Here is a 193229-nt window from a genome sequence, read left to right as displayed (position 1 = left end):
ATTGGAACCACCTGATCCCATCCCGAACTCAGCAGTGAAACGATGCATCGCCGATGGTAGTGTGGGGTTTCCCCATGTGAGAGTAGGTCATCGTCAAGATTAAATTCCGAAACCCCTATCTGCTGATGCAGGTAGGGGTTTTGTTTTGCCCGCAGGAAAGTTCTTACGACAAGCGCGGATAGCTCCCGGCTGTCACAACCCCCCGACAGTGCTAAGGTTCTGCCCCTAGCTTTTGCATTTTCAAGGATGCCTTTCATGCCGGACGCAACGTCCCTCAGCCCAGCTTTCATGGTGGTTCACGGGAACCGCCTTGATGAGTTGCGCAGCTTGGTAATCAGCTTGATGCGGCGCTATCCGCTGTCCCCCCTTGAAAATGAAATCGCTCTGGTACAGAGCAATGGCATTGCCCAATGGCTCAAACTCGCACTGGCTGAAGACCCGGAAGACGATGATTCTGGCGGTTGCGGTATTGCGGCTGCCATTGATGTGCAACTGCCGGGCAGTTTCATGTGGCAACTTTATCGAACAGTCCTGGGACGCGATGAAATTCCGGCCAAGTCCCTGCTGGATAAGGCTCCGTTAACCTGGCGCCTGATGCGTCTGCTGCCGCAGTTGATCGAGCAGCCTCATTTCGAACCTCTGCGACGATTCCTTACCCACGACACCGACTTGCGCAAGCGCTATCAACTGTCCGAGCGTCTTGCCGATCTGTTCGACCAGTACCAGGTCTACCGGGCCGACTGGCTTGAGGATTGGGCGGAAGGTCGACACCAGACCAGAAATGTCCGAGGTGAAATAAAGCCGCTCGCGCCGGCAAATTGCTGGCAAGCGGAACTGTGGCGAGCCTTGTTGCTGGATGTGGGGGAGCAAGGCATGGCGCAAAGCCGTGCCGGCGTTCATCAGCGCTATATCGAACGTATCAACAGCCTGGAAACCGCTCCGAAAGGCCTGCCCGCACGGGTCATCGTGTTTGGTATTTCTTCGTTGCCTGCCCAGGTCCTGGAGGCGCTCGCCGGCCTTTCCCGGTTCAGCCAGGTTCTGCTCTGCGTGCATAACCCGTGTCGCCATCATTGGGCGGACATCGTCGCCGACAAGGATTTGTTGCGTCACCAATACAAGCGCCAGGCACGCAAGGCTGGCATGCCCGTCGTCCTCGATCCGCAAACCCTGCATCAGCATGCCCATCCGTTATTGGCCGCCTGGGGCAAGCAAGGGCGCGACTATATCAACCTGCTCGACAGCTACGATGACCCCAACAGCTATCGCTCGGTATTTCGCGATGGGCGAATCGACCTGTTCACTGATGGGACCCCCACGACCCTTCTCAGCCAGTTGCAGGATGACATCCTGGAGCTGCGCCCCCTGAATGAAACCCGGGAACACTGGCCTGTCGTCGATCCGGAGCGAGACGGCTCGATCCGTTTTCATGTGGCGCATGGCGCCCAGCGCGAGGTTGAAATTCTCCACGACCAATTGCTGGCCCACTTCAGTGCGGATCCGACCCTGCGCCCACGGGATATCATCGTCATGGTCCCGGACATCGACAGTTATGCACCGCACATTCGCGCAGTGTTCGGCCAGCTCGACAGGAGCGACCCGCGGTTCATCCCCTTCACGTTGACCGACCAGGGCCAGCGTGGACGTGATCCACTGCTGATCGCCGTCGAGCATTTGCTCAAGCTGCCGGACAGTCGTTTTCCAGTCAGCGAAATCCTCGATCTGCTGGATGTCCCGGCGTTGCGCGAACGGTTTGGCATCGATGAGGCCGACCTGCCGACACTGCACCGCTGGATCGAAGGGGCAGGCATTCGTTGGGGGATGAGTGCCGAGCACCGTGCCGGCTTGGGCCTGCCTGCCGAGCTTGAGCAGAACAGCTGGCATTTCGGCTTGCGTCGCATGTTGCTGGGGTATGCCGTCGGCAGTTCGAACGCTTATGAGGGCATTGAGCCTTATGACGAGATCGGTGGCCTGGATGCGGCGTTGATTGGTCCCTTGGTTGCTTTGCTGGATGCCCTGGAAGTCGCCCATCATGAACTCACCCGGCCGGCATCGCCGCAGCAATGGGGTTCACGCCTGCAAGATCTGATACAGCTGTTTTTCCAGGCAAGCAACGAGCATGACGACTATTTGCTGGCCCAACTCGAAGACTTGCGTGAAACCTGGCTGGAAACCTGTGAGTCGGTGGGGCTGCACGATGAATTGCCGCTGACGGTGGTGCGAGAGGCGTGGTTGGCCGGACTGGATCAGGGGCGACTGTCCCAGCGCTTCCTGGCCGGCGCAGTCAACTTCTGTACCTTGATGCCGATGCGCGCGATCCCCTTCAAGCTGGTGTGCCTGCTGGGGATGAATGATGGTGATTACCCGAGAGCCCAGCCGCCTTTGGACTTCGACCTGATGGGTGGCGATTATCGTCCGGGTGATCGTTCCCGCCGTGAGGACGACCGTTACCTGCTGTTGGAAGCGCTGCTTTCTGCCCGTGAAAAGCTGTACATCAGTTGGGTGGGGCGCAGTATTCGCGACAACAGCGAGCGCCCGGCATCGGTGTTGATCGGCCAACTGCGCGATCATCTCGCCGGTGGCTGGCGGTTGGCAGATGACAGCAAGCCTCTTCTCGATGCCCTGACCCAGGAGCATCCGCTGCAACCGTTCAGTGCGCGTTATTTCCATCAAGGCGATGCGCTGTTCAGTTACGCCAGCGAATGGCGAATGCTCCACGACATCTCCGATGACGCCGACACAACCCAGGTGCTGGAGCCTTACGTTCAGGAAGAACCCTTGGGCCTCGGTCAGTTGCAGGACTTCCTGCGCAATCCTGTCCGCCATTTCTTCAGCCAGCGGCTGAAAGTGTTCTTCGAGGCCATCGAAGCGCCTCTGGCCGATGACGAACCTTTCGTGCTCGATGCGCTGCAACGCTACAGCCTGAGTGACAGCTTGCTCGAGGCCGCCCTGGTACGCCTGGACCAACCGGATCTTGCCCTTACCGCTCACGCCAAAAGACTGCAGAACAGCGGCCTGTTACCCATGGCCGGTTTCGGTGAATGCATGCAGCGTGAATTGATCGAACCTCTGCCGGATCTGCTCCAGCGGTACCAACAGCTTCTGGCGTTATGGCCGACACCGTCGGTCAGCGCTGTGCCAGTCAGCCTGCAATTGCAGGGAGTGAATGTCGAGGGCTGGCTCAGCGGTTTGCACCAGCGTTCCGACGGTGCGGTCCTCGCCATCACGGCCATACCCAACAGCATCGGCTCCACCAAGACCCGTAAGTGGCATCGCCTGATACGACCTTGGGTCAACCATCTCGTGGCCTGCGCTAATGGCTTGTCGTTGACGACGGCACTGGTGGCCAGTGATGACAGCTTGCTGCTGGCACCTTTTGAAGAGCCTGTCGCACAAAGGCTACTGGGCGACATGCTGCTGGCCTGGCAGACCGGTATGCGCCAGCCGCTACCGATCGCGGTTAAGACGGCTTTCGCCTGGCTCGGCCAGACTGATCCGGGCAAGGCCGAAGCGGCGGCTCGCAAAGCCTATGAGGGCGATGGACAGACGTTTGAAGGCGAGCGGCGGGAAAGTCCGGCGTTGGCTCGACAGTTTGCTGATTTCGATGCCTTGATGGCTGACGAAACATTTCCCGATTGGTGCGATGCACTCTACCGACCATTGCTCGAAGCCCCATGGCGTTCATTGGTCAGCGAGGAGGCCCGTTCATGAGTCAGCAGGCACCATTGGCCCTGGCTTTCCCGCTGCGGGGCAGCCAACTGATCGAGGCCAGCGCCGGTACCGGCAAGACCTTTACCATTTCGGCGTTGTACCTGCGTCTGGTGCTGGGGCATGGCGGTTCGGCGTCCGGCTTCGGCCGCGAGTTGCTTCCACCGCAAATCCTGGTGGTGACCTTTACGGACGCTGCCACCAAGGAGTTGCGTGAACGAATTCGCACTCGTCTGGCCGAAGCCGCACGTTTTTTTCGCGACGAGATTCCAGCCCCGGATTCGCTGATCGCCGCGTTGCGCGATGAATTCAGCGCTGAGCAATGGCCTGGTTGCGCGAACCGGCTGGACATCGCTGCGCAGTGGATGGACGAAGCGGCCGTCTCGACCATCCACAGTTGGTGCCAGCGCATGTTGCGTGAGCATGCCTTCGACAGCGGTAGCCTGTTCACCCAGACCCTGGAAACCGACCACAGCGAATTGCTGGGCGAGGTGCTGCGCGATTATTGGCGGTTGTTCTGCTATTCGATGCAAGGCGAGGCGCTGAACTGGGTACGTACTCATTGGGGAGGGCCTGCTGCGCTGTTGCCGCGGGTGCGAGGTTTGTTTTCCAGCGAGCGTAGCGACGGCGACGGGCTTGAGCCTGCCGAACTCATCGCCGCGGCCTTGCAGGAGCGCAGTGCCGCCTTGCTCGATCTCAAGGCGCCGTGGCGGCAATGGGCGGTGGAACTGTTGGAGATCTGCCAGCAAGGCGTGGCCAGCAAGGCTGTCGACGGGCGCAAGATGCAGGCGCGTTACTTCGAGCCATGGTTTCAGAAAATCACTGCCTGGGTCGATGACGAAAGCCTCGAGCTGTTGGACATCGGTACCGGATTCACGCGGTTGACGCCCGAGGGCATGGCCGAAGCCTGGAAAGGTGAAGTGCCCAACCATCCCGGGCTGGACGCCATGGCCAGTCTCAAGACCAGCCTGGATGCGTTGCCCACGCCAGATGCCGCCGTGTTGCAGCATGCCGCGCAATGGGTCGGGGCGCGCTTCGAGGCAGAGAAACGTCGCCGCGCCGAGATGGGCTTCGATGACATGCTGCTGCGTCTCGATGCAGCCCTGCAGGCCGACGGAGGCGAGCGTCTGGCGAGCCTGATCCGCGAACAGTTTCCGGTGGCGCTGATCGATGAGTTCCAGGACACCGACCCGGTTCAGTACCGGATCTTCGAAAGCATCTACCGCATCGAAGACAACGACCCCGGGACCGGACTTTTCCTGATCGGCGATCCGAAGCAGGCGATCTACGCTTTTCGCGGCGCCGACATCTATACCTACCTGCGCGCTCGCGAAGCCACTGCTGGCAGGCTGCACACGCTGGGCACGAACTTCCGTTCCAGCCATGCCATGGTCGGCGCGGTAAACCATGTTTTCCAGAATGCCGAGTCCCGCCCGAAGGGGCGTGGGGCTTTTCTGTTCCGTGAGCCGTCGGACGAGAACCCGGTGCCGTTCCTGTCCGTCGAGTCCCAGGGGCGCAAGGAGTCCTTGCAGGTCGCTGGGCAGGCGGTCGCGGCGCTGAACATCTGGCACCTGTCGTCGGACCAGCCACTTTCCGGTGCGGTGTATCGACAATCCATGGCGGCCGCCTGCGCCAGTGAAATCACGGCGTTGCTCAACGGCGGCCAGTCGGGGCGCGACGGCTTCACGGTCGATGGAAAAGTGCTGCGAGGCGTGCGCCCGGCAGATATCGCCATCCTGGTGCGCGATGGTAAAGAAGCGCAGGCGGTGCGAGACGCGTTGTCCGCGCGAGGCGTGCGCAGCGTGTATCTGTCCGACAAGGATTCGGTCTTTGCCTCGCAGGAAGCGCGGGACTTGCTGATCTGGCTCAGGGCCTGTGCCGAGCCGGATGCCGAACGACCGCTACGGGCAGCCCTGGCCAGCATCACGTTGAATCTGTCGCTGACGGAACTGGAACGTCTCAACCAGGATGAGCTGGCCTGGGAAGCCCGGGTCATGCAGTTCCGCAGTTATCGTACGGTCTGGCGCAGCCAGGGCGTGCTGCCGATGTTGCGACGCCTGCTGCATGATTTCGAACTGCCCCAGGCCTTGATGGTGCGCAGCGATGGCGAGCGGGTGCTGACCAACTTGTTGCACCTTTGCGAACTGTTGCAGCAGGCCGCCGGTGAATTGGATGGCGAACAAGCCTTGATCCGGCATTTGTCCGAGCACCTGGCTTTGTCCGGGCAAGCGGGAGAAGAGCAGATCCTGCGCCTGGAAAGCGATGAGCAACTGGTCAAGGTGGTCACGATCCACAAGTCCAAGGGCCTCGAATATCCGTTGGTCTTCTTGCCCTTTATCTGTTCGACGAAACCGGTGGACGGCAGTCGATTGCCATTGCACTACCACGACGAGGCCAACAAGGCGCAGATCAGCCTCAAGCCCACGGCCGAATTGATCGCCAAGGCCGATGACGAGCGTCTGGCCGAGGATCTGCGGCTTCTCTACGTGGCATTGACCCGCGCACAACATGCCTGCTGGCTTGGTGTCGCGGATCTCAAGCGGGGCAGCAACAACCGCTCGATCCTCCATGTGTCCGCGCTGGGGTACTTGTTGGGTGGTGGTGCGCCGCTGGCCGAGTCGGTGGAATTGAGGCGTTGGCTGGAAGACCTGCAACAAGGCAGTGACGCGGTGAGCTACCAGCCAATGCCTGAGGCCACCGACGAGCACTACCGGGCCCCGCGCAACGAAGCCGTGTTGCTTGAACCCTTGGTACCCTTGCGAAAAGCCAGCGAGAACTGGTGGATCGCGTCCTACAGTGCCTTGCGCATCAGCGAAAGCCTGAGCGAAGGCAGCGATACCGCGCCAGAGAGTCCCCAGGCCCAGAAACTGTTCGACGATGAACGACTGGACCCGGACGCGCCCAGGGAGACCGTCGCTGTCGGTGGCGACATCCACCGCTTTCCCCGTGGCCCCAACCCCGGCACTTTCCTGCATGGCCTGCTGGAGTGGGCCGCAGGGGAGGGCTTTTCATCGGCGCCAACGGATATCGAGGATGCCATTGCCCGACGCTGCAATCGCCGAGGCTGGAAAGGCTGGATCACCACGCTGAGCGATTGGCTGCAGCACCTGATCAAGATGCCCATGCACGTCGGCGACGACCAGGCGCCAGTGGTGCTCGAACAGCTGAGCCGATTCCAGGTCGAGATGGAGTTCTGGTTCGCCAGCCACAAGGTCGATGTGCAAAAGCTCGACCAACTGGTTTGCCGGTTCACCCATGGTGGTGTGGCCCGCGTCGCGGCAGAACCGGTGCTGCTCAACGGCATGTTCAAGGGCTTCATCGATCTGACGTTCGAGCACGACGGCCGGTACTACGTGGCCGATTACAAATCCAACTGGCTGGGTGTCGATGACATGGCCTACACCGTACCGGCCATGGAACAGTCGATCCTGGACCATCGCTACGACCTGCAATACGTGCTGTACCTGTTGGCCCTGCATCGCCAGCTCAAGGCACGGCTCCCCGATTACGACTACGACCGGCATGTCGGCGGCGCGTTGTACCTGTTCCTTCGCGGAACCCGCTCAGCCAGTCAGGGGGTGTATTTCACCAAGCCGCCACGGGCATTGATCGAACAACTGGATCGCCTGTTCCAGGGGGCGCCCGAACCCAAGGCTGAACCGGCGTGGGTACAGGGAGAGTTGCTATGAGTCGTTCTTTTGCCGACCTGCTGCCCAAATCGTCCGACGACGAAAGCCTGGTGGAGTTGGCGCCCTTGAGCCGTGCGCAGGACCTGCTGTTGTTATTGACGCGCTGGGTCGAGCGCGGCTGGTTGCGCGCCCTGGACAAGGCATTCGTGGCGTTCCTCCATGAACTGGCGCCCGACGATGATCCTTTGGTTCTGCTCGCTGCTGCGTTGACCAGCCATCAACTGGGTCACGGGCATGTTTGCCTGGATGTGTTCGAGACCCTCAAGGAACCGGATTTTGCGCTGTCGCTGCCTCCCGAGGGTGACCTGCAGACGGGCGTGATGCTGTTGCCATCGCAAATATTGGCGACACTGGACGGCGTCCATTGGTGCAAGGCCCTGGCGTCCAGTCGTCTGGTGGCCCTGGCCGTGGATGGGAGCGAAGAGGCGCAGCAACGCCCGTTGGTGCTGTCCGGCAAACGTCTTTATCTGCGCCGCTACTGGGGTTATGAACGGCGAATCGATGAAGCGTTGCGTCAACGGCTTATCGAGCATGAAGCGGCGCCCGGCGACCTGCGCGAGCGCTTGGACGGGTTGTTCGGGCCGGCCAATGCCAGCGGCCCGATCGACTGGCAGAAACTGGCCTGCGCGCTGGCGACACGAGGGGCCTTCAGCATCGTGACCGGCGGCCCGGGCACCGGCAAGACCACGACCGTTGTGCGCCTGCTGGCCCTTCTGCAGGCTCCGGCCGTCGAGGCCGGGAAGCCGCTGCGGATTCGCCTGGCTGCGCCAACCGGCAAGGCGGCGGCGCGCCTGACCGAGTCCATCAGCCAGCAGGTCCGGACCCTGGATGTGGACGACGCGGTGCGCGAACGGATTCCCTGCGACGTCACGACAGTCCATCGTTTGCTGGGCAGCCGCCCGGGCACCCGGCATTTTCGCCACCATGCAGGCAATCGCTTGCCACTGGATGTGCTGGTGGTCGATGAAGCGTCGATGATCGACCTGGAGATGATGGCCAATCTTCTGGATGCCCTGCCGGCCCATGCACGGTTGGTGTTGCTGGGGGACAAGGACCAGTTGGCCTCCGTTGAAGCCGGTGCGGTGCTGGGGGATTTGTGTCGAGACGCCGAGGAGGGCTGGTACAGCCCCCGGACCCGAGCCTGGCTTGAGTCGGCCAGTGGTGAAAACCTGGCGGCCAGTGACCTGCAACAGGACCTCGACGGCACTCATCCCCTGGCACAGCAAGTGGTCATGCTCAGGCATTCCCGGCGCTTCGGCGAAGGCAGCGGGATTGGTCAGCTGGCTCGCTGGGTCAACCAGCAGCAGCCTGAAAAAGCCCGTCAGTTGCTGGAGCAAGGGCAGCATGCCGATCTGTCTTCCCTGAAATTGGCGAGTGAACACGACACGAAACTGGAAAAGCTGCTGCTCGACGGCAAGCCAGATGGGCCCCAGGGTTATCGGCATTACCTGAGCCTGCTACGGCAGCGACGCCCGGCCATTTCTCGCCCGCTGGAAGACCGTTGCTGGGCCGATTGGGCCCGGGAAGTCCTGGCGGCCTTCGACGAATTCCAATTGCTTTGCGCGGTGCGCAAAGGTCCGTGGGGCGTCGAAGGACTGAACCTGCGAATCACCGCCGCCTTGCTCAAGGCCCGCCTTATCGATAGCGATCACCAGTGGTACGAAGGGCGCCCGGTGTTGATGACCCGCAATGACTATGGGCTGGGGCTGATGAACGGCGATATCGGTATCGCCCTCAAGTTGCCCGAGCGTGACGGCCCCGATGCCGGTAAACAGGTTCTGCGGGTCGCTTTCCCGCGCAACGATGGCCAGGGCGGTGTGCGTTTCGTCCTGCCCAGCCGCCTGAATGATGTGGAAACCGTGTATGCCATGACGGTGCATAAATCCCAGGGCTCGGAATTCACCCATACCGCGTTGATCCTCCCGGATGCGCTGAACCCGGTATTGACCAAGGAGTTGGTGTACACCGCCATTACCCGGGGCAAGCAATGGTTCAGCCTGATAGAGCCACGAGCGGGGGTGTTCGAGGAGGCGGTGCGGCGCAAGGTCAAGCGTTTGAGCGGGCTCATGTTGGAGTTGGAGGGGGATGACTGAATGATCAGCTTTCGTGATTCGATGCCGGAGTCACGATTCTGACTGTTTTCTGTCAGATATGTCCGTAGGGCGCCGGCTCGCTGGCTTTTTGGCACTGTGCTATCGTTCCGACACTTATCGTATGACCAAGAGATTTTCCATGAAAGTGGCGGTTCGGGAGGCGGTGCGCAGCAAGGAGTGGGGGCATTATCTGCTTGCCGGTCTTCTGTGGTTGCTGTCGCCTATGGTGCTTGCCGAAGATCCACCCTCCACGAGCCGGGCTGAACAGCGGGCCGAATCGGTCACTCAAGTCGTCTTGGGCATTCTCAGCTACGCGCGCTGGCCAGTGGAGCCTGCGCAGTTGCAACTGTGCATCGTCGGCCCGACCCAATACACCGACGACCTGGTCAAAGGCACCACCCAGGCCACCGGTCGACCGGTGGCCGTACAGCGATTGCTGGCCGATCACCCCAACATCGCTACGGATTGCAACGCCGTCTACATCGGCAGGCTGACCAGCGACGAGCGCACCCGTCTGTTTGACTCCCTGATCGGCAAGCCCGTGTTGAGCATCAGCGAAGGCGGTGACCAGTGCACCGTGGGGAGCCTGTTCTGTCTGCGGGTCGGTGATGAGCAGGTATCGTTCGAGGTCAACCTCGACTCGGTAGCGCGCAGTGGCGTGCGTATCCATCCGAGCGTTCTGCAGCTTTCCCGTCGCAGGCCGGCAGTACCATGAGCCTGTCCAAATCGCGGATCCTTCCCACCCTGGGCTCGGTCATCGGGCGCGGCCACCTGATTGTCGCGTTGGTGGCGATCACCATGGCCAGTGTTTCCCTGACGTTGCTGGGGGTGCTTGCGTTGCGGGTCTACGCCGATCACAACCTGCACCTGATCGCCCGTTCGATCAACTACACCGTGGAAGCCGCCGTGGTATTCGATGACGCGGCGGCGGCCACCGAGGCGCTGGCCTTGATCGCCTCCACCGAAGAGGTCGCCGATGCCCAGGTGCTCAATGAACATGGCCGTCTGTTGGCGCGTTGGCAGCGACCGGAAACAGGCCTGTTGTCGGGGCTGGAAGTGCACATTGCCAAGGCATTCCTGGAGAAGCCCATCAGCCTGCCAATCGTTCACCAAGGACAGAACATCGGCCGCATCGTGCTGGCGGGGCATGGCGGCAGCCTTTTGCGCTTTCTGCTCAGCGGCCTGACGGGGATTATCTTATGCACGGCGGTGAGTGCCTGGGTGGCGCTTTATCTGGCGCGGCGCCAGTTGCGGGCGATCACCGGACCATTGCGCAGCCTGGCCGAAGTGGCTCACGCGGCACGCAGCGAGCGGGCCCTGGACCGGCGGGTGCCGCCGGCCGCCATCGCCGAACTGGATAATCTGGCCAATGACTTCAATGCACTGCTCGAGGAACTGGAGTCCTGGCAGACCCACCTGCAAAGCGAAAACGAAACCCTGGCCCACCAGGCCAGTCACGACAGTTTGACCGGCTTGCCGAACCGGGCGTTTTTCGAAGGCCGGCTGATCCGCGCCTTGCGCAACGCCAGCAAGCTCAACGAGCAAGTGGCCGTGTTGTACCTGGACAGCGACCGGTTCAAGGGCATCAATGACAATTTCGGCCACGCTGCCGGTGACGCGGTGCTGACGGCCGTGGCGACCCGGGTCCGGGCACAGTTGCGTGAAGACGACTTGGTCGCACGCCTGGGCGGCGATGAATTCGCCGTGCTGCTGGCGCCCCTGCACAACGCCGAGGACGCCGAGCGGATCGCTGAAAAAATCATCGCCAGCATGGAAATGCCGATTCAATTGCCCGGCAACGCCTCCGTGTTGACCTCCCTCAGTATCGGCATTGCCGTTTACCCGGATGATGGTGCCACACCGGGCACCCTGCTCCACGCCGCCGATGCGGCCATGTATCAAGCCAAACGCCTCGCCCGAGGCGGTCAACATACGGCGGAGTCGGATCACTCCGTCGCTGATCTTCAAACCAGGAGCTGACTCGTGCGTTCATCCCTTCAATTTTCCCTGCGCTGGTTCTCGGCGCTTTTCCTGCTTGCCGTCGTGGTCCTGAGCGGTTGCCAGACAGCACCGCCGAAAGGCCTGACCCCGGCGCAAATTGCCGTACTCAAGCAACAAGGTTTCGAGCTGACTGACGATGGCTGGGCCTTCGGTTTGTCGGGCAAGGTGCTGTTTGGCAGCGATGTGGAAAACCTCAACCCGGCCAGTACCGAAATCGTCGAGCGTATCGGCAAGGCACTGCTGGGGGCGGGAATCCAGCGGGTACGTGTCGATGGCCATACCGACGCATCGGGCTCACAGGCCTACAACGAACAACTGTCGAAGCGGCGGGCCGCCAGCGTGAGCAAGGTGCTGACAAGCGTTGGCATGCGCGAAGAGAACGTCCAACTGCGCGGCCTGGGCAGTAGCAAACCGGTCGCCTCCAACGACACCGCCAGCGGCCGCACCGAAAACCGCCGTGTCGCCATCGTGGTCAGCGCCGACTAGTCGGCGAACACCATCTCCCGGCTGTCGCCCATCAGCAGTGGCTGGTTCTGTTCAGTCACCTCGCGAATGTAATCCCACAACAACGTAATCCGCTTCAGCTTCCTCAAGTCCTCACGGCAGTACATCCAGAATTGCCGGGTGACGGTGATGTCCTCCGGCAACACCGGCAACAGCCGTGGGTCCTGGGCGGCGAGGAAGCAGGGCAGGATGGCCAGTGAGCGGCCTTGCTGCGCTGCCACGAATTGCGCGATCACGCTGGTGCTGCGCAGGTGGGCATTGGCGCCGGGTAGTACGTTGGCCAGGTAGAGCAATTCGGAACTGAACGCCAGGTCATCCACGTAGCTGATGAACGAGTGCTTGCCCAGGTCGGCCGGGCGCTGGATGGGTGGGTGGTTGTCCAGGTAGGACTGGGTGGCGTAGAGCTGCAGTCGGTAGTCGCACAATTTGCAGCACACATAGGGGCCGTGTTCGGGGCGTTCGAGGGCGATGACGATGTCGGCTTCGCGCTTGGAGAGGCTGATGAAGTGCGGCAGCGGGAGAATGTCTACCGAAATGGCCGGGTAGGCGTCGACGAAGTGGCTCAGTTGCGGGGTGATGAAGAAGCTGCCGAAGCCTTCGGTGCAGCCCATGCGCACGTGGCCGGACAGCGCGACGCCGGAGCCTGAGACCTGTTCGCAGGCCATGTGCAGGGTGCTTTCGATCGATTCGGCGTAACCCAGCAGGCGCTGGCCCTCGGCCGTCAGGACAAAACCGTTGGTCCGGGATTTCTCGAACAGCAGCGTGCCCAACGAGGCTTCCAGCGAGCTGATGCGTCGCGACACCGTGGTGTAGTCGACGGCCAGGCGCTTGGCGGCCGTGCTGGCCTTGCGGGTGCGGGCCACTTCGAGGAAAAACTTGAGGTCGTCCCAGTTCAGCGACCCCAGGGAGGTGATGTTTTTTTGCATGTTGGACCGGCTTTTATGTGCATTCTTATTAGAAGTTTGCACATCTATACTCCAAAAACAGTCCCATCACCAAGCGTGTCCCGTGCACCTTGGTTTTTGCTGAACCAACGCTCTCTATAAGAACAATCCCGGAGGCCAGCATGAACGTTTCCCTTACGCCCAGCGACACCACCCTGCAAACCGTCAGACTGCTGATCGATGGCGAGTGGGTTGAATCCCAATCCAGTGAATGGCACGACATCGTCAACCCGGCCACCCAGCAGGTGTTGGCGAAGGTTCCGTTCGCCACGGCCTCGGAAGTCGATGCCGCCATCGCCGCTGCCCAGCGTGCTTTCCAGACCTGGAAACTGACGCCCATCGGCGCGCGGATGCGCATCATGCTCAAGCTCCAGGCGTTGATCCGCGAGCATTCCAAGCGCATCGCCGCGGTGCTCAGCGCCGAACAGGGCAAGACCATCGCTGATGCCGAAGGCGATATTTTCCGTGGCCTGGAAGTGGTCGAGCACGCCTGTTCCATCGGCACCCTGCAGATGGGCGAATTTGCCGAGAACGTTGCCGGTGGCGTTGACACCTACACCCTGCGCCAACCGATTGGTGTGTGCGCGGGCATTACCCCGTTCAACTTCCCGGCGATGATTCCGCTGTGGATGTTCCCGATGGCCATCGCCTGCGGTAACACCTTTGTGCTCAAGCCATCGGAACAGGACCCGCTGTCGACCATGCTCCTGGTGGAACTGGCCATAGAGGCCGGCGTGCCGGCGGGCGTGCTCAACGTGGTGCATGGCGGCAAGGATGTGGTGGATGCGCTCTGCACACACAAGGACATCAAGGCGGTTTCATTCGTCGGTTCGACGGCAGTTGGCACCCACGTGTATGACCTGGCGGGTCGTCACGGCAAGCGCGTGCAGTCGATGATGGGCGCCAAGAACCACGCGGTGGTGTTGCCTGATGCCAATCGTGAACAGACCCTCAACGCCTTGGTCGGCGCCGGTTTCGGCGCGGCGGGCCAGCGTTGCATGGCCACTTCCGTGGTGGTGCTGGTGGGCGCGGCCAAGCAGTGGTTGCCGGAGCTCAAGGCCCTGGCGCAGAAGCTCAAGGTCAATGCTGGCAGCGAGCCGGGCACTGACGTCGGCCCGGTGATTTCCAAGCGCGCCAAGGCACGGATCCTCGAATTGATCGAGAGTGGCGTGCAGCAAGGGGCGAAGCTGGAGCTCGATGGTCGTGGTATCAGCGTGCCGGGTTTCGAGCAGGGCAATTTCGTTGGCCCGACCCTGTTTTCCGGCGTGACCACCGACATGCGTATCTACACCGAGGAAATCTTCGGCCCGGTGCTGGTGGTGCTGGAAGTCGACACCCTGGATCAGGCAATTGCCCTGGTCAATGCCAACCCGTTTGGCAACGGCACTGGCCTGTTCACCCAGAGCGGTGCGGCGGCGCGCAAATTCCAGAGCGAAATCGACGTCGGCCAGGTGGGCATCAACATTCCGATTCCGGTGCCGGTGCCGTTCTTCAGCTTTACCGGTTCCCGCGGTTCGAAACTCGGCGACCTTGGTCCGTACGGCAAACAAGTGGTGCAGTTCTACACTCAGACCAAGACCGTGACCGCGCGCTGGTTCGATGATGACAGCGTCAATGACGGTGTGAACACCACCATCAATTTGCGTTAAGGAGCCGGACATGAACATCGCATTTATCGGCCTGGGCAACATGGGCGCCCCCATGGCGCGCAACCTGCTCAAGGCTGGCCATTCGCTGAACCTGTTCGACCTGAACCAGACGGTGCTGGCTGAACTGGCGGCGCTGGGCGGCACGATCAGCGCCTCGCCGCGCGACGCGGCCCAGGGCGCTGCCCTGGTGATCACCATGCTGCCGGCCGCCGCCCATGTGCGCAGTGTCTGGCTGGGTGAAGACGGTGTGCTGGCCGGCATCGCTGCCGGTACGCCAGCGGTGGATTGCAGCACCATCGATCCACAAACCGCCCGCGACGTGGCGGCTGCCGCGGCGAAACAAGGGGTGGCGATGGCCGATGCGCCGGTCTCGGGTGGCACCGGTGGTGCGGCGGCGGGCACGTTGACCTTCATGGTCGGTGCCACGGCCGAGTTGTTCGCCACCTTGCAACCGGTGCTGGCGCAAATGGGCCGTAACATCGTGCACTGTGGCGAAGTCGGCACCGGGCAGATCGCCAAGATCTGCAACAACCTGCTGCTGGGGATTTCCATGGTCGGTGTCAGCGAAGCCATGGCGTTGGGCGATGCCTTGGGGATCGACACCCAGGTGTTGGCCGGCATCATCAACAGTTCAACGGGCCGTTGCTGGAGTTCGGACACCTACAACCCATGGCCGGGCGTGATCGAAACGGCACCGGCGTCCCGGGGCTACACGGGGGGCTTTGGCGCCGACCTGATGCTCAAGGACCTGGGCCTGGCGACCGAAGCCGCGCGGCAGGCCCGTCAGCCGGTGGTGCTGGGGGCGGTGGCGCAGCAGTTGTACCAGGCGATGAGCCAGCGGGGCGAGGGCGGCAAGGACTTTTCGGCGATTGTGAACAGCTATCGCAAGCCGCAGTAAGAGCGGCGATATCGACGGGCTTTTGTGGCAAGGGCAATTGTCTGTGGGAGCAAGGCTTGCCCGCGATTACAGGCGATGCGGTCTCTGAGAGAACGAGGTGCCTGCATCGCGGGCAAGCCTTGCTCCCACAGATTGCTCCGTCGCCACAGAGGCTGCGCAATCTACAAAGTTGTTTTCCGAGAGACCATGTCGGGTGGTCTCTCGGTTTTTTGTTTCAGGCAAAGACGAAATATTTGCGCACGGTCTCGACCACTTCCCAGGTGCCCTTCATGCCTGGCTCGACGACAAAGATGTCACCGGCCCGCAGATGGATCGGCGCCATGCCGTCCGGGGTGATGATGCAGTAGCCTTCCTGGAAATGGCAGTACTCCCACTTCACGTAATCCACACGCCATTTGCCGGGTGTGCAGATCCAGGTGCCCATGATCTTGCTGCCGTCTTCGCTGGTGTAGGCGTTGAGGTTGACGGTGTGCGGGTCGCCTTCGAGTTTTTCCCATTTGCAGGCGTCGAGTACGGGCAGCGGATGGGTGTCGCGCAGGACGGTGATGGGTGCGGTCATGTGAGCTCCGAAAGGGGCAGAAGAGAACAGGCACCCTAACGCGCGGCATGAGCGGGTAGATGTCTGTGGTCGACACCGGGCTATCCAGAAGCGCGCATCAATCGGCCAGATGCCGAGCCAGGGCCGTGGCGTAGGCAGGCAAACCGTCGAAGTTGCGGGCGCACAACAGCAAGGCCCGGTATGCCCAAGCCTCTTGCAGCGGGACGCATTGATACGAAGGCTCGGGTGGGCGCCGGTCGATGGCAGCCTTCGGCACGATGGCAATGCCTGCACCATGGGCCACCATGCGAATCATCCCGTCGAAACCCTCGGCGCGAATGCGCACTTGCATGCGTGAGCCGATGTGCAGGGCCTGCTCTTCCAGGTGGATCGCCAGGGCGCTGGAGGCGTTCAGACCGACATAATCGTGGCTGAGGGTCTCACTGAAACGTACGGCGCGACCGTCAGCCAGGGGGTGTCCGGTCGGTAGGATCAATACCAGCGGATCGTCGCGAAAAGGCCAGGTCTGAAGGCCCTCGGTGTCCACTGCGTCGGAAACGATCCCGAGGTCTGCCGCGCCTTGGCGCAGCGCATGGGTGATCCGTGAGCTGGGCAACTCCTGCAGGTCAATGTCGAGGTTGGGATGGGCCTGGAGAAAACCGGCCAGCAACTCGGGCAGGTATTCGGTCATGGCGCTGGTGTTGCACAGCAGCCGCACCCGGCCTTTGACGCCTTTGGCGTATTCGGCCAGGTCCTGTTGCAGGCGTTCGGCCTGTTGCAGCAGGATCCGGGCGTGCTCGGCCAGGGCTTTGCCCGCGGGAGTGGGCGTTACGCCACGCCGCCCGCGTTCAAGCAGGTCGATGCCCAGGGACGCTTCCATGGCTCGCACTCGTGCGCTGGCCGCGGCCAGGGACAAATGGCTGCGAGCCGCACCGGCGGTGATGTTGCCGGTGTCGAGGATGTTCAGGTAGAGGCGCAGGTCGGTGAGGTCGAAGTGCATGGGTGGGGATCCTGTCTCAAGTGCTGTGGCGCCTGGTTTATCGTCATCGCGAGCAAGCTCGCTCCCACAGTTGAAATGCAATCCCATGTGGGAGCGAGCTTGCTCGCGATGGCGTCGGCCGCATCAGCGAATTCACAGCCTCTTGCCGCAAGAGAGGCACCCTCAGTATATGGCAGATTTTCAAGCCAAGCCCCGGGGCGCACGATACCCCCCATGGACACACTCATTACTTTCTATCAAAACCTCGGTCTAGCCCTTTCCCTGCTGGTCATCGGCACCTTCCTGCTGGCCGGCACCATCAAGGGTGTGATCGGCCTCGGCTTGCCGACCATCTCCATGGGCTTGCTTGGGTTGGCTATGGCCCCGGCGCAGGCTGCGGCGCTGCTCATCATCCCGGCGACCCTGACCAATCTCTGGCAATTGGCGTTTGGCGGTCATCTGCAAGCCCTGCTCCGGCGCCTGTGGCCGCTGCTGCTGGCGATTTTCATTGGCACCGGGCTCGGTACGCTGTGGCTTGGCATGACGGGTGGGGCCTGGGTGGTGCGGGCCTTGGGTGGGGCGCTCGTGCTGTATGCGCTGAGCGGGCTGTTGCTGCCAACGCTGCGGGTCGGCGCCTGTGCCGAGCCGTGGATCGCTCCGCTCTGCGGGCTGCTCACTGGCCTCATCACATCCGCCACTGGCGTATTCGTCATTCCGGCGGTGCCCTATCTGCAAGCGCTGGGCCTGAGCAAGGACGAACTGGTACAGGCCTTGGGCCTGTCATTCACCGTTTCTACCCTGGCCCTGGCCGCCGGCCTGTTGTGGCGCGGCGCACTGGGCGGGGGCGAGTTGAGCGCTTCGTTGCTGGCGCTGGCTCCGGCGCTGCTGGGGATGTGGCTGGGGCAATGGTTGCGTCAGCGGATCAGCGCCGTGTTGTTCAAGCGGGTGTTTTTTGTCGGCCTCGGCGTGCTCGGCGGTCATCTGCTGATCAGCGGCTAGCCGAGGACGGGCTGAGCATGTCGACGCGACGGATTTCGAAGTCGCGCTCCAGATAATCCATGCGTTGCTCGAAGAACTGCTGCATGTGCGGCAGGTTCGAGTGCACCTCCAGGTGCGCCTGGGATGCCCAGATCTCATAGAAGATAAACAGCGTCGGATCCTGCTGGTCCCGCAGCATGTGATATTCGATGCAGCCGGGCTCGGCGCGGCTTGGTTCGACGTAGGCGCGGAACAGCGCTTCGAAGGCTTCGGCTTTTTCTGGACGGGTCTTGGCGTGCAGGATGAAACCGTGCAGTTCGCTCATCGAGGTGGCTCCTGAGATAAAAGAGGTCTCGAAGTCTAAGGCAATAATCGGTCGTTAATTCGTGCGTATAGATCAAATCACTTTTGCCGTTGGACGGCTTATTCCCCATGAAGCTCATCGTTATTCTGCCGCCATCATTTTCAACCTTTCCATGCGGCGGCCTTTGACGGCCCATGCCGTGGAACCCGATGAGACTCCCCATGAAAAAAGTCCTGTTGCTCAATGGCGGCAAACAATTCGCTCACTCCGACGGTCGCTACAACGCCACCCTCCACGACACGGCGCTCAGCGTGTTGGACCGTGGCGGTTTTGATGTGAAAACCACCTTCATCGACGGCGGCTACGACATCAAGGAGGAAGTCGCCAAGTTCCTTTGGGCCGATGTGATCATTTACCAGATGCCGGGTTGGTGGATGGGCGCGCCCTGGACCGTGAAGAAATACATCGACGAAGTCTTCACCGAAGGCCACGGCAGCCTCTACGCCAGCGACGGCCGGACCCGTTCCGATGCCTCGCAGAAATACGGCAGCGGTGGCCTGGTCCAGGGCAAGCAGTACATGTTGTCGCTGACCTGGAACGCCCCGCAGCAAGCCTTCGACGACCCGAGCGACTTCTTCGAGGCCAAGGGCGTGGACGCGGTGTACTTCCCGTTCCACAAGGCCAATCAGTTCCTCGGCATGACCGGCCTGCCGACTTTCCTGTGCGTGGACGTGATGAAGCGCCCGAACATCGACGGGGATGTGGCGCGGTATGAACAGCATTTGCGCGAGGTGTTCGGCCTGAAGGCGTGACCTGTCTTTTACCTCACATCCCGATACTATCCTGTGGCGGGTGGGTAAACCTGCGCTGTGGGAGCAAAGCTTGCTCGCGAAACAGACCCCTCGATCCCCGAAAGACCGCGGCGCCTTCATCGCGAGCAAGCTTTGCTCCCACATCGCGAGGATAAATCCCCTCGCCACAAGAGAGATCAGTCGACAGGGGGATACGTGAAAGCCAGATCCGACGAATTGCAGATTTTCGTCTGCGTGATCGAGTGCGGATCCATCTCCGCCGCCGCCGAGCAGGTCGGGCAGACGCCGTCGGCGGTCAGCCGAACGTTGTCGCGGCTGGAGGCCAAGCTCGACACCACGCTGATCAACCGCACCACGCGGCGTATGGACCTGACCGAGGAGGGCAAGTATTTCTTCGAGCAGGCCAAAGGCATCCTCGACCAGATGGATGAGCTGGAAGAGCGCCTGTCCTCCCGCCAGAAGAACCCTGCAGGCCGGTTGCGCATCAACGCGGCCTCGCCGTTCATGCTGCATGCCATCGTCCCGCACATCGACGAGTTCCGCAGGCTCTACCCGGACATCCAGCTCGAACTCAACAGCAACGATCTGATCATCGACCTGCTGGAGCAAAGCACCGACATCGCCATCCGCATCGGCACCCTCACCGACTCGACGCTCCACGCCCGCGCCCTGGGTTGCAGCCCGTTGCACATTCTGGCCAGCCCCGCTTATCTGAAGCGGCACGGCACACCGTCTAGCGTCGCCGAGCTGGCAGGTCATGCGCTGCTGGGGTTTGCCCAGAACGAGGGCCTCAACCAGTGGCCGCTGCGCCACGTACACGGTGATCGTTGGCCGATCCAGCCCGCCATCAGCGCGTCCAGCGGCGAGACCGTGCGCCACTTGGCGCTGCAGGGGCAGGGCATTGCCTGCCTGTCGGACTTCATGACCCGCGTAGACATCCGTGCCGGTCGGCTGAAGGTGCTGCTGGCCGATGCCAACAGCGGATATCGCCAGCCGATCAATGCCGTGTACTACCGCAACTCGCAACTGGCCTTGCGGATCCAGTGCTTCCTGGACTTCATCCAGGGCAAGCTCGCCGGCTACGCCTCGCGGGAGTTCAAAGGCTGATTCGTGACTTCAAGGCAAGAGTGATTTGGGCAATGTGGACTGTTTCGTCAGGGACGGGGCCTCGATACTTGCGCCATCACTGATCTGGCCAAGGAGTTTGTCCATGAACGTATTCGTCACCGGCGCTGCCGGTTTTATCGGCGGTTCCATCGCCACCGGCCTGGTACGCGCCGGGCACCACGTCACCGGTCTGGTGCGCAGCGCCGAACAGGCGAACGAACTGACGGCGCTGGGCATCGAGCCGGTTATCGGCACCCTCGAAGACAGCGCGCTGCTGACCGAGCAGGCCCGTGCCGCCGATGCGGTGATCAATGCCGCCAGCAGCGACCACCGCGGTGCGGTCGAAGCGTTGATCGAAGGGCTCAAGGGCTCGAACAAAGTGCTGCTGCACACCAGCGGTTCGAGCATCGTCGGCGACGCGTCGGGCGGTCGTTCCAGCGATGCCATCTACTACGAAAATGACCTGCCGGCACCTACCGCCGACAAGGCTGCCCGTGTCGCCATCGACAACCTGGTCCTGGATGCGGCGAAGCAAGGCGTGAACTCGGCGGTGATCTGCAACACCTTGATCTACGGCCACAGCCTGGGCGTCAAGCGCGACAGCGTGCAACTGCCGCGCCTGCTCAAGCAGGCAGGTAAAAGTGGCGTGGTGCGGCATGTCGGGCGGGGGCAGAACATCTGGTCCAATGTGCACATCGAGGACGTGGTCGAGTTGTACAAACTGGCCCTGACTCGCAACCAGTCGGGCACCTTCTACTTCGTCGAAAGCGGCGAAGCCTCGTTCATCGACGTGACCACCGCCATGGCCCGGGCGTTGAACCTGGGCGAACCGCAGGACTGGCCATTGGCCGATGCCGAAGCGGAGTGGGGCTACGAAATGGCCAACTATGGCCTGGGTTCCAACAGCCGGGTGCGGGGCAAGAACGCCCGTGAGCTGCTGGGGTGGACGCCGAAACGGACGTCGGTGGTGGCGTGGATTCTTGATGAGATGGTGTGAGTGACGCCGCTATCGCGAGCAAGCTCGCTCCCACATTTGATCACAGACGATCACTCTATCTTCTTCAGCCCAATAACCCCTGTGGGAGCGAGCTTGCTCGCGATGGCGTCAGGTCAGTCAGCGTTGAAGTTGGCTGATCCACCGCTATCGCGAGTTCAAGCTCGCTCCCACAGGGTGTGTGTTGGCATGTCGTCAGTCGTGGTTCACGCCCGCGCGCTTGAGCATTTGCTTGCAGCGCTCGGACAGGTGGAACACACGCAGGTGCTTGCCGGCTTTGCTGTAGCGTTCGCGCAGGGTCTTGAGTGCGGCGACGGCCGAGTAGTCGACGAAGCGCAAGTGGCGGCAATCGAGGGTGACCTGGGCCGGGTCGTTGGCCGGGTCGAACTGGTTGAGAAACGGCGTCGTCGAAGCGAAGAACAGCGTGCCGTGCAGGCGATAGAGTTTGCTGCCGTCGGCTTCCTGGTGCGTGTCGGCGTACAGCTCCCGGGCCTGTTGCCAGGCGAAGTTGAGCGCCGCGATGACGATACCGCAGAGCACGGCCACCGCCAGGTCGGTGAACACCGTAATGATGGTCACCGCGATGATCACCAACACATCACTCTTCGGCACCTTGTGGATCACCCGCAGCGAGGCCCAGGCGAAGGTTTGCTGCGCAACCACGAACATCACGCCCACCAGCGCGGCCAGCGGGATGCGCTCGATCAACGGCGACAGGAACAACACGAATAGCAACACCATCACCCCGGCCACCACGCCCGATAACCGTCCGCGCCCACCCGAGCTGAGGTTGATCACCGTCTGGCCGATCATGGCGCAGCCGCCCATGCCGCCGAACAGCCCGGAGGCGATGTTGGCAGCGCCCAACGCCACGCATTCACGGTCCGGATAACCGCGGCTCTGGGTGATTTCGTCGGTCAGGTTCAGGGTCAGCAGGGTTTCCAGCAAACCGACCATTGCCATGATCACCGCGTAGGGCACGACGATCTGCAGGGTCTCCAGGTTCCAGGGAAGATCGGGCCAGGCGAAGGCGGGCAAGCCGCCGGCGATATGGGCCATGTCACCCAGCGTTCGGGTGGGCAGGCCGAGCAGGTAGACCGCCAGGCCGACACCGAGGATCGCCACCAGGGCCGGCGGTACGCTACGGGTCAGGCGTGGCAGCAGGTAGACGATGGCCATGGTCAGCGCCACCAGGCCGGCCATCAGATACAGCGGATCGCCGTTGAGCCAGGTTTCACCCTGCTTGAAATGCTCCAGTTGGGCCAGCGCAATGACAATCGCCAGGCCGTTGACGAAGCCGAGCATCACCGGGTGCGGGACCATGCGCACCAGCTTGCCCAACCGCAACAGCCCGAAGGCCATCATGATCAGCCCGCCCAGCAGCACGGTGGCCAACAGGTATTGCACGCCGTGCTGCACCACCAGCGCGATGATGACCACGGCCATCGACCCCGCCGCCCCCGACACCATGCCTGGCCGACCGCCGAACAATGCGGTCAGCGTGCAGATGATGAACGCGCCGTAGAGCCCCATCAGGGGGTTGAGGTGGGCTACCAGGGCGAAGGCGATGCATTCGGGGAGCAAGGCGAAAGAAGTGGTGAGGCCGGCGAGGGCGTCGGCGCGAAGACGTGCTGATTTCATGATTTACCTGACTGGGCGCCGGTGGAGAGTCGGCTGCCGGGGAGTGGTGCAAAAAACAGGGGCGGATGGTACGGAATTGAGTGCGGGGCGGCCAGCCGTTGGTCGGTTGTGTTGATCGTTCCCACGCGGGAGCGTGGGAACGATCAAAAGCTAGGGCGATGAAAGTCTTGCGCTGAATTTTCATCAACGCCGTCTCGCGATGTCCGTCAGCGACAAGTTTTATCTGTGCGCGAAAATTACTTTCAGTGGGTTTGAAGATTCGTTGGCGAAATGATTTATGAGTTTCACAACACATCGACGTGACCCCATTCGAGGAGTAACGCATGGCACCTGCTTTCGGTTATTGGCTACTGGTCTACGCGGCCATCGCGATCATTGCGCTGATCGTGCTGATCGCCCGTTATCGGCTCAATCCGTTCATTGTGATTACCCTGGTGTCCATTGGCCTGGCGCTGCTGGCCGGGATGCCGCCCTCGGGTGTAGTGGGGGCGTACGAGGCGGGTGTCGGCAAGACGCTGGGGCACATTGCGCTGGTGGTGGCCTTGGGCACCATGCTCGGCAAGATGATGGCCGAGTCCGGCGGGGCCGAGCGCATGGCGCAGACGCTGATCGAGCGTTTCGGCGAGCGCAACGCCCACTGGGCGATGGTGTGCATTGCCTTCCTGGTCGGGCTGCCGTTGTTCTTCGAAGTCGGGTTTGTGCTGCTGGTGCCCATCGCCTTCACCATCGCCCGGCGTGTGGGCGTGTCGATCCTGATGGTGGGGCTGCCGATGGTCGCCGGGCTGTCGGTGGTGCATGCGTTGGTGCCGCCGCATCCGGCGGCGATGCTGGCGGTGCAGGCCTTCCAGGCTTCGGTGGGGCAGACCTTGCTGTACGCGATCCTGATTGGCATTCCCACCGCGATCATCGCCGGCCCGCTGTACGCCAAATTCATCGTGCCGCGCATCCAGCTGCCGGCTGAAAACCCGTTGGAGCGACAATTCCTCGACCGTGAGCCGCGCGCGAACCTGCCGGGTTTCGGCGTGACCCTGGGGACCATTCTGCTGCCGGTGATCCTGATGCTGATCGGCGGCTGGGCCAACCTGATTTCCACGCCGGGCAGCGGTTTCAATCAATTCCTGCTGTTCATCGGCAACTCGGTGATTGCCCTGCTGCTGGCGACCATCCTCAGCTTCTGGACCCTCGGCCTGGCCCAGGGTTTCAACCGTGAGTCGATCCTCAAGTTCACCAACGAATGCCTGGCACCGACCGCCAGCATCACTTTGCTGGTGGGCGCCGGCGGCGGTTTGAACCGGATCCTGGTGGACGCCGGGGTCACGCAACAGATCGTCGGCCTGGCCCAGGAATTCCAGCTGTCACCGCTGGTCATGGGCTGGCTGTTCGCCGCACTGATGCGCGTCGCCACGGGGTCGGCCACCGTGGCAATGACCACCGCCTCGGGCATCGTCGCGCCCGTGGCGATTGGCCTGGGTTATCCACACCCCGAGCTGCTGGTGCTGGCGACCGGCGCCGGGTCGGTTATCTTTTCCCACGTCAACGACGGCGGCTTCTGGCTGATCAAGGAATACTTCAATATGACCGTCACGCAAACCTTCAAGACCTGGACCGTGCTTGAAACGCTGATCTCCGTGGTCGCGTTCGCCTTGACCCTCGGGCTTTCACGCTTGCTTTGAGCGCAACGTACCCCAACAGGAGCCGCCATGGACATCCTCTACCAGATCCGCTCCCGGCAGGATTCCTTCAGCGCCGGCGAAGGCCGAATCGCTCGGCTGATGCTCGACGACGTGGGCTTTGCCGCCTCCGCCAGCCTCGATGAACTGGCCCAACGGGCGGAAGTCAGCAGCGCTACGCTGTCGCGCTTCGCCCGCACCGTTGGGTGCCGCGACCTGCGGGACTTGCGCCTGCAACTGGCCCAGGCCAGCGGTGTCGGCAGCCGCTTCCTCGACCCGGCTGGCGCGCCGGAGCAATCGGCGTTTTATGGACAGATCGTTGGTGATATCGAAGCGACCCTGCGCCAGCATCTGTCGGCGTTCGAAGAGTCGCGGTTCGGCGATGCGGTGCGGATGATCGGCAAGGCGCGGATGATCCATGCGTTCGGCCTCGGTGGTTGGTCGGCGCTGTGCAGCGAGGAGTTGCAAGTACGGCTGGTGCGTTTCGGCTACCCGATTGCCGCCTGTCGCGACCCGGTGATGATGCGCATCACCGCCACTTCGCTGAGCGACCAGCATCTGGTCATCGCCTGTTCACTGACCGGTATCACGCCGGAGCTGTTGAGCGCGGTCGAACTTGCTCGCAGCTACGGCGCGGCGATCCTGGCCATCACGCGTGCCGACTCGCCACTGGCCCAACTGGCCGACTGCGTGCTGCCCCTGCAAGGCGCCGAAACCTCGTTCATCTACAAACCCACGGCGGCGCGCTACGGCATGCTGCTGGCCATCGACGTGCTCGCCACCGAGCTGGCGCTGACCCACCCCGAAGACAATCAAGAGCGCCTGCGGCGGGTCAAACTCGCCCTGGACGATTACCGCGGCGGCGACGATCACTTGCCGCTGGGAGACTGACATGCTGTACGACACGCTTATCCGTAATGCACTGGTCATCGATGGCAGCGACACGCCCGGCTACCACGCCGACGTCGCCATTCGCGCCGGTCGCATCGAACGCGTCGGCGACTTGCGCGATGCCCGCGCGGTTGAAGACATCGATGCCGCCGGCCGCGTGCTCGCGCCTGGCTTCGTCGATGTGCACACCCATGACGACACGGTGGTCATCCGCCAACCGCAGATGCTGCCCAAGCTCAGCCAGGGGGTGACCACCGTCATCGTCGGCAACTGCGGCATCAGCGCTTCGCCGGTGAGCCTGCGGGGCGATCCACCGGATCCGATGAACCTGCTCGGCACGGCCCAGGCGTTCGCCTACCCGCGCTTTACGGATTATCGCGCAGCCGTAGAGGCCGCCACACCGGCGGTCAACGTAGCGGCGCTGGTCGGGCACACGGCGTTGCGCAGCAATCACATGGACGATTTGTTGCGCCCCGCCTCGGCGGGAGAAATCGCCGCCATGCGTCGGCAATTGCGCGAGAGCCTGGAGGCCGGTGCCCTGGGGTTGTCCACCGGCCTGGCCTACGCCAACGCGTTTTCGGCGTCCACCGACGAAGTCATGCAACTGAGCGAAGAGTTGGCCGCGTTCGGTGCGGTCTACACCACCCACCTGCGCAGCGAATTCGAACCGGTACTCGAAGCCATGGACGAGGCCTTCCAGATTGGTCGACACGCCCAAAGCCCGGTGATCATTTCCCACCTCAAATGCGCGGGCGCCGGTAATTGGGGACGAAGCCCGCAGGTGCTCGCGGCGTTGGAAAGCGCGGCGCAGACCCACCCGGTCGGCTGTGATTGCTATCCCTATGCGGCCAGCTCCTCGACCCTGGATCTCAAGCAGGTGACCGATGCCCATCGCATCACCATCACCTGGTCGACACCGCATCCGCATATGGGCGGTCGCGACTTGGTCGACATCGCTGGCGAATGGGAGGTGTCGCTGCTGGAGGCGGCGCGGCGCCTGCAACCGGCCGGCGCGGTGTACTACGGCATGGATGAAGGCGACGTACGACGGATTCTCGCCCATCCGTTGTCCATGGTCGGCTCCGACGGTTTGCCCGAAGACCCGTTTCCCCATCCGCGCTTGTGGGGCGCTTTCCCACGGGTGCTGGGACATTTCAGTCGTGACGTCGGGCTTTTTCCGTTGCACACCGCCGTGCACAAAATGACCGGCCTTTCAGCGGCGCGTTTCGGCCTCAAGCATCGGGGCGAAATTCGTGAAGGCCATTGGGCGGACCTGGTGTTGTTCAATCCCCAAACCATTCGCGACGTGGCCGATTTCAACGAACCTCAACGAGCTGCCGAAGGGATTGATGGCGTGTGGGTCAATGGTGTCTTGAGCTATCGCGAAGGGCAGGCAAACGGGCGTCGGGAAGGTCGATTCCTGGCGCGCGAGGGCGATCTGCGCAGGGGATTTAGTCTATCGAATGGCGTGTAAGTGGCTGATATTGTGTTAATTGGCGTCACAACAACGGCACTGCGACACTAAAGAACCCCGGTTCAAGGCCGAAGCAATGGGGTCAACCCATCTACACTGGGTCTTTTCAGCCAGGGAGCAACCCATGAGCTTCGGTAAAACCACCCCAATCCTGCGGATCTTCGATGAAGCCAAGGCGTTGGCGTTCTATGTCGACTTCCTGGGCTTTACCGTCGATTGGCAACATCGCTTCGGAGACGACTTCCCGCTGTACCTGCAAGTCTCCCGCGGCGACTGCGTGCTGCACCTGTCCGAGCACCACGGCGACTGCACACCGGGCTCGGCGTTGCGGATCGAGACCGATGAGCTGGAAGCCTTCCAGCAGCAATTGCTCGCCAAGCAATACCGCTACGCCCGTCCACAGATCCAGGCCATGCCCTGGGGTAGCCAGGACATGGCGGTGGTCGATCCGTTTGGCAATCGGTTGGTCTTTACCTGCGCTGAGCTTTACTGACGATACTCATTGATCGACGCTACGTGGACATTATATAAACGTGGCGTCCTCAGTTGGCGGCCTGTTGGGATACTAACGTTTGGTGGAATGATTGCGCTGCAGTTGAAACAGGCGATAAATGGCTCCGGTTGCGTCACGTTCTGTAATTTTTCGGTGAACAGCGTCGTATCCGCAAGCACTCTTTCACGCTTTCCCGGATAGAGCGCAACAATGGTGTTAAGCGCTCCAACTTCTCCATGAGCCCCTGGTCCTCCGGTTAGTATTGGAATGATTCCATTGGAAGCCTCGATATGTCTCTCGATAAATTCTCGGGTTGGCTGTTGAAGTTCGTACAGCTCGTCAATTGTTCTGCTTAGCGTTGGGTCGAGCCTCAGCGCATCGGTATCTACTTTAAACTGATAGTGTGGGTCTTTTTTCCTGTCTCGGTAATTCTCGGCCAAGTTTTCCATGTAATCAGCCGTATTACTGATTTTGTAGCTTCCGAAATTCAGGTAGAAATCCTCGCTGGTAGCGGAGCCATCATAATACGGGTCTACCCCGCGATATCCCGTTGCGCCGGATTTTGGCTTGGGAAGATTGTAATGCTCCATGATGGCCATATCGTTGCCGCCCGCGTGATCTTTAATAACGCCATAGGAGTGAACAACAATAACGTTGTTGCGTTTTGTCTTGCTAAAGCCGGGGCTGGCATCGGGGTCTTCTTCAGGGCCTTGTTTGCCCTTCTTCGCTGGAGATGGTGGCGTCAGCATTTTTTTCGAGCGTTCCTCCCCATCCTGTTTCGTCCATTCGACAGGGTCGATTTCCTTCCCCTGAGCATCAGTGAGTACCAACCCCTGGTGATCGACATACCTCATCGGGTTGTTCCCGACCATGCAATACAAGTTCAACCCATCAACCGCCCCCGCCGGGTCGGGACTGATCCAGCGTTGCAACCACGGTGCGTAATACCGATGCCCGTAGTAATACAACCCGCTGGCATCGCGTTCCTTGCCGGAGTAGCGAATGGTCCGGTAGTCGGCTTCCACGGCCGAACGGGATGCCACCCACGCGGTTCCTCCGTAGGGCAGGTAACTTTCCTGGCTGATCAGGTCGGCCTGATCGTCGAGCTCCAGTGAGCTGGAGCCCAAATGGTCATTGAGACTGTAGCGCAGTTGATCGGCCGCGATCCTGGACGGTCGACCTTTGGTCCAATGCAGATAACGCACGCTGCAGCGTCCGGCTTGCAGGGTGATGACCTCCAGGTGCTCGTTATGACGGGTGCGGATTTCGAGGCCCGGCAAGTAGCGGACTTCGCCAGTGTGGGTCATCGCCGCGGTATGGGTCGTCTTGACCTTGCGCACGCGTTGGCCGCTGCTGTCGTAGGTGTAACGTTCGATGTCGTCAGAACCGTTTTCGCGCTGGACCAGCACCACACTGTCGAGCTGGTTGCGGCTATTCCATTCCAGTGCCTGGCCCGGGCATAGGGCCTGAAGGTTGCCGTTGGCATCGCAGCTCATCGTTATTCTGGTCGTGGTGTCGTCGCCCTGGCTCCAAGACACGAGGCGATTGCTGGCGGTGGCGACATTCAAGGTGCGGGTGTAGTTATTCCCTTCGCGTACATGACGCAGTTCGGTCAGGTTGCCGCCGTCGTCGTACGTGTATTGCTCGGCAAAATTGAACAGTTGCGTGGGGTCGAATGAAGTCGTACCGGCGGTGGGAAGACCGGGGGGCGCCGCCAGCCCGGCGGCCTCACGCCCCGTGGCGCTGGTCAACTGGTAGAGGCTGTCGTAGGTGAAGGTGCTGACAGGTTTAACCCGTTGATTGCTGTTGAATCGCTCAGGTTGGACGTTGTCGCTAATTTGAGTCACGTTCCCCATGGCGTCGTAGGTGTAGTGGAGGTCTTGCAAGGTTTTGCCAGGCACCGATGCGCTGAGCGAGGTCAGCCGCCCGCTGGCCGGATCGAACACCGCGCGGCTCGTCACGCCATTGCCGGCGGTTTGCGACTCGACCTGGCCGAATGCGTTGTAGACGAGGTCTTTGACGATGGTTTTTTTGGCCCCGGTGCCTTTGATTTTCAGGCTCGCGGATTTGAGTTGGCCCGCGACATCGAAGGCGTGGTGCTGTTCGTGTCGGGCGGCGTCGGTCTGCTGGATAATTTGCCCTAGAGCGTCGTAGGACCAACTCGTTTTGTAGCCTTCTCCCTCTTCAAGCAGACCATTGCGATCTTTCACGTCGGTTGGCCAGTCAGGTTGTGCCGCCTCGCTCAGAAAGTGCCTTGTCTGGCTGCGCGGTTTACCGCATAACGCATATTCGTCAACGATCAGCGTGCCCGCGCTGTCATCGTGGCGGATGAGCGCGCCGCAACGATTGAGCCTCGTCGATTCCTGCGAACTGTCGCCGTAGCCCAGGCACTCTACTTTGCGCAGTGCTTGGCCTGCGGCTTGTTCCTCGACGGTGGTCAGTCTCAGTTGGTTGTCGTAGGTCGATTGCCAGTGATTTCCTCGTTGATCCCAACTGTGCAGGATCTGTCCGGCGTCGCCGGGCAGGTTCAGGCGCCATCCGGCGTCGACGCTTTTTACTCGCAATGGTTTGCCGGACAGGCTGTAGACGCTCGCAAGATTGGCGTCAGTTGCGTTGGCAAACCGAGGGTCGCGCTGGGCGATCAACCGTCCGGCAACGTTGTACTCTTGCCGGTTTGCGCGCGTCTGGGCTTTTTCGCCTTCCTTGCCTCGGCAGTAAGCCACCTGGCGCACCGGCAGGCCTCGGCCGTCGATAACGTTGAGGGTGGGAGTCTTGCGATGAAGGCGTGCGCTCATGCCTCACCTCCCGCTGTCGAGGCATGTTCGGCCATGACTTCTTCCAGCGTGTCGTTTTCGTCCTCCTCCACGGTATACCAAGGATGACGGGTCTGCCGACGCATCCAGGAAAGACCATTCTGTTTGGCGAGACGACTGTGGCTCGAGCGACCTAGCGCATCGTAAAACTGCTGGTCGCAATGGCCGAACTGCCGAAAGGACTTGTCGTTGATGTAGCGGTGTTGATCGGCAAAATAGGGGCGGTAGATTCGGATCGCCAATCCCTTGCTGTTGTATTCCACCCGTTCGCTGACACGCCAGCGCGTTGCGGTGATCTGTTCCTGCGGCTTGTCGCCCTCGAGTGTCAGTTCACCCTTGGCATCCACGATGTAAGCCATGCCTGATTCGACCTGCTGCTTACTTTGCAACTGGCGACCAAAGCCATCGAAGCACGTCATGGCGATACGGATTTGTTTCTGCTCGTCATCGGGGTAACGATCGGCGACCAGTGTGGCGATGTGTATCGGCTCACGTTTAGACGTACGAATTTCGCGTTTCAGTTTTCTATCGTCGGCAGGAACTACCTCGAGTTTCGACAGCCGGGCGCGAGCCGAAGCGCGAATATGCCCGGTTGGCAGTACGTCACCGTTGCTCACACAGCGCTCTAGCCAGTCGGTGTCCTGCAAGGCTGCCGCCGATACGTTTCCCATCCAACTGAATGGCGCGTAATAGGTCGCGGTGGCGGCGTCCTGCAAAGCATCCTTGCTCTGTGCGATCGCTTCTGCCGGACTTTTAGGCGATGGGTTGAACGCTGCGATCGGTTTGAAACCGACAGGGTTGTTGTTCTCGTCGCCGTAAAAGGTGCTGGCCAGTACCTGGCCGAAGGCATCGGCAAGACCTTCCTGCACGTTACCGTTGGGGTCTTTGACCCATTGGGGCAGGAAGCTACGGTAATCGTATTGCGCCTTGGTCATAGCGCCATCGGGCAGTTCGAACCCGGTAACGAAGCACGTGTATGGGTCGTAGCTGATCTTGGTCACGCCGTGGCTGTCGCTCGGCTGCACGGTCTTGGTTTTGTAGAAACCTTCCAAACCGGCGTAGGTCGCGAAGCCACTCTTGACTGACCAGAGCTTGCCGGCTGGCGTGCCTGTGGCCAGGAACTCAGCCATGGAGTGATAGCCAAGCTCCGTGAGCATTTTGTCGTCGGGTTGAGATGTGGACGGCAATAGATGGAAGGCTTGCAGGGCGGTTTCGTCCAGCTCGGCGGTTTCCAGATGGTCGACCAGGGCTTCGAAGCTGGCGTTGCCGTCCGGCAGCGTTTCGTTGGCAGAAGCTTTTTTGTAGCGTGTTATAGAAAGGTCGGTGAGAACGGCTTGGCTCGCCCAACTGGGTTTCCCGACGCGTTCGGTGAGCTTTTCATAATTAATATCCTCCGGTGCCAGCCCTCCGTCTTCAGGCACCTTGGGTCGTTTCAACGCGTTGGTCCGTTGGCGATAAGGTAAACCCAGGCGCCATTCTTGAGGCGTTTGCAGGTTGATGAATTCGGCGCGAGTTTGCGTCAGGTAGTAGAACTGTTGCGCCGGGTCATGAGCATCCCGCCACCATTGTTGTGGGTCTGGATCGCTGAACGGTGCGGTATCTTCTGGCGTTTTGCGTCGGGCGTAATGGATGATCACGCTGTGGATCACGGCACCGTACCGATCGTGCTGCAAGTTGATCGTGTGCTGGCACCGGGGGTCGTCGTCCAGGCCGTCGTATTGGTAGCTGATGGATTCCAGCGGCAGTGGCAACAGGGCGGCATAGCGCCGCGGGCCCTGGGGCGCCTGTTGTAGACGGATCCGATAACGGTGTTCCTGAACCGAATACAGCGTCTTGTCGTTGCCCCCTGCGTATGTCTCGCTGCGCAGTAGATGACCGCTCAGGACGCGGCACATTTCAAGCCTGGTCGCTTCGTCTGTCGCCCCAATCAGTTCGTCCTCGCTATTGTCATCTTTGTATCGGCACAGTAAGGCTTTACCCAACGCCTTGGCTTGCGAATCGGTGCCGTGATAGTCGCTTCGGTCCATGTCCACTGCCTGGCCGGTATGAAACCAGGTTTTTTTCAAACAAGGCTCTGTGAAGCCTGGCGAATCGGCATCGTTGGGGTAGGTTTCATTGTCGGTTTGTATCAGCAAACCGAAGCCACGGAATTCCCGTTCGACGCCGTCGTAATAACCTTGACGATAGGAAAAACACTGGGTCAGGCGATTACCGGTGATCTCATCCCGCTGGACCTGGCGCGACACCAAGTGCAGGGGCAACGGTACATGGCAGGCAAGGGACTCCTTGGCTATGACCCTTGAGGCTTTCTCGTCCAGCCATTCCTGGGCCGAGCTGCGATAAGCAATGCGGCTGGCGGCGCCCATGTTGTTGTTGGTGCCGGTGAGCAGATACGGCTTTTCCTCGACAAAGTCGTAGCGCCAATGTTGCGCCGGGGTTAGATGCGGCACGCTCAACACCAGGCTGGAGCAACCCAGCCCTAGCAGGTCGACGATGCTCACCTGGCATAAGTTGTCGTAGCGCAGGCCAGTTGGCCAGAGCAGCGTAATCGCGGGAGCGAAGCCATTGCCGCAGCGGTTCATGAAGATCAGCGCTCGATCCGCTTGCAGATAGATCAGGTCGGTGGCACCGGAACCATCCAGGTCTGCGAGACGGATGCGCGAGGCATCGAAGGTGGGGTAGGCGAGGCCCGGAAAATCCATCACGATGCCTTTGCCGAATCGCCCGTGGCCAAGGTTTGGCCAGCACTTCACTTCGTCGTGGCGAATGCGCACCAGATGCTGCTGGCCGCTACCGAGCAGATCGCTGAAAGCCACCAGTTCGCAAGGCGACCCGTTGAATACCGGCAAGGCATCGTCATCGTCGTGGCGAGGAACTTCTCGGGCGGCAGCGAACCCCCGCTCGCGCTGGTTGGCATACAAGCGAACGCTGCGGGGACCGATCAGGGCAAGGTCGGTGAGGCCTTCGCCCATCAAGTCGGCCAGATGCCCTTTTGAGTTGAAGAACTCTGCCGGAAACGCCTGGAATGTCGCGAAGTTCGACCATTTCCTATCAGCGCCCAGGGAAAAAAAGCCGCTGAGCCCCGGTTGGGCGATGATCCAGTCCAGTCGACCGTCACCTGTGAGATCACTGAGCGTTTGGTGCAGTGTCTTCGCGGTGTCGGCGACGGGAATCTCAGGCAGCGCTTTCCACTGGTCGTAAGCCACTTCATCCGTCTTGGCTTTAGCTCGCATGGGCTCACGGTAACACCAGCCTGCATCGCTTCGATGGAGCAGGCCGGGCAAACCTTCGCCGTACAAATCCACCCATTGGAAACCTTGTTCGTCGCTGAACCCTGCCATGTTCTCAAAGTGTTTCCAGGCGGGCTTATCGAACAGGCCTTTGAATCCGCTGTAGTGGAACTCCATGGGAGGACGGCTTTGGGGAGCTGTTCCGTCGCCGAACGCTTGGTCATGCGCTGCGCTCAAGAAGTTATAGCCCAGGAGTGTCTGGCGGTAATCAAGCAGCAGACGTCGCACGAGAACAGGATCGGCGCCCAGCGCTTCGGGAAAGTGATGGAACATCAACACCTGGCGACATAGGCGATCGGTACGCAGTTCGAAACCGTAGGCAAAGGTGGAAAACCCATCGCTACGTTTTTGCGGTTGCAGTCCTTCATAGCGTGGTTTTTTCTCGTATTCGGTGCTTCGCTCACCGTAGTCGAACACCAACTCGAAGTGCCATTGACTCTGTGTGGGCGGATCTGTTTTCCAAGCGTAAAGGCTGGTGTCGGCCTTCACATTGCCGTAACGCACATGGCTCAAATAGCGTTGGGCTCCGCCATTTTCCGCGTACACATATTGAATGTGCTCACCATGTGCATTCAGGCTTTCCTCCAGCAGCCACTCACCTACCCGGCTTGCGTCCTGGGGATCGGTTCGTCGCGACTCGGGATTTTTCCCGTAGACATGCAGGCTGCCATCGGCCCCGTGCACGAGCCAGAAACCCGGTGTATCTCCATCCGACGACCAATGTTCAATCCGGTCGAAGCTGCTTTCGATTCTTGGCAGATGACGCGTCACCGTGTAGGTCGTGCCCAGGTCCAGGCCGTTGTAGCGATTGACTCGGGTTGGACGGGGGCCGTGTTCGGGCAACCAGACCACACCGCTGGGGCCGACGATTTCATCGTCGTCGTTATAGGCAGGCACGCCCTTGCTGGTGCGTCGCGCCACGCAAGACAGCGACAGCCCCCAGCCGATACCGAACACGCCGTTGCCGGCTGAGCTGCTGTAGCTCAGGGACAAGGCCGGAGCAAAGCCGCGCCCAGGGGAAATCGGCAATGCAACTTCATAGGAAGCTGTGCCGTGGGCACCGACGTTTCCCCACCCCTTACCAATGCTCTGGATGGCACCGCCGCCTTTGGGCAGGGCCGGCGCGGTAACCGGCAATGCGGGTTGCTCGTTCATTGCGCACCCCCGACCCTGGCGGTATAGCTCACGTGTACGATGATGTCGGTCAGCGACTCGAGCATGTCCCTTTGTGCCTCGGGGTTCGGGAATGTCAGTTGCCATTTGGAAACCGCACCGGTGTATTCAAATGGCAGGTAGCGCTCATCGTTGAAGGTCAGGGTGAACAGACCGTTGTCGTCGACGCCGGTGGACAGGGCGATCTGTTGGTTGGCGCGCAGGTTCTCCATGACCCGCCCCTTGGCATCGGCGGACATGTACACCTTGCTAGAGGTCTGGGTCAGCGTGGCCCGGATGTTTTCGTAAGGACCAACAATGGCCGGCAAGGACACGCTGATGGTTTTGATCCGCCGCAAGTAGTGCTTCTGACCCGTGTAATCATTCTCGAACAGGTCGTGGGGCAGCTCGAAGTCGCATTGACCTTTCTTCAGTGCGGCATGCATGTCCAGCCATGGCTCGTTGATCGTCGAGGTTGCGGTCTGGTCCTTCAATTGACGCAATGAAATCGTCTTGCGGATCTCCAGTTCTCGCTCGCTGCGGCGTAGATATCCGGCCCGCATGTTCAACAGGCTGAGTTTCAATTGCTCGCCTGCTCCAAGTCCTCGATAGGTGGTATTCCAAGCGCCGGGCTGAATGAATCGTTTGTCGAAATCGGCGATTTCGTATTGCCAGCAAGCTTCGGCGGCCAGGCACAGGCTGAGTGTCGTGTCGTAGGCCTGGTGATAGAGCACTGCAAACTGACTATTTAGCCATTGGTACAGCTGTGCTTTGGTAAAGCGCTTGCTGAGAAAGTCGTAATGGGTCTTGGTTTGGCCCAGGGTTGATTCGGCCAGGCGCAGTTGCAGGCGAGTGGCGATTTCCTGCTCGGTGGATTGCGCCAGTTGTGCGTCAATCTGGGTCAGCTCGAGCTGTGATTGATCATAGGCGTGTTGCCAATCTTCCCGACGGCGATCGAATATGGCCTGACGGTCGAGGTCGGCCGCTATCGTGCGGGTTATGATCGCGCTGCTATGGGCGGCCGCAGAGGCCGCGAGCGCCGGCCCCTCCCAACGGCTGCCGCCAAAGCTGAAGCCCGCGACGTTTGGAACCAGCATCAGCCCAGCAGCAGCGACTTGGAAGGCCATTGCAGCGGCCTCCATCGTGCCGCTGGATACGTTGAACCAACTGACGCTTATTTCCTTGTTGCTTAGGCCATCGTCCAACAGTTTTTTGTAATGGGTTGAGCGGTTTTGAGCAATTGCTTGGCTTGCGAGCAGCGCCTGGCGGTTCTGACGATCGATATTCAAGGCCTGGCGTTGCAGGTCGACCGAGATTTTCGCCAGGTTCCAGGCTTGCTGCTGCTGTAGCTCCTGCAACTGTGCCTGCTCCTTGCGCTCGACCAGCGACAGCAGCGTGGCGCCAAATTGGCTGAGGCTTTCCACTGCGCTCGAGGCCTGGCTGTGCATGACCGAGAACCGATAGTGCGGGATAGATGTGGTTGGCAATCCTCGAACCGTATTGTTCGAAGTATTCAATACAGCGGGGCTGAGCAATACGCGAGGGTCCAGCGGCACGGCAAATACCGGCAGATGCAGCGGCTTGCCGGCGATGTCGAGGTTGTGCCGCAAGTGGTACAGGCGGCTTTCAGCAATGTCCCAGCGCTGGAGCAACTGCGGGTTGAACGGCAGGCGCAAGTGCGGGCTGTCGATGGCTGGCCAGGACGCGTGCAGACTGTCCCCGCGAATGGGCAATGAGGGCAGGGAGCGGGCGAGTGATCGTTCAAATGTGCGCAAGTCGTCACTGGTGGTTTCGCCCAACGTTTTCAGGTTGATGTTTACCCAATGATCGGCTGATTGAACGGTCGGGCGTGGCCCCAACAGATCCAGTACCCGCACGTACCACAGCTTTGCCTCGCTGAGGCCGTCGGGGGTCAGCTCGCGGTAGGCGGCGTCACCTCGATTGATCAGGATGTCGAGGTACAGGAAGTACAGCGCCTTGCGAAAGTGCGCCGGATGACTGAGCGCGATCTGATGAGGGTCGTGGGGCGCCTGGTCGGCGTACGAAGGCGTGCTGCTATCGAGTAAGGGAAGGGCCCTCCAGCAGTTTTCTTTGCCGCGACCTGGATCGAAGAGGCGGCGCAACCAGCGTTCGGCCTCTTCATAACGCTGTTCGGCGTTCAAGCGATGGGCGACCAACCAAGGTAAGTAGAGGAACAGCTCGGTGAAGTAACGGCCGTAGGGACCATGGAAATCCATATTGTTGTTGGGGGCGTCGGGTATGACGGGCTCAGACAAGTGTTGTGTCGTCCAGTCGAACAGCTCATCCAGACCGTTTTCTGTACGGCGGATCAGTTCTGCGGCGAAGGCGGTGTTCAACCTGATCGGCTGGCGGAGTTGGTCCCCGGCATCGCTGGTCTTGATGGCGCTATGGGTGAAATCGATAAATTGGGTGGTGCCCAGTCCGGCCGTCGATGAGGGGGTAATGCCTGGGGCCTGGAGGCGCGTAGGGATGACGTTCAGCTTGATGCCTTTAAGGGCGCAATAGAGCTTCGTTTCCGGTTCATTGGGGTAGACAAAGGCGACCCCACAAAAAAATGTATCGCCGTCACGGCTGAGATCCTTGCTGTGCCAAGTGAACTCGAAGAGCTCCGTCAGCGTAGACGCGGGGGTGGACTGCGCTACCACCGTCAGGTTTTCAAATGACGGCGCTTGAGTTGCCAGGGTGGTTGGCTGACGGAAAATTACATATTGAAGGTTAAACCGTTCATCAAGATTGACGACTGCCTGACCAAGGTCGAGAGCCGTGGCGTTGCTGGCTTGCATCGTTACTTTCCGTACATTTCCGGAAATTGAGCTGTTATTTTCCCGTCTACTTTCCTTGATCAGATGACGCACTGCCTCTGTAGAAATAACTTTTCCCTGAAGATTTGTATCTGCATGCAGCGTGACACCGCGCGAATGTTCAGAGTCTTTGAGTACATCAACCATGCGGTCGATCGATAGTTGGTAAGGGGCAGGAGATAACGAGGTGTGGTTGGTGATCGTAAGTTGTGAACCCGCATCCAGTGCCACGTAGGATGCGTCTGGCAGGCTGCGGGCAGGAAGTACCAAGTCAAGTTGAAGTCTCGGGGATCGATCGGGCCTGGTTGTAAGTCTCAACCTGATTTTTCCAGGGGGTGTGTATAAACCCAGCCCGTCGAAATAGACGCTTGCAGTCATGCTTAGCGTCAGCGTGGAGGCGGTTCGGTCATTGTTCGGTCTGATGTTTATCCGATCCTGCAGGCTTTCGAAATCGGACATGAGAATGCTCATGCCCGTCGGGAAAGGAGCGTCAGCAATTTCGATGTTTGAAAGTATTTTTGTTTGAATGCGTTGGTTGACAGCGCCTATAAGCCCTTTCTCGGTGATGGTTGGGCTATGAGCGGCGAGATGACTGTCGATACAAATCGTTCTAATGAGCGCGAAGTCGTTACCGATCCCTTGGGACGAGTCGGTTTTGGGTTTTCGTGCATACAGGGCGATAAACAATGAACCATGGGCACCGTCGTTGTGTTGCTCAGCTACAGTACCTACCGATGCTTTAATGGCATCAAGATCCCTGCCACGAAGCATTTCGTCGTTGCAATAACCCTGCAGGGCAATTCGCGGCGTGCTCCATTTCCCATCCTGCTTTTTGAAGCAGAAGCTCAAGCGTAAATGCGGATGACGCGTACTCGGTTGCTCGGCGGCGTCGCTCGATGGGGCACTGGAGGCTGACGGATCCTGATGGATGCATTCTGCCCAGACAACGAACAGACGATTGTTGAACCAGACAGGACGAATCGAGTGTTCGACGGCGCCTTCTGGAATGGGCACATCGGCTTTTTCCCAGTCGGACCAGGCGTACGGATCAGGTTGGTCCAGTTTGGCGGCGATGGCAGGGGGCCGTGGTGGCGGACCGTCAAGCGGACGTTGCCCCATGTCCAACGAGCGCCAGAAGTAGGTGTTTTCGGTACGTGACTTGGCAATGAAATAGTAGGTGCTGTTGGCGAAGTCTTCTCCATCGATGTAGCCGTTGAGAATATTCAGGTTGGCCATTTCTTCGAATCGAGTCAGGTAGGCCATGACCGCCGATTGAACAGCGTCGGCCTGGATCCGGTTCTGGTTGAGGTCGTTTTCCAACTGCTGGAAATTGTCGCTCTTGTTGTTCCTCAGGACGGGGTCCAGATAACTTGCGGGAAAATAAAGCAGCTTTTGATGAGCCGCCCAGATAGCGTATTGATGCATCTCGTTGCGCCACGTTTGCAGGTGCTCCGGCGTGATGCTTGCCCGATCGTAGCCGGGCTCCATATTCATCAGGATACGGTTGATGTATTGCTGAAGACTGGCGATGGCGCACGCCACAGGCGTGGTGGGCACATCCTGGCTGACCAGCACGTCCAGCAGCCAATATTCGTAGAGGTCCTGGGCCGTCTTGAGCCGAGCCGTCCCGGTCAGGCCATTGTCGGGCACGACCTGGTCCAGGTAGAACGCCAACTGCGCATCGCGCAGGCTTTCATCCAGCTGCTTTTTCATGGCAACGGTCATATTCAATCCTTGAATAAAAAAATGTTCGCCTCAATGGCACGCAGCGATCAGTCCTTCACCAACGATTTTCCAGTCCTGCGTCAGGCTGTCGTTATTGAGTGTGGCGGCCATGAGCAGTTGGCTTGCCGACAGGCCCGTGCTCAAGCAACACGCCTGGCAACGCATGACCCAATCCACGGCTTGCATCGTGGTGGCGCGTTTGGGCGTCAGCAGCGCTGTCAGGCAGCCCACTTGCTCGGTGCTCCAGCCCAGCAGGTGGGCCAGCAGGCCGTTGACTGTCTCTGCTGAATGTTGCGGTAGGTCTTGGTTGGCGAGCTGCAAGTAATGCAACAGGTTTTCTTCTGACTGCGCCTGATGGCGCGCGCAATGATTGAACCGTTCGAGCAAATACAGCGTTTGAGGTGTAAGCGTTCCTGAACTGTTCGAGGCTAACCACGTGGGATGGTCCATCAACACCTGTAGCGTGCTGCTGCTCAGATGCAATTTCTGGCAGGCTTGCGCGGTGCGAAGCACGTGTGCCAGCAATGGCGGAGTTTTGTCGACAGTGGCGATGATGGCCTCGACCATGTCTGTGGCATTCGTGCCGGCCATTTTCATCACGCTGGGAAGGTATTCGGCGGACACGTCAGCCGAATCGTGCAGCAGTGTTCCTACCAGGCGTTGATAGTCGCTGGTGGACTGGGCGTGCTCTCGCAGTACGGCCAATCGCTCTTCCAGTTTCTGATTCAACGGCAAATCGGGTCCGATAGATTCGAACAGGCGACACCACTGCAGCACATCGAGATGGTTTTGCTTGAGCCAGTCCACCGCCCAATCCATTGCCATCAATACGTCGAGAATGTCGGGGTGCGTGGTGTCCAGTGCCCCCGTCACCAATGCCCGACAGAACGTATCGCCTCCCAGTAGCCGAGCCAGCTCCGTGCACTCAAGAGGCGACAGGCCAAACATCCGGGCGATACGGGCCTGGCGGTAGAGCGAAGAGATCGTCGGCAAATCGTTTTTCAGCGGCAGGTACTTTTTAGTCTGTTTCACAAGCAGCAACAGCGCGTCCTCTGTGAGGGCAAGCCCCAGGCCAGCACCGAGGTAACTGAGTGTCTTGAAGTCTGCGGTATCAAGGCCTGTCGCCTGCTTCCCCCACGCAGGGCTTTGAAGAAGACCGCTGCGATTGAATACCTGGTCGTACAACGAAACACGCTCTGCGCTAGCACAGGTCGGCATGTCGCTCATGAGCGAGGCAAACTCTTCTGGTGTGATGCCACGGCGCCGCTTCATGTACTGATAGACCCCAAGCGCGCGCAAGGTATTGGCGCTGAGCGTCATCAGGGTGTTGCCTTCCGAGTGCATGCTATTGATGAGCAACGTATCCAGTTCGGCAAAGGGAATGCCGGTCCATTGCTGCAATCGGACCATTCGCTGCATGCGGTCGAAGCGCTCGTAGGACTTGTGACTGAATCCTTGCCGGGTCGTTTGGGTTTCAAGCACCAGGGCGGGGGAAGAAGTGTCGGGACCATTGATGTAAGCAGGACTCTGGCGGTTACGAGTCGAGGGCGGGATATGGGTCGAGGAGCGAGGCCTGTATCTGCCATGCCCCAGTAGTTGCTCAACCTGTTCCGTCGACAGCCCGGTGCGCTCCTTGAAAAATGTGAAATCACCCAGGCGCCCGACATCTTGAGTGCCGTAGGCTTTTTTCAAGGCCTCGAAATCGGAACCCGAAGCGAGCGGTGCGAGCAAGAGTGCCTGCTGAGCCGGACTGAGTCCTGAAAGCAATTTTTGCGCTTCGACAGGCGATTGCGAAACGTGTCCATACGTTGAGCCGTCCTGGCAAAACGGCAGTTTCAGGCTGATCCGATAATTGACTTCACCCAGGGCGGGTTTACCTGCGCCCAAGCCAAGCAGGCATTGATGGTGGTGAAGATCATAGGGCAGTGAAAAGGGATAGTGTGCGTCGGCCAAGGCCTGATGGACGGTTGTGCCGTCATCGAGACTGGCCTCGATATGGCTGCACAACGTGTCGTTGACGATGTTGAGCGTCGGGCGCGCAACCAAGGCACTGTGTGGGTCGAGCATCAGCGTGTCGAGGTCCGGTCGACGTTTCTCCAGGGGGATCTTGCGGGGGTGGGTGGAGCTGTTTTCCAACTGCCTGGCAAACAGGTACAGCGCACGCAGGTAGGCCACGGGCGAGTCGATCGCGGCGATGTCACCGTCCTTGCAAAACTGATCCCGGTTTTCCTGGAACAGTGCTTGATAGCTGATCGGCCCGGATGTCGAGTCTGAGTCCAGGCTGCGTCGCACACGGGGCTTGGTGTCGCTGGAGCTGAGTTGATGCTCCAGGTACAAGCGGCTGATCTGCCGGGCGTGGCTCGACGCATTGTCGTAGGCCTGCCCGGCATCTGCATCGCAGTGCCTGGCGAGCGCCTGGGCGAACTGCGTCTTGCCCAGGTGCAGGATGTCGAATACCGATGTCAGCCCCATTCGTTGCAGGGCGGTCTTGAAATCGGTTTTGGCAATGCCCTCGTCCATTGGCGGGGCAACGAGCTTGTGCAACAGAGAGCCGTTGTCTGCGTCCATGTAGGTGCCTCTCCTGTTCGAACGGAATGTTCTTGTCAGGAGAAAACCGTACAGCAGTACGCAAAAAAAGACGGTAGGACGTGAGCGGGAGATGTGTACGAAAGAGCGATTCGTGGGGCTGCGCTGATGCAAACCCTGTGGGAGCGAGCTGGCTCGCGATGGCGTCGGATCAGTCAGCATTGAAGTTGACTGAACCACCGCCTTCGCGAGCAAGCTCGCTCCCACAGTGCGTAGGGCGTTAGACGCGGAAGTGGCTGACCATCATCTGCAACTGATTCCCCAACCGCGCCAGTTCGACGCTGGAGGCAGCGGTTTCTTCGCTGGCGGCGGCGGTCTGTTCGGACACGTCGCGCACGTTGATGATGCTGCGGCTGATCTCCTCGGCCACGGCGCTTTGTTGCTCGGCGGCAGCGGCGATCTGCTGGTTCATCGACTGGATGTTCGACACCGTGCGGGTGATGTTCCCCAGTGACGCGCCGGCCTTGCGGGTCAGGGCCACGCTGCTGTCGGTGAGGCTGCGGCTGTTGTTCATCACGGCCGCTACTTGTTGCGTGCCGTTCTGCAGGCCGGCCACCAGGCCTTCGATTTCTTCGGTGGATTTCTGCGTGCGCTGGGCCAGGCCACGGACCTCGTCGGCCACCACGGCGAAACCACGCCCGGCTTCACCGGCGCGTGCCGCTTCGATCGCCGCGTTGAGCGCCAGCAGGTTGGTCTGCTCGGCCACGGCCTTGATCACGTCCATGACGCTGCCGATCTTGTCGCTTTCCTGTTGCAGCACGGTCATGGCGTCGGTGGAGCGCGCCACTTCGCTGGCCAGGCGCTCGATCTGGGCGATGGCTTCGCTGACTACCTTGTCACCGGCGCGGGCTTCGCCGTCGGCGGCGGCCGCGGCCTGGGAGGCTTCTTCGGCGTTGCGGGCCACTTCCTGCACCGTCGCGGTCATTTCGTGCATGGCGGTCGCGACCTGATCGGTCTCGACTTTCTGGCTGTTGACCCCGGCGCTGGTCTGCTCGGTCACGGCGGACAGTTCTTCGGCGGCGCTGGCGATCTGGGTCACGCCATCGCGGATGCCGCTGATCAGGTCGCGCAGGGTCACGCCCATGCGCGCGATGCCTTGTTGCAGCACGCCGAGTTCATCGCGGCGAGTGACGTTGACCGTGTGCGACAGGTCGCCACCGGCAATGCGCTCGACCACGGCCAGGGTATCGCGCAGCGGGCCGGTGATCTGGCGCGTGATGATGACGGCGGCAATGACGCCGACCAGCAACGCCAGCAGGGTGCTGATCAGTTGCAGGGTGCGGGCCTCGGCACTTTCGGCGTCGCGGCGGTCGAGTTGGATCTGGTACAGCTGTTCGCTCAGCGTCACGATTGACGCGCCCTGGTCGGTCATTTCCTTGCGTGCCTGTACCGCGTCGGCGGTGGCCAGCTTGAAGGCCTGCACGGCGCTGCGGTATTGGGCCAGGGCGTTTTCCAGTTGGCGCAGTTCATCCTGGCGGGTGCTGGAGAAATGCTCGTTCAGCGGCTTGAGCGACGCGATGGCGGCGTCCAGCTGGGTGACGGCCTTGCGTTCGGTGTCGGCGTTGCTGTTGGTGGTGTAGCCGCGTACTTCATAGCGGGCCAGCATGAAGTCCTGCTTGGCCTGGGTGATGGCCTGGAACTGGGCGAAACGCTCGTCGCCGGCGCCCATTTTCCGCACGTCCGAATCCAGGGTCTCGATCAGCTTGTAGGCGATCTCGGCGTTAGCGCCCATGGCATCGCGGGCGGTGTTACCCGTGCGGTAGGCGCCGCGCATTTTGTTCAGGGACACCTGGTAGGCGCTGATGACTGCGCTCTGCTCCTTGAGCAACTTGACGTTTTCCGGGCTCTTGAAGCTGCTGAGCAGGGCGTTCTGTTGTGTCACGAAACTATCGAGCGTGGTCTGCACGTTTTGGGCGGCGGTCTCGTCACCGTTGGTCAGCATGTATTGCAGGCGCGTGACCCGAAGCTTGGTCAGGCTGGCGTTGAGCTGGGTGATGTCGCTCATCCAGTTGCTGCGGTCGATCAGCCCGCCCAGGCTGGTCCAACTGGTCAGGGCCAGCAGGCAGGTCAGTACCAGCACCAGGCCGAAGCCCAGGCCCAATTTCATGTTGACGCTAATGTTGCCAAACCAGCTGTTCATCAAATTCCTCCAGGAACGTTGTGCTGCTTGATCGTCGGTACGCTGGAAGATTGTTGTTGTTAAGAGCCAGCAAGAGCATGTAACAGGGCTGTATCGGCCGGGGGGGCAAGATCTGTAAGTTTTTTTCCGGTATCTGTGGGAGCAAGCTTTGCTCCCATCCCAAGCTTTTTTTCACATCTGTTTCACCGCCTGCCTACGTCGGCCTCTCTACTGTCGCGCCATTGAATGACTGGGTGATGCCGTCGGGGCGGCTTGATGTGGAACTGAAACTGAGCCTTTTCGGCCTGAGGCGCTCGATCAATACGCGGCGCTTTGCCCGCTACCAAAACGCTGTGGTCGTGCTGGCCTCGGCGCTGCTGGTCATTCCGTTGACCCTCTGGCTGCTCAGCCCGGCGGCGATACCGGACCTGGCCCACGGCAACGTCGCCGGCGCCCGGGCCTTGGCCGATGGCTGGGCCAAGGGTGAGATGATCGTGCTGGTGCGTCATGTCGAGCGCTGCGACCACGCCAAGGCTGCGTGCCTGAATGATCGCGAAGGCATCACTGACCGGGCCCGTGCCGTTGCGGTGGGCCTGGGGGCGCGGTTCGAGCAACTGGGCCTGGATAACACCGACCTCTACAACAGCCCCCTGGTCCGTGCGGCCCAGACGGCGGGCTACATGTTCAACAAGGTGAGTGCTGGCGACGACTGGCTGATCAATTGCCGCCACGACCTTCTGCGCAATGCCCTGGCCCACAAAGTCGCCGGGCGCAACCTGATCCTGGTCACCCACAGCGAATGCATGCAGGCATTGGAAACCGAGCTCCACCGGCCCACCTCGACGTTTGGCTACGGCGCTTCGCTGTTCGTCTCCACCGCCCAGCCACAAACACCGCAGTTGCTCGGTTTTATCGAAGCCCCTGACTGGCGCTCGGTGGCTTTCAGTAACCTTTCCCACGATTAGGACCGCCCATGCTGACGTCTGCTCGCGCCCGTTTCTACGGGCTCAATCTTGGAATTCCCCTGGTCTGCGCCGTGGTGGTGTTCTTGCTGTTCGACTTGACCCGCATCGACATCGCTTTCAGCAATTTATTCTACGACCCGTTGCACCAGGTCTTTCCGTTGGAGCACGTGCGGCTGTTCGAGAAAATCACCCATAAGTGGGCCAGGATCATTCCGAACTGGACCGGCGAGGCGGCGATCATCGGGGCGCTGCTGTCGTTTGTCTGGCCGATCTTCAAGCCACATAAGCGCCCGGGATTGCTTCGCCTGTTGGAGAAAGCCCGCTTGGCCACGCCGTTGCGTTTTGCCCACAAGCATCGGCGCGACTTTCTCTACGTGGTCTTCGCCTTTTCCCTCAGCACCGGGGTGATCCATTACCTCAAGGGTCACACCAGCGTGTACTGTCCGGTGGAAACCACCCAATACGCCGGCAAGATCGAGCACAAGGAATGGTTCCAGAATTTCGACCTGCTGAAAGTCGCCGGTGACGGTCGCTGCTGGCCCGGCGGTCATGCGTCCGGCGGCTTTACGATGCTGGCGCTGTATTTCGTTGCCCGCCGTTACCGCTGGCGTCATTCGAAAGCCTTGATGCACGGGGCGTTGGTGCTGGGCTTTGTCTATGGCACGACGCGGGTCCTGCAGGGCTGGCATTACATGTCCCACACGTTCTGGGCGGGGATTTTTGTCTGGTTGAGTTGTTGGCTGATGGCGTTGCTGTTTTATGGACGCGAGGCCTTGGAGCAGCCTGTGTTGAAACCACAGCGAGCGGCGCAGGCGGTTGTCGTGCCGGCGTCGGGTAACGCACATTCGTCAGCCTGAAAGCCAGGCAAAAAAAAGCCCGCTGGGAGAGCGGGCTAAAACCTTAGTTTCTTGAATGAGCGAGGCGACTGTACCCAATCACGCGGGGGCGTGGGGTGAAGAAAAGTTCATGAGGTCACCTCCTTGCCAGACCTCATGCCCTCGTACGCCGTTCACCTGAGATCAAACCGATCCAGGTTCATCACCTTGACCCACGCCGCGATGAAGTCCTTGACGAACTGCTCCTGCGCATCCGGGCTGGCATAGACTTCGGCCAAGGCCCGTAGCTGGGCGTTGGAGCCGAAGACCAGATCGACACGGGTGCCGGTCCATTTGACCTGGCCGGTCTTGCGGTCGCGAGCCTCGAAGGTTTCCTGGGTGTCGGAAAGGGCTTTCCACTCCACGCCCATGTCGAGCAGGTTGACGAAAAAGTCGTTGGTCAACGTCCCGGGCCGTTGGGTAAAGACACCGTGCGCCGTGTGGCCGACGTTGGTGTCCAGCACCCGCAGACCGCCGATCAATGCCGTCATTTGCGGGGCGCTGAGGGTCAGCAGTTGGGCCTTGTCGATCAGCAACGCCTCGGCAGACACGCGGTACCGGCCCTTGAGGTAGTTACGAAAGCCATCGGCGATAGGCTCGAGAAAACCGAACGACTCGACGTCCGTCTGCTCCTGACTCGCGTCCATGCGTCCCGGCGCGAACGGTACCGTCACGCTGAGCCCGGCATTTTTCGCGGCTTGTTCAATACCGGCGCTGCCGGCCAGCACGATCAGGTCTGCCAGGGAAATTTTCTTGCCGCCGGACTGGGCGGCGTTGAACTCATTCCGGACCCCTTCGAGGGTCGCCAGCACCTTGGCCAGTTGTTCGGGCTGGTTGGCCGGCCAATCTTTCTGCGGGGCCAGGCGCAGGCGGCCACCGTTGGCGCCGCCGCGTTTGTCGGAGCCACGGAAGGTGGAAGCCGCGGCCCATGCCGTAGACACAAGCTGTGAAACCGACAGGCCCGAGGCCAGTAGCTTGCCTTTGAGGGCGGCGATGTCGCTGTCGTTGACCAGCGGATGGTCGACCGCCGGGATGGGGTCTTGCCACAGCAGTTCTTCGTTGGGCAGTTCCGGGCCGAGGTAGCGTGAGAGCGGGCCCATGTCGCGGTGGATCAGCTTGAACCAGGCGCGGGCGAAGGCGTCGGACAACTGGTCGGGGTTGGCCAGGAAGCGCCGGGAGATTTTTTCGTAGATCGGGTCGAAGCGCAGCGCCAGGTCGGTGGTCAGCATCGTGGGGTTACGCCGTTTGGACGGGTCATGGGCATCGGGGATGATGCCCGCGCCTGCACCGTTTTTCGGCGTCCATTGGTGCGCGCCTGCCGGGCTCTTGGTCAGTTCCCACTCGAAACCGAACAGGTTCTCCAGGTAGTTATTGCTCCAGCGGGTGGGGGTGGTGGTCCAGGTGACTTCCAGGCCACTGGTGATGGTGTCGGCGCCCTTGCCGGTGCCGAAGGTGCTCTTCCAGCCCAGGCCTTGCAGCTCCAGGCCAGCGGCCTCGGGCTCGGCGCCGACATTGTCCGCAGGGCCTGCGCCGTGGGTCTTGCCGAAGGCGTGGCCGCCGGCAATCAATGCCACGGTTTCTTCGTCGTTCATCGCCATGCGGGCGAAGGTTTCGCGGATGTCCACCCCGGCGGCGACCGGGTCCGGCTGGCCCTCGGGACCTTCCGGGTTGACGTAGATCAGCCCCATCTGCACGGCGGCCAGCGGGTTCTCCAGGTTGCGCCCCTCGTCAGTGCGGCTTTCTTCGTTGCCAGGCTCGGCCACCAATTGGCCTTCGCCGGGGTCTTGCATGGCGGCTTTGTCGGGCTTGGCGTAGCGAACATCGCCCCCCAGCCATTTGTTTTCGGAACCCCAGTAGACGTCTTCATCCGGCTCCCAGACATCGGCGCGGCCTCCGGAAAAACCGAAGGTCTTGAAGCCCATGGACTCCAGCGCGACGTTGCCGGTGAGGACGATCAGGTCAGCCCAGGAGATATTGCGACCATACTTCTGCTTGATCGGCCACAGCAGCCGACGTGCCTTATCGAGGCTGACGTTGTCTGGCCAACTGTTGAGCGGTGCAAACCGCTGCTGGCCGGAGCCCGCCCCACCGCGCCCGTCGCCGGTGCGGTAGGTGCCTGCACTGTGCCAGGCCATGCGGACAAAGAGCGGTCCATAGTGGCCGAAGTCCGCCGGCCACCAGTCTTGCGAGTCGGTCATCAGTGCATTCAGGTCCTGTTTCAAGGCCTGGAAGTCCAGGCGCTTGAACGCTTGGGCATAGTTGAAATCCTCGCCCATGGGATCGGACAGCGAGGAGTGCTGGTGCAGGATCTTCAGATTCAGCTGGTTCGGCCACCAGTCGCGGTTCGTCGTACCACCGCCAGCGGCGTGATTGAACGGGCATTTCGATTCGTTTGCCATGAGAAGCTACCTTTGGTCGTATTCATCCAGCTATCCAGCCCGGCCGGGCTCTGGATAGCGACAGGCGAAATAAATGACACAGGGCGCAGGGCTCACAGTTCGCTCAACTGATCGTGTGCGGCCACACGGCAACACACGAGAGGTCTAGTTACCAATTCGGTGGCCCACGGCAAGCCCAGTACGTTTCTGAACGCTTCGTATCTCTTTGTCAGGTTTCACGGGCCGGATTACACCAGCCTGAATTCAGGCTAGTCCTCCTTTGCCAGATAGCTAATAGGCGCAGTGTTAACGGTCGATAGGGATAATCTTTTATCGAAGCCAAGCGGCGAGGCAGATGATATGAATGGCGCCTGCCGTGACGGACCCAATAATGAACAAATGCCCGCGCAGCACGGCCTTCCACGAAGCGGGTCATGCCCTGGCCTTTTGGTGGAACGGCCAACCGATAAAACGCATCACCGTGCGTACCAAGGCTGAAGCCTGCACGGGACCTCTGTTCGACCTGCGCGGCAACCCGCAATACGCAGAAGGGTTGGTGGAAGCTGACTACCTGGTCGCGCGCCCGGCCTTCGATGCCCCGGGGATCGCTGAATTCCTGCCCTCGATGGTCGATGCCATTGAGCGTGACCTGCTCCATTGCTTCGCGGGGCCGGTGGCCGAAGCGGTCTACCGGCACCGCCGGTCCGATCGGTTGATCAGGGGCAGCGGCCGCGGTGACCTGGACCGGGGGCACGAATTGATCAGCCTGCTGCCACCGCGCAAACTGCTCGATGCCCAATCCCGGGCGATCGCGCGTTGCAGTTGCCTGGTGCACCGTTATTGGCCGGCTGTCAGCGCCGTGGCGGGCTTTCTGCAAGAGCACGGCACGGTTGAGGGCAATGCTGTCACAGCGCTGCTGTGCGAGATGACCGGGGAGTGGCCGATGTTGCTTGGCCATCAAGTGGCAAGCCTCGATTCGTGATCAAGGCGTTACCACTGGCCTTATCCGACTCGGATAAAAGCCACTACTCGCTAGCGCTTCACCGTTTCCTCAAGAGAGAAGCGCCCCAGTGGGTTTTGTTGGAAGTGCTCGATGTTCTTACGCGAAATATTGATGTAAGGGCTGTAGTAGAGATCGATCCAGTTGACGTCCTGCTTGGCGATCGCCTGAAGGTCGGTATACATCTGCTTGCGCTTGGTCGGGTCCACTTCTACCCGCGCGGCCGCGACCAGATCCTTGACCTTGTCGTTCTTGTAGCGGGTCATGTAATTCATGTTGGTGTCATGTCCCAGCACGAAGGTGGTCTTCTGGTCCGGGTCGAGGATGTCGTTGGTCCAGTACATCACGGACAGATCGTAATCGCCGTCGATCAGCATTTGCCAACTCTGGGTTGGGTCGACTTTCTGCAAGGTGGCTGTCACGCCGACGGCTGCGAGTTGTTGCTGGACCAGCACGGCGATCTGCTCGTCGGCTTCATTGCCCGCATTGACCACATAGTTGAGCTTCAGGCCTGACGCGCCTGCATCCGCCAGCATTTTCTTGGCTTTTTCCGGGTCGTACGGGCGCTGCAGATTATCGGCATTGTGATAAAGCGCGCCTTTAGGAATGTAGGAATAAGCCACCTGGCCATGGCCGAACGTCACGGTATCGACCAGGGATTTTTTGTTGATCGCAAGGTCCAGGGCCTGGCGTACTTCAGGCTTGCCCAGCAGTCCGTGCGCATGGTTGATCAGCAGATGATCCTCACGGGTGGAGGGATCCATGTGTACGACCAGGTTGGGGTCTTTCTTCAGGGTTTCGACGCGCGAGAAAGGCACGAAGATCGCCGAATCCAGTTCCCCGGCTTGTACCTTCAACATCCGCGTATTGTCATCCGGGATGGAGATCCATTCCACGCCATCCAGGCTCACCTTGTCGGCTTGCCAGAAGTTGGGATTCTTCTCCAGCACCACGCGATCACCGCGTAGCCACTCCTTGACGATAAAGGCGCCAGAGGCAACGGGGTCCTGTGCATAGGCTTCCTCCCCCATTTTTTCCATGGCCTTTTGCGACAGGATGGAGACGTTGGGCAACGCCAGCTGCGCAAGGAAGGGCACTGAAGGGCTCGTGAGCGTCACCACTAGTGTCTGCGGGTCGGGGGCTTGGGCCTTGTCGATAATCTTGTAGGAGTCGCTCCACAGCGACCCTTTGTTGTCGCGAATGCGCAACAGACTGAACGCTGCATCGCTGGCGGTAATCGGTGAGCCGTCGGAGAACTTGGCCGAGCGTAGTTTGAAGGTGTAAGTCAGGCCATCGTCGGAAACCTGCCAGCTTTCGGCCAGCCCCGGTACCAGCTTGGTACCGGTGTTGTCGACGCGCACCAATACGTCGTAAACATTGGAGAACACCCAGTTATCACGGTTCTGCGCGCTTTTGATCGGGTCGAACGTCGTACTTTCTTCACGGCAACCGATGGTCAGCACGCCTGCCGCCTGGGCGACACCGGCCGCCAGCGTGCAAATGGTCAGTGTCGCGGCGGTCAGCAACTTCAAATGTTTCGATCGCATGGTCAAACTCCCTATTGATGAATGTTTTTTAGAGCAATGGCTCTCCGAGCACACAGCTATAACGATGTCCATTGATGTCATGGATGGGGGGCGGCGCTTTCGCGCAGATGGGTTGTGCATACCGGCAGCGCGGGTGAAAAACGCAGCCGGATGGAAGGTTCAGGGGGCTGGGTGGCTCGCCAGGCAGGGGGGCGCTCAGCAACGGTCGAGTCGGGTCGATGTGTGGAATGGACTGGATCAGCGCGACGGTATAGGGATGCCGCGGGCTGCTGAACACGGCCTCCGTGGGGCCTTGCTCGACGATCTCGCCGAGGTACATCACGGCGACCCGATCACAGAGCCGCCGAACGATCGCCAGGTCGTGGGCAATGAACAGAATCGCCAGGTTCATGCGCTGTCGCAGCTCCAGCAGCAGGTTGATGATCTGTCCCTGGATGGAAACGTCCAGCGCGGCCACGCATTCATCGGCGATGATCAACCGTGGCTCAATGGCCAGTGCTCGAGCGATCCCCACACGTTGGCATTGACCGCCACTCAACGAGCCCGGTTTGCGGTTGGCCAGCTCTGGCCGCAGGCCGACCAGGGTCAGCAATTCATCGACCCGCTGGCGAATCAGTGATGCAGGGATCGCACTGCGCACTCGCAGCACTTCAGCCAGGGTGTCGCCGATGCTCATTCGTGGATTGAGGGCGGTATAAGGATCCTGGAAAATCATCGCGGTTTCGTGGCGCAGCCGCTCGATGTCGATCCGCTTGCCTTGAGCCATATCCACGCCATCGAACAGGATTTGTCCGGCGCTGACCTCCGTGAGGCGCAAGATGGCCCGACCCAGGGTGCTCTTGCCGCTGCCCGACTCACCCACCAACCCAAGCACCTCCCCGGTGGCCAGACTCAGCGACACACCGTTGACGGCTTTCACCCATTGCCTGTTGATTCCGAACGGACCACTGCCAGGGGCGGCGAAGCGCACCTGCAGATCCTTCACGTGCAACAGGGTCATGACGAGGCTCCCACCGGCAGCGGGTAATGGCAGGCCACTCGGTGTGCCTCTGTCGCGACTTGCATCTGTGGCAACAGCCGGGTGCACTGGCTGCCCTGCTGAAGGCAGCGCGGGTTGAAGCGGCAACCGGTGGGCAGCGCATCCAGCAGAGGAGGCTGGCCGGCGATGGTCTTGAGCAGGGCATGGCCGGCGCTGGTCGCCGGTTGGCAGTCGATCAGGGCCGCCGTATAGGGATGTCGTGGGTGAGCCAGCAGGTCAAGCTTGTTGCCGTGCTCGCAGAGCCGACCGGCGTACATCACCGCGATGGAATCACAGGTCTGGGCGACGACCCCCAGGTCGTGGGTGATCATGATGATCGACAGCCCACGCTGGTCGCGCAAATCCAGGAGCAGGCGCAGGATCTGTGCCTGTACCGTGACATCCAGGGCGGTGGTCGGCTCATCGGCGATCAGCACCTGGGGGTTGCAACCCAAGGCCACGGCGATCATGGCGCGTTGACGCATGCCACCGGAAAACTCATGGGGATAACTGTCGACGCGCGTTAGCGGATCGGGAATGCCCACCTGGCGTAATACATCGATGGCCTTCGCCCGTGCTTCACGTTTGGACGCCCCCTGATGCAGGCGTATGCCCTCGCCGATCTGTTCGCCGATACGCGTCAACGGGTCAAGATGACTGCCGGGATTCTGAAAAATCATCCCCAGCCGCCGACCCCGTATGCCCCGCATGTCGGCTTCATCCAGCGACAGCAGGTCCTTGCCGGCAAGGCGCACGGCCTTGCCCTGGACCCGCAGGTTTGAAGAGGGCAGCAAGCGCATCAAGGCCCGGCAGGCCATCGTCTTGCCTGAGCCGCTTTCACCCACCAGACCGAGGATTTCACCTTCGGCCAGGTCAAATGACACGCGATCCACCAGCGTGACTTCGCCCTCACCGTGGCCGGCGATCACGCTGAGGTCCTTGACGTGCAACACCGGTGTGCTCATGGGCGTTCTCCGAGCTGCTCGGCGACACCGTCGGCCAGCAGACTGAAGCCCATGGCCAGGGTGACGATCGCCAGTCCCGGGAAGGTGCAGATCCACCAGGCATTGGTGATAAAACTCTGGCCCTCGGCGACCATCGTGCCCCACTCGGCGGTGGGTGGCTGAACCCCCAGGCCGAGGTAGCTGACCGCCGCCCCGTTGAGCAGTACCAGCACCGCGTCGGACATGGAAAACACGATCGAACCGAACATGGCATTGGGCAACAGGTGCCGAAACAGAATGCGTCCATGACCGAAGCCCAGGCTTTTCGCCGCCAAGGCGAAATCGCTTTGCTTGAGCACCAGGATCTGCGAACGGATCAGCCGTGCATAGGACACCCAACCCACCAGGGCCATCGCAATATAAAAGCTGCCCAGGCCGGGGCCGAGGATGGCCATGATCGCCAACATCAGCACCAGGAAGGGGAAGGCCAGAATAATATCGATCAGGCGCATGCAGATCGTGTCGAACCGGCCACCGATATAGCCGGCCAAGGCGCCGACGCAAGTGCCGATCAAGAACGGGAAGACCACTCCGATCACGGAAATCTGCAAGTCGATGCGTGCGCCCCAGATCACTCGGGAAAGAACGTCGCGGCCGAAATTGTCCGTGCCGAACGGATGGGCCAGGCTCGGCCCCAGCAGGCGGATATCGGTGTTCTGGGCAATCGGATCGAAGGGCGCGACCCAGGGTGCGAAGAGTGCGAGCAACAGCCAGCCAAACAGAATCGCCAGGCCCAGCACGGTGGCCAGGCGACGGTTGCGCAAGCCCAAACGCAGCGCAAGACGCCAGGCGGGATTGAGGGTCTGGCCGCTCATCGCATGTTCACCCGCGGATCAATCATCACGGTCAGCACATCGGCGAGGAAATTGACCGTGACGGTGGCGAGGGCCAGCACCATGGCCACGCCTTGGACCACCATGTAGTCGCGGGTAAAGATGCCGCGTACCAACAATTGGCCGATGCCGGGAATGGCAAACAGACTTTCGATGACCACCGTGCCGCTGATCAACCAGCCGATATTTACTGCCAGCAGGTTGACCGCCGGTACCAGGGAGTTGGGCAGCACATGCCGACGAAATATCGCCCGCTCGGACAAGCCCCGGGCCCGTGCGGCGGTGGCATGATCGGCTTGTAGCTCCATGAGCATGCTGGCGCGCAGATTGCGCACCAGCACGGCGGAAAGTGCCAAGGCAATGGTCAGGCACGGCAAAACCATGTGATGCAGTTTGTCCCACCCTGTACGTCCATAGCCTGAAACCGGGAACAGCCCCAACTGCACACTGAGCAGCAGGATCAACATGATGCCTAGCCAAAACGCCGGCATGCCGAGCCCTGCGGTGGTGAACAGGCGAATCAGATGATCCTGCCAACCGCCCTTGTTGCGCGCCGCCACCGTTGCCAGTGGCACGGCGATCAGCAGCGCCAGCAGTACGCTGCCGAGCACCAGGAACAGGGTTGGTTCAATGCGGGTACTGATCAGCTTCAAGGCATCGACTTTGTAGAGCAGCGATTGGCCGAGATCGCCTTTGAGCAGGTTCTTGAGAAAGTAGAAGTACTGCATCCACAACGGCTGGTCGAGACCGTACTGGGCGCGAATCCTGATCAGCGCCTCCGGCGTGCTGCGCGAGCCCAGCAGGGCCCGGGCGGGGTCCCCGGGGATTGAGCGCACGAGCACAAAGGTGATCATGCTGATGCCAAACAGCACCGGCAATAGCTGTAGCGGGCGCGACAGTATGAAACGGTAGCGCGCCAGGTTCATGGGCTAGTTCCGATGGCGGTGCAGAAAATCCAGCAGGACTGGGAAGTAGGCGTGGGGCTCTTCGTAGAACGGCATGTGGCTGCTGTTGGGGAACACATTCAGTTGTACATCCTTGAGCGCCATTTTCATGCGCATAGCACAGGCGGGCGTCAGTTCATCATGTTGACCGGTGGTGATCAGCACAGGCATTTCGAAGCCGGCCATCTGCTCGATGCGATTCCAGTCCTTGAGATTGCCGGTATAGAGAAATTCGTTGGGGCCCTGCATGGTCATGTAGGGCCCCATGTTCCAGTCGCCCAGGGAACGTGTCACCGGCGCTGGCCACTCGTCCAGACGGCAGACATGGCGATAGTTGAGCAGGGTGATGGCCGCCTGGTATTGCGGATGATCCAGGGTGCCCAAGGCTTCATGGCGCTGCATCATCGCGACGGTCTCACTACCCAGGGCAGCCCGCAGACGCTCGAGCTCCAGGGACAGGTGAGGGATATCGCCGACGGTATTTTCCAGGATCAGGGTTTTCAGCGCTTGGGGGTGATGAATGGCGTACTCGATCGCCAGCCAGCCACCCCAGGAGTGCCCCAGCAGGTGCACTTTGCCCAGGTCGAGGGCTTGGCGGACGGTCTCTACCTCCGCCACATAACGGGTGATGTCCCACAGGGATTCATCAGTCGGCCTGGCCGAGGCACCGGTACCCAACTGATCGAAAGCGATGACCCGCAAGCCCTTTTCCTTGAGCCAGCCATGGCTGTCACGCAGATAATCGCAAGGCAATCCCGGGCCGCCATTGAGGCACAACAGCACTTCGTCGCCGTCGCCAAAGCCATAGGCCACCAGACGATGACCATCGACTTCCACGTCGTACCGCTGGTCTGGCTCGATCTCACGCCACATCATTGCTCTCCTGCTCAGGTGCGCCCGTTGGCTAAACCTTACCGAGGAAGCTACGCGCCCATAAGCTAGCAATTCTTATAGGTTTGATCTGGCACTCCCTCGCTCAGGCGTGGCATTCTACTTGCACGATTTCAGGATTGAAATTAATAAGGGAGCTGAATGGATGCAGGCCAAGCTGTCTGACTTCAATACCCGTCTTTTGTCTGGCAGGAGCCTGGACGAACAGATGGACAACACCTTGCGGATGGTCCAGGCGCTAGGCTTTGAAGCCTTGGTGTACGACTACAGTCCGGTGCCGCTGGATCATGATGGGGCACTGATCACCCCGACTGTGCTGAAGGTGCGCAATACCCCCCGTGATTGGCACTCGCTCTGGTGTGAAGAAGGTTATTACCAGATCGACCCCGTCCAGCATCTGGCAATCAATACCATATCTCCTTTTGTCTGGTCCTATCGACCGGAGGCCGACACGGTGCTGCAGCCGTTCATCGGCCAGAGTCATGCGCCGGTCGTGAGCTACCTGCAGGATTCGCGCATGACCTGTGGCGTGACGGTGCCGATGCATTTGCCCAAAGGTGGCTTTGCGACATTGACCGGGCTGCGCGCCGATACGAAGGGGAGCACCTTGCAGGATGTCCGGCAAACCCTGGGCGACTTCAGCCTGATTTCCCATGCCCTGCAAGAGGCGGCTTTTCCGCTGCTCGGCAAGGAAGCCCGCGCATGCCCGGTTCGCCTGACCAAACGCGAGCGTGAGTGCTTGAGATTGGCCGCTGAAGGGTTGACGGCGGCGGACATCGCCAGGCAACTGAATCGTTCCTTGGCCACCATCACCCTCCACCTGACGTCTGCAATGCACAAGCTCGGTGCCAGGAATCGGGTCCAGGCCGTGGTCAGGGCGGTGCATTATCGGTTGCTCGATAGCTGAAATCGGGCAAAAACCTATCTGTTCCTCTAGTTATTCCGCCGGCCAGTCCCCGGTATCGTGTGCCGCAGGATTCCTAGGGAGCGGCACGAAATGGATTTTCCCGTAACGCACGAAGGCTTTGCGCCTTTTGGTCCGTATCAGACCTGGTATCGCATCACTGGCGATTTCAGCAGTGGCCGTACGCCGCTGCTGATCCTGCATGGCGGCCCGGGCTGTACACACGATTATGTCGATGCCTTCAAGGATATTGCCAACAGTAGCTATCCGGTGATTCATTACGACCAACTGGGCAATGGGCGTTCCACCCATCTTCCGGAAAAAGACCCCTCGTTCTGGAACGTGGCGCTCTTTCTCGATGAGTTGGAGAACCTGCTGGATCATCTGGGCATTGGCGACAACTATGCACTGTTGGGGCAATCCTGGGGCGGCATGTTGGCCAGCGAACATGCGGTGCTCCAGCCGGCGGGCTTGCGCGCGTTGATTATCGCCAACTCCCCGGCGGACATGTCCACCTGGCTCCTTGAAGTCAATCGCTTGCGCCAGCTTCTACCCATTGAGGTGCAGCAAACACTGCTCAAGCACGAGCGGGCTGGAACCTTGACGTCTACCGAGTATTTGGAGGCCGCTCGGGTTTTCTACGACCGTCATGTCTGCCGTGTCACGCCCTGGCCCGATGACGTCGCCCGTACCTTCGCCCAGATCGATGCTGATCCTACTGTTTATCACGCCATGAATGGCCCCACCGAATTCCATGTGATCGGCAGCATGAAGGACTGGTCCATCACTGATCGCTTGCCTCGGATCAAGGTGCCGACACTGCTGGTTTCAGGCCGATACGATGAAGCGACGCCGTTGGTGGTCAAACCCTATGTGGATCATGTTCCCGACATTCGCTGGGCGTTGTTCGAACACTCCAGCCATATGCCCCATGTCGAGGAGCGGATGGCTTGCATGGGAACGGTGGTGAGTTTCCTGGATGAGTGTTTGTAGGCATCTGCGCAATCCGAGCCGTCGTTTTGTGTTGTGTTTTTCGACGCGTCCTGTGAGACGCGTCTCTTTTTTGCGTGGAAATTTCCCGCTCTCTTGAACCGAAAGCGATATGCAGGGTCTGGTGTGCGCAGCATTGCTGTGCATGCCTGCTGTCATTTCTGTATCGAGGGATCGAACATGTCCGTATTTGCCTTAGGGACTAGGCTAGTCGTTGCGTCGCTGTGTTTTCTGGCGATGAACATTGCTGTCGCCGCGCCAACCCCCGGCGATACGGACCTGATCCGTGAGCGTCAGGATCGCCTGCTCCAAGAGCAGCGCCGACGCCTTGAAGAGCTCAAGGATCTGCCCGGCAAGGAAGCGAAGCCGGCCCAGCCCACGGCACCTGTCGATACCCGTTGTTTCCCGATCAAGACCATCGAGCTCAAGGGCGCCGATGCCTTGTCCGAGGGCGAGCGCCAGCGCCTGCTCAAGCCCTTCCTCAACCAATGCCTGGGCGTGCCGCAGCTTAACCAGTTGCTCAAGGTCATCACCGATTACTACTTGGAAAAGGGCCTGGTCACCAGTCGCGCCTACTTGCCGCAACAGGACCTGTCCAGCGGTCACCTGCAAGTGCTGGTCGTCGAGGGTCGCCTGGAAGGCCTGAAAGGTGCCGAAGGCAGCGGCCTCTCCGAGCGGGAACTGGCAATGAGCTTTCCTGGCAAGCCGGGTGAGCTGCTCAACCTGCGTGAGATCGAGCAGATGGTCGATCAACTGAACCGTTTGCCGTCCAACAGTGCTCGAATGGAACTGACGCCGGGACAGAACATCGGCGGCAGTGAAGTGTTGGTCAATAACACCCCGCAAAAACCTTGGCGCGCCGGCCTGTCACGGCATAACGACGGCCAAAAAAGCACCGGCGAGCAGCAATGGGGCGCCTCTCTGGACTGGGACAGTCCCCTGGGCCTGGCTGACCAATTGGCCTTGCGCGGCGGCCACCATGCCGTCAGCGATCACCAGAAAACCTCGCGCAACGGCATGCTCTATTACAACCTGCCGTTTGGCTGGTGGAACCTGAGCTACACCTACAGCCAAAGCGAGTACCGCGCCGTGGGCCAGGCCAACGGCTTCAATTTCAAGCAGAGCGGCGACAGTCAGAACCATCAGGTGCGCCTGGAGCGTGTGGTCCATCGCGACGCGGTGAGCAAGACCTCACTCAGCACTGGCCTTGCGTACCTGCGCACCAACAACTTCATCGAAGACAGCAAGCTCGCCGAGAGCAGCAATCGCATCAGCGAGGCGCAGTTCGGCATCAACCATGGCCGACGGGTCGGCAATGCCTTCGTCAACCTCGATCTGGGCCTGCAACAAGGTATCGGCGCCCTCGATGCCCAGGGCGATCATGAGCCGGGCCCTGGAGTGCCGGATGCGCGCTATCGCAAATACACCGCCACCCTCAGCTACCTGCAACCCTTTGAACTGGGTGGCGAATCCTTCAGCTTCAGCAGCCTGATGACCGGCCAGCGCAGCGAAGACGTGCTGTTCAGCCCGCAGCGCATGAGCCTGGGCGGCCTGTCGTCGATTCGCGGCTACAAGGACCAGACATTGTCCGGCGACAGCGGCGGCTACTGGCGCAACGACTTGCGTTGGAGCCGCCCGGTGACCGTGGAATGGCTGCGCCCGGTGTTCGCCGAGTACGGCACCAGCCTCGGTTACGACCAGGGCGTGATTAGCGGTAATCGCTACAACGGCGATCAGCACGGGCGCATGTCGAGCAACTCGCTGGAGTTGTTCGCCCGCGGTGAGCACCTGAGCGCCAGCGTCACCTTCGCCCATTCCCTGGAACGTCCGGATGCACTGACCGAGCGCGAAGCGCCGATCTACTTCCGCGTGGATGTATCTATCTAATTTTTGCTGCAACGAGACCTGATCATGGACGACCGCCAACACGCCTTCCTGGCCCGCCAGCCTTCTGCTGCCCTGCAAACCCGCGACGCCTTCTGGGGCATGCCCAAGCGCGGCCTGGCGTTCCTATTGGCCAACGTCATGTTCTGGCAGCCGATGTGGGCGCAGGCGGGCGGTATCGTGGTCAGCGCCCCGGGCACCAGCCTCGGCCAGGCCGGCAACGGCGTGCCGGTGGTCAACATCGCCAAGCCCAACGGCAGCGGCCTGTCCCACAACCAGTTCAAGGACTACAACGTCGGCAGCAACGGCGTGATCCTCAACAACGCCACCAACCCCGCCCAGTCCACGCAACTGGGCGGGATCATCCTCGGCAACCCGAACCTCCAGGGCACGGCCGCGAAGGTCATCCTCAACGAAGTCAACGGCGGCAACCCCAGCCAGTTGCGCGGCTACACCGAAGTGGCGGGGCAGTCGGCCCACGTCATCGTCGCCAACCCCTATGGCATCACCTGCAATGGCTGCGGGTTTATCAACACCCCGAAGGCGACCCTGACCACGGGCAAGCCGATCATCGAAAACGGCCAGGTGGGCCGCTATCAGGTGGACCAGGGCAGCGTCGCCATTGAAGGCGCGGGCCTCAACGTGAACAACGTCGACCGCTTCGAAATCATCACCCGCAGCGCCAAGATCAATGCCGAGATCCAGGCCAAGAACCTGACCATCGTGGCTGGGCGCAATGACGTCAACGCCAATACCCTGAACGCCACTGCCCGTGCCGATGACGGCAGTGCGAAACCGGAGCTGGCTATCGACTCGTCGGCGTTGGGTGGGATGTACGCCGGTGCGATCAAGCTGGTGGGGACTGAGGCCGGGGTTGGGGTGAAGCTGGATGGCAAGATGGTTGCCAGTGGGGGGGATATTCAGCTGGATGCCAATGGTCATTTGAGTTTGGCGCAGACGGCGGCTGCCGGTGCCGTCGACATCGACGCCAAAAGCTTGGAAACCCGCGGCCAGGTGTATGCCGGTAGCCGACTGAGGGTGAAGACCCAGGGCGACCTGACCAGCCAGAACAACCTGGTGGCGCGCGACAGCATTCACCTCGACAGCGGTGGCACGCTGAGCAACAACGGCATTATCGAAGCCGGGGTCAACGCCGATAACAGCCGCAATACCACGGGTGATGTCACCCTCACTGCCAAGCAACTGAACAACGCTGGCAAAACCGTCATTGCCAGTCGCGACCTGAATGTCACGACCACCGCAGCGTTGAACAACCAGGGCGGCACACTCAGTGGGCAGCGCAACACCACCGTCACCGGCAACGTTGTGGATAACCGCAATAAAGGCCGGATCCTGGGTAACACCGAACTGCACCTGAGCGCCGATCAAGTCCTCAACAGCCAGGGCGGCCTGATCAATAGCCAGGGCCTGCTGACGGCCAACCTGGGCCATCTGGAAAACAATGCAGGTGAACTGTCGAGCCTGAACAGCGCGACCCTGGTCCTCGACAGCCTGGACAACCTGACCGGCCTGGTCATGGCCGGTAAAAACCTCGACATCACCAACGAGGGCGCGATCAATAACCGGGGCGGCGAGCTATCCAGCCAAGGCGTCATGACCGTGCGCACCGCCAGCCTGGACAACAGCAATAAAGGCACCGTGGCCGCCAATGGCAAGCTGCTGGTCACTGCGACCGGCAAGGTCAACAACGCTGACCAAGGCCTGATCGCCAGCCGCAGTGCCGGCGTCGAGTTCAAGGCCGCCAGCCTGGACAACGCCAAGGGCACGCTGCAAGGCGAGGGCCTGGTTACCGTGGATGTATCCGGCGACATCGATAACCAGGGCGGCAGCATCATCGCCAAGGACGCCAAGCTGAATGTCTTCGCCACCAACCTGGACAACCGTGGCGGCGTGCTGTCCAGCGTCAAGGCCGCGCTGGAGGCACGAACCACCGGCGTGCTGAAAAACGGCTATGACGTGAACCGTCAGGGCGGCACGATCCAGGCTCAAGGACTCAGCATCCGAGCCTTGGCTGGGCTGTTCAACGACGGCGGACGCATCGCTGCGCAAGCCGGCGATGTCGTGGTCACCAACGCGGTGGCGGATATCAACAATCGCAACGGCGGGATATACGCCACGGGCAAGGTCTGGGTCAGTGGCCGGGGCATGGACAACAGCGGCGGCGGGCAGGTCAGCGCCAGTCGCATCGACTTTGACCTATCGGGCGCACTGAACAACAACGCGGGCATCATCGAAAGCCAGGACTGCCTGGACATTCTGGCCGCCAGCCTGAGCAACCAGAAAGGCCAACTGCGCACCCTGGGCCAGAACAGCACCACGGTGTTCAAGATCGGTGGCCTGTTCGATAACAACGACGGCACCCTGGAAACCGCCAGTAATGACGTGGGCTTCAACACCGGCAGCGTCCAGAACGTGGGTGGCAAGCTGCTGCACACTGGCCTGGGATTGTTCGGCATCAGCCAAGCCAACCTGGGGCAGGCCGGCGGTCAGCTGGTGACCTATGGCAACCTGACGGTGACGGCTGATCGCTGGACCAACAACACGGCGATCCAGGCCGGGCACCTGGTCGTGAATGTCGACCAGTTGACCCAGACCGCCACCGGCCAGTTGCTCAGTACCGACAGCATGGTGGGCCGTGGCAGCAACTGGCGCGTCGACGGCCTGATTGGCAGCGATGGGGCCATCGACCTGCAACTGACCGGCGCCTATACAGGCAACGGCCGCTTGAGCAGTCTCGGCACCTTGGGCCTCAAGGCCGCGCTGATCAATCTGGAGCAAAACGGCAGCATCGCTGGCGGCGGCAACACAACCGTCGTGGTCGATGGCGTCCTCAACAGCTACGGTCGCCTGACCTCGGCGGCGGACCTGAGCGTCACGGCCGCCACGATCAACAACTACGGCACGCTGGGCAGTGCCGGCGCGCTCGGCGTATCGACCGGCGACCTGCTCAACGAGCACGGATTGATCTTCAGCGGCGGCAATACCAACCTGCGCGTCAATAGCCTGACCAACCGCTATGCCGATATCTACAGCCTGGGTGATCTGAGCATCGATCGCGACGGCCTCGGCACCCGTGCCAGCCGCATTCTCAACAGCTCCGGCTCGCTGCAGAGCAACGGCAACATGCGCCTGGCGGCCAGCACGATCGACAACGTCCGCGAGGTCCTGACCACCAACGATGCAGGCATCTACACCGCCTCGATCAGGGAAGTGGCCTGCATCCCAGGTGATTGCGACGGTCCCAAGCAAAACCACGTCTGGCAGATCATCCAGCGCGACAAGTTCGAAGTCACCGCGGCCAGCGCCGCCTCCAGCATCACCACCGGCGGCAACCTGAATATCCAGGGCGACACCCTGACCAACCGGAGCAGCAGCATCGGCGTCGGCGGTGCATTGACTGCCAACCTCGTCAGCCTGAACAACATCGGCATCGAGACTGGCGAGACCGAAACCTCGCGCACCTTCAGATCCCAACGCACGCGCCACCCGAGTGGCTGGCGCACCGCCGCGAATGACTTCACCAACAAATACTGGTTGCAGAGTCCGGACTACAACGCCAACGACCTGGGTGGCCTTGAAGCAGCGATGAGCCGCTTCATCGGCATGACCGAGACTGAGTTTCTGCAGTTTCGCACCCAGACCAGTACTACCGATAACCAGACCTATGCCGCGATTATCCAGGCCGGTGGTGCCGTCGACATTCCTACCCAGGGCGACCTCAACAGCGGCGTCGTGCGTGGCGGCTACAACTACGTCGGCTCCGGCCCGCGCACCGACACCCAGGCCGACAACGCCTTCTCGACCCGTATCAGCGTCAATCGGCAGCTACCCCCGAGCCTGACCCAGCAACAAGTCGATCCGCTGGCCTTGCCGGGTTTTGACTTGCCCACCGGGCAAAACGGCCTGTTCCGCATGAGCGGCGACGGCTCCACCACGCCGACCCAGAGCACGGGCCTGACGCAAGTGCGTGGCCTGCCGGACCGTTCGTTCCAGGCCAACCCGCAAAAGTACCTGATCGAGACCAACCCGGCGCTGACCGACATGCGCCGGTTCATGAGCTCCGATTACCTGCTGACAAACCTGGGCTACGACCCGGACACCGCCGCCAAGCGCCTGGGCGACGGCTTCTACGAACAACGCCTGATCCAACAGGCGGTGATCGCCCGCACCGGCCAACGCTTCCTCGACGGCCAGAACTCCGACGACGGCATGTTCAAGTACCTGATGAACAACGCCATCGCCAGCAAGGACAGTCTCAACCTATCCCTGGGCGTCAGCCTGACCGCCGAACAGGTTGCGGCCCTGACCCATGACATCGTCTGGATGGAAAACCGGACGGTGAATAATCAACAGGTGCTGGTGCCGGTGCTTTACCTGGCTCAAGCCAATAATCGTCTGGCGCCGAATGGTGCGCTGATTCAGGGCTCAGACGTCAGCCTGATTGCGGGTAAGAACCTGAACAATGCGGGCACCTTGCGTGCGTCCAGCAACCTGAGGGCGACGGCGGGCGACAGCTTGGTCAACAGTGGGTTGATGGAAGCGGGTGGTCGGCTGGATGCGTTGGCGAGTAATAACCTGACTAACAGGGCGGGTGGGGTTATTGCTGGGCGGGATGTCAGTGTTGTTGCCGTGGCTGGTGATTTGACCAATGAGCGAACCATCACTCGGCATGCCAGCAGCACTGGCTACAAGACTGAGCAACGCGAATTTGCTGACAACGCGGCGCGGATTGAGGCGAGTCATGACCTGACGATGGGTGCAGGACGGGATATCGCCAACAAGGGGGGCGTGCTCAAGAGCGGCAATGACATGGGCTTGCAGGCGGTGCGTGATGTAAACATCACCTCCGCCGAGCAGGTGGACAACAACACGATGGGGAGCAGGCACCGGGACCAAACCATTACCCAAAATGGTTCCAGCGCTACTGCGGGCCGGGAGATGAAGGTGACGGCCGGGCAGGACCTGCGGGTCGTTGCCAGCAACGTCATCGCCCAGAGCACCCTGGCGCTGACTGCCGGGCGCGATATCGCGATCACGTCTGCCGCCAACGAAAGCCATCGCTCGTCCCAGAGCAAAAAAGTCAAAAGCAGCAGCGACCTGGTGCGTCAGCAGTCTTCGGTTATCCAGTCGGGTGGGGACCTCAGCGCCAAGGCAGGGCAAGACCTGAGTCTCGTCGCCAGTCAACTGAAAGGGGCCAAGGACGTTGCGCTCGACGCCACGCGCGACATCAGTCTGCTGTCCGCAACGGACGAAACCGCAGAGTTCTACTCGAAGAAAAGCAAAGGCTCCTTTGGCCGCAGTAAAAGCGAACAACGGGAAAGTTATGACAGCACCAACGTCGCGTCGGTGGTTGAGGCGGGGCAAGACCTGACGGTCAATACCAGCCAGGCCGCCGGTGGCGGTGTCACGCTGGATGGCGGCCGCAACGTCACGGTGATCGGCAGCCAGTTGAACGCCGGCAATGATTTGGTGGTGGGTGCCACTGGTGATGTGGCGGTGCTCTCGGGTATCGAAGAGCACGGCTCCTATAGCAAGAAAACCAAATCGGGTTTCCTCGGCTTGTCCAAGAGCGGCAAAAGCGAGCTGAAAACCACGGCCTCCCAAGTGGCCAGCGAACTGGAAGCAGGCAACGATGTGGTGCTGGTCGCGGGCAACGACTTGCGTTTGCGCGCCAGCGAAACCACCGCTGGTAATGACGTGGAACTGCGTGCGGGCTTGGTCAAGGATAGCGGCGACATCAACCTCGTCGCGGCCAATGACACCGCTTACAGCCATAGCGAGCAATACAAGAAGAAAACCGGGCTCTCGGTCTCGGGTGGCTTCCTGTCGTTCTCCTCGGCGAAAGAGTCGGGTCGGATCGCGCAGAGCAGTACCAGCGTCGGCAGTCAGGTGACGGCGGAACGCGATGCGACCCTGCAGGCTGAGCGTGACATCAACCTCGTGGGTAGTGGTATCGATGCTGGGCGCAATGTCAGCTTGAATGCCGGGCGTGATGTGAATGTTCTGGCCGCGCAGAACAGTCGTTCCGAGCGGGATTGGGAAAAGAACAAGCAGGCTGGGATCGGTGTTTCTTCGGATGCTAATGGCATCAATTTCTTCGCAGGTGCCGATAGCCTCAAGAACAAGAATCGTCTGGAACAGCAAACCGCTGCCGCTAGCCAGATCAGTGCAGGGCAAGATGTTGCCATCAACGCTCAGCGCGATATCAACCAGACGGGTTCCGATCTGCGTGCCAGCCGCGACATAGGCTTCACGGCAGGACGCAATATCAATGTGGATGCTGCGCGTGAAACCCAACTGACCGAGCAGGAGCGCGAAGCCAGTCGTAATGGGCTTGGTATTTCGTTCAATCATAACTACGGCAACACCAAGGATGCGGTCAGTGGTGCCGGGAAAGGGGAGAACGGCGTCAGTAAGACGTCCAGCACCCTAAAAGGCGTCGATGCCGTCGCCCAATTCGTCAATGGACCGACCGTCGACGTCAAATTCGGCAACAGCACGCAAACCAGTAACCAGCAGGTCATTGAGCAGACCAATCGCGCGTCGACGTTCGATGCGGGCAACGACCTGAATCTCAATGCCGGCAACGACGTCACGGTCAAAGGCGGTCAGCTAAAGGCCGGGCGGGATATCAACGTCAAAGGTCGCGACGTCACGCTGGATGTGGCGAAGGGCAGTGTCAGCCAGGAAAGCACTGATCGCCAAAGCTGGAGTGGGATTCATGGCGGCACCAGTGGTGGCTTCAAGCTAGGCGCCGGCGGCAGCTACGGTGTTGCCACCGAGGATGGCGTTCACGGCAGTTCGACGGCCACTCAGGTTGCCGCTGGAAGGGATGTCAACGTGGACGCCCGCCACGACATCAACCTGGTAGGCACTCAGGTCAAGGCTGGGCGAGATATTGCGCTCGATGCTGGTAATGAGCTGAACATCAGGTCGGCGCAGAATGCCAGCGACAGTGAGAGCAATCGACACAACGGTGGTGGCGAGGCGGGCCTGACGTTCGGCTCTCAAGGCGTAGGCGTCTACGTCAGCGTGAACATCGGCAAGGGCAATCTTGATCGGGAAGGTAACCGACAGCAAGAAGCCTACCTCTACGCGGGCAACCGTCTGGGCTTCACCAGTGGCAAAGACACCAACATCAGCGGTGCCACCCTGCGCGGCGATGAGGTCGTTGGCCGTGTCGGCGGCGACCTGAACGTCTCCTCGGTGCCTGACACCGGCGAAGTCAAAGGCAAAGAGTTCGACCTCAGCGTCACAGCGACCTTTGGTCCAGGGGCTGGCGTCAGTGGCTCTGTGGGGTATGGACAGACAACCGGTGAGACCAATTGGGTCGAGCAGCAGACCAGCATCACCGGTAAAAACAAGGTCGACATCCGCACCGAGGATCACACCCAGCTGGACGGTGCCTTGATCGCTGCCGATAACGGCAACCTCAAACTGGACACCGGAACCCTGGGCTTCAGTGATATTGCCGGTAAAGATAAGGAACATGGCTATTACCTGAACGTGGGTGGCAGCTACTCCCAGGGTGGCAGCGGCGCCCAAGACAGCAGTCAGGTTGGTAAAGGCGAGAAAGATAAAAACGGTTGGAGCATCAGCGGTTGGGAGTATGAGAAGGATCGTCAGCAGACCGTCCGCGCCACCGTTGGGGCCGGTGAAGTCGTGGTGCGCAATGACTCTAAAACCGGGGCTGATTCGACGGCTGGGCTCAATCGGGATGTGAGCAAGGCCTACGAAATCACCAAGGATGATGAATCTCGGACCGACTTGTACGTCACCAAGTCCTCGGTGGACGCGGTGATGGATCCCTCTGGGACGGTGCAGGCTTGGAAGAACAGCATCAAAAGCTACCCCGACAGCAGCCTGAAAGCGTATGAGGACGCACTCAAGCTGGTTAGTGGGCCGGTACAGGCCGCTGGACAGGCCTGGAACAGCATACAGGCACAGCGGGTATCAATAGAGGAGGTTCCTGCTTCCGCGAGGGCTGCGTTGGGGGATGAGGTTGCGCTGAATATTGCGAAGAATCTTGTTCGCAATGGTAAGGATCCTGGGAAGATCAAAGACCTGACGACCGCAGATGTGATCGTCATTAAAGGCGCTGCGGTAGCATTCGCAGAGTTCGCCAAGCTGCAAAAAGCTTGCGAGGCCTCGGGTGGCTGTCCTGAGAATAACGAAGGCCCGAAGAAGGCTGAACGTTTCAAGTATTCGGATAGGATCGATCACGTCGCGTTTTTCTCTCCTTTGAAAGAGAGCACGCCAGGCAGTCAACTGCTGGAAAAAACGGCGGCGCTTCAAACTTACTTAGATGGGCTGCCAGTAGAGCAGGCGCAGCTTCTGGGTTTGGGAATCCAGGCCGGCATGGGCCCTGGTAAAATGGCTGTCGGTCTGGCCGGCAACGTGATAGTCGAAAAGCTGTTTGGCGACAAAATCGCAGCAGCCAAAGATTCAATCTCCAAATCGATTGCGAGCGGACTTACGGGTAAGAGCAAGGAGCATTTACAGGAAGAAGACGACCTCCGTAAAAGTCTGGAGAAGCCGGGCGATGTATACGTTCGTGGCGCAACGACGCTGCTGAATATCGCCTTGGGGACGGTTACAAACGCTGCGAGTGCAGGGGCGGGTAAGGTCATTGGCATTGTTGGTAAGGGGCCTTCGGATAATATAACGAAGGGGACCGACGGGCTGGAGATTGATCCGAAACATCCGGATTGGGCTAAGGAGTTTGGGGATACACCGTCGAAGGGGTGGGTAGAGGCGGGGTCGAAAAACGATCAACCGTCGGTAACGCCTGACGGATCGAAACCGAATGCCCGCGATAGTGCAACTGAGTCGAATGCTTCGCATCCTGTCGTGAAGGTGGATACCAGCCAGTCAGTCAAAGGGTCGCCCACTTACGAAATACTTAATAATCCAAAGGCCAGGAGCCCTAATACTCGGTATGAGCTAGATAATGGCGACGCCTTCGTTACGAATAGTCATGGCATGGTAGAAGAGCTGACGTTTACACCCGCTAATGTCAAAGTCCCAAGGGATTCGAGGCAGACGGCTGCAGGTAAGGAAGGGCGCGAAACGGACGTTGGTGGGCATGCTCAAGCGTGTAGTCAGGGTGGTACCTGTGATGGTTATAATTTGTTTCCTCAAGATAGAAACTTTAACAGTTCGGCATATAAAGTTTATTATGAAAACAGGATGCGTGAGGCGTTGAATGATCCATCAAAAACTATAGGGCCAACGTTTATAAAATTTAAGCGTGAAAATCCAGCTTCGCTAAGGCCGGATACTATGGAGTTGACCTATACTATCGATGGTAAAAGTCGAACGGTATCCTTTGAAAATGAAGCTGGCAAAATTCCAGAGGTGAGTAATGGTTACTAAAGATTTAGAAATTGTGAAGGAAATATTTTCTTTGATTGAATCTGGAATAGTTTTTGGTTATGACTATTTCTGTTATGAGGTTGAGGTGGGTGAAGGGTATATGGAGTCGGTGCTGACTGTTGAGAAAGATGGTGTTGAAGTAACCGATGCTGATACCGATTTTAATAGTGCAAAACTGTATAGGCTAATAAAGGAGTTGAGGGCAGAGGGCAAGGCGCGAGGTGAGGAATGGCTTTCTTTCGCAATATCCTATCGCCGTGAGGGTGAGGTGAAAACGAAATTTAATTACTGACGCTTAAATGCACGATACCAGCAAAAAGGGATCGAAAGGGGACAGATTTATTTTATGAGGTGAGCAGGCTTATTGGTTTGTACGTTGATAAATAAATCGGTCCCATTTTTTTCTGTCCCCTTTTTCCTAATGAGACCGCGAATGAGAGGAGACAGATTTATTAGTGTGGTGGTGCTGGCTTTTTCATTGTTGGCTATCGTGTGGGGGGTGAGTACTTTTCTTGCGATGATAGTTGCAGTGTTAATTTCACTGTTGTTTCAGACTGATTCAAGTTGGGTTTTTATTTGGCTCGGGTTCCCTCTGTCATGGATATTTGCATTGTGCTGGGTTGTTACTCGTTGGGACTACGTTAAGTCTTTTGTGTCCGGGCGGGGGGCGTGAGAGACAAAGGAAAAAGGGGACGGATTTATTTTATAAGGCGCTGAGGGGGCGAGTTTATTGAATTCTCTCGGTTTTAAAAAAATCTGTCCACTTTTCTCCAGGTCTATAATTTTTTAGGATGTACTTGGAGTTACTCATGAAGAAAGCATCACTACTAATGTTGAGCCTGATCCTGACGTTGCCAGGCTGTAAATCCAACGTCAGAGACTCTTCCCCCACCGTGCTCAACGACGGCATCCAACTGCACCAAAACAAAGTGACCGTAGACGCCCAGCACGCCAAGGTGATCATGAAAGCGACGGGCAATGTCGTCCCTGTGGAATTTGCAATCAGGCGAGCGACGGACCCAGACCGGCGTATGGATGTGCAGGGGACAGTGGTGGATTCCGGTCGCGGCAAAGTGTTCGGCTGGATTGCCAAGCTCAACGAAACGGCCCACAGCGCGACCTTGAAGCATTTCCCTCAGTTGGAAGTGCAAGCTGATCCCGATCAGCCATTCGAGGTATCGGGTTACGCCACTGGCGAAAGTATCAACCGCGGCTATCGTTGCGGTCCGATTAGCACCATTTTTACACCGGAGAAGGGCAAGGTTTATCTGGCGGAACTCCAGTTTGTGGGTGGAGGCTGTGAACTGCATGCCTATGACATCACGCAGCCTCAGGAGCGTATTCCTGTCGTAGGTAGCGCGCAAAACGGTGGCTTCGCCAACGCAGTCCCGGGTTGCAAGTCGGCGACGGCCTCGGTGAATAATCAGCCGGTCACAACACAGTTTTGCATCAAATCCATCATGCTCCAGCCTTCGCAGTATCGCGTTAGCGTCAATGACCAGACTGTTTTCAGCGGTACCGATTACGAGCGCGTTGCTTTTGTAAAAACCGTTAAGGAAGGGGCCGTAACCGGTGGTTGCAATGAAATGATCGAGGCGCAGTCGGGCACTACTCAAAAGCCTGTCGCCTTTAAAGACCTGCCAGCTGATTTAGTAGCGGGCTGCCACATTACTGCGGACGCTGAGGGCAGAGCCCAACCGTTTAGTAAAGATGAAGCCTGTGACAAGGTGTTCTACAAGGCCATGATGCCGTTTTTAGGCAAGGTAGTACCCGTCGAGGTGGCACGGCAATGTGTCGTCAGAATAGGGGGGCAGACAGTATTTGAGGACAGTTTCAGTTTCTGACTTAAGATTTGAGATGCGTTTATATGAGGATGTGGTCCTCCATAATATTTTCGTTTGTTTTCGTTGCTAATTCTGTATCTATATACCTAAGGAGTAGTAATTTATGTAGGAAAAAGGGGCGGATTTATTTGCTTGCTCAGTTATTAAATAAATCCCTCCCCTTTTTCAGTGGGAACTCTCGCGTTTGCCAGCGCAGCTGAATCTTTCGACCAGACCAACGCTCCTTATATCTCAGCAGAGGGAGAGCGAGTTCTCGCTTCATTTGATCCTGCTCAGTATCCCGGAGAAGCGAGCCCGACCGGGGATCTCGGCTATAAGGCTGCTCAGTCGCTGGTAGAACTGCTAGCCGCGCACGTTGGGGGTAAGGCACTATCCGGAGAACTCTCCTCTGCTTTGAAAGGTGGCTCTACTCCCAATCTGGGTGGTACAGCAGATGAGCTTCTAAGCGATGCAAAAGGGGCAGTTCAGGGGGGGGTTCTAAAGGATCAGACGTAACCCCAGAAATTATTCAAGAAGCACTCCAAGGAGACAAAACTATTAGTGCGCAAGATGGTGTGTCTCTACCTGCAATTCAGCGATATGTCGATAGACTCCTAAACGGGGACATAGCTCCAGCGATTAAGATGGATGGCAATGTGATTGTAGACGGGAATCATCGATATATTGCGGCAAAAGTACTGGGTAGAGAGTCTGATGTAGTACCTGGGGTGTTGACGCCCTATAAAGCTGAAAAGAAAAGACCGACCGCTAGTCTAGAAATTTCTCCGTTAGATTGGGGTGATAAATGATTGCTATAAGGTTTGAAACAGGTGAGGTTTTAGAGTTTCCATTTGATAGTTTTGTTGGGGCAGATTTTAAAGAGGCAAATTTACATCGGGCGATTTTTAAGAGGGATGATGTTAGTTGTGCTGATTTTACTGGTGCAAATCTGAGGAGCGCTGTTTTTTACTTCGTTATATTGAATGGTGCGAAGATGAGGCACGCAGCGCTAATGAATGCCATTTTAATAGGCTCAGTAATGAGGGGGGTTGATTTATCAGAATCTATCCTTGCCTACGCGGACTTCTCAAGGACAGATCTTTCAATGGCAAATTTTAAGGGGGCGGATGTCGAGGGGGTGAATTTTCAAGGGGCTGAATTGTATGGGGCAAATTTTGAGGTTGTGCAAATAGATAAATGTAATTTGGCTGGCGCGATGTATGATGAGTGGACGGTTTGGCCTGAAGGATTTAATCCTGTTTTGTATGGGGCTATTAAAAGTAAGAAATAGCAAAAAGCAGCAAAAAGGGGACGGATTTAAATGGCGCTTACTTAGCGGCTAACCAGCTGATACACCTATAAGAAATGAAAACGGCTGGCCGAGTGCTCCCTCGAGGATGTTGTGTCAGGCTAAACCGTTTTCACCCGTAGCTTCTAGTTTCGCTAGGGCTTTTTCATTCTTAGACGAGTCATTCAAGATGTTGATGAAGTTGGCGCCGAAGAAACGGCGCAACCCGCGTAATTTCTATTTGGGTATCGCTGCGGTAGTACTGATTGCCGGCATTGGACGCTATTTCGCGCTCAAAGCCGAGCAGGAGAAGATGGCCCAACAGGCGCTGCTGGTCGAGCACCTCGCCCAGCTGGACGCGACGCTGCCAAAGCAACTGGATGCAATTACCACCCTTGAGTACGTCGGTTTTACGTACGGTGACACGATCTTCTACCGCTACAGGATCGACTTAGCAGCGAGCAGCCTCTCCGAGGAACGCAAGGCCAGCATGGAGGCGAGAGTACGCCGTGATTTGGAGGAACTGGCCTGCAAGGAACCGCAGTTGCTGACGATGATGCGCAGGTTCAAGTTTCACCAGGAGCATCACTACCTGGCCCGAAACAGCACACTCTTTTCCATTGAGCTTCGCCCTGAACAGTTGAACTGCCCAAAATGATGCCGGTAAGGTGGCTGCCGTCGCTCGTTCATCGCTTCAACCATTACCTAGACTGCAAGCGTCCAGCCAATCCGTCTTGCGAAAAGGGTATTTATGTCTTTTCTAGATAAAAACGTGCCTTGGAGGGCCATTGATGCGACACGATGTTGTTTTACGCTTTGTAGTGATGACTTTATTCTGCTTCACGCTGACCGGGTGCATTCATTACGAACATAAAAGCGCAGAAGGAAAACCCTGGGACGAGGTCGCGACAATTCGGCAGTTCGACAAGCATCTGTCGATAGACGAGATCGATGACGATACGTCGCTATATTGGCTAGCCCGCCAAACCGAGTATCGACTCGGCGCAGGAAGGCATAAACTTTCCGTTAAGTACGCTATTGGAACCGGATACTCACGTCCAATTGAAATGACCGTGGATTTGGTCGGTGGCCGTACCTATGGGCTGTATGGCATTTCTTCGATGAAATGGTGGTATTACGAAGTTCGTGATGTCGATACAGGGCGTTCCGCGAAAGTTATAGAGCCGGCGGTCACTACGACGCCTTCCGAATCAGCCGGGCAGGCGGTTCAATAATTTCATTGTGGCGAGGGAGCAAGCTCTCATGGAACAAATTGCAACCATGTGATTTTTAAGGCTGAAAATACATATCGATCGTTCCCACGCTCCTGCGTGGGAATGTCGCCAGGGACGCTCCGCGTTCCGCTTCTGGATGGTGACGCAGAGCGTCACGGGATGCATTCCCACGCAGAGCGTGGGAACGATCAATAAATCCGTCCCCTTTTTCGCTGTCCGCAACGTCGACGGCGCTAAGACAGAGGTGTGGTTGAAATGGGTAGGGAAGTAGAGTTGGGTGAAAATAGCAATCTGGTAAATGAAGTTATTGGCTTTGTAAAAAATCGGTTGCTCTTGAGGTCTGTCAATCAAGTTGTTTTGGGGAATGCCGAAATTTCTGATCTTGCAACGGCAAAAAAATATGCTTGGGGTCAGGTCTATGGGGAAGAATTTTTCACTTGGGCTGACTTAAGATCTGAGAAAATGAGTGAGGTTTGGGATGTTGTTTACGGTGGGGGCGAAAAATATACTGAGATGGATATTAAACTATCCGAACTTTTGGGTGAGTTGAGTCACTCAGTTCAAAAGCAGCTCTCCCCGAAGCATAGAGAACTATTGGATGATGTTGTCTCGGATCTAAAGTGCTGTCTGTATAGTCGAGCTGTTCAAGGTAAGACTAATAATTTTTTTGAGGGAATATTTTCCGCTTATTTAAGCGGTGGGTGGCCGTGTGGCTGGGTAGGTAGCTGGCCCAAGGGCAGTCTCCTTGTATATCGTGACGATGTAACAGATACGAGGGGGCTCAGGGGCGACGCCTGATACTTTCCACAGATATAATGGAGAAAAGGGGAGGTTTTTTTTGTTTCCTAGACTCTAAAATAAATCTGGGAATCATCTAGGCAGCCTCCTCACTTCGCAGCAAAAAGGGAGCAAAAAGGGGAAGATTTATTTTGCGGAGTGCAGAGTGGGCAGGCTTGTTGGTTTTGCTCGATTTATAAATAAATCTGTCCCCATTTTTGCGCAGTGAACATCCATCAGTGGCCATGGAGCGACTTCCAGGACATGAACTCCGATGGTCGTAACCCGTAGCGTGCGAGCACCCCTTCGTGCAGTCGACGGAGTTCTTCGATGATCAGCGCTTGCACTTGCGGCTGCTCTCTTTCTGAAACATATTCCGCTACCGAGCGTTGAATACATGACAATGGGTCAAGTTCTGGGTGAGTGATGATTTCCCGAATGGTCTTCTTGATGAAGTCTCGCCATGCCAGGCGTAAAGGGTCCGGCTCCGCAAGGTCTTGCTTGATTGCCAGATATTCCTGTGTTGAGCGTTCGTAGGCCCAGATATACAGGTCGCGAAGCAGCTCTACACGGGTCATTTCGTACACACCCAATGTGGCTCGGCTGTAGGCCTGCTCCGGTACATCCAGAAAGGTCAGCGGACAAAGATTGGCACGGAACAAGGGGAGATTCGCTGCCAGTCGGGATGTGCGTTTATTGATGTCGGCAAAGGGCTGCAAGTAGGGCAGGTGCACCATCATGAAGAAAGACTGCTCGAACGGATCAGCGATCTGATTGGCTTTGCCAAGCAGGACGTCCAGTGCATCTTCAATTTGCTGTGGCGTTGAGAGCGGGCGATAGGTGCTTTTCCCGATGTCGACGGCGTGCTGGCGAATTCGGCCCTCGTCTGCTGGGTTGGGCAGTAGGTTTTCGGCCAGGGAGCTATGCAGGTTCATCAATGTGTAACGGTTGAACTCGGCACTCTCGATGTTCTCGACCAAAAGCTCGATAGCTGTCTTATGGTTTAGGATCATCTGCGTTTCTATAGCGGCCTTGCCCTGTGCTGCCTTACCTTGCTCGATGAGTTGTCGCGTGTCGAGCCGTGAGTAGGTGTTCCCTTCCAGATGGCTTGATGCCCACGACAGATCAATCAACAAGCGATTCAGGACCGCCCGGCTGTAAGTGCCTGCTGGCTCCGTCGCATCTGCGGTTTTGCCCATCCTGTGCAATTGGCGCCGCAACGACTCAGGTAAGTACCCTGTCTCGTTAGGACGATAGGCGTCCAGAAAGTCACGTTGGTAGCCCACCGGCTTGCGCGCTTCTGTGGGCTGGTTGATATAGGCGAGTATGTCCCGGCTGTCTGCAGATAATGGAATGAAGGCAGGGAAGGCATCGGTGTCAGTATTCAGGGCGTGGGTTTCGGCCTGGTGTTCTATTGCGAAATAACGTCGTGCCCTGCCTTCTCCCTGTGCAGTGATTTGGCTGCTTTCGACCAGGTTTGCAAGGATGCGCTGCGCCGTTCGCCGGGCAATTTCAGGGTGCCAGGCCAAGAGCTCTGAGAGGCTCGCCCCACTCTTGGATGCCAGGATACTGTTCAGTATATTGGTGGTCGAAGGCATGGTTATGTTGGCGCTGTTAGAGAAGATTTGGCGCGATTATGGCGCAGTTCTCAGAATCGCGCCATTTTGGATTGAAAATGTGGCGCAGTTCTTGACGAACTGCGCCACAGCTCATCGGAGTAGATAGATGTAGTTGCTCCCGACGGTGGGGGCTACGTTATGGCCATAGTCGCCCGTCTTCACTTACTCCGCCGCCTGCGCCCGCAATCGTCTGCCAATCACATCCATCACATCACACCCATCGCGCAGCGCGATCGTCAGCATTTTGCAGAAGTCGGAAAGCACCAGCGTGTCGGAACTGATCTCCGAGCGGAACGCGATATTTTCCAGAAGTTGGGTCACGGTGCGGATGCGGTAGTCAGCGGTTTCGAAGAGGACATCAAGCGGGGCTTCGGTGTCGATCAGCAGGGTAGCGGGGACGCAGTCGACGCCGGTGATGGGCATGTATCGGTTCATCGGTAGGACCTCATTCAGTTGAAAGGAGCTACCTCGTTGTCGAGTCGCCAAACCCGAGTCGCCATCGGGGCGACGAGGAACTATAGGCCGCCCCGCTCAAGCGCCACAAGACACCGCTTTCCGAGCTTCATGTAGGAGCTTTGGCCTTTCTGCGGCGGTATTTCCCTACATCGCTTTGTGGCTATCAACAGGGCGAGCCAGTCGTCCATTCCGCACATCGTCATGGCTAGAGAGAGGACTGTGGCGAGGGAGCTTGCTCCCGCTGGGCTGCGCAGCGGCCCCGAGATTTTGCGGTCGCTGCGCAACCGAGCGGGAGCAAGCTCCCTCGCCACAGGGTGAAAGCATATGGCGCTACCCAATCCTGCAACCCTCTTCAGTAAGACTCCTTTTTATGCTTCCCTAACGGCCATATCCCCCTTCAATCCCTTTCGCAGACTCCTAGACCGTGCACACCCCCAACCGCAACGCTCTAATCGCCCAACTCGCCACCAACCCCGATGACACCACCACGCGCGCATCGCTCTATCGCGATCTGCTCGACAGCGGGGACGCATCACTGGAAGGTTTACGCGTCGCGGCGGGCCTGGGCGATCCGGCGGCTAAGATGGTGGTGGCTCAACTGAACACCACCGCCCATACAAATCGCCCCGGGCCATGGCTGTCGCAACTGCATGGCCTGCCGGTCGACCATCTGGAGTTGAACAACGCCGAACCGGATTGGTGTGACGCACTGGCCGGGCTGCCCTTGCGCACGCTCGTGCTCAACAGCCCGAGGTTTATCTGCGGCCCGGAAACGTGGCAGCGTTTACCCGCCAATGCCCTCGAAACCTTGGAGGTCAGTAATTTTTCCCGCGACGATAACGCCAATTGCCTCCCGTCGCCCGCACGCTTGCGCCGGCTGAAGTTGCAAACCTACGGCGAGGACTTCGATGACGGTTTCCTCCGTCAACTGAGCGACAGCCCGTTGCAGGAACTGTCGTTGAACCGTTGCGATGACATCACCGACGACGGCCTTAAAGCACTGTCACGCCTCAAGCTGCGCTCCCTGACCTTGCAACGTGTGGGCGAGCTCACGTCCCGTGGCATGGCGCACTTGGCAAGTCATCCCCTTGAACAGTTGTCGCTCAGTGGCAGCGGCGCGATCCTCGACGATCCGTCCTGGCTTGGCGACCTGACGGGGTTGCGCGGGTTGAGTCTGGATGACTGTTATGCAAGCGAGAACGTGTTGCAGGCGATTCGGGGGCTGCCCCTGGAAAAGCTTTCGCTGCACTCTGCGTTCATCTGCGAAGACGATCTTGAAGTGCTGGAGGGAATGCCGCTCGCGGAGCTGGACCTCAAGTGCCTACGCCAGGTGATCGAGCGGCTCGATGTGCTGCACGGGTTTCCGCTCAAGCGATTGGGACTCTCCGATGTGCAGGGCGTCTGCGCCAGTACGTTGAGTGATCTGCGCGGGTTGGCGTTGGAGTCCCTGGACCTGTCCTTGAACGACATCACTTGGAAGGAGCTGAAACAACTGGTCGGCCTGCCGCTGAAGCGGCTCAATCTGAGCTTTTGCCAGGGCGTCGACGGCAAGGTTTTGCGCAAGCTCGTCGAGTTGGGATTGCCATTGGAGGAGCTTGAAATAAGCGGCCTGAACCTGCGCGATGCCGACCTGGCTTGTTTGCGAGACCTGCCCCTGCAGCGCCTGGGTCTGTATGACAGCCCTTGGCTGACTGACGCCGGGGTGGCCCATCTCGCAGGGATGCCGCTGCGGGACCTGACGCTTGGGGCTGATCCAGGGGAATCGCGGATCACGTCGGCCGTGGTGCCCGTGTTGGAGCAACTGCCGCTGCAAACACTGTGGTTGCCCAACTGCGCCGGGATCGATGCACACGGTTGGGACCGCTTGGCCAGATTGCCAGCCCACGTGACCGGTCCGGGAACCTGACGCGCTGATAGGAATAGGCAATGCCCCAAGGCAAACCGGCATAGGTGGGTCATTTTTCGATCGTTACCATGGCCTCCTGTTTATCCATTGGAGTTCACCATGCACGACAGAAAAACCCTCTTCATCACCGGCGTGAGCAGTGGCTTGGGCAACGCCCTGGCGCAGGAGGCGCTCGCAGCAGGCCATCGTGTCATCGGCACCGTGCGCAGTGAGGCGGCGTTGCAGGCCTTCGAAGCACTTTCCACGGAGCGTGCCCATGGCGTGATCCTGGATGTCACCGAGTTCGACCGAATCGATAGCGCGGTGGCGCAGATAGAAACCACTTACGGCCCGGTCGATGTCCTGGTCAACAATGCCGGCTACGGCCATGAAGGCATTTTCGAAGAATCGCCGTTGGAGGAGATGCGTCGCCAGTTCGACGTCAACGTGTTTGGCGCGGTGGCGGTGACCAAGGCCTTCGTGCCGTATTTTCGCCAGCGCCGTGCCGGTCATATTCTCAATATCACTTCCATGGGCGGCACGATTACCATGCCGGGAATTTCCTATTACTGCGCGAGCAAGTTTGCCCTCGAAGGCCTCTCCGATACGCTGAGCAAGGAGCTGCTACCGTTCAACATCTTTGTGACCGCGGTGGCGCCTGGTTCGTTTCGCACCGACTGGGCGGGGCGTTCGATGCAGCGTACGGCGCGGAGCATTGCCGACTACGACGCCAGTTTCGATCCGATACGTAAAGCGCGCGTGGAAAAAAGCGGCAAGCAACTGGGCGATCCACGGAAAGCGGCGCAAGCGATGTTGCAGATCATTGCCAGCCCGACGCCTCCTGCGCATGTGTTGTTGGGCAGCGATGCACTGAACCTGGTGCGCGACAAACTCAGTCGTGCGGCCAGTGAGATCGATCAATGGGAAGCGCTGACCCGTTCGACCGACGGTTGAGCGGCCAGCAAAGGGGCATCAATGACTCAGGCCTCAAACACCTCGCGCATGGTGCAGTTGATGGAACAGCTTGCGCCGGTCGAGGGCTACAACCTCAGCGCGCTGGAGGACATCCGTTTTCTGCGTTCGAACCGGCCGCTGACGCGCACGCCGGTGTTGTATGAGCCCGGTATCGTGATCCTGTGCCAGGGGCGCAAGCGCGGTTATCTGGGTGAGGACGTTTACGTGTATGACGCCCAGCACTATCTGGTGGTGTCTGTCCCGGTTCCGTTCACCATGGAGACCGACGCCACCGAAGCTGAGCCCATGCTGGCGGTCTACATGCGTCTCGACTTGCAGCTGGCCAGCGAGTTGATGCTGCAAGTGGACGAGACCCACGGCCCCAGCGATGCCCAACCCAAAGGCATGTACGCCTCGCCCATGGACGATTTGCTGCGCAGCTCGACGCTGCGTTTGCTGGAAGCCATGAGTCGCCCGGGCGAAGCGCAAATACTCGGGCCGTCACTGGTACGGGAAATCTACTACCGGATCCTGACCGGCGAGCAGGGCGGCTCGATGCGCGCCGCGCTCAGTCGCCAGGGGCACTTCGGCAAGATCACCCGGGCGATCCGCAAGATCCACAGCTGCTACCACGAGCACCTGGACGTCGAAACGCTCGCCCACGAAGCCAACATGAGCATCCCCAACTTTCACCTGCACTTTCGCAGCGTGACGGACTCCACGCCCATGCAGTACTTGAAATCGACACGCCTGCACCAGGCGCGCTTATTGATGCTGCGCAACACCATGAGCGCCTCGACGGCCGCGTTCAACGTCGGCTACGAAAGCGCCTCGCAATTCAGCCGCGAGTTCAAGCGGATGTTCGGGCGAACACCTCAGGCGGAGATTGAATGGATGAGGGCGACTTATGCGTTGCCGGCGCCTGCTGAGCCGTCTGTTTATGTTTCGTCGCATTAGGGGTGGGCTGGATCCTGTTAGAGCTGAAATTGTTCAAATATTTAGAGTTTGAGCATAAATAACCAAGGCGTTAAATTTTATTGGTTATTTTTTGTTGTTTTATCCTTTTGTTGATGTGAAAACGCAATTTGCATCAACTTATGTTCATTTATGATTGGATCCAATGTTCGGTGGCGTCAGATGCCGAGCCTGCCCACCTATGGACGTATCAAAAGGATAAGCGCCATGATGCTGAAGGATCCTTCCCGCAAATATCGACATTTCACCACCGTGGATCTGCCGGACCGCACATGGCCCGGCCAGGTCCAGTCCGTTGCGCCTAGCTGGTGCAGCGTCGATATGCGCGATGGCAATCAGGCCTTGATCGAGCCGATGAATGCCGAACGCAAGCGTCGTTTCTTCGACCTGTTGGTCAAGGTCGGTTTCAAGGAAATCGAAGTAGGCTTTCCAGCCGCTTCGCAGACCGACTTTGATTACGTGCGCGAACTTATCGAAACCGGTGCGATTCCCGATGACGTGACGATTCAGGTCATGACGCAAGCCCGCAGCCATCTCATCGAGCGCACGTTTGAGGCATTGAAGGGCGCTCCCCGCGCTATCGTGCATGTGTACAACGCGACCGCACCGGTGTTTCGAGACGTGGTATTCGGTGTTGACCGCGCCGGGTGCATCGAGATTGCCACCCAGGCCACTCGCGAAATCAAACAGCACATGGACAACAATCCCGAGACGCAGTGGACCTTCCAGTATTCCCCCGAGACTTTTTGTTTCACCGAGTTGGATTTCGCATTGCAAGTCTGCGAGGCGGTGACGGACGTCTTCGCACCAACGCCTTCCAACAAGATGATCCTGAACCTGCCAACGACCGTCGAAGTCTCCACGGCCAATGTCTTCGCCGATCAGATCGAATGGTTTTGCCGGCATTTCAGCCGTCGTGACAGCGTGATCATCAGCGTCCATCCGCACAATGACCGGGGCACCGGGGTTTCCACCGCCGAGCAGGCCTGCCTGGCCGGTGCCGAACGGGTCGAGGGCACGCTGTTTGGTAACGGCGAGCGAACCGGCAATGTCGATATCCTCACCCTGGCGATGAATCTCTACACCAGCGGTATCGATCCGCAGCTGGATTTCTCGGACATCATCCACGTCCAGCGCGAGGTGGAATACTGTAATCAGTTGCCCACGCATCCTCGCCATCCTTACGCGGGCGAGCTGGTGTTCACGGCCTTTTCTGGGTCGCATCAGGACGCGATCAAGAAAGGCTTTGCCGTGCGCCAGGCCAATCCCGATGGCTTCTGGGAAGTGCCTTATCTGCCTATCGATCCGGCGGATATGGGGCGCAGTTATGAGGCGGTCATTCGCGTCAATAGCCAATCCGGCAAAGGCGGCGTGGCCTATCTGCTTGAACAGCATGGGGTCGTGATGCCGCGCCGGTTGCAGATGGAGTTCAGCAGCCTGGTCCAGCAAGAGGCGGATGGATCGGGCCAGGAGATCAGTAGCGAGATGATCCTTGCGTGCTTTACCCGGCATTATCTGGAGGAGGGCAAGCCCTACAGGTTGTTGCAGCCTAAATTGGTCAGTGAAGGCGCTGTGACTTACCTGGAGGGCGTGCTCGACATGGGCGGCACCCAGTTCGACCTCAGCGGTGAGGGCAACGGTCCGCTGGCGGCGCTGGTCGATGCATTTGCCCGGCGTGGCGTTCACTTCGATATCGCCGATTATCATGAGCACGCTGCTCGCGATGGGGCTCAGGCCGAAGCACTGGCCTATGTCGAGATTCGCGTGAACAACCGGCGGCTATTCGGCGCCGCGCGCGACGGCAGTAGTTTGCTGGCGTCGCTCAAGGCGGTGACAAGCGCCGTCAATCACGCATCGCGCCTGGGGCTGCTCAGCGTGATGAGCGCTGCGGTGCCTTGCTGACAGGGTTGCGTGTACAGCTCGGCGCCGCTGCTGTGGCGCTCTAGCGCATATCCGCATAAGGCGAGATCGGCTCCACCGGTAGCGGCAGGTTGCCTTGCCACGGGTCAAATGTGTAGCGCAAGTAAAGCAAGGCCCGGCTCGGGGCGTAGCCTTCGCTGTGCTGCCAGGTGATGCCGGCGCCCAGGACCAGGTTATCGGAAAGGCGACGCTCCACGAGGCCCTGGACACGTAAATTGTAGCCGTTGCTGCTACTGCCACCCTTGGTCAGGGACGGGTTGTCCACCAGCGTCTTGTTCGATTGCGCCAGCAGGCTCTGCAGATCAGCTTCGCGATTGTCTTTGGGGTAGAGATCAGAGCCGTCGATTTTCGCGAACGACCAACCCACTGAGCTTTCGAGCAGGGCCGACCAGTCAGCGTTACGCCAGGCGTAGTTCACCGGCACGCTGACCGAGTAGTACTGCTGTGGGCTGTAGTAGCCGCCCTGGCCGAGAGTGTCTTCGCTCAAGTCCTTGTCGAAGCCCATGTACATCAGGGTCAGGCCAGTGCGCAGACGTTCGTCGGCACGTTCCACCAGGCGATAGTAGTAACCGCCCATGGCTGTGCGCCGTTGGTTGTTCTCAACGTTCTGCCCCACTAACCAATGACTGCTCAGGCTTGCCCACACGCCGTCCTTGGCGCCTCGGTCATGGCTCAGGCCCAAGGTGAAGCCGTTGGCGGTAACGCCGCCCCACTGGGTTCCGGTGACCGGATCGACCGCACCGGCATACGACACCAGTGAGTTGGTCAGGGGGCGCCGCGATGCCGTGAGGCGGTAGTCCAGGCTGCTCCAGTCGCCGCTGTAGGTGACACCGCCCACCCAGTTCGACACAGTGAATTCTTGTGGCGTGTGGCCAAGGTCGAAGGCCCATCGATCATCGTGCCAGCCCATGCCCAACTGGGTGCCGCGCACGCTCTGCGAAGCGCTGGTACAGCCATTCGCCACCACCGCGCACAAGCCGAACCGGTCGCTGCTGGAAAAATTGCTGACATCCAGATTTATGTCTTCAGCCTGGACAAAGCCCTGACCTTGCGCCACCGGCGCGTCGATGCGCAGGATGGTGGTTTGGGTGGTCAGGTCCGAGACTCCCGAGGAACTGTTGTCGGTGCGCCAGGCGAGGTCGTGGTAAAGGTTCACCGTCGGATTCTGCTTTTGGTACAGCTCGTCGACGTCGCTGCGGATGCTGCGCTTCAACCAGTCATCGCTGTCGCTGGCACGGCTGGCCAAGGTCATGGCACGGTTGTCGCGCGGTTCGGCCTGTGGCGGTTCGATCATCCTTGCCGCGCCCATGCTGCGCGCATAGTCATCCAGGGCCCGCTGCGGCTCTTCTCGGGACAGCAGACGCGCCGCATCCCGATAGACCAACGGATCAGTTTGCGGGGTATTGAGCAACTGCGCGAACAGCGCGTTCGCACGCGTCTTGTCGCCCAGCGACGCCCAGGCATTGGCCAGCCGGCGCTGAAACGACACATCAGCCGGTACCGGCGCCGACACGGCCATAAGACTGACCTTGGCGGCGTTCGGTTGACCGCTGGCGATCAGCACTTCGCTCAGGCCGAGTTGGGCCTCGGCATTTTTCGGCACGCTGGTCAGCACCTTGCGATAGCGGCTTTCGGCCTGTACCAGGTCGCCACGCTGCTGAGCCCAGTCGGCCAGGGTCAGGTAGTCGTCAATGGTCGGCGCGCGCATCAGCAGCGCTTCGGCCTGGGCCTCATGGCCGCCGTCGCGTAGAGCTCGGGCCTTCGCGAGCAACTGGCGACGCTGCAGACGAGCCCACAGCTCGTTCATGTTGTCGCTCCAGGCGGCACGGGGGATCTGTTGCAGCGTGCCCATGGCATCGCCGTCACGCTCGGCATTGGCCAGAAACAGGCCGTGGGCATAGCGCGCGTCGGCGTTCTGGCCCCGACGTTGTAACAGCCCGTGGAAGCTTTGATCGGCCTCGGCATTGAGACCAAGTTCGCGTTGGGCATTGGCCAAGCGGTACACCAACCAGGGATTGTCCGGGTCCAGCACGCGAGCCTTGCTCAAGGCTACCGTCACATGCGCCCAATCGCTGCGCCGGGTAGCGCCATCGGCCTGCGCATTGAGACGATCCAGCGTCAGTTCTCGACGCACGCTTTGGAACTCTTGCTGTTCCTTGGGCGTCAGGCTGTCGAGGTAGTGCTCGGCCTTTTCCGGTGATTGCGACTGGTACAGACGGACCATCGCACGCACCGTGCTTGCATTGCTCGGATCGAGCTTGCGCGCACGCACCAGCAAGGCTTCTGCGGTGATGTCATCGGATTCGCCCTGGGCAACGTAGGACAAGCCGATCAGCGGCGCAGGGTCGTTTGGCTTGGCTTGGATCGCCTGCCGGTACCATTTTTTTGCAACGGGATAATCCTTTCGCTCAAGGGCTTTATCACCCTTTTGCACCAGCATCCACTGATAGTTGGCAGCCTTGAGATCCTGCCATTTGGTCATCCAGAAGGTGTCCTGCTCGATGGACGAGGCTTTGACGAAAGCGCGGTATGCCGCTTCGTGCCTGTTCTGGCGCATCAGCGAAACACCCAGCGAGCCCAGCAGGCTGGAGTCTTGCGGGTAACGCTTGATCGCCCGAAGCAAACTGGCTTCAGCGCCGACGTTGTTGCCGGCCTCAAGCAATGCCTTGCCTTTGACTCCGGCCTGCCAGGCCGGATCAGTCAGGTATTGCTCCTGCTCTTGCAACTGTTTAGTCGCGTCAGGGCGAAAGCTGGTATTGGGATAGAGCTTCAGAAACACTCGCCAGCCCTGCGCGGTTTCGGGCCCTACCGGTTGTTCGAGCCAATAGTTGTATTCGCGCTCGGCAGCGTTGTTGCTGGCGTTCGGATCGCCGGCCAATTGATGCAGGACGTCCAGTGCCTCAGGATCACGCTTTTCGGCAAACAGCAGGCCGGCCAAGGTCTGGCGCAGCGAGGCATTGCCGGGGTACTGCCGGTCCAGTTCGCGCAACTGCTCGATCACGACAGGGCGCTCGGCCTTGATGCCGCTACGCACGTTCAGATATTCCAGAGCCGTGGCAAAGTCCGGCATGTCATCGCCGAACAACTGTCGATAGGCCTTGATTGCGTCTTCGAAGCGGCCGGCGACGGCCAGCAGGCGCGCCTCCTGCAGCGCCCTTTGACCGTCGGCACCGTGCATTTTCAGCAAGCTCTCGGCCTGACGCAGGGCCGCCGTGCCTGGCGCTTGTTGGCGCAGTTGGGCGACCAGACGTTCGGCTTCCGGTTGATTTTTTTGCAGCAGTGCCTGGCGGACTTCGACAACTTTCACCTGGGCATTGTCCGGGGCGATCAGCTCCAGACGAGCCAGCGAGTCATGCACCAGGTCTTCGCGGTACAGAGCCTCACCAATGCGGACCTGCTCCAGCAGCCATTGCTGCTGGTCGGGCGGGCTGAGAGGCTCGCCCAGGGCGACCCCATAAACGCTGCTCAGCAGCAGCCCGAAACCGATCATTTTTTGCATGCGGCAATCCAGTTTGGCACGAGGCGTCCGTTCTTATCGAAGCGATAACGTTGTTGGTCCCAGCCCTGCCCGAACAGCATCAGCGATTGGTTGTAATAGGCATCTGCCAAGGGCGGCTGTTGTTGTAGGCGTTGGCGTTGGGTCTTGAGAGCCGCCACGCTGTCCGGGCTGGCAGCCAGCAAGGGCAGCAATGCGGCACTGAAACCAACCGGGCCGGCGCCATTATCAAGACCGCTGAGAGTGTCGACTTTTTCCGGAACGTGGCCCCGCCGCGCAGTCAGGTCCAGCATGGGTTTGAAGTGTTCGATCAACCGGGTGCGCCCGGGGGTATCCTTGTCCAGCATGCCCAGCCAGAGGTAGACACGAATGGCGTCATAGCTACCAACGCTGCCTTTCTGACTGTCCACGGCCCAACCCTGCCCGGGTTTCCACAGTTGCCAGTCGGGTGCCAGGCCCTTGGGTGAACTTTCGATCAGCAGACGCTCGGTGTTGCTGGCCAACTCCGCCCAGATCGGTGCTTCCAGGGCGAAGCGTGCCAGCAATTGTGGCGGCAGATAGCTGGCATTCAGACGCCAACCCTCGGCGTTTTCGAATCCGGAGTCGCCGGGCAACAGCATCAGGCCCAGGCCTGGTAGCTTGCGCAGGCTTTGTGCCGCACTGCGCCAGAGCAGGCTGCGGCCCAAGGCCAGGTAATCCGGTTGATGCCACAGACGCCCGGCTTCCAGCAGGCTATAGGCGATCCACAAGTCGGCATCGGTGGCGTTGTTGCTATCCAGTACCTGCCAGCGGCCAGCGTTGTCGCGGCCCCACTGCCATGCCGGAAGCTGCCGGCCAAGGTCTCCGCCGGCCAGGTTGTCCTGAGTCCAGCGCAGCACTTTGGCGAAGCTATCGCGGTCATTGCCCAGCAGGGCGAAAAACAGCCCGTAGCTCTGTCCTTCAGACGTGGAGATCAACTGCTCCGAGGAGTGGTCAATGACTCGTCCGTCCGAGCTGAGCATCGCCTGGCGAAAATTCTGCCAGGCCGGCCAGGCGCATCCAGTGGCACCGGCAAAGCCAGGCGCTACGATCAACGCGGCCAAGGCCAGCGTGAAGAAAGCTTTCACCCGACTACTCCTGACCAGCCAGGCGACGACGGGCAGCCCAACGGAGTGCGCGCCACAGCAGGAATGCCGTCAGCAGCACACTGATGGTGGCCATGACCGCCAGCAGGATCGGGTGCTCGGACAATTGGTACCAGAGCAGCAGCCACCACGGAAGGTGGCCGACGAAGTACTGCTGGCCCACCCAACTGCTATCTACGCCACTGCTGCGGATCAACGCCACAGAACCGGCAACGGCGTCCATTTTTCCCACGTCGCCCAGGGTGTCGCGCAGCAGTTGGTAATCGGCGTCATCGCTCGCCAGCAAGGCCACGATGCTGCGCTGTGGGTGATACGGCGACTGCAAGCCAACGATGGCGGCTATCGGCGCCTGGGCGCTGACTTCGATGCGGTTGGCACCCAGGTCGCGTTCATCGCTGAACTGACCGGCGCGGGTCGACTTGCCGCTCTGTTCGTGGGACGGTTTGAGTAGCCAGGCACGCGTCTTGTCCAGCACCAGGTTGGCATCGGCACCATCGCCCACGCCCGGCGCCATGGCGCCGAACACCAGCAGATCGACATCCGCCTTGGCGTCGTCCCAGTTGTCCGACAGCCGCAGGCCAAACGCTGGCAGGCCTGAGCGCGCAGAGATTCCGGCGATGGTCTCGAACACCGTACTCAGTTGCACAGCACTGCTGTGGGGCGGCACCATCACCAGGGTTTGCGACAGGTCAGCCATACGGCTGTATGGAAAACCGCTTCGGGCCAGGGCGCGCAGGTCGGGCATGGCGATGTAGTGATAGTAACCGGACAGGTCGATGGTCGACTCTTCATCAATCACTGCCTGGTTGTTCACCGGCAGTGAAGTCTGGCAACGGTCGCGCTGGGCACTGCCAAAGGTGCTGGCGAAGTTGAAGTCGAAACGCAGGGTGTTACGGTCGCCAATCTTCAGCGCTGGCACCAGCAACTTGTCGCTGTGGTTCGCCGACTCGTTGGACAACACCGCCAGGCGCAGCTCCTCCAGACGGCTGTCGGTCTTGCTTTGCAGTGCCAGGCTGGTGATGAACTGGTTGTTCAGGCTGATGCTCAAGCGCGATTCGTCGTTGACCGACGGTGGCGTGTAACGGAACTTGGTTTGCAGCCCAATCCCTTGGTTACGCCAGACGAACAGGTCAGGCGGCAGATTCACGTCCACCGTGATGGGACGTGGCTGCAGCCCGTTGGCCTGAAGCTGCTCGGGGTACTTGATCAACTCGGCGAAACGTACCGCGCGGTCCGTGCGCATCCAGTTCGGCGCGTCATAAGGCACCCGAGGCTTGAGCTGCTCGACCTTGTTGACCGTCACGCTCGAGCCTCGGAACGCGCCTGCGCCCAAGGCCAGGGCGCGGGCAGCTACAGCCAGGTCATCTTCATTGCGACCCAATACCAGCAACACTTTGCTGTAGGGATCCTGCGGGTTGTCGATCATCTGTACTACGGGTGCATCCACGGCCGGGAACTTGTCTGTGTCAGCCAGGAAGGACGGACGATGATCGTTGGTGGCAAAGACAATGGCCGACTTGGCGCGATGGTGTTCATCAGCGGGCGGCAGCTGGTCGAACAGAACGGGGAACTGCGCACCACGCCAAGCGGCCAGGCTGCCGAAATAGGACACCAGGATCCCGGCTGCACGCTGTTCGCCCAGGGTCGGCGCATCGGCCAGGACCATATTCAGGACCGGCTTGTCCTGGCCCCGAGCGTCGAAGAAAGGCATCGGAAAATAGGCCAGGTCGTTCTTGAGTGTGAGTGCCTGCTCCTGCAATTGGATCTGGCTGCTACGCCCAACGTTCAGCCATAGCGTGCTGTTGGCTGGATCTTCACAGATATCGGTGTAGTGGCCGACGAACTCCAGGCGTATGCGGTTGAAGTCCGAAATCAGTCGCGGGTCCAGGGCTACCGATTGGTTGACCCTCTTACCCAGTTGGTCCTTTTCGATCGGCACAACGCTCATCAGCACGTCGTTGAGATACACACGTAGATGCGAGATCTGTGGCTGCAGCGAAGGCGACGGCGTGTACTCCAGCTGCAGTTTCGCGTCACTGGCAATACGATCGCGACGCAGGCTGAACTCGATCTGGTCGCTATTGTGGATGCCCAGCAACAGGCTGTCGGCGGGACGGCCCAGCTGTTCGAAGCTGTACGCGGTGTTCCAGCTCGGTACGTTGCTGGCCGCGGCCGGCGCTAGTGCGGTGGCGGCCTGGGCACAAACGGTGGTCAGGAGCGCCAGACTGGCAACAAGGGTTTTGCTGAAGTAGCGGCTCATGGTGCGCTCACTGATCGAGAGTTGAGAGTCGGGGCAACTGCCGGCATGCGCGGCAGGAAACTGGCCAGCCAGCGCAATATTCGCAACGGCGGGCCGGCGATGCGGCGGATCCAGGCAGGCAGGTATTCGTAGAGGCGGTAGTAACCGGTGCCGCCAAGTTTGAGAATGTCCACAAAACTGTGCAGCGGGCGATCCGGGGTGAATTTCTCGCCCCAGTTGAGCCACGCGTCGGCGCGGGCAAACGTGCACTGCACAAAGTCGACTTTCTGTTGTGCATTGAGGCCCGTGAAGCTGATACCTATGAAGTGCTTGTGGCTGCGGCTGATATAGCCCGGGAACACGAATTCACGGGTGCCGCGCTGCATCATCAGCGAGATGCTCCCTCCCACCGCCAGCGACTGTGGGGTGTCGAGTTGGATGCCTGCGCCACCGTCGGAATAGTCCTGCAACATGCCTGGATAACAGTGACCATTCTCAAGACGCACTGCAGCAGGCAACTTGACGTATACCCGGTGGGTCTGGCGAACCTGGCGCACTTCAGCGGCGACCGCCATGGCGCCTCCGATGATCAGCAGGTTGTAGATCACCCAGAGAATACTCACCGCAACGGTGACAATCTCGTCGCGGGGGCCGCAGATCAGGCGCCAGACGGCAAAACCCAGGCCGGTAATGTTCAGCAACGCCAGTAGCAGGTACGGCTGGGCGATTTTCCAGTCAAACTGGTTCTGCTCCATCAGGCCGCCCTTGGCGGTGACATTGAACTTGCCTTTGCTGGGGTTAAGCAGTGCCACGGTGGTAGGGCGCGCGATGTACCAAGCCAGGACGGTCTCGTACACCTCCCCCCAGAAAGTCCGACGATAGTCGCCCTGCAGCCGCGAGTTGGTGAGGCTTGCGTGGATCATGTGTGGTAGCACGTACAGCAGGATCATCAGCGCCGGGGCGTAGATGATGTAGGCATGCAGGAACAAGAACGCCAGCGGCGCCATCAAAAACACCAAACGCGGCAGGCCGGCCAAAAAGTGCATCATCGCGTTGGCGTAACAGATGCGCTGGAAGAGGGTCAGGCCTTTTCCGAACAAGGGGTTGTCGGTGCGGAAGATCTGCGCCATGCCACGGGCCCAGCGAATGCGCTGGCCGATATGCGCTGACAGGCTTTCGGTCGCCAGGCCAGCCGCTTGCGGCAATTTGATATAGGCCGAGTTCCAGCCGTTGCGGTGCAGGCGTAGTGCCGTGTGGGCGTCTTCGGTAACCGTCTCGACGGCAAAGCCGCCAATCGCATCCAGCGCGGTGCGCCGCAGCACCGCGCATGAGCCGCAGAAAAACGCCGCGTTCCACATGTCGTTGCCGTCCTGAATCAACCCGTAGAACAACTCGCCCTCGTTGGGGTGCTCGCGGAATACATTGAGGTTTCGCTCGAAGGGGTCCGGTGACAGGAAATGGTGCGGGGTCTGCACCAGCGCGAGTTTCGGATCACGCAAAAAGCCCCCGGTGGTCATCTGCAGGAAAGAGCGCACAGGTATGTGGTCACAGTCGAAGATGGCGACCAGTTCGCCGTTCAGTTGCTTCAGCGCGTGGTTGAGGTTACCGGCCTTGGCATGACGATTGTCGCTGCGAGTGATGTAGCCCACCCCCACTTCGGCGGCGAACTGGCGGAAGCTCTCGCGTTTGCCGTCATCGAGAATGTAGATGTTCAGCTTGTCGGCCGGCCAGTCGATGCCCATGGCCGCGTACACCGTACCTCGCACGATCGACAGGTCTTCGTTGTAGGTCGGGATCAACAGGTCGACGCTCGGCCACAGGCGCGTGTCGCGCGGCAGCGGCGCCGGTTTTCGGCCCAAGGGCCAGCACGTCTGGATGTACCCCAGGATCAGCACTAACCAGGAATAAGTCTCGGCCACCAGCAGGATCATCCCGCACATCAGGTCCAGGGGCTGGTTCCAGTTCAGGGTCGAGGTGTAGCGCCACCACAGGTAACGGCACGAGACGATGGTCGACAGTACCACCATCAACAACGTCGCAAAGCGGCCCGGAACCCGCCGCACCAGCAGGGCCAAGCCCCACAGCAGCAAGACGAACACCAACTGGGAGACGTAGCCGAAGGGCTCGGTGATGCACAGCAACGTAAAAGTGAAGGCGACGACACCGATGGCCGCGTTGATCAATCGTTGGCTGTGACGGTCCAGGCCTTTCCACCAATGGCTGCTCTGACGAATTTGCTGGCTGGACTCGGCGCGCTGGGGCAACGCTTCCAGCACCTTGCCAATCCACGTCCACTGCCGCAGGTACAGCGCTCCGACGCGTTTGAGCCAGGCAGGGGTCGACAGCGTCCACACCCGTGGCCTGGCCGGGCGAACCAGCAGTAGCCAGAGGCTTTGTACCGCATAGCGCAACGGATCGCCCAGGCTCGGCGCCTTGTCGCTCAGTTGTGGATACCAGCGCTTTGGCTGATCGAGCACTGCGCGCCAGTTCGGTGACTCCAGGCGCAACAGCAGCCATGCCAGGGCGTTCATTGTCGCCAGCAGCAACGCAACTGGCGGAGTACCGTCATAGCGCCGACGCAGGTGAGCGTAAGGGAAAATGCGAGCGATCATGCCGTCCCCATGCGTTGGGTCAGGCACCAGGTGGCCAGGCTCAGCACATCCTGGGCAACCAGACTGGCCTGGGCATAAGCCCCCACCGGCATCTTGAACGCCTGGGCTTCGCGCATCGCTTCATCCTGATGCACGTTGAGAGGCAGCAGGCGGGCACCATATTGTTTGCGCCAGATCAGCAGCAGGTCGCGCTGCAATTGGCTGACCGGGTCGAAGCGGTTGATCAGCAGATGCTCGCGGGGGGCTTCCTCCTGCTGCAACAGCACGTGACAGGCAGCGTCCGCCTCGACAATCTGCAGGCGCAACGCACAGGGTCCGACACAAGCATGACCGGGCAGTCGCAAGGGCACATCGAACAGGATCCAGTCAAAGTGCTCGGCAAGGGCGGCCTGTCGGCGGCGCCATAGATTCGGCTCGTTCAGCAGGCGCTGCTCGACGTGGTCCTGCTCTTCCCGTTTCAGGCGGCCGTAAGGCAACACACTCAATCCCGGTTCCACGGTCCAGGCCTGGGTGTTCCAGCCCTTACCTTCGATCATGGCGCGCGCCCAGCCACCGCGCTCGCCGATGCTGACACTGAAGTGCAGGCGAAGCAGGTTTTCCGGGCACATGTCGACCAGCAGCACGCGCTCGCCCAGGCTATGCAATGCATAGCCTGTGGCCGCCAGCAGCGAGCTGGTGCCGACACCGCCGCGCAGACCACGCAGGCTAAGTGCGGTCACGACAGCATCTCCAGTTCGGACTCACGTACCATCGGCAGGGCCGCCGGCTGCAGGCGTTCCATCTCTGCCAGCAGCGGCCAGCGATGCAGGGCCTTTTGCAATTCGATCTGTGCGGAGGTGTCCACGTAGTCCAGTTCGGGCAGCTCAAGCGCCAGTTTCAGGCGGGCGATGTCATCGGCACGATCCGCACGCGACTGCACCCGTGCCTTCACTTGAAGCGCTGTGGGTAAGGCAGCCATCCTGCTTTCTCCTTGATTCGTATGTAAGGTTTCCCGGCGTAGTCAACGACCACCGTGCCAGCGTTTTCGGAGACTGCCGCTGTCTGCGGCAGATTGCTCAGCAGAGCCGACCAGTCGAGACCCTGGCCATCCACCTGGGGCTGGGCGCTATACAAGCGGCTGATGATTTCCGACAGGGCCAGGAAACTGCTCGGATCGGTGATGTGCAGGGGGGCAGAACCGGGCTTATGCCCCATGCCCACCAACCTGATGCCGACCGGCACGAGGGTAATGGACTGGCTCGGGATCTCGCGCATGCCGGCGATCTGCATACGGTCGCCATGCAGCGCCGCACCATGCTCCGGCACGATCACCACCACTACCCGACGGCCACTGAGTTCCAGTTGTTTGATGAAGCCATTGAGGTCATCGATCAGCCCTTGGGCAAGCGGTTTGTAATCGCTGCTCCTGGTGCCGCCATCAGCGGTCAGCGCACGGTTGCCGTCATGCAATGTGGTGGTGTTGTAGAACAGCGCCACGCGATCGTTCTCTTCTGCTTCGCGGTGCTTCCACCAGGAGTCCAGCACCTGAGCATCGCGCAGGATCGCTGAACCGTCGAAACCCACCAAGGCACGCGGTAATTTACTGGTACTGATCGCGGGCCCCGGCAATGACCCTTGGGCGCGGACTTCGTCAAGGAAGCCTTCGAACTGCCCACTGTGGTTGAGCATGACTTCGCTGGAAAAGCCCAGCTTGCTCAGGTCGTCCATCAACATGCACTGCTCCGGGGCGGTGCCATAGAGCTGGCTGTGCGGAACCTGTCCACAACTGGCGCGCAGCAGGCGGATCGCCGCCGGGCCGCTGTAGGAAGTGGCCGAGTTGAAGTTGTCGAAAATAACGTCCATCTGCTGGAACAGCGTGTTATCGCGCAGCCCCACGGTTTCCAGATCATCCCAGGACATGGAGCAGATATTGATCAGCAACAGGTCGAAAGGCTGCGCTGCAGAGGCCGCAGGCTTGAACTCCACCTGCCGTCCAGCCTCGGTGCTATAGAACTTCTGCAGGTAGGCTTCCAGTGTCGCGCTGTCCGGAGGGGCCGTGCTCACCGCAGCAATGGGAGCGTCACTGGCCGCCTCCGCGACCGGCTCGTTGCTGGGGTTCAGGGCTAGCACATTCGCGCTGGCCAGCCAGGCTAAACCCAGCACACTCAGAGTGGTCAGGCGCAGCCAGTGCCGGACGAAGACGTAGACCACCACCAACACAGCCAGCAGCGCACACAGGTTCCAGTCAATGAAACGACCCATCAGTTCGACCATGTATGCACCGCTGAAATCCAGCACGCCTGGCTGGCTCAGCAGGCGGCTGAAGGGCGGCAGCCAGGTGTCCTGGTAAAACAGCGCAACACCCACGGGGATCGCGATGGCTGTGCGCAGGATACGCAGATAACGATGCGGCAACGGCAGCAGCAACGCCGCCGCGAATACCAGGTTGGGCAATACCTGCAAGTTCAGGTAACCCGCCCACAGCAATGCGAACTTGAGGATGAAATACAGATTCCAGGGGCCCAGGCCCGGCCAGACGCGCACTGACGCCGGGTTAATGACTTCAAACTGGCTCATTGGGCTCGCTCTGGGCCGGGGCACGATGACGCACACCACGGGATTTCAGGTAACGCGGGGGCAGGAGACCCTGCACGACAGATAGAAAATGGCGACCGAACCTGATCAGTACCACGATCAGTGCCAGGGTCAGCAGGCTGCTGAGGCCAATCGCCTGTATCAGCTGGGAATAACTCATGAACAAGGGTCCGTAATGGGCAGTGTGGTGCGTCGAGGCGAATAGGCAACACGGCCGGCAGCTTCGGCGGAGCTACCGGCCGTGCGTTCTTCTGCCAGAGCGAACGTGGGAGGCAGCAAGGGCGCCGCGAGGAAGTCCTCGCGCGGCAACGCTTCAATGCCTTGGAGAATCTGGAAACTGCTGAAAAGATCGCGCCAGGCGAGCCGACAGATATTCCCCAATGCGGGTTCCAGTCCGTCCGCGCGACAGCCAAACAGGAACAGATAAAAGGCACCGTTGACCACGCAGGCGACGTCACCGAAACGACGCAAGCCGATTTGACTCGAGTACTGCTCGATTTCCAGGCCACCGCGCGGCATCAGCTTGAGCAGTTGGTGGCTGATTTCTCCAGAGGCGCCGTTATAGACGCGCTCCACCATGCCGATGAATTCCCGGGGCGTTAACAGACCGCGCTCGGGGGGCGGCCGCAGACGTTCGAATAGAGACTGGAAGTTGGTGGTGTGGCTCCGGCGCCAGGTCTGGCCCTGGGCTCTGTCGATGATGCTGAAGAAGTGCGCCAGCGTCGTCCCATAGGGCACGGTGATGTTGGCACCGCAGGACACCAGCAAACGCTCGTCCCGATAACGCAGGCAGGGTTCCATCTCGCGGATGATGATCTTCAGTGCGATACCGCAGCGCTCGCGCAGGTCGTGAATCTGACGAGCCAACGCTTCGACGTGCAGGTTGCTGTCGATGGCCACGATGATACTGGCAGCACGCGCGTGACTGGCTTGCTGGAGCAAGTCCTCGCGGCTCTCGAACAGCCTCCACTGATCCGACAACGGCGGCGAGCCTTCAAGCACAGAACGCTGGGTCAGATAGATCCGCTGGTCGTCGGTATGGGGCACTTGCACATTGGCCTGCTCATTGACCGACAGCGCAAAACCGTCCACCAGCAACTCGAGCTCGAATTCCTGCCCGCTGCACACGCCCAGTTCGCTGTGCCAGTAGTGCAATTGATAGCGAATACCACCATCACGGCGATAGAGCTGAGCGAGCCCGGAGATCGTATCGTTGAGCCGCAACAAACAGTCATGCAGTTGAGGTGTCTGGCCATGGCTGATCACCAACAGGGAGCATTGGCGTGCGTCCAGCCATTGCCTCAGGGACAGGCAGCAATGCCGCAGCTGCGGCGCGACGTCGCCCTGCCATGCGCTCCCCGGCAGCATCAACACAATGGTAGTGCCGGCAACCGGAGCAGCACGGGTCAGCTCACCGACCAGCGATTTGAGGGTCAGGCCAATGTCGTCTTTGTTGATGTCAAACAGCTTCAGCTGACCAGGACCGGTATCTGCCGCCAGTTTCTGGGCCAGGTCCTGACTTGAATGTCCGCAGCACACTAACATCCCTTGCGCATGGGCCGGCATCGCTGCCAGGCACTGGATCGCCAGCGCGGCAGAGTCGCTCGCCTGATCCACTGCCACCCAATAGAGCCCGCTGTCACGTAACAAAATCTGCTCATCGCGCAGATGGCGGATGTCTAAGGTGACCTGACTCAAATGAAACTCCCTTTTCCTTTAAATCGGATGCGGCGCGATCAGCACCTTCCCTGGCGTTACAGTTTTTCAAATGCGTCACGTTTCTGACGACTAGCACAAGCTCTCCGAGCCGGGCTCAGTGTCAGACTTAGTCAGCATAAATAGGATGTTGCACTGCCAAGCAGCCCCCATGATGTTCAGGAAGCGAGCTTTCAAAGCAGTATCGAGCGGCTCGAAGAAGACGAAACATCGCATTCTCCGCCGATCACCATTGCCAGACTCTCTTGTGCCTCGGTGACGGCGCGCAATTGTGATGACGTCGGACTGATAGTGTCAATAAATTGTAACGAAATAGCTCAAATATTGTGCATAAACGGTTTGGCTGGAGATTTCGCCATTTTATTGGCGATTGGGCGGAGCCGCCTAATTTCAACGCGCTGATTTATACCGCTTGGGGAATGCTCCGCTGTACGCTGCTGGGTTCAAGGTGGGTCGCCGGCCGGCCGCTGAAACTCAACAGGTAAGGGGGCATCTCATTGCCGGGCAGAGCGGCCGCCTGATCACTCATCTATAACGCCAACGAGTAAACAAACCGCTTACCACGATTGTGAGGCGACCCCACATTCGGGCGCTGACTTCCGAGAGAGGCGTTGATTTCATGCTCGGAAACACATGCAGTGTGAGGGAGCGCCAAATGTCTTCGGCATACGCCGGCGTGACGGAATCCTTCTTCAACTCGAACCCGGCGGTGGCGACGTTCTCGAAGGTGTGTTCTGTTTCTGCTCGTTTGGCTTTCTGCAGCTCATTGCGCTGAGCTTTTGGGTCGATGCCCTGTGCAAGCAGCTCTCTAGCCTCAACGTTTTCTTCCTTGCTTGCGCAAGAGAAACCTGGGGATAAGAGCCGAGTGCCATGTTGATTCGATTTTTGGTGACGGGATGCCGGTAGTTGAAATTCTACTGCGTCGAGCGATTGACCCAGACTCGCAGCTGGAGCCCGTCGCCATCGGTGAGGACGTAATCCTTGCCCTTCGGTTTGATCGCCTTGGGCTGGCGGTCGGAGAGGTGGGTGGTTTGAGCGCACATGAGATGTACTCCATGACACTTTTTGGTATTTCCAAGATTAGCCTCGGGTAGCCGGGAATACCGTTGGGAATACTAAATCACTTGGAGCTCAAAAAACTGAAAAGCCCCCAGCAGCCCTGAAAGCCCCGTATTTACTGAATTCCAGGCACAAAAAAAGACGTCCGTGGACGTCTTTAGATGATGAAGTGGTGGGCCGGGGTAATTTGAATCTGTTAGGTAAGCTATTGATTTATAATATTAATAACAATTTTAATTTTTAGTTGGAATACCAATTGGAATACTGCGCTCCACTTGACCACCTGTTTGCATTCGATCTGACCAGCACGCTTCGTAACTATGACTGGCAGTGAACTGCCCATAGCTGCTGGTGGCGGCAGGCAGAAATCGGCCAATTCTATTGAAAAAAACGGATTTTCAGTTCGCCTGAACTCAGGTACGGCTACCACCCAAGATCCTGCTCTGTTGCCGCTGCTGGTACCCGTGAAGCTTACTCTGCGATTTTTTTCCAGCGCCACTGCAGTCGGTCTTCATCGCTTATGTCCAGAGTCGGTTAGATCTGCAAGGTTGCACGTTGCTAAACAGGATTGGGTTGATTGTTTTTTGTGCTACGGAAGAATTTAAGGAGTTATTTTGGCTGCGTTATGTATTTTCTGCGGTATGGCCCCCGAATCAAAAACAAAAGAGCACATATTTCCTCAGTGGCTCCTAAAAATGACAGGGTTTCACTCAAAAAACACTTCAGTTGGAAGTAATTGGGCCACAGGCAAGGAAATAGTTTTTCCAGGGAAAAACTATACGTTTCCTGCGTGCGACAGCTGTAACAATCAATTCAGTGATCTTGAGGGAAAGGTTAAATCTATCGTCGAGCGTTTGTGTGAAGATGTAGACGTTTCTGGAACTGATTTGGAGTTGCTGCTGGACTGGTTCGACAAGATAAGGGCTGGTGCTTGGCTTGGTGTTTCTTACATGAATAAAGAGGTATTTGGATTGCCTCCGAACCACTACATTAGAGATAGGATTGGAGTTAAGGATCGATATTTGTCAGTCACTAATACTTATCTGCCAGAGAAAACATTCAAGTGGTCTGGAGTTAATAGTCTGACCTTTATGGCAAGTCCTACTGCTTTAATGCTAAGAGTAAATAATTTAGTATTTGTTAACGCGTCTACTGATTTCTTGGTGTCAGAATCCGTAGGTTTTCCACATCCGGATACGGAGTTTCAAACTCCTGGTAGCAATATCGCAAACTTTAACCTGCTACCAGGGACTGGGAACGTAACTGCAGACTGTTTTACAACCAAACCATACCTGCCAAGCCATATAATAAGACAGCCGATTTTTAAGTCTGCACATGGGATAAACCCGGATTTTTATGATAATGATCATGTCATAAATAATTCCCATGATTTAATCGCTGGAATAGGAAAATTGTTCCTGCAAAATAATCAAGGTGCGATGGTTCTGGAGCGGGAAGATCGGGTAGGCTTTCAAATGGATGAAGCCAAATCCGTCTATGGAAGAGTTCAGGTTGTGAGGCCCATTTTAGAATTACAGCTTGAAATGCTTAGAGCTAGATGGAGTCGTTTAAGGTTTGTGAGCGAAGAAGAAAGAGATAAGCAATTTATGGCTGTTAATAAAATCATCGAATACACCAATGAGCAAATTCAACAATATAACTATTAATCCAAAATTTACCCTAGGTTTGTAGGTCGGGTAAAGGTTGGTATGATGTGGTTGCTGTCCGAACCCAAGGTCAGCAATCGCATCATTTTTACCCCGTGAGCGGCCCAAAAACCTAGGTGGTTTGTTCTATATTTCGCGCTTGTAAGCTATATATTGGCTGCAAGCTCAAGGCAGGAAGTGGTAGTGTCGATAAGGTTATAGTTCCCAATGGCCAACCTTTTGTAGAACACCATTTTCAGGTACGACTACTGTCTTAGGGATATTGTCGAGCGGAAACTGATGTCCGTTGAAGCTATCCACCGTTTCATCAAATTCCCAAAGTTTTTCAATTGTTTGATGTGCCTGAAATCGGTGAACTCTAATCCCAGCAATAGGCTTATCTACAACCATTTCTGGGATGGATGCGAAGATTTTCTGTGTCCGTAAGCGTTCAATATCAGCCCCCTCCATGGTTTCGACAGCGACATGAATGATAGACGGGGTGTCAGTTGGAAGTTGTTCTACCGCTTCTGTTATATGATGTATAACATCTTTTGCTTTTTTATCTATGGATGCATCGGATTCAAACCACCGAGTAAATCCAGCCGCCCAGCTGATCTCGTCAATGTATCCACCGAGCGCCGGAATTTCACATCCGATAAGTTGACTTGTTCTTACCTTATGAATAATGCTCACTGCGGAATCCATAGGGGCCCAGTCACCTCCTAAGATTTTATTCAGTATTGGGCTGTGCTGCTTTATTTTATGATATCGCAAGTGGTTCTGGATAAGTTGTTTGTCTATAAGGCGAGCATATATTGTTGCTTCAGATCCATTGTAAATTATTTCGGTATTATTTTTTAATGGTAGCTTTTGTTCAAGTATTTTGGATAAGAAGTCATCGGGTAAGCTGAATACCTCTGAGTGGAATACTCCTTTCAGCCATATCCATTGGCCCTTTCTGATCAGTATTTTTGATGCGGGGTTCCAAATTCTAAAAAAATCCTGTCGTTCTCGTTCGGCATATGAGGTCCTTCGGAGCAGTCTTTTACATTCAATAAATAGCGACTGACCATTTTTCGTTACTTTTATGTCTGGACTTTTAGCGGGTGGCTTTACATCTAAAAACTCCACCTCCCACTCTTTTTCTGCATAAGATAGGGCAACTAATATTTCAAAGATCAATCCATCCGGCGCAGCTTTTGACTTGTTTAGTACTTCACCAATTTTTGCATCAATACCTTTGATCTTGTGGGCATGCTGCCAGCGCTGGCCCATTGCAACAAAGAAAGGGATAGCCCTGGATGCTTGGCTGATATCTATACATAACGGGTCGTCTAATGCTTGTTCGCACAGGAATAAGTACCACCCCATTTCATCTTGCTGCACACGAACAGGTTTGGCATTTTCTAGACTGGTAGCAATATGAATTGATTTTAATGAGTCCAACAACCTTAAGCGCCTTGCCTGCCAAGTTTTGGGTGTCATTCGAGCTAAAAAAGGGGCAATGCCAGCCCTCAGATCATAATCCTCGGACGGGTCTCTATTGAAAATTTCTTTAACTAAATCATCCTTTTTTCGTTTTATTGATAGTTTTTTTCGTTCTTCATAGGTGCCGCGACGTCGTGATTCGCCCATGTATACGATCCTTGTTTTATACATAAATAATCTGCTTAGCTTTAGGGACGGTGAAATTGCCTTGGAGCAATGCTGTTCGCCCCCCCCGTTTGCTCACGCGGGATTCATCCGCCTCGACGGCGTACGCCCTCCATCAACTTTCTGTATTTGTCATCGTCGCTGAGATTCGGAGCGGCTTGGACAATTTTGCTAAGACAGGATGTGAGGTCCGATGGAATCCATGATTGATCCTCTATTGTGAGGCTCAGCAGTAATAGGGCTTCTGCCGGGTAGTCGGTGCAAACAGAGCTTTCATTCATTTCGTGAAGCAACGAATGTGGATGCTCAATGGGCAGCAACCAATCCTGTACCGAAGCCAAAGCTGCTGGAAATTCTGTGCCGGATACAATGGCCAGGCTTGCTAGTGAGTCTGATATCGCTGGAGTCACTAGCTGCTTTGACTTAGGCCAGACATCTCGCCAGAAAGGGAGAACTCGATTTTCCCAATAACTTTCCTTTTGCTCGGCTGCGCCCTCCAACGCTTGTGTTAGAGCCTGCGCTGCGTATTCGAGACCCCGCTTAGGCAATTCTTTGAAGGCGGATCTAAATTCTATCGCGGTGTAGCCCTCAAGCGGGCCTAGTGCTGCGTACGTGAGAAAAGCTGCGAATTGCTGTGCGTGCTCACCCAGCTCTTCAAAGTGCTTAGCTGTGTTCAAGAATTGTGTTTTGAATGCTAGCAATAGAGGGCGATACAAACGAGGCGACCACAGGAAGCCCTCCCATACGCCCTTTGCTTCAAATGGATAATTGACCCAGTCGAATAATGGAAGCAAGCACGATTCTGTCCAGGGGCGATCAACACGGAAGAGGACGATCAACCTCGAACCGAGAATCACTCTGCCATGTCGATATTTTTCTATCGTGGTGTCACACAGGGCGGTGAAGAGGTCTTTGATCTGGGTCGGCAGACTATCGTTATCGTTGGGTTGTTTGCCCAACCAGAGATTCAACAATGCCTGGGTGATGTGCCCGATCGGGTGATTTATGGCATCGGTCACAGGATCGTTCAGTGGCTCACCATTGCTTGTAATTCCTGATTTTGGCTCAAGCGGAAGAGCCATAATCCGTCCGCATAATTCAAGGAGGATCGGTTCATCTTGGCTGATAACCTTCGACACAGCATCGATCCAATACGTAATGCTGTGGACGATCTCAGCAAGGAGGAAATCCGGTAACGTTAGTATCCAAGGAGCTGCGTACTGCCATGACCTTTTTGTGCGGCCTTTTTCACCCCAAGTCTGAATGGCTTGTCGCCACCGATTGGCTGGCCATATTTTTTCTTCAGCGAGATCCAGCAATGCGAACACGGCGTTCAATGGATGCCTGCGGCACGTTTCGCGCCAAGTGTCTTCGTAATCCCAAGACTCAGAAGGAGGTGCTTTAAGCCATCGAACTAGCTCGTTTCTTTTGCTTGGGGCAACGTCAATGTTTTTGGTTTCGTCATCGTCAGGCTCATCATTTGTGCCCATCCAATTGGAAAACTCATCGCTTTCATTGGAGGCAAGGCGCCAGGCGGGATATGCACGTGACAAATCCGTCAGGCGCGACATTGCGCCGGTCCCTAGAGAAATCCCTGAACTTTGCAGTTTGGCGAGCCGGCGCCACACTGTGCCGTCTACAATGTTTTTCCATTGTTGAGGTTTTAGATCATTTTTGTACATGCGTCTTGGAGCCCCTTCTAGGATCGCCGCCTCAAGCCGTGCTTGAGCTGAAGGGGACATGAGGTGCCCTTGTAGCACGATGAGTCTAAACATCTCGCGTTTGGTGCCCACCGACCAAAGCCACCAAGCATCATCGGCCAAGAGCCAATCGACCCATTCATCAGGGGCTATACAGCTGTCGTGACTGGCAGCGAATAGTGCCAGGCGCTTGTATGTCGCGAACGGAAGCGCAAACCACTCCTGTGCAATCTGTCGGGCCAACGGAATATTTTCATCGCGGATTAGCAACCATGAGTCCCGCAAAAGCTCGACCAGTATTACCCAATCACGATTCCTGCGGTTCTGATCATGAGGAGCTATGGAGGGTAGGTCCCAGTGAGTTCGATCGGTCTCATTCCCAGCTTCACCTAGCTCACGACGCAACTCCAGTGCATCCGTTAACAACTGCTGAAGATCTTTCTGCAACAGTGGCAATGCGACCTTCCATTGGTCGCTTTTGAAGTCACGAAAAATCGAATAAATACCATCAGCCGCTAGTGTTAATTTCCAATCAACAAGGTCGCGCATATTCCCAGGTACGGATGTCTGATTGGGGTCTTCCTCCCAGCTAAATGGTTTCGATATAGCGATCATCGGTGCGAGCAGCTCGCGTAGCTGAAGCCTCGCAGACAGCGTCAGTCCGTCTCGTTTGAAGCGCTCCTGCCAGTCGTAGAGAGTTGAATCGCGCCATGGTTGTTTGACCCTACCGGTTAACAATAACCGCCATAAGGTTTGCATCAGATGGCTGGGCTGCGCTTTCGGAGCATTTCTTAAAATCTCTCCTAGCTCAGGGGTCTGCCCCTCACTCTTCAGTCGAGCGAGAAAGCGCAGCCGGTCTTCTATTCTCCAGCGAAATTGGTCATGGATTCGCCCACCGCGCTCCACAATCCACAAAAGTAAGTCAGGGTTATCCAGGTGCCTAACCAGCCAGCGGCCGATATGGCCCATGACATCATCCCACTGGGAGTTTGGGTCACTGGCTGATACCAGCGACATGGAAGACGCAAGGGGGTAGGGCGTCGGTCTTTGGACGAGACTGAATTCTAGTTTTGCATCCGGTTCACTTTGCGCCGTCACGCCAAAACGGTTCAAGTCTGTATGGCGATATCGGGAATAGGCGAACGCGTCTAGCCAATCCAAGGAAGGCACTGGATCGAAATCGGCAAAAAGCCGAGCAGGTAATCCAGATTTATCAGAAAGAGCCCAAAGCACTCGCCCTACATAGTCATCTTGCCTGGTGCTGGCCGATGGGCGACTTTGAGCATGAGTAACGATAAACCGTTCTTTTCCCATGACCCCATCTCTGTAGACTTCTCCCCAAGCCTGGAGCGTCAAATGCAGTGCTGAGTGATCCCGAGTGCCAGCAGGCACGTTGTACAGGATTGGAGTGACACCTTTCGCCTCCCATTCCTCTTGTCTGGCTTCCTCTTCCCCAGGGGAGCTTGAGCCGAAAGCCCATGCGTTTGGGGTGATCTCTCCCTGCATTCTATCGGCTGCTATCGCATCCCTCATGTACCTGAGAACGGGGTCATTGATGCTGTACCCAACGAAGCAAACGACATAGTTGCGAAAGAGTTCACTAACGAACCTTGCCGCCCAACGCTCGACAAGATAAGCCAACCCAAAATCGCCGCTTGTGACTACCAGACGGTTCAGGCTCGCCTCGTCGGGAGTTTTGGGCAATATACCGTGTAGATAGACCAATCCGTCCCATCGACTATTTTTCGGAATAGGCAGCATCGGGGCCGAATAGGACTGAAATTTCTGAGAGGCTTTTCTTGCCGCGGTATCAAAAATGCGGTCGAAGTTTGTCGTCACGAGACGAAGCGTGCCATGCCGGGTGCGGGCGAGCCTCAGTAATGCGGTATGTGTATCGACGGCACCTTTCTTCCGTAAGTTTGGTTTTAGAGCCCTACCCAGAGCTTGTCGGACGGCAAACCGGCCTCCGTTGATTCGACGCTCGAGCAGGTCAAGAGTGGCGTCGAATTGGTAGTTTTTGAAGGCTTTTTCCTCGGCACCGCTAAGCTCATCGTGAGCTTCTTTATAGATCAGCTCCACCAAGCCTTTGAAGTCGGTTAAGCCTGCGGGATAGGAAATACCTGCTCCGCAGAAGAACACCACGCGGCCCTCCTCGTGGGCCTGTAGCAACTCATCTGGGATGTCTGGTCCGTCAGTTACAAATTGCATTCCCTTTCCCCATCAACCATGCCGAATGTGCGCGGGAGCCTATTTAGCATGCGCTGGAGCCGGTTAGCCATCCTACCTTTGCCATTGCGGCAGTGATGGTGGGCATACAGACGTCGACATGATGAAAGAGTCGTACAGCTTGTGCCACGGACGACGATCGAACGAAAGGTCATCCCTCGAATGTCTTGCCAGCAACAATTCGGTTAAGCGCGGCGCTAGCGCAGGTAGCTGGCGCCGTTGAACCCATGATCCGCAGGAGGGATAGCTGCATGACAGCGCCTTCATTGTGCTCTCAATGCAGCAGGAAGATATTCACCGGTGATGTAGAACGTGTTTGCGCAGTCGGGGCACGAAAATTTCATCGAGGTCGACCCGCTCTGTCGTATTGCTTTCAGAACCGAGCGATGTCCTTTGTCGTAGCAGTTTGTACAGCACAGATGAGGAGGTTCCGTTTTCTGAAACTCCTCTTTCAGAGCGTAAACCACCTTAGCTGGACCAACACCCAGCAACTCGTAGCGATCAAGTACGTTTTGCTTGGCGCTCACTTTTCTAAGCGCCTCCTCGAGCTCCGCCACTTGTTTGATCAAGGCCATTTGTTCCAATTGGCCCAGCATCATCTGTTGTTGCAGTTCCATCAATGTGCCGGTCAGATCCATTACTCGACCTCTCACCATATCTTCATCACGCAGAGTGATGAGGCTTTTGGCGATATCGCCCGCTGTTTTTGCACTGGTGAACGCTGCAGCAACCCAGTCAATCATCTGTCATATCCCTTGAGCTTAGTTGTTCGAATGGTGCAAAGAGCTAGAAGGTGCGTAGCATTAGCCTTCCTATCGTCCTTGAAAATACCGCAACGCGCAGCTCGAGCCGCTGCTTCCTGCTTTATTCACTACTGGTTTTGTCCTCGTGTGGAACAATGCCAACTCCGAACCGCCCCAAGGGGAGCTTCTGCGCCGTCCAGCGCCACCGCTACCCCTAACGACCTCGACGCCGGCATTGGCCAGGCTCAAGTCCTTGCCAGCCAGATGGACAAGTCGGACGTTGCGAATTACCCGACACAACGGCCCAATGCTGAGATGCCCAGATCAAAAAAGGCGTGCCCGTTTTCCATAAACGGACGATGGAAACAAGGATGTAGCCCGCGAATACGATTTTACCGATTGAAGTGATTTCCGCTTTTGGCCGTTTTCGATCTGTCATGACTAACCGGTTTGGGTTGCTTTTTGCCATTGCGGCGTTGTTTTTCGAGCAGGTTCATCCGCAAGAGAATATCCACTCTGAGATAGATAAAGGCGAACAAACGAGACTGGAAAGCTGCCTACCCACAACTCGAGCGTTAGATCAGCATTTCTCGGTCGTTCCCTAATCGCTTCCAGACCAATAGGGCGGTGAGCTGATAGTAATATCGGGTGGCGTCGGAATGGTCTTTCAGGTGCTTAGTCAGAAACCAGCGCACATGCTTGAGCTGCCAAGTCCAGGGATTATCTCGCTGCCATCGTTGTTGAATGGCCGCTTGCATGGTTCGGGCTTGCCGTAGGTGGCGTTGCTGAGTGGCCTTCGAGCCATTTAGTACGCCGCTCAGGAACAGCGCTATATCGAATGGTTTGGTCACTCTCGACCTCCAATGTAGGCCGAAACTACATCGACTCGGTAATGCCCGAGCTCAAGGCTGATCTGTTGGCGCGCCTGTTGATCGAGGCCACGGTCAATGCGATAGCCGCGACCACCATTGACCGGTGCGACGTGCCCCGTGAGCTGTTCGTAACGCTCGCAGGCGTAGGCTGCTCGCAGTTCATGAAAGCCCTTCAGCCCTTGTTCGTGCAGTATTTCGCGGGCGGGGAGCACGGTCTGTTGCAGGAACGCGGCGTAGCTTTCGTCGCGGGCCAGCAAGTTGCGGCTGCCGGGCGGCGACGCATGATGAGCCAACTGCAGTGCCGCTTTCACCTCTTCATTGGCCACAACCCATCGCGGCGCTGAAGCGCCTGAACGGCCGCCTTTGGTCCCGTCCTGGATGTTGATGCGGCCTAAGTGTTCGGCTTCGCGGTGTAAGCGTGGCAGGTCAGCCAGGATCGCTTCGCGCAGGCGCATGCCGGTTTCTCGGGCCAACAGGACAATCGCCGCCACCCGCTCGTGTTGCTATTTGCCAAGCACCTCAAGCACTCGCCGCAGCTGTTGGCGGTCTTGGCCATCTGGCGCGCGGGTGCGTACGCTCGAGCGCTGCAGTCCTAACGCCTGGCTCGGACTTGCGATCCTCACGTCCTGATCACCGCGCAGCGCGGCGAGGGTACGGTTAACGCTGCTCAGGCGGTTCTGCGCGGTCGCGATGCAGAGTTCACCTTGCTGGATCTGCTGGCGCAGGTAAGCAGCGTAGTCTTGCAGCGTCCCTCGATCGATCTGGTGCGCATCGTTGTAACCGGGACCGTCCTCTGACCGACACCAACGCACGAATGCTTGCCAGCGATCGCTATGAGCTTTGACCGTGGCGAAGTGGCCGCCGCCAAACAAATCCTTTAGCGCTTGTGGGCCGGCGTAGCTCAGCTGGCGGCCATAGCCAAAGTTGCGACCATCACGCCGACCGACCAGGGCCATCGTCTTCACCGTTTTCGTTTGTTTGCAGAAAGAGCAGTAGGGCTTTCCAGTGGGGGCTGAGCCTGGCCAGCTGCTGCCAGTGTATTGGGCGAATCAGGAGGGAGTTCCCGTGGTGTTGCAGCAGCGCCCCTTCCTCACGCAGTTGCTTTATCAGCAGAGTGATGTGGGCAGGTTCCAGGGGTGGTGTGGCGACTGCGGCGACAGTGGCGACAACCCGCGTCGTTTCTGGCCTGGCGCGTGGCGACAGGGTGGCGACTGAGGCGGCGACACACCGCGATTCTGGCTGCGGTTGATGTTGCGTCTGGTAGCGGCGCACCGCGTCATTGAGGCGAAACATGGCGAACCTCGAAAGTTTTTCCGTCGCGGCTGGTCAGCCAGCGATGAGTGATCAGCACGACCAATAAAGAGGCGATATGGTCAGCGCTCTTACGGGCAAAACGAGGGCCGTTGCGATTGACGTCGCGAATGGTGAAGTGAGTCCAGCCTTTCTGTACCAGCCAGCGCAGCAGTCGATCCGCCTCTTCGCATCGGCTATTGACCGGCTCCTGTTCGGTCAGGCGCTGGATCTCGGCCAGGTAGTAATCCATCAGCGTGGAGGCGCGCTGTATGTGTGCTTCGTCCAACGCACTGGCCTCTTCCACCATGGCCAGCACACCTGCGATGCGCAGTACATTCGCCGCGGCTTTGCCTGCGACAGGCTGGACGCCGGCTAGCTCACCGAACTCGCCAGACTGGCACTCGATAGTGTCGTGAATATCAATCCAGGCACGCCGGGCACGGGCAGTCAGCTCCAGCGTGGAGGGATTGAGTGAGCCATCCTGGTGAAGCGACCAGGGCTGTTGCAGCAGGGCGGTGATCCGCTGTTGGTAGCGCTGGACCTTGGCATCTCGGGTCAGGTCGATCGCCTTGTAAAGTCGTTGGCCGGCCAGGCGCTCGGGCCAACTGATCAGGCAACGCCCGAGGATGCCTTGGCCATTGATCACCGGGTCTTTGAACAGTTGGTTGGCCAGGTAGGGCTGCAGCATCAGATGCAGGCTAAGACGGCGGTCATAGGCGCGCAGGCTTTCTCCGGCCATGGAGCGCGCCCGGTCGATGGGGCTGCCATCCCACAGTGTCGACAAGGTGGTGATCGCCTTGAGCAGGTTTTCTTTGCTCATGGTGGTGCTGCCCAAGAACTGGCCACCTTCATCATTGAATAAGCCCATGCTGGGCAAGCCCTGGCATAGACTTTTGACCAGGGCCTCAATGGTGGGCTCGGCAATGATCAGTCTCGGTGGTACCGGCTCGGACAGCTCACCGCCTTTTGCCTCAGCACGCTTTGTTGAGGTTTTGGGTTTGGCCATGATGGTGGTAGCGGCGCGATAGGTTTTGAGCTTTTCCGCATACAGGGCCCACTGCTGCCGTTCCCAGTCGCGCGCCGCCTTCAGTGCCAGATGGTCCACCGCGCTTTTGCGATCACCCGAGGACGCCACCGTCAGTAGGTAGAGGGACAGCGGATAGGTTCGGCCGTCGAGTTGTACATTGGCATGACCCTGGCTCACTAGGGCAGCAGTAGCCAGCACCGATTGTGCAGCCATGGCGCAGGGTACGCCGATCACCTCGGCCAGTCGTTCGACTGCAGGGCCCAACAGATTCCCGAGTGCTTCGACCGGGTACGGCAGTGGCGTCTGCTGGTATTCCAGCAATGGTTGTGGTGGCTCGAACGCTTCGCACAGTTGCATCGCAATACTCCTGAGATTATCCACTTCGTCCTCACTCATCCCGCCACGGTTGTTGAGTGTTATCAGGGATCAAGGCCCCTGCGACCTGTGAGGTTTGTCCACTCACGCGGGACTGACGGCTCCTTACGGCCGGGAGCTTGGGCATCTCATGATCTGGCCTCCTGAACACCGATAGCGGTGGGCGGGTGGAGGCTGCACTGGCTGACGAGACCGGTGCCGCGAGATCCTGAGTCGGGAGAAGGCAGCGATGTGATGACTGGGGCATGCCTGACTGTCAGTCAGGTGCAGTCCATTTCATGGGCTGTGGCACCATCATCGGCATCGCTGTGGCGAGTGAGCATTCGGTGTTTGTCACGCCGATTGTCACGAGGGGGAAAGCCGCAAAGGCCCGTGCGAGCAGGGCTGCAGCAGTGTGATATGCGCCCGTCTCTTTAGGGGGCAAAGAGACGGGCAAAAGGTTGGCGCAAGAAATAGCCAAGCGGATAAGTTGCTGCAGAGCAGCCAGGAGGGGGTATCAGTTGCCGCAGTGAGCATTCTGGGAGAAGTGGCATCCATCACATCGCTGTGACCGTGCGAGCCGCCGGACGCTAATCGCACTTGGGGGTGAACCACCACAATTTGGCGTAGCCTCAAAGGTTCTGGCTACCTGGGTGCTGTCGAGGACAGCGCTTGTACGGTTCTGGTTTAGCGCTCGTTCTGCTAGCGGTCAACAGTATTTTGGGGGCGATTCTTGCGCCAATCGGTAGCGCTGGAAAATCTTGGAAATCGGTGGCATTACATGGCCGGGTGGTCGTTCGTCGGTTTTTAATGTGAGCCCATGCGAGAGGGAATGCGGAGCCTTCCCGCCAGCATGGGCTTAGCCGGAAAGGCCCAAAGAGCGAGACTTGCAAAGGCGACAGTCGCCACCTCTGTCGCCATGCTACAGGCCAGGTATTACGCGGGTTGTCGCCGGTGTCGCCGCTGTCGCCAAATCAACCATCACTCTATCTGGGGAGTCATTTTCGGTTACCGGCGGCGTCCGATGAGCGCTCACCGTATTGGCACGACATTGCGGTTCCTGGCGTCATTGATGTCGGGTACCGACAAGCTGCCCGTTGCTGCTTTTTGGATGTGCTCACTCCTACCAGCCATCATCGGACGTTGGCGTTCGATGTCGTCCGCTCGGTTCTAAGCGCTTCGGACTTCGTCATTGTCGACATGCGCCAGCGCGACTTCGATCAGCTCCGGATCCCACCTATGCTCGTTCGGGATGGTGCTGGCCATGGAGCGCATGCCGCGGCTGACCAACCGGCCCTCGAAGCCCATGCGTTTCAAGGCCATGTTGGCGGTCTGGCTATTGCTGCTCTGGCGATCTACGAGTGGAACAGGTTGTCAGTCGAATGTCGGCAGCTCAACTCCGGAAGTAACTTCCCTCTGCGTGTCCTTGAACACTGCAGTAAACGGCGCGCCGCCCGGAACCAAAAGCTGGCGTGACTTCAGGCAAAAGGGCAGCACCCATAATCGCAGACCCTCTATTTTAGGGAACTCGAATACTGATAGCGGCCGGTCGAATGCGGCCGTCTTGGGGTAAATCAACACCACATCCCCCGTTCCATTCAGGTAGCTCTGGCCGTAGGCCTGCAACTGGTAGAAGTCGCCTTGCGCGAGGCCGTACTTGCTCGTGCCATTGGCCTTCAGTCCATCCAGCAGTTTCCACTTTGCGTCCAGGACCAGCAGATCCTTGTTGGTATCCCGGATCAAAAGATCTGGCTTTAGACAAAACCAGCTCTGCTCTCGATGGCGAACCATGTGATGACTGCGTGCTTGGGTTTTCAGGACAAGCGGCCGCGCCAGTTGTTTCGCGATATGCTTGGATACAAACGCTTCGAATACTGCCTCCATCGGGAACAGCAGCGACGGAGCATTGTTACCGCCGCTGCCAGTCAGAGGGGACTGCTCGTCTAGGATCAACTTCGCCCAAGCCAACGCATCGCCGTAGTAACCCATGCCCCGATCGAGACGCACCTGCTGGAAATCGATCCGTGGCTGCGCTGATACCGGGACTTCTGCAAACACGAACTCCAACTCACGGGCCAGTTGCTGATGGGCCTGAGACGTCGACAGCATCAGCACTCGTCGCAAGGCGGCGTGTAGCAAACGGTTTTCTGGGCGATCGATCGAAAACTCGTCGTGTTCTGTAAAGAATCGGTCCGCCCTATGTAGGTTTTGCCGCAGATGCGATGCCATCATCAGCTTGCCGCGCAGTGCAAACAGGTTGTCCTGCCGACAGGAATAGTTGCTGCGCAACCCTCGTTTGACGATATGCCCTACCGCAAGCAGAAATTCGGCAATAAAGACCTCCAGCAAGGGCATTCGTGCAGCCGAGAGCTTGGCGCTGTCGGATTGAATGTGGCGGAAGCCTTGAAGACAGCAGAGCATCTCGATTAGAAGCTGGCGCGCCTCGATTGCACCACCACCTATCGCTTTGCCGACCTTGGGAAGCACCTCGATCTGGTAACCGTCCGGTGCACGGATCACTCCGACAAAACTGGTGACCTGAACGACACGATGCCCACGCCGCTGAGTCAGGCGCAGCCATTGCGCACCACTTTCATTGGTAGCCCGCAGGCATTGGCGCTCAAGCCATCCGTATACCTGGTCCGGGATTGTGTGCAAACCCTCGCAAGACGCGTCCCCAGATGTCTCTGCTATCAGTACGTCAAATTCGTAGATCGAGATACCACTCACGCGCCCCCTCACGATTCAGGTCGACAACGTGTGGTAGATGCCAATGTAGGCATCCGTATTAGAGAACGCAGCTTCCTGCACAGCGTAATGGCGCTTGGTGGAGTAGCTGTCCATGCCATGGTCGCTGCCGAACAGACGAGCCAAATCGTCCTCCTGATCTTGACCCTCTACAACAAAACGTGCAGCGAGGGATTTCTGGTTGTCCGCCAATACAAGACGGATCTTTTGCCAGTCCTCAAAAAAGTACTCTTCGAGCAGAGGCAGAATGCGGGTGCTGAATACTTGTTGCAATGCTACAAATCGTTCGTCCCCATCAGGCACCTGCGCCAACGGTGTGAAGTACGCATGGCCGATACAATGGTCGCGGTCGTAGAGCACCTCGATGCGCTGGTTTATGGCATCAAGCATGCGAGGCACATCGACCACCTGCTCGCCCAGGCTGACCCGAAGGCCTGCGAGCGGCGCACCTGGCTCATCGCGAGCGTCCGGCATCACCGACACAAACTCGAACCGGCGACGCAGCGCGGTATCCAGCAACGCAAGGGATCGGTCTGCCGTGTTCATTGTGCCGATAATATCGACATTGGCTGGCACCGAAAAACTTTCGCCGGAATACGGCAAAGCCACAGAAACGGCGTTCACAGCCCCTTCGCGTTTATCAGATTCGATCAAGGTGATCAGCTCGCCAAAGATTTTGCTGATGTTGCCTCGGTTGATCTCGTCAATCACCATCGCGAATTTCTGATCCGGTGCCAATCGTGCCTTCCTGCACAGATCCTTGAAGGCCCCCGCGCGGATCTCGTATTGGATTTCACCGGACTCTGCATCGCCATCGAGAACCGGTCGGAGCCCCTCCACGAACTCTTCGTAACCGTAAGATTGGTGGAAGGTGACGAAACTGTAGCGTTTGATGTATTCGGCTGAGGGTGGACCGGCATCGTACTCGTCCACTAGCCTTTTCAGGTCGGCTGCTGCGTCCTCCCAATCCCCAGCAAGTATCCAGGACGAATCCGGTAGTTTGTCGAACACTGCCGGCGCCATCCGTTTGCTCATCTTGACGGTTTTAGATGATTCAATCGTATGGTACTGCAGAGCGCCCCAAACGGTATTTCGCACATTCTTGTTCGCACTCTTCACGGCGGCAATAGCTTTCATGAAAGGGTGATCAAGCAGTGTGTCGACACTCGCTTTTCCCCCCAGATGGTAGAGAGCCGCCGCAGCCGCCTCCCACCAGGTAAGGCCCACTGTTTTTTCGCCCACGAACTGATTTTGCCACTCTTCCTTGGATACGGAAGTCATGGCCTGCTCATACTCTCGCTTAAGCAGCTTCGATAACTCGTAGGTCTTCCCCGTGCCGGGCGGACCGTAGTAGATACGATTAATCGGGAACCTTACGGCATCAGAATCGACCGTTTCGTCTTCGTCGGAATCATCGCCGTGCTCCACTGGATCGTCACGCAGTTGATCTGGCCACAGTCCCGGTCGCTCCGTTTCAAGTACCATCCAGTCGTCGAGTAGGCCACGATCGGCTGAAAGGGCTGCTTCAATCTTCGAGACGAGTTCCTCCGTCAACGGTTCGCGGTGGAGCTTGGGTAGCGCACCCACCTCCCGCGTCCATGAGAGCTTCCGGGTCCGAGTGCCCCGAATGACGCCAAGCACACCGACCGCGCGCTCACTTCCGGGGTTTTTGCGGCCAAAGCGCACTTGGACGCCTTTGTTCATGTGCCACCAGTCCAGACCTGCCATGTGGACAGCCCGCGCTAATCGACAGAACAGCGCCTTGTCTTGTGGCGACCACGAGGCGCGGAAAGTCTGGAATGCGGGTTTACTATCGAAGTGCTTGAGGAGATCCTCGTCGCTCAGTGTCATGCCCAGGTCCAGCTTGGTCACTACCTCGTCGTAGCGCAGCTTGAAGCTGCGGATCGCTTCAATACTCCACGTAATGAGCTGGTCCAGCGATTTTCCCAGACCATCGCCTGCGGGCAGTTTGGTAACAAAGGGGGATGAGTTGTTATAGGTGCCGCGCAGCGTTAGATAGGCTCTTCGCGTCGCATCCGATTCGTCCAGTCCGACGGTATCGATCTTGACCACGAAGCCGTCGTTGGCATCGATGCCTACGGTGTAGGCCAACTCCTTCGGCGCTTCGGGCGAAGGGTAGATTTTTGCCCAATTGTAGCCCGCGAAATTATTGCCTTGGTTGGTAGGGCGTTTGCGAATCTCTAAGCGGCCCACAGGAAACAACTCAGCCTTAAGCTTGTTGGCCCACTCCTCTGTTACCTCATAGGCCTTTTTCAGATCATCGTAGGCGCGGTTTTGCTCGGGGTTTGATTCGTCACGCTTTTGTCCCATCCACTTGTTCAGCAGCTTGAAGTGGTCAGTGGTGAAATATCCCGCCATGGTTCTCAGATCCCTTCGACATCAATTCCGTGTTCAGCCAACCAAGTCTTTCGCTGCGCGAAATCAGGCATGGCGCGCTCCACGCGTAACCAGAACGCGGGAGTGTGGTGCGGCTCGTGCAGGTGAGCCATTTCGTGTACTACCACGTATTCAGCAATACGTGTCGGTAATAGGATCGCCTTCCAGTGGAAGTACAGCCAGTCGCCCTTGCCACAGGAACCCCACCGATAACCCAGGTCTTGCACCTTCACGCCCGCTGGCCGCACCTCCATCCGCGATTGGCAGTCGGCCACGCGGCTCGATAGCCAGGCCTTCGCACGTGTGCTGTACCACCGGATGAAGTGCTCGCGCGCGGTGTGTATGGCGTCATGGCGTATACAGAAGCGGCCACCCGCGAGCTTCAGCGGCACGTTCTGCTCCTCGACCACTTTCAACCGGTGGCTGCGCCCGAGGTATAGGAAACCCTCGCCGCCAACGAATTCCTTGCGCGGAATCTGGCGCTGCAAACGCTCCTTCTCTGCCATCTTGGTGTAGATCCAGAAGCGCTTCTCCAAGACGAACTCGCGCAGCTGAGCTTCGCCAACCTCTGGTGGGGCAGACAGAACCAAGTCACCACTACGTTCTATTGTGATCTCCATCGTTCTGCGACGTGCACTGCGTCGGATGGAGAACAGTAAGTCGTCTACCTGTAGTATTGGTGATCTCATAGAGACGAGCATCGGATTACGCCTGCACCAGCTTGTCGTGGTTGGCGCGGGCCTGTTCTATCAGTTTGTCGGCCAGCACACCGGCTTTATCCGCATCCACCAGAGGAGGACGAAGGCGCATTAGCTGATCGAATAACTGGCCGTTCAGCTCGTCCTGTGCGGCGCGTTTGTGCGGACTCCAGATATTGCGGTTGCTCTGCAGTTCCTGAGCCAGAGATTCGACCAGCTCAACCGTCACATCCTTCAGGCGCAGCAACTCGGCTCCAGTTGGCGTCTGGCCAGCACAAACGACATCAAGGACTGTTCGGAGGAACGGCGCGTAGTGTTCGGGCAAGTCGCTCGGCGTATCGGCACTTCCCACCTTGCCAGTGCGCAACTCGTCGATAATCTTCTGCAGCTGCGAGATCACCTCGTTCCACTTTTCACCTAGTGTTTTGAGAATGTCGTTCAAGTGCTCCGAGAGCTTGCGGTACAGCACCGGGTCTTCATCAGTGTGCTTACGGATATGCGAGCGAATCGCGTGCTCCATCTCGGAAGCCTTGGCGCGGTCGTTTACGGCACGCGCAAGGTGTGTATCGAACTCGGCATCGGACAACTGAATCGGCGGGATCTTTGGATCGATACCCAGCGAGATCACATGGTCGTCAATCAGCTTACGAACCTTGGCACCGACATCCTTGCCCAGAACCGGCGTGTCCTTGTAGCGATTGCGGGCGCGGGCGTGGATGTATGCCAGGCGCTTGGCGTCGCCGGAATAAGGCAACCCTTCCGGTCGCGGCAGCACCGTGTCCAGTGACCCCAAGAAAGCCTTGAGCTTGACAGTGAACTCGGCGCGCAACCTCTCGTTGCCCAATGCCTCAACGCAAGCTTCGGTGTCGTCCAGCGACTCGATACCGTGCTGGCGGAACAGGTCCACCACGCGCAGGTGCCTGTCGCGCAGCACCGGTACTTCGTCCTTCAGGCTAGCCAGTGCGCCGTCCACGTCCTCATCAGCATAGGCTGCCAGCGCCTCTTTCAAATGCTGTGCCACGCCGTAGTAGTCAACCACGATGCCGCAGCGCTTTCCGAAGCCGGTACGGTTGACGCGGGCAATCGCCTGTAGCAACTCCGCCTCGCGAATCGGGCGATCTAGGTACATCACGCCTTCGATCGGCGCATCAAAGCCAGTTAGAAGCATCGACTTTACGACTAGGAAGGCCAGCGGGTCAGTCTTCTCTGGCTTGGCATTGAACAGCGGTTTTTTGAAACGCTTGATCAGTTGCTGATGCGCCGCGCCGTCTGTCCATTGTTTCCACGCAGGGTCGTCGTTGTTGCTGCCCGAAATGATGGGCGCGAATTCAATGCGCGCCAGCGTATCGCGGTACCGCCAGGCCTGCACCACAGCCTGCACGCTCAAAGGACTCTGGCACAAGGCCCCGTCGTCCAGGACCTTGTCTTCTGATGAGAGCGCCTGCGCCTCGGCCAGCAACTCATCGCGGGCTGACCTGAGCGCTTCAAAATAACGAATCGCGGCCAACCGGCTGTAAGCCACTACCTGCGCCTTGTAGCCGTTGGGCAGGATGTTGGTCACGTAGTGACGAATGATGTCGCGGGCCTTGTCGGCGATCAGCGCCGGGGCATCGAAGATGTGGCCTTTGGTTGCGTACTTTTTTTTGATCGCCTCCAGCTCTTCCGGGGAGTGCTGGCGGAACAGGTCTTCAAACAGTTCGTCCAGGCTGGTGCCGTCTTTGATCGCTCCATTGGCCGTGCGGCCCTCGTAGAGCACCGGGACCGTCGCGCCGTCGGCCTCGGCTTCCTTGATGGTGTAGCGGTCAATGAACTCGCCAAAGATCTCATGAGTACGCTTCTTGTCACCCATAATGATTGGCGTGCCGGTAAAGCCGATGCGTACGCAGTTGGGCAGACCCGCCAACAGGTTGGCTTGCAGGTCGCCAGCCTGGGTGCGGTGCGCCTCGTCCACCAGCACAAGGATGCTGTCGTCTTCGTTCAGTACCTCAAACTTTTCGTCAGCCTTGTAGTTGTCGTTGGACTCTTCCACTTTCAGTAAATCGTCCGCTGTCAGCGGCGCATCCCCGGCGCTATCTGGATCACGGTATTTCTGGATCGTGGCAAAGATCAGCCCCGGGCCCTTGCGCCGTGCCAGCGCCTTCACTCCCGCAGTGCTCTCTGCTACGTCTACCATTTCGCCGGTCAGCGTGGCGGTCGCGGATAATTGGCCCTGCAAGTCTTTGCGGTCGGTGACGACGACGACCTTGAAGCGACGTAGTTGCGCGTCTGTGCGCATCTTGCGAATCAGGAACACCATTGTCAGACTTTTGCCGGAACCCTGAGTGTGCCAAATGATACCGCCGCGCTTGTCGTGTTCGCCGTGTTGCAGCCGCGTCTGTCCGGTTTTGAGGCGGGCAATTGCCCTGTTTACTGCCCGGTACTGCTGGTATCGGCATACTGTTTTGATGGTCTGGCCGCCTGTCTGCATGAACAACATGAAGTTCTTCACAACATCCAGTAGATGCGAAGGCGAAAGCAGACCAGCGATCAAACGCTCTTGCTCGGATAGAGCCGCCTTGCCTAGCAGTTGAGCCGCCTCGATCTCGCTACCTGCGCCATTCGGGCCGACCACCGTCTTCCATTGAGCATAGTGCTCGAAGGCTGCACCCACGCAGCCCACGCGTGCCTCGTCAAAGCTGGTGGCCACCAGCAGTTGGTTGGTAGCAAATAGCGCCTCGTTGCCCTCGTTATTGTCCACCTCAAATGCGTCTTGCCGCTGGTTGGAGTAGCGTCGTAGTTGGTCCACTGCCTCGGCCAGCGGCTCAGGGGAGGACGGGCTCTTGCATTCCACCACCACCAGCGGAATACCGTTCACCAGCAGCACCAGGTCGGGCACGATGAAGGCCTTGCCGCTGTTGAAGCCCGGAGGGCAATCGACGCGGTACTGGTTGATCAGCGTGAAGCTGTTGTTGGCAGGGGTATCCCAATCGATGTAGCGAATTGTCTGGCCTCGCCCGCCGTCCCAGCCGAGCAGACCCTCCACGGTCAAGCCTTTGATCAAGAGTCCAGTGGCTTTCTCGTTGGCCTCCATCAGCTTGTGCGTTCCCAGCCGGGTGATGGCCGTCACGGCTTCCGACAATCGCGCATCGTCCAGCCAAGGAGCGCCGTCAGCGCCGGGGTTCAACGCGCGCAGTTGTTCGCGCAGCGACTCTTCCTGAATCACCTCGGCAAAATTGGTTCGACCTGAGACTGCCGGGTTGTCGAGACTTCCTTGGTTATAGGTCCAACCGAGCGCCTGCAACTGGGCCACGAACGGTTTTTCGACGTCATCGAGTTCCCAGCCCATTAGGCGCTCCCTTCCTGGTGAACGGTTTCGGCCAGCAGTGGTGTGGCGCGGACGCGGCCGGTGAGAAGGTCGTCAGCGAGACCGGACTTCAAAACTACAAACTTCTGTAGTTCGCCAATCTCACACCGAATACGTGATTCAAGCGATCGCATTCGATCCGCAATGAAATGCTGCTCGTCAAAAGTAGGGAGGGGGATTTCAAAGTCTCTAACTTCAGAGACGTTGAGGTGTGGGTTTGTTGTCCCAGATGTCAGCGATGCGATTCGATCTTTCACAGCTCCAGAGTAGATTTGAGCAAGTAAGTAATCTGCGACCAACCTGCCATTCTTTGGCCTTAACAACATCACCCGTTGACCGAGACAAATCCTCATCTCAGAAGGAACGACAAATGCTTCGCCCACTGGCGCCTCGCGAGTGAAGATCAGATCGCCTGGTTGTGGCTCCAACCTCGCGATTCGGTCGAGGTACTGGAGTTCAGAAACACGAGAAGCCAGCGATTCGAGAAAGCCACCCTCCTTAATGTGCATCGTTCTAGCTACGAGAACTCCTTGGTCCTGGAAATGTGGGGTTGTATGGGGACAATCGACTACATCAGAGCATGCTTTGGCAATAGTCTCGACATCCCACTCCTTTGGTATCCACCCCAGCGGCGACTCCTTGTAAAGATGCGGCGCTTCGCCTTGGGGCGGGCGCACGTCGCCATTTGCGTCGATGCCGCGTGTTAGTAGGTCGTACAGCAGACCTTGTTTGACTGCCTTGAGCTTTGTAATGATCGCTTTGGTTTCGTGAATGGCAGTGTCTAGGGTGTCCAGGACTTCGGTGATCAGACGCTTCTCATCCGGACTGGGCGATGGCACCTCGATGCCGGCGAATTCGGAGCCGGAGATCTCTAGGAACGTAGTGCCCGATGCGCGCCGAACAAGTTCTGGTTGCACCTTTTCGAAGAGATGAAAGTAGAAGTCTGAGTCGGCCGCTTGTTTGAAGGCAATTGATTTAAAACCCTGGTTCGTGGCCATAGGCACGCCATTGATCGCACGAGCGCCGAGGGTCGCACGGGTCGTCACCATCAGCGAACCGGGCGGGAGTATGTTGGCACCGCTTCCTGCCAGTCCAGATGCACTAATGTGCTCATCGGTGTCGTATAAGAACTTCACTGCGATCTTGCTTATTTCACCCGGAGTGACCCATGGATTGGTCCCTCGCCAAAAAGAGGGAACATCGCGGGACGGCGTACCGCCGCCAACTACTGTGCCAAGTTGTCGAATCTCCTTGCGCTCCCAGTCCTCCGGAAGACTTTGAAGAAAGCGCTGGTATCTGTGCGTCGGCTGCTTTGCTGTTTTTTCAGACATACCGCAACCCCTTCAAGAACCCCTGCAGCGCCTTTGCGGCTTCATCACGATTGGCTTCGATTTCGGTCAACGTCACGCGATACTTGTCCCACCAGTTTTCAAACGAGGCCACGATCTGCTTGCGTTGCGCGGCCATGTAGCCCTCAACGATGGCCTTCATATCATTGTGCATGATGGTCAGTAGCAGGTCGTCGGCGGCTTCCGGTGTTAGCCCCTCAACGGCGGCACCGATATGCTCCTTGAAGCTGTTGCTCTTGGCTTTGAGTTGCTTCTTGACTGCGGTGAGCTCCTTCTTCCAGGCTTTGAGCTGGGCATCGTCCACCGTGTTTTCTGCGCTGGCATCTTCCTCCGCAGCTTCGGTTACTTCGCCATCTTCTCCTTCAGCATCTTTAGGGCTAGCGGCCTTGATCTGGCTGTCCAGCTCGGCCTTTTTGGCCTCCAGTTCGGTGATGGCCTCGACGAAATCACCCATCAGAAACTTAACCAGCTTGTGCTCCAGTGGGCTTTCTTTGCTGGCCTTATCTTCCAGCGCGGTGACGATGCTAGTACGCCAGGCGTCGGCCACGCCCTTGGAACCGCGCGCCATCAGGGTGAGGAAGTCGTACTTTGTCTGGTACCAAAAACCGGCAACGATGCCGCGCACTTGGAAGGGGTCGAGCAGGCCGATGGCCTCCAGGCTTTGGCTGAAGCTGGCCAGCAGGTCGTTGCGCAGGGCGACGAGGCTGGCGGCGTTGTCCATTTGCCCAGAGAGTGCCGTGATGCGGGCGCTGTGGTCTTGCCACCATTGCTCGAAAGCGGCGCGGATGGCCGCTTCCTTGGCAACCAGGCCTGCGTTGTTTTCGATTGTCGGTTTGAGAGCCTGTCGTTTGTCGAGCTCAGACGCGAAGTCGAGATACTTGGCTTCACGCTCCACCAGCAGGTCCATCGGATTCAGTCCGTGGGCGCTGAACAATCCGGCTTTGTCGGCTACCTCGGCCTTTGGGATGCCGCCGACCAAATGGGCGCGCACGTCATGCGGCTCGGGCGGCGGGGAATTGTCGGCATAGCGGCGAATGTTGAGGCTATAGTCGTTCGCCTTAAGTGTGGTGTTGTCGACAATGGCCGAGAAACCGTCGATGGCACGAAACTCGTCGAAGGTGGTGACTATCTTTTCGATGTGCTCCGGCAGCAGGTAGTTCTGTGCCCGGCCTTCGAAGAGTTCGCGGTCGGCATTAATGAACAATACCTTGCCTCGGCGCTCGGCGGGTTTGCCGCTGACGCGGTTGGCACCTTTCTGCACCCGCTGGCGCAGTACCAGAATACAGGCAGGAATACCGGTGCCGTAGAACAGATTGGGGGCGACGCCGATGACGGCTTCGAGCAAGTCGTCCTCAATGATGCCTTTTCTGATGGTTCTTTCCTCACCACCCCGGAACAGTACGCCGTGGGGCAGAACAGTGGCCACCATGCCACCGTCGCTCGTGACGGCCAGCATGTGTTGCAGGAACATCATGTCGGCCTTCTTGGCACCCAGCGGCACCTGGCCATAGGAGAAGCGCTCGGCTTCAAACTTGGGCTTCCAGGCGGGCTTGCCGTCAGCATCCTTTTCGGTATTGCCCCACTGGATGGAAAACGGCGGATTGGTGAGGACGCGGTCGAAGTGCTTCAACTCGCCACCCTCAACGTGCTGGGGCTCGGCTAAGGTGTCCTCGTTTTGTAGATCGGCGTTGCTGATGCCGTGCAGCAGCATGTTCATCTTGGCGATGGACCACACTGTGCCGTTGAATTCCTGGCCGAACAGGTTCGCCTTGCGGCCATCTTCTCCATGCTCGTCGATGTATTCCTTTGCAGCGATCAGCATGCCGCCGGACCCACAGCAGGGGTCGTAGATGTCGTGCTTGAGCTCGGGTTTGATGAGTCGCACCATCATCCGCACCACCGAGCGCGGCGTATAGAACTCGCCACCTTTTTTGCCCGCCGAATCGGCGAATTCGCCAATTAGGTATTCGTAAGCAGCACCCAGCAAGTCAGGGAACTCGAAGTCTTCGTTGCGCAGGCGGAACACACCAAAGTGTGTGATGAGCTGGCGCAGCTTGATGTCGGAGATCTTGCTCTGGCCGACCTTGCGCGTGAAGTCTATATGCTCGAGTACGTCGTACAGACTGGTATTAGCTGTCTCGATACCGGTCAGCGCCTTATTCAGGAAGTCGCCCACGTTCTGGTGTGCATCATTCAGTAAAAAATCGTAGCGCGACTGCGGCGGCACCCAGAACGAGCCCTCTATTTTGTACCAGCGCGAGATCTCGGAAGAGACCTGCGCCTGAACCTTGCTTTTACCACCTTCCATTTCAAGGCGAATCACTTCCTCGCGACGTTGCTCAAACATATCCGAGCAACGCTTGAGGAACAGCATCCCGAAGATGTATTCCTTGAATTCTGAGGCGTCCATCTTGCCGCGCAGAATGTCAGCGGCCTTAAACAGGTGGCGCTCTAGTTGGGGGAGGGTCAGAGGCATTGGTCGATATCCAGACAGGTCGTTGCTAGCCATCACACTGAGGCCATTTTCAGGTCGACAGTGTATTCGCAAAGGCAATTGCAATTCATGCCTAAACGAGACCTTGAGAAAAGTCACCTATTTCTCTGATGCGTAATTTTTCGGCCATCTGCGAGTAGGGTGAGCCCTTAGCGTATCGGCACGACGTTGGAGTCCTTGATTTGATTGATCGCAGATGCCGACAGGCTACCCGTTGCGGCCTTCTGAATATGCTCACTCCACCAGGCCATCATCGGGCGTCTTCGCTCAATGTAGTCCGCACGGTTATAGGCGCTTCGAACTTCATCCTTGTCGACATGTGCCAGGGCGACTTCGATCAGTTCGGGATCCCAGCCATGCTCATTCAGGATGGTGCTGGCCATGGAGCGCATGCCGTGGCTGACCAAGCGGTCCTGGAAGCCCATGCGTTTCAACGCCATGTTGGCGGTTTGGCTGTTGGCATGGGTACGCGGATTTCTATCTGCTGGGAACACGTATTCCCTGTGGCCGCTGTGGGGCTTGAGCGCCTCCAGTAACGCGAGTGCCTGTTCGGTCAGCGGGATGGTATGCGGACGACGCTTTTTCATGCGCTCCGGGGGGATGGTCCAGATACGTCTGTCGAAGTCGATGTCTGCCCATCGTGTGGTTGCCGCTTCGGCAGGACGGGTCATGGTGTGCAATTGCCATTCGATCAGGCAGCGGGTCGTTCTTTTGATGGCGGCGTTGGCAATTTCCAGCATGAGTTCCGGAAGCTCATCAGGTGGTAGGGCGGCCATATTCTCTTTCTTGGGCTTTTTGAAGACCGCTCGAATACCGCTGAGGGGGTTGGCAAAGATCAGTCCCGAATTTACACCGTAGGTCATGATCTCGTTGAGCCTTTGGCTCAACCGTTTCACAGTCTCGAGACTGCCTTTCGCCTCGATTGGCCGAAGCAGTCCGATGATCATCGGTGCGGTAATTTTCGAAAGCGGCGTTGTTTTCAGGTCCGGAAATACATGCAGTGTGAGCGACCGCCAAATGTCCTCGGCGTACGCTGCGGTGACGGAGTCCTTCTTCAGCTCAAACCAAGCGGTAGCGACGTTCTCAAATGTGTGTTCTGTCTCCGCTCGTTTGGCTTCGTTCTGAATGTTGCGTTGCACCTTGGGATCTATGCCTTGTGCAAGTAGCTCACGTGCTTCAATGACTTTCTTTCGAGCGTTCGCCAACGAGAGCTCTGGATAAGTGCCCAGTCCCATGTTGATACGGTTCTTGGTTATCGGGTCGCGATAGTTGAAGTTCCACAGCATCGAGCCATTGCTCCTGACTCGGAGCTGAAGACCGTCACCATCGCTGAGGACGTAATCCTTGTCTTTTGCCTTGACTGCCTTGAGCAGGCGGTCGGAAAGGCGAAGGGCTGGAGCAGGCATGAGAGCTACCTCTGACACCGTTTTGGTATTCCAAAAAATAGCACCGGATGGCTTGGAATACCATTTGGAATACCCAAACGGCTGGAACTCAAAAAACCTCTCCAGCGCCAAGTAGCGCTTAAACCCTTGATTTCACTGGATTTTAGGCACAAAAAAAGACGTCCGTGGACGTCTTTAGATGATGAAGTGGTGGAGCCGGGGGGATTTGAACCCCCGTCCGCCAGTACTCCGCTGTCGGTACTACATGCGTAGCCGTGTCTATTAAGTTAACCCTCAGCGACCCGACGGGCAGGGTGCTTTGGGCGAGTTGTGTAAGTTTTAGCCGATTCGTCCACAACGTACTGCACGGCGATTCCGTTCTATATGACAATCACTTTGGGTTTACGGACATCCCCTAATGATTGCTGGACCCGAAGGTACCAGAAGCTCAGGTCTAAGGCTGCTTACGCAGCGATAGCGAATTCCTGGCCGTAGTTTTCGTCATTGGCAACTATAGAAGTTGCAACAGTGGATTTACGAGTTCTGTTACCAACTCGGCATGCACCTAAAGTTTCGCAACCGGCGTCGAATCCTAAACGGCCCCGAGCCTGACGCTTCGTGGATCTACTGAAGCGGCAAGCATCTGCAGTGTACGCCAATCCGCGTCTGAGGCCAACCCGAAGGTTGGCCCTCAGCGGTCAGGAGCTTTTACCGTCTTTGCTGACCTTCTGGATCTCCTGGATGGTCTGGGTGGTCTCGGAGATGCATTTCTCGGTGCCTTCCTTGGTGTTCATGGCTTGATGGGCCTTGGCTTGCTGGATGCTGGCCTCGACTTTAGCTTCGATATCCGAGCCCTGATACTGGGTCTTCGCGTTCTCGATGGTTTTCAGGTTGGTATCACAGAGATCGGCGGCAAACGAAGACGACGCCAGCATGGAGGCAGTGACGAACAGACCTAGCAGTACAGAGCGTTTCATGTGTCTCTCCTTGAACTGAGGGCCCAGGCATCGCTGGCCATCAGGACGGCTACCAGTTTTTGGAAGGTCCCGCGTTTGCGGGACTTGATCAGTGGACTGTGCCGGTGCGCCAGGGTTCTATTTTTCTTCAGGTCGCCCTGGCCTGGGTCACTCGATCAACCAGGTAGACCAGCCCGTGGTAGTCAATTGCGCCGTGTTGTGTAAGACCGATCTCACAGGTGCGGCTGGTGGAAATCCCTTCGCTGCAATGCTGTACCGCGTCCTTCAGTGAGCGCAGCGAGTGGGCGTTCAGCTCTGGTGTGGAGAAGCCCTTGTCGCCGGCGAAACCGCAACAATGGATGCCTTCCGGGATGACCACGTTTTTACTGCACTGGCGCGCCAGTTCGATCAACGCCTGGCCTTCGCCAAGGTGCTGCGTGCTGCACGTGACATGCACCGCGATGGGCGCCTCCTGGGGAGTGAAATCGAGACGATCCATCAGATGGGTGCGGATGAAGCGCACTGGGTCATACAGATCCAGGCGCACGTCGCCAAGGTCCTGGACCAGCCGCAATGTGCAGGGGCTGGTGTCACAGTAGATAGGGTCGAGCCCGCCGCGACTGGCGTGCAGCAAGGCGCCGATCAGTTCCTGGCGCTTGTGCTCGGCCTGTTCCGTGTAGCCTTTGGACGCAAAGGGTTGGCCGCAGCAGAGGCTGTCCACGTTGTCTGGAAAGACCACCTGATAACCGGCCTTTTCCAGCAGGCCGCGGGTCTTGTCGTACAGCGACATCTGCTCCTTGTCCGGTGCCGCCGGGCCCATGACCCGCGACACGCACGCCGCCAGGTACACGACTCTCGGACGTGCGTCCGACACGGCGGGGCTGAAACGGATCGCCTTTTCCGGTTGGGGCATGGCGTTGGTCCACTGTGGGACCTGGCCCTTGGACAGGCGCGTCAATGAGGCCGACAGTTTCGCCAGGCGGGGCGCGCCCAGCAGCATGCGCGCACCGTTGGCGACGTGCAGGGCGAAGCGTGCGCCTTGCAATGTGGTGGCGAAATTTCCTTCAATCCAGTTGGCGGTTTTCGTCTTCGTTGCGTCACGGCTGCGCAGTTTTTTCACCAGCTCGCCGGTATTGATGCCTACCGGGCAACGTTGTGCACACAGGCCCGTGGCGGCGCAGGTATCGATGCCCTGGTATTGGTAGGCACGTTCCAGTTCGGTGGTGTCCGTGCCGGCGCGTTTTTTGGCTTGGATATCCCGCCAGATCACGATGCGCTGGCGCGGGCTCAAGGTCAGGTCCTTGGACGGGCACACCGGCTCGCAAAAACCGCACTCGATGCACTTATCCACAATCTCATCGGCGGCCGGCAGCGGTTTAAGGTGCTTGAGGTGGATTTGCGGGTCTTCGCTGAGCACCACGTCCGGGTTGAGGATGCCGTTGGGATCGAGCAGGCGTTTGAGCTGCCACATCAACTGATAGGCGTCACTGCCCCATTCCAGCTCGACGAACGGCGCCATGTTGCGCCCGGTGCCGTGTTCGGCTTTCAGCGAACCGCCGAATTCCACCGCCACCAACTGCGCCACGTCATCCATGAACGCCTGGTAGCGTGCGACTTCTTCAGGGTTGTTGAAGCCTTGGGTGAAGACGAAGTGCAGATTGCCTTCCAGCGCGTGTCCGAAAAGGATCGCTTCGTCGTAGTGATGTTTGTCGAACAGCTCGATCAGGCGGTTCACGCCAATGGCCAGTTGTTCCACCGGAAAGGTCACGTCTTCGATGATCACCGTGGTCCCGGTTTTGCGTACCGCACCCACGGCCGGGAAGGTGTCTTTGCGGATCGCCCAGAGCCGGGCGTTTTCCCGTGGGTCTTCGGTAAAGTCGACCTGTTTTTCCACTGGGAAGCCAGCCAGGGAGGCCATGATCCGGGCCAGTTGTTCTTGCAGTAAAGACGAGGAAGCGGCGCGGGATTCGATGAGCAAGGCGCAGGCATTGATCGACAGATGCTGTACGAAATCCGGCATGCCCGGTTTGTCCTGCACCGAGCGCAGGCTGCGGCGGTCAAGCAGCTCCACGGCCGAGACTGGTTGGCTTTTCAGCACGGTGACGGCGTTGCAGCAGGTCTCCACATCGGGGAAGACGATCAGGGCCGAGGCTTTGTTCGGGTGGTCGATAACGGTGTTGTAGGTCACCGCGCTGATGAAACCGAGGGTGCCTTCGGAGCCGACCAGCAGGTGGCTCAAGATATCCACAGGCTCGTCAAAATCCACCAGGGCATTGAGTGACAGGCCAGTGGTATTTTTCAGACGGTATTTATGCCGGATTCGCGCAGCCAGTTCAGTGTTGGCGCGGGTCTCGCGGCCCAGAGTCGCCAGGCGTCCCAGCAGTTCGCCATGGCTCGTACGAAAAGCCGCCACGCTGCTGTCGTCTTCGGTGTCCAGACGCGTGCCGTCGGCCAGCACCAGGCGGATGCCGGCCAGGGTGTGATAGGTGTTCTGCGCCGTGCCGCAGCACATGCCGCTGGCGTTGTTGGCGACGATGCCGCCGATTTTGCAGGCGTTGATCGACGCCGGATCTGGGCCGATCTTGCGCCCGAACGGCGCCAGCCAGGCGTTGGCCTGGGCGCCGATCACGCCGGGCTGCAAACGGATCTGCATGCCCTGTTCACGAATCTCGCGCCCGTTCCAGTTATCCCCCAGCACAATCAGCACCGAGTCGCTGATGGCTTGCCCGGACAGGCTGGTGCCGGCGGCGCGGAACGTGACTGGAACCTGGTCGCGCTGGGCCAGTTTCAGCAGGGCAATCACTTCATCTTCGGATTCGACGCGTACCACCAGTTTCGGAATCAGTCGATAGAAACTGGCGTCGGTGCCGAAGGCCAAGGTCGACAGCGGATCGTCGAAACGGCGTTTCTGCGGGATCAGTTGTTGAACGTCGTGTAGGAAAGAGGCCGGAAGGGTCATTGGTCCTCCAGAATCAAAACCACCAGATCCTTCGGGCCATGGGCGCCATAGGCCAGGATTTGCTCGATGTCGGCGGTTTTCGACGGGCCCGATACCAGCAGGGCGTTGGTGGGCATGCCTTGGGCCCACTCGAATTCCTGCTGCACTTCATAGAAGTTGTCACGGATCTCGCTGGCCTTGAGCAGGGCGAAATGCACCGGTGGCACCAGGCTCATCAGCCGTGGTTCTTCACGGGTTGGCCAGAGAATCAGGCTGCCGGTGGCGGCGATGGCGCCGAGGGTCCCGGTGAGGCTGGCGGGGGTGTCGTTGAACAACTCGGCTTTCCACTCTTCTACTGGGCGGTCGTAGGCCTTGAGGGTTGGCAGGTCCGGATGGTTCGCCCAGAACTGTGTGATTTTTTGCCCGTGCGCGGTGGTCGGGGCGATGAGCAGGCTCGGCAATTGACGGTCGCGCAGCAATTGCGCGAGCAGGGCCGGCCAGCCTTCATCGGACGTCAGGTGGATTTCGGTGTGCACCGCTTCCATCAATTTGCGCAGTTGCGGGATGCGTTCCTCGGGCGCATAGCGGTAGGTCTGCGTCACTAGCTCGACGTCGAAGTTGTCGGCAACGGGCGTGGCGCCGGTCAGGCTTTTACGCAGCTTGGCGAGGATATTGTCCTTGGCGCTCATCGGCGGTCTCCCTGCTGGTTCAGGTGTTCGCGAGCCAGGTCATGCAATGAGCGGGCGGCGGGTTTGGGGGCGCTGTGGTTCTGGGTCCATGGGCCGATGTTGTTGGGCGTCAGGGCGCGCAGGCGCGTGGCGAGGAACCCGAACAGCCGATACAACCGTGGCGAACTGTTGAGCCGAGCCCAGGCATTCCAGATGAAGCGTTCCTTGGGCGAATATTTGCTGCCCTGGCCGCGCATCACCTGATGGGGGCTGTCCGGCGCCTTGACGTTTTCTTCCCGCAGCCGCCGCAGCAAAGCCGGGATCGGAATCTTCACCGGACACACTTCACCGCAGGCACCGCACAGCGAAGAGGCACTCGGGTGGTCCGGCACCTTGGCCAGGCCGACCATGTGCGGCGTGATGATTTTTCCGATAGGTCCCGGGTAAACCTCGCCGTAGGCATGACCGCCGATTCGGGTATAGACCGGGCAATGATTCATACAGGCGCCGCAGCGAATGCAGTTCAGCGTCTGGCGCAGTTCGCTGTCGGCAAACGCCTGGCTGCGACCATTGTCGAGCAGGACCAGGTGGACTTCCTGGGGGCCGTCCAATTCGTCAGCCTTGCGCGGGCCGGAGATCATGTTGACGTAGGTGGTGATGGGCTGGCCGAGGGCCGAGCGGGTCAGCAGCGACAGCAGCGGCACGACGTCGCGCAGGTTCTCGACGACTTTTTCGATGCCGGTCACGGCAATGTGCACCGGCGGCACGGTGGTGGACATCCGCCCGTTGCCTTCGTTTTCCACCAGCAGCAGCGTGCCGGTTTCAGCGACGGCGAAGTTGACACCGGAGACGCCGATGTCGGCCTCGAAGAATTTCTGCCGCAATACCTTGCGACCGATCTGAATGAGTTGGTCAACGTCCTTGGTGTACTCCACGCCGAGTTTGTCGTGGAACAAGGACGCGACCTGACCGGCATTCTTGTGGATCGCCGGCATAATGATGTGTGAAGGCTTCTCGTGGTCGAGCTGGACGATGTATTCCCCCATGTCGGACTCAAGACATTCAATGTCCCGAGCCTCGAGGAAATGGTTCATCTCCATCTCTTCGCTGACCATCGATTTGCCCTTGATCACTTGCCGCGCCTCGTGAGCGCGGATGATCGAGAGGACGATGCCGTTGGCTTCGTCCACCGTTTCCGCCCAGTGCATGTTCACACCGTTGCGGATCAGGTTGCTTTCAAGTTGCTCGAGCAGGTCGGGCAGCTTCGATAACGCACGGGCGCGGACGGCATTGCCCAGCACGCGCAGGTGTTCTCTTTCGTGGGCATCGCTGAAGGACGTTGCCCGCTTGGTCATCAGTGAATCCATCGCGCTGCGAAAGTTGTTTCGCAGTTGCGTGTCGTCCAGGGCCTTGTGGGCTCGGGCGCGAAAATCTTCCTGCACCTCAACGGTCGGAATCAGCGTCGGCGTGCTCATGCGACACCTCCGCTACGCTGCCAGAGGAAGCTCGCCAGGTGCTGGCCGCGTAACGCCTCCTGCTGTTTTTCCAGTGCGCCGTTGATGTTCATCAGGCAGCCACAATCGGCACTGATGACCTTGTGCGCGCCGGACTCCTTCAGCGCTCGGGTCTTGTCGGCCACCATCGCGCCGGAAATATCCGGCATGCGAACGCTGAACGTCCCACCAAAGCCACAGCATTCACTTTCGTGGCTGTGTTCAACTCGTTCCACATTGCGCAACTGCGCCAATAACGCGCGGCCGTGCAGGTGGGTGTTCATTTCACGCCGTGCCGAGCAGGACGTATGCAGCGCGACTTTCACTGGTTCGCCGCTGTCGTTCAACTGCACCTTGCAGACGAACAGCAGGAATTCAGCCAGTTCATAGGTCCGGGCCGCCAGGGCCTGGACCTGTTTGAGCGTGTCGGGCTCATCCTTGAACAGATCGGCGTAATGCTCGCGCAGCATGCCGGCGCAGGAGCCCGAGGGCACGACCACCGGATAATCTTCGGCAAACAGGGCCAACTGCGCCCGTGCCACCGTCCGCGCCTGCTCGGTGTAGCCCGAGGTGTAGGCCGGTTGGCCGCAGCAGCTTTGCCCTTGCGGGTAGTCCACCCGGATTCCTTCGCGCTCCAGCAGATGAATCGCATCCATCCCGGCTTCGGGATAGAACAGGTCCACCACGCAAGTGCCGAACAGGTAGACCCTTTGCGGTTTCTCGCTGGGGTACTGCCGAGGCTCAGGCAATGGCGGGGCGACACGGGTCGCGTTCGGCACGGCGTTGTAAAAAAGCTCGCTCATCAGGCGTGTCTCCGGGTGGTCCCGGTTATCCGTCCGCTGAGGCTGCTGAATATAGACAGGAAATCTTTCAGCAGCCTTGCAGACCCGGTGGTGAATAGCAGACGCCGAATCACGGTTCGGCGTCGGTTTTTTCAGTGCTGCGTGTAGGACTTAATGAATCAGCATGCCGGTAAACCAGTAGGCCTGGGCCAACGTGATCAGGCCGACAATCGTTGCAAAGAATAGGCTGTGTTTGAGGGTGAAACGGAACAGATCCGATTCCTTGCCCACCAGCCCGGTCGCCGCGCAGGCCACCGCGATCGATTGTGGCGAAATCATCTTGCCGGTCACGCCGCCGCTGGTATTGGCCGCGACAAGCAAGGTGTCGTTGACGCCGAGCTGGTGCGCGGTGGTGGCTTGCAGCGAGCTGAACAGCGCGTTGGACGACGTATCGGAACCGGTCAGGAACACACCCAGCCAACCCAGGAACGGCGAGAAGAACGGGAACGCCGCGCCCGTGCCGGCCAACACCAGGGCCATGGTCGACGACATGCCCGAGTAGTTGGTGACGAAGGCGAATGCCAGCACCATGCCGATGGACAGGATCGGCCAGCGCAGCTCGAAAAGTGTCTCTTTAAAAGTGGTAAGACCAGTTTTTACATTGATCTTCAGCACCAGCATCGAGATCAATGCGGAGAAGAAAATCGCCGTGCCGGTGGCGGAAATCGGATCAAGCTTGAACACGGCCGGAATGGCAGTGGGGTTGATCACGATGGGCGCGACCTTGATCACCATCTGGTCCAGGTGCGGGATGGCGAAGTTGAACACCCAGCCGTACATCGAGCCACCTGCGGCGAACATCGCCTTGAACGGCTTGAGGGTCCAGATCGTCACCAATACGGTCAGGATCAGGAACGGCGACCAGGCCTTGATGATTTCTCCCAGGCTGTAGGGCGAAGCCACGGTGCTGCGCGGTTGGCCGAAACCGCCGGCGCTGGCGGTGACCGTGGTGCTGGAGGTGGCGCCGGCAATCTGGGCGCCAGCGGTGCGCTTGGGCTGCCAGACTTTCAGGAACAGCGTCAGGGAAATCAGGCTGGCCAGGGCGGAGGTGATGTCCGGCAGTTCCGGGCCAATGAAGTTGGAGGTGAAGTACTGGGTGACGGCGAAGCTCAGGCCTGCCACCAGTGCAGCAGGCCAGGTTTCCCGCACGCCGCGCAGGCCGTCCATCATGAACACCAGCCAGAACGGCACGAACAACGACAGCAAGGGCAGTTGGCGACCGGTCATGGCGCCGATCTTGAAGGCGTCGATCCCGGTGACCTGACCGGCCACGATGATCGGAATGCCCAACGCGCCGAACGCGACCGGGGCGGTGTTGGCGATCAGGCACAGGCCCGCGGCGTACAGGGGGTTGAAGCCCAGGCCGACCAGCAGGGCGGCAGTGATCGCCACCGGGGCACCGAAACCGGCGGCACCTTCCAGGAATGCGCCGAAGCAAAAGCCGATCAGCAGCACTTGCAGGCGTTGGTCATCGGTAATCGACAGCACCGAGCTGCGGATCACCTCGAACTGGCCGCTCTTGACCGTCAGTTTGTAGAGGAATACGGCGGCGACGATGATCCAGGCGATGGGCCACAGGCCGTAGGCAAAGCCATAGCCGGCGGCTGCGAAGGCCATGTCGGCGGGCATATTGAACGCGAAAATCGCCACGGCAATCGCCAGGGCCAAGGTGATGCTGCCGGCCACATGCCCCTTGAGGCGAAACACCGCCAGGGCCAGGAAGAAAAATACGATGGGAATGACGGCCGCGAGCGCGGACAAGCCGAGGCTGCCGAGCGGGCTGTAGAGCTGTTGCCAGGTTTGCATGATGGGTGGGCCCCTAATTGTTGTTGGTCAGGCACTGCCAGCGGGTTTGGTTAATTGGTAATACCAATTTACAATCGCTGTTGGCTAGGGTAAAAGCCTTGGTTGTCATGTGTCAATTTGCCGCCCTGAAACTTTCGTCGAATAAGCGGTGCAGAGCGCATCTGATCCGGTGGTGCAAAACGGCTTTGATGGGTGTGGACAAGGCCCGGATGGGCCAGAATAGAGAGCCCGGCGAGCGGTCGGGATCGTGGAGAATTGAGTTATGGGGTTTGATCAGATTCGTCAGCGCCGTTTGTCTGACGATATTGTCGAGCGGCTTGAAGGCATGATCCTTGAGGGCACGCTCAAGTCCGGTGAGCGGCTGCCGGCCGAACGGACCCTGGCTGAGCAGTTCGGTGTGTCACGCCCTTCGTTGCGCGAGGCGATCCAGAAGCTGGCGGCCAAAGGCTTGTTGGTCAGTCGCCAGGGCGGCGGCAACTATGTGGTGGAGTCGCTGGGCTCGACGTTCAGTGATCCGCTGCTGCAGCTTCTGGAAAGCAATCCCGAAGCGCAGCGTGACTTGCTGGAGTTCCGTCACACCCTGGAAGCGTCCTGTGCTTATTACGCGGCCCAGCGGGCCACGGATGTGGACCGCGAGCGGCTGACGGCGGCATTCGACGAACTGCAGGACTGTTACTCGCGCCACGACGAGGTGAGCCGGGCGGAGGAGGGCGCGGCGGATGCCCGGTTTCACCTGGCGATTGCCGAGGCCAGTCATAACGCGGTGTTGCTGCACACGATTCGCGGCTTGTTCGACCTGCTCAAGCGCAACGTGGTGACCAACATCGGCGGCATGTACAAGCAGCGCAGTGAAACCCGCGACATGCTGATCAGCCAGCACCGGGAGTTGTACCAGGCCATAATGGACGGACACGCCGAACAGGCGCGGGAAGTGTCCAGCCGGCATATCTTGTATGTGCAGGAGGTTCTGGAGGAGGTGCGTCAGGAAGTGCAGCGCGTGGCGCGGGCGGAGCGGCGTAAAGGGATGTAGCGCACGAACCTTGTGGGAGCGAGCTTGCTCGCGAAAGCGGTCTGTCTGACACATCACTGCCGGATGTGTCGACGCCATCGCGAGCGAGCTCGCTCCCACATTGGATCTTCAGTGAACACGGGGTCTGTGTGTTGCCGGGATCTGGTGTGGGGGCGAGCCTGCTTGCGAAAGCGGTCTGTCTGACACATCACTGCCGGATGTGTCGACGCCATCGCGAGCAAGCTCGCTTCCACATTGGATCTTCAGTGAACACAGGGTCTGTGTGTTGCCGGGATCTGGTGTGGGAGCGAGCTTGCTCGCGATAGCGGTCTCAAGGACGAAAGAATCAGTCTTCCTTGCCCTTGTTGCGCACCGCGCGCTGCAGCTCGCGGCCCGCATCGCGTTCACGCTCGGTATCGCGCTTGTCGTATTCCTTCTTGCCTTTGCCCAGGGCAATTTCGCACTTGATCAAGTGCTTGCTCCAGTACAACGACGTGCAGACGCAGGTGTAGCCCTTCTGTTGCACAGAGGCGAAGAGCTTTTCCAGCTCGCGCTTGTTGAGCAGCAGCTTGCGCGAGCGCGTCGGGTCGGCGATCACGTGGGTGCTGGCGGTGGTCAGCGGCGTGAAATGGCTGCCCAGCAGCCAGGCCTCGCCGTCCTTGAGCAGCACGTAGCTGTCGACCAGTTGCGCCTTGCCGGCACGCAGGCTCTTTACTTCCCAGCCGGCCAGGACCATGCCAGCCTCGAAACGTTGTTCGATGAAGTAATCGTGTCGCGCCTTTTTATTTTGCGCGATGGTCCCTGTGGGGTGTTTCTTCTGTTTAGCCATAGGGGCGGCATTATAGGCAGTTGCGTGCGTGTCGGCTACGGTGAAGCAGCGTGCTTGAGCACGTTGAGTGAATCCCGGACAATGCGGCCTCTTTTTTTAAAGCTTGGGCGTGATCACGATGTCGACAGACAAGGTTTCTGTCCACGGCAGTTGGGCTAGCCGCTGGGTTTTTATATTCGCTGCAACCGGTTCTGCGGTGGGGTTGGGCAGTATCTGGAAATTCCCCTACATGGTCGGCATCTACGGTGGCGGAGCCTTCGTACTGATGTTCCTGGCGTGCATTGCGCTGATCGGCGCACCGGTAATGCTGGCCGAAACCCTGATCGGTCGTCGGGCCCGGCAAAGCCCGGCCAATGCCTTGAAGGTGCTGGCAGTGGCGGCGGGGCACTCGCCCAAGTGGTCGTGGGGCGCCTTCGCCGGGATGATCACGGCGCTGTTGATCCTGTCTTTCTATAGCGTGGTCGGCGGTTGGTCGCTGGACTACATCATCGACATGGGGCGTGGGGATTTTCAGGGTGTGACACCTGACCAGGTGGGCGCCTACTTCGGCAATGTGATTGCCGATCCCTGGAGGCTGACCCTCTGGCACACGATTTTCATGGTGCTCTCGGCGGTGGTGATTGCCCGGGGCGTGGTGGCCGGGCTTGAGCGCAGCCTGCGGATCATGATGCCGTTGCTGTTCGTGATGATCCTGGTGCTGCTGGGCTACAGCATGACCACCGGGCATTTCATGGAAGGCGTGCATTTCATGTTCGACTTCCAGCCGGAGAAAGTCCTGGACGGCCTGCTGCCGGCCATGGGGCATGCGTTTTTCTCCCTGAGCGTCGGGGTCGGTTCGATCATGATCTACGGCGCCTACATGCCCAAGAATGCCTCCCTGACCCGGACCGTTGTCGGTGTCGCACTGCTGGACACCTTCGTGTCGCTGCTGGCGGGTGTGGCATTGTTTCCGATTGTGTTCGCTGCCGGCCTGAACCCCAGTGAGGGGCCGGGGCTGATGTTTGTCAGCCTGCCTTTTGCCTTCGGCAGCATGGCGTTCGGCCAAGTGATGGGCGTGGTGTTTTTCCTCCTGGTGGCCATCGCCGCCTGGAGTTCGGCCATCTCCCTGTTGGAGCCCATGGTGGCTTACCTGGTTGAGCGGACCCGACTCAGCCGCGCCTGGGTAACCTTCTGGTTGGCCTTCACCTGCTGGTTTGTCGGCCTGGGTACGGTGTTCTCCTTCAATATATGGAAGCAGGCGAAGTTTTTCGTGAACGAAGACGGGCTGTTCCATCTCTACCAGTGGGGCGCAACCGGAGGGCTGGATTTCTTCGGCGTGATTGATTTCTTCACCTCGCGGATCATGCTGCCATTGGGTGGTTTGTGTTTCGTAGTGTTTGCAGGATGGATCATGGGGCGTGAAGCGGTGCGTGATGAATTGTCGCTGCGTAGCCCTGTATTGTTTGGTTTGAGCCTGTTCTTGATGCGCTACGTGGCGCCCATTGGCATTCTTGTAGTGTTTGCCGCCCAGCTGTGGAAGTGACGCTTACATGACGACACATATTCAACGCTCGGCCTTGCTGCCCTACCCGGCGCAGGCGCTGTATGACCTGGTCAACGATGTGGCGAGCTATCCGGAGTTCTTGCCGTGGTGCTCGTCGGCCGAGGTGCTGGAGAGCTCTGAAACCCATATGCGCGCCAGCCTCAACATTGCCAAGAGTGGCTTGAGCCAGCGCTTCGTCACGCGTAATACGCTGGTGCCGGGGCAGTCCATCGAGATGAATCTGGAAGAAGGGCCTTTCAACCAGCTCCACGGTGTCTGGGTGTTCAAGCCGCTGGGTGAAAAGGCCTGCAAGATCAGCCTGGATCTGTCGTTCGACTACGCCGGCCCTCTGGTGCGGGCGACGCTGGGGCCGCTGTTCAATCAGGCCGCCAATACCCTGGTCGATGCGTTCTGCCAGCGGGCCAAGCAGAATGCAGAGCTCAAGCGTTGATTGAGATAGAAGTGGTGTATGCCTCGGCGGAGCGTCAGGTCTTGCGCACCTGCGCGGTGCAGGAGGGTGCGAGTGTTCGCGCCGCACTGGCGGCATCGGGTATTGCCGATGCGTTTGCGGAGCTGGATCTGGCGACTTGCCCAGTGGGGATTTTTGGCAAGCTGGTTGCCGATCCAGAGCACCAGGTGGTGCAGGCGGCCGATCGACTGGAGATTTATCGCCCGTTGTTGGCCTATCCGAAGGAAATTCGGCGCTTGCGCGCGGCCAAGGCAGCCCAGGCACGCCAATCGGAGCAATAACCTGGCTTGAATGGCAGGCAATAAAAAACCCGGCATGCCGGGTTTTTTTATGCCGCAATTTATTGCGGCGAGGTGTCCAGGGGCTCTGGCGTCGGGACTGGTACGGTCTCGACTTTGTCCACATCCTTCTGGATCTGGTCCAGCAACGAACCTGGCTTGGCCGGTTTTTCCGGTTTCGGCTGTTCGGCCTTCTGGGCCGGGTCGGTCACGGTGTTGTCGCTGTCCTTGCCCAAGATGGCTTCGTCACGGCTCACGCCAGGCATGAAATCGCCTGACAGGCTGACAAGTTGGTCGTTGGGGCTAAAGATAACGCTGATGCGTTCCTGCTGGCGCTCACCGCCGCCTGGCTGCAAGCTGTACAGGTAATCCCAGCGATCGGCATGGAACGTGTCGGTCAGCAGGGGATTACCCATGATAAACCGTACTTGCCGGCGGGTCATTCCCGGGCGCAACTGGTCTATCATGTCCTGCGTGACGACATTGCCCTGCTGGATGTCGATTTTGTAAACCCCGGGGAATGAACAACCGGCGAGTGCGAGCAGTCCCACAAAGGTGAAACTGGTTAGCAAGAGCTTGGTGTTTTGCATCGGTGGGCGACTTCCACTATCTTGGCTGGGACAACGTAAACGCCGATCATACCCGCATTAAGAGAAGCTGCGAAGCAGCATCGCGAGAAAGCTGACCATGGTTGAAAATAGCGAACTACGCAAAGCCGGCCTCAAAGTGACCCTGCCACGGGTCAAGATTCTACAAATGCTCGATTCCGCCGAGCAACGCCACATGAGTGCTGAAGATGTCTATAAGGCGCTTATGGAGGCTGGTGAGGACGTCGGTCTGGCCACGGTTTACCGTGTTCTGACCCAGTTCGAGGCAGCTGGCTTGGTGGTGCGGCACAACTTCGACGGAGGCCATGCGGTCTTCGAGCTGGACGACGGCAAGCATCACGACCATATGGTCAACGTCGAAACCAGTGAAGTGATCGAATTCTTCGACGAAGAAATCGAGCGGCTGCAGAAAGCAATCGTCGACAAGTATGGCTTCGAGATGGTCGATCACAATCTTGTGCTGTACGTACGCAAGAAAAAGTAAGCATGTCGCGTGGACTATTACGGTTCGCGAAACGAACGAAGGCGACCCCAGGGTCGCCTTCGTGCTTTCTGCCGTTCTCAGATTTTCGCGGTAACGACCATTTTTTTCGCGTGGGCCAGGGATTCCTTGGTGAGGTCGATGCCCCCGAGCATTCGCGCCACTTCCTCTACGCGCTCGTTTTTGTTGAGCTTGGACACGGCGGTGCGAGTGGCATCCTCGCCGCGTACCTTGTGCACAAATAGATGCTGGTGTCCCTGGGCGGCGACCTGGGGTAGGTGAGTTACCGTCAGCACCTGGCCGCGTTCCCCTAGTCGGCGCAGCAACTGGCCGACAATTTCTGCGGTTGGGCCACCGATGCCCACGTCTACTTCGTCGAATACCAGCGTCGGCACGCGAGAGGTCTGCGCGGTGATGACCTGGATGGCCAGGCTGATCCGTGACAGCTCGCCGCCGGACGCGACTTTGGCCAGGGCCTTGAGCGGTTGCCCCGGGTTGGCGCTGACCAGTAGTTCCACTTGCTCCAGCCCGTTGGGCTGGAGCTCGTCGCCAGCGTTGGGGCGCAATTCGATGGTGAAGCGCCCGCCCGGCATGCCCAGGCGCTGGATTTCCTGCTCCACGGCGCTGGCCAGCCCTGTTGCGGCGTGCTGCCGCAGTTCACTGAGCTCCTTGGCCTTTTCCTGGTAATGACGGGCATAAGACGCCAGTTCGTCCGCCAGGCGCTCGATGGATTCATCGTTGGCGTTCAGGGTTTCCAGTTCTTCCAACAGCCGCTGCTGGAGTTCGGCAACGTCGGTCGGCTGGATGCGGTGTTTGCGCGCCAGTGTATAGATGGTGTCCAGGCGCTCTTCCAGGTACTGCAGGCGGGCCGGGTCGGCATCGAAATGATCGAGGAACCGATTCAGCTCCCCGACGGCCTCTTCGACCTGGATCTGCGCACTCGTCAGCAGGTTCGTCGCTTCGTTCAGGGCGCCCACCGAATTGTTCACGCTGGAGAGTCGGTTCAAGCTCGCTGTCAGTGCATTGAGCACATTGCCCGAATCGCTCTCGCTGCACTGTTCGACCACTTGCCGGCAAATGCCCAGCAGGGTTTCGGCGTTGGTGAGGTTCTTGTGTTCCTGCTCCAGTTCTTCCAGTTCATTTTCACCCAGGGCCAGGTTCTCCAGCTCCTCGAGCTGGTAGCTCAACAACTGGTGACGGGCACGCTGTTCGTCGCCGGAGTTGGAGAGTCGATCCAGTTCCTGGCGGGTCTGGCGCCAGCGCTGGGCCGCCAGTTGGACCTGTCGGGCCAGGTCGGTGGCGCCGGCGTATTCATCCAGCAAGCGGCGATGGGTGTCGGTCTTGAGCAGGGATTGGTGTTCATGCTGGCTGTGAATGTCGATCAGCAGCTCGCCGAGGGCCTTGAGGTCGCCCAAGGGGCAGGGCGTGCCATTGATGTAGCCTCGGGAGCGGCCTTCAGCGGTGATGACCCGGCGCAGGATGCACAAACCGTCGGTGTCCAGGTCGCGTTCGGCCAGCCAGGCGCTGGCCTCGGGGATGTCGACCAGGTCGAACGTCGCCAGGATGTCGGCCTTGTCCGCTCCGGGGCGCACCACGCCACTGTCGGCGCGGTCGCCCAGCGTCAGGCCCAGGGCATCGAGCATGATCGACTTGCCTGCGCCGGTTTCACCGGTGATCACACTCATGCCTCGATCAAGTTCGAGGTCGAGGTGTTCGACGATGGCATAGTTGTGTACGGACAGGTGCACCAGCATAAGGCCGCTCCCAGGCTTTAGGTCTGGTTATTTATACAGTGTTTTGTTTTGACCTGACAATGCCCTCGCTTAGCTCGATTTGCTTGGATAGATGATTTTCTTAGCGCGGCGGGGAATGGTTATGCAGCTGTTTTTTGTAAGGTTAATTCGTCAGATGGCCCTTGAAGCTGCAAAACCCGACCCCATATACCGGGGCAGAAGCGCGAGTTGAGCTCGCGGACGAAGTTGAGAGGAGAAATCTATGGCTGACGAACAGACGCAGGACACGCAAAATCTAGACGCCAATCAGGCTTCCCAGGACTCCGGTGAAGACCTGGCGGCACGTGTACAAGTGCTCGAGGAGCAACTGGCCGGTGCGCAGGATCAGGCGTTGCGTGTAGCAGCCGACCTGCAGAATGTCCGCCGTCGCGCCGAGCAAGATGTAGAGAAGGCTCATAAATTTGCCCTGGAGCGTTTCGCCGGCGACCTGCTGCCGATCATCGACAGCCTGGAGCGTGGCCTGGAGCTGTCCAACCCGGATGACGAAAACATTCGTCCGATGCGTGAAGGCATCGAGCTGACCCTGAAAATGTTCCAGGACACCCTCAAGCGTTATCAGCTCGAAACCCTTGATCCGCATGGCGAACCCTTCAACGCCGAGCACCACCAGGCCATGGCGATGCAGGAAAGTGCCGACGTCGAGCCAAACAGCGTGCTGAAGGTTTTCCAGAAGGGCTATTTGCTCAACGGTCGCCTGCTGCGCCCGGCCATGGTCGTGGTCAGCAAGACGCCAGCGCCGGTTTCGCCTTCTATTGATGAGCAGGCTTGAAATCGGTCGTAGCGGCCCCATCTATATGTCAAGCGTTTAAGTGCTACCGCAGTTAGCCACCACTGCTGCGGCAACCAAATCCAAGTTCCGGGAGAGTTAACATGGGCAAGATTATCGGTATCGACCTGGGGACCACCAACTCGTGCGTCTCCGTGCTGGAAAACGGCAAGGCCAAAGTCATCGAAAACGCTGAAGGCGCGCGTACCACGCCGTCGATCATCGCTTACGCCAATGATGGCGAGATTCTGGTTGGCCAGTCGGCCAAGCGTCAGGCAGTGACCAATCCGCATAACACCCTGTACGCGGTGAAGCGTCTGATCGGTCGCAAGTTCGACGAAGAAGTCGTCCAGAAAGACATCAAGATGGTGCCTTACAAAATCGCCAAGGCTGACAACGGCGACGCTTGGGTTGAAGTGAACGGCCAGAAAATGGCACCGCCACAGATCTCGGCTGAAATCCTCAAGAAAATGAAGAAAACCGCCGAAGATTACCTCGGCGAAGCGGTGACTGAAGCGGTCATTACTGTTCCTGCCTATTTCAACGACAGCCAGCGCCAGGCGACCAAAGACGCCGGCCGCATCGCGGGCCTGGACGTAAAACGTATCATCAACGAACCGACTGCGGCCGCTCTGGCCTACGGTATGGACAAGGCCAAGGGCGATCACACCGTGATCGTTTACGACCTGGGTGGCGGTACCTTCGACGTTTCCGTGATCGAGATCGCTGAAGTCGACGGCGAGCACCAGTTCGAAGTATTGGCAACCAACGGTGACACGTTCCTCGGTGGTGAAGACTTCGACATCCGCCTGATCGACTACCTCGTCGACGAGTTCAAGAAAGAAAGCGGCATGAACCTCAAGGGTGACCCGCTGGCCATGCAGCGCCTGAAAGAAGCCGCTGAAAAAGCCAAGATCGAACTGTCCTCGAGCCAGTCGACCGACGTGAACCTGCCGTACATCACTGCAGACGCCACCGGTCCTAAGCACCTGAACGTAAAAATCTCCCGCGCCAAGCTCGAAGCGCTGGTGGAAGACCTGGTTCAGCGCACTATCGAACCTTGCCGCATCGCTATGAAAGATGCCGGTATCGACGTTGGTTCGATCAACGACGTGATCCTGGTTGGCGGTCAGACCCGTATGCCGCTGGTTCAGAAGCTGGTGACCGATTTCTTCGGTAAAGAAGCACGTAAAGACGTCAACCCTGACGAAGCTGTTGCCATGGGTGCTGCTATCCAGGGCGCGGTATTGGCTGGTGACGTGAAAGACGTCCTGCTGCTCGACGTCAGCCCGCTGACCCTGGGTATCGAAACCATGGGCGGCGTAATGACCGCGCTGATCGAGAAAAACACCACGATTCCTACCAAGAAATCCCAGGTGTTCTCGACTGCCGACGACAACCAGGGCGCAGTAACCATCCACGTGCTGCAAGGTGAGCGTAAGCAAGCCGCACAGAACAAGTCCCTGGGCAAGTTCGACCTGGCCGAGATTCCACCAGCACCACGTGGCGTGCCACAAATCGAAGTGACCTTCGACATCGACGCCAACGGCATCCTGCACGTCGGCGCGAAAGACAAGGCTACCGGCAAGACTCAGTCGATCGTGATCAAGGCCAACTCCGGTCTGTCCGAGGAAGAAATTCAGCAGATGGTTCGCGATGCTGAAGTCAATGCCGAGGAAGACCGCAAGTTCGAAGAGCTGGCCAGCGCTCGCAACCAGGGCGATGCCTTGGTGCACTCGACTCGCAAAATGATCGCTGATGCTGGCGAAAAAGTGACCGCGGAAGAAAAAACCGCCATCGAAGCGGCCGTGGTTGCCCTGGAAGCTGCCGTCAAAGGCGACGACAAGGCTGCCATCGAAGCGAAGATCGAAGAGCTGTCCAAGGTCTCCGCGCCAGTGGCCCAGAAGATGTACGCCGAACAGGCTCAGCCTGCAGAAGGCGCGGCTGCGCAGGGCGAATCGGCCGAGAAAGCCGACGACGTCGTTGACGCCGAGTTCGAAGAAGTGAAAGACCACAAGTAATCGCTTGTTGGTCGGCCGGTTGACTGCATTTGTGCGGTGGCTGGTAGGATGTCGCCGCGCGGGAGCTTGCTCCCGCGTTGGCGTGTCTGGAGCTAATGAATTTTTACAGCATGCGACAGTGTTCGGGTGCTGACGGTGTGTTCGGGAATGCTCCTGCTTTCCGAGCGACATGCACCGCGTTTTGGCCGGGTCCCCGGCTGAAAGAAATATGACCAGGATCGTTGAATTGACGTGAGTTGGGTCCGGGCCTGTATTGGGGCTCAACGAGTTTGGCAAGGTTCAGGAGAGGTTTGCCGGACATCCATGAGAGTGCAAAGACCAATGGCAAAGCGTGACTTTTACGAAGTATTGGGTGTCGAGCGGGGGGCCAGCGAGGCAGACCTGAAAAAGGCCTATCGTCGCCTGGCGATGAAGCACCACCCGGACCGTAATCCCGACGATAAAGCGTCGGAAGAGATGTTCAAGGAAGCCAACGAGGCTTACGAAGTACTGTCCGATTCGAGCAAGCGCGCGGCGTACGACCAGTACGGGCATGCTGGTGTCGACCCGAGCATGGGTGGCGGCGGTGCCGGTTTTGGCGGCCAGAACTTCTCCGATATTTTCGGTGATGTGTTCAGCGATTTCTTCGGCGGTGGTCGCGGCGGTGCCCGTGGTGGCGCCCAGCGTGGCAGTGACCTGCGCTACACGCTGGAATTGAACCTGGAAGAGGCGGTGCGCGGTACCACCGTCAATATCCGTGTTCCGACACTGGTCAATTGCAAGCCGTGCGATGGCTCGGGTGCCAAGAAGGGCTCCTCGCCCGTTACCTGCCCGACCTGCGGCGGCATCGGTCAGGTCCGCATGCAGCAGGGCTTCTTCTCGGTGCAGCAGACCTGCCCGCGTTGCCATGGCCAAGGCAAGATCATTTCCGACCCGTGCGACTCCTGCCACGGCGAAGGGCGTGTCGAAGAGTACAAGACGCTGTCGGTCAAAGTGCCGGCCGGTGTCGACACCGGTGACCGCATTCGCCTGTCTGGCGAAGGCGAGGCGGGTGCCCAGGGCGGCCCGACGGGCGACCTGTATGTGGTCATCAATGTGCGCGAGCATGCGATTTTCCAGCGCGACGGCAAGCATCTGTTCTGCGAAGTGCCGATCAGCTTCGTCGATGCGGCCTTGGGTGGGGAGCTTGAGATCCCGACCCTCGACGGTCGCGTCAAGCTGAAAATCCCCGAGGGCACGCAGACCGGCAAGCAGTTCCGGATCCGTGGCAAAGGCGTCGCGCCAGTGCGTGGCGGTGGGGCGGGCGACCTGATGTGCCGTGTGGCGGTGGAGACTCCGGTCAACCTGGGTCGGCGTCAGCGTGAGCTGTTGGAAGAATTCCGCAACTCGTTGGCGGATGACAACAGTCACTCCCCGAAAACCACCGGTTGGTTCGAAGGCGTGAAGCGCTTCTTCGGCGACCTGTAAGGAGTTCGCATGCGACGTATAGCTGTGATGGGCGCTGCGGGGCGCATGGGCAAGGCGCTGGTCGAGGCGGTGCAGCAGCGCTCGCCGCTTTCCGGCCTGACCGCGGCCATCGTTCGGCCCGACAGCACGCTGGTAGGCGCCGATGCGGGCGAGTTGGCCTCGCTGGGGCGTATCGGCGTGCCGATGTCCGGCGGCTTGGAGAAAGTGCTCGACGAGTTCGATGTGCTGATCGATTTCACCCTGCCGGAAGTGATGCTGAAAAACCTCGCGATCTGCCGCAAGCACGGCAAGGCCATGGTGATCGGTACGACGGGGCTGGATGCTGCGCAGAAGCAATTGCTGGACGATGCGGGCAAAGATATTCCGATCGTGTTCGCCGCGAACTTCAGCGTGGGCGTGAACCTGTCGCTGAAGCTGCTGGACATAGCGGCCCGGGTCTTGGGTGACGATGCGGATATCGAAATCATCGAGGCGCATCACCGGCACAAGATCGACGCACCTTCGGGAACGGCCTTGCGCATGGGCGAAGTGATTGCCGATGCACTGGGTCGCGACCTGCAGGAAGTGGCCGTGTATGGGCGCCAGGGGCACACCGGTGCGCGTGAGCGCAGCACCATCGGTTTCGCCACTGTGCGCGGCGGAGATGTGGTGGGCGACCACACCGTGCTGTTCGCCACTGAAGGCGAGCGCCTGGAGATCACCCACAAGGCATCGAGTCGGATGACTTTCGCCAAGGGAGCGGTACGTGCCGCGCTGTGGCTGGATGGCCGCGAGCCTGGTTTGTACGATATGCAGGACGTTCTCGACCTGCGTTGATGCCCTTAAGTGCGGGGTTCAGGTTATACTGAGCCCCGTTTTACACCGCTTCGCGACGTCCTGTCGCATTCCCCTGCCTTTAAGGCTCATTAGCGGTGGACCAAAAAAGCCTTTTTCTGTAAGCTACAGCTTTAGTGTGTCCACTAAAAGCGCGCAGAATAATTCAGTGAACAAGCGGGGTGACGTGTCCATACGTCACTCCGCTTTTTTACAACCTGCGATCGCCCTTTCAGGCTTTATTTACGGGAGGTCTTCTTGACTAAGCCAGCCATACTCGCCCTTGCTGATGGCAGCATTTTTCGCGGCGAAGCCATTGGAGCCGACGGTCAGACCGTTGGTGAGGTGGTGTTTAACACCGCAATGACCGGCTATCAGGAAATTCTTACCGATCCTTCCTACGCCCAACAAATCGTTACCCTGACTTACCCGCACATCGGCAACACCGGCACCACGCCGGAAGACGCCGAGTCTGATCGTGTCTGGTCCGCCGGCCTGGTCATCCGTGACTTGCCGCTGGTAGCGAGCAACTGGCGTAACACGATGTCCCTGTCCGATTACCTGAAAGCCAACAACGTCGTGGCGATCGCCGGTATCGACACTCGTCGCCTGACCCGCATCCTTCGGGAAAAAGGCGCGCAAAACGGCTGCATCATGGCCGGCGACAACATTTCCGAAGAAGCCGCCATCGCCGCTGCCCAGGGCTTCCCTGGCCTCAAGGGCATGGACCTGGCGAAAGTCGTCAGCACCAAGAAGCAGTACGAATGGCGCTCCACGGTCTGGGACCTGAAGACCGACAGTCACGCGACGATCGAGGCTTGCGAGCTGCCTTACCACGTGGTGGCCTACGACTACGGCGTCAAGCTGAACATCCTGCGCATGCTGGTCGAGCGTGGTTGCCGCGTCACCGTGGTGCCGGCCCAAACCCCGGCCGCCGACGTCCTGGCCCTCAAGCCTGATGGCGTGTTCCTGTCCAACGGCCCGGGTGACCCGGAGCCTTGCGACTATGCGATCCAGGCGATCAAGGATGTGCTGGAAACCGAGATCCCGGTATTCGGTATCTGCCTCGGTCACCAGCTGCTGGCTCTGGCTTCGGGTGCCAAGACCTTGAAGATGGGTCACGGCCACCACGGTGCCAACCACCCCGTGCAGGACCTGGACACCGGCGTGGTGATGATCACCAGCCAGAACCACGGTTTCGCGGTGGACGAAGCCACTCTGCCGGCCAACGTGCGCGCGATTCACAAGTCGCTGTTCGACGGCACGCTGCAAGGTATCGAGCGTACCGACAAGAGCGCGTTCAGCTTCCAGGGCCACCCTGAAGCGAGCCCGGGCCCGAACGACGTGGCGCCGCTGTTCGATCGCTTCATCAATGAGATGGCCAAGCGACGCTGACTGCGTGAAGCCCGAAGGCGGCCCCGAGTACGGCGGCCCCTTTGGGCGCTACAAAGATTGTTCGACGGCCTAGCCGACTGACCTGCGGATTTGAGTGACAAACCCATGCCAAAACGTACAGACATAAAAAGCATCCTGATTCTCGGCGCTGGCCCGATCGTGATCGGCCAGGCCTGCGAATTCGACTACTCCGGCGCCCAGGCCTGTAAAGCCCTGCGCGAAGAGGGCTACCGCGTCATCCTGGTGAACTCCAACCCGGCCACCATCATGACCGACCCGGCCATGGCCGACGCCACCTACATCGAGCCGATCAAGTGGCAGACCGTTGCCAAGATCATCGAGAAGGAACGCCCGGACGCGCTGCTGCCGACCATGGGTGGCCAGACCGCGCTGAACTGCGCCCTGGACCTGGAGCGCGAAGGCGTCCTGGAGAAGTTCGGTGTGGAAATGATCGGCGCCAACGCCGACACCATCGACAAGGCCGAAGACCGTTCGCGCTTCGACAAGGCGATGAAATCCATCGGCCTGGACTGCCCGCGCTCGGGCATCGCCCACAGCATGGAAGAGGCCAACGCCGTCCTGGAACGCCTTGGCTTCCCGTGCATCATCCGTCCGTCCTTCACCATGGGCGGCACCGGTGGCGGCATCGCCTACAACCGTGAAGAGTTCGAAGAAATCTGCGCCCGTGGTCTCGACTTGTCGCCGACCAAGGAACTGCTGATCGACGAATCCCTGATCGGCTGGAAAGAATATGAAATGGAAGTTGTCCGCGACAAAAAGGACAACTGCATCATCGTCTGCTCCATCGAAAACTTCGACCCGATGGGCGTGCACACCGGTGACTCGATCACCGTCGCACCAGCCCAGACCCTGACCGACAAGGAATACCAGATCCTGCGTAACGCCTCCCTGGCGGTACTGCGTGAGATCGGCGTGGAAACCGGCGGCTCCAACGTCCAGTTCGGCATCTGCCCGAACACCGGTCGCATGGTGGTCATCGAGATGAACCCGCGGGTATCCCGTTCGTCGGCCCTGGCTTCCAAGGCCACCGGTTTCCCGATTGCCAAGGTCGCTGCCAAGCTGGCCGTGGGCTACACCCTGGACGAGCTGTCGAACGACATCACCGGTGGCAAGACCCCGGCGTCCTTCGAGCCGTCCATCGACTACGTCGTCACCAAGCTGCCACGCTTCGCCTTCGAGAAGTTCGCCAAGGCTGACGCCCGCCTGACCACTCAAATGAAGTCGGTCGGTGAAGTCATGGCCATCGGCCGGACCTTCCAGGAGTCTCTGCAGAAAGCTCTTCGCGGTCTGGAAGTGGGCGTCTGCGGTCTTGATCCGAAGCTGGACCTGGCCGACCCGGAAAGCATGAGCGTGCTCAAGCGCGAGCTGACCGTGCCAGGCGCCGAGCGCATCTGGTACGTGGCCGACGCCTTCCGTGCCGGCATGACCGTCGAGCAGATCTTCGGCATGAACATGATCGACCCTTGGTTCCTGGTACAGATCGAAGATCTGATCAAGGAAGAAGAGAAGGTCAAGACCCTGGGCATGTCCAGCATCGACCGCGACATGATGTACCGCCTCAAGCGCAAAGGCTTCTCCGACATGCGCCTGGCCAAGCTGCTGGGTGTGACCGAGAAGAGCCTGCGCACACATCGCCACAAGCTGGAAGTGTTCCCGGTCTACAAGCGCGTCGACACCTGCGCGGCCGAGTTCGCCACCGACACCGCGTACCTGTACTCCACGTACGAAGAAGAGTGCGAAGCCGCGCCATCGACCCGCGACAAGATCATGATCCTGGGTGGCGGTCCTAACCGGATCGGCCAGGGCATCGAGTTCGACTACTGCTGCGTACACGCGGCACTGGCCCTGCGCGACGACGGTTACGAGACCATCATGGTCAACTGCAACCCGGAAACCGTGTCCACCGACTACGACACCTCCGATCGCCTGTACTTCGAGCCAGTGACCCTGGAAGACGTGCTGGAAATCGTCCGCGTCGAGAAGCCAAAAGGCGTGATCGTCCAGTACGGCGGCCAGACCCCGCTGAAACTGGCGCGCGCCCTTGAAGCCGCTGGCGTGCCGATCATCGGCACCAGCCCGGATGCGATCGACCGCGCCGAAGACCGTGAGCGCTTCCAGCAGATGGTCGAGCGCCTGAACCTGCGCCAGCCGCCAAACGCCACCGTGCGCAGCGAAGACGAAGCGATTCGTGCCGCCGCCAAGATCGGTTACCCGCTGGTGGTGCGTCCGTCCTATGTACTGGGCGGCCGTGCGATGGAAATCGTCTATCAAGAAGACGAGCTCAAGCGCTACCTGCGTGAAGCGGTCCAGGTCTCCAACGACAGCCCGGTGCTGCTGGATCACTTCCTCAACTGCGCCATCGAAATGGACGTGGACGCGGTCAGCGACGGCAAGGACGTGGTGATTGGCGCGATCATGCAGCACATCGAACAAGCGGGCGTTCACTCCGGTGACTCCGCTTGCTCGCTGCCGCCTTACTCGCTGCCGGCGCACATCCAGGACGAGATGCGCGAGCAGGTCAAGAAAATGGCCCTGGAACTGGGCGTTATCGGCCTGATGAACGTGCAACTGGCCTTGCAGGGCGAAGACATCTACGTCATCGAAGTCAACCCGCGCGCTTCCCGGACCGTACCGTTCGTCTCCAAGTGCATCGGTGTTTCCCTGGCGATGATCGCTGCACGGGTCATGGCGGGCAAAACCCTGAAGGAACTGAATTTCACCAAGGAAATCATTCCGAACTTCTACAGTGTGAAAGAAGCGGTGTTCCCGTTCGCCAAGTTTCCTGGCGTCGACCCGATCCTCGGCCCTGAGATGAAGTCCACCGGTGAAGTGATGGGTGTGGGCGATACCTTCGGTGAAGCCTTCGCCAAGGCCCAGATGGGCGCGAGCGAAGTGTTGCCGACTGGCGGCACGGCGTTCATCAGCGTGCGTGATGACGACAAGCCACTGGTTGCAGGCGTGGCCCGTGATCTGATCAACTTGGGCTTCGAAGTGGTCGCCACTGCCGGTACTGCCAGGCTGATCGAAGCGGCAGGCCTGAAAGTGCGCCGCGTGAACAAGGTGACCGAGGGGCGTCCGCACGTGGTCGACATGATCAAGAATGACGAAGTCACGCTGATCATCAACACCACCGAAGGTCGCCAGTCGATCGCCGATTCCTACTCCATTCGTCGCAATGCGCTGCAGCACAAGATCTACTGCACCACGACCATTGCTGCGGGCGAAGCGATCTGCGAAGCGCTCAAGTTCGGTCCCGAGAAGACCGTGCGTCGCTTGCAGGATCTACATGCAGGATTGAAGGCATGAGCATAACCAAGTACCCGATGACAGTTCAGGGCGCGAAGGCCCTGGAAGAAGAACACGCTTTCCTGACCAAGGTCGAGCGGCCGCGCTTGAGCCAGGCTATTGGTGAAGCGCGTGAGCTGGGCGATCTCAAGGAAAACGCCGAATACCATGCTGCCCGAGAGGAGCAGGGGATGGTCGAGGCGCGTGTCCGTGATATCGAAGGTCGCATGCAGAATGCGGTGATCATCGATGTCACGACGATCCCGCACACCGGCAAGGTGATCTTTGGCACTACCGTGGAAATCGCCAACGTCGAGACCGATGAAAGCGTCACTTACCAGATCGTTGGTGAGGACGAGGCAGACATCAAGCTCGGCAAGATCTCCGTTGGTTCGCCCATCGCTCGCGCCTTGATTGCCAAGGAAGAGGGCGATGTGGTGGTGGTGAAGACGCCGGGTGGTGTCATCGAGTATGAGATTGTCGAAGTCCGTCACATCTGAACGAAGGCGCCCGCTGCGAGCGGGCGCCATGATCTGGCAGCTCACCCAGATGTTGTGGGTGGGCGGCGTCTGGTTGTTGCACGTCGGTTTGCTGCCGGTGCTGGGTCGAGTCGGCCTGGCACCGCTGCTCATCGATGAAATCGCAGGCATGCTGACGGCGCTGCTGGTGGGTTTCTCCGCGGCGTGCGTAATATTTCAGGCTTTGGTGCTGGTTCAGGCCGAGGGCCTTGCCAGTCTATGGCGCGACATTCGTGGGCAATTGTTGCTCATGTCGTTGTACGCGTGCGGGATGTTCTTCGCGGTGCGTCTCGGCTGGCCGGATGCGAGCCAGTGGCAGGCATTCAGTTACCTGGTGCTGGGTTTTTCCGGATTGGTGCTGGTGTTGCAACCGGTTCCCGGCTGGAGTGGCAGGGTGTGCGAGGCACACCCTTGACCCTTTGACATCACTTGAAACGGTGAACGTTCGACAGTTGCTTGTTGACGCTGAAGTTCTTGCGATAAATCAGCGCCATCTTGCCGATGACCTGTACCAGGTCTGCCTTGCCGGTCTTGCACAGTTCGGCAACGGCAGCCAGGCGGGCTTCGCGGTCGAGGATGTTGAGCTTGATCTTGATCAGCTCGTGATCGCCCAAGGCGCGTTCCAGTTCGGCGAGTACACCTTCAGTCAAACCGTTGTCAGCCACAGTCAAAACCGGTTTCAGATGGTGGCCAATGGATTTGTATTGTTTCTTCTGCTCTTGAGTGAGCGGCATAATCTGACCCCTGCGTCTGATCTTGTAAAAAGCGGCGGCCAGTTTACCCGAGCAAGTCCGGGACCGCCCACTTAATCACGACCCGTTTTATTTTTGAGGTGGCCCGTGGCCCGTTCCAAGACAAGTCTTAAATGGCTGCAAGAGCATTTCAACGACCCATTCGTGAAAATGGCGCAAAAAGACGGCTATCGTTCCCGTGCCAGCTACAAGCTGCTGGAGATTCAGGAAAGAGACCGTTTGATCCGTCCAGGCATGAGCGTGATCGACTTGGGCGCCGCCCCGGGTGGCTGGTCCCAAGTGACCAGTCGTCTGATTGGTGGGCAAGGCACACTGATCGCTTCCGATATCCTGGAAATGGACAGCATCCCGGATGTGACCTTCATTCAGGGCGACTTTACCGAGGACGCCGTACTCGCGCAGATCCTTGAAGCGGTTGGAAAAAACGAGGTGGACCTTGTGATTTCCGATATGGCCCCCAATATGAGTGGACTGGCATCTGTTGATATGCCGCGATCGATGTTCCTGTGCGAGTTGGCACTGGATCTTGCGACTCGGGTGTTGAAGCCAGGTGGTGATTTTTTGATCAAGGTCTTCCAGGGTGAAGGCTTCGACGAATACCACAAGAGCGTGCGCAAGCAGTTCGAGAAGGTCACGACGCGCAAGCCGAAATCATCGCGTGATCGCTCCCGTGAGCAGTACCTGCTGGGCCGTGGTTTCCGTGGTCGCAGTGAGGAATAAGAGGTTTTTCGACCGGGGCGATAGGTTTTTCGTATTTCGTCCCGTGAGCATTAGCGAATATTGTGTAGAAAGTGTTTCACAAAGGGTTACAGACGGCGCCTGCCAGAGTCGTAGGTAATGTAGTAAGTTAGGCCGGTGAATATCATGCGAAGCACGCGCCAGTAGCGGAGCTTGCTTCAGAGGGTAGTTAATTGAACGATATGGCAAAGAATCTGATCCTGTGGTTGATCATCGCCGCTGTCCTTGTGACCGTGATGAACAACTTCTCCAGCCCTAACGAGCCGCAGACCCTCAACTATTCCGACTTCATCCAGCAGGTCAAGGATGGCAAGGTCGAGCGCGTAGCCGTTGATGGCTATGTGATTACCGGTAAGCGCACCGATGGCGACAACTTCAAGACCATTCGTCCGGCAATCCAGGACAATGGCCTGATCGGCGACCTGGTGGACAACCATGTCGTGGTCGAAGGCAAGCAGCCTGAGCAGCAAAGCATCTGGACCCAGCTCCTGGTCGCCAGCTTCCCGATCCTGGTGATCATCGCCGTGTTCATGTTCTTCATGCGCCAGATGCAGGGCGGCGGTGGAGGCAAGGGCGGGCCGATGAGCTTTGGCAAGAGCAAGGCCCGTCTGCTTTCCGAAGACCAGGTGAAAACCACCCTGGCCGACGTCGCGGGTTGCGACGAAGCCAAGGAAGAAGTTGGCGAGCTGGTCGAGTTCCTGCGTGATCCGGGCAAGTTCCAGCGTCTGGGCGGCCGTATTCCGCGCGGCGTACTGATGGTGGGCCCACCAGGTACAGGTAAAACCTTGCTGGCCAAGGCGATTGCCGGTGAAGCCAAGGTGCCGTTCTTCACTATTTCCGGTTCCGACTTCGTCGAGATGTTCGTCGGCGTGGGCGCCAGTCGTGTTCGCGACATGTTCGAGCAGGCCAAGAAACACGCGCCATGCATCATCTTCATCGACGAAATCGACGCCGTCGGTCGCCATCGTGGTGCCGGCATGGGTGGCGGTCACGATGAACGTGAACAGACCCTCAACCAGTTGCTGGTCGAGATGGACGGTTTCGAAATGAACGACGGCATCATCGTGATTGCCGCCACCAACCGTCCTGACGTACTTGACCCTGCGCTGCTGCGTCCAGGTCGTTTCGACCGCCAGGTCGTGGTGGGGCTGCCGGACATTCGTGGCCGCGAGCAGATCCTCAAGGTTCATATGCGCAAGGTGCCAATGGGCGACGACGTCGCTCCGGCGGTCATCGCGCGTGGTACGCCGGGCTTTTCCGGTGCCGACCTTGCTAACCTGGTCAACGAGGCGTCGCTGTTCGCCGCTCGCACCGGCAAGCGCGTCGTGGAAATGAAGGAATTCGAGCTGGCCAAGGACAAGATCATGATGGGCGCAGAGCGCAAATCCATGGTCATGTCGGAGAAAGAAAAGCAGAACACTGCGTATCACGAGGCGGGTCACGCGATCGTCGGTCGTGTCGTGCCTGAGCATGATCCGGTCTACAAGGTCTCGATCATTCCGCGTGGTCGTGCCCTGGGCGTGACCATGTTCCTGCCGGAAGAGGATCGCTACAGTCTGTCCAAGCGTGCATTGATCAGCCAGATCTGTTCGTTGTACGGCGGTCGTATCGCTGAAGAGATGACGCTGGGCTTCGACGGTGTGACCACTGGCGCGTCCAACGACATCATGCGTGCAAGTCAGATCGCCCGGAATATGGTCACCAAGTGGGGCCTGTCCGAGAAGTTGGGGCCGCTGATGTATGCCGAAGAAGAGGGGGAAGTATTCCTCGGTCGTGGTGGCGGTGGCCAGCATGCAAGCTTCTCTGGCGAAACGGCCAAGCTGATCGACTCCGAAGTGCGCAGCATCATCGACCAGTGCTACGGCACAGCCCGGCAGATTCTCACGGACAACCGTGACAAACTCGATGCCATGGCCGATGCCCTGATGAAGTACGAAACCATCGATGCCGAGCAGATCGACGACATCATGGCGGGTCGCGTACCTCGCGAGCCTCGTGACTGGTCGGGTGGTACTGGCACCTCCGGTACACCTCCGGCTGTACAGGGTGAGCGTCCGGAAACACCGATTGGCGGTCCGGCCGCTGATGTCTAAGGCTTGAAATGACTTCTGTTCAGTCCTCGACCCGGTTGCCTTGCGGCAACCGGGTTCTTGATTTGGCCCATGCGCATGTCATGGGCATTCTCAATGTCACGCCTGATTCCTTTTCCGATGGTGGTCGATTCAGCCAGCTCGATGCTGCGCTGCGGCATGCCGAGGCCATGGTGGCCGCGGGCGCAACGCTGATCGATGTGGGTGGTGAATCGACCCGGCCGGGCGCACGTGCGGTCTCGCCTACCGAAGAGCTGGAGCGAGTGGCGCCGATTGTCGAGCGCATCCATCGCGAACTTGATGTCATTATCTCGGTCGATACGTCCACGCCTGCGGTCATGCGTGAGACTGCGCGACTGGGGGCGGGCCTGATCAATGATGTTCGGTCCTTGCGGCGCGATGGTGCCCTGGATGCGGCGGCGGCCACCGGGTTGCCGGTGTGCCTGATGCATATGCTCGGCGAGCCGGGGACCATGCAGAATGACCCGCACTATGATGATGTAACCAGGGAGGTAGGTGAATTCCTGGTGGAGCGTCTGGATCGGTGCGTCGCCGCGGGCATTCCCGTCGAGCGGATCATTCTTGACCCCGGGTTCGGCTTTGCCAAGACCCTGGCTCACAACCTGAGCCTGTTCAAACATATGGAAGCCTTGCATGCCCTGGGGCGGCCCCTGTTGGTTGGGGTCTCGCGAAAGAGCATGATAGGCAATGCCTTGGGCCGCCCGGTGGGGGAGCGTCTGTATGGCGGTCTCGCCCTTGCGGCCTTGGCCCTTGCCAAAGGTGCGCGCATATTGCGCGTGCACGATGTAGCCGAAACGATGGATGTCGTGCGGATGATTGCAGCTGTGGATTCAGCCGAATAAGAATGACGGAGCACTTATGAGCAAGAAATACTTTGGCACCGACGGTATTCGTGGTCGGGTCGGCGAATACCCTATTACCCCTGATTTCATGCTCAAGCTCGGCTGGGCGGCCGGCATGGCGTTCCGCAAAATGGGCGCGTGCAAGGTGCTGGTCGGCAAGGACACGCGAATTTCCGGCTACATGTTCGAATCGGCACTCGAAGCCGGCCTGACATCGGCGGGTGCCGATGTGATGTTGCTGGGCCCGATGCCGACGCCAGCCATTGCCTACCTGACGCGTACGTTCCAGGCCCAGGCAGGCATCGTGATCAGTGCCTCGCACAACCCTCATGATGACAACGGCATCAAGTTCTTCTCCGGCCAGGGTACCAAGCTGCCGGATGATATCGAGCTGATGATCGAAGAGCTGCTGGACACGCCGATGACTGTGGTTGAGTCGAGCAAGATCGGCAAAGTGTCGCGGATCAACGATGCGTCGGGTCGCTACATCGAGTTCTGCAAAGGCAGTGTGCCGTCCGGTACCAGTTTTTCCGGCCTGAAAATCGTCGTCGATTGCGCCCACGGGGCAACCTATAAAGTTGCGCCGAGCGTCTTTCGCGAGCTGGGCGCCGAGGTGGTGGTGCTTTCCGCCCAGCCTAATGGCCTGAACATCAACCATAACTGTGGCTCCACCCATACCGAGGCGTTGCAGGCTGCAGTGCTGGCTGAGCAGGCCGATCTCGGGATTGCCTTCGATGGCGACGGTGATCGGGTCCTGATGGTCGATCACACCGGCACGGTTGTCGATGGTGACGAATTGCTGTTCATCATCGCCCGTGACCTGCATGGGCGCGGCAAACTGCAGGGCGGCGTGGTCGGTACGTTGATGAGCAACCTGGGGCTTGAACTGGCCCTGGCGGATCTGGATATCCCGTTCGTGCGGGCTAACGTGGGTGACCGCTACGTGATCTCGGAGCTGCTGGAGCGCAACTGGGTGATCGGTGGCGAGAACTCCGGCCACATCGTGTGCTTCGACCATACCACCACAGGTGATGCGATTATTGCAGCCCTGCAAGTGCTGATGGCGCTCAAGGCGCGTAGCGAAGGGCTCGCACAGTCGCGCCAGGCATTGCGCAAATGCCCGCAAGTGTTGATCAACGTGCGTTTCGGTGGCGGTGTGAATCCTCTCGAGCATGCGAAGGTCAAGCAGGCCAGTGAGCATGTGACGCAGGCGATGGCGGGGCGTGGGCGCGTGTTGTTGCGCAAGTCCGGCACAGAGCCTTTGGTGCGCGTCATGGTCGAAGGAGAGGATGAAGCGCAAGTTCGCGGTTATGCCGAAGAGCTGGCAAAACTTGTTACTGAAGTTTCTGCCTGAATTCGGCTTGCCAGTCATGAATCCGTTGGGTAACATCTGCGCCCACTTTGACCGACGAGGTACAGCATGCGTCGCCCTATGGTAGCTGGTAACTGGAAGATGCACGGTACCCGCGCCAGCGTCGCTGAGCTGATCAATGGCCTTCGTCATCTGGCCTTGCCTAGCGGTGTTGATGTCGCGGTATTCCCGCCTTGCCTGTATATCAATCAAGTGATTGATGGCTTGAAAGGTAAGTCGATTTCGGTCGGCGCGCAGAACTCTGCGGTGGAATCCATGCAAGGTGCGCTGACCGGCGAGATTGCGCCGAGTCAGTTGGTGGATGCAGGTTGTTCCCTGGTCCTGGTCGGACACTCCGAGCGTCGCCAGATCATGGGTGAGCAGGACAAGACCTTGATCCGCAAGTTTGCTGCGGCCCAGGCCTGCGGTCTGATTCCGGTGTTGTGCGTAGGGGAAACCCTCGAGCAGCGTGAAGCTGGCAAGACCCTTGAAGTTGTCGGGCGTCAGCTGGGCAGCATCATCGAAGACCTGGGTGTCGGTGCTTTTGCAAAGGCAGTCATTGCTTACGAGCCAGTTTGGGCTATTGGTACCGGGCTGACTGCTTCGCCGCAACAGGCGCAGGATGTGCACGCAGCCATCCGCGCGCAGTTGGCGGCAGAGAATTCTGAAGTGGCACGAGGTGTGCGGCTTCTATACGGCGGCAGCGTGAAGGCGGCCAATGCGGTCGAACTGTTCGGCATGCCGGATATCGATGGGGGGCTCATTGGTGGAGCGTCCCTGAATGCAGATGAGTTCGGTGCGATTTGTCGCGCCGCGGGAAACTGAGAAAATGCTGGAAACAGTCGTAGTCGTTTTTCATCTGCTGGGTGCACTGGGCGTAGTTGCTCTCGTATTGCTGCAGCAGGGTAAAGGTGCGGATGCTGGTGCGTCTTTCGGTGCAGGTGCTTCAAATACTGTGTTCGGAAGCCAAGGTTCCTCTACCTTTCTTAGTAAGTTTACTGCTATACTTGCCGCCGGTTTCTTCATGACCAGCTTAGGGTTAGGTTACTTTGCTAAAGAGAAAGCTCATGAGCTGACTCAAGTAGGTTTGCCAAACCCAGCGGTACTGGAAGCGCCAAAGCAACAACCGGCTTCTGATGATGTCCCGGTGCTTCAAGAGCAAAAGTCGGCCAACCCGGCGACTGACGTACCTCCAGCTCAAGAGCAGAAGTAAGAAGGTTTCAAACGCTGTATTGCCGAGGTGGTGGAATTGGTAGACACGCAACCTTGAGGTGGTTGTGCCCATAGGGTGTAGGGGTTCGAGTCCCCTTCTCGGTACCAATTATCAGGAGAGCCCGCGATTGCGGGCTTTCTTGTAGGTGGAAGGGTTACATTGACCCTGTAAGGGATCGGTCGTATACTTCCGCCCCAGCTTTGTCGCGGGATGGAGCAGTCTGGTAGCTCGTCGGGCTCATAACCCGAAGGTCGTCGGTTCAAATCCGGCTCCCGCAACCAGTTTCAGGGGCCCCTTCCAAGGGGCTTTTTGTTAGCTGGACACTTTACAACGCCGCTGTTCGACGGCGTTTCAGGGATGGGCGATTCGCCCATTTTTTTTTTATTTGCACAGCATGCACAAACATGCACGAGGGGGTTCAGGTGTCGAGCAAGCTAGAACAGTTGCAGGCCTTGTTGGCCCCGGTGGTCGTGGCCCTTGGCTATGAATGCTGGGGTATTGAGTTTTCGGCTCAAGGTCGCCACTCAATGTTGCGCGTTTATATCGATAAGGAAGGCGGCGTGTTGGTGGATGATTGCGCCATCGTCAGCCGTCAGATCAGCGGTGTATTGGATGTTGAAGACCCAATCACCTCCGAATACACCCTTGAAGTTTCCTCGCCTGGCATGGAGCGCCCCCTGTTCACACTTGAACAGTTCGCTTCGTTTGCCGGTGAACAAGTGAAGATCAAGCTGCGCTCGCCTTTCGAAGGTCGACGCAACTTCCAAGGCCTTCTGCGCGGTGTAGAAGAGCAGGACGTCGTGGTGCAGGTAGATGACCATGAGTTCCTGTTGCCGATCGATATGATCGACAAGGCCAACATTATTCCCAGTTTTGACTGATACGTGCCAGATACTGCGGATCCCGCGGATCCAATGGCTTGCGAAAGGCGAGGCGTACGATGAGCAAAGAAGTACTGCTGGTTGTTGAGTCGGTATCCAATGAAAAGGGCGTACCGGCTAACGTTATTTTTGAAGCGCTGGAGCTGGCTCTGGCCACTGCTACCAAGAAGCGGTTTGAAGACGAAGTTGATTTGCGTGTGGAAATCAATCGCCACACCGGTGCCTACGAGACTTTCCGTCGCTGGACGGTGGTCGAGGAAGCCGACCTGGATGATCCGGCTATCGAAACCTGGCCGAGCAAGGTTGCAGAAACGCATCCGGGCGCCAAGGTTGGTGATGTAGTAGAAGAAAAAATCGAGTCCATTGAGTTCGGCCGCATCGCTGCACAGACTGCCAAGCAGGTTATTGTGCAGAAAGTTCGCGAAGCCGAGCGCGCGCAAGTCGTCGACGCTTATCGCGAGCGCCTGGGGGAAATCATCTCCGGCACCGTGAAAAAAGTGACCCGCGACAACGTGATCGTCGACCTGGGCAACAACGCCGAAGCGTTGCTGGCTCGCGAAGACATCATCTCTCGCGAAACTTTCCGGGTCGGCGTGCGTTTGCGTGCGCTGCTCAAGGAAATCCGCACCGAGAACCGCGGCCCGCAGCTGATCCTGTCGCGTACCGCGCCGGAAATGCTGATCGAGTTGTTCCGCATCGAAGTGCCGGAAATTGCCGAAGGCCTGATCGAAGTAATGGCCGCCTCCCGTGATCCGGGTTCGCGTGCCAAGATCGCGGTCCGCTCCAAGGACAAGCGCATTGACCCGCAAGGTGCCTGCATCGGCATGCGTGGTTCGCGTGTCCAGGCCGTATCCGGCGAGTTGGGCGGCGAGCGTGTGGACATCGTCCTGTGGGACGACAACCCTGCTCAGTTCGTGATCAATGCCATGTCGCCTGCTGAAGTGGCGGCAATTATCGTCGACGAAGATGCCCACGCCATGGACATCGCCGTTGGCGCAGACAATCTGGCTCAGGCCATCGGTCGCGGTGGTCAGAACGTGCGTCTGGCCAGCCAGTTGACTGGCTGGACCCTGAACGTGATGACCGAATCGGACATCCAGGCTAAACAGCAAGCTGAAACCGGCGACATCCTGCGCAACTTCATCGACGAGCTTGAAGTCGACGAAGAGCTGGCGCAGGTGCTGGTGGATGAAGGCTTTACCAGCCTGGAAGAGATTGCCTACGTACCGGTGGAGGAAATGCTCAACATCGACGGCTTTGACGAGGAGATCGTCAACGAGCTTCGCGCTCGGGCCAAGGATCGTTTGTTGACCAAAGCCATCGCTACTGAGGAAAAGCTGGCAGACGCCCATCCGGCCGAAGACCTGCTCTCGCTTGAGGGTATGGACAAGGATTTGGCGATGGAACTGGCGGTGCGCGGCGTAATTACCCGCGAAGACCTGGCCGAGCAGTCTATTGACGATCTGCTCGACATCGACGGCATTGACGATGATCGTGCCGGCAAGTTGATCATGGCCGCCCGAGCCCACTGGTTCGAGTAATTAGGCGCGGCCTGAGGAGAGAAGTGCATGACGCAAGTCACGGTGAAACAACTGGCCGATGAGGTCAAAACACCGGTAGAGCGCCTGTTGCAGCAGATGCGTGAGGCAGGTCTGCCGCACACCGCCGCCGAGGAACATGTGACCGACAGTGAGAAGCAGTCCCTGCTGACTCACTTGAAGAGCAGTCACAAGGCGAAAGTGGAAGAACCGCGCAAGATCACTCTGCAGCGTAAAACCACCAGCACCCTGCGTGTTGCCGGTAGCAAAAGCATCAGCGTTGAAGTACGCAAGAAGAAAGTCTTCGTACAGCGCAGCCCGGAAGAAATCGAAGCCGAGCGCAAACGCGAACAGGAAGAACGTCGCGCAGTAGAAAATGCTGCTCGTCAGAAGGCTGAAGAAGAAGCCAAGCGTCGCGCCGAAGAAGAAGCGCGTCGCCAGCCTGCTGCTGCGCAAACCGCTACTAACGACGCCGTTGCAGCGCCTGCTGCAGTTGCCGAGCCAGTACGCGAAAGCGCACCGGTTGTAGCCGCTGCTCCAGCACCGTCTGCTGACGTTCGCAACAAGCAGAACGAACAGCGCCGTCCGGACAAGCCACGTGCCGACGATAACAGTCGTCGTGGTAGCGGTGATGGTGAGCGCAAAAACGCTCCGCATCGTGCCTCGGTCAAAGAGAAAGCGCCTGCTCCACGCGTTGCCCCACGTACTACCGACGAAGAAAGCGATGGCTTCCGTCGTGGTGGTCGCGGCAAGGCCAAGCTGAAGAAGCGCAACGCCCACGGTTTCCAGAGCCCTACCGGCCCTGTCGTGCGTGATGTGCAGATCGGCGAGACCATCACTGTTGGCGATCTCGCCAATCAGATGTCGGTCAAGGCTGCTGAAATCATCAAGTTCATGTTCAAACTGGGTACTCCAGCGACCATCAACCAGGTGCTTGATCAGGAAACTGCTCAACTGGTAGCCGAAGAACTGGGCCACAAAGTGACCCTGGTCAGCGATACCGCCCTGGAAGACTCCCTGGCTGAATCCCTGAAGTTTGAAGGTGAGACGTTCTCCCGTGCGCCAGTCGTGACCGTAATGGGCCACGTTGACCATGGTAAGACTTCGCTGCTCGACTACATCCGTCGTGCCAAGGTAGCTGCTGGCGAAGCCGGCGGTATCACCCAGCACATCGGTGCGTACCACGTTGAAACTGACCGCGGCATGGTCACTTTCCTCGATACCCCGGGTCACGCCGCGTTTACCGCAATGCGTGCTCGTGGTGCCAAGGCGACTGACATTGTGATTCTGGTCGTTGCAGCGGACGACGGCGTAATGCCGCAGACCATTGAAGCGGTCCAGCACGCCAAGGCTGCCGGCGTTCCACTGGTTGTTGCAGTGAACAAAATCGACAAGCCGGGCGCTGATCTCGATCGCATCCGTAGCGAACTGTCGGTTCACGGCGTGACGTCGGAAGAGTGGGGCGGCGACACCCCGTTCGTATCGGTTTCGGCGAAAGTCGGTACTGGTGTGGACGAGTTGCTCGAAGCTGTTCTGCTGCAAGCTGAAGTTCTGGAACTGAAAGCGACTCCTTCGGCTCCTGGCCGAGGCGTCGTGGTTGAATCGCGCCTCGACAAAGGTCGTGGTCCGGTTGCTACCGTTCTGGTTCAAGACGGTACCCTGCGCCAAGGCGACATGGTGCTGGTCGGTTCGAACTATGGCCGTGTACGTGCCATGCTCGACGAGAACGGCAAGCCAATCAAGGAAGCCGGTCCTTCCATCCCTGTCGAGATCCTCGGCCTGGACGGTACCCCGGACGCTGGCGACGAGATGAGCGTGCTGTCGGACGAGAAGAAAGCCCGTGAAGTGGCTCTGTTCCGTCAAGGCAAGTTCCGCGAAGTCAAACTGGCTCGCGCTCACGCCGGCAAGCTGGAAAATATCTTCGAGAACATGGGCCAGGCAGAGAAGAAGACGCTTAACATCGTCCTCAAGTCCGATGTCCGTGGTTCGCTGGAAGCGTTGAACGGTGCCTTGAACGGCCTGGGTAACGACGAAGTGCAAGTGCGTGTTGTCGGTGGCGGTGTCGGTGGTATCACCGAGTCCGACGCCAACCTGGCACTGGCCTCCAACGCTGTACTGTTCGGCTTCAACGTGCGTGCCGATGCCGGCGCTCGCAAGATCGTCGAGCAGGAAGGCCTGGATATGCGTTACTACAACGTGATCTACGACATCATCGAAGACGTCAAGAAAGCCCTCACCGGTATGCTGGGCAGCGATGTTCGCGAGAACATCCTGGGTACCGCTGAAGTGCGTGACGTGTTCCGTTCGCCGAAGTTTGGCGCGATCGCTGGCTGCATGGTGATCGAGGGTGTTGTTCACCGTAACCGTCCAATCCGCGTACTGCGTGAAGACATCGTGATCTTCGAAGGCGAGCTGGAATCCCTGCGCCGCTTCAAGGATGACGCTTCCGAAGTACGTGCCGGCATGGAATGCGGTATTGGCGTCAAGAGCTACAACGACGTCAAGGTCGGCGATAAGATCGAAGTCTTCGAGAAGGTCCAGGTTGCTCGCAGCCTCTGACTCGCGCACTTCAAGAGCCGCGCCGGGTAGCCGCATGAACATGCGCTGCCTTGCTGGCGGACTCTAAACGCAACGCCCGGTCTGGCTTTTGCCAGGCCGGGCGTTTGCCGCTTTCAGACCTCGCGGGTTTCACCGTGGGGCAGTAACAGGTAACAAGACATGGCAAAAGAATACAGCCGTACCCAACGAATCGGCGATCAGATGCAGCGTGAGCTGGCCCAACTGATCCGTCGCGAAGTCAAAGACCCGCGCGTCGGCCTGGTCACCATTACCGCAGTGGAAGTCAGCCGTGACGTCGGTCACGCCAAGATTTTCATCACCGTGATGGGCCAGGACAGCGCCGAAGAAATCGCCCAGAGCATCAAGGTGCTCAACTCGGCCGCCGGCTTCCTGCGTATGCAGTTGGCCCGGGAGATGAAGCTGCGCAGCGTTCCACAGTTGCACTTCCACTACGACGAAAGCGTCGTGCGTGGTGCGCATCTGTCGGCCCTGATCGAACGCGCCGTGGCGCAAGACAGTCAGCACCCGGTTGCGGCTGAACCCGAAGACACCAAGGAGTAATCGGTGGCTCAGGTCAAACGTATCCGTCGTAACGTCAGCGGTATCATCCTGCTCGACAAGCCGCTGGGGTTCACCTCCAACGCGGCGTTGCAGAAGGTTCGCTGGCTGCTCAATGCCGAAAAGGCCGGGCACACCGGCAGCCTCGATCCGCTGGCCACCGGCGTGCTGCCGCTGTGCTTTGGCGAGGCGACCAAGTTCTCCCAATACCTGCTCGATTCCGACAAGGGTTATGAAACCCTGGCGCAACTGGGCAAGACCACCACCACGGCGGATGCCGAAGGTGATGTTTTGCTGGAGCGCCCGGTGACCGTTGGTCAGGCCGATATCGAAGCGGTTTTGCCGAAATTTCGCGGGCAAATCAGTCAGATACCACCGATGTACTCGGCTCTGAAGCGTGATGGCCAGCCGCTGTATAAACTGGCTCGTGCAGGCGAAGTAGTGGAGCGTGAACCGCGTTCTGTTACTATTGCGCGCTTGGAATTGCTGGCCTTTGACGGTAATACTGCCCGGCTGGCCGTGGATTGCACCAAGGGCACCTATATCCGCACCCTGGTGGAGGATATTGGTGAACAGCTCGGCTGTGGCGCGTACGTGGCAGAATTGCGACGGACCCAGGCCGGGCCTTTCACGTTGGCCCAGACGGTCACGCTGGAAGAGCTTGAAGCGGTACATGCCGAAGGCGGCAACGAAGCGGTCGACCGTTTCCTGATGCCATCGGACAGCGGGTTGCTGGATTGGCCGCTGTTGCAGTTCTCGGAACACAGTGCGTTCTACTGGCTCAACGGCCAGCCGGTACGTGCCCCGGATGCGCCGAAGTTCGGCATGGTCCGGGTGCAGGATCATAATGGCCGCTTCATCGGTATCGGTGAAGTGAGCGAAGACGGGCGCATTGCGCCGCGTCGACTGATTCGGTCGGAATGACCGGAACCAGCCTGCGTAACAGCGGGTTGGCGAGTGTGGCTGTTAACAGGCACGGTCACTACTCATTTATAGATACAGGGATTTGTCCCTGGCCTGTTGAAGCTGTTTCCTTGAAACAGTTTCCTGACTAAAAGGATTGCCTCATGGCTCTCGACGTTCAAGAAAAAGCTCAAATCGTAGCTGACTACCAGCAAGCTGTTGGTGACACTGGTTCGCCAGAAGTGCAAGTTGCACTGCTGACCCACAACATCAACAAACTGCAAGGTCACTTCAAGGCCAACGGTAAAGATCACCACTCCCGTCGTGGTCTGATCCGCATGGTAAACCAGCGTCGTAAGCTGCTGGACTACCTGAAAGGCAAGGACGTGAGCCGTTACAGCGCTCTGATCGCTCGCCTGGGTCTGCGTCGCTAATCAGCGATTGCGCTAGAGGTTGGTTGTCTGTCGTACGTCAGTGGGTTTCCCGCTGGCGCATGGCAGGCTCCCAGCCTCAAGTTTTATCTGGATACACGTTTTACCCTGGACAGGCGTCGGGCCGATTCCCGCCATTGCCCAAGAATTTCGCAAGAAGACAAGTTCCCCAAGAGCCACAAAGAAGGTAGGACACCGTGAACCCGGTAATCAAAAAATTCCAGTTCGGTCAGTCGACCGTTACCCTCGAGACTGGCCGTATCGCCCGTCAGGCCTCCGGCGCAGTGCTGGTCACCGTTGACGACGACGTCAGCGTATTGGTGACCGTTGTCGGTGCCAAGCAAGCCGATCCAGGCAAGGGCTTCTTCCCTCTGTCTGTTCACTACCAGGAAAAGACTTACGCTGCCGGTAAGATCCCTGGCGGTTTCTTCAAGCGCGAAGGCCGTCCTTCCGAGAAAGAAACCCTGACTTCCCGACTGATCGACCGTCCGATCCGTCCGCTGTTCCCAGAAGGCTTCATGAACGAAGTGCAGGTTGTCTGCACCGTCGTGTCCACCAGCAAGAAAACCGATCCGGACATCGCTGCGATGATCGGTACCTCGGCTGCCCTGGCGATCTCCGGTATTCCTTTCGATGGCCCGATCGGCGCTGCCCGTGTCGCGTTCCACGAAAGCACCGGCTACCTGCTGAACCCGACCTACGAGCAACTGAAAGCCTCGAGCCTGGACATGGTCGTGGCCGGTACTTCCGAAGCCGTGCTGATGGTTGAATCCGAAGCCAAAGAGCTGACCGAAGACCAGATGCTGGGCGCGGTGCTGTTCGCCCACGACGAGTTCCAGGTGGTGATCAACGCCGTCAAGGAACTGGCCGCCGAAGCCGCCAAGCCAACCTGGACCTGGGCTCCGCAAGCCGAAGCCACCGAGCTGCTGGGCGCGATCCGTGCCGAGTTCGGCGAAGCGATCTCCCAGGCCTACACCATCACCGTCAAGGCCGACCGTTATGCACGCCTGGGCGAGCTGAAAGACCAGGTCGTTGCCAAGCTGTCCGGCGAAGAAGGCCAGCCATCGGCCAGCGACGTCAAAGCCGCTTTCGGTGAAATCGAATACCGCACCGTTCGCGAAAACATCGTCAACGGCAAGCCACGTATCGACGGTCGCGACACCCGTACCGTACGTCCGCTGAACATCGAAGTCGGCGTTCTGCCAAAGACCCACGGTTCGGCACTGTTCACCCGTGGCGAAACCCAGGCGCTGGTCGTTGCAACACTGGGCACCGCCCGTGACGCGCAACTGCTGGACACCCTGGAAGGCGAAAAGAAAGACCCGTTCATGCTGCACTACAACTTCCCTCCGTTCTCGGTGGGCGAGTGTGGTCGCATGGGTGGCGCCGGTCGCCGCGAAATCGGTCACGGCCGTCTGGCCCGTCGTTCGGTCCAGGCCATGCTGCCTGCCGCTGACGTGTTCCCGTACACCATTCGCGTGGTATCGGAAATCACCGAGTCCAACGGTTCGAGCTCGATGGCTTCGGTCTGCGGCGCTTCCCTGGCCCTGATGGACGCCGGTGTGCCGATGAAGGCGCCGGTTGCCGGTATCGCCATGGGTCTGGTTAAAGAGGGCGAGAAATTCGCCGTCCTGACCGACATCCTGGGTGACGAAGACCACCTGGGCGACATGGACTTCAAAGTGGCCGGTACCGCCAAAGGCGTCACCGCACTGCAGATGGACATCAAGATCAAGGGCATCACCGAAGAGATCATGGAAATCGCCCTGGGCCAGGCCCTGGAAGCGCGCCTGAACATCCTCGGTCAGATGAACCAGATCATCGGTCAGTCCCGCACCGAGCTGTCGGAAAACGCTCCGACCATGATCGCGATGAAAATCGACACCGACAAAATCCGTGATGTCATCGGTAAAGGCGGCGCGACCATCCGTGCGATCTGCGAAGAAACCAAGGCTTCGATCGACATCGAAGACGACGGTTCGATCAAGATCTTCGGCGAAACCAAGGAAGCGGCAGAAGCAGCACGCCAGCGCGTCCTGGGTATCACCGCAGAAGCCGAGATCGGCAAGATCTACGTCGGCAAGGTTGAGCGCATCGTCGACTTCGGCGCGTTCGTCAACATCCTGCCGGGCAAGGACGGTCTGGTTCACATCTCCATGCTGAGCGATGCTCGCGTCGAAAAAGTGACCGACATCCTCAAAGAAGGCCAGGAAGTGGAAGTGCTGGTACTGGACGTGGACAACCGCGGCCGTATCAAGCTGTCCATCAAGGACGTCGCAGCAGCCAAGGCATCGGGCGTTTAATCACCCCGCAGCCTAACCGCTGAACAAGCAAACGCCCCGACTGGTTCGGGGCGTTTTGCTGTGTGGTGAAAATCCCTGTGTCGTGGGTTGCCTGGCCACAGGGGACGATGCTAGGTTTAGCCACCGCCCGTGTAGCTCAGTCGGTAGAGCAGCGCACTCGTAACGCGAAGGTCGCAGGTTCGATTCCTGTCTCGGGCACCAGGTTCTTTCACCAGTCCTTTTATGCGTGGTGTTGTAGGTATTCGTTCAGAGCCTGGCGTGTTAGATCATTCAGCGACACATTTTGGCGAGTTGCAGCCAAAGCGGCCGCTAAATGCAGATCATGACCGATGCGAACATTAAACGATCCTTTGCACGGAATTTCTGGCTTCTGCTCGAGCTGCTGACAGGTTTGTAGATAATCATCTACCGCTTCGCGAAAAGCCGTTTCCAGCTCAGCCACCGTCTGTCCCTCATAACTCACCAGCGCCCTGATGAATAGGAGCCTTCCAAATAGGCACTTGTCCTCGGTGCTTGCTTCAATTGAGCCGACATAGCCTTTGTGTTGCAGCTGGGAGTTCATGGAATCAGGCCTCCTGTTTTCAATTGCTCAATAATCTGGCGTCTTATATACGCCTTGAGCTCATTTCCGGGATGCGGCTTGTGCAGGTTGATCATTGCACTCGGGTCTCCATTGTCGAATTTGACCCTACTGCCCGATCCTTCTAGTGGGGAGTAGCCAAGCCGACATAACAGGGTGACAAGCTCCGACCACGTGAATGCGCTTTGCCCGTTGTGTAGCTTTGCGAGAAGTTTTTCATTCTTTGACATGAATGCCTTTTCTTGCAACTGAATATAGTTGCATGTCCTTGGACGGTCAATGTGAAGGATTCTGTTCGTCGAAACCTGAATGATGAAGGTGGAAATTTATAAAGGGCGAATTCCGCGCATGGAACCGGGAAACTGTAACCGCGCACATACCTCGCTCCTCCATTTGATTCCGGTTGTTGCACTGGCTTGCGTCTCTGTTAGGATTCCCTTGTCCCAAAATGCAAACACCTTAGTTTTCAGATGATCCCCGAATGGTTCTGAAGGCCAGATAAACCGGGCTTCACACGGTTTTTTGCGTCAGAGAGATCCTTGATGATCCAGATCCATCTTCCATTCCCCAGATCAACGAGAACGCCATGACTGTTAAAGAATTGACCCAGGAAGCCAGGCACGAAGAAGCGCTGAAGAAGTACGTGTTGGATGCGCCCCAGTTGCTGGAAGAGATCAAGGACTTGTCTGCCGATGATCAAAAAGACCAGATCCAATGGGCGTTCGAGGACGAGGCCGAAGCCCAGGGCCTGCAGCCTTGGGAGTTGACGCTCAAGTACACCAGCCCACCTGAAGAATTCGAGGCGCAGCGCCTTGCGTTGCACAAGGAAGCGGCCGAGGTGCTGGGTGTGGAATGGGATGAGTACTGCGAGATGAACAATCTGGTGGTCTGAAAAAAACGCCAGCCTTCAAGGCTGGCGTTTTTTATTGTCAGAGGCTCAAGCGCATCGACAGATCCACTGCCTTCACATCCTTGGTCATCGCGCCGATCGAGATGTAGTCCACCCCAGTCTCGGCAATCGGACGCAACGTGCTTTCGTTGATCCCGCCGCTGGCTTCCAGTTTCGCCTTGCCGCCATTGAGGCGTACGGCTTCACGCATGTCGTCCAGGCTCAGTTCGTCGAGCATGATGATGTCGGCGTCGGCCGCCAGCGCTTCTTTCAATTCCGCCAGGCTTTCCACTTCGACTTCCACCGGTTTGCCCGGTGCGATCTTGTGGGCGGCGGCGATGGCCTGGGCGATCCCGCCGCAGGCGGCGATGTGGTTTTCCTTGATCAGGAAGGCATCGTACAGGCCGATGCGGTGGTTATGGCAGCCACCGCAGGTGACCGCGTACTTCTGGGCCAGGCGCAACCCGGGCAGGGTCTTGCGGGTGTCCAGCAGCTTGACCTGGGTACCGGCGACAAAGTCGGCCAGGTAACGGGCCCGCGTGGCAACGCCGGAAAGCATTTGCAGGAAGTTCAGCGCACTGCGTTCGCCGGTCAGCAGCGAGCGGGCCGGGCCTTCCAGGTGGAACAGCACCTGATCGGGTTTGACCCGGTCGCCGTCGCGCACTTGCCAATGCACCGCGACACGCGGGTCCAGTTGCCGGAACACGGCATCGACCCAGGCCGTGCCACTGATGATCGCCGCGTCGCGGGTAATGATGGTGGCCTTGGCCAGGCGTTCGGCGGGGATCAGTTGCGCGGTGATGTCGCCGCTGCCGATGTCTTCAAGCAACGCACGGCGCACGTTGGCTTCGATTTCGGCGGTCAGATCGGCGAGACGTAGATTCGGCATAACGGGCTCCACAAACAAAGTGGCCTGATTATAGGGTGTCGAAACCTGTATTTGGTCGCGTCCTCGCAACATTTCCTCATTTCCCAGGTCACTTATTGCGCCGTATTTCGAGATGGATCACAGAGTGTGCTGGTACGACAGGGCTGTTTTACCCGATAATCCGCCTTTCGATTGACGTCATAGCTTTGACGTCGCGAGCCGCAGAAAGCCGTTTCAGGAGGCCAGGATGCACAACGACGGGAATGTAGTGCCTTTGCACAAGGTCGCTACCGATCAGGCGAGCCCCTCGCCGCTCGCCCGCCTGCCTGTGATTCTGCTTCAGGTTCGCGACAAGGCTGCCCAGCAGTTGCGCCTGGGCTTGCAGGGGCTGTTCGATAACGCCGACGACACCTTGTTTGAAATGGCCGACCGGGCGCGCGACGACGTCGAGCAGAACCTGTACTTCGAGGCCATGCGGGACCTGCGCCTGAAGCGTAAAAGCATCGAACGTGAATTCATCGAGCAGTTTTTCGAGACCTTCTTCAGCCTCGCCCAATACGACCTGACCCACGCCAGCCTGGCGCCGAACCTGGCGCCAGACAGCCAGATCCAGCGCTCCCAGGACGACCTGGAGCGGCATCTGGCGGTCGAGGCAATGGTCACTCGGGTGCTCAGGCGCGATGGCGTGTCGCTGGAACAACTGACGGCCCGGCTCAGTGTGCTGCTGGGCCGACCGCTGGCCAATCAGCACAATCCCCTGAGCCCGGCATTGCTGTGCGAGAAGTTCCTGCAGGCCGGGCGCAACCTGGGCGTGGGCATCAAGGTCAAGCTGATCCTGCTCAAGCTGTTCGAGCGTTATGTGCTCAGCGATTGCGACCAACTCTATACCGAGGCCAACCAGTTGCTGGCCGCCACAGGCATCCTGCCAGAGCTCAAGGTTACGCTGGCGCGCCGGGCGTCGGATCGCACCGAGGATAACCCCAGGCCCGACGCCGAGATGGCTGCCAAGGCCAGCGATGCCGAGGTTGATGACAGTGTGCAGGAAGTGTTCGCCGCCTTGCAGAAACTGTTGATGCAGGTGCGTGGCACTGTGGCGCCGACCCTGGAGCCCAGCGTGCCGCTCCAGCCGATTTCTACCCGTGACCTGCTGCGGCTGCTCTCTCATTTGCAGCAATACGTGCCGGCACCTGCCGTTCACGACGAGTTCGATTTGCGTAGTCAGCTCGAACAACTGTTGACCCGGGTCAGCGTGCGCAGTGGCAAGTCCCGGGTGGTCGAAGGCGCCGATGAAGACGTGATCAACCTGATCTCGATGATGTTCGAATTCATCCTCGACGATCACAACCTGCCAGACTCCTTCAAGGCCCTGATCGGCCGCCTGCAAATCCCGATGCTCAAGGTCGCGGTGCAGGACAAGAGTTTCTTCAGCCGTGGCAATCATCCGGCCCGGCGACTGCTTAACGAAATCGCGGCTGCGGCCATGGGTTGGGGTGATTGCGACGATCATCAGCGCGACAGCCTCTACCTGCGGATCGAGCAGGTGGTGCAGCGCTTATTGAATGACTTTGTCGATGACCCGGCGATTTTCTCCGAACTGCTGGCCGACTTCCTGGCCTTCACCGGTGACGAGCGGCGCCGCAGTGAGTTGCTCGAACAGCGCATCCGCGATGCCGAAGAGGGCCGGGCCAAGGCCGAACTGGCGCGCCAGCGCGTCGAAGGGGCGCTGAACCAGGTGATGTTGGGCAAAGTCCTGCCACAAGCTGTGGTGGAGTTCGTGCAACACGCCTGGAGCCAAGTGTTGCTGCTGACCTGCTTCAAGCATGGCAAGTATTCCGCCGAATGGCAGGCCGACGTCTTGACCCTGGAGCAATTGATCTGGAGCGTCCAGCCTCATGATGAACCCGATGCCGGCCTGCGTTTGCTGGCGATAGTGCCCGAACTGCTCAAGGCCCTGCGTGAAGGCTTGAGTCGCTCGGCGTTCGACCCGTTCGCCACCAGCGAGTTTTTCAGTGAGCTGGAAGCCCTGCATGTGCAGGCGCTCGAGGGCATGGGCCAGGCAACGGAGCAGGCCCAGTCGGTCGATTCGCCGGCCATGGTCGAGGTGCTGGAAAAAATCGTCCTACGTGCCCCGCAAAAATCGGCGGGGGAGAGTGTGGCGGTGCATTTGCCGGCCGATGACGTGGGCCTGCTGCAGGTCGGCCAGTTGCACCTGGGAAGCTGGGTCGAGTTCCAGGAAGACGATGACAACACCCTGCGTTGCAAGCTGGCGGCGATCATCGAGGCCACCGGCAAATACGTCTTCGTCAATCGCACCGGCCTCAAGGTATTGGAGCACAGCCGCACCAGCCTGGCCCTGGAGTTTCGCCGTGGCGCGGCGCGGCTGTTGGACGACACCCTGTTGTTCGACCGCGCGCTGGAGTCGGTGCTGGGCAATCTGCGCCAGCTCAATCGCGGCAAGTGATCGCGCAGCCCGGTCCGATCACGGCATACTGGCGGCATTCACCGTCGTCATCGAAGGAACCTGTATGCAGTTGGACTCCGCGAGCGGTTGGTGCGAGGGGGTGCGTCATTGCCCATCGCCCAACTTCAATGCGCGCCCCGAAGGCGAAATCTCCCTGCTGGTGATCCACAACATCAGCCTGCCACCGGCACAATTCGCCACGGGCAAGGTGCAGGAATTCTTCCAGAATCGTCTGGATGTCACGGAACATCCCTACTTTGCCGGTATCGCCGACCTGCGCGTCTCCGCGCATTTTCTGATCGAGCGTGACGGTACCGTGACCCAGTTTGTCTCTTGTCTGGATCGCGCCTGGCATGCGGGTGTCTCGTGCTTCGAGGGGCGTGAGACCTGTAATGATTTTTCCCTGGGCATCGAGCTTGAGGGCACGGATGATCTGCCGTTCACCGACGCGCAATATGTCGCACTGGTGGACCTGACCCGGCAGTTGCAAGCGGCGTTCAGGGCGATCACTGTGCAGCGTATCTGCGGGCACAGCGACATCGCACCGGGGCGCAAGACCGATCCGGGGCCGGCATTCGACTGGGTGCGCTATCGCGCGGCCCTGACAGAAGGGGAAGGACAATGAGTTTTCTGGTGTTGCTGCTGGCCGTCTGGATCGAGAAGTTCTCGGCCTTGCGCCAGCGGGTCCAGCGCGACGGCGGTTGGCTGCATGAGCTGAACAAGCTCGAGGCGAGCCCACGTTGGGTCAACCGGCCCTGGCTGGTGCTGACGGTGCTGGTTTTACTGCCCGTGGCGCTGCTGGCGTTGCTGCTGTGGGTGCTGGAGCCGGTGGCCTACGGTCTGTTGGCGCTGCCGGTGCATTTGCTGGTGGTGATCTACAGCCTGGGGCGCGGTGATCTGCTGGCCGGCCTCGGGCCGTTTCGCGACGCGTGGCGTCGGGAAGACCTGCAAGCGGCGGCCCATGTCGCCAAGCGCGACCTGGACATTGAAGCCAATGACGGTGAGCAGTTGCTGGAGCGGGTCCAGGGGCATTTGTTGTGGCAGGCCTACCAGAGCTTCTTTGCGGTGATTTTCTGGTACTTCGTGTTGGGCCCGGTCGCCGCCCTGAGTTATCGGCTGCTGGCGCTGGCTGCCGAGCACAGCCAGAACCCCGGCGTGGCCGAGCGGGCCGCGCAAATGCGCCATGCCTTCGATTGGGTGCCGGTGCGGTTGCTGGCGGCGAGCTTCGCCCTGGTGGGCAATTTCGTCGCGGTCAGCCGGGTCATGCTGCATGAGCTGCTGAACTGGAACATCAGCGCCGCCGACCTTATCGACAAGGTCGGCCTGGTGGCAGGCGAGATCCCCCGGCCCGTCGCCGGACCGGACGGCATCAACAGCCTGGACCGTCTCTGGGAATTGCTGCTGCGTGCGGCGGTACTCTGGTATGCCGGTTTTGCGTTGTGGACGGTGTTGGCCTGATCAACGTAAGCAAGGTTGTGGCCAGGCGCTTTTGTGGCGAGGGAGCTTGCTCCCGCTCGGCTCTGTAGGAGCTGGCGAAGCCTGCGATCTTTTGATCTTTTGATCTTCTGATTTTTCGCTTGAGATTCAAGTGTCTGGGGAAAGATCGCAGCCTCGTTGCACTCGACAGCTCCTACACAGCTCCTACACAGCTCCTACACAGCTCCTACACCGTTAACCTTAAGTTACAAATCTCCCCGCCAATTTAGGCTATACAACAGCAGCGCCCGAATAGTGGCTTTCTGCTGTCTCCGTGCGCGAGCTCATAACAATAAGAACACTACCGGGAGACTTCCTTGTGAAGAGTTTGCTCTGGCCCGCCGTCGCGCTGATGAACCGCCTGAGCTTCGGCATGAAGTTCAGCCTGATCAGCGTGCTGTTCCTGCTGCCAATGCTGGTGACCAACTTCTTTCTGGTGCGCGATTCCTATCGGGAATTCCAGGGCACGCAAATGGAGCTGCAAAGCCTCGACCTGTTGGGCAGCAGCCTGGTCCTGCGTCGGGACCTGGAAACCCTCAATAACCTGGTGCAGATCAACGCCAGCCTGGGCCAGTCCGGCAAGGCCGGTGATGTCGAGGCGAAGATCGGCAGCCTGGAACAACAGGTCCTCGCGCGGCTGCAAGGCATGACCCCCGTAGTCATCGAGCCCGAGCAGGTCAGTGCCTTCGAGGCCAAGCGCGACGAGATGATCGGTGCTTTCAAGACCCAGCAGGCCGAAAGCTCCCTGCAGAGCAAAAGTGCGCTGATCGGCAAGTTGCTCAACAACGCCCAGATGTTCAGCCAGATCATCGCCAGCCAGGCGGGGCTGAGTCGCGACAACCAGAGCGACATCCGTCAGCTCAGCGAATTGATCATCGGCACGACCCCCAAGGTCACCCAGATTCTTGGTGAGGGCCGGGCGCTGGGCGCGTCCTCGTTGGGGCTGGGGTTTCTCAATTCGGCGTCGAGCACCCGCTTCGACGAGTTGCTGGCGCAGATCGAAAAGCTCCAGGGTGAATATGACTTGAAACTGCAGGATGCCTTGGGTTCCAGCAAGGCCGCCGGGCAGGCCCTTGCCGATCAGGCCAATGGCAGCAAGGGCACCCTCAAGAAGGCCAGTGAACTGATTGAAGAGCAGGTGGTGATGGCCGACACGCTCGATGCGCCATGGCCAGCGTTTTATGAGCACGTCAGCGGCCTGATGGAGCAGACCTACCGGCTGAACGAGGCGACCCAGGGCTTTCTTGGTGTGCAGTTGCAGCAGCGTCTGGAGCAGAACCGCAGCCACATGGTGCTGCAAGCCGTGGCGCTGGTGCTGGTGTTCCTGTTGATTTTTTACCTGTACGCCGGTTTCTACGCCTCGACCCGCACCACGCTCCAACACCTGGGGCAGATGATGGACAAGGTGGCGGCGGGCGACATGACGGTCAATTTTGTTGCTCGCAGCAAGGATGAGCTGGGCGAATTGGGTGAAGTGTTCAACGGTACGGTGGCGAAGATCCATGACCTGATCGAACAGGTCGGCCGCACCGTTGCCGAAGTCGAACGCCAGGCCGGGCAGGTGGAAACGGTATCGGCCCAGAGCAACCAGGCCGTCGCCGGCCAGCGCAGCCAGATCGAACTGGTGGCCACGGCTATGAACCAGATGTCGGCCACGGCTCAGGAAGTGGCTCGCAGTGCCGCTGCGGCGGTGAGCAGTGCCCACAGCGTGAACGACGAGACCCTCAGCGGGCGCGGGCTGGTGGAATCCCAGCAGGGCAGCATCGCCCGCTTGGCCAGTGAGATCGATCAGTCGGTGCAGGTGATCAATCAACTGGCGACCGACAGCCAGGCCATCAGTCGCGTGCTGGATGTGATCAAGAGCATCGCCGAGCAGACCAACCTGCTCGCCCTCAACGCCGCCATCGAAGCAGCCCGGGCCGGTGAGCAGGGGCGCGGCTTTGCGGTGGTGGCCGACGAGGTGCGGACCCTGGCCAAGCGAACCCAGCAATCGACCGAAGAAATCGAAGCGATGATCACCCGCCTGCACGGTGGTGTCGGCGCGGCGGTCAAGGCGATGGGCACCAGCCATGAGATGGCCAGCGGTACGGTCAGCCAATCGGAAAAGGTCCAGCAGGCCCTGGAAAATATCCTCGGTGCCGTCGGCATGATCGTCGACCAGAACCAGCAGATCGCCGCCGCGGTAGAGCAGCAGACGGCGGTGGCCCATGACATCGACCAGAACATCGTCGAGATCAACCGCGCCGGCGAACGCACCGCCGAAGGCGCCCACCAGACCGAAGACGCCAGCCGCGAACTGTCCGCCCAGGTGGTGCAGCTCAAGCAGTTGATCAATGCGTTTCGGGTGTGATTTTTAAGGTCCACCACCGACCCAATGTGGGAGCGAGCTTGCTCGCGATAGCGGTTTGTCAGGCAACCTATTTGTCGACTGATGGAACGCTATCGCGAGCAAGCTCGCTCCCACAAGGGATCACCAGTTGAACAGTTCGCGGGTGTTGCGGGTACTGGCCTCGGCCAAGCGTTCTGGGCTGATACCCATGATCCCGGCCAGCGCCTCACAAATCGCCGGCAAATGCGCCGGGCTGTTACGTTGGCCGGGGAACATCGCCGGGGCCATGTCCGGGGAGTCGGTTTCCAGCACCACCGCGTCCAGCGGCAATTGCGCCAGCACCCGGTGCATGCGCAAGGCCTGGGGCCAGGTCGCGGCACCGCCCAGGCCGAGTTTGAAGCCGAGCTTGATGTACTCGCGGGCCTCTTCGAAACTGCCGGCGAAGGCGTGAATGATCCCTGCGCGTTTGGAGCCCATGGGCTTGAGCGTCGCGATCACGTCGGCATGGCTGCGGCGCACATGGATCAGCGCTGGCAGTTCGAACTCCACCGCCAGTTGCAACTGTGCTTCAAACAGCGCCTGCTGGCGTTCGCGGTCCAGGGTGGGGATGTAGTAATCCAGGCCGATTTCCCCCACGGCACATAATTGCCGGTGTCCGGCCAGGCGGCTCAGCCACTCGCGCAGTAGCGCCACGTCGTCGGGTCGGTGCTGATCGAGATACACCGGGTGCAGGCCCAGTGCGGCATGCAGGTCCGGGTCGCTTTGCACCAGGTCCCAGACCCGCTGCCAGTTGTCCCGGTAAACGCCCAGTACCACCATTTGCCGCACGCCCGCGGCGCGGCTTTCGGCCAGCAGTGCCGGGCGGTCCGCGTCAAAATCCGGAAAATCCAGGTGGGTGTGGGTATCGATCAACTCCATGCATCAATCCTGAAAAAGCTTCAGCCCTGGTGAATACGCTGCTTGAACGTCCGCGCGATGGCCTGCACGCCTGGTTGGTAGTCATCGTTTTCGATGGCCGCCAGGGCCAGTTCCAGGGCTTTGTCGGCGATCAGTTGGTGCTGCTGGGACATGGCATTGACCGGCAGCGGCAGGAAGTCCAGCAACTGCGTGTCACCAAACGTGCCCAGGCGCAACGGCCGCGACTTGAGCGGGAAATCGTGCAGGGCGTCGAACACCCCTTGCAGCAGCACGTAGGACGTGGTGATCAGCGCATCGGGCAGATGTCCCAGGCGCGCGAGCATTTCCTCCATCAACTGGCGGCCGCATTCACGGCTGAACGACTCGCCATGCTCGATCAATACCTGGCCCTCGAACCCGGCCAAGGCCTCGCGAAAGCCGGCGGTCCGTTCCTGGCTGATGCTCAACTCGGGACGGGCGCTGATCAGCGCGATTTGCCGAGGGTGGGTCTCCAACAGGCTGCGCGTCAGTTGCAGGCTGGCCTGGCGGTCGTCGCTGATCACCGAGCAGAAATGCGCCGGCTCCATCACCCGGTCGATGGCGATGATCGGAATGCCCTTGGCCTGCAACTGCAGGTAGCTGTCGTCGCCGGCCGGCAGGCAACTGGCGACGATCAGTGCATCGCAGCGCCGGGCGCGGAACAACTGCAACAGTTGCCGTTCGCTGTCAGGTGCGTCGTCGGAACTGGCGATCAGCAGCTGATAGCCTCGCGCCCGTGCCCCTTGCTCCAGCAGCTTGGCGATGCGTGCGTAACTGGGGTTTTCCAGGTCAGGCAGGATGAAGCCCAGGGTACGGGTGTGGCGACTGCGCAGCCCGGCGGCCTGGGGATTGGGCGTGAAGCCGTGTTCCTGGACCACCGCTCGCACCCGTTCGACGGTGGCGCTGCTGATGCGTTGCTGTTCGGCCTTGCCGTTGATGACATAGCTGGCGGTGGTCACGGACACACCGGCCAGTTGGGCAATATCACTGAGTTTCAACCCGGTTTTCCTTGTTTTTTCGAGTTAGCCCCGACGATAAGGGCCATCCTACCCGATTCAAGCCGACGGTCACCGTCCAAGCGCTTACGACAAGTTGCACTTCAAGGATGAGAGATTATCGAGTAACGTGCCAATCTTTCTAGATTAAACGTTTCAGCAAGCGTATTTTCAAGGCTAGCAGCATTTTTGGCCCTTCTGCCGTGATCACGCCAAAAATCATCCTGCAACGCTAAGCTGATTCATTCAAAACAATACCTGGCGCCGACCGGACGCCAAAAAGGAGAAAGCATGCTCGAGCTCACTCTAGAGCAGATATCCATGGCTCAGACGGCTGTGGATAAAGACGCTGCACTGCAACTGCTCGCCGACAAACTGGTGGCCGATGGCTTGGTGGCTGAGGGTTACCTCGCCGGCTTGCAGGCTCGCGAAGCCCAGGGCTCGACCTTTCTTGGCCAAGGTATTGCCATCCCCCACGGCACCCCGCAGACCCGCGACCTGGTTCATTCGACCGGTGTGCGCCTGCTGCAATTTCCCGAGGGTGTGGATTGGGGTGATGGCCAGATCGTCTACCTGGCGATCGGTATCGCGGCCAAGTCCGACGAACACCTGCGCCTGCTGCAACTGCTGACCCGCGCCCTCGGCGAGACTGACCTGGGCCAGGCCTTGCGCCGTGCCGGTTCCGCCGAAGCGCTGCTGAAGCTGCTGCAAGGCGCGCCGCAGGAACTGGCGCTGGATGCCCAGATGATCGGCCTCGGTGTGTCGGCTGACGATTTTGAAGAGCTGGTATGGCGCGGCGCCCGTCTGTTGCGCCAAGCCGATTGCGTGAGCAATGGCTTTGCCGGGGTGTTGCAGCAAGTCGATGCGCTGCCCCTGGGCGATGGCTTGTGGTGGCTGCACAGCGAACAGACCGTCAAGCGTCCGGGCCTGGCGTTCGTCACGCCGGACAAGCCCATCCGTTACCTGGGCCAACCGTTGAGCGGGCTGTTCTGCCTCGCCAGCCTCGGCGAAGCTCACCAGGCCTTGCTGGAAAGGCTCTGCGCCTTGCTGATCGAAGGCCGCGGCCACGAACTGGGTCGCGCCACCAGCAGCCGCAAGGTGCTGGAAGTGCTCGGCGGCGAATTGCCCGCCGATTGGCCCAGCGCGCGCATCGGCCTGGCCAATGCCCATGGCCTGCATGCACGCCCGGCGAAAATCCTCGCTCAGTTGGCGAAGAGTTTCGAAGGCGAGATCCGCGTGCGTATCGTCGACGGCCAGGACAGCGCCGTGTCGGCCAAGAGTCTGAGTAAGCTGTTGAGCCTGGGCGCCCGTCGCGGCCAGGTCCTGGAGTTCATCGCCGAACCGAGCATTGCCGCCGATGCGTTGCCGGCACTGTTGACGGCCATCGAAGAAGGCCTTGGCGAAGAAGTCGAACCGCTGCCGCCACCGAGTGCGCCGCGGGAAACCGTGATGGCCGAAGTGGCGACTGTCGTGTTGGCGCCCGAATCTGGCAGCCTGATCCAGGCCGTCGCTGCCGCCCCGGGCATCGCCATCGGCCCGGCCCACATCCAGGTATTGCAGGCTATCGACTACCCGTTGCGCGGTGAATCGGCGGCCATCGAGCGCGAGCGCCTGCAAAACGCCTTGAGCCAGGTGCGCCGCGATATCCAAGGCCTGATTGAACGCGCCAAGGCCAAGGCCATCCGCGAAATCTTCATCACCCACCAGGAAATGCTCGACGACCCGGAACTGAGCGACGAAGTCGACACTCGCTTGAAGCTGGGCGAGAGTGCGCAAGCGGCGTGGATGGGGGTGGTTGAAGCCGCCGCGAAAGAACAGGAAGCCTTGCAGGACGCCTTGCTGGCCGAACGTGCCGCCGATCTGCGAGATGTCGGCCGTCGTGTGCTGGCGCAACTGTGCGGCGTCGAAACCCCGAACGAACCCGATCAACCCTACATCCTGGTGATGGACGAAGTCGGTCCGTCCGACGTGGCCCGCCTGGACCCGACGCGGGTGGCGGGGATTCTCACCGCCCGTGGCGGCGCCACCGCCCACAGCGCCATTGTCGCTCGGGCCCTGGGCATTCCGGCGCTGGTGGGCGCCGGTGAGGCGGTGTTGCTGCTGGCGCCGGGCACGTCCTTGTTGCTGGATGGCCAGCGCGGTCGCCTGCACGTGGACCCTGACGCCGTCACTTTGCAACGGGCTGCTGAAGAGCGCGATACCCGCGAGCAGCGCCTCAAGGTCGCCGCCGAGCAGCGCCACGAACCGGCGGTGACCCGTGACGGTCATGCCGTGGAAGTGTTTGCCAACATTGGCGAAAGCGCCGGCGTCGCCAGCGCGGTGGAGCAGGGTGCCGAAGGCATTGGCCTGTTGCGCACCGAACTGATTTTCATGGCCCACACCCAGGCGCCGGACGAAGCGACCCAGGAAGCCGAATACCGCAAGGTGCTCGACGGCCTGGCCGGTCGACCGCTGGTGGTGCGCACCCTCGATGTCGGCGGCGACAAGCCGCTGCCGTACTGGCCGATCGCGAAAGAAGAAAACCCGTTCCTCGGCGTGCGTGGCATTCGCCTGACCTTGCAGCGTCCGCAGGTCATGGAAGCACAACTGCGTGCCCTGTTGCGCTCGGCGGACAACCGTCCGTTGCGGATCATGTTCCCGATGGTGGGCAGTGTCGATGAGTGGCGCCAGGCCCGGGACATGACCGAGCGCCTGCGCCGGGAAATTCCCGTGGCAGACCTGCAACTGGGGATCATGATCGAAGTACCGTCCGCCGCGTTGCTCGCGCCGGTGCTCGCCAAGGAAGTCGACTTCTTCAGCGTCGGCACCAACGACCTGACGCAATACACCCTGGCGATCGACCGTGGTCACCCGACCCTTTCGGCCCAGGCCGATGGCTTGCACCCGGCGGTGCTGCAACTGATCGACATCACCGTGCGCGCCGCCCATGCCCATGGCAAATGGGTCGGTGTGTGTGGCGAACTGGCGGCCGACCCACTGGCGGTGCCGGTGCTGGTGGGCCTGGGCGTGGACGAACTGAGTGTCTCGGCCCGCAGCATTGCCGAGGTCAAGGCGCGGGTCCGCGAATTGAGCCTGGCACAAGTACAAACCCTGGCCCAAGAGGCCTTGGCCGTGGGCAGCGCCGATGACGTGCGCGCATTAGTGGAGGCGCTGTAATGGCGAAGATTCTTACCCTGACCCTCAACCCGGCGCTCGACCTCACGGTGGAGTTGGCGCGCCTGGAGCCGGGCCAGGTCAACCGCAGCGACGGCATGCACGCCCACGCCGCCGGCAAGGGCGTGAACGTGGCCCAGGTGTTGGCCGATCTCGGCCATACGCTGACGGTCAGTGGTTTTCTGGGCGAAGACAATGCCCAGGTATTCGAGACGCTGTTTGCCCAGCGTGGTTTTGTCGATGCTTTTATCCGCGTTCCCGGTGAAACTCGCAGCAATATCAAACTGGCTGAGCAGGACGGCCGCATCACTGACCTCAACGGCCCGGGCCCGGTGGTTGATGACGCCGCACAGCACGCCTTGCTGGCGCGCCTTGAGCAAATCGCCCCTGGTCACGACGTGGTTGTGGTAGCGGGCAGCTTGCCTCGGGGCGTCAGCCCGCAGTGGTTGCAGGCCTTGATCACGCGCTTGAAAACACTCGGCCTGAACGTAGCCCTCGACACCAGTGGCGAAGCCTTGCGCGTCGCCCTGGCGGCGGGGCCGTGGCTGATCAAGCCCAACACCGAGGAGCTGGCCGACGCGCTGGGTTGCGAGGTGGTGAGCGAAGCGGCCCAGGCGCAAGCGGCGCAGCGCCTGCATGCCCAGGGCGTCGAACATGTGGTGATTTCCCACGGCGCCGATGGCGTGAACTGGTTCAGTGTCGGTGCGGCGCTGCATGCCTCGCCACCCAAGGTCAGCGTCGCCAGCACTGTGGGCGCCGGGGATTCGCTGCTGGCGGGCATGCTGCACGGCCTGCTCAGCGCCGACACCCCGGAACAGACGTTGCGCACCGCCACGGCCATCGCCGCCATGGCGGTCACGCAGATCGGTTTTGGCATCCACGACACCGCGTTGCTGGCGTCGCTTGAACAGGGCGTGCGCGTGCGCCCCCTGACAGAACAATAAGAGGGTTAGCAAGAATGAAACTAGCCATTGTGACGGCCTGCCCCAACGGCATGGTCACCAGTGTGTTGTGCGCCCGCCTGCTGGACGCCGCGGCGCAGCGCCAGGGTTGGAGCACCAGTGTTGAAGTCCACGACGCGGCCCACCCGGAACGCCAGTTGTCGGCGGCGACCCTCGAAGCGGCCGAGTGGGTCTTGCTGGTTGCCAGCGGCCCGGTGGACATGTCGCGGTTCGTTGGCAAACGCCTGTTCCGCAGCACCCCGGCCCTGGCCCTGCAAGACGTCGATTCGGTGCTGCGCCGCGGCGCCGAAGAGGCCGAGGTTCTGCTCGCCTCGGATGTCGTGGAGGAGGCCCCCGCGGTGTCGACCGAGCGTGCGCCGCGCCTGGTTGCCATCACCGCATGCCCAACGGGTGTTGCCCATACCTTCATGGCCGCCGAAGCATTGCAGCAGGCGGCGAAGAAGCTCGGCTACGAGCTGCAAGTGGAAACCCAGGGTTCGGTGGGGGCGCGCAATCCGTTGAGCGCCGAGGCCATCGCCGAGGCGGACGTGGTGCTGCTGGCGACTGACATCGAAGTCGCCACCGAGCGTTTTGCCGGCAAGAAGATCTACCGCTGCAGCACGGGCATCGCCTTGAAACAGGCCGAAGCGACGCTGAACAAAGCGCTGGTCGAAGGTCGTCAGGAAAGCGCGTCGAGCGGTGCCAGCGCCCCGGCCAAGTCGGAGAAGACTGGTGTCTACAAGCACCTGCTGACGGGCGTGTCGTTCATGCTGCCGATGGTGGTGGCCGGCGGTCTGTTGATCGCCTTGTCGTTTGTATTCGGCATCACCGCCTTCAAGGAACCCGGCACGCTGGCGGCCGCGCTGATGCAGATCGGCGGCGACACCGCGTTCAAATTGATGGTGCCGCTGCTGGCCGGCTACATCGCCTATTCCATCGCCGACCGTCCGGGCCTGGCGCCGGGGATGATCGGCGGGATGTTGGCGAGCACGCTGGGCGCCGGCTTCATTGGCGGGATCATCGCCGGTTTCCTGGCCGGTTACGTGGCCAAGGCGATCAACCGCTACGCGCGCCTGCCCCAGAGCCTGGAAGCGCTCAAGCCGATCCTGATCATCCCGCTGCTGGCGAGCCTGGTCACCGGCCTGGTGATGATCTACATCGTCGGCAAACCGGTGGCGGGCATGCTCGAAGGCCTGACCCATTTCCTCGACAGCATGGGCACCACCAATGCGATCCTGCTGGGTGTGCTGCTGGGGGCGATGATGTGCGTCGACCTCGGTGGGCCGATCAACAAGGCCGCCTACGCGTTTTCGGTGGGGCTGCTGGCTTCCCAGAGTTATGCACCGATGGCCGCGACCATGGCCGCTGGCATGGTGCCGCCGATTGGCCTGGGCATCGCCACCTTCATCGCCCGGCGAAAATTCGCCCAGACCGAGCGCGAGGCCGGTAAAGCCGCGCTGGTGCTGGGGCTGTGCTTCATTTCCGAAGGCGCGATTCCGTTCGCGGCCAAGGACCCGCTGCGGGTGATCCCGGCCAGCATCGCTGGCGGCGCGCTGACCGGTGCGCTGTCGATGTACTTCGGCTGCAAGCTCATGGCCCCCCACGGCGGCCTGTTCGTGATGCTGATCCCCAACGCCATCAACCATGCGCTGTTGTACCTGCTGGCGATCGTGGCGGGGAGCCTGCTGACGGGGGTGGCGTATGCGCTGCTCAAGCGGCCTGAGGTGGTAGAGATGGCGTTGGAGCCGGCCAAGGCCTGACCAACCCTGTTCTCCCCCTGTGGGAGCGAGCTTGCTCGCGATAGCGGTGTATCAGTCGACAAATAGGTTGCCTGACACCCTGCCATCGCGAGCAAGCTCGCTCCCACAGTGGTTTTTGGGGGGGCATAAAATTCCTGTCACACCCACTTCACAGAGCCATGCTTAAGTTTTCCCATTTCAAGGGAGAACACCATGAGCGAATTCGACCTGGGCCGCCGCCGTGTGATGCAAGCCGTGGGGGCGGGGTTGTTGTTGCCGGGGCTGGCGCCGGCGGTGATGGCTTCGGTCAAGGATCGGCCGGTGCTCACCGACGGTGTGCAATCGGGCGACTTGCAGGGCGACCGGGCGATGATCTGGAGCCGCAGCGACCGTCCGGCGCGGATGGTGGTGGAGTGGGACACCCGCAGCCAATTCAGCAATCCGCGGCGCTTCGTCTCGCCCATGGCCGACGCCCGCAGTGATTTCACTGCCCGGGTCGAACTCGCCGGGCTGCCGCCCGACCAAGCAATTTTCTACCGGGTGCATTTCGAAGACGCCCAGAGCGGTGTCGCCAGCGAACCCTGGCTCGGCCACCTGCGCAGCGTGCCGCAGTTCAAGCGCAACATCCGGTTTGTCTGGAGCGGCGACACCGTCGGCCAGGGCTTCGGCATCAACCCGGATATTGGCGGCATGCGCATCTACGAAGCCATGCGCCTGCGCCTGCCGGACTTTTTTATCCACAGCGGCGACACCATCTACGCCGACGGCCCGGTGCCGGCGCAAATCACCGCCGAGGGTGGACGGGTCTGGCGCAACCTCACCACCGAAGCCAAGAGCAAGGTTGCCGAGACCCTGGATGAGTATCGCGGCAACTATCGCTACAACCTGATGGATGAAAACGTCCGTCGCTTCAACGCCGAAGTGCCGCAGATCTGGCAGTGGGACGACCATGAGGTGGTCAACAACTGGTCGCCGGGCAAGCAACTGGACGAGCGCTACCAGACCAAGGATATCCACAGCCTCGTGGGGCGTGCGCGACAGGCCTGGCTGGAATACGCGCCGATGCGCCTGCAAAAGGCCGACGGCGGCGGGCGGATCTACCGCAAGCTCGGTTACGGGCCGCTGCTGGATGTGTTCGTGCTGGATATGCGCAGCTACCGCGAAGCCAACGACGCCAACCTCGGCGCGGCCAAACCGTTCCTGGGGCGTGAGCAGTTGAATTGGCTCAAGCGCGAATTGAAGCAGTCCCGTGCCCAATGGAAAGTCATCGCCGCCGACATGCCCATTGGCCTGGGTGTGCCGGATGGCGAAGTCAGCCCCGGCGTGCCGCGTTGGGAAGCGGTCGCCAACGGTGACCCGGGCGCGGCCCAGGGGCGTGAAGTGGAGATCGCCGAACTGCTTGGGTACCTGCGCAAGCATCAGGTGCGCAACTACGTCTGGCTCACCGCCGACGTCCACTATTGCGCCGCCCATCATTACCACCCCGAACACGCCGCGTTCCAGGATTTCGAACCGTTCTGGGAGTTCGTCGCCGGGCCATTGAACGCCGGCAGCTTCGGGCCCAATGCCTTGGACAAGACCTTCGGCCCCGAAGTGGTGTTCCAGAAAGCCCCGCCGGCCCAGAACACCTCGCCGTTTGCCGGGTATCAGTTCTTTGGCGAGGTGAACATCGACGGGCCAAGCGGGGAGATGAGCGTGGTGTTGCGGGACCTGGAAGGCGTGGCGGTGTTCGAGAAGAAGTTGCAGCCGGTTTGACTGTCAGTCGCGTCAGGAACCTCTGTGGGAAAAGCCTCTGTGGGAGCAAAGCTTGCTCGCGATAACGGTACATCTGTCAATAAATGGCTGACTGAAAGTCCGCTATCGCGAGCAAGCTTTGCTCCCACAAGGGGTACTTAAAATGGGTGTCTGTCAGTAGACATCCCGCCGATACCGCCCCTGCTCGATCAGCCGCTCCACTTCCTCGCGTCCCAGCACGTTGTTGAGCACGTGATCCACCCCGGATGCCATGCCCTGCAAGCTGCCGCAGACGTAGATCACCGCGCCGTCGGCCAGCCATTGCTTGAGCAGCGCGGCCGATTCCAGCAGGCGGTCCTGGACGTAGACTTTCTGCTCCTGATCCCGGGAGAAGGCCAGGTCCAGGCGTTCCAGGTCGCCTGAGGTCACCCATTCCTGCAGCTCATCGCGGCAGTGGAAATCGTGTTCGCGGTTGCGCTCGCCAAACAGCAGCCAGTTGCGCTGCATGCCCTCGGTGACGCGCGCCTTGAGCAGGCTGCGCAGGCCGGCCAGGCCAGTGCCGTTGCCCAGCAGGATCATCGGCACACCCTGGGCCGGCAGGTGGAAGCTGCTGTTGCGGCGCAGCCGCAGGCTGACGGCGCTGCCCAGTGGTGCGTGTTCGGTCAGCCAGCCGGAACCGATGCCCAGGCTGCCGTCGGCGTGACGTTCCTGGCGCACGATCAGTTCCAGCACGCCGTCGGCCGGGATCGAGGCGATGGAGTACTCGCGTATCGCCAACGGTGCCAGGGCATCCACCAGTGCCTGGGCATGCAGGCCGACCAGATGGGCGCGGTTTTCCGGGAGTTGGCGGTTCGCCAGGGCCTGGTCGAGGCTCTGGGACAGGCCATCGACCTGCACGCGCGCATGCCCGGAGAGGCCGAGCCCGTCGAGGAAATGCTCGATGGCCAACAGGTCATTGCGCGGCAGGATTTCCACCAGGTCACCGGCCAGCCAACTGCTCGGGCCGGGGGCGGTGAAGCCCAGCAGGTATACCCCCGAGCCGCTGCTGTCGGGGTTGAGCAGGGTGCGTTGGCTGAGGGTCCAGTTTTCGAAGCTTGGCGCCTGCCAAGTGTCCAACGGGGCTTGGCCGGTCAGCTCCGCCAATTGTTGTTGCCAGTGACGCAGGGCGTAAGGGTCGCCGCTGTCCACTTCCACCGGCGCGAACAGGGTCTTGCCGCCGTGTTCCGCCAGCCAGGCGTGCAGGCGCCGGGCGAAGCCGCAGAAGTGTTCATATTGCCGGTCGCCCAGGCCCAGCACCGAATACTGCAGGCGTTCCAGGCTCAGGGCCTGGCCCAGCACCTTGCGTTCGAAACCGCGGGCACTGTCCGGCCCTTCGCCGTCGCCAAAGGTGCTGACGACAAACAGCGCATGGGTGGCGTCGTTCAGGTCCTGCTCACGCACACCGGCCAGTGGCTGGACCTTCACGGGCAAGCCGGCGGCCTGGAGTTGGCCGGCGGTCTGCCAGGCCAGTCGCTCGGCGAAACCGCTTTGGCTGGCGAAGCCGATCAGCCAGGCCGGCGCATTGCCCGGGTTGGCGATGAGGGCCTGGCGGGCGTTTCTGACGTGGCGCTTCTTGCGGCGGCGATCCAGGTACAGCAACCAGCCGGTGATGAAGAACAGCGGCATGGTCAGCGCGGCGACGGTCATCAGGATCCGTCCGACCAGGCCGAAGTAACTGCCGACGTGCAGGGCATAGACACTGGTCAGCAACTGCGCCTTGAGGCTCTTGTCGCTGTAGCGGCTGTGCCGGCTGATGACGCCGGTGGCCGGGTCGAGGGTGAGCTGGTTCAGCGCCCGGTCGTGCGGCGAGTTTTTCAGCAGGTAGAACACGGTCGCCGGTTGCCCGGCCACGGGCGGCATGCGCACGTTATAGGCCGACAGCCCCGGGCCGGCGGCGCTGTAGATGCTGCTCCACATGGCCCGGTAATCGGCCGCGGGCAGTGGGCCGCTCGGCGCCGGGCCGCGATTGCGCACTCGTTCCTCTTTCGGCGAATCGGAGAGCAGGCGGGTCACGCCTTTGTTGTACCACTCGTAGGACCAGGTCAGCCCCGTCAGGGCCGCCAGCAGATAGAACGCCAGGCACCAGGTGCCCGCCACCGAGTGCAGGTCCCAATTGAAGCTCCGACCTTTTTTCCCCCAGTCGAGGGTCAGCCAGGCGCGCCAGCTTTTCCATTGGCGCGGCCAGCGCAGGTACAGCCCGGATAGGCAGAAAAACACCAGGATCAGCGTGCAGGCACCGGTGATTTGCCGACCGACATCATCCAGGGTCAGGACGCGGTGCAACCTGAGCATAAAGCCGAAGAAGTCCTGGCCCGTCACATCGCCCATGAACTGCGCGTTGTAAGGGTTGAAATAGCGCATGGCGCCACGTTTTTCCCCAGGCGGCGCCGCAAAGATCACCCGCGCGGCATTGCCGCTGTCAGTCTCGACCCAGAGCATGGCGACGGTCTTGCCGGAGGTGGCCTCGATCTGTTCCACCAGTTCGGCAGGCGGCAGGACGCCGGCCGGCTGCTTCTCGACCATCAGCACCTGCGGGTTCAAGGCCCGCAGGATTTCATCCTGGAACGACACCACCGCCCCGGTAACGCCCATCAACGCCAGGACCAGCCCGGCACTGATGCCGAAAAACCAGTGCAACTGGAACAGGGTTTTCTTCAACACGTCGCTCGCCTTGTTCATTTACTGTTCATCACGGCGTGCATTATGCCGTGTGTTATCGAGAAGCATTCATAAACACACCCAAAAGCCTCGATCATTTGCATGAGCGGACCTTTTGCCCGCCCCCGGCGACGAAATCCTGTGGGAGCGAGTTTGCTCGCGAAGAGGCCGGCACATCCAACATCTTCATTGACTGGGACACCGCTATCGCGAGCAAGCTCGCTCCCACATTGGATCTTCAGTAGACACAATATTTGTGTGCATCCAGAGCCCCCCAGTGGGAGCGAGCTTGCTCGCGAAGGGGTCGGTACATCCAACATCTTCATTGACTGAGCCACCGCTATCGCGAGCAAGCTTTGCTCCCACAGGCCCAGCTCAAACATATCTGATGGGTGTACGACCAGAAGAACCAGGTCGGCTACTAGGCCGCCTCGCGGTGGACGTTGATCTCGGGCGCCCCGTTAACCACGCTGGCTGAACGGAGCAATGCCGGAGTGAGGGCATGCCGAGCCTTAGCGAGGCACCGAGTGGTGGGGCAGAAGCGCTTTGGTTACTTTCGACTGGGCCGGCTTCCGGGCTTTTCGAAAGTGACCCGCTGTAAGAGCGGAACCATAAGCAGCCGTTACCTAAATAACGGATCTACACACCAACCCATCAAAAAAAACGGCGCTTTCCATTTCTGAAAAAAGCGCCGTTTTTTATTACGCAACAGGGTAAGAGCTATGGAGGTTCAAGCCCCAAACACATCACACGTAAAACGATTTCAGCGGCGGAAAGCCATTGAATTCCACCGCGCTATAGCTAGTGGTATAGGCCCCGGTCGACAGCCAATACAGGCGATCCCCAATGGCCAGATTCAACGGCAACCCGTACTTGTAGTTTTCATACATGATGTCAGCGCTGTCACAGGTAGGCCCGGCGATGACCACTTCTTCCATCTCGCCTTTCTTCTCGGTCCAGATCGGAAACTTGATGGCTTCGTCCATGGTTTCGATCAGGCCGGAGAACTTGCCCACATCCGTGTACACCCAACGCTCGACGGCGGTACGGGACTTGCGCGCCACCAGCACCACTTCGCTGACCAGGATACCGGCGTTGGCGATCAACGAACGGCCCGGCTCCAGGATGATTTCCGGCAGGTCGTCGCCGAAGTCTTCCTTGAGGAAGCGGATGATTTCCTCGGCGTAGGTTTCCAGGCTGTTGGTGCGGGTGATGTAGTTGGCCGGGAAGCCGCCACCCATGTTGATCAGCTTCAGGACGATGCCGTCTTCTTCCTTCAGACGCTCGAAGATCACCTTGACCTTGGCGATGGCCGCGTCCCAGACGCTGATGTCGCGCTGTTGCGAGCCGACGTGGAACGAAATGCCGTACGGCACCAGGCCCAGGTCGCGGGCCAGGATCAGCAGGTCCATGGCCATGTCGGTCTGGCAGCCGAACTTGCGCGACAACGGCCAGTCAGCGGTGGTCGAGCCTTCGGTGAGGATCCGTACATAGACTTTCGAGCCCGGCGCGGCCTTGGCGATGTTGCGCAGGTCGGCTTCGGAGTCGGTGGCATACAGGCGCACGCCCTTCTCGTAGAAGTAGCGAATGTCGCGGGATTTCTTGATGGTGTTGCCGTAGCTGATCTGGTCCGGGCCGACGCCACGGCTCATGACCTTATCCAGCTCATAGATCGAGGCGATGTCGAAGTTCGAGCCTTTATCCTTGAGCAGGTCGATGATTTCCACCGCCGGGTTGGCCTTGACGGCGTAGTAGACCTTGGCGAATTCGAAACCGGCGCGCAGGTCGTCATAGGCCTTGGAGATCATCGCGGTGTCGATCACCACGAACGGGGTTTCCTGCTTGTCGGCGAACGCTTTCATTTTCTGGAAGGTTTCGCGCGCGAAATAATCTTCGACCTGGATCGACATACTTGGGACTCCTACTGGCAAACATCAGGATCAATGGGTGTGAGGGCAAGCAGCCCTCGTGAACGTCCTCCGTATCCCCACTTTGGTTCGCCTACTTCCCAAGGCATGTCGCCGAAAGCAAAAAGGCCATGGGATGCGTGATTCCCTTGGCCTTGCTGTCTCGTCGTCAGTACTTGAGCCGGATGGATCGTTTCCAGCATGGACGTTCGGCGCGAACTTTAGGGCGTGAGGGGCCTGAGATCAACTAAAAATGTCGCGTTTTTGCACACATCCGTCGTGCGGCCCGCGACAGCTCATGATGTAACCGACCTGCGTGACAGATTGATGTTCCCTTGGATTGGTATTCGACCTTGCTCAATATGGCTTTTGCCTTTGTGGCGAGGGAGCTTGCTCCCGCTTGAGTGCGAAGCGCTCATCGCTTTTTTGGGGCCGCTGCGCGACCCAGCGGGAGCAAGCTCCCTCGCCACAAAAGCAGTCGTGGCCGATCAGGCCAACGCAGTCTCGGCCGGCGAGACAATACTGGTCTTGCCCCCGCGCGAACGTCCGGAGCTCAGGTACTCGGCAATCGATTCCTGGGTCACTTCCCCGAGGAATACCCGTTCGGCGTCCAGCACCGGCAGCCACGAGCGGTTGAACTCGTACATGCGCGACAGCAGGATCCGCAAATGTTCGTCATAGGCAGCGGTGGCGTTGAATTCGCGCAGGTATTGGCTGCAGGTGCCGGTCTGGCGGTGCAGGTCGCGACGGCGCACATACCCCAGGGCCTTGTTCTCGGCACAGGTGACCACCACGTAGCGACGGTCATGTTCGTCCATCAACTCCAGCGCCTCACCCACTGGCGTCTCGGGGCTGACCGACGGAGCGTTGTCCGCCGCGTCTTCGGCCTTGACCAGCAGCAGGCGCTTGAGCGTGCTGTCCTGGCCGACGAAGCTGCTGACGAACTCGTCGGCCGGATGGGCCAGCAGCGTGTCCGGGTGATCGAACTGGACCAGCTTGCCTGCGCGGAAGATCGCAATCTTGTCCCCCAGCTTGATCGCTTCGTCGATGTCGTGGCTGACCATGATCACGGTCTTGTTCAGCGCCCGTTGCATCTCGAAGAACTCGTTCTGGATCATCTCGCGGTTGATCGGGTCCACCGCGCCGAAGGGTTCGTCCATCAGCAGCAGCGGCGCATCGGCCGCCAGGGCCCGGATCACGCCGATCCGTTGCTGTTGGCCACCGGACAGTTCACGGGGGTAGCGATGCAGGTACTGCTTGGGTTCGAGCTTGATCATGCTCATCAGCTCGCGGGCGCGGTCGTGGCATTTCTGCTTGTCCCAGCCGAGCAGTCGTGGGACTACGGTGATGTTTTCCTCGATGGTCATGTTCGGGAACAGGCCGATCTGCTGGATCACATAGCCGATGTTGCGGCGCAGGGTCACTTCGTCCAGGCCGGTGGTGTCCTCGCCGTTGATCAACACCTTGCCCGAAGTGGGCGGGATCAGGCGATTGATCATCTTCAGCGTGGTGCTTTTGCCACAGCCCGACGGCCCGAGGAACACGCAGATCTCGCCTTCGTTGACGGTCAGGTTCACCGAGTCCACGGCCTTGACGTCTTTGCCGTTGCTCTTGAAGGTTTTGCTGAGGTTTTGAAGTTCGATCATTTCAATAATCCTTTAGGGGTCAGCGAGCGTTGCAGCCATTGCAGAAGCAGGTCGGCGAAGATGGCCAGGAGGCTGACCAGCACGGCGCCGACGATCAGCATCGACATGTCGCTGCGGCTGATGGAAGCGAGGATGAGCACGCCCAGGCCACCGGCGCCGATGGTGGCGGCGATGGTCATGACGCCGATGTTCATGACCACGGCGGTGCGCACGCCGGCCAGGATCACCGGCACGGCGATGGGCAGTTCGACCATGCGCAGGCGCTGGCCGAAGGTCATGCCAATGCCACGGGCGGCCTCACGGATGCCCGGTTCGACGCCGGTCAAGGCCAGGTAGGTGTTGCGCATGATCGGCAACAGCGAATAGAGAAACACCGCGGTGATCGCCGGCATCGGGCCCAGGCCTTGGCCGAACTTGGAATAGAACGGCAACAGCAGGCCGAACAGCGCAATCGACGGAATCGTCAGCAGCACCGTGGCGCTGGCCTGCAATGGGCCGGCGAGCGTCGGGAAGCGGGTCATGAAGATGCCCAGCGGCACACCGACAACAATTGCCAGGGTCACGGCGATGCCCACCAGGGTGATGTGCTGCCAGGTCAGGTGCAGTACCAGCGGCCAGTCCAGATGGGAAAAGGCGTCAAGAAAATCCATGGCTTTTCCTCCAGGTCATTGGGTTGAGAGCAGCGAATGCTGGCGCAGGAAATCGGCGGCAACGGTGGAAGGGCTTTCGTGGTTGACGTCCACGCGGGCGTTGAGCTGGCGCATGGTTTCATCGTCGAACAGCTCGGCCAGGGGCTTGAGTTGCGCGGCCAGTTGCGGGTGCGCGTCGAGGTACGCCTGGCGCACCACCGGCGCGGCGGTGTAGTCGGGGAAGTAATGCTTATCGTCTTCCAGCAACTTCAGCTTGAACGCGTTCAACCGGCCGTCGGTGGTGTACACCAGGCCGGCGAATACCTGGCCGTTGCGCAGGGCGGTGTAGACCAGGCCCGCGTCCATCTGCCGGATGTTCTTGCGGGTCAGGTTCATGCCGTACTGCTCGACCATGCCCGCCAGGCCGTCGGAGCGGTTGGCGAACTCGGTGTCCAGGGCCACCAGATGATTGTCATCGGCTTCGGCCTGCAGCACCGTGTTCAACTGGCTGATGCTGTTGATCTGCGGGTACTGGCGGGCGATTTTTTCCGGCAGGGCCAGGGCGTAGGTGTTGCTGAATTTCGACGGTGTCAGCCAGACCAGGCCTTTTTTCGCGTCGAGTTCTTTCACCCGGGCGTAGGACTGGGCACTGTCGAGTTTTTCCGTGACGTGGTTGTAGGCCACCAGCGACACGCCGGTGTATTCCCAGAGCATGTCCAGTTGCCCGGTTTCATGGGCGCTGCGGGCCAGGTTGCTGCCCAGGCCGCCGGTGATTTGCGCGTCGTAGCCCTTGCTGCGCAGGTATTGCGCGGTGATTTCCGCCAGCAGCGTCTGTTCGGTGAACACCCGGGCGCCGAGGCGGATCAGCGGTTTTTCAGCGGCTTGGGCGAATCCTGCGAACAGCAGGACACAGCCCAGTATCAAGCTCAACTTCTTCATAAACGATTTCCTTTATCCAGCCGGCTTATGACGGTCGCAGACCGCGTTCCAGCCAGAGGCGGCTGGCCAGTGTCACCAGGCCGTCGAGCAGCAGCGCCAGCAGGGCGGTGCAGGCCGCGCCGAGCAACAGCTGCGGCTGGTTGTTCAAGGCGATGCCGGGGAATATCAGGCTGCCGAGGCTGTTGGCGCCGATCAGGAACGCCAGCGGCGCGGTGCCGACGTTGATCGCCAGGGCCACGCGCACGCCACCGACGATGATCGGCACGGCGTTGGGCAATTCGACTTTCCACAGCACCTGGCGCGGGGTCATGCCGATGCCGACGGCGGCTTCCTTGAGGGAACCCTGGACGTTTTTCAGGCCTTCATAGGTATTGCGCACGATGGGCAACAGCGAGGCCAGGAACAGGGCGAAGATGGCGGGCCCGCTGCCGATGCCCAGGATGCCCAGGGCGATGGCCAGCACGGCCAGGGGCGGCACGGTGTTGCCGATGTTGAACACTTGCATGAAGCGTTCGGCGCGCCCGACCAGGCCGGGGCGGCTGAGGGCGATGCCGGCAGGGATGCCCACGAGCAGGGCCGCCAGCATGGAGGCCAGGACAAGCAGCAGGTGCGCTTGCAGGTAGAACAGCAGATCGTCGTGGTAGCGTTGGATCGTATCGATGCCGATCCAGTGGACCAACAGGGCCAGGAGCGCGACGACGACCGCACCCCCGATAAGCCCTTTGCCATAGCGGATAGCCACAGGCGGACTCCTTTGTCTTTCAGTCGGCGCACGCGTTCCCGGGCGGCAAACCATCACTGGTTGCCGGGAAAACGTTCGCGAGAAGCAGCTCTTTTCCATACCGGTAAAACGGCAGGTAAATCGAGCCATGAGCGCAGCCTCGTCAGGCTAACTTGCTGATTTTTCAGCCCCTGACGAATAGCCGTAACAGGGGGGTGGACGCCTCCACGCGGCAAAAGGTTCCCATGCCAGGGAAGATCTGGCCACCCTGGATGTGCTCAACGGTTCGGTTCCTGGCACAAGTTGAGCTATAATCGCCGCCCTTTTTTGAATCACCTGCCAGGCGATTTCCCATGACCAAACAGGCCGCCGAAGTCGCGAAACGCCGCACTTTCGCCATTATTTCCCACCCCGATGCCGGTAAGACCACCATCACCGAGAAGCTCTTGCTGATGGGCAAGGCGATTGCGGTCGCCGGCACGGTGAAATCTCGCAAATCCGACCGCCATGCCACCTCCGACTGGATGGAAATGGAAAAACAACGGGGTATTTCCATTACCACGTCGGTCATGCAGTTCCCGTATCGCGATCACATGGTCAACCTGCTCGACACCCCGGGCCACGAAGACTTCTCCGAAGACACCTACCGCACCCTGACGGCAGTGGACTCGGCGCTGATGGTCCTCGACGGCGGTAAAGGCGTCGAGCCACGGACCATCGCGCTGATGGACGTCTGCCGCCTGCGGGACACACCGATTGTCAGCTTCATCAACAAACTCGACCGCGACATCCGCGACCCGATCGAACTGCTCGACGAGATCGAAGCGGTCCTGAAGATCAAGGCCGCGCCGATCACCTGGCCGATCGGTTGCTACCGCGACTTCAAGGGCGTGTACCACCTGGCCGACGACTACATCATCGTCTACACCGCCGGTCACGGGCACGAGCGCACCGACGTCAAGATCATCGAGAAGCTCGATTCCGACGAGGCTCGCGCGCACCTGGGCGACGAGTACGACCGCTTCGTCGACCAGTTGGAACTGGTGCAGGGCGCCTGCCATGAGTTCAACCAGCAGGAGTTCCTCGACGGCCAACTGACCCCGGTGTTCTTCGGTACCGCCCTGGGCAACTTCGGCGTGGACCATGTGCTCGACGCCGTGGTCGATTGGGCCCCGCGCCCGCTGGCCCGTGTCGCCAACGAGCGCACCGTGGAACCGGTGGAAGAGAAGTTCTCGGGTTTCGTGTTCAAGATCCAGGCGAACATGGACCCCAAGCACCGCGACCGCATCGCCTTCATGCGCATCTGTTCCGGCAAATACGAAAAAGGCATGAAGATGCGCCATGTGCGCACCGGCAAGGACGTGCGCATCGGCGACGCCTTGACCTTCTTCTCCTCGGAACGCGAGCAACTGGAAGAAGCCTTTGCTGGCGACATCATCGGCCTGCATAACCACGGCACCATCCAGATCGGCGACACCTTCACCGAAGGCGAAGCCCTGGGCTTTACCGGCATCCCGCACTTCGCCCCGGAACTGTTCCGCCGCGTGCGCCTGAAGGACCCGCTCAAGTCCAAGCAACTGCGCCAGGGCCTCCAGCAACTGGCCGAAGAAGGCGCCACCCAGGTGTTCTTCCCGACCCGCAGCAACGACATCATCCTCGGTGCGGTCGGTGTGCTGCAGTTCGACGTCGTCGCCAGCCGCTTGAAAGAGGAATACAAGGTCGAGTGCTCCTACGAGCCGATCACCGTGTACTCCGCTCGTTGGATCGAATGCGACGACAAGAAGAAACTCGAGGAATTCTCCAACAAAGCCGTGGAAAACCTCGCGCTCGATGGCGGCGGTCACCTGACCTACCTGGCCCCGACCCGAGTCAACCTGGCGCTGATGGAAGAGCGCTGGCCGGACGTGAAATTCCGCGCGACGCGTGAGCATCACTAAGCATCAAGCGTGACCCATTGTGGGAGCGAGCTTGCTCGCGAAGCGGTGGGTCAGCTTGCGTCGATGTTGGATGTGCCACCGTCATCGCGAGCAAGCTCGCTCCCACACTGGATCTTCAGAGAACAGAAAATTTGTGTTCGGCACAGATTCTCTGTGGGAGCGAGCCTGCTCGCGATGGCGGCATGAGCTGGTCTAATAGTCCCGGACACCTCAATAGGTGAAACTACACCTATTGAGGAATATTCCATGACCAAGAAGTACAGAAAATTCGACGCCGCTTTCAAGCTAAGAGTCTGCAAGATGATTGTTGACCAGGGCCTGAGCGTGAACTC

At 59.3% G+C, this 193229-nt stretch carries 132 protein-coding genes, 3 tRNA genes, 1 rRNA gene, 1 other RNA gene and 5 pseudogenes; 75 read left to right on the top strand and 67 right to left on the bottom strand.

Going from position 1 to position 193229, the window contains the following annotated elements:
* The 7 genes from rrf to AB4Z20_RS04780 form a co-directional block, all read left to right on the top strand.
* Nucleotides 1–99, top strand: a 5S ribosomal RNA gene (rrf, locus tag AB4Z20_RS04810); the annotation flags it as partial.
* A gap of 156 nt (nucleotides 100–255) precedes the next feature.
* Nucleotides 256–3708 carry an exodeoxyribonuclease V subunit gamma gene (gene recC / locus AB4Z20_RS04805; protein WP_442089429.1) on the top strand — a complete coding sequence of 1151 codons (3453 nt, stop codon included), beginning with the start codon at nucleotides 256–258 and terminating at the stop codon, nucleotides 3706–3708.
* Nucleotides 3705–7394 carry an exodeoxyribonuclease V subunit beta gene (recB, locus tag AB4Z20_RS04800; RefSeq protein ID WP_442089428.1) on the top strand — a complete coding sequence of 1230 codons (3690 nt, stop codon included), beginning with the start codon at nucleotides 3705–3707 and terminating at the stop codon, nucleotides 7392–7394. The genes recC and recB overlap by 4 nt, the downstream gene beginning before the upstream one ends.
* Nucleotides 7391–9487 (top strand): exodeoxyribonuclease V subunit alpha, encoded by a 2097-nt coding sequence (gene recD / locus AB4Z20_RS04795; protein ID WP_253471430.1) that lies wholly within the window; start codon nucleotides 7391–7393, stop codon nucleotides 9485–9487. The genes recB and recD overlap by 4 nt, the downstream gene beginning before the upstream one ends.
* A gap of 139 nt (nucleotides 9488–9626) precedes the next feature.
* Nucleotides 9627–10202 carry a YfiR family protein gene (locus tag AB4Z20_RS04790; RefSeq protein WP_253471432.1) on the top strand — a complete coding sequence of 192 codons (576 nt, stop codon included), beginning with the start codon at nucleotides 9627–9629 and terminating at the stop codon, nucleotides 10200–10202.
* Nucleotides 10199–11467: a diguanylate cyclase domain-containing protein gene (locus AB4Z20_RS04785; RefSeq protein ID WP_442089427.1), complete on the top strand. Its 1269-nt coding sequence runs from the start codon at nucleotides 10199–10201 to the stop codon at nucleotides 11465–11467. Before AB4Z20_RS04790 ends, AB4Z20_RS04785 begins: the two co-directional genes overlap by 4 nt.
* Before the next feature lie 3 nt (nucleotides 11468–11470).
* Nucleotides 11471–11974 (top strand): OmpA family protein, encoded by a 504-nt coding sequence (locus AB4Z20_RS04780; protein ID WP_442089426.1) that lies wholly within the window; start codon nucleotides 11471–11473, stop codon nucleotides 11972–11974.
* Here the strand turns inward: AB4Z20_RS04780 and AB4Z20_RS04775 are convergent.
* Entirely contained in the window at nucleotides 11971–12918 is a 948-nt protein-coding gene (locus AB4Z20_RS04775; protein WP_046063064.1) for a LysR family transcriptional regulator, read from the bottom strand. The two genes, AB4Z20_RS04780 and AB4Z20_RS04775, sit on opposite strands and share 4 nt — an antisense overlap.
* A gap of 140 nt (nucleotides 12919–13058) precedes the next feature.
* On the opposite strand from AB4Z20_RS04775, the gene AB4Z20_RS04770 reads away from it, so the two are divergent.
* The gene (locus AB4Z20_RS04770) at nucleotides 13059–14585 is read left to right on the top strand and encodes a CoA-acylating methylmalonate-semialdehyde dehydrogenase (RefSeq protein WP_003197536.1); all 1527 of its coding nucleotides are present in this window, start codon (nucleotides 13059–13061) and stop codon (nucleotides 14583–14585) included.
* A 10-nt stretch (nucleotides 14586–14595) separates the two neighbouring features.
* Nucleotides 14596–15483: a 3-hydroxyisobutyrate dehydrogenase gene (mmsB, locus tag AB4Z20_RS04765; RefSeq protein WP_214512151.1), complete on the top strand. Its 888-nt coding sequence runs from the start codon at nucleotides 14596–14598 to the stop codon at nucleotides 15481–15483.
* Nucleotides 15484–15697: 214 nt separating this feature from the next.
* On the opposite strand, the gene AB4Z20_RS04760 is transcribed toward mmsB, so the two are convergent.
* The gene (locus AB4Z20_RS04760) at nucleotides 15698–16042 is read right to left on the bottom strand and encodes a cupin domain-containing protein (protein ID WP_003197542.1); all 345 of its coding nucleotides are present in this window, start codon (nucleotides 16040–16042) and stop codon (nucleotides 15698–15700) included.
* A 97-nt stretch (nucleotides 16043–16139) separates the two neighbouring features.
* A complete protein-coding gene (locus AB4Z20_RS04755) occupies nucleotides 16140–17021 on the bottom strand; it encodes a LysR substrate-binding domain-containing protein (RefSeq protein ID WP_253471448.1) in 882 nt (293 codons plus the stop codon).
* A 213-nt stretch (nucleotides 17022–17234) separates the two neighbouring features.
* Here AB4Z20_RS04755 and AB4Z20_RS04750 point away from each other — a divergent pair, with 213 nt between their 5' ends.
* Nucleotides 17235–17999: a sulfite exporter TauE/SafE family protein gene (locus AB4Z20_RS04750; RefSeq protein WP_442089425.1), complete on the top strand. Its 765-nt coding sequence runs from the start codon at nucleotides 17235–17237 to the stop codon at nucleotides 17997–17999.
* Here AB4Z20_RS04750 and AB4Z20_RS04745 read toward each other — a convergent pair.
* Nucleotides 17989–18303, bottom strand: a complete 315-nt coding sequence (locus tag AB4Z20_RS04745) for a putative quinol monooxygenase (protein WP_253471452.1) — start codon at nucleotides 18301–18303, stop codon at nucleotides 17989–17991. The genes AB4Z20_RS04750 and AB4Z20_RS04745 overlap by 11 nt on opposite strands.
* A gap of 200 nt (nucleotides 18304–18503) precedes the next feature.
* Between AB4Z20_RS04745 and AB4Z20_RS04740 the strand changes: the two genes are divergently transcribed.
* From AB4Z20_RS04740 to AB4Z20_RS04730, 3 genes are all read left to right on the top strand, one after another.
* Entirely contained in the window at nucleotides 18504–19094 is a 591-nt protein-coding gene (locus AB4Z20_RS04740) for an NAD(P)H-dependent oxidoreductase (RefSeq protein WP_442089424.1), read from the top strand.
* 195 nt (nucleotides 19095–19289) lie between these two features.
* Nucleotides 19290–20201, top strand: coding sequence for a LysR substrate-binding domain-containing protein (locus AB4Z20_RS04735; RefSeq protein ID WP_442089423.1), 912 nt, complete (start codon nucleotides 19290–19292; stop codon nucleotides 20199–20201).
* A 103-nt stretch (nucleotides 20202–20304) separates the two neighbouring features.
* Nucleotides 20305–21198 carry an NAD-dependent epimerase/dehydratase family protein gene (locus tag AB4Z20_RS04730; RefSeq protein ID WP_442089422.1) on the top strand — a complete coding sequence of 298 codons (894 nt, stop codon included), beginning with the start codon at nucleotides 20305–20307 and terminating at the stop codon, nucleotides 21196–21198.
* Nucleotides 21199–21390: 192 nt separating this feature from the next.
* Here AB4Z20_RS04730 and AB4Z20_RS04725 read toward each other — a convergent pair whose 3' ends face one another.
* Nucleotides 21391–22836, bottom strand: coding sequence for a SulP family inorganic anion transporter (locus tag AB4Z20_RS04725; protein ID WP_320389864.1), 1446 nt, complete (start codon nucleotides 22834–22836; stop codon nucleotides 21391–21393).
* Nucleotides 22837–23159: 323 nt separating this feature from the next.
* Here AB4Z20_RS04725 and AB4Z20_RS04720 point away from each other — a divergent pair, with 323 nt between their 5' ends.
* The 4 genes from AB4Z20_RS04720 (at nucleotide 23160) to AB4Z20_RS04705 (ending at nucleotide 27364) form a co-directional block, all read left to right on the top strand.
* The gene (locus AB4Z20_RS04720; RefSeq protein ID WP_018613047.1) at nucleotides 23160–24509 is read left to right on the top strand and encodes a GntT/GntP/DsdX family permease; all 1350 of its coding nucleotides are present in this window, start codon (nucleotides 23160–23162) and stop codon (nucleotides 24507–24509) included.
* Nucleotides 24510–24536: 27 nt separating this feature from the next.
* Complete coding sequence (locus AB4Z20_RS04715; RefSeq protein ID WP_258690317.1) at nucleotides 24537–25397, top strand: MurR/RpiR family transcriptional regulator; 861 nt, start codon at nucleotides 24537–24539, stop codon at nucleotides 25395–25397.
* 1 nt (nucleotide 25398) lies between these two features.
* Nucleotides 25399–26871: an N-acyl-D-amino-acid deacylase family protein gene (locus AB4Z20_RS04710; RefSeq protein ID WP_442089421.1), complete on the top strand. Its 1473-nt coding sequence runs from the start codon at nucleotides 25399–25401 to the stop codon at nucleotides 26869–26871.
* Nucleotides 26872–26995: 124 nt separating this feature from the next.
* On the top strand, nucleotides 26996–27364 hold the full coding sequence (locus AB4Z20_RS04705; protein WP_253471467.1) for a glyoxalase superfamily protein: 369 nt from the start codon (nucleotides 26996–26998) through the stop codon (nucleotides 27362–27364).
* Here AB4Z20_RS04705 and AB4Z20_RS04700 read toward each other — a convergent pair.
* The 6 genes and pseudogenes from AB4Z20_RS04700 to AB4Z20_RS04675 all read right to left on the bottom strand — a co-directional run.
* Complete coding sequence (locus AB4Z20_RS04700; protein WP_442089420.1) at nucleotides 27358–30159, bottom strand: RHS repeat domain-containing protein; 2802 nt, start codon at nucleotides 30157–30159, stop codon at nucleotides 27358–27360. The two genes, AB4Z20_RS04705 and AB4Z20_RS04700, sit on opposite strands and share 7 nt — an antisense overlap.
* Nucleotides 30156–34622, bottom strand: a complete 4467-nt coding sequence (locus AB4Z20_RS04695; RefSeq protein WP_442089419.1) for a SpvB/TcaC N-terminal domain-containing protein — start codon at nucleotides 34620–34622, stop codon at nucleotides 30156–30158. The genes AB4Z20_RS04700 and AB4Z20_RS04695 overlap by 4 nt, the downstream gene beginning before the upstream one ends.
* Nucleotides 34619–39166 carry a neuraminidase-like domain-containing protein gene (locus AB4Z20_RS04690; RefSeq protein WP_442089418.1) on the bottom strand — a complete coding sequence of 1516 codons (4548 nt, stop codon included), beginning with the start codon at nucleotides 39164–39166 and terminating at the stop codon, nucleotides 34619–34621. Before AB4Z20_RS04690 ends, AB4Z20_RS04695 begins: the two co-directional genes overlap by 4 nt.
* A 30-nt stretch (nucleotides 39167–39196) precedes the next feature.
* The gene (locus AB4Z20_RS04685) at nucleotides 39197–41947 is read right to left on the bottom strand and encodes a Tc toxin subunit A (protein ID WP_442089417.1); all 2751 of its coding nucleotides are present in this window, start codon (nucleotides 41945–41947) and stop codon (nucleotides 39197–39199) included.
* A gap of 25 nt (nucleotides 41948–41972) precedes the next feature.
* A complete protein-coding gene (locus AB4Z20_RS04680; RefSeq protein ID WP_442089431.1) occupies nucleotides 41973–42677 on the bottom strand; it encodes a methyl-accepting chemotaxis protein in 705 nt (234 codons plus the stop codon).
* Nucleotides 42678–42878: 201 nt separating this feature from the next.
* Nucleotides 42879–43757: pseudogene (locus tag AB4Z20_RS04675) on the bottom strand (methyl-accepting chemotaxis protein); the annotation flags it as partial.
* Between the two features lie 371 nt (nucleotides 43758–44128).
* Between AB4Z20_RS04675 and AB4Z20_RS04670 the strand changes: the two are divergent.
* Together AB4Z20_RS04670 and AB4Z20_RS04665 are read left to right on the top strand one after the other, a co-directional pair.
* Entirely contained in the window at nucleotides 44129–44836 is a 708-nt protein-coding gene (locus AB4Z20_RS04670) for a histidine phosphatase family protein (RefSeq protein ID WP_442089416.1), read from the top strand.
* 8 nt (nucleotides 44837–44844) lie between these two features.
* Nucleotides 44845–45693: a phosphatase PAP2 family protein gene (locus AB4Z20_RS04665; protein ID WP_442089415.1), complete on the top strand. Its 849-nt coding sequence runs from the start codon at nucleotides 44845–44847 to the stop codon at nucleotides 45691–45693.
* Between the two features lie 152 nt (nucleotides 45694–45845).
* On the opposite strand, the gene katG is transcribed toward AB4Z20_RS04665, so the two are convergent.
* Nucleotides 45846–48110 carry a catalase/peroxidase HPI gene (gene katG, locus AB4Z20_RS04660; RefSeq protein WP_442089414.1) on the bottom strand — a complete coding sequence of 755 codons (2265 nt, stop codon included), beginning with the start codon at nucleotides 48108–48110 and terminating at the stop codon, nucleotides 45846–45848.
* A gap of 370 nt (nucleotides 48111–48480) precedes the next feature.
* Between katG and AB4Z20_RS04655 the strand changes: the two genes are divergently transcribed.
* On the top strand, nucleotides 48481–49071 hold the full coding sequence (locus AB4Z20_RS04655; RefSeq protein ID WP_442089413.1) for a hypothetical protein: 591 nt from the start codon (nucleotides 48481–48483) through the stop codon (nucleotides 49069–49071).
* A 50-nt stretch (nucleotides 49072–49121) separates the two neighbouring features.
* Here AB4Z20_RS04655 and AB4Z20_RS04650 read toward each other — a convergent pair whose 3' ends face one another.
* From AB4Z20_RS04650 to AB4Z20_RS04625, 6 genes are read right to left on the bottom strand one after another with little or no spacing between them, the layout of a single operon-like run.
* Nucleotides 49122–50636 carry an ABC transporter substrate-binding protein gene (locus AB4Z20_RS04650; RefSeq protein ID WP_442089412.1) on the bottom strand — a complete coding sequence of 505 codons (1515 nt, stop codon included), beginning with the start codon at nucleotides 50634–50636 and terminating at the stop codon, nucleotides 49122–49124.
* Nucleotides 50637–50664: 28 nt separating this feature from the next.
* Nucleotides 50665–51636: an ABC transporter ATP-binding protein gene (locus AB4Z20_RS04645; protein ID WP_442089411.1), complete on the bottom strand. Its 972-nt coding sequence runs from the start codon at nucleotides 51634–51636 to the stop codon at nucleotides 50665–50667.
* On the bottom strand, nucleotides 51633–52619 hold the full coding sequence (locus AB4Z20_RS04640) for an ABC transporter ATP-binding protein (protein ID WP_442089410.1): 987 nt from the start codon (nucleotides 52617–52619) through the stop codon (nucleotides 51633–51635). Before AB4Z20_RS04640 ends, AB4Z20_RS04645 begins: the two co-directional genes overlap by 4 nt.
* The gene (locus AB4Z20_RS04635; protein WP_442089409.1) at nucleotides 52616–53473 is read right to left on the bottom strand and encodes an ABC transporter permease; all 858 of its coding nucleotides are present in this window, start codon (nucleotides 53471–53473) and stop codon (nucleotides 52616–52618) included. The genes AB4Z20_RS04640 and AB4Z20_RS04635 overlap by 4 nt, the downstream gene beginning before the upstream one ends.
* A complete protein-coding gene (locus AB4Z20_RS04630) occupies nucleotides 53470–54417 on the bottom strand; it encodes an ABC transporter permease (RefSeq protein ID WP_003197591.1) in 948 nt (315 codons plus the stop codon). The genes AB4Z20_RS04635 and AB4Z20_RS04630 overlap by 4 nt, the downstream gene beginning before the upstream one ends.
* A gap of 3 nt (nucleotides 54418–54420) precedes the next feature.
* Nucleotides 54421–55308 (bottom strand): proline iminopeptidase-family hydrolase, encoded by an 888-nt coding sequence (locus AB4Z20_RS04625; protein ID WP_018613010.1) that lies wholly within the window; start codon nucleotides 55306–55308, stop codon nucleotides 54421–54423.
* Between the two features lie 163 nt (nucleotides 55309–55471).
* Between AB4Z20_RS04625 and AB4Z20_RS04620 the strand changes: the two genes are divergently transcribed.
* From AB4Z20_RS04620 to AB4Z20_RS04575, 10 genes are all read left to right on the top strand, one after another.
* Complete coding sequence (locus tag AB4Z20_RS04620) at nucleotides 55472–56233, top strand: LuxR family transcriptional regulator (RefSeq protein ID WP_442089408.1); 762 nt, start codon at nucleotides 55472–55474, stop codon at nucleotides 56231–56233.
* Between the two features lie 90 nt (nucleotides 56234–56323).
* Entirely contained in the window at nucleotides 56324–57223 is a 900-nt protein-coding gene (locus AB4Z20_RS04615) for a proline iminopeptidase-family hydrolase (RefSeq protein ID WP_442089407.1), read from the top strand.
* A 177-nt stretch (nucleotides 57224–57400) separates the two neighbouring features.
* Nucleotides 57401–59107: a ShlB/FhaC/HecB family hemolysin secretion/activation protein gene (locus tag AB4Z20_RS04610; protein WP_442089406.1), complete on the top strand. Its 1707-nt coding sequence runs from the start codon at nucleotides 57401–57403 to the stop codon at nucleotides 59105–59107.
* Nucleotides 59108–59131: 24 nt separating this feature from the next.
* A complete protein-coding gene (locus AB4Z20_RS04605) occupies nucleotides 59132–68500 on the top strand; it encodes a hemagglutinin repeat-containing protein (RefSeq protein WP_442089405.1) in 9369 nt (3122 codons plus the stop codon).
* Nucleotides 68490–68792, top strand: a complete 303-nt coding sequence (locus AB4Z20_RS04600; RefSeq protein ID WP_053185568.1) for an immunity protein YezG family protein — start codon at nucleotides 68490–68492, stop codon at nucleotides 68790–68792. Before AB4Z20_RS04605 ends, AB4Z20_RS04600 begins: the two co-directional genes overlap by 11 nt.
* 517 nt (nucleotides 68793–69309) lie before the next feature.
* Nucleotides 69310–70344, top strand: coding sequence for a hypothetical protein (locus tag AB4Z20_RS04595; protein WP_442089404.1), 1035 nt, complete (start codon nucleotides 69310–69312; stop codon nucleotides 70342–70344).
* A 784-nt stretch (nucleotides 70345–71128) separates the two neighbouring features.
* Nucleotides 71129–71614 (top strand): pentapeptide repeat-containing protein, encoded by a 486-nt coding sequence (locus AB4Z20_RS04590; RefSeq protein ID WP_442089403.1) that lies wholly within the window; start codon nucleotides 71129–71131, stop codon nucleotides 71612–71614.
* A gap of 187 nt (nucleotides 71615–71801) precedes the next feature.
* Nucleotides 71802–72269, top strand: a complete 468-nt coding sequence (locus tag AB4Z20_RS04585) for a hypothetical protein (RefSeq protein ID WP_186650495.1) — start codon at nucleotides 71802–71804, stop codon at nucleotides 72267–72269.
* 133 nt (nucleotides 72270–72402) lie between these two features.
* Entirely contained in the window at nucleotides 72403–72846 is a 444-nt protein-coding gene (locus AB4Z20_RS04580; protein WP_442089402.1) for a hypothetical protein, read from the top strand.
* Between the two features lie 255 nt (nucleotides 72847–73101).
* The gene (locus AB4Z20_RS04575; RefSeq protein WP_442089401.1) at nucleotides 73102–73644 is read left to right on the top strand and encodes a hypothetical protein; all 543 of its coding nucleotides are present in this window, start codon (nucleotides 73102–73104) and stop codon (nucleotides 73642–73644) included.
* Between the two features lie 215 nt (nucleotides 73645–73859).
* Here the strand turns inward: AB4Z20_RS04575 and AB4Z20_RS04570 are convergent, their stop codons facing one another.
* Together AB4Z20_RS04570 and AB4Z20_RS04565 are read right to left on the bottom strand one after the other, a co-directional pair.
* Entirely contained in the window at nucleotides 73860–75221 is a 1362-nt protein-coding gene (locus AB4Z20_RS04570; protein ID WP_258690341.1) for a Fic family protein, read from the bottom strand.
* A 183-nt stretch (nucleotides 75222–75404) separates the two neighbouring features.
* Entirely contained in the window at nucleotides 75405–75677 is a 273-nt protein-coding gene (locus tag AB4Z20_RS04565) for a hypothetical protein (RefSeq protein WP_024617777.1), read from the bottom strand.
* A gap of 445 nt (nucleotides 75678–76122) precedes the next feature.
* Between AB4Z20_RS04565 and AB4Z20_RS04560 the strand changes: the two genes are divergently transcribed.
* From AB4Z20_RS04560 to leuA, 4 genes are all read left to right on the top strand, one after another.
* The gene (locus tag AB4Z20_RS04560; protein WP_442089400.1) at nucleotides 76123–77604 is read left to right on the top strand and encodes a leucine-rich repeat domain-containing protein; all 1482 of its coding nucleotides are present in this window, start codon (nucleotides 76123–76125) and stop codon (nucleotides 77602–77604) included.
* Between the two features lie 99 nt (nucleotides 77605–77703).
* Entirely contained in the window at nucleotides 77704–78537 is an 834-nt protein-coding gene (locus AB4Z20_RS04555; protein ID WP_339482339.1) for an oxidoreductase, read from the top strand.
* Nucleotides 78538–78558: 21 nt separating this feature from the next.
* A complete protein-coding gene (locus AB4Z20_RS04550; RefSeq protein ID WP_442089399.1) occupies nucleotides 78559–79494 on the top strand; it encodes an AraC family transcriptional regulator N-terminal domain-containing protein in 936 nt (311 codons plus the stop codon).
* Nucleotides 79495–79719: 225 nt separating this feature from the next.
* The gene (leuA, locus tag AB4Z20_RS04545) at nucleotides 79720–81414 is read left to right on the top strand and encodes a 2-isopropylmalate synthase (protein WP_442089398.1); all 1695 of its coding nucleotides are present in this window, start codon (nucleotides 79720–79722) and stop codon (nucleotides 81412–81414) included.
* A gap of 40 nt (nucleotides 81415–81454) precedes the next feature.
* Here the strand turns inward: leuA and bcsC are convergent, their stop codons facing one another.
* The 10 genes and pseudogenes from bcsC to AB4Z20_RS04495 all read right to left on the bottom strand — a co-directional run.
* The gene (gene bcsC, locus AB4Z20_RS04540) at nucleotides 81455–84931 is read right to left on the bottom strand and encodes a cellulose synthase complex outer membrane protein BcsC (RefSeq protein WP_442089397.1); all 3477 of its coding nucleotides are present in this window, start codon (nucleotides 84929–84931) and stop codon (nucleotides 81455–81457) included.
* Nucleotides 84919–86034, bottom strand: coding sequence for a cellulose synthase complex periplasmic endoglucanase BcsZ (bcsZ, locus tag AB4Z20_RS04535; RefSeq protein WP_442089396.1), 1116 nt, complete (start codon nucleotides 86032–86034; stop codon nucleotides 84919–84921). The genes bcsC and bcsZ overlap by 13 nt, the downstream gene beginning before the upstream one ends.
* Nucleotides 86035–86038: 4 nt before the next feature.
* Nucleotides 86039–88312, bottom strand: a complete 2274-nt coding sequence (bcsB, locus tag AB4Z20_RS04530) for a cellulose biosynthesis cyclic di-GMP-binding regulatory protein BcsB (protein WP_442089395.1) — start codon at nucleotides 88310–88312, stop codon at nucleotides 86039–86041.
* The gene (gene bcsA / locus AB4Z20_RS04525; protein WP_253471534.1) at nucleotides 88309–90903 is read right to left on the bottom strand and encodes a UDP-forming cellulose synthase catalytic subunit; all 2595 of its coding nucleotides are present in this window, start codon (nucleotides 90901–90903) and stop codon (nucleotides 88309–88311) included. Before bcsA ends, bcsB begins: the two co-directional genes overlap by 4 nt.
* Entirely contained in the window at nucleotides 90900–91622 is a 723-nt protein-coding gene (gene bcsQ, locus AB4Z20_RS04520) for a cellulose biosynthesis protein BcsQ (RefSeq protein ID WP_214512186.1), read from the bottom strand. Before bcsQ ends, bcsA begins: the two co-directional genes overlap by 4 nt.
* Nucleotides 91619–91861 (bottom strand): cellulose biosynthesis protein BcsR, encoded by a 243-nt coding sequence (gene bcsR / locus AB4Z20_RS04515; RefSeq protein ID WP_442089394.1) that lies wholly within the window; start codon nucleotides 91859–91861, stop codon nucleotides 91619–91621. Before bcsR ends, bcsQ begins: the two co-directional genes overlap by 4 nt.
* Entirely contained in the window at nucleotides 91831–93459 is a 1629-nt protein-coding gene (bcsG, locus tag AB4Z20_RS04510; protein WP_442089393.1) for a cellulose biosynthesis protein BcsG, read from the bottom strand. Before bcsG ends, bcsR begins: the two co-directional genes overlap by 31 nt.
* A complete protein-coding gene (gene bcsF / locus AB4Z20_RS04505; RefSeq protein WP_320389895.1) occupies nucleotides 93446–93637 on the bottom strand; it encodes a cellulose biosynthesis protein BcsF in 192 nt (63 codons plus the stop codon). Before bcsF ends, bcsG begins: the two co-directional genes overlap by 14 nt.
* On the bottom strand, nucleotides 93634–95175 hold the full coding sequence (locus tag AB4Z20_RS04500; protein WP_442089392.1) for a BcsE family c-di-GMP-binding protein: 1542 nt from the start codon (nucleotides 95173–95175) through the stop codon (nucleotides 93634–93636). The genes bcsF and AB4Z20_RS04500 overlap by 4 nt, the downstream gene beginning before the upstream one ends.
* A 600-nt stretch (nucleotides 95176–95775) precedes the next feature.
* A pseudogene (locus AB4Z20_RS04495) lies at nucleotides 95776–96236 on the bottom strand (integrase arm-type DNA-binding domain-containing protein); the annotation flags it as partial.
* Between the two features lie 630 nt (nucleotides 96237–96866).
* On the opposite strand from AB4Z20_RS04495, the gene AB4Z20_RS04490 reads away from it, so the two are divergent.
* A complete protein-coding gene (locus tag AB4Z20_RS04490) occupies nucleotides 96867–97919 on the top strand; it encodes a hypothetical protein (protein WP_442089391.1) in 1053 nt (350 codons plus the stop codon).
* A gap of 195 nt (nucleotides 97920–98114) precedes the next feature.
* On the opposite strand, the gene AB4Z20_RS04485 is transcribed toward AB4Z20_RS04490, so the two are convergent.
* The 22 genes and pseudogenes from AB4Z20_RS04485 to AB4Z20_RS04380 all read right to left on the bottom strand — a co-directional run bounded on the left by AB4Z20_RS04485 (nucleotide 98115) and on the right by AB4Z20_RS04380 (nucleotide 130886).
* On the bottom strand, nucleotides 98115–99536 hold the full coding sequence (locus AB4Z20_RS04485; RefSeq protein ID WP_442089390.1) for a hypothetical protein: 1422 nt from the start codon (nucleotides 99534–99536) through the stop codon (nucleotides 98115–98117).
* 104 nt (nucleotides 99537–99640) lie between these two features.
* The gene (dsr1, locus tag AB4Z20_RS04480) at nucleotides 99641–103462 is read right to left on the bottom strand and encodes an anti-phage defense-associated sirtuin Dsr1 (RefSeq protein WP_442089389.1); all 3822 of its coding nucleotides are present in this window, start codon (nucleotides 103460–103462) and stop codon (nucleotides 99641–99643) included.
* Between the two features lie 281 nt (nucleotides 103463–103743).
* Nucleotides 103744–104223: a hypothetical protein gene (locus tag AB4Z20_RS04475; RefSeq protein ID WP_442089388.1), complete on the bottom strand. Its 480-nt coding sequence runs from the start codon at nucleotides 104221–104223 to the stop codon at nucleotides 103744–103746.
* Nucleotides 104224–104798: 575 nt separating this feature from the next.
* Nucleotides 104799–105074, bottom strand: a complete 276-nt coding sequence (locus AB4Z20_RS04470; protein WP_442089387.1) for a hypothetical protein — start codon at nucleotides 105072–105074, stop codon at nucleotides 104799–104801.
* Nucleotides 105071–106051: pseudogene (locus tag AB4Z20_RS04465) on the bottom strand (integrase domain-containing protein). Before AB4Z20_RS04465 ends, AB4Z20_RS04470 begins: the two are co-directional and overlap by 4 nt.
* Nucleotides 106029–106388, bottom strand: coding sequence for a hypothetical protein (locus AB4Z20_RS04460; protein ID WP_442089386.1), 360 nt, complete (start codon nucleotides 106386–106388; stop codon nucleotides 106029–106031). The pseudogene AB4Z20_RS04465 and the gene AB4Z20_RS04460 overlap by 23 nt, the downstream one beginning before the upstream one ends.
* Nucleotides 106372–107772: a YfjI family protein gene (locus tag AB4Z20_RS04455; RefSeq protein ID WP_442089385.1), complete on the bottom strand. Its 1401-nt coding sequence runs from the start codon at nucleotides 107770–107772 to the stop codon at nucleotides 106372–106374. The genes AB4Z20_RS04460 and AB4Z20_RS04455 overlap by 17 nt, the downstream gene beginning before the upstream one ends.
* A 1029-nt stretch (nucleotides 107773–108801) precedes the next feature.
* A pseudogene (locus AB4Z20_RS04450) lies at nucleotides 108802–109122 on the bottom strand (integrase); the annotation flags it as partial.
* Nucleotides 109123–109143: 21 nt separating this feature from the next.
* Nucleotides 109144–110499: an McrC family protein gene (locus AB4Z20_RS04445; RefSeq protein ID WP_442089384.1), complete on the bottom strand. Its 1356-nt coding sequence runs from the start codon at nucleotides 110497–110499 to the stop codon at nucleotides 109144–109146.
* 15 nt (nucleotides 110500–110514) lie between these two features.
* A complete protein-coding gene (locus AB4Z20_RS04440; protein ID WP_442089383.1) occupies nucleotides 110515–112896 on the bottom strand; it encodes an McrB family protein in 2382 nt (793 codons plus the stop codon).
* Nucleotides 112897–112901: 5 nt separating this feature from the next.
* Nucleotides 112902–113603, bottom strand: coding sequence for a M48 family metallopeptidase (locus tag AB4Z20_RS04435; RefSeq protein ID WP_160626260.1), 702 nt, complete (start codon nucleotides 113601–113603; stop codon nucleotides 112902–112904).
* A gap of 16 nt (nucleotides 113604–113619) precedes the next feature.
* Nucleotides 113620–116937, bottom strand: coding sequence for a type I restriction endonuclease subunit R (locus AB4Z20_RS04430; RefSeq protein ID WP_442089382.1), 3318 nt, complete (start codon nucleotides 116935–116937; stop codon nucleotides 113620–113622).
* A complete protein-coding gene (locus AB4Z20_RS04425) occupies nucleotides 116937–118286 on the bottom strand; it encodes a restriction endonuclease subunit S (RefSeq protein ID WP_442089381.1) in 1350 nt (449 codons plus the stop codon). Before AB4Z20_RS04425 ends, AB4Z20_RS04430 begins: the two co-directional genes overlap by 1 nt.
* Nucleotides 118279–120780, bottom strand: a complete 2502-nt coding sequence (locus AB4Z20_RS04420; protein ID WP_442089380.1) for an N-6 DNA methylase — start codon at nucleotides 120778–120780, stop codon at nucleotides 118279–118281. The genes AB4Z20_RS04425 and AB4Z20_RS04420 overlap by 8 nt, the downstream gene beginning before the upstream one ends.
* 167 nt (nucleotides 120781–120947) lie before the next feature.
* The gene (locus tag AB4Z20_RS04415) at nucleotides 120948–122204 is read right to left on the bottom strand and encodes an integrase domain-containing protein (RefSeq protein ID WP_442089379.1); all 1257 of its coding nucleotides are present in this window, start codon (nucleotides 122202–122204) and stop codon (nucleotides 120948–120950) included.
* 187 nt (nucleotides 122205–122391) lie between these two features.
* Nucleotides 122392–122787: a transfer-messenger RNA gene (gene ssrA, locus AB4Z20_RS04410) on the bottom strand.
* Between the two features lie 94 nt (nucleotides 122788–122881).
* Nucleotides 122882–123160, bottom strand: coding sequence for a hypothetical protein (locus AB4Z20_RS04405; RefSeq protein ID WP_253471540.1), 279 nt, complete (start codon nucleotides 123158–123160; stop codon nucleotides 122882–122884).
* A 127-nt stretch (nucleotides 123161–123287) separates the two neighbouring features.
* A complete protein-coding gene (locus AB4Z20_RS04400; protein WP_442089378.1) occupies nucleotides 123288–126098 on the bottom strand; it encodes an FAD-binding and (Fe-S)-binding domain-containing protein in 2811 nt (936 codons plus the stop codon).
* Nucleotides 126095–126766, bottom strand: coding sequence for a LutC/YkgG family protein (locus tag AB4Z20_RS04395; protein WP_258690357.1), 672 nt, complete (start codon nucleotides 126764–126766; stop codon nucleotides 126095–126097). Before AB4Z20_RS04395 ends, AB4Z20_RS04400 begins: the two co-directional genes overlap by 4 nt.
* Nucleotides 126763–128220 (bottom strand): LutB/LldF family L-lactate oxidation iron-sulfur protein, encoded by a 1458-nt coding sequence (locus tag AB4Z20_RS04390; protein ID WP_442089377.1) that lies wholly within the window; start codon nucleotides 128218–128220, stop codon nucleotides 126763–126765. The genes AB4Z20_RS04395 and AB4Z20_RS04390 overlap by 4 nt, the downstream gene beginning before the upstream one ends.
* Nucleotides 128217–129041, bottom strand: coding sequence for a (Fe-S)-binding protein (locus AB4Z20_RS04385; protein WP_063322994.1), 825 nt, complete (start codon nucleotides 129039–129041; stop codon nucleotides 128217–128219). The genes AB4Z20_RS04390 and AB4Z20_RS04385 overlap by 4 nt, the downstream gene beginning before the upstream one ends.
* Before the next feature lie 150 nt (nucleotides 129042–129191).
* The gene (locus AB4Z20_RS04380; RefSeq protein WP_442089376.1) at nucleotides 129192–130886 is read right to left on the bottom strand and encodes a lactate permease LctP family transporter; all 1695 of its coding nucleotides are present in this window, start codon (nucleotides 130884–130886) and stop codon (nucleotides 129192–129194) included.
* 262 nt (nucleotides 130887–131148) lie between these two features.
* Here AB4Z20_RS04380 and AB4Z20_RS04375 point away from each other — a divergent pair, with 262 nt between their 5' ends.
* A complete protein-coding gene (locus AB4Z20_RS04375; RefSeq protein ID WP_072411334.1) occupies nucleotides 131149–131916 on the top strand; it encodes an FCD domain-containing protein in 768 nt (255 codons plus the stop codon).
* A 325-nt stretch (nucleotides 131917–132241) separates the two neighbouring features.
* Here the strand turns inward: AB4Z20_RS04375 and smpB are convergent, their stop codons facing one another.
* Nucleotides 132242–132724 (bottom strand): SsrA-binding protein SmpB, encoded by a 483-nt coding sequence (gene smpB / locus AB4Z20_RS04370; protein WP_003197663.1) that lies wholly within the window; start codon nucleotides 132722–132724, stop codon nucleotides 132242–132244.
* A gap of 118 nt (nucleotides 132725–132842) precedes the next feature.
* Between smpB and AB4Z20_RS04365 the strand changes: the two genes are divergently transcribed.
* The 3 genes from AB4Z20_RS04365 to AB4Z20_RS04355 are packed head-to-tail and all read left to right on the top strand — an operon-like array spanning nucleotide 132843 to nucleotide 134996.
* Nucleotides 132843–134246, top strand: a complete 1404-nt coding sequence (locus AB4Z20_RS04365) for a sodium-dependent transporter (RefSeq protein WP_253471548.1) — start codon at nucleotides 132843–132845, stop codon at nucleotides 134244–134246.
* Nucleotides 134247–134253: 7 nt separating this feature from the next.
* The gene (locus AB4Z20_RS04360; protein WP_024617726.1) at nucleotides 134254–134697 is read left to right on the top strand and encodes a type II toxin-antitoxin system RatA family toxin; all 444 of its coding nucleotides are present in this window, start codon (nucleotides 134254–134256) and stop codon (nucleotides 134695–134697) included.
* Nucleotides 134694–134996, top strand: a complete 303-nt coding sequence (locus AB4Z20_RS04355; RefSeq protein WP_442089375.1) for an RnfH family protein — start codon at nucleotides 134694–134696, stop codon at nucleotides 134994–134996. The genes AB4Z20_RS04360 and AB4Z20_RS04355 overlap by 4 nt, the downstream gene beginning before the upstream one ends.
* Before the next feature lie 59 nt (nucleotides 134997–135055).
* On the opposite strand, the gene AB4Z20_RS04350 is transcribed toward AB4Z20_RS04355, so the two are convergent.
* On the bottom strand, nucleotides 135056–135583 hold the full coding sequence (locus AB4Z20_RS04350; RefSeq protein WP_214512212.1) for an outer membrane protein assembly factor BamE: 528 nt from the start codon (nucleotides 135581–135583) through the stop codon (nucleotides 135056–135058).
* Nucleotides 135584–135680: 97 nt separating this feature from the next.
* On the opposite strand from AB4Z20_RS04350, the gene fur reads away from it, so the two are divergent.
* A complete protein-coding gene (gene fur / locus AB4Z20_RS04345) occupies nucleotides 135681–136085 on the top strand; it encodes a ferric iron uptake transcriptional regulator (RefSeq protein ID WP_003197684.1) in 405 nt (134 codons plus the stop codon).
* Between the two features lie 77 nt (nucleotides 136086–136162).
* Here fur and recN read toward each other — a convergent pair whose 3' ends face one another.
* Nucleotides 136163–137836, bottom strand: a complete 1674-nt coding sequence (gene recN / locus AB4Z20_RS04340; protein WP_212797594.1) for a DNA repair protein RecN — start codon at nucleotides 137834–137836, stop codon at nucleotides 136163–136165.
* A gap of 241 nt (nucleotides 137837–138077) precedes the next feature.
* Here recN and grpE point away from each other — a divergent pair, with 241 nt between their 5' ends.
* The 8 genes from grpE (at nucleotide 138078) to AB4Z20_RS04300 (ending at nucleotide 148555) form a co-directional block, all read left to right on the top strand.
* A complete protein-coding gene (grpE, locus tag AB4Z20_RS04335; protein WP_013692249.1) occupies nucleotides 138078–138644 on the top strand; it encodes a nucleotide exchange factor GrpE in 567 nt (188 codons plus the stop codon).
* 65 nt (nucleotides 138645–138709) lie between these two features.
* Nucleotides 138710–140662 (top strand): molecular chaperone DnaK, encoded by a 1953-nt coding sequence (dnaK, locus tag AB4Z20_RS04330; protein WP_256211756.1) that lies wholly within the window; start codon nucleotides 138710–138712, stop codon nucleotides 140660–140662.
* Nucleotides 140663–140983: 321 nt separating this feature from the next.
* Complete coding sequence (dnaJ, locus tag AB4Z20_RS04325; protein WP_014336569.1) at nucleotides 140984–142108, top strand: molecular chaperone DnaJ; 1125 nt, start codon at nucleotides 140984–140986, stop codon at nucleotides 142106–142108.
* A 9-nt stretch (nucleotides 142109–142117) separates the two neighbouring features.
* Nucleotides 142118–142924 (top strand): 4-hydroxy-tetrahydrodipicolinate reductase, encoded by an 807-nt coding sequence (gene dapB / locus AB4Z20_RS04320; protein ID WP_442089374.1) that lies wholly within the window; start codon nucleotides 142118–142120, stop codon nucleotides 142922–142924.
* A 255-nt stretch (nucleotides 142925–143179) separates the two neighbouring features.
* Nucleotides 143180–144316 carry a glutamine-hydrolyzing carbamoyl-phosphate synthase small subunit gene (gene carA, locus AB4Z20_RS04315; protein ID WP_018612875.1) on the top strand — a complete coding sequence of 379 codons (1137 nt, stop codon included), beginning with the start codon at nucleotides 143180–143182 and terminating at the stop codon, nucleotides 144314–144316.
* A 105-nt stretch (nucleotides 144317–144421) separates the two neighbouring features.
* Entirely contained in the window at nucleotides 144422–147643 is a 3222-nt protein-coding gene (gene carB, locus AB4Z20_RS04310) for a carbamoyl-phosphate synthase large subunit (RefSeq protein ID WP_014336571.1), read from the top strand.
* Nucleotides 147644–147645: 2 nt separating this feature from the next.
* Nucleotides 147646–148122: a transcription elongation factor GreA gene (gene greA, locus AB4Z20_RS04305; RefSeq protein ID WP_027911987.1), complete on the top strand. Its 477-nt coding sequence runs from the start codon at nucleotides 147646–147648 to the stop codon at nucleotides 148120–148122.
* Between the two features lie 28 nt (nucleotides 148123–148150).
* On the top strand, nucleotides 148151–148555 hold the full coding sequence (locus tag AB4Z20_RS04300) for a hypothetical protein (RefSeq protein ID WP_063322987.1): 405 nt from the start codon (nucleotides 148151–148153) through the stop codon (nucleotides 148553–148555).
* Nucleotides 148556–148565: 10 nt separating this feature from the next.
* On the opposite strand, the gene AB4Z20_RS04295 is transcribed toward AB4Z20_RS04300, so the two are convergent.
* On the bottom strand, nucleotides 148566–148874 hold the full coding sequence (locus tag AB4Z20_RS04295; RefSeq protein WP_003177852.1) for a YhbY family RNA-binding protein: 309 nt from the start codon (nucleotides 148872–148874) through the stop codon (nucleotides 148566–148568).
* A 105-nt stretch (nucleotides 148875–148979) separates the two neighbouring features.
* Between AB4Z20_RS04295 and rlmE the strand changes: the two genes are divergently transcribed.
* The 16 genes from rlmE (at nucleotide 148980) to AB4Z20_RS04215 (ending at nucleotide 164521) form a co-directional block, all read left to right on the top strand.
* Nucleotides 148980–149612 carry a 23S rRNA (uridine(2552)-2'-O)-methyltransferase RlmE gene (gene rlmE / locus AB4Z20_RS04290; RefSeq protein ID WP_003177853.1) on the top strand — a complete coding sequence of 211 codons (633 nt, stop codon included), beginning with the start codon at nucleotides 148980–148982 and terminating at the stop codon, nucleotides 149610–149612.
* Between the two features lie 200 nt (nucleotides 149613–149812).
* The gene (ftsH, locus tag AB4Z20_RS04285) at nucleotides 149813–151723 is read left to right on the top strand and encodes an ATP-dependent zinc metalloprotease FtsH (RefSeq protein ID WP_214512215.1); all 1911 of its coding nucleotides are present in this window, start codon (nucleotides 149813–149815) and stop codon (nucleotides 151721–151723) included.
* Between the two features lie 8 nt (nucleotides 151724–151731).
* The gene (folP, locus tag AB4Z20_RS04280; protein WP_442089373.1) at nucleotides 151732–152583 is read left to right on the top strand and encodes a dihydropteroate synthase; all 852 of its coding nucleotides are present in this window, start codon (nucleotides 151732–151734) and stop codon (nucleotides 152581–152583) included.
* A gap of 16 nt (nucleotides 152584–152599) precedes the next feature.
* Nucleotides 152600–153937: a phosphoglucosamine mutase gene (glmM, locus tag AB4Z20_RS04275; protein ID WP_442089372.1), complete on the top strand. Its 1338-nt coding sequence runs from the start codon at nucleotides 152600–152602 to the stop codon at nucleotides 153935–153937.
* 66 nt (nucleotides 153938–154003) lie between these two features.
* On the top strand, nucleotides 154004–154759 hold the full coding sequence (tpiA, locus tag AB4Z20_RS04270; protein ID WP_212797587.1) for a triose-phosphate isomerase: 756 nt from the start codon (nucleotides 154004–154006) through the stop codon (nucleotides 154757–154759).
* Nucleotides 154760–154763: 4 nt separating this feature from the next.
* Nucleotides 154764–155147, top strand: coding sequence for a preprotein translocase subunit SecG (gene secG / locus AB4Z20_RS04265; RefSeq protein ID WP_003197714.1), 384 nt, complete (start codon nucleotides 154764–154766; stop codon nucleotides 155145–155147).
* Between the two features lie 21 nt (nucleotides 155148–155168).
* A tRNA-Leu gene (locus AB4Z20_RS04260) sits at nucleotides 155169–155254 on the top strand.
* A gap of 97 nt (nucleotides 155255–155351) precedes the next feature.
* Nucleotides 155352–155428, top strand: a tRNA-Met gene (locus AB4Z20_RS04255).
* A gap of 141 nt (nucleotides 155429–155569) precedes the next feature.
* Nucleotides 155570–156028 carry a ribosome maturation factor RimP gene (gene rimP / locus AB4Z20_RS04250; RefSeq protein ID WP_253471554.1) on the top strand — a complete coding sequence of 153 codons (459 nt, stop codon included), beginning with the start codon at nucleotides 155570–155572 and terminating at the stop codon, nucleotides 156026–156028.
* 59 nt (nucleotides 156029–156087) lie between these two features.
* Nucleotides 156088–157569, top strand: a complete 1482-nt coding sequence (nusA, locus tag AB4Z20_RS04245) for a transcription termination factor NusA (protein WP_003197716.1) — start codon at nucleotides 156088–156090, stop codon at nucleotides 157567–157569.
* A gap of 27 nt (nucleotides 157570–157596) precedes the next feature.
* Nucleotides 157597–160125 carry a translation initiation factor IF-2 gene (infB, locus tag AB4Z20_RS04240; protein ID WP_253471556.1) on the top strand — a complete coding sequence of 843 codons (2529 nt, stop codon included), beginning with the start codon at nucleotides 157597–157599 and terminating at the stop codon, nucleotides 160123–160125.
* A gap of 159 nt (nucleotides 160126–160284) precedes the next feature.
* Entirely contained in the window at nucleotides 160285–160686 is a 402-nt protein-coding gene (gene rbfA / locus AB4Z20_RS04235) for a 30S ribosome-binding factor RbfA (RefSeq protein ID WP_214512218.1), read from the top strand.
* A gap of 3 nt (nucleotides 160687–160689) precedes the next feature.
* A complete protein-coding gene (truB, locus tag AB4Z20_RS04230; protein ID WP_253471558.1) occupies nucleotides 160690–161607 on the top strand; it encodes a tRNA pseudouridine(55) synthase TruB in 918 nt (305 codons plus the stop codon).
* A 143-nt stretch (nucleotides 161608–161750) separates the two neighbouring features.
* Nucleotides 161751–162020: a 30S ribosomal protein S15 gene (gene rpsO, locus AB4Z20_RS04225; protein WP_003197723.1), complete on the top strand. Its 270-nt coding sequence runs from the start codon at nucleotides 161751–161753 to the stop codon at nucleotides 162018–162020.
* A gap of 194 nt (nucleotides 162021–162214) precedes the next feature.
* Nucleotides 162215–164320, top strand: coding sequence for a polyribonucleotide nucleotidyltransferase (gene pnp, locus AB4Z20_RS04220; protein WP_003197725.1), 2106 nt, complete (start codon nucleotides 162215–162217; stop codon nucleotides 164318–164320).
* Between the two features lie 125 nt (nucleotides 164321–164445).
* Nucleotides 164446–164521: transfer RNA gene (locus AB4Z20_RS04215), tRNA-Thr, on the top strand.
* A gap of 19 nt (nucleotides 164522–164540) precedes the next feature.
* Here the strand turns inward: AB4Z20_RS04215 and AB4Z20_RS04210 are convergent.
* Nucleotides 164541–164882 carry a type II toxin-antitoxin system HicB family antitoxin gene (locus tag AB4Z20_RS04210; protein ID WP_442089371.1) on the bottom strand — a complete coding sequence of 114 codons (342 nt, stop codon included), beginning with the start codon at nucleotides 164880–164882 and terminating at the stop codon, nucleotides 164541–164543.
* Entirely contained in the window at nucleotides 164879–165130 is a 252-nt protein-coding gene (locus AB4Z20_RS04205) for a type II toxin-antitoxin system HicA family toxin (protein WP_442089370.1), read from the bottom strand. Before AB4Z20_RS04205 ends, AB4Z20_RS04210 begins: the two co-directional genes overlap by 4 nt.
* Before the next feature lie 356 nt (nucleotides 165131–165486).
* On the opposite strand from AB4Z20_RS04205, the gene AB4Z20_RS04200 reads away from it, so the two are divergent.
* Nucleotides 165487–165792, top strand: a complete 306-nt coding sequence (locus AB4Z20_RS04200) for a DUF6388 family protein (RefSeq protein ID WP_018612842.1) — start codon at nucleotides 165487–165489, stop codon at nucleotides 165790–165792.
* A gap of 37 nt (nucleotides 165793–165829) precedes the next feature.
* Here AB4Z20_RS04200 and nadC read toward each other — a convergent pair whose 3' ends face one another.
* Entirely contained in the window at nucleotides 165830–166678 is an 849-nt protein-coding gene (nadC, locus tag AB4Z20_RS04195; protein WP_258690361.1) for a carboxylating nicotinate-nucleotide diphosphorylase, read from the bottom strand.
* A 226-nt stretch (nucleotides 166679–166904) separates the two neighbouring features.
* Between nadC and AB4Z20_RS04190 the strand changes: the two genes are divergently transcribed.
* From AB4Z20_RS04190 to AB4Z20_RS04170, 5 genes and pseudogenes are all read left to right on the top strand, one after another.
* On the top strand, nucleotides 166905–169118 hold the full coding sequence (locus tag AB4Z20_RS04190; RefSeq protein WP_442089369.1) for a DUF1631 domain-containing protein: 2214 nt from the start codon (nucleotides 166905–166907) through the stop codon (nucleotides 169116–169118).
* 64 nt (nucleotides 169119–169182) lie between these two features.
* Nucleotides 169183–169743, top strand: a complete 561-nt coding sequence (gene ampD, locus AB4Z20_RS04185) for a 1,6-anhydro-N-acetylmuramyl-L-alanine amidase AmpD (protein ID WP_253471567.1) — start codon at nucleotides 169183–169185, stop codon at nucleotides 169741–169743.
* Nucleotides 169740–170576, top strand: a complete 837-nt coding sequence (ampE, locus tag AB4Z20_RS04180; RefSeq protein WP_214512224.1) for a regulatory signaling modulator protein AmpE — start codon at nucleotides 169740–169742, stop codon at nucleotides 170574–170576. Before ampD ends, ampE begins: the two co-directional genes overlap by 4 nt.
* A gap of 370 nt (nucleotides 170577–170946) precedes the next feature.
* A pseudogene (locus tag AB4Z20_RS04175) lies at nucleotides 170947–172038 on the top strand (methyl-accepting chemotaxis protein); the annotation flags it as partial.
* Nucleotides 172015–172944, top strand: a complete 930-nt coding sequence (locus AB4Z20_RS04170; RefSeq protein ID WP_371103557.1) for a methyl-accepting chemotaxis protein — start codon at nucleotides 172015–172017, stop codon at nucleotides 172942–172944. The pseudogene AB4Z20_RS04175 and the gene AB4Z20_RS04170, both read left to right, overlap by 24 nt.
* Nucleotides 172945–173064: 120 nt before the next feature.
* On the opposite strand, the gene AB4Z20_RS04165 is transcribed toward AB4Z20_RS04170, so the two are convergent.
* Entirely contained in the window at nucleotides 173065–173841 is a 777-nt protein-coding gene (locus tag AB4Z20_RS04165) for a TatD family hydrolase (protein WP_320389898.1), read from the bottom strand.
* 20 nt (nucleotides 173842–173861) lie between these two features.
* Entirely contained in the window at nucleotides 173862–174857 is a 996-nt protein-coding gene (cra, locus tag AB4Z20_RS04160) for a catabolite repressor/activator (protein WP_253471576.1), read from the bottom strand.
* A 288-nt stretch (nucleotides 174858–175145) separates the two neighbouring features.
* Between cra and ptsP the strand changes: the two genes are divergently transcribed.
* The 4 genes from ptsP (at nucleotide 175146) to AB4Z20_RS04140 (ending at nucleotide 182442) form a co-directional block, all read left to right on the top strand.
* Nucleotides 175146–178010, top strand: coding sequence for a phosphoenolpyruvate--protein phosphotransferase (gene ptsP, locus AB4Z20_RS04155; RefSeq protein WP_442089368.1), 2865 nt, complete (start codon nucleotides 175146–175148; stop codon nucleotides 178008–178010).
* Complete coding sequence (pfkB, locus tag AB4Z20_RS04150) at nucleotides 178010–178951, top strand: 1-phosphofructokinase (protein WP_253471580.1); 942 nt, start codon at nucleotides 178010–178012, stop codon at nucleotides 178949–178951. The genes ptsP and pfkB overlap by 1 nt, the downstream gene beginning before the upstream one ends.
* Before the next feature lie 14 nt (nucleotides 178952–178965).
* Nucleotides 178966–180708 carry a PTS fructose-like transporter subunit IIB gene (locus tag AB4Z20_RS04145; protein WP_253471582.1) on the top strand — a complete coding sequence of 581 codons (1743 nt, stop codon included), beginning with the start codon at nucleotides 178966–178968 and terminating at the stop codon, nucleotides 180706–180708.
* Nucleotides 180709–180900: 192 nt separating this feature from the next.
* Complete coding sequence (locus AB4Z20_RS04140) at nucleotides 180901–182442, top strand: alkaline phosphatase D family protein (RefSeq protein ID WP_253471585.1); 1542 nt, start codon at nucleotides 180901–180903, stop codon at nucleotides 182440–182442.
* Nucleotides 182443–182595: 153 nt separating this feature from the next.
* On the opposite strand, the gene AB4Z20_RS04135 is transcribed toward AB4Z20_RS04140, so the two are convergent.
* From AB4Z20_RS04135 to AB4Z20_RS04110, 6 genes are all read right to left on the bottom strand, one after another.
* Nucleotides 182596–185121: a PepSY domain-containing protein gene (locus AB4Z20_RS04135; RefSeq protein WP_442089430.1), complete on the bottom strand. Its 2526-nt coding sequence runs from the start codon at nucleotides 185119–185121 to the stop codon at nucleotides 182596–182598.
* 743 nt (nucleotides 185122–185864) lie between these two features.
* Nucleotides 185865–187028 (bottom strand): type III PLP-dependent enzyme, encoded by a 1164-nt coding sequence (locus tag AB4Z20_RS04130; protein WP_018611340.1) that lies wholly within the window; start codon nucleotides 187026–187028, stop codon nucleotides 185865–185867.
* A gap of 485 nt (nucleotides 187029–187513) precedes the next feature.
* The gene (locus tag AB4Z20_RS04125) at nucleotides 187514–188671 is read right to left on the bottom strand and encodes an osmoprotectant ABC transporter ATP-binding protein OsmV (RefSeq protein ID WP_442089367.1); all 1158 of its coding nucleotides are present in this window, start codon (nucleotides 188669–188671) and stop codon (nucleotides 187514–187516) included.
* Nucleotides 188668–189321 carry an ABC transporter permease gene (locus AB4Z20_RS04120; RefSeq protein ID WP_024616353.1) on the bottom strand — a complete coding sequence of 218 codons (654 nt, stop codon included), beginning with the start codon at nucleotides 189319–189321 and terminating at the stop codon, nucleotides 188668–188670. Before AB4Z20_RS04120 ends, AB4Z20_RS04125 begins: the two co-directional genes overlap by 4 nt.
* Nucleotides 189322–189336: 15 nt before the next feature.
* Entirely contained in the window at nucleotides 189337–190239 is a 903-nt protein-coding gene (locus AB4Z20_RS04115) for a glycine betaine ABC transporter substrate-binding protein (protein ID WP_253471589.1), read from the bottom strand.
* A gap of 25 nt (nucleotides 190240–190264) precedes the next feature.
* A complete protein-coding gene (locus AB4Z20_RS04110) occupies nucleotides 190265–190981 on the bottom strand; it encodes an ABC transporter permease (RefSeq protein ID WP_018611332.1) in 717 nt (238 codons plus the stop codon).
* 332 nt (nucleotides 190982–191313) lie between these two features.
* On the opposite strand from AB4Z20_RS04110, the gene AB4Z20_RS04105 reads away from it, so the two are divergent.
* Nucleotides 191314–192897 carry a peptide chain release factor 3 gene (locus AB4Z20_RS04105; RefSeq protein WP_253471594.1) on the top strand — a complete coding sequence of 528 codons (1584 nt, stop codon included), beginning with the start codon at nucleotides 191314–191316 and terminating at the stop codon, nucleotides 192895–192897.
* The last annotated feature ends 332 nt before the right edge of the window (nucleotides 192898–193229 follow it).

Source organism: Pseudomonas sp. KB_12, from assembly GCF_052114545.1.
Lineage (GTDB): Bacteria > Pseudomonadota > Gammaproteobacteria > Pseudomonadales > Pseudomonadaceae > Aquipseudomonas > Aquipseudomonas brassicacearum.
Note: the sequence above shows the minus strand (reverse complement) of the source record. Positions and strands in the feature narration are given on the sequence as shown.

Coding starts and splice junctions, on each gene's coding strand:
- AB4Z20_RS04645 (WP_442089411.1), bottom strand. CDS start 51,636: ATGACCCTGTTGCACGTGAAGGATCTGCAGGTGCGCTTCGCCGCCCCT.
- AB4Z20_RS04210 (WP_442089371.1), bottom strand. CDS start 164,882: ATGAACTCCCAGCTGCAACACAAAGGCTATGTCGGCTCAATTGAAGCA.
- carB (WP_014336571.1), top strand. CDS start 144,422: ATGCCAAAACGTACAGACATAAAAAGCATCCTGATTCTCGGCGCTGGC.
- AB4Z20_RS04730 (WP_442089422.1), top strand. CDS start 20,305: ATGAACGTATTCGTCACCGGCGCTGCCGGTTTTATCGGCGGTTCCATC.
- AB4Z20_RS04720 (WP_018613047.1), top strand. CDS start 23,160: ATGGCACCTGCTTTCGGTTATTGGCTACTGGTCTACGCGGCCATCGCG.
- recB (WP_442089428.1), top strand. CDS start 3,705: ATGAGTCAGCAGGCACCATTGGCCCTGGCTTTCCCGCTGCGGGGCAGC.
- ampE (WP_214512224.1), top strand. CDS start 169,740: ATGAGTTTTCTGGTGTTGCTGCTGGCCGTCTGGATCGAGAAGTTCTCG.
- AB4Z20_RS04200 (WP_018612842.1), top strand. CDS start 165,487: ATGACTGTTAAAGAATTGACCCAGGAAGCCAGGCACGAAGAAGCGCTG.
- bcsC (WP_442089397.1), bottom strand. CDS start 84,931: ATGCAAAAAATGATCGGTTTCGGGCTGCTGCTGAGCAGCGTTTATGGG.
- AB4Z20_RS04595 (WP_442089404.1), top strand. CDS start 69,310: ATGAAGAAAGCATCACTACTAATGTTGAGCCTGATCCTGACGTTGCCA.
- AB4Z20_RS04630 (WP_003197591.1), bottom strand. CDS start 54,417: ATGAACCTGGCGCGCTACCGTTTCATACTGTCGCGCCCGCTACAGCTA.
- recD (WP_253471430.1), top strand. CDS start 7,391: ATGAGTCGTTCTTTTGCCGACCTGCTGCCCAAATCGTCCGACGACGAA.
- AB4Z20_RS04680 (WP_442089431.1), bottom strand. CDS start 42,677: ATGACCGCGACGGTGCAGGAAGTGGCCCGCAACGCCGAAGAAGCCTCC.
- AB4Z20_RS04775 (WP_046063064.1), bottom strand. CDS start 12,918: ATGCAAAAAAACATCACCTCCCTGGGGTCGCTGAACTGGGACGACCTC.
- bcsB (WP_442089395.1), bottom strand. CDS start 88,312: ATGAGCCGCTACTTCAGCAAAACCCTTGTTGCCAGTCTGGCGCTCCTG.
- AB4Z20_RS04145 (WP_253471582.1), top strand. CDS start 178,966: ATGAAACTAGCCATTGTGACGGCCTGCCCCAACGGCATGGTCACCAGT.
- bcsF (WP_320389895.1), bottom strand. CDS start 93,637: ATGAGTTATTCCCAGCTGATACAGGCGATTGGCCTCAGCAGCCTGCTG.
- AB4Z20_RS04405 (WP_253471540.1), bottom strand. CDS start 123,160: ATGAAACGCTCTGTACTGCTAGGTCTGTTCGTCACTGCCTCCATGCTG.
- AB4Z20_RS04140 (WP_253471585.1), top strand. CDS start 180,901: ATGAGCGAATTCGACCTGGGCCGCCGCCGTGTGATGCAAGCCGTGGGG.
- nadC (WP_258690361.1), bottom strand. CDS start 166,678: ATGCCGAATCTACGTCTCGCCGATCTGACCGCCGAAATCGAAGCCAAC.
- ampD (WP_253471567.1), top strand. CDS start 169,183: ATGCAGTTGGACTCCGCGAGCGGTTGGTGCGAGGGGGTGCGTCATTGC.
- glmM (WP_442089372.1), top strand. CDS start 152,600: ATGAGCAAGAAATACTTTGGCACCGACGGTATTCGTGGTCGGGTCGGC.
- AB4Z20_RS04415 (WP_442089379.1), bottom strand. CDS start 122,204: ATGCCTGCTCCAGCCCTTCGCCTTTCCGACCGCCTGCTCAAGGCAGTC.
- AB4Z20_RS04165 (WP_320389898.1), bottom strand. CDS start 173,841: ATGGAGTTGATCGATACCCACACCCACCTGGATTTTCCGGATTTTGAC.
- AB4Z20_RS04705 (WP_253471467.1), top strand. CDS start 26,996: ATGAGCTTCGGTAAAACCACCCCAATCCTGCGGATCTTCGATGAAGCC.
- AB4Z20_RS04600 (WP_053185568.1), top strand. CDS start 68,490: ATGGTTACTAAAGATTTAGAAATTGTGAAGGAAATATTTTCTTTGATT.
- AB4Z20_RS04625 (WP_018613010.1), bottom strand. CDS start 55,308: ATGTGGCGTGAGATCGAGCCAGACCAGCGGTACGACGTGGAAGTCGAT.
- AB4Z20_RS04365 (WP_253471548.1), top strand. CDS start 132,843: ATGTCGACAGACAAGGTTTCTGTCCACGGCAGTTGGGCTAGCCGCTGG.
- AB4Z20_RS04605 (WP_442089405.1), top strand. CDS start 59,132: ATGGACGACCGCCAACACGCCTTCCTGGCCCGCCAGCCTTCTGCTGCC.
- AB4Z20_RS04190 (WP_442089369.1), top strand. CDS start 166,905: ATGCACAACGACGGGAATGTAGTGCCTTTGCACAAGGTCGCTACCGAT.
- AB4Z20_RS04745 (WP_253471452.1), bottom strand. CDS start 18,303: ATGAGCGAACTGCACGGTTTCATCCTGCACGCCAAGACCCGTCCAGAA.
- smpB (WP_003197663.1), bottom strand. CDS start 132,724: ATGGCTAAACAGAAGAAACACCCCACAGGGACCATCGCGCAAAATAAA.
- AB4Z20_RS04115 (WP_253471589.1), bottom strand. CDS start 190,239: ATGAAGAAGTTGAGCTTGATACTGGGCTGTGTCCTGCTGTTCGCAGGA.
- AB4Z20_RS04170 (WP_371103557.1), top strand. CDS start 172,015: ATGACGGTCAATTTTGTTGCTCGCAGCAAGGATGAGCTGGGCGAATTG.
- AB4Z20_RS04430 (WP_442089382.1), bottom strand. CDS start 116,937: ATGGGCTGGGAACTCGATGACGTCGAAAAACCGTTCGTGGCCCAGTTG.
- AB4Z20_RS04575 (WP_442089401.1), top strand. CDS start 73,102: ATGGGTAGGGAAGTAGAGTTGGGTGAAAATAGCAATCTGGTAAATGAA.
- AB4Z20_RS04130 (WP_018611340.1), bottom strand. CDS start 187,028: ATGTCGATCCAGGTCGAAGATTATTTCGCGCGCGAAACCTTCCAGAAA.
- AB4Z20_RS04460 (WP_442089386.1), bottom strand. CDS start 106,388: ATGTTTCGCCTCAATGACGCGGTGCGCCGCTACCAGACGCAACATCAA.
- katG (WP_442089414.1), bottom strand. CDS start 48,110: ATGGCAAACGAATCGAAATGCCCGTTCAATCACGCCGCTGGCGGTGGT.
- AB4Z20_RS04770 (WP_003197536.1), top strand. CDS start 13,059: ATGAACGTTTCCCTTACGCCCAGCGACACCACCCTGCAAACCGTCAGA.
- AB4Z20_RS04550 (WP_442089399.1), top strand. CDS start 78,559: ATGACTCAGGCCTCAAACACCTCGCGCATGGTGCAGTTGATGGAACAG.
- folP (WP_442089373.1), top strand. CDS start 151,732: ATGACTTCTGTTCAGTCCTCGACCCGGTTGCCTTGCGGCAACCGGGTT.
- AB4Z20_RS04785 (WP_442089427.1), top strand. CDS start 10,199: ATGAGCCTGTCCAAATCGCGGATCCTTCCCACCCTGGGCTCGGTCATC.
- AB4Z20_RS04295 (WP_003177852.1), bottom strand. CDS start 148,874: ATGCCGCTCACTCAAGAGCAGAAGAAACAATACAAATCCATTGGCCAC.
- AB4Z20_RS04385 (WP_063322994.1), bottom strand. CDS start 129,041: ATGAGCGAGCTTTTTTACAACGCCGTGCCGAACGCGACCCGTGTCGCC.
- AB4Z20_RS04350 (WP_214512212.1), bottom strand. CDS start 135,583: ATGCAAAACACCAAGCTCTTGCTAACCAGTTTCACCTTTGTGGGACTG.
- AB4Z20_RS04400 (WP_442089378.1), bottom strand. CDS start 126,098: ATGACCCTTCCGGCCTCTTTCCTACACGACGTTCAACAACTGATCCCG.
- AB4Z20_RS04360 (WP_024617726.1), top strand. CDS start 134,254: ATGACGACACATATTCAACGCTCGGCCTTGCTGCCCTACCCGGCGCAG.
- AB4Z20_RS04570 (WP_258690341.1), bottom strand. CDS start 75,221: ATGCCTTCGACCACCAATATACTGAACAGTATCCTGGCATCCAAGAGT.
- mmsB (WP_214512151.1), top strand. CDS start 14,596: ATGAACATCGCATTTATCGGCCTGGGCAACATGGGCGCCCCCATGGCG.
- AB4Z20_RS04565 (WP_024617777.1), bottom strand. CDS start 75,677: ATGAACCGATACATGCCCATCACCGGCGTCGACTGCGTCCCCGCTACC.
- AB4Z20_RS04635 (WP_442089409.1), bottom strand. CDS start 53,473: ATGAGCGGCCAGACCCTCAATCCCGCCTGGCGTCTTGCGCTGCGTTTG.
- recN (WP_212797594.1), bottom strand. CDS start 137,836: ATGCTGGTGCACCTGTCCGTACACAACTATGCCATCGTCGAACACCTC.
- AB4Z20_RS04715 (WP_258690317.1), top strand. CDS start 24,537: ATGGACATCCTCTACCAGATCCGCTCCCGGCAGGATTCCTTCAGCGCC.
- dnaJ (WP_014336569.1), top strand. CDS start 140,984: ATGGCAAAGCGTGACTTTTACGAAGTATTGGGTGTCGAGCGGGGGGCC.
- AB4Z20_RS04375 (WP_072411334.1), top strand. CDS start 131,149: ATGGGGTTTGATCAGATTCGTCAGCGCCGTTTGTCTGACGATATTGTC.
- AB4Z20_RS04580 (WP_442089402.1), top strand. CDS start 72,403: ATGCGACACGATGTTGTTTTACGCTTTGTAGTGATGACTTTATTCTGC.
- AB4Z20_RS04420 (WP_442089380.1), bottom strand. CDS start 120,780: ATGCCTCTGACCCTCCCCCAACTAGAGCGCCACCTGTTTAAGGCCGCT.
- AB4Z20_RS04790 (WP_253471432.1), top strand. CDS start 9,627: ATGAAAGTGGCGGTTCGGGAGGCGGTGCGCAGCAAGGAGTGGGGGCAT.
- rbfA (WP_214512218.1), top strand. CDS start 160,285: ATGGCAAAAGAATACAGCCGTACCCAACGAATCGGCGATCAGATGCAG.
- bcsR (WP_442089394.1), bottom strand. CDS start 91,861: ATGGCTGCCTTACCCACAGCGCTTCAAGTGAAGGCACGGGTGCAGTCG.
- rpsO (WP_003197723.1), top strand. CDS start 161,751: ATGGCTCTCGACGTTCAAGAAAAAGCTCAAATCGTAGCTGACTACCAG.
- ftsH (WP_214512215.1), top strand. CDS start 149,813: ATGGCAAAGAATCTGATCCTGTGGTTGATCATCGCCGCTGTCCTTGTG.
- AB4Z20_RS04475 (WP_442089388.1), bottom strand. CDS start 104,223: ATGATTGACTGGGTTGCTGCAGCGTTCACCAGTGCAAAAACAGCGGGC.
- AB4Z20_RS04655 (WP_442089413.1), top strand. CDS start 48,481: ATGAACAAATGCCCGCGCAGCACGGCCTTCCACGAAGCGGGTCATGCC.
- AB4Z20_RS04590 (WP_442089403.1), top strand. CDS start 71,129: ATGATTGCTATAAGGTTTGAAACAGGTGAGGTTTTAGAGTTTCCATTT.
- AB4Z20_RS04650 (WP_442089412.1), bottom strand. CDS start 50,636: ATGCGATCGAAACATTTGAAGTTGCTGACCGCCGCGACACTGACCATT.
- AB4Z20_RS04700 (WP_442089420.1), bottom strand. CDS start 30,159: ATGAGCGCACGCCTTCATCGCAAGACTCCCACCCTCAACGTTATCGAC.
- AB4Z20_RS04760 (WP_003197542.1), bottom strand. CDS start 16,042: ATGACCGCACCCATCACCGTCCTGCGCGACACCCATCCGCTGCCCGTA.
- ptsP (WP_442089368.1), top strand. CDS start 175,146: ATGCTCGAGCTCACTCTAGAGCAGATATCCATGGCTCAGACGGCTGTG.
- AB4Z20_RS04670 (WP_442089416.1), top strand. CDS start 44,129: ATGCCGTCGGGGCGGCTTGATGTGGAACTGAAACTGAGCCTTTTCGGC.
- AB4Z20_RS04390 (WP_442089377.1), bottom strand. CDS start 128,220: ATGAGCACGCCGACGCTGATTCCGACCGTTGAGGTGCAGGAAGATTTT.
- nusA (WP_003197716.1), top strand. CDS start 156,088: ATGAGCAAAGAAGTACTGCTGGTTGTTGAGTCGGTATCCAATGAAAAG.
- AB4Z20_RS04585 (WP_186650495.1), top strand. CDS start 71,802: ATGTTGATGAAGTTGGCGCCGAAGAAACGGCGCAACCCGCGTAATTTC.
- recC (WP_442089429.1), top strand. CDS start 256: ATGCCGGACGCAACGTCCCTCAGCCCAGCTTTCATGGTGGTTCACGGG.
- AB4Z20_RS04395 (WP_258690357.1), bottom strand. CDS start 126,766: ATGAGCGCCAAGGACAATATCCTCGCCAAGCTGCGTAAAAGCCTGACC.
- AB4Z20_RS04425 (WP_442089381.1), bottom strand. CDS start 118,286: ATGTCTGAAAAAACAGCAAAGCAGCCGACGCACAGATACCAGCGCTTT.
- AB4Z20_RS04755 (WP_253471448.1), bottom strand. CDS start 17,021: ATGCACTTCGACCTCACCGACCTGCGCCTCTACCTGAACATCCTCGAC.
- AB4Z20_RS04555 (WP_339482339.1), top strand. CDS start 77,704: ATGCACGACAGAAAAACCCTCTTCATCACCGGCGTGAGCAGTGGCTTG.
- AB4Z20_RS04725 (WP_320389864.1), bottom strand. CDS start 22,836: ATGAAATCAGCACGTCTTCGCGCCGACGCCCTCGCCGGCCTCACCACT.
- AB4Z20_RS04105 (WP_253471594.1), top strand. CDS start 191,314: ATGACCAAACAGGCCGCCGAAGTCGCGAAACGCCGCACTTTCGCCATT.
- fur (WP_003197684.1), top strand. CDS start 135,681: ATGGTTGAAAATAGCGAACTACGCAAAGCCGGCCTCAAAGTGACCCTG.
- AB4Z20_RS04120 (WP_024616353.1), bottom strand. CDS start 189,321: ATGGATTTTCTTGACGCCTTTTCCCATCTGGACTGGCCGCTGGTACTG.
- AB4Z20_RS04300 (WP_063322987.1), top strand. CDS start 148,151: ATGATCTGGCAGCTCACCCAGATGTTGTGGGTGGGCGGCGTCTGGTTG.
- bcsG (WP_442089393.1), bottom strand. CDS start 93,459: ATGAGCCAGTTTGAAGTCATTAACCCGGCGTCAGTGCGCGTCTGGCCG.
- infB (WP_253471556.1), top strand. CDS start 157,597: ATGACGCAAGTCACGGTGAAACAACTGGCCGATGAGGTCAAAACACCG.
- AB4Z20_RS04665 (WP_442089415.1), top strand. CDS start 44,845: ATGCTGACGTCTGCTCGCGCCCGTTTCTACGGGCTCAATCTTGGAATT.
- AB4Z20_RS04205 (WP_442089370.1), bottom strand. CDS start 165,130: ATGTCAAAGAATGAAAAACTTCTCGCAAAGCTACACAACGGGCAAAGC.
- AB4Z20_RS04740 (WP_442089424.1), top strand. CDS start 18,504: ATGAAAAAAGTCCTGTTGCTCAATGGCGGCAAACAATTCGCTCACTCC.
- leuA (WP_442089398.1), top strand. CDS start 79,720: ATGATGCTGAAGGATCCTTCCCGCAAATATCGACATTTCACCACCGTG.
- AB4Z20_RS04690 (WP_442089418.1), bottom strand. CDS start 39,166: ATGACCGTTGCCATGAAAAAGCAGCTGGATGAAAGCCTGCGCGATGCG.
- AB4Z20_RS04455 (WP_442089385.1), bottom strand. CDS start 107,772: ATGCAACTGTGCGAAGCGTTCGAGCCACCACAACCATTGCTGGAATAC.
- AB4Z20_RS04435 (WP_160626260.1), bottom strand. CDS start 113,603: ATGAGATCACCAATACTACAGGTAGACGACTTACTGTTCTCCATCCGA.
- AB4Z20_RS04610 (WP_442089406.1), top strand. CDS start 57,401: ATGTCCGTATTTGCCTTAGGGACTAGGCTAGTCGTTGCGTCGCTGTGT.
- AB4Z20_RS04640 (WP_442089410.1), bottom strand. CDS start 52,619: ATGAGCACACCGGTGTTGCACGTCAAGGACCTCAGCGTGATCGCCGGC.
- AB4Z20_RS04615 (WP_442089407.1), top strand. CDS start 56,324: ATGGATTTTCCCGTAACGCACGAAGGCTTTGCGCCTTTTGGTCCGTAT.
- grpE (WP_013692249.1), top strand. CDS start 138,078: ATGGCTGACGAACAGACGCAGGACACGCAAAATCTAGACGCCAATCAG.
- pfkB (WP_253471580.1), top strand. CDS start 178,010: ATGGCGAAGATTCTTACCCTGACCCTCAACCCGGCGCTCGACCTCACG.
- AB4Z20_RS04695 (WP_442089419.1), bottom strand. CDS start 34,622: ATGAACGAGCAACCCGCATTGCCGGTTACCGCGCCGGCCCTGCCCAAA.
- AB4Z20_RS04485 (WP_442089390.1), bottom strand. CDS start 99,536: ATGGGCGAATCACGACGTCGCGGCACCTATGAAGAACGAAAAAAACTA.
- AB4Z20_RS04380 (WP_442089376.1), bottom strand. CDS start 130,886: ATGCAAACCTGGCAACAGCTCTACAGCCCGCTCGGCAGCCTCGGCTTG.
- AB4Z20_RS04440 (WP_442089383.1), bottom strand. CDS start 112,896: ATGGCGGGATATTTCACCACTGACCACTTCAAGCTGCTGAACAAGTGG.
- bcsA (WP_253471534.1), bottom strand. CDS start 90,903: ATGATCGCTCGCATTTTCCCTTACGCTCACCTGCGTCGGCGCTATGAC.
- tpiA (WP_212797587.1), top strand. CDS start 154,004: ATGCGTCGCCCTATGGTAGCTGGTAACTGGAAGATGCACGGTACCCGC.
- AB4Z20_RS04710 (WP_442089421.1), top strand. CDS start 25,399: ATGCTGTACGACACGCTTATCCGTAATGCACTGGTCATCGATGGCAGC.
- secG (WP_003197714.1), top strand. CDS start 154,764: ATGCTGGAAACAGTCGTAGTCGTTTTTCATCTGCTGGGTGCACTGGGC.
- AB4Z20_RS04750 (WP_442089425.1), top strand. CDS start 17,235: ATGGACACACTCATTACTTTCTATCAAAACCTCGGTCTAGCCCTTTCC.
- AB4Z20_RS04125 (WP_442089367.1), bottom strand. CDS start 188,671: ATGATCGAACTTCAAAACCTCAGCAAAACCTTCAAGAGCAACGGCAAA.
- dapB (WP_442089374.1), top strand. CDS start 142,118: ATGCGACGTATAGCTGTGATGGGCGCTGCGGGGCGCATGGGCAAGGCG.
- dsr1 (WP_442089389.1), bottom strand. CDS start 103,462: ATGCAATTTGTAACTGACGGACCAGACATCCCAGATGAGTTGCTACAG.
- AB4Z20_RS04620 (WP_442089408.1), top strand. CDS start 55,472: ATGCAGGCCAAGCTGTCTGACTTCAATACCCGTCTTTTGTCTGGCAGG.